The organism is Aminobacter sp. BA135 (assembly GCF_050859125.1).
Classification (GTDB): Bacteria; Pseudomonadota; Alphaproteobacteria; order Rhizobiales; family Rhizobiaceae; genus Aminobacter; species Aminobacter ciceronei.
The window spans coordinates 334,249-550,000 of record NZ_CP139572.1 but is presented as its reverse complement, the minus strand read 5'-3'; the positions used below and the strand labels follow the sequence as shown (position 1 = coordinate 550,000).

The following is a 215,752-nucleotide window of genomic DNA, read 5'->3' as shown; positions in this document are numbered from 1 at the left end:
CGAAGCCGTACCTGTGAGGGGCGGTGGAGGTATCAGAAGTGCGAATGCTGACATGAGTAACGTAAGGGGTGTGAGAGACACCCCCGCCGAAAGTCCAAGGGTTCCTGCTTAAAGCTAATCTGAGCAGGGTTAGCCGGCCCCTAAGTCGAGGCAGAAATGCGTAGACGATGGGAACCACGTTAATATTCGTGGGCCTGGAGGAAGTGACGGATCACGTATGTTGTGGGGTCTTATTGGATTGATCCCTGCAGCGGAGTGGTTCCAGGAAATAGCTCCTCCTTATAGACCGTACCCGAAACCGACACTGGTGGACTGGTAGAGTATACCAAGGCGCTTGAGAGAACTATGCTGAAGGAACTCGGCAAATTGCACGCGTAACTTCGGAAGAAGCGTGACCCTTTCCTGCGCAAGCAGGGTGAGGGTGGCACAGACCAGGGGGTAGCGACTGTTTATCAAAAACACAGGGCTCTGCGAAGTCGCAAGACGACGTATAGGGTCTGACGCCTGCCCGGTGCTGGAAGGTTAAGAGGAGAGGTGCAAGCTTTGAATCGAAGCCCCAGTAAACGGCGGCCGTAACTATAACGGTCCTAAGGTAGCGAAATTCCTTGTCGGGTAAGTTCCGACCTGCACGAATGGCGTAACGACTTCCCCGCTGTCTCCAGCATAGACTCAGTGAAATTGAATTCCCCGTGAAGATGCGGGGTTCCTGCGGTTAGACGGAAAGACCCCGTGCACCTTTACTATAGCTTTACATTGGCATTCGTAGTGGCATGTGTAGGATAGGTGGTAGGCTTTGAAGCCAGGGCGCCAGCCTTGGTGGAGCCACCCTTGAAATACCACCCTTATCTCTATGGATGTCTAACCGCGGCCCGTTATCCGGGTCCGGGACAATGTATGGTGGGTAGTTTGACTGGGGCGGTCGCCTCCTAAAGAGTAACGGAGGCGCGCGATGGTGGGCTCAGACCGGTCGGAAATCGGTCGTCGAGTGCAATGGCATAAGCCCGCCTGACTGCGAGACTGACAAGTCGAGCAGAGACGAAAGTCGGTCATAGTGATCCGGTGGTCCCGTGTGGAAGGGCCATCGCTCAACGGATAAAAGGTACGCCGGGGATAACAGGCTGATGACCCCCAAGAGTCCATATCGACGGGGTTGTTTGGCACCTCGATGTCGACTCATCGCATCCTGGGGCTGGAGCAGGTCCCAAGGGTATGGCTGTTCGCCATTTAAAGCGGTACGTGAGTTGGGTTCAGAACGTCGTGAGACAGTTCGGTCCCTATCTGCCGTGGGTGTAGGAATATTGAAAGGATCTGTCCCTAGTACGAGAGGACCGGGATGGACGGATCTCTGGTGGACCTGTTGTGGCGCCAGCCGCATAGCAGGGTAGCTATATCCGGACGGGATAACCGCTGAAGGCATCTAAGCGGGAAACCCACCTTAAAACGAGTATTCCCTGAGAACCGTGGAAGACGACCACGTTGATAGGCCGGGTGTGGAAGTGCGGCAACGCATGAAGCTTACCGGTACTAATAGTTCGATAGGCTTGATCGTTCTCATTCCTTATGTTCATCGCAGTGCGATCCCAAAGGGATCGTCACGAAATGCGACAAAAGCACAAAAACAGCTTCTCGATTAACATGCGCTTTGCCGACCTGGTGGTTATGGCGGAGCGGCTGCACCCGATCCCATTCCGAACTCGGCCGTGAAACGCTCCAGCGCTGATGGTACTTCGTCTCAAGACGCGGGAGAGTAAGTCGCTGCCAGGTCTGCCAAGCGCATGTTAAATCTTCTCGATACAAAAGGCCCGCCAACGGGTAGACGGGCCGCGTAAGCGGCCCTTTCCTTTGGCAAAAGCCAGACAAAAGACATTTTGCCTGTCGCAAAAGTCTGAAAACGTTGAAAAAGGACATTTTGCCTGTCGCAAAAGTCCGGTGGCGCGGGGTGGAGCAGCCCGGTAGCTCGTCAGGCTCATAACCTGAAGGTCACAGGTTCAAATCCTGTCCCCGCAACCAAATACCAAAACAGCCCAGCTTGTCTGGGCTGTTTTGGTATTTGGACGCAGGTGACGGTCGAGGTGAACCTGCATCAGGGGCCCGCCAGAAGGCAAAGCCGACGACGCGGGACAAAAAGCCAAATCCTGTCCCCGCAACCAACAATAAAAGCCCGCCAAGGTGAAAACCACGGCGGGCCTTTTGCTATCTGGAACCCACTGACTGCCCGATCTTGAAGCGCATCAGGGGCACGCAACAAAGCCAATGCCGCAGACCCAACAATCAAAAGTCCCCAAAGGTCAAAACCACCGACGGCTCTGTCGTGGCTGGACGCTGGTGACGCGACAGCTGAAAGTGCGGCACGGTCCGCGCCGGCTAAGGTCGCCGGAGCTTGAGCTGGCAGGCCTCGACCAAACCTGCTCCGCCCGTCCGCCTCATGCTCCTGAAGGCCTAAGCCAAATAGCGCCTGTCCCAGTCGGCCATCCTATGCGCATTGCCGATCTGCATCGCCTGCGAAAAGGCCGAGCGGACACCCCCGAACACCGTCGACACCAGGATCTTCGGCCGCGCGGCCAGTTCCGCGCTCGCCATATCTGCTGCAGTCGACCCGCGATGAAGCGCCCGGATGTCCAGCAGAACCACGTCGCCGGCCCTAACGTCGATGCGAACGACGTCCTCGGCCGACGCTTCCGCAAGGGTTTCGAGCCGCGTGTCATCGAGCGGTGTGGGCGTAAGATGCGAGCCTGGCAGGATCCGAAGGCTGGCGCCGTCCTGCAGATAGACCAGTGCCTTGAGGCATCCGGCCGTCTCCGCCCAGGGATCGCAATCCTTGAGGAAACCGCTGTAGCGGCCACGCAGCAGATCGGTGTGCCAGTGTTGGGAGCGATTGACCGTAATGTCGCTCAAGCCAAGGGCGAAATACGGGATGTCCTGGTAATAGGCCTGCAGGAACCGGTTGATCGTCTCGTCGGTGGCGATCCTGGCGTGGACTGCCGCCAAGGCTGGAAAGCGATGAAAGCCGGCGAGATGGTAGGAGTGGGCGACGTTACGTGTCTGTCCCATGCTGCCGAGATTGTCGACGGCAGCTTGGCGAAATGCCTCGATTTCGGCTTTGGCGAAGACTTGCGGCAGAACGCAATAACCCTCTCTCAGGCTCAGGTTCGTCAGTTTCGGATCCATGCACCCCAGCTCAGCCCTGCTTCAACGATCGGCGCTTGCGCACCCGCTTCGCCTTGAGATCGGAGCGCAGTCGCTCGATCAGGCCACGCGTGTCCGGCTCGCCCCAGATGCGCCGTTCGCTCCACAATCGATTGTAGTTGTTTCCGCCTGATGGCACCAGATCGCTGAACTCGCCTTCCGCTGTCTTGTTGCGGATGGCCACGATTTCTCCGGACGGCATCATCTTGACGATGTTGACCCTGCCGCTTTGGTCGGTGTTCAGCCGCGGCGAGTCGCCGAAGGTGATCGAGCGCCAGTCGGACGTCTCGGCAAGAACGCGGCCGAACAAATAGGGTCCGGTCGGTTCCAGCGACGAGTGTCCATAGAAGCGGGCGTTGAAATGCGTGACGATGCGGTCGATCGCCCGCGCCAGAACCGGATTGCCGGCTTCGGCATAGATGAGCGCGTTGCTCGTCGCCCAGGAGGGGTGGCCTGATATGTCGCGGAAAACCACCATCTTGCAGCGGCTCCCGATCGCGATCGGGCGCAGGTGGAGATAGGACAGGTCGGAATAGAGCCCGCCATAGCTATGCAGCAGGCAGTAGCGCGCCAGATCCGCCTTGAAAGCGTAAGGCGTCAACGCTTGATAAGCCTGCAGTACCGGTTCGGGATAGCTGGCGGCGAGAAATGCGGTCAGTTCTTCGTTGTCGTAGCGCCGGTACTCAGCGTCGGGATAGGTCGACCTGAACGACTCGACGTTGCGCGCGAAGCTGTCCGTTGTCGCTGGCGACGGCTGCGCGCCGTCGGTGATCATGATCTGGAAAAGCCGCAGCGGCGGTTTTGTCATTCCATTCGTCCCCGATTGCGACCGTGTTATCAGCCCGAGCGTGGGCGTGAGAAGGGGCTGTCTGGTCGGGCAGGGGGACGTTGCGGCTAGAACAGCTCAAAATCGCCCGATGGCGCGACGTTCGGCTGCGCGGAGGTCTGGCCGGCCAGGCGTGCTGCTAGGTCTGAAAGGGTGATCGCTGCGAGGGCCGCTTGCGGATCGAGCTGCCAGACTGGGCTCGTGCCCGTGCCGATTTCGTCGACATAGCCGGCTAAGCATCGAAGTTTCTGCTCGATGTGGTCAAAGCTCTGCAGCGCCTGCGCATAATGCGGGTCGCTGCCGCCGAGCTGGCTGCTCTGGGCGGAAACCAGCGGATGCAGCCTTTCCACTTGAGCGGCGATGTCATTCAACTCGCTGCTCACCCGTCCGAGCAGTTCGGAAACGGGCACAAGTGTCTCATGGCAAAGTGCAGTGGCACGCGATGGCATGTCGGAACGGCCTTTCAGAAGATCAGAAGAACTCGACGGAACCGCCCGAAGGCGCGACCAATGGCTGTTTGGGCGGAACAGGCGCAACAAAACCCTTGTCGCCGGAGAGCATGACCTGGCGCGCGCGCCCCGACAATGGCCAGTATTCGACCCGGCGGCCGCGATCGCCGCCGAGATCGCCGCCGACGATGCTGATGCCTTCATTGCGCAGGAACGTCTCGGCAAACTCGCCGTTCATCGCGCCGATATCCGAAAGACCATCGATGGTCCGGGCCCCCCCGAACAGCTTGGCTTCCAGCCGGTGGCGATGGGCGCCACGCTGCAGCAGGCCGTTGACGAGCAACTCCATCAGGTGGACGCCGTAACTCTGGGCATCGAGCGACGAGCGGCCATTGTTGCCCGGCAGCAGGAAGTGGTTCATGCCGCCAGTCCGGGCAAAGGGATCGCGAATGCAGGCGGCGACACAGGAGCCGAGAATGGTCGTCAGCACGACGTCCTCCCGGTCGACCACGTGGTATTCGCCGCGCATGACGGTGATGCGCTGGTTTACGAGGGTCACTTAAGGATCCCGACGATTGCTTCGATAGCCTTCTTGAGCGCCGGCGTGGTGAACGGCTTGGTCAGGAAGTTGTTGACGCCAAGTGCCACGGCGGCTTCCAGGAGCTGGCGGTCGCCCTTGCCGGTCAGGAGGATGAACGGCGTCGCCCGGGTCGGGCCGTAGGAGCGGATCGCCTTCAGCAGCTGCAGTCCGTCGAGCTTCGGCATGTTGAAGTCGGAGATGACCATGTGCGAGGGCTGCTCCATCATCATGCGCAGCGCCTGCTCCCCGTCCTTGGCGATGGCGATCTTGCGGATGCCCATCTCCTGCAGCGCATCGGTGATGAGCATGCGGCTGGTCGTCGTATCGTCGACCACGAGGACCTTAAAGTGTTCGAGGAAGGACATTTTTAGCTCCGTTGGAATTCGAGCGCGTCAGCGCGAGGATGTGGGAGGCGATCTTGTCCAGCGGCGCCTGCCGCTCGACCGCGCCGACTTCGAAAGCGACCCTGGGCATGCCGTAGACAAGGCTGGTGGCCTCGTCCTGACCGATCGTGCCGGCGCCGGCCTGGCGCATCTGCAGCAGTCCGGCAGCACCGTCGCGGCCCATGCCGGTCAGGATCGCGCCGATGGATTTCGAGCCTGTCGCCTTGGCCACCGAGGCAAACAGCACGTCGACCGACGGCCGATGGCCATTGACCGGATCGGTGCTGCGCAGCCGGCAGCGCAACTGGCCGGGCCCCGAAATCTCGAGATGCGTGGCACCACCGGGGGCGAGATAGATGTGCCCGGTCGTCAGCGGCGCGCCATCGACGGCCTCGCTGACACGTGGCCGCGACATGCGGTTGAGGCGCTCGGCGAAGCTCTTGGTAAAGGCTGCCGGCATATGCTGGGTGATCACGGTGGGCGGGCAGTTCTCCGGAAACTGCGACAGCACGGTGATCAGCGCCTCGACGCCGCCCGTCGACGAGCCGATCGCCACGACCTTGCCGTTGGGCACATAGTCGGCGTTGGCAGCAGGCTGCTCGCGCTGGGCGTTCGGCTGGTTCGTCGCCAGCGGGCGGATCTGGGCACGTGCTGCTGCCTTCACCGTCGCTTGCAGCGCGCCGAAGGCGCGGTCGTCGCTGAACGACGCCTTGGAAATACAGTCGAAGGCGCCGATCTCGAGGGCCGTGATCGTGGCCGTGGCATCCCTTGAGGTCAGGCTCGACACCATGATGACGGGCATCGGCCTCAGCCGCATGATCTTCTCGAGGAATTCGAGCCCGTTCATGTTCGGCATCTCGACGTCGAGCGTGATGACGTCGGGATTGAGTTCCTTGATCTTGGCGCGTGCCTCCAGCGGGTCGGCGGCATGGCCGACGACCTCGATGGCCGGGTCGAGGCGCAGCACTGCGGAAAGCAGTGTGCGCATGGTGGCGGAATCGTCGACGATGAGAACGCGAACCGGCTTCATGCGGCGCCTGCGCGCAGCTTGTAGGTGGTGATCCCTTCGGGCTGGAAATCCGCCGTCGCAGGCCCTGAGACGCGCTCGGAATGGCCGATATAGAGCGTGCCGCCCGCCGTCAGCAGCGGAACGAAGCGGCTCCAGATCCGCGACTGCGTCGCTTCCTCGAAATAGATGACGACGTTGCGGCAGTAGATCGCCTGGAACTGACCCTTCATCGGCCATGCGCCGATCAGGTTGAGCTCGCGGAAAGCCACGATCGTACGCATTTCGTCGGCAGCGCTGAACGAGTTGCCGTCGCCTGAGCGGACTGGCGTGAACCAGCGCCGGCGCAAATCAGGCGGCACCGGGCGAAGGGCTGCCTCGCTGTAGATTCCCTCGCGACCGAACGCGACCATGTTGGGGTCGATGTCGGTCGCCAGAACCCGGATGTCGTGGTTGGCGGCTTCCGGCATCAGCGACAGGATCGTCAGGGCGATCGAATAGGGTTCGGCGCCATTGGAGCACGCCGCAGACCAGATCCTGACGCGGCCGCCGCGCCTCGCCGCTTCGAGCAGCGGCGGCAGTACCTGCTTGGCCAGATGTTCGAAGTGATGCGGCTCACGGTAGAAATTGGTGACGTTTGTGGTCAACGCCGCCAGCATCTTCTGGCGCTCGTCGAGACCCTCGCGGGAGGCGATGAGCGCGCAGTAGTCGCGGAAGCTTTCCAGTCCGAGCGCCCGCAGGCGCTTGGACAGCCGGGAGTAGACGAGTGCTGCCTTCGCCTCGGTCAGATGGATGCCGGCGTCGGCATGGAGCATCGCCGCGATCTGCCGCAGGTCCTCGCCGGTGAGCACGAACTCACCGGCGACCAGGCTCTGGCGCTGATTGCGCGGCTTGTCGATGTTTTGCAGACTGGTCATGCCGCGATCGGCTCAAGCGCCGGCAGGACGTTGTCCAGCGCGATCAGGCTGATCATGCGGCCTTCGATGGCCAGCACGCCGCGTACGAAGGTCTTGGCCATGTCCGAGGCGACGTCGGGCGTCGGCTTGATGGCGTCGTCGGTGACCGACAATATGTCGGACACGGCGTCGACCAGTAGGCCCACCACCTGGGTGCCGACCTGAGCCACCATGATAACATGGCGAACGGTAGGCTCCGGCGGCTGGAAGCCGAGGCGGGCAGCGAGATCGACGATCGGCAGGATCGCGCCGCGCAGGTTGATGACACCGCGGACGTAGGGCGGTGACTTCGGCAGCACAGTCGCCGGTGCCCAGCCTCTGATCTCGCGCACCGACATGATGTCGACGCAGAATTCCTGCTCGCCGATACGGAACGCGATGAGTTCGCGGCTGCTGTTGTCGTGTTTGGTGGTCTCGATCATGGCATCACCCTGCTGCTGCAAGAACGGGTTCAAGAATGGTCGCGTCGGACTGCGAATTGGCGATCACGGTGTCGACATCGATGATGAGGGCGACGCGGCCATCGCCGAGGATGGTTGCTGCGGCGATGCCCGGCACATGCCTGTAGTTGGACTCCAGACTCTTGATGACGACCTGGCGCTGGCCCTGGATCGTGTCGACGAGCAGGGCGCTGCGGCGGCCGCCTTCGGTCTCGACCAGGATTGCCACGCCTGCCAGCGGATCGGTGGCGGTGTTGCGGAAGCCGAGCTCGCGGCCGACGTCGATCAGCGGCGTAAACGCATCGCGGATCGCAATGACCCTGGAGCCGCCGCCGAGGCCGTGCACGTCGGCTGCCTTGGGCTGCAATGTCTCGATGATCGCCGTCAGCGGCACGACCAGCGTCTGGTCGGCCACCGTCACCACCATGCCGTCGAGCACGGCGAGCGTGAGTGGCAGGCTCATGGTGAAGGTCGAGCCCTTGCCGGGGCGCGAGGTGATCGACAACCGACCGCCAAGACCCTGGATCGAGCGCTTGACCACGTCCATGCCGACGCCGCGGCCAGAGATGTTCGACACTTCCGATGCCGTGGAGAAGCCAGGCAGGAAGATCAGATTGTCGATCTCCTCGTCGGACAGCACGGCGTCGGCTGCGATCAGACCCTTCTCCACAGCGATCGCCTTGACCCGCGAGCGGTTGATGCCGGCGCCGTCGTCGGCAACCTCAATGACGATGCGGCCCGAGCGGTGCATCGCCGAAAGACGCACAACGCCTTCGGCCGGCTTGCCGGCGGCGATACGCACCTCGGGCTTTTCCAGCCCATGGTCGATGGCGTTGCGGATCATGTGCGTCAATGGGTCGTTCAGGCGGTCGATCACCGTCTTGTCGACTTCGGTGCCTTCGCCGTCAGTGATCAGGCGGACCTGCTTGCCGGTCATGCTGGCAACTTCGCGCACCAGGCGCGGAATGCGCTGGAACACCGACTTCACCGCCTGGGCGCGGATCGCCATGACACAGTCCTGGATCTCGCGCGTCAGGTGCTCGAGCTCGTCGAGGCCAAGGGCCACAGCGGATCCAGGTACGTGTCCGGCTTCCATGACGCGCTGCGACAGCATCGCCTGGTTGATGACGAGCTCGCCGACAAGGTCGATAAGTCGGTCGACACGCTCGAGATCGGCGCGGATGGTCTGCGGGGCACCCGCATTGGCATTGGCGCCGCCTTCGCTGTTGCGCGCCGCGGCAGCCTTCGTCGGCTGGGCCTCGACTTCGGCAACAGCCTCGCGTTCCTCGGCCGATGGCAGCGGGATGATCTCCGCCGTCGTTGCCGGCTGAGCCGCCTCGTCGCCCTGGATGGAGCGGAGCAGGGCAGCGAATGCGTCTTCGGTCGAGTCGGCGCCGGGCTCGGCATCGGAGGAACCGGCGCCGGCTGCCTGGATGGTCAGGCTGGAATCCCATTCCACGAATTCGAAGACTTCGCGGATCGCGTCCTCACCCTTTTCGGTGGTGAGCTTGATGGTCCATTCGAGATAGGCGCCTTCCGGATCGAGTTCGGCGAGAGACGGCAAGCCGCTTGCGTCGCAGCTGATGTCCAGCTCGCCGAGCCGTTCCAGTTCGCGCAGCACCAGCACCGTCTCGTTGCCCTTGGCATAGAGTTCGGGCCTGGGCTTGAAAGTGATCGTGTAGCTGCGCCCGATTTCGACAGGTGCGTCCGAGAAATCGAACGCCACGGTGACGGGCGTGAAGGAGAAGTCGCTCATGTCGTCTTCTTCTTCGGCTTCCGCCTCCGCCCCGCCGGGGCTCAGTGCGGTGAGCTCGCCGACAAGCACTTCGCTGCGGCCGCTGTCGACCGTGTGGCCATCGCGTGCCGCCGCCACGAGATCTGCCAGAAGGTCGGCGGCGCGCAGCATGACTGCCATGACGTCGGCCGTCGGTTCCAGCGCGCCGTTGCGGACGTGGTCGAGCGTGGTTTCGAAGACATGGGCGAACTGCACCAGGTCTTCTAGGCTGAAGGCGCCAGCGCCGCCCTTGATCGAATGCACCGCGCGGAAAACCGCGTTCACGGTGTCGGATTCGGCTTCCCCGCGTTCCATCGCGAGAAGGCCGGTTTCCAGTTCGGCGAGTTGTTCCTCGCACTCCTGGAAGAAGGTCTGCTTGACCGCTGCCATTGCGTCCACGGACATGTCTCCTGGTTCAGGCCGACACGCGGCGGATGGCGTCGATCAGCTTGGCAGGATCGAATGGCTTGATGATCCAGCCGGTCGCACCCGCACGGCGGGCGCGATCCTTCTTCTCGGCATCGCTCTCGGTGGTCAGCACCAGGATCGGAATGCCGCGATAGGTGTCGTCTGCACGCACATGCTCGATGAAGCCGAAACCATCCATGCGGGGCATGTTGATGTCGGTGACGATGACACGCGGGGTCTCTGTCTTCAGCACCTCGAGGCCATGGACGCCGTCCTCGGCTTGAATGACCCTGTAGCCGGCTTGCGTCAGCGCCAGTTTCAGCATCTCGCGCATGGTGCGAGAATCATCGACGGTCAAAATGGTCGCGCTCATTCCGGCATCTCCTCCCTGGTGAAATCCGCTTCCGAGAAGCCCAGGAGCCGCAGGCCTTCGACGAAGCCGGGCGTCAGGTTGGTGAAGGAGAGCGCGGCGTCATCCGCGCTCCAGGTTTGTTGCGCCGACAGGAGAACCTGAAGGCATTGACCGCCGATCCGCTCCACGCGCGAGGCATCGATGGTCAGCGCGGTTCCGCGCATTGCGAGCAGGCTTTCGGTCAGAGGCGCTGCCGCCCTGAAGTCCAGCGCTGCCGCAAGCTCGAGTATCCGTTGTGAAGGATCGGACACGGTGGTCATGGCTGGCTCAGAACTCCTGCCAGTCGTCGGCCGCCGGAGCGATCGCACGGGCTGCGGAAGAACCGAAGCTCGAGGATGCAACCTTCAGCTCGGGGCGTGGTGCGCGCGACGCAGGGGACTTGGCGCTTGCCGGGCGGCCGGAGGACTCGACGACCGAGAGCTTGCCGAGCCGGAACGTGCTGATCTGGCGCGACAGTTCTTCGGTTTCCTGCGACAGCGAGTGGCTTGCGGCAGTCGATTCCTCGACCATCGCGGCGTTCTGCTGGGTCACCTGGTCCATCTGGTTGACCGCCGAGTTGACCTGGTCGAGACCGGTCGACTGCTCATGCGCGCTGGCGGCGATGTTGGTGACGACGGCATTGATCTCGGCCACCTGGAGAACGATGCGCTCCAGTGCCTTGCCGGTCTCGGCGACCAGCTTGACACCTTCGCCGACCTGGGTCGTCGAAGCGGAGATCAGGCTCTTGATCTCGCGGGCGGCTTCCGCCGAACGCTGGGCCAGTGCGCGCACCTCCGAGGCAACCACGGCGAAGCCGCGTCCAGCGTCGCCGGCGCGAGCCGCTTCGACACCGGCGTTGAGCGCCAGGAGGTTGGTCTGGAAGGCGATCTCGTCGATCACGCCGATGATGCGGCTGATCTGCTCGGACGACTTCTCGATCGTGCCCATGGCGTCGATCGCCTTGCGCACCACCACGCCGCTGGTCTCGGCATCGGTCTTGGCCGTCGAGACGACATCACGGGCATGCACTGCACCTTCGGCCGTCTTCTTGACGGTCGCGGTGATCTCGTCGAGCGCAGCTGCGGTCTCTTCGAGGCTTGCGGCCTGCTGTTCGGTGCGGCGCGACAGGTCGTCGGCGGCGGTGTAGATCTCGCCGGTGCCGGCGTGGATTGCCTTCACGCTGGACGTGATGCTGAGCATGGTCTGCTGCAGCTTCTCGACCGACTCGTTGAAGTCCTGGCGCAGCTTGACCAGCTTGTCCGGGAACGGTGCGTCGATGCGGTGCATCAGGTCGCCCTTGGAAAGTGCGTCGAGGCCGTGGCCCAGAGCCGAGATCGCAACCATGTCCTGGCGATCTTCCTCGGCCTTCTGCGCGGCGCGCAGTGCGGCCTCGTCCTCGGCGCGGCGGCGCGTCTCGGCGGCTTCTGCCTCGAGACGAACCTTCTCGATCGCGGCTTCCTTGAAGGTCTGCACCGCGGACGCCATCTGGCCGACTTCGTCGCGACGACCGATGGCCGGAACCACGACCTTGAGGTCACCGGAAGCCAGGCTACGCATCGCATGCGTCATGTTGTTGACCGGCGTTGCGATCTGGCTGGAGAGCCACAGCGCGATCACCACAAGGATAGCGATGATCAGGCCCGCGCTGCCGAGCTGCAGGTACTGTGCTGTCGCAATGGCGTCGTTCTTGAGAACCGCAGTGTCCTCTTCCCATTTGCCAATCTCGGCCTGCATCTCGGCAACCGCCTTGCGGACGGTAGCCTGCACTTCCGAGGCGCGGGTCGAACCAGCGAGCTCGCGGCCGCGATCATAGGTTTCCGGCTTGCCAGCGAGCTGGACGATCGGATCGCCAATCTCGTTGCGCCAGTTGTTGGCGGCTGCCTGGAAATTGTCGATCGCCGCGATCACGTCCTTGTCGGTGATCTGCCGGCTCCGGGCGTCGGCGATGGTCTTGTCGACGTTCAGCGACGTGTCGTGATAGCGCTTGGCGACGTCCTCGCGCAGGCTCAGCACATAGGTGCGGGCGATGTTGGCGCGGTCGAGATGCAGGGCTTCGGCTTTGCCGAGTGTGTTGAGAACGCCACTTGCAACCTGAAGCTCCGCGCTGGCAGCTTCGAGCTGGCTCAGCGCGCGCATCATCATCCCGCCGACGACGAGGCTGACGATGACGATCGCCGAGAAGGCAAGCACCAGCTTGCGGGTGATGGAAAGATTGGCGGCGGAGAAGCCCCCTTTCTGCGGCGGAGCGCCGTAGTGGGTTGCTGTCGGGTCGAAGGTGGAACTCATTGGGCGTTTCCTTGCCGTAGAGGTAGAACTTGGTTGCCTGGCCCCACAGGTCTTCTTCGTCGGCAAAGTATGGCCGATCGCTGGGAAGCTTTTTCGCTTCGCACCGCCTGAAGACATGCAGGAATGTGAGTAGGGGATGGCGCCGGCGGCGTCGCCAGCGCGTGTTTTGCTTCGAAAAGGAGGAGATCTAAGAGAGGTTTCTCAAACGTAGCTTATTAGAAAATGCTCATGTCTTGCCTGCTACTTCATTCCCCGAGAGCGCCGACAGGAACCCCTCCCTGTACTTAAAAATTTAGCTATCTCGTTGACTCGACGTATTCAGAAGAAATTACCCAAGTGTAAATGCCGGCAACGCTGCCAAGGATCCGGGTCATCAGTACTTGTACGACAAGAGTCATTCGCGCCGCGCAAGCAATGTGCGAAAGATAAGCCGTCGGTATTGAGAATGATCCGCTTAAGATAAACCAGTACTCTTGCAAGATCACTGGTCAGTTGAATCCGGCTAGATCCTAGTCGGCACCGATCCATGTAAGCCGCCGCTGACAGTCGAATCCGCTGCATTTTCGGCTTTTTCGCACGGTTGCTGCCCGGTGACTCAAGGGAAAGGCGGCTATCGATCTGCCTCATTCTTGCCACAGGTGGCGGTCGACTTGTTAGAGTTCAGAGGTCGATGCGCTGCGAAATTCCGCAGAGTCGTGCAAATTTTTTTGCGGTTTGACGCCGAAGTTGACCTTGAGTCACGCGATCGGCGGTGGTGTCTGCGCGCGCCGGTTGTGAGCCGGTTTTGCCATTCGCCGGACAAGGGGAATCATCGCTTGCTACACTTGACGCCGGTCGCGCGCTGGCTGCTTCCCTTAGTTGAATCCGCGCACGTTTTACTTCCTGTCTAGTTGCAGAACGCATCGTCGCTGGCCGCCGAGGACGCTTTGTGCACAAATGAAAATGCCGCCTGGGCCGTTCCCACACGAATGAATGGCGTCGTTGAAAGTTTGTACACAAACGAAAAAGGCGCCGACTTTGGCCGACGCCTTCACAAGATGGATGCTGGTGGTACCAGCTCGCGGCTAGCTTAGCCGATGCGCTGGCCGCTCTTCGGATTGAATACATGCAAGTCGGCAGCACTTACCGACAGCCGGACGGTGTCGTCAGGCTTCACCGCGACCCGCCCCATGGCAAAGACACACGCCTGCTGGCCGGCAAGCCTGGCATAAAATTGCGTCGACAGGCCGAGAGGCTCGACCACCTCGACCCGCACGGCGATGCCGCCATCGCCGGCGACGCGCATATGCTCGGGCCGCAACCCTATCGTTACCTCGTCACCGTCGGCAACCGGCAGGCTGGCCAGTACGGGCAGGCGCTGGCCGTCGCTCAGGACGGCCGCTGCATCATCGCCCGTCCGCGTGACAGTCGCCGGCAGGAAGTTCATGCCCGGCGAGCCGATGAAGCCGGCAACGAAAGCGTTGGCGGGCCGGTCGTAGAGGTCGAGCGGCGCGCCGACCTGCTGGACGACGCCATCATGCATGACGACGATACGGTCGGCCATCGTCATTGCCTCGACCTGGTCGTGGGTGACATAGACCGATGTCGTCTTGAGCTGCTGGTGCAGTGCCTTGATTTCGGTGCGCATATGCACGCGCAGCTTGGCATCCAGGTTGCTGAGCGGCTCGTCGAACAGGAACACCTTAGGGTCGCGCACGATGGCGCGGCCCATTGCGACGCGCTGGCGCTGGCCGCCGGAGAGCTGGCGCGGCAGACGCGCCAACAGCTTGTCGAGGCCGAGCCGGTTCGCCGCGCCATTGACCCTGGTGTCGATCGCGCCCTTCTCGGCCTTTCGAAGCGCCAGGCTGAAGCCCATGTTCGACGCGACGTTCATGTGCGGATAGAGCGCATAGGACTGGAACACCATGGCGATGTCGCGGTCCTTGGGCGCGACGTCGTTGACGACGCGCTCGCCAATGCGGATCTCACCCGCCGAAACCTCTTCCAGACCGGCGATCATTCTCAGCAAGGTCGACTTGCCGCAACCGGAGGGGCCGACGAGCACCACGAACTCGCCGTCTGAAATTTCGAGGTCAACGGCCTGGAGCACGTTGAGCGAACCGTAATCCTTTTGGACCTTGTTGAGTGTAACCGAAGCCATGGTCCTACCCTTTGACGGCGCCGGCGGTCAGGCCGGTCACAAGATAGCGTTGCAGGAATGCGAAGAAGATGCAGACCGGGATGAGCGCCAGGATCGACGCCGCCATCATCTGTCCCCAGTCGACGGCGAATTTGCCGATGAAGGTGAGCAGTCCGACGGCGAAGGTCTTCTGGCCCTCGCTGGAGATCAGCATCAGCGCGAACAGAAGTTCGCTCCACGCCGCGGTGAAGACGAAGCCGAGCGTCGCCCCCATGCCGGGCAGCGTCAGCGGGATGATGATGCGGCGCAAAGCCTCGAAGCGGGTGCAGCCGTCGATCATCGCCGCTTCCTCCAGGTCTTTCGGTATGCCGTCGAAGAAGGATTGCATCAGGAAGGTCGCGAAGGCGGTGTTGAAGGCGGTGTAGATGATGATCAGCCCGGTCAGGCTGTTGGTCAGGCCGATCTCGCCCATGATGCGGTAGATCGGCGGGATGACCATCACCAGCGGGAAGGTCTGCGTCAGCAAAAGGGCTATCGCCACCGTCGTCTTGCCACGGAAGGAGAAGCGCGACATGGCGTAGCCGGCGCCCGAGGCGATGACGGTCACCAGGATGGCCGTGGTCACGGAGACCAGCACGCTGTTGAAGAAATAGAGCGGAAAATCGCTGGCCTTCAGCACCGTGGCATAGTTCTCGAAGGTCGTCGCCGACGGCCACAGCGTGATGCCTTCGGAATAGAGCAGCGACTGCGGCGTCACCGAGATCTTCAGCGTCCAGTAGATCGGAAACAGCGCGAAGATGACGTAGGCAGCAATGGCGCCGTAGAGCCCGATACCGCCGAGCAGGCGCGCGGAATTGGAGCGTCCGGCAATCATCACGAGTACCTCGCGAGCGAGCGGCGGATGCCGATCAGCACCACCGCATAGACGATGAGAAGGATGAGCAGCAGCACTGCCACCGCCGAGGCGTAACCCTTGTCGAGCGACTTGAAGGCGCTGACATAGATGTAGGTGGCGACCGTGTTGGTCGAGCCGGCCGGTCCGCCCGAGGTCATGACGAAGATCAGGTCGGCGAAGGTCGCGATCCAGATCGTGCGCAGCATGACGGTGATGGCTATTGTCGGCGCCAGGAACGGCAGCGTCACTTTGGAAAAGCGCTGCCATGGCGAGGCGCCGTCGATGGCCGCGGCCTCGTGCAGCTCGGACGGGATCGACTTCAGTGCCGCCAGAAGCGTGATGGCGAAGAACGGGATGCCGAACCAGACATTGGCGATGATCGGCCCCCACATGGCGATCTTGGGGTCGGCCAGGATGTTGCTCGGCTCGGCCATGATGCCCATGGCGTAGAGCCAATGTGGCAGCGGCCCGACGATCGGGTTGAACAACCAGGCCCAGGTGAGGCCGGACAGGAAGGATGGTACCGCCCAGGGCAGGAACACCACCGCCTGCACCACCTTGCGGCCCCAGAACGGCCGGTCGAGCAGGAGCGCCAGGCCGAGTCCGAGGAAGAACTGGAAGAACAGGCTGCCGACGGTCCACCACAGGGTGTTGACCAGCGCTTGGGCAAGCAGCGGATCGGAAAACAGTGCCTGGTACTGGCCGAGGCCGACATATTCGGACTTGAAGGCCGAGAATTTACGAAACGAATAGCTGATGCCGATGATCAGCGGCACGAGCAGCACCGTGACCAGCAGGATCAGGGCTGGGCTGAGATAAAGCCACGGCTCGAAGCCGGGCAGGACGGAACCCCTGCGCCCCGCCTTGCGGGGCGAACTCGATTCGGCGACTGCAGTGGTCATGGGCGACGCTTTCGGGCGATGCTTTCGGCATGGCGAAAAGATCGCCCCCTCGCGCGCGACCTCGTCTCCAAGGGGAGAAAGGGCTTGGCGGCGATGCCGGCATGACCGCGAAACGCGGTCGCGAGGGGGCAGCAAAGGAGCCCTGGCGACAGGGCAGGGTTGGCGGGACATCGCTGCCCCGCCATGGCCGTTACTTCTTGCTTTTGGCCATCCAGTCCTGCTGTTCCTTGGTCAGAAACGCAGCCCACTCGTCGGCGATGTCCTTGGCCGTGCGCTGGCCGAGGAGCACCTCCTGGACATTCTTGACCGAGACCTGGTCATAGAAGTTGCCGAGGTTTTCGAGATGCACCGGCGGCGTCACGAACTCGAACTTGTCGGGATTGTTCAGCTCCTCGAACCAGCCCCTGAACTGCTCGGTCTTGAAGTGCGGATCGTCGGCGGCGCTGTTGTGGATCGGCAGCACGCCGACTTCCTTGGCCCAGCCGATATTGTTTGCCGGCGAAAGCAGCGTCGACATCAGCTTCCAGGCGTCGTCCTTGACCTTGGAACTGGCGAACATCGACCACCCGGCATAGCCGAGCGTCGGATAGGATTTTCCAGACGGACCGGCCGGCATCGGGGCCACGGCGAAGTCTTCCGCCTTCATCTTTTCGGCGATGCCGATCAGCGCGTCCGGATCCTGGTCGAGCATGGCGCATGTGCCGGAGTAGAAGCCGGTGACGATCTCGTTGAAGCCCCAGCTGACGCTGTCCTTGGGCGCGTAGCCTTCCTTGTAGATGTCGGCCAGCATCTGCAGGCCCTTGACCGAGCCTTCCTCGTTGATGGTCGAAGTGCCGTCCTCGTTGAAGTAGCCGCCCTTGCCGTTGGCGATGTTCATGAACATCTGCACGCCGTTGAAGCCGCCGGGGCCGCCGCGCATGCAGTAGCCATACTTGCCTGGAATGGCTGAGATCTTCTTGTTGGCGTCCATGAACTCGTCGAGCGTCGTCGGCGCATGGTCGAGGCCGGCTTCCTTGAACAGCTTCTTGTTCCAGAACATGGCGCGCAGGTAGTAGCCGTAGGGAAGCATGTACTGCTTGCCGTCGACGACGGAACCGAACTGCTTGGCGCGGTCGCCGAGCGTTGCGGCGTCACCCCACTTGGCCATGTAGGGCGTGAGATCCTCGAGCTGGCCGTTGGTGCCGTAGAGGCCGAGCCAGCGCTCGGGCATCTCGACGATGTCGGGCGTGTCGCCGGCCTGGACCATGGTCAGGAATTTTTCGAACGCCTGACCCCAGGGCAGCGAGACGAGCTCTACCTTGATGCCCGGATTGGCGGTCTCGAATTCGGCGATCTGCTTTTTCAGGAATTCGGTGCGCGGCGGGCTGGTGATGACCTCCACCATCTTGATTGTCGAGTCGGCGAGCGCCGACCCCGCCGACAATGCGAGGCCCATGGCCGCCGCGAACAACACTCCGTACTTCTTCATTCCAGTCACTCCCATTCTTGGATCTTGAAGTTATTTTCTTGTTGCACTCTCGAAGGCCCGACTGACGTCGGCCCAAAGATCCTCCACGTTTTCCAGCCCGATATTCAGCCTGATGGTTCGCGGGCTGACCCCGAACCGGCCGATCGAATTGGCATCCGGCGTCTGCTGCAGCGAGGCGAGCGCCGGCACCACGAGGCTTTCGTGACCGCCCCAGCTGACGCCGATGCGGAACAGTTTCAGCGCGTCGGTGAAGGCAGGCACGTCGATGTCGTCGGTCACCTCGAAGGAGAACAGGCCGGAATAGCCAGTGAGCGTCTTCTTGCCCGGATGGTTGGAGAAGGCGGGGTGGTTGACGCGCTCGACACCGCCGTGGCCCTTCAGCCGTTCGGCAATCGTCAGCGCGCTCTTCATGTGGTGCGGCAGGCGCAAAGGCAGCGTGCGCAGGCCGCGCAGCAAGAGCCACGCCTCGAAAGGCGACAGCTTGGCGCCGAGATAGGGATAGGTGCGCTCGTTGATGCGGCGGATGTGCTCGGCCGAGCCGGCGACGACGCCGGCAACTGTGTCGCTGTGGCCGCCGAGATATTTCGATGCCGAATGCATGACCACGTCGACGCCGTGCAGGATCGGCTTCTGGAACAGCGGCGTCGCCCACGAATTGTCGATGACGGTGACGATGCCTTGCGCCTTGGCGAGTGCCGTCAACACCTCGAGGTCCTGCAGCTCGAACATCATCGAGGTCGGGCTTTCGAGATAGAGCATCGCCGCGCCCGGCAGTGCTGCCTTCACCGCGTCCGGGTCGGAGCCGTCGACATAATCGACCTTGATGCCGAGATGCGGCAACAGCCGCTCGAACAGGCGGTAGGCGTCGCCGTAGCAGTTGCGGATGGCGACGATGCGCTGACCCGCGCCGACAAAGGCGAGTACGGTCGAGCTGATTGCCGCCATGCCGCTGGAAAATCCGCGCGCCGCCTCGGCCCCTTCAAGGGCGGCGATCTTGCTCTCGAATTCCATGACCGTCGGGTTGTTGCCGCGCGAATAGATCGGCTTGGTGCTGCGCCCGGCAAACACGTCCGCCATCTCGGCATAGCTGTCGAAAGTGAACAACGATGTCTGGTAGATCGGCGGAACCACAGCGCCGCCGGGGAACGGCTCGTCATGGGCCAGCAAGGTCGCCGCCTCGGCTATGAAATCGCGCTCGAACTCGCTGTTCATTTGTATCCCGCACGTTTGAGATTGGCGTCGCCGCGGCGAAGGTCGGCCTCGACGGTGGCAATCAGTTTCAGCGCTTCGCCGCGCGCTCCTTCGGCGTCGCCAGCCGCAATCCGCTCGTAGACCGTGCGGTGATAGGGAAAGCTGGCGTGGCCGAAATCGCGGACGCCGAGCGGATGCTCCCAGAAACGGTGGAACAGCTCATGCATTGCCGAGATGATCTGTTCGAACAGCGGATTGCCCGACACGCGGTAGATCGCCTGGTGGAAATCCCAGTCTTCGTCCGAGGACATGCCGGCGCGGGCATGGAAGGCTTCTTCCATGACCTCGAGCTTCTGGCGGATGATCTCGACTTCGGCCGGACCGGCGCGCAGGGCGCACAGGGCGGCGGCTTCGGCCTCGAGGCCACGGCGGATTTCCAGCGTGTGCATCAGGCTTTCGAAGTCGTTGCCCGAGGCAAATGTCAGCGGCAGATGCAGCATGTCGCGCGATACCGCCGCCTTGAGATAGGTGCCGCTGCCCTGGCGACGTTCCACCAAGCCAAGTCCTTCCCAGCGCGTCAGCGCCTCGCGCACGGTGGTGCGGCTGACCTTCAGCCGCTCCGACAGGACGCGCTCGGTCGGCAACCGGTCGCCGGGCTTCAGCTCTTCGTGGATGACGAAATCTGCCAGCACGTTGAGGACTGCATCATCGCGCGCAGTGGCTTGGAGGGGGGGCAGGTCGAGCACGTCGCGGCCTTCAAATGGTACAATGGTCAGACCAATTTCTGCATGGCCAGTTGCGGCTGTCAATCGCGAATGTCAGGAAAGTTCAGGAGCGACTTGCCGGACACCGGTCGTGGGCAACTGATACAAGGCATCTGGCGATGCTGGATGCCGCGTCGAGATGAGTGTTGTCGACGGTCGTGGTCAACTGGCCGGTGGGGTCATCTTCGCAATGTTTTCAAAGCCTTGCGGACAATGCGATGCACAATAGGCCTTCTCCGAGGTCGGAGAGCGGCCTATTGCGACAAGACAGTCAGCTGGGCGACGAGGGTCGTAGCATCGGAAAACGCAGGCACGGCCTGGCGCCCGCGCGACAGCTGATGTTTTCAGGCGTAGCGCGACAGAGCGAGGTCGGAGACGTCGATCTCGGGACGCACGCCGCCGATCATGTCGGCCAGCACCCGGCCCGAACCGCAGGCCATGGTCCAGCCCAGCGTGCCGTGGCCGGTGTTGAGGTAGAAGTTGTCGAACTTGGTGCGTCCGATGACCGGCGTACCATCCGGCGTCATCGGCCTCAGCCCGCTCCAGAAGGTGGCGCGGCTCTGGTCGGCGGCGCCGCCGAACAGGTCCTCGACCGAGAACTGCAGCGTCGCCTTGCGCGACGGCGACAGGTCGGTGTTGAAGCCGGCGATCTCGGCCATGCCGCCGACGCGGATACGGTCGCCGAGGCGGGTAATGGCGATCTTGTAGGTATCGTCCATGATCGTCGACACCGGCGCCTTGCTCTCGTCGACGATAGGCACGGTGATCGAATAGCCCTTGACCGGATAGACCGGGACCCGGAGGCCCAGCGGCTTGACGAAGGACGGCGTGAAGCTGCCGAGTGCGCCGACGAACATGTCGGCCTCGACATCGCCTTCCGAGGTGCGGACGGCGACGATGCGCTTGCCTTCCTGGCGCAGGCTTTCCAGCTTCACATTGTAGCGGAATTCGACGCCGAGCTGTTCCGCGAGTTTGGCCAGCTCGTTGGTGAACTTGAAGCAGTCGCCGGTCTCGTCATTCGGCAGGCGCAGGCCACCGGCGATCTTCTCGCGCACCGGCGCCAGACCCGGTTCGGCACCAACGCAGCCGGCGGGATCGAGCACTTCATAAGGAACACCGTCGCTCTGCAGCACCTCGATGTCCTTTGCCATGCCGTCGAGCTGCTTCTGGTAGCGGAACAGCTGCAACGTGCCCTGCGTGCGATGATCGTACTGGATGCCGGTGTCGTCGCGCAGTGAAATCAGCTGGTCGCGGCTGTATTCGGCAAGCCGCACCATGCGGCTCTTGTTGAGCGCATAGCGGGCCGAGGTGCAGTTGCGCAGCATCGCCGTCACCCAGCGCCAGGTCGAGACGTCGAGCATCGGCTGGATGATCAGCGGCGCGTGCTTCATGAACAGCCACTTCATCGCCTTCTGCGGAATGCCGGGGGCGGCCCAGGGCGAGGCATAGCCGGGCGAAATCTCGCCGGCATTGGCAAAGCTGGTTTCCAGCGCCGGGCCGGCCTGGCGGTCGAGCACAGTCACCTTGTGACCCTGCTTGGCCAGGTAGTAGGCGGAGGTGACGCCGATGACACCGGCACCCAGAATGACTATGCGCATGATTGCCCCTGTAGTTTAGCGCTCTGCCGGGCTGAGGTAGCGGCGTCTGTAGCGCCGGCCCAAGCTGGTCAGGATTTCGTAGGAAATGGTGCCGGCATCCGACGCGATCATTTCGAGCGTCTGGTGCGGGCCGATCAGTTCGACCATGTCGCCAAGCTTCAATGTTCCGGCCGGCAAGCCGGTGACGTCGAGAATGATGCTGTCCATCGACACGCGCCCGACGATCGGCAGGCGCACGTCACCGAACCAGGCAGCGCCTGAATTGCTGAGATGGCGCGGCAGGCCGTCGGCATAACCTGCGGCGATGGTGGCGAGCAGCATTTCGGACCTGGCGACGAAGCTTGCCCCATAGCCCACCTCGGCACCCGCCGTCACGGTGCGGGTCTGGACGACGCCGACGTCGAGGCGGACCACCTGCTGCATCGGATTGACGCCCTCGCCGAGCGGCGCGCCGCCATAGAGCGCTATGCCCGGGCGGGCGAGATCGCCATGAAAATCGTCGCCCAGGAAGATGCCGGCGGAATTGGCAAAGGACAGCTTGGCATCGGGGAAGCGTGCGCGCACGTCCCGCATGCGTCCGAGCTGGCGGGCGTTGGCATCATGCGCCGGCTCGTCGCCGCAGGCGAGATGGCTCATCACGATGTCGATGCGGATGCCGTCGAGCCGGTGTGGTTCGGCGAGCAGCGTTTCCAGCTCCTGCGGCTCGAGCCCGAGCCGCGACATGCCGGTGTCGGCCTGGAGTGCTGCCGCCAACGTAACGTTGCGCGCCCTTGATGTGGCCGACCAGTTGGCGACCTGTTCGAGCGAGTTCAGCACCGGCACCACGCCGAGGTCGGCGCAATCGGCCTCGCTGCCCGGCATCAGACCGTTGAGCACCAGGATGCGTGCGTCAGCAGTGAGATGCGGCTTCAGCCTGACCGCTTCGATGAAATGGGCGACGAAGAAGTCGCGGCACCCGGCGGCGTATAGAGCCGGAGCGACCTCGGCCACGCCGAGCCCATAGGCATCGGCCTTGACCACCGCCGCGGTCCTTTCAGGCGCGTTGCGCTGGCTCAGCTGCCGATAGTTCTCGACCAGAGCGTCGAGATCGATGGTCAGCACGCCGCATGCCGCACGGCTCTCGATGTCGCTTTGCACGCCCATTGTCATATCACGAAATTGTCCTCACCTTGTCAGAAGAATATCGCAATGATCGGCGAAAATCTTGCCAATGTGATGACGATCATGCGAACTGTGCGCAATCTGTGCAATTTTCGAAGCGTTGTTGAAAGGAACTGCGATGCCCTCTCTGGACGCCATCGACCGCGGCATCATCCGGGCATTGCGCGCCAATGCGCGCGTCAGCAATGCCAGCCTCGCGGCCGAGGTTGGCCTGTCGCCATCGGCCTGTCTCAGACGGGTGCAGTTGCTGGAGCAGGAAGGGGTCATCAGGGGCTACACCGCGATCATCGGCAATGCCGCCGCCGACGAGGGCATCGCCGTGATCGTCCAGATCACGCTGGAGCGGCAGACCGAGGAGTATTTCAACCGCTTCGAGCTCGCGGTGCGGCGCTACCCCGAGATCAAGGAGTGCTACCTGATGACCGGCGATTCCGACTATTTCCTGCGTGTCGAAGTGGCCAGTGCCGGCGATTTCGAGCGCGTGCACAAGGAGATCCTGTCGGCGCTGCCTGGCCTCGCCCGCATCCATTCGAGCTTCTCGATCCGCAACATCCTGCAGTCGAAACGGCCGAAGACGTCGTGAAGAAAAGCCGGCGCCCTGGTGGTGCGCCGGCTTTGTTGTCAGTGTCAGACGGCTGACTGGGTCACGAATTTGGTGACCAGATAGGCTTCGAGCGCTTCCGTGCCGCCTTCCGAACCGTAACCGCTGTCCTTGACGCCGCCGAACGGCGTTTCGGGCAGGGCAAGGCCGAGATGGTTGATCGTCAGCATGCCGGTTGCGATCTCGGCGCCGAGGTCGGTGACCGTCTTGTTCGACCTGGTGAAGGCATAGGCCGCGAGGCCGTAGGGCAGGCGGTTGGCCTCGGTGACGACATCCTCGAAGGTCCTGAACGGCATCACCAGCGCCACCGGGCCGAAGGGCTCCTCGTTCATGATGCGCATGTCGGTGCGCACGCCCGACAGCACCGTCGGCTCGAAATAGGAGCCCTTGTTGCCGATGCGCTTGCCGCCAGTCTCAAGTCTGGCGCCGTCGGCTACCGCCTCGGTGATCAGCTTTTCGACCGCTTCCAGCCGGCGTTCATTGACCAGCGGGCCCATGCGGCTGCTGGCCTCCAGGCCGTCGCCGACCTTCACGCCCTTGGCATGCTCGACGAACTTACCGAGGAAGCGGTCGTAGGCGCCTTCCTGGATCAGGAAGCGCGTCGGCGACACGCAGACCTGGCCGCCGTTGCGGAACTTCGACGCGGCGAGCGTCGCTGCGGCTGCGTCGACATCGGCGTCGTCGAACACCATCGCCGGCGCATGGCCGCCAAGCTCCATCGTCGCGCGCTTCATGTGGGTGCCGGCCAGCGCCGCCAGATGCTTGCCGACCGGCACCGAGCCGGTGAACGACACCTTGCGGATGACCGGATGCGGCACGAGGTAGCCGGAGATTTCGGGCGGGTTGCCATAGACGAGGTTGAGCACGCCGTCGGGCAGGCCGGCATCCCTGAACACGTCGGCGAGGCAGGCCGGCGACGCGGGCGTCTCTTCCGGCGGCTTGACGATGATCGAGCAGCCGGTGGCAAGGGCTGCGCCGATCTTGCGCGCCGCCTGCGAAATCGGGAAGTTCCAAGGCGTGAACGCTGCCACCGGACCGACCGGCTCCTTGACGACGATCTGCTGGATGCCGGGCGCACGGGCCGGAATGACGCGGCCATAGGTGCGGCGGCCTTCCTCGGCGAACCAGTCGAACAGGTCGGCTGAGGAGAGCACTTCCATCTTGGCCTCGGCGACCGGTTTGCCCTGTTCCTGGGTCAGAAGTGCGGCGATCGCATCGGCGCGTTCGCGCAACAGGTCTGCGGCGCGGCGCAGCACCTTGGAGCGGTCGTAGGGCGAAACCTTGCGCCAGATCTTGAAGCCGCGCTCGGCGGCGGCGAGTGCCCGGTCAAGGTCACCCTTGCCGGCCGAGGCGACCTTGCCGATCACCTCGTTGGTGGCTGGGTTGTAGACGTCGATAGTCCTGCCGCCTTCGGCAGCCGTCCATTTGCCATCGATGAACAATTTCACTTCGGGGTACATGCTGTGTCCTTGCTGGGTCGTTCGTGAGCGGGTGAAGATGGACAGGCGTCGCCGGGCGGCGGGTCACGCCTCGAATGGTGCGCTAGAGATAGGTTCGCTTCAGCTTCTGTGCCACCAGTTCGGCGATTGCCAGCGACGAGGTCAGCCCCGGGCTTTCGATGCCGAACAGATTGACCAGTCCACTGACGCCGTGGACCTCCGGGCCTTGGATGACGAAATCGGCAGCCGGCTCGCCGGGCCCGACAAGTTTGGGGCGGATGCCGCTGTAGGTCGCACTCAGGCTGTCGTCGGCGAGGCCGGGCCAATATTTGCGGATCTCGCCATAGAAGTGGTCGGCCCGTCGCGGATCGACCGCGTAGTCCTTGGTCTCGATCCACTCGACATCGGGCCCGAAGCGCATGCCGCCATTGAGGTCGAGCGTCAGATGCACGCCGAGCCCGCCCGGTTCAGGCACCGGATAGATCAGCCGTGAAAACGCCGGCTTGCCTGACACCGAGAAATAATTGCCCCGGGCATAAAGCAGCGCGGGCACGAATTTCGGGGCGAGCCCCGCCAGAGATGCGGCGAGCCTGTTCGCGCCAAGGCCGGCGGCGTTGACGACATGCCGTGCTGCGATCTCGAAACCTGCGCCGCTCGAGCTGTCCACTGTCTGCAGCACGAAACGGCCCGCTTCGATCCGGCCGGAAACGATCTCGGTGTTGAGGCTGAGAAAGGCGCCATGCTCCTCGGACTCACCGAGCAGCGACAGCATCAGTGCATGGCTGTCGACGATGCCGGTCGATGGCGACAGCACGGCGGCGTGGCAGGCAAGAGACGGCTCCATCGCTTGCGCCTCGGCGGCGTCGAGCAGCACGAGATCGTCGACGCCGTTGGCCCGAGCCTTGTCGATGATGCCTTTCAGCGTCGGCACCTGCTCCGGCAGCGTTGCCACGATCAGCTTGCCGCAGCGCTTGTGCGGAACGCCGCTCTCTGCGGCATAGGCGTAGAGCATGTCGCGGCCTTTGACGCACAGCTCGGCCTTCAGGCTGCCCTCGGGATAGTAGATGCCGGCGTGGATCACTTCCGAGTTGCGCGAACTGGTTTCGGTGCCGATGGCATCAGCCGCTTCGACGACGATCGTCTCCATGCCGCGCCGGCTGAGTTCCCGCGCCACGGCGAGACCAATGACGCCGGCGCCGGCGATGATGCAGTCGACCGTCTCCATGGTCAGCCGGCACTCCCGGTCGGCTTCAGCGCCGCGAGCTGCTCGATGATGGCCGAGCTTGCGCCGCGGATGTCGTCGACGATGGCGCGCTCGGCCCGGTCGGCGTCGCGGGCCTCGATGGCTAACAGGATCATGTGGTGATAGTCGATCATCGCCCGCCCGCCATGCTGGTAGGACGCCGCGATCATCGGCCCCATCTGCAGCCACAGCCGGTTGAGGATGCCGCGCAGCACGGTCATGCCGGCGATCTCGGCCAGCGCAAAATGGAAGGTCTGGTTCAGTTCCAGCGCCGCCGGCCAGTCCGCCGCGGCAATGGCCTGCTCGTTGCGCGTGACGAGTTCGCGCAGCCGCTCGATGTCCCTGGCCTCGGCCTTCAGCGCTGTCTCGCGCGCGGCAAGCCCCTCCAGCTTCATCCTGATCTGACGGATTTCGAGATAACGCTCCAGCGTCATGACAGGCACGCGTACTTCGCGCGCCGACTTCTGCACCAGCGCCTCGTCCTGGATCAGGCGCAGTATGGCATCGCGCACCGGTGTTACCGACGTACCCAGCGACTGCGCCAGGTCGCGGATGGTCAGCCGCGCATCGGGCGCGAAGCGTCCCTTGATCAGCGCGTCGGACAGCTGGCCGTAGACAATCTCGCCGAGATTGTCGTGCTCAACCATCTGCAAGGCGAAGCCTTCGGTCATCGGTTTCCTTCGCTCATCTGCTCATTGTCCGGCCTCGCATGGCGCCGGGTTCAGGTCGCGTGCCCCTTTGTCGGTACTGGGCAGCTGCGGCACCCTGGCCTTATCTGGCCTGCCCGTGCCGCTTCTCTGGCCCTTGACATTGGTCCACACGAAAAACATGATGCATCAAACAACAATTTGCGGATTTTGCAAGCGGCCGCTGACCGCGAACGCAAGATCATCGACATCGTCGCCCTGCCGGCGACGCTTCATTCAGTGAGGAACGACAATGGACAGCCAGCCGAATTCGCCCGAGGCGCGCGACAAGAAATTCCACATGCACGCCTACACCAATGCCCGCCGCCACCAAGAGGTCGGCCCGTTGATCATCGAAAAGGGCGACGGCATCTATGTCGAGGACATCTCGGGCAAGCGCTACATCGAGGCGATGTCGGGACTGTGGAGCGTCGGCGTCGGTTTCTCGGAGAAGCGTCTCGTCGATGCGGCGACGAAGCAGATGGCCAAGCTGCCCTACTATCACAGCTTCACCCACAAGGGTCACTCGCCGCTGATCGACCTCGCCGAGAAGCTGGTGACGATGGCGCCGGTGCCGATGAGCAAGGCGTTCTTCACCAATTCCGGATCCGAAGCCAACGATACGGCCATGAAGATGATCTGGTTTCGCTCCAATGCGCTCGGCCAGCCTGAGCGCAAGAAGATCATCTCACGCAAGCGCGCCTATCACGGCGTCACCATTGCTTCCGCCAGCCTCACCGGCCTGCCCAACAACCATCTGTCCTTCGACCTGCCGATCGCCAATGTGCTGCACACCTCGTCGCCACACCACTGGCGCGAGGCGCTGCCTGGCGAGACCGAGCAGCAGTTCTCGACCCGTCTCGCCGACGATCTGGAAAAGCTGATCCTCGCCGAGGGGCCCGAAACCATCGCCGCCATGTTCGGCGAGCCGGTCATGGGTGCCGGCGGCGTCGTCGTTCCGCCGGCGGGCTATTGGGAGAAGATCCAGGCCGTTCTCAAGAAGTACGACATCCTGCTCGTCGCCGACGAAGTCATCTGCGGCTTCGGCCGCACCGGCAACATGTTTGGCTCAGAGACCTACGCCATGCAGCCCGACATCATGGTCATGTCGAAGCAGATCTCGTCGTCCTATCTGCCGATCTCGGCGCTGATGATCAACGACAAGGTGTTCGAGCCGATCGCCGACGAAAGCAACCGCATCGGCACCTTCGGTCACGGCTTCACCGCCGGCGGTCATCCGGTCGCCGCCGCCGTTGCGCTCGAAAATCTCAAGATCATCGAGGAACGCAATCTGGTCGCCAACGCCCGCGAGGTCGGCGCCCACATGCAGAAGCGCCTGGCGAAAATCGCCGCGCACGATCTCGTCGGCGAGGTCCGCGGCGTCGCCCTCATCGGCGCCATGGAGCTGGTCACCGACAAGGCAACCAAGGCGCCATGGGGCTCCGCCGGCGCACTTGGCGGCCTGGTCAACGGCCTGCTGCAGCAGAATGGCATCATCTCCCGCAACATGGGTGACGCGCTTGCCTTCTGCCCGCCGCTGATCATCAACGACAAGCAGGTCGACGACATCTTCGACGCCGTCGAGAGGTCGCTCGACGAGGCAGCGAAGCAGGTCAAGGCCTGATCGCCGGTTCAACCAGGCAACAGCAAAAAGCCCGCCATCCGGCGGCCGCCAGACTGCTGACAAACCCCTGGCGAGAGTTGGGGGTTTGTGATTCAGTGTGTGATGTTGAAGCGAGCTGGCCCTGAACAAACCGCACTTGAGATCGTCACGCTTGATCAACTGGTTCCAGTTGATCACCTTCTGCGCAAGATCGATGGTGTTATCGATTTCTCGTTCATCCACGATCTGACAGCGCCGCTTTACTGCGCCGACAATGGTCGCCCGCCACTCGATCCGACCTTGATGTTCAAGGCGCTGTTCATCGGCTACCTGTTCGGGGTGCGCTCGGAGCGGCAATTGGTGCGAGAGATCGAGGTCAATGTCGCCTACCGGTGGTTCCTGCGGCTGAAGCTGACGGACAAGGTGTTCGACGCCTCGACATTGTCGCAGAACCGCCGCCGGCGCTACCAGGACGAGACGATCGCGCAGGCGATCTTCGACCGCATTGTCGAGCAGGCGATCGGGGCAGGCTTGGTCGACGGCACGGTGCTCTACACCGACAGCACGCACCTGAAGGCCAATGCCAACAAGGGCAAGTACGACCTTGCCATGGTCGCCAAGTCGCGTGCCGACTACTGGGGCGAACTCGACCGGGCGATCGATGCCGAACGGGCGCTGCACGGCCAGAAGGCGCTGAAGGAGCAGGAGCGGCAGCCTGCGGTGAAAGAGACGAAGGTCTCGCGCACCGATCCTGAGGCAGGCTATATGGTGCGCGAGGGCAAGCCGAAGGGCTTCTTTTATCTCGATCACCGCACGGTGGATGGCGGCTTGGGCATCATCACCGACACGTTTGCCACGCCGGCCAACGTGCATGACTCGATCGTCTATCTCGACCGGCTCGACCGCCAGGTGGAGCGTTTCGGCTTCGACGTCACGGCGGCGGGGCTGGATGCCGGCTATGCCACGCCAGGCATCGCCAAGGGCCTGGAGGACAGGAACATCCAGGGTGTCGTCGGCTATCGCAACCCGCCCCGGCCAAAGCCTGGCAAGATGAGGAAGGGCGCTTTCGTCCATGAGCCGGACCTTGACGGCTATCGTTGCCCGCAGGGCCAGTTGCTCACTTACGCCACCACCGATCGCGGCGGTTATCGCCACTACAAGAGCGACCCGACGATCTGCCGCAACTGTCCGCTGCTGGCGTCTTGCACATCAAACGCCAAGGCCGAGCGCACCATCACGCGCCATGTCTGGCAGGATGTCCGCGAGCGGGTCGATGCCAACCGCTTAACCGCATGGGGCAAGGCGATCTATCGACGCCGCAAGGAGACGGTCGAGCGATCCTTCGCCGATGCCAAGCAGCTCTTCGGCCATCGCTATGCACGCTTCCGAGGGCGAACACGCGTCGCCTGCCAGTGCCTGATCGCAGCCGCCGCCCAAAACATGAAAAAGATCGCAATCAGCCTCTGGCCAAAGCCAAAACCAAGCCTCGCATGAGGCCAAAGCGGGCTCGCAACGGCCCTGGCATCTGCTCCCCGAAATCAATCCAAAAGCTCAATCAACCCACAAAACAAAACCCCGCCGAAATTCGACGGGGTTCGTCAGCAGTCTGAGCCCGCCATCCGGCGGGCTTTTTTGTTTGGGCGCGCGGCAGGTATTCTCCCGCACACGGAGAGCAGGCAAAAGCTCTCAAACGTGCTGGCCGCCGTTGATATGGATTTCAGAGCCAGTGACATAGGAGGCCTGGCCCGAGCACAGGAAATAGATGATGTCGGCGACTTCCGACGTCAGGCCGAGCCGGCGCATCGGGATCGTCTCGACGATCTTGTCGGTCCCCGGCGACAGGATGGCAGTGTCGATCTCGCCGGGCGCAATGGCGTTGACACGGATGCCGTGCGGGCCGAAGTCGGCGGCCATCTCGCGGGTCAGCGCGCCAAGTGCTGCCTTGGACGTGGCATAGGCCGTGCCGGCAAAAGGATGGACGCGGGTGCCGGCGATTGAGGTCACGTTGACCACCGAGCCCTTGGCCGCCGCCAGTTCCTTGAACAGGCCGCGCGCCAGCATGATCGGCGCCAGGAAATTGACCTGGAACACGTCGCGCCAGACATGCATCGGCGTGTCGATCGAGTTCATCCGACCGCCGCCCTTGTGCTTGGGCGAGATGCCGGCGTTGTTGACGAGCGCATGCAGCAGTCCGCCTTCCTTCTCCAGCCGCTGGCGGATTTCGGAAACGGCGCTGCCGACATCACCCTGGTCGGCGAGGTCGACCTTGATGTGATCGTCCGGACCGGCCGGCCACGGGCAATCGTCTGAAAATGCCTGGCGCGAACAGGTGATGACGCGCCAGCCCTCGCGCGAAAAGCGCTTCACCGTCGCATGGCCGATGCCGCGGCTGGCTCCGGTCAAAACGATCGTCTTTCGCCCTTCGGTCTTCTCGGCCATCACATCCTCATCTCAAGCTTACGGCTTATGTAGCGGATGCACCTTGCCATTGCGAGGGGGCGCGGCTCTCGGCCGCGCTCGGCAGAGGCCTCGCCGCTTGACCGCGCCGGCCTGACGGGCGACTTCTAGGCCCCATGTCCATGACCTCGCGACGAGGAGGCTATCCGTGCAATTTACTGAAATCGGCGGCATCACGCTGCATCACCAGCTGATCGGCGGGCCTGCCAAAAAGCCGGTCTTCGTCTTCGTCAATTCGCTCGGCACCGACTTCCGCATCTGGCGTGACGTCATCATCCGCTTTGCCGGCGACTTCCCGATCGTCACCTACGACAAGCGCGGCCACGGCCTCTCCGATGTCGGCACGTCGCCATATCGGATGGACGATCACATCGGCGACCTCGAAGGCCTGCTCGATCATCTCAACGTCAGGAACGCCATCGTTGTCGGCCTTTCCGTCGGCGGCCTGATCGCGCAGGGGCTTTATGCCAGGAGGCCCGATCTCGTTCGCGCGCTGGTGCTTTGCGACACCGCCCACAAGATCGGCACCAACGACAGCTGGAACACGCGTATCGCCACCGTCGAAAAAGACGGCATCGAAGCGATCGTCGATGGCGTGATGAAGCTGTGGTTCACGCCTGCGTTTCACGAGCAGCGCAAGGAAGACCTCACCGGCTACCGCAACATGCTGACGCGCCAGCCTGTCGCCGGCTATGCCGGTACCTGTGCTGCCCTGCGCGATGCCGACTACACCGAGGCGGCCAAGGCGATTGCTGTGCCGACGCTCTGCGTCGTCGGCGATCATGACGGCTCGACGCCGCCGGCGCTGGTGCGCGCGCTGGCCGATCTCATCCCCGGCTCTCGCTTCAAGATCATCGACGGCGCCGGCCACATCCCTTGCGTAGAGAAGCCGGAAGAACTGACCGCTCTCATCAAGAACTTCGTCGCCCAGCTGCCGCCGCAATAGGCTGGCAGCCACCGGTGGCGCCTACGCCGACGGTGGTTCCATCGCTTCGGTCGTGGCGCTGCCGGCCTCGTCCGGCTCCTTGAGCCTGAACCAGGCGACATACAAGGCAGGCAAGAACAGCAGCGTGATTGCCGTGCCGGCCAGGATGCCGCCCATCATCGCATAGGCCATGGGCGCCCAGAACACCTCGCGGGCGATCGGGATCAGCGCCAGCGATGCTGCCGCCGCCGTCAACGCAATCGGCCGCATGCGGTGCTCGGAGGCCTCGATCACCGCATGCCACCGGTCGGTACCCGTGGCGATCAGCTCCTCGATCTGCACGATCAGGATCACCGAATTGCGGATCAGGATGCCGACCAGCGCCAGCACGCCGAGGATGGCGACGAAGCCGAGCGGCTGGCCCGTCGGCACGAGTGCCGCGACCACGCCGATCAAGCCGAGCGGCGCGACAGCCACCACCAGGAACAGCCGCTGGAAGCTTTGCAGCTGCAGCATCAGCACGGTTGCCATGATGAACAGCATAAGCGGCACCACGGCGATGATCGGCCCTTGGCTGTTGGCGCTTTCCTCGACCGAACCGCCGGTTACGACAGTGTAGCCGTCGGGCAACTTGGCAGCGAAGTCGTCGATCGCCGGTTTGAGTTCGGCGACGACGGTGTCGGGCAGGGCGCTGCCGACCATGCCCGCCTTGACGGTGATGGTGGGCAGGCGGCTGCGGCGCCAGACCGTCGGCTGCTCGATCTCGTAGCGGAAGTCGGCCACCGTCGCGAGCGGGATGGATTCGCCGCCTCCGGTGGGTATCTGCAGGTTGCGCAGCGTTTCGATCGAGCCGCGTTCGGCATCCTGCGCCCGCACCACGACATTGATCAGATAGGTGGCGTCGCGCACCTGGGTGATTGCCACGCCGCCGACAACGCTGTTCATGGCGCTGGCGATGTCCTCGGAGGTGATGCCGAGCTGCCGTGCCTTGTCCTGTAGCACCTCGACCTTCAGCACGCGCTCCGGCTCGTTCCAGTCGAAGCTTGGCGCCTGCAGATTGGGATTGGCCGAAATGACGCCCGCCAGCTGCTGTGACAGCGCCCGCACCGTCTGCACCTCCGGGCCGCTGATGCGATACTGCACCGGCCGGCCCACCGGCGGGCCGAGCTCCAGCGTCTTGACGTAGGTGTCGGTTCCGACGAACTGCTCGCGCAGGATCTTTTCGATCGCCGGCTGCACCCGGTGCCGTGCCTCGAGGTCCTTGGTCACGATCACCGTCTGGCCGAAATAGGGATTGGCCGGCTGCACGTCATAGGCCAGCACGAAGCGCACCGCGCCCTGTCCGATATAGGAGCTCCAGTGGTCGATGTCGGCATTGCCCTTCAGCGCGATCTCCTCGAAGCGCTCGATCTGGGCACGTGTCTCGGCAATCGAGCTGTTCTGCGGCAGGTTCCAGTCGACGATCAGTTCGGGCCGGTCCGACGGCGGGAAGAACTGTTGCTGCACGAAGGTCAGCCCCACCACCGACAGCACGAAGGCGACGACGGTGGCGATGATGGTCAGCCAGTGGCGGCGCACGGCAAGCCGCAACAGACGCGAGAAGCCCGCCGCAAAACGGCCCGGCCGCTCGTCGTGTTTTTTCATCGTCGCCGGCAAGAGCGTGACGCCGAGGAGGGGCGCAAACAGCACGGCCACGATCCAAGACAGCAGCAGCGAAACGGCGATGACGACGAACAGCGTGTAGGTGTATTCGCCGGCCTGGCTGCTGTTGAGTCCGATGGGGATGAAGCCGGCGACCGTCACCAGCGTGCCGGTCAGCATCGGAAACGCGGTCGAGGTGTAGACATAGGTCGCGGCTTTGCGGAGCGAGTCGCCGATCTCCAGCCGGGCCACCATCATCTCGACGGCAATCATCGCGTCGTCGACGAGCAGGCCGAGCGCGATGATCAGCGCGCCGAGGGAAATGCGCTGCAGCGAGATGCCCATATAGGCCATGACCAGGAAGGTGATGGCCAGCACCAGCGGAATCGACAGTGCGACCACGAAGCCGGCGCGCATGCCCAGGCTGATGAAGGACACGGCGAGCACGATAGCCACCGCCTCGAACAGCGCGCGGGTGAAGCCCGACACGGCATGCTCGACGATGACCGGCTGGTCGGCGACCTGGTGCACGCCGACGCCGACGGGCAACTCGCCGGTTACCTGCACCATCAGCGCCTTCAACGCCTCGCCGAACTCCAGCAGGTTGGCGTTCGGCTTCATGCCGATGGCCAGGCCGATCGCCGGCTCGCCATTGACGCGGAACAGGGCCGTCGGTGGATCGACATAGCCGCGGCTGATGGTGGCGACGTCGCTCAGCCGGAAGAAGCGGTCGTTGACCCTGAGATTGATCGCCTTCAGGCTCTCCTCGGAGGCGAACTGGCCGCCGACGCGTACTGCGATGCGCTCCGGCCCGGCCTGAATGACACCCGATGGCGACACCGCGTTCTGCGCCTGCAGGCTGGCGACCACGGCTTGCTGGTTGAGGCCGAGTGCCGCGATCTGGCGCGTCGAGAATTCGAGATAGATGACCTCGTCCTGCGCACCGATCAGCTCGACCTTGCCGGCATTGGGAATGGTCAGGATGCGCGTGCGCACCATCTCGACATAGTCGCGCAGCTGGCGCATCGACAGCCCGTCCGAGGTGAAGGCATAGATGTTGCCGAACACGTCGCCGAAGCGGTCGTTGAAGAACGGTCCTTGCACCCCTTGCGGGAAATTGGGCCGGAGGTCGTTGACCATGTTGCGGACCTGCACCCAGGTCGGGGCCACGTCGCGCGCCTTGGTGGTCGGCTTGAGATTGACGAAGATGATCGTCTGGCCGGCGGTCGTCACGCTGCGGCTGAAATCGAGGCTCTCCAGTTCCTCGAGCTTCTTTTCGATCCTGTCGGTCACCTGCCGCGTCGTTTCGTCGACCGAGGCTCCCGGCCAGTTGGCCTGGATCAGCATCGTCTTGATGGTGAAGCTCGGGTCTTCCTCGCGGCCGAGATGCAGATAGGCGAAGACGCCCGCCACGGTGAAGATCAGCATGAAGTACCAGACCAGGGAGCGGTGGTTCAGCGCCCAGTCGGAAAGATTGAAACCCTTCACCTACGCCCCCTCTGGAATTCTGACCTTCTGGCCCTCGGCAAGGCTGCGCACGCCGGCGGTCACCACGCGCGTGCCGGCGCCGATGCCGCCGGCGGTAAAGCTCGCACCGTCCTTTGCCTTGACCTCGACAGGCTGCAGGCTGACGGTCGAAGCATTGGGGTCGACGACCCAGACGAAGCTCTTGCCGTCCTTTTCCAGCAAGGCCGTCAGCGGCAGGTCGATTGCAGCGTCTGCCTTCGACGGCTGTGTCGCCGTCACCGTCGAGCCGAGCCGAAAGGCCGTCGGCGGATCGCTCAACGCCAGCCGCACCCGCCGCGTTCGCGTCGCAGCATCGGCCTGCGGCGCGATTTCGCGGACATGCGCCTTGGCCCGCAGCGACGGCAGCATCTGCAACGCCACCTCGAACTCGTCGCCGTCGCGAAGGCTGATCGCCATCTGGTCGGGAACGTCGACGACGGCCTCGCGTGCGTCCGAGCGCGCCACCGTCACCACCATCTGCCCCGGCGAGACGGTCTGGCCGACCTCGGCGCCGACCGCGGTGATGATGCCGTCGAAATCGGAAAACAGTCGGGCATAACCGAGTTGCTCCTCCGACTTGGCCAGTGCCGCGCGCGTCCGCTCGACATTGGCCGCAGCGGAATCCAGCGCCTGTTTCGCGGAATCATAGACTGCCTGCGAGGTGTTGGATTCGGCCAGCAGGCTGCGCTGCCGTTCCTCGCTGGCGGCGGCATTGGCGAACTGCGCCTCCGCCGTCGTCAGGTCGGCGCGCGCTGCCTGCGATGCGAGCTCCAGCGCCAGCGGGTCGATCGCGGCAAGCGTCTCGCCCTTGGTCACCATGTCGCCGACGCCGACATCACGGGCCACCAGCCGCCCGAGCAGGCGGAAGGCGAGGTCGGCGGAAAATTCCGGCTGGATCGTTCCGGCAAATCCCTGCGCGATCTGGCCATGCGGCTCGACGACAGCCGACAGCACGGGGCGGATGACTTCCGGCGGCGGCGCTTTTTCCTCGCTGCAGGCCGCAAGCGCGAACAGCGAGACGAAAGCGAGCACGTTTGTCCTGGACCTCATGGCGCCACCTCCACCACCTGGCCGGGATGTAGCAACTGTCCGCCCTGGGCGACCACCGATTGTCCGACCTCCAGTCCCTTGGCCACGACGACGGCACCAGAGGCAAAGGACTGTACTTCGATCGCCGCCAGCGCCACAGCCTTGGTCGCGGGGTCGATGGTCCAGACCGCGGGCCTTCCCGCATCCGACATCAGCGCCTGCCATGGCAGCACAATCGCCGGCTGGGGCTTCGACACGATTGTGCCTGTTATCGCGGCACCCAACGGCATCTCGATCGGCGTGTTTGGCACCATCACCTTGACCCGGATCGAGCCCGATGCCGGATCGACCGCCGGCGACACCTCGCGCACCTGTCCCGGGGCCTTGATGCGCGGGTCGGAAATCAGCGCGATCATCACGTCTGGTGCCACCGGGTTGCGCGCCACCAGCGCCTCGTCGACATTGAACACGGCGTCGCGGTCTCCGTCCTCGGCGACTGTCAACACCGTCTGTGCCGCCTGCACCACCTGGCCAACCTCGATCGTCCGTGCCGTCACCACGCCGTCGGCGCTGGCCTTCAGCTCGGTATAGGTCAGCCGGTCCTCGGCATTGCTCATCTGGCTCTGTGCCGCTTCCACACCGCTTTGGGCGACGCGTTGCGCCTGGTCTGCCTGATCGTAGTCGCGCCGGGTCGTGAAGCCCTGGGCAAGCAGCGTCTTCTGCCTGTCGAAGGCGGCAGCGGCCTGCCTGAGCTGCGCCTGGGCGGCATAGAGGCTGGCCTGCGCCGCCCGCACGTCCGACTGCTGCTCCTGCGGGTCGAGCCTGGCCAGCACCTGGCCCTTGGTCACGCGCTGGCCGACGTCGACGCTGCGCTCGGCGACCCGGCCGCCGACCTGAAACGACAGATTGTTCAGCGTCCGCGCTGCAATGACCCCGGTCAGCGACGTCGACGGCGCATAGTCTGTGAGCTTTACCTCGACGGAGCGCACCACGATCGGTTGCCGTTCTGCCGTTTCCTGTTTCTGGCAGGCCGAAAGCGGCAACAACATGCAGAGGGCGAGGGTGATGAGATTTCGTTTGGGAGGGGCGCATGACGGCATCTTGCCCGGCATGCCTGCGGTGATTGGGTTCGTGGATCGCATGTGCACCCCCAAATCGCTTCACCGACAAGCTACGATGCAACGGGCGATCCGGCAACGCCCTGCGGGCCGCGCCGGCACCCGGGCACTTCGACGCAGCGGAGCCTGATGTAGCGCGCCACCGCAAGGGAACCCGAGCTATTCCGGAGCGTTGTTGGACGCAGTCAACCCGGGAGGATCGCCATGGATCGCATGCCCTTCGACAGCCCTGTGAATGTCCGCATCGGGGCGGAAAGCACCCAGCGCGAAGTGACGACGGTCAAGGGCGCTTACGAAGCGCTGGTCGACTGGCCGCATGCCAAGCGCGGCGGTCCGCTCTACCGCGAGGCGGTTGAAACCGTATCCGCAGCCCTTGCCGGCACTCGCACACGCGAGGCGGCCAAACGGGCCTTCATCGCCGCAGCCGACGAGATCGGCATCAGGATCTGAGTTTGTCGGCCATCGGGCGGAGGGGCGGCCGTTCGCCAGGCGGCGAACGGCGCAAGACTATATTGCCGGCGAAAATGGGCAGGACATCTCAGTCGCGCACGGCTTTACCGGAATAAATTAACTCTACAGAGGTTATAGAATTAAACATTCTGCATGGGCATCGTCATTCAACCCCGCCCGCGGCATCTTCGATCCCGTACTGGAATCTCTGCGGCCGATCCCGCCGCTCGCCTACCTTCCCCTGATCATCATCTGGTTCGGCATCGGCGAACAGGCCAAGGTGCTGGTGATCGCGATTGCCATGGTGGCGCCGATCGCGCTGTCGACGGCCTCCGGCGTGAGTGCTGTCTGGCGGGATCGTCTAGACGCCGCCCGCTCGCTCGGCGCCACGCGCCGGCAGGTCATCCGCTTCGTCGTCCTGCCCAGCGCGTTGCCCTCGATCCTCACCGGCCTGCGCATCGCGCTCGGCGCCGGATGGACCACCCTGGTCGCCGCAGAGCTGGTAGCGGCGACACGTGGCCTCGGCTTCATGATCCAGTCGGCGGCTCAGTTCCTCGTCACCGACGTTGTCGTGATGGGCATACTGGTCATCGCCGCGGTCGCCTTCGTGCTCGAATTCGGCCTGCGTTATGTCGAACGCAGGCTTGTGCCCTGGGCCGGCCGCGAGTAGCGGTCGGCCGAGGCTGCGGCCCGGCGCTTATGCCCGCATGGTTTCGCGCATGGCGCTGCGCCCACGCAGCATGGGTAGCCCCAGCGTCACCAGCACGAAGCCGGCTGTCACGACCTTGAGGTCACTTGGCTGCAACCCGATCGACAATGCCAGCGAGACGAGCTGATAATAGACGATTGCACCGACGACAGGCGCCAGCAATTGCCGGGTGACGGTCTGCCGTCCGGTGATCGTTTCGCCGATGACCAGCGAGGCAAGACCGTTGATCAGGATGCCGGTGCCCATGCCGACATCGGCATAGCCCTGCAACTGCACGATGAGCGCGCCGCCAAGCGCGGTCAGGCCAGAGGCGACACCCAGGCCGACGATCGTGTATGTCCAGATGCTGATGCCGAGCGATGGCGCCAGCTCCGGATTGATGCCGATGACGCGCAACGCCGCTCCAGCCTGCGTGGCCAGGTACCAGCGCAATGCGACCAGGGCCACGACGATCAGCATGGCGAATGTGGCGACCTGCAGCCGAACGTCGGTCAGGATGGCTGGGTTGATCTGGGTAAAGATGTTGTCGGTGTTGAACAAGGCGATGTTCGAGCGGCCGAGAACGCGCATGTTGACGCTGTAGAGTGCCGTGAAGACCAGGATGCCGGCCAGCAGCGAATTGATGCGAAAGCGCAGATGCACCAGCGCGGTCGCCGCGCCGGCTCCGACACCGGCGAGCATGGCGACGATTGTCGCCATGAGCGGCGGATATCCGGCCAGCAAAAGTGTGGCGCAGACGCAGCCGCCAAGCGGAAACGCGCCTTCGCTGGTCAGATCAGGAAAGCTCAGCAACCGGAACGGGATCATGATGCCGAGCACCAGGAACGAATAGATGAGGCTTTGCGACAGCGTCACCGGCACGAGATTGAGATAGGCGTGGATCACGTCCATTGGTCAGGTTCCGAGCAGCATGCGATCGTTTTCGATTCTGAACTTCTCGACGAGATCGGCAGGTGTGAGTCTTGCCTTCTCGGTGCCGCCGATGTCGTCGCGGATGCGGCCGGCGTCCATCATGACGAGCCGGTTACCGGTCTCGATCGCCTGGCGCATGTTGTGAGTGACCATCAGCGTGGTCAGCGACTGCTCGGCGACGATCCGCAAGGTCGTCGCCATGATCAGCTCGGCGGTGCGCGGATCCAATGCTGCCGTATGCTCGTCGAGCAACAGCAGCGAGGGGCGCGACAACGATGCCATGATCAGGGACAAGGCCTGGCGTTGCCCGCCGGAGAGCTGGGCCACCGGCGTCGACAACCGGTCTTCCATGCCGAGCGCCAGGCCGGCGAGCAGCGCCCGATAGCGGTCACGCTTGGCGCCGTCGAGATGGCGCGCGAAGCCTCTGCGCTGCCCGCGCTGTTCGGCGAGCGCCAGGTTTTCCTCGATGGTCATGGCCGCTGCGGTGCCAATCATCGGGTCCTGGAAGACCCGCGCGATCATGCCGGCCCGGCGATGTGCTGCAAGGCGGGTGATGTCCTGGCCGTCCAGGGCGATCGAGCCGCCATCCGGCTCGATTGCGCCGGCGATGGTGTTGAGCAGCGTCGATTTGCCGGCGCCGTTGGAACCGATGATCACGACGAAGTCGCTGCGATTGAGCGCAAGATCCACCCCGTTCAACGCCGGTCGCGCTCCGGCAAGGCCGGCGTTGAAGGTTTTGCGCAGGTCCGCGCAGACAAGCAGGGGCATGCTCACCGCTGTCACTTGAGCAGCCATGGACTGTCCTTGAGCGCTTCCGGAACCGTCAGGCCGACGGCTGCGAGACCCTTGGGGCTGACATAAGCGTCGAAGTCTTCGCCCTTCGGAACATAGGGCGCGATGTCGGCCGGCTTCTCGCCCTTGAGGATCCGGTCGGCGATGTCGGCGGCATGCTCGCCATTCTTGCGATAGGAGATGGCGTGGAAACCGGCGAGCTGATCCTTGAGGTCAGGGGCGTAGACCGAGTTGAACAGCGGCAACTTGATCCTCTGCGCCACCTGGGCGACGACAGGTACCGAGGTCTGCACCACGTTGGACTGGATGAGGAAGATGGCGTCCACCTGTCCGGCGAAGGTCTGGACACGCTGGGGCAGGTCGTTGGGATTGTCGACCGGCACGCCGACGATTTCGATCCCGGCCTTTGCGGCCGCCTTGTGGATCAGCTCCATATTGGAGGTGTCGTTGTCTTCGCCCGGATTGAACAGGGTCCCGACCTTCTTGACCTCGGGCAACACCTTCTTGAGGTAGTCGAAGGAAGCATCGAAGTCGGGCAGCATCGACGCGCCGGTGCTCCAGGCCGAGCCGTGCTGCCAATCCGGCACGATGCCCGCCACGACCGGGTCGACGACCGCGCCGAACACGACCGGGATCGACTTGTCGGTAATGCCGCGCACCGCCGCCTGGTTGAGGCCGGTGGTGATGGCGAGGATCAGCGCCGGATGCTTGGCTTCCACCTGCTGCAGGATCTGGGGAACGAGGCTGCGGTCGAAGTTGGCGTGCTGGAAGCCGTAGGTGACGTCCTTGCCTTCGACGTAGCCCAGTTCGCTCATCCGGGCCTTGAAGCCATCGGCGACCTGGTTGAGCGCCGGGTGCTCGCCGAAGCTGGCGATCTCGACCAGTTTCGGGTCAGCCAGGGCTGCGCCATTCGCGGCGGTGAGCAAGGCTGCAGCGAGCAGCCACTTCATCAATTTCACGACACGCTCCTAAGGTTGGGATTACACGATCGAGGGACGCCAGTTCTGTTCGGCGACCCGCAGGAAATTCTCGCCCAGCACGCCAAGTATGGCCGTCTCCGAATAGCCATGGCGTTCCAGCGCTTCGACCAGTTCGGGCAGGACTTCGGGTTTGACATCGGCCCAGGGCGGACGCGGATAGCCGCGCAACGCCATCATCGGTCCGGAGTCGTAAAGCTTGGTCATGAAGGGCTGGTAGAAAACGGTGTCGAGGCCGAGGCCGACATGTTCGGGCCCGACGAGCTGGGCGACGTAATCGATATGGCGCATCAGCGCCGGAACGTCGGAACGGTTGTCGTCGGTCAGGAAGGCGCCGATGGAGTTGATGCCGACCACGCCGCCGCGGCGGGCGAGCGCCTTGATCTGGACGTCGTCGATGTTGCGCTCGTGGTTCTTCAGCGCGCGGACGCTCGAATGCGAGAACACCACCGGCTTTTCCGATAGCTCGATGATGTCGAGCGACGTGTTGATGCCGGCATGGCTTGCGTCGAGCATCATGCCGACGCGGTTGGCCTCGGTCACGAAGGCACGGCCCAGCATGGAAAGCCCGGCATCCGAGGGCTCATGGCAACCGTCGCCAAGCGGATTGCGGGTGTTGTAGGCGACGATCATCCAGCGGATTCCAAGCCGGTACCAGCTGTCGATCATCGCGGGCTCATGTGCGGCCGGGCCGGCACCTTGCAGATGCAGGCCGATCGCCATCTTGCCCGACTGCTTGGCCGCGCGGATGTCGGCCACGGTTTCGATGAGCTGGTAATCGTGAGCGCGTTGCTCGAACCAGCGCCTCTGCTGGGAGAGATGCCGGAACGTCGGCTCCGGTCGGTCCCAGTCGGCGCCGATTGTGAGCGAGAGGAAGGAGAACCCCGCGTCGCGATAGCGGACCAGCATGTCGGGTCCTTCATCGAGACATTCGGGAGTCCAGCCCACGGCACTTTCCCAGACGACAGCCTTGGCGATGAGGTTGTTGGCTGAAACAGTCACGTCGTCTGCACCCGCTGAGCAATGAAATCCAAGCGGTCAGCTAATCGGCAATCTCGTCGTTGCGCTATTGCCGGGAATGGGTTTGATTGTTTCATACTTGAACCAATCAAGGCTCCGTCATGCCGACAACGCCCGATCCGTTCGACCTGATGATCTTTGCGCGCGTTGCCGAAACGGGCAGCTTCAGCGCCGCGGCCGAACGGCTTGGCCTGCCGAAGTCGACGGTGTCGCGGCGCATCACCGTCCTCGAAGCGCAGTTGGGCGAGCGCCTGCTCCAGCGCAGCACGCGGCGCAATTTCCTGACCGAGATGGGCCAGCGCATTCTCATTCCCGCCGAACAGATCATCCACGAGGTGGATGCCGTCATGGCGGTCGCCGAACACCGGCAGGTGACACCGTCGGGACGGCTGCGTGTCTCCGTTCCCGGCGACCTTGCCGCAATCTCGCTCGCACCGATGCTGGCTGAATTCAGCAAGGCATATGGCGAAATCCAGCTCGAACTGGATCTGTCGCCTCGTTATGTCGACGTCATTGCCGACGGTTTCGATCTCGCCATACGGATCGGTGGCGAAGCGCAGGACCTGAGGTTGACCACCCGGCATCTGGTCGACCTCGGCATCGGTCTTTATGCCTCGCCGCAGTACAGGGATCGCGCCGGCCAGCCCGATGCGCCCGAAGCCCTCGCACATCACGACGTGCTGGTGCTGCTCGCCGATGGCGTTCCGGTCAACTGGGTGCTGAACAAGGACGCCCAGTCGGTTGCCGCCGACATGTCGGGGCGCAGGGTCTGCGCGAATTCTTACGAGCTGCTGTTCCGCATGGCGCGTTCCGGCGCCGGCATTACGGCGATGCCCGATCTTTTCGCGCGGCCTTACCTGGCAAGCGGCGAACTCGTCCGCATCCTGCCGGCATGGAGTCTTGCCCCGGCCATGGTGCGCGCCGTCTTTCCGAGCAGGCAACTGATGCCGCGCAAGACGCGGGTCTTCCTCGATGCGCTTTTGGGCCATCTCAAGCCGCGTCCGCTGAGGACGGCGCAGCCACTGCCGGCCTAGTCGGCGATCGCCGGCAGTGTCGGCGGCGTCGCAACAAGCCCGATGGTCGCTACCGTTGCCATGGTCAAGGGGGGGCCAAACCTATGCTGCCAATTCCTCGGGCTGGCGAGACATCTCCGGCCGCCGCTTGGCCAGTGCCCCGGCGATCCCGGCGACATATCGACCCTGGTGGCGGGCGCCGTCGAGCTCGTTGGCGCTGGGAGCCCTCGAACTGCCGTCGGCGTTGATGGCAAGCGTCGTTGCGCCATAGGGCGAACCGCCCGTTATCTCGTCCATGCGCGTCTGGCCCCGGAAAGTGTAGGGCAGGCCGACGGTCACCATGCCGAGATGCATCAGCGTCGCGTGCATCGACAGCAGCGTGTGCTCCTGCCCGCCATGTTGGCTCTCGCTCGAGGTGAACACGCTCGCCACCTTGCCGACCAGCGCGTTCTGCAGCCACAGCCCACCGAGCCGGTCGATGAAGTTCTTCATCTGCGAGGCCATGTTGCCGAAGCGGGTCGGCGTACCGAAGACGATGGCGTCGTATTCGGTGAGTTCCCTTGGCGTGGCCAAGGGCGTGTCGTCGTGCCTGATGCCTGCCCTGAGCATCGCTGCCTCGTCCATCAGTTCAGGAACGCGACGGAGCGTGACGGTGGCGCCGGCCTCGCGCGCGCCTTGGGCAACGGCTTCGGCCATGGTGCCGATATGGCCGTAAGCGGAGTAGTAGAGCACCAGGATCTTGGGCATGAGAATCTCCTTCTGCCGGCCGCACCCGGAAGTGATGCAGGTTTCGAATTGTGGGAGGACGCGCCGCCCCGAAGCGGCGCAATTGTTCAGGCGGTGGCGAGCTTGGCCGGGGCGGGCTTTGCCTGCTGGGCGCGCTGGCTGAGCCAGACGCTGCCGAGCACCACGACCATGCCGAGGATCTGCGCTGCGCTGAGCGACTGGCCGAGCACCGACCAGCCGAGGATCACAGCGGTCATCGGGCTGAGAAAGCCGAGCGGTGAGACGACCGATGGTTCCAGCCTGGCAATGCCACGGAACCACAGGATGTAGGTCAGTGCCGCGCCGATCAGGCCAAGCCAGGCGAGACCGAGCAGGTTGGGCATCGTCAGCGACGGCAGCGATGGCTCCTGCAGCAGTGCCACCGGGAGGAGCAGCAGACCGCCAGCCGTCAGTTGCCATGCGGTGAAGGTCAGCGGTGTGACTGGCGGCTGCCAGCGCCGGCTGAGCACCGTGCCGGCGGCCATAGACACGGCACCGGCGAGGCCGGCAGCGATGCCGATGGGGTCGAGTTCCGCGTGCGGCGTCAGGATCAGCAGCGCCACGCCGGCCATGCCGGCAAGGGCAGCCACGATCGACAGCGGGCGGATCGGCGAGCCGAGCAGGGCGCGTGCGAGCAGGATGACGATCAGCGGCTGGATCGCGCCGACGGTTGCCGCGACGCCGCCCGGCAGCCGGTAAGCGGCGACGAACAGCAGCCACCAGAAGACCGAGAAGTTGAGCGCGCCGAGCACCAGCACGCGGGCCCACCAGATGCCCTGCGGCAACTGCCGGACGAGCAGCAGAAGCAGCAGGCCGGCTGGAAGCGCCCGCAGCATGGCAACCGTCAGCGGGTAGCCGGCAGGCAGGAACTCAGTCGTCACGACATAGGTGCTGCCCCAGATTGCGGGGGCGATTGCCGTCAGCAGTAGGTCGGTGTTGCGCGTCGTCATGGCTGCATCTCTCTTTACATCGAGTATCTTGATCTCAAGATAATCCGTATTCTCTTGACGTCAAGAGAAATAATCGGAATGGTGAGCCATGGATCAGGTTGACGACATTCTTGCCCAGTGGAACCGCGAACGGCCCGACCTCGACGTCGCGGCGATGGGGCTTATCGGCCGCGCCAACAGGGTGTCGCAGCATCTCGGCCGCGAGATGGAGAAGACCTTTGCAGCGCATGGGCTGAACTTCGCCAGCTTCGACGTGCTGGCGACGCTGCGTCGTTCGGGGCCGCCTTATGCGCTGTCACCTGGCGATCTCTCGGCGACGATGATGATCACCTCGGGCACCATGACCAACCGCGTCGACCAGCTGGAAAAGGCAGGCCTCGTCGAGCGTCGGCTCAACCCCGACGACCGCCGCAGTTTCATCGTCTCCCTGACCGACAAGGGCTTCGCCACCATCGACGCCGCCGTCACCGACCATGTCGCGACGCAGACGCGCATCGTTTCGATGCTGACCAAGGAGGAGCGGGCGGCGCTCGACGCGCTCCTCAGCAAGTTTTTGGTCGGATTCGAGAGCGTGTGACGTCGGCCACGGCCAACTGGGAGTTACCCCCTCCCCACAAGGGGGTGGGAGACCAGGGTGCCGCCACGACATCTCGCCGTCTCGGGCAGGATTTGGCGGTTCACCCCGCCAGCGCCTGCTCCAGGTCGGCGATCAGGTCATCGCCATCCTCGATGCCCGCCGACAGCCGCACCAGCGAATCCGAGATGCCGATCGCGGCGCGCTTCTCCGCCGGGATCGAGCCGTGCGTCATCAGCGCCGGGTGCTCGATCAGGCTTTCGACGCCGCCAAGGCTTTCGGCCAGCGTGAACAGCTGCGTGCGTTCGAGGAAGCGTTTTGTGCCGGCGAGGTCACGGTCGAGGTCGACCGATATCATGCCGCCGAAATGATGCATCTGCGCCTTGGCGATGGCATGCTGCGGATGGCTGTCGAGGCCGGGATAGATCACCCGGCGCACGTCCTTGCGCGCTTCCAGCCAGCGCGCGATCCGCTCCCCGTTCTGCGAATGCCGCTCCATGCGCAATGCCAGGGTCTTGATGCCGCGCAACGCCAGGAAGCTGTCGAACGGCCCCGAGATCGCGCCGATGGCGTTCTGCAGGAATTTCAGCTGGTCGCGCAGTTCCTTGTTGTCGCCCACCACGACGCAGCCGCCGACCATGTCGGAGTGGCCGTTGAGATATTTGGTCGTCGAGTGCACGACGATGTCGATGCCGAGCTCCAGCGGCCGCTGCAGATAGGGGCTGCAGAAGGTGTTGTCGGCGACCGACAGGATACCCCTTCTCTTGGCGATTGCCGCAACCCCTTCGAGATCGACGACACGCAGTAGCGGATTGGTCGGGGTCTCGACCCACAGCATCCTGGTCTCGGGTCGGATCGCCGCCTCGACGGCGGCAAGGTTGGTGAAGTCGACGAAGCTTACCTGCAGCCCGGCGGTACGCTTGCGCACCCGCTCGAGCAGGCGGAACGTGCCGCCATAGATGTCGTCGGTGGCAACGATATGCGCGCCTGCGTCGAGCAGCTCGAGCACGGTGCCGATGGCCGCCAGCCCGGAGGCGAAGGCGAAGCCGGCGGAGCCGCTTTCAAGGTCGGCGATGGCGCGCTCGAAGGCAAAGCGCGTCGGGTTCTGGCTGCGGGCGTACTCAAAACCCTTGTGCACGCCCGGGCTCTGCTGGCCATAGGTCGAGGTGGCGTAGATCGGCACCATGACAGCGCCTGTCGTCGGATCGTGGCTCTGGCCGCCGTGGATGGTGCGCGTCGAAAATGCCAGCCGGTTCTTCTGCGTCGTCATTTTGCTCGCCTGAGATGGTTGATGAGGTCGACCCGGGTGATCAGCCCGACAAATTCCTCGCCGTCGAAGATGATCGCCACTTCGTTGCGGTCGAAGATCGGCAGCAGCGCGTCGAGCGTCTGGTTCGCCTGCAGCGTATGCAGGTCCTTTGCCATCGCCGTCGAGACGGGTGCGTTGAAGCGGTTCCAGCGGCTGTCATAGGGTCCTTCGACAACAGCCAGTATGTCGCTCTCGTCGATGATGCCGACGAGCTTGCCGTCTTCCAGCACCGGCAACTGCGACACGTCTCCGCGCCGCATCCGGCCATAGGCCGTCAGCAGGCTGTCGCCAGGTCCGACGAACACCGTGCCACCCTCGCGATGCGAGCGCGCCACCAGGTCGCTGAGATCGCCATGATGTTCGCGCTCGTCCAGCCCCTGTTCGGCCAGCCAGAAGTCGTCGAACACCTTGGACAGATACTTGTTGCCGCTGTCGCAGACGAAGGTCACCACGCGCTTTGGCGTCTTCTGCTCGCGGCAGTAGCGCAGGGCCGCCGAAAGCAGCGTGCCCGACGACGAGCCGGCCAGGATGCCTTCCTTGGCGAGCAGGTCGCGCACCGCCAGCATGCTTGCCTTGTCGTTGACCGTGTAGGCGCGTCTGACCAGCGACAGGTCGCAGTTCGGCGGCACGAAGTCCTCGCCGATGCCTTCGACGGTCCAGCTGCCTGCCTCTTCCATCTTGCCGGTCTTGACCAGCGGCGCCAGCACCGAGCCCAGCGGATCGGCCAGCACCATCTCGGTCTTGGGTGAGACCTTGGCGAAGAACCGCCCGAGCCCGGTCAGCGTGCCGCCCGAGCCGACACCCACCACCACCGCGTCGACATCGCCTTCCAGCTGTTCCCAGATCTCGGGGCCGGTTGTCGTCTCATGTGCAAGCGGGTTGGCCGGATTGGCGAACTGGTTGACATAGAACGAACCAGGGATCTCGGCGGCGATCTTTTCCGCCATGTCCTGGTAGTATTCGGGGTGGCCCTTGCCGACGTCGGAGCGCGTCAGCCTGACTTCGGCGCCGAGCGCGCGCAGGTGCTGGATCTTTTCGCGGCTCATCTTGTCGGGCACGACGAGGATGATGCGGTAGCCCTTTGGGATGCCCACTTGCGCCAGGCCAAGCCCGGTATTGCCGGCGGTCGCCTCGACGATGGTGCCGCCACGCTTGAGCTTGCCCTCGCGCTCGGCCGCGGCAATCATCGAAAGTGCGATGCGGTCCTTGATCGAACCGCCGGGGTTCTGGCTTTCGAGCTTGATGAACAGCCGGCACAGTCCGGTGTCGAAACGCGTCAATTCGACAACGGGCGTTTCACCGATCAAATCGAGCACGGACCTGAAGGGCGGGTTCAAGCGGCTCATGGCGGCGTCTCCCTCGGCAGGCAGGTTCATCGGAATATCCCATGTTGGGCGGGCGGACACCAGCCGCCCGGAAGCGTGTTGCGGCCGTTTGGCCATCCTGGCCGCATTTACCGGTGCTGCCCCAAACGAACAAAGGCAGGGCTTTTCGTTTCGTGCGAAAGCTTGAGAAGGAAATTCTCACGCGCCAGCTTTAGTTCCGTTTGCGGACAATACATTTCTCTTTCCGGCTGTTGTTGACTCTCCACTTGGTGGAGCACCTAGAAGGGCTGTCATGGACGACAGGATCTACACCATCGGTGAGCTTTCCAGGCTGAGCGGCATCACCGTTCGCAAGCTCCGTTTCTACTCCGACAGGGGGCTTTTGCCCCCGACGGTCAGGGCGGAGAGCGGGTACCGGATGTATTCGAGCGTCGATCTCGAACGGCTCGGGCTCATCCTTGCCCTGCGCGACGCCGGCGTGAGTCTCGCCGACATCGGCAAGATCCTGTCCAACCGCCTCGCCATCTCGGCCGTGCTGGAGCTCAGGCTCCAGGCGCTCGAGGCGGAAATCAAGTCCAAGCGCCGTGTCGCCGCCGCCCTCAGGGCGGCCATCCGGGTTCCCGACCCGACAACAGACGACCTCAGGAGAATATGGACCGTGACAAAGCTCTCCCAGACTGAATTCCGCGCCGCCATCGAGCGCTTCTTCGAAGACGTGGCCTCGGAGGCCAATGTCTCGCCGGAGTGGAAGAAGCAGATGATCGACGCTTCGACACCCGATCTACCCGACGACCCGACACCCGAACAGGTCGATGCCTGGACCGAGATCATGGCCTTCGTCTCGGACAAGGAATACGCCATGGAGCTGCGCAACAGCATGTCGTCGATGTGGGACGGCGCGTTCGATCCCGCCGCCTATGCCGAGGCTTCCAATGCCATCTTCGCCCGCGTCCGCCAAGCCATCGACAAGGGCGAGGAGCCGCAGTCCGAAACCGGCAAGGCGATCGCCCGAGACTGGCTGGCCAGCTCGGCCAAGGCGATGAACAGGACGCCCGACAAGGCATTCCTGGAGTGGCACGACAACCAGTACCGCAAGTACCATGCGCGTTCGGCGCGCTATTACGAACTGCTCCGCATCCTCAGGGGCGACCGCCAGCCCGACACGATCAGCGAGGAATGGAGCTGGATCAACGCCGCCATGGCTGGAGCGCTATAGCCAACGATCAAGAACGGCATACTGATCGTCCGATCGTTATCACGCTCGTCATTGACGGTGCCGAGAGCGTCATCACCAACCTGTCGCCGATACCGCAGTAGCTTGAAATGCGTAGTGTGCGGCATGACTACGGCCGATACCCAGCGGAGTCGAGGGCAATCAGGATCAACACTATAATCACGAATATTACTAAAATCGAGAAAACGAACACTACATGATAGCGAAATCTTCGCCCGAAGCTGTCGCTGGGCAATGTTGGATAGAGCTTTTGTGCCATCATTCTCGCTATCACATTTAGAGCCAATAAAACCACGACGCGAAAGAGCAACATTTCCCAATCGGTCATCTAGGTATCTCCCGCCATTCGCTGTAAATCCCAATAGCAAATCTGACGGTAGATTGCAGTCTGCTTCAGAGCCTCGCGCCTCGTCAGCGGTTGGAAATTCTCACCCAGCAACTTGCACCACTAATCCGTGCGGTGTTTCTTGATGCCCACATTCGTCATCTTTCTGCAGCTCAGATTCGATGGTGCAGCGGGCGACATGACCCGCCGGTATGGGCGTCGCATTGTCCGAGGGGCCAAGGCGAACGAAGGCGAGATTTCATTCCCGGTCGATGCCGAAGAAGGATTTTTATGAAGTGCGGCGGCCGGCGTAGCCGCCTGCCAAACGAAAAGGGCCCGCGATGCGGGCCCTTTGCTTTGCTCGTCCTTTCAGGACTTATTCGAAGTCGCCGAGGTCGCGCACAGCACCCCGGTCGGCCGAGGTGGCGAACGCCGCATAGGCCTTCAGCGCCTTGGTCACCTTGCGCTTGCGCACTTCCATGGGCTTCCAGCCCTTGGCGTCCTGCTCGGCGCGGCGGGCGGCGAGCGTCGCTTCGTTGACGCGCAGGCTGATCGTGCGGTTGGGGATGTCGATGTCGATCATGTCGCCCTCGCGCACCAGCCCGATCGTGCCGCCATTTGCCGCTTCAGGCGAGACGTGGCCGATCGACAGGCCTGACGTGCCGCCCGAGAAGCGACCGTCGGTCAGAAGCGCGCAGGCTTTGCCCAGGCCCTTCGACTTGAGGTAGCTGGTCGGGTAGAGCATTTCCTGCATGCCGGGGCCGCCCTTCGGGCCCTCGTAGCGGATCACCACCACGTCGCCGGCCACAACCTCATTGGCGAGGATCGCCTTGACCGAGGCGTCCTGGCTCTCGAACACGCGAGCGGGTCCCGAGAATTTCAGGATCGACTCGTCGACGCCGGCTGTCTTCACCACGCAGCCGTCGCGCGCGATGTTGCCCTTGAGTATGGCGAGGCCGCCGTCCTTGGAGAAGGCATGTTCGGCCGAGCGGATGACGCCCTTTTCGCGGTCGAGGTCGAGATCGTCCCAGCGCCGGTCCTGGCTGAAGGCTGTCTGCGTCGGTACGCCGCCCGGGGCGGCGAGGTAGAAGTCGCGCACCGCCTGGCTCTTAGTCCGCGAGGTGTCCCAATGATCGATGGCTTCGCCGATCGTCGCGGTATGCACGGTCGGCAGGTCGCGGTTGAGCAGGCCGGCTTTGTCGAGCTGGCCGAGGATGGCAAAAATGCCGCCGGCGCGATGCACGTCTTCCATGTGCACATCGGCCTTGGCGGGCGCCACCTTGCACAGCACCGGAACCTTGCGCGACAGCGCGTCGATGTCGTCCTGGTCGAAGTCGATCTCGCCTTCATGGGCCGTGGCCAGGATATGCAGCACTGTGTTGGTCGACCCGCCCATGGCGATGTCGAGCGCCATGGCGTTTTCGAATGCCCCCTTCGAGGCGATGGAGCGCGGCAGCACGCTCTCGTCGTCCTGCTCGTAATAACGCTGGGCGAGGTCGACGATCAGGTGACCGGCCTCGACGAACAGCCGCTTGCGGTCGGCATGCGTTGCCAGCGTCGAGCCGTTGCCGGGCAGCGACAGGCCAAGCGCTTCGGTCAGGCAGTTCATCGAATTGGCGGTGAACATGCCCGAGCAGGAGCCGCAGGTCGGGCAGGCCGAACGTTCGATGATCTTGACGTCTTCGTCCGAAACCTTGTCGTCGGCGGCGGCGACCATGGCGTCGACCAGGTCGAGCGCGACGTTCTTGCCGCCGAGCACCACCTTGCCGGCTTCCATCGGGCCGCCCGAGACGAACACCGCCGGGATGTTGAGGCGCATCGCGGCCATCAGCATGCCGGGCGTGATCTTGTCGCAGTTCGAGATGCAGACCATGGCGTCGGCACAATGCGCGTTGACCATATATTCGACGCTGTCGGCGATGATCTCGCGGCTCGGCAGCGAATAGAGCATGCCGTCGTGGCCCATGGCGATGCCGTCGTCGACGGCGATGGTGTTGAACTCCTTGGCCACGCCGCCGGCGGCCTCGATCTCGCGGGCGACCAGCTGGCCGAGGTCCTTCAGGTGCACGTGACCCGGCACGAACTGGGTGAAGGAGTTTACGACAGCAATGATCGGCTTGCCGAAATCGGTGTCTTTCATGCCGGTGGCGCGCCAAAGGCCACGGGCACCCGCCATGTTGCGGCCGTGGGTGGTGGTGCGCGAACGATAAGCAGGCATGGGGGCTCTCTCATACAATAGATGGCTAACAGTGGGATTGAGCCACTATCGCCCTTGCGTCAACCATTTTTCGCCTGAGCAGGCCTCTGGCATGACGACAGCGAGCAGCTGCCATGCATTTCGTGCAGTGCAGGCGCGGTTTCAAGCCTTGGAGTTGGCCGATTTCCGGCCCTTGCGGCCGCGTCGCAGCTCGGCCACGCCGACGGTCAGGCCCATCGCCAGCGCCATGGTGGCGGCCAGCGAGCGGAAGCCGCCGAAGTCGGCCTCAGCCACCTCGAACCACACCCTGGCGAACTGCGCCAGCGGCGAGAACGCGCTGTCGGTGATGGCAACGACAGGCACGCCGTTGGCCGACAGCACCCGCGCCTCCTCGACGGTTGCCGAGGCATAGGGCGAGAAGCTGATGGCGATGACGGCGTCCCTTGGCGTGGCGAAGGAAATGATCTCCGGGCTCAACCCCGAGGCGGATTCGATCAACTGGCTGCGCACGCCGAGCTTGCCCAGCGCATAGGCGATGTAGCTGGCGACAGGATAGGAGCGGCGGCGGGCCAGGATGTAGATCGTCTCGGCGCCGTTGAGCAGGTCAACGGCACGGTCCAACGTCTCGTCGTCGATGTTGCGCGACATCACGTCGATCGACTTGCTGGCCGCCGCCAGGAAGCCGTCGACGATGCGACGATTGCTGGTGCCGTCGTCGGCATCGCCGCGCACCACGGTCAGCCGCTCCTCATAGGACGTCGTGCGCTCCCTCAGCCGCTCGCGAAAAACCTGCTGCAGGCTGGTGAAGCCGTCATAGCCGAGATGCTGGGCAAAGCGGATCAAGGTCGAGGGCTGCACGCCGGCCGAACTGGCGATGCTGGCGGCGGTGCCGAAGGCGATCTCGTCGGGATTGTCGAGGGCATAGGCCGCCACCTGGGCGATGCGCTTGGGCAGGCTCTCGCGGCGATCGAGGATCAATGCCCTCAGCGCCTCGAAATCGCGCGGCAGTGCCTCCAAAATCGTGTCCGCCATGTCGTCCATTCCGCCTCCGCCTATTCCACCATAACGCTGCCGCCGCGGGCTGTCCAAACAAAATGAACTGTATGTTCCATTCTCGCTAGAATTCGACTATTCAGTCCGTTGTGAGCATGACCCCAAAAGTGGGAGCGGATCATGCTCCGTCAAGATGCTGAGCGCCATTCCGGCGGGATGCGAGCTCTATAAACCGGGAGAGCGTGAAGTGACAGGCGTAGGTCTTATCGGAACCGGCTTCATGGGCAAGTGCCATGCGCTGGCGTGGAATTCGGTGCGCACGGTGTTCGGCAACGTCGACAAGGTCAGGCTCGTCCATCTCGGCGAGGCCAATGCCGACCTCGCCGCCCAGCGCGCTTCCGAACTCGGTTTCGAAAAGTCGTCGGGCGACTGGCGCGCCGTCGTCGCCGATCCGGAGGTCGACATCGTCTCGCTGACCACGCCCAACCAGTTCCATCCGGAGATGGCCATCGCCATCCTCGAAGCCGGCAAGCATCTGTGGTGCGAAAAGCCGATGGCGCCGACATTGGCAGAGGCTGAAGCCATGGCCGCGGCTGCCCGCAAATCGGGCAAGGTGGCCGTGCTCGGCTACAACTACGTCCAGAGCCCGGCCATCCGCCACATCAGGCAGCTGCTCGACGAAAAGATCATCGGTGACGTCAACCATCTCCGCGTCGAGATGGACGAGGACTTCATGGCCGATCCCGAAGCGCCGTTCTTCTGGAAACACGAGGCCAAGTCAGGCTACGGCGCGCTCGACGATTTCGCCGTCCACCCGCTGTCGCTGATATCAGCCCTGTTCGGCCGCGTCGGCCGCGTCATGTGCGACATGGCCAAGCCCTATGCAGATCGCCAGGTCGCCAGCGGCGGCCGCCGAGCGGTCGAGACCTATGACATCGCCTCCAGCCTGATCCATCTCGAAAACGGCGTCTCCGGCACGCTGCTGGTCAACCGTTGCGCCTGGGGGCGCAAGGGCCGCATTCAGGTCCAGATCTTCGGTTCCAAGGGCTCCATCGTCTTCGATCAGGAGCGCTTCAACGAAATCCAGCTTTATGTCACCTCGGACCGCCCGACCGAGCAAGGTTACCGCACCATCCTCGCCGCCCCCGTCCATGAGCCCTACGGCAAGTTCATCCCAGCCCCCGGCCATGGCCTCGGTTTCAACGACCTCAAGACCATCGAATGCCGCGAACTGCTCGCCCGCATCGCCGGTCAGCCGGCGCGTGTCATCGACTTCGACGAGGGCCTTGAGATCGAGCGCACGGTGCACGCCATGGCGCAGTCCTTTGCCGAGCAGAAGTGGGTGAAGGTAAGGTAGGCAAGGCTCTCCAGCCTGGGTTCCTCGCCTCCACACCGTGGGAGAGGTGTCACGGCAAAGCCGTGACGGCTTTTTCAGCGCGCGCCACTTCGCCGAGCGGCGTCCGCCCATCCCACCTGCACGACATAAGCCGCCAGCAACATCGCGGCGTTCATCTCCAGCACTTCCTCGACGGCGGCGAGCGCGCGTGATGAGGCTGCGATGTCGATCGCCTGCGCCAGCCCGATGAAGCCGACATGCAGAAGGAGCAGCGCGTGGCCCGACAGCCATGTCGTTGTCCCCGCCATGCCTTGCCTGATGTGGCGCAAGGCGAGCAACACCAGCCCTGCTGACAGCGCGAGCATCAGCGCGACCAGAAGCCAGGCGAGGCCGTGGCTGACATCGCGCAACATGCGGTAAGCAAGGATCAGGAGGTCGTGGAAACCGTCGAGTTGTCCGCCGCCATAAAGCCCCAGTGGCTGGAAGCCGAACAGGCGGGCGCCGAAGCTGGTCTCGTCGAGCAGCTCGGCAAGTCCGATCAGGCCGGCAAGCACGACCGTAATCCTGGGACCACGTCGCAGCGTCGAAGCCGCGGCGCCAAACACGGCGGCAGCCAGGAAGAGCACCGTACCCGTCTCGACGATACCGTCTTCCTTGAGCAACAGGTGACGGATGCCGGGCGCAACGATCACCGCAAGTGCCGCAGCGGTGGTGACGGCGCCGACGAGCGCCAGCGCCACCACGAGAAACCGGATCTGGCCGCTCCGCCGCGGATCCGGCGTTGCGCCGGCAAGTATCGGATGCGCAAATTCTGCCACGGGCCCCTCCTGTCGTAAGACCGTCACCAAAGCGTCACGCTACGCTTCATTCCGGCGAAGCAAGGGCGGGGCCGATCACTCTTGGCGACCGTCTGTGACGAGCCGGCTTCATTTCGCGCAAGTGTCGGCCAGGTCCTTGCGCCACCTTGTCGGGGTGTTGTGATGTTGCCTCGCCCCGCTCGTGCCTGATATTGCCCGGCCTGCCGCGCATGCGGCGCTAAAGGCCGGAACGTAACCGATGATCAAGCTCCCCGACCTGCCGGTGACGGAGGTCCTGCCGCAACTTGCCGAGGCACTTGCGGCCGGCAATAGCGCCGTGCTGGTAGCACCTCCCGGCGCCGGCAAGACCACGCTGGTGCCGCTGGCGCTGCTCGCTGCGCCCTGGCGTGGTGATGGCAAGGTCGTGCTGCTCGAGCCGCGGCGGCTCGCTGCCCGCGCCGCCGCCCGCCGCATGGCTTCGCTGCTCGGTGAGGAGCCGGGTGGCACAGTCGGCTACGCCATGCGCATGGAAAACAAGGTCAGCGCGAAGACGAGAATCCTCGTCGTCACCGAGGGGGTGCTCGCCCGCATGATCCTCGACGATCCCGAGCTGCCGGGTGTCGCCGCCGTCTTGTTCGACGAGTTCCACGAGCGTTCGCTCGACGGCGATTTCGGCCTCGCGCTGGCGCTCGACGTGCAGGGCGCGCTGCGCCCCGATCTCCGGCTGATCGTTATGTCGGCGACGCTCGACGGCGCCCGCGTCTCGAAGCTGCTCGACGGCGCCGAGGTGATCGAAAGCCAGGGCCGCAGTTTCCCGGTCGACATCCGCTATGATGAGCGCCCGGCGGGCGTTGCCATCGAGGACGCCATGGCCAAGGCGATCCGTGACGCGCTCGCCGACGAACCGGGCAGCGTGCTTGCCTTCCTGCCTGGCCAGCGCGAGATCGAGCGCACCGCCGAGCGCCTCGATGGCCGTGTCGGCGCGGATGTCGACATCGTGCCGCTCTATGGCATGCTCGACGGCAAGGCCCAGGATGCGGCTATCAAGCCCGCGCCGGCAGGCCGCCGCAAGGTGGTGCTGGCGACCGCCATTGCCGAGACCTCGATCACCATCGACGGCGTCCGTGTCGTCATCGATTCCGGCCTGTCGCGGCTGCCGAAATACGAGCCGGCGAGCGGCCTGACCCGGCTTGAGACGGTGCGCGCCTCGCGCGCCGCCGCTGACCAGCGCGCCGGCCGTGCCGGCCGCACCAGCCCGGGTGTCGCCATGCGCCTGTGGCGCGCCGAGCAGACCGCAGCATTGCCTGCCTTCTCGCCGCCCGAGATTCTCGAGGCCGACCTCTCCGGCTTCCTGCTCGATTGCGCCGCCTTCGGCGTTGCCGACCCGACGACGCTCGCCTTTCTCGACCCGCCGCCGGCGCCTGCTTTGGCCGAGGCGAAGGCGCTTCTCGTCGAGCTCGACGCCATCGACGCCGACGGCCGGCTGACGGCGTCCGGCCAGGCGATGCGCAAGCTGGCGCTGCCGGTCCGTCTCGCCCACATGGTCGCCGAAGCGGCGCGTCAAGGGGCGGCGCTTGAGGCGGCGCAGCTTGCCGTGCTGATGACCGAGCGCGGTCTCGGCGGCGATAGCGCCGACCTCGAACGCCGCCTGCAGCGCTTCCGCAACGAGCGCTCGCCCCGCGCCAATGCGGCGCGGCAACTGGCCGAGCGGCTGGCGCGGCAGGCAGGCGCTGCCGGGCAGCCGTCAGGTGATGCGCCCACCCCCGGCGCTCTCCTGCTGCTTGCCTGGCCCGACCGTGTCGCCAAAGCGCGCGGCGAGCGTGGGCGCTTCGTGCTGGCCAATGGCAGCGGTGCAGCCGTCGATGCCGCCGATCCGCTCGCCGCCGAGCAATATCTCGTCGTCGCCGACCTGCAGGGCAAGGCCCAGAACGCCCGCATCTCGTCCGCCGCTGCCGTCTCCGAGGTCGACATCCGCACGGTCCTTGCTGCGCATCTGGAGCGGAAGACAGAGGCCAGTTTCGATAGGGAAAAGCGTTCCGTCCGTGCCCGCGAAACCGTCCGCATCGGCGCAGTCATCTTGTCCGAACGCATGCTGCCGGCGCCCAAGGGCGAGGAAGCCGACGGCGCCATTCTGCAGGCCTTGCGCGCCCATGGGCTCGGCTTGCTCGACTGGGGCAAGGAGGCGGAGACGCTGCGCCAGCGCCTGACCTGGCTGCATCGCGGTCTCGGCGAGCCCTGGCCCGACATGTCCGATGAGGCGCTGCTCGATCGCCTCGAGGATTGGTTGCTGCCTTTCCTGCGCGGCGAGGCGTCCTTTGCCCGCATCGGCGCCGGCGTGCTCCATGATGCCCTGTTGTCGTTCGTCCCGCATGACCTCCAGCGCAAGATCGGAACGCTCGCGCCGACGCATTTCAGCGCTCCGTCGGGCAGCCATGTGCCGATCCGTTACGATGGCGAATGGCCGGTGCTTGCGGTGCGCGTGCAGGAGCTGTTCGGCATGGACAAGCACCCCTCCATTGCCGGTGGCACGGTGCCGCTGACGCTCGAACTGCTGTCGCCGGCGCACCGGCCGATCCAGACCACGCGCGACCTGCCCGGGTTCTGGCGCGGCTCCTGGGCCGATGTGCGCTCCGACATGCGCGGCCGCTACCCCCGGCATGTCTGGCCCGACAACCCGCTGGAGGCGCAGGCGACCGCCCGCGCCAAGCCGCGCGGTACCTGAAACATGATCCCGAACCGTAGGTCGGCGTAGCGAAAAGCGGATGCCGATTTTCGGATAGAATCAGGCTCAAACAACTGAAGCATGATCCCGAAAAGTGGATACCGGTTTTCGGACAGGATCATGCTCAAACGACAAGCCAGGGCTTGGCGCGGGCGCGCCTTGCAGCGCATATAGCTGGCATGAACTCACTGATGCGCGCCCCCGACCTCCAGCAGAGCCACCGGCTCCGGCTCAACACGCTGATCCGACTGCGTTGGCTCGCCATCGTCGGCCAGAGCTTTACCGTCGTCGTCGTCGCCTACTGGCTCGAATTTCCGCTGCCGGTCAGCCTGTGTTTCGCGCTCATCGCCAGCTCCGCCTGGCTCAACCTGTTCCTCGCCTTCCGCTATCCGGCGACGCACCGCCTCAACCCCTTCGCCGCTTTCGGCATCCTCACCTTCGACAGCCTGCAACTGGCCGGGCTGCTGTTCATGACCGGCGGACTGACCAATCCCTTCTCGCTGCTGATGACGGTGCCGGTCGTCATTTCGGCGACGTCGCTGCCGTTGCGGCTGACCGCCATGCTGGCGGTCGTGGTCATCGTCATGGTCAGCCTGCTCGCCTTCTTCCACCTGCCGCTGCCCTGGTATGACGGCATCGTGCTGGCCATGCCCTTCATCTACACAGCCGGCATCTGGATCGCCGTCGTCTGCTCGATCGCCTTCACCGCCATGTATGCCTTCCGCGTCGCCGACGAGGCGCGACTGCTCGCCAATGCCCTTGCCGCCACCGAGCTGGTGCTGCAGCGCGAGCAGCATCTGTCGGCGCTCGACGGCCTCGCCGCCGCCGCCGCCCATGAGCTCGGCACGCCGCTTGCCACGATCACGCTGGTCGCCAAGGAGATGGAGCGTGCCCTCGGCAACGATCCGAAATTCGGCGAGGACGTCACGCTGCTGCGCAGCCAGAGCGAGCGCTGCCGCGAAATCCTGAAACGCCTCACCAGCCTGTCGTCGGAGGGCGAGGAGCATCTTGCCCGGCTGCCTTTGACCTCGCTGGTCGAAGAGGTCATTGCCCCGCATCGCGATTTCGGCATTTCGATCAAGCTCGACCCCGGTGATCGCATCGGTCCCGAGCCGGTCGGCCACCGCAATCCGGGCGTCATCTACGGCCTCGGAAATCTGGTCGAGAACGCCGTCGATTTCGCCCGCAGCCGCGTCACCATCCGCTGGAGCTGGGACGACGAGGACGTCAGCTTCGTTATCATGGATGACGGTCCCGGCTTCCCGCCGGAGATCATCGACCGCATCGGCGAACCCTACATGTCGACCCGCCAGGGCGCCGAGCCGGGCGGCGGCCTGGGGCTCGGGCTGTTCATCGCCAAGACGCTGCTTGAGCGCTCCGGCGCCGAGATCAGCTTCACCAATTCGAGCGGCCCGGGCGAGGGCGCTGTTGTCGAGATCTCCTGGCCGCGCGCCGCTTTCCTGAGCCGGCTGCCGGTCGGCACGACGATGTTCGACACTGCCTGAACGGGGACTGCCAAGGGTGCTCCGGACAGCTGGAAACCTTGCGGCAGCTGGTTTTGATCGTCACGGGAATGGCGCCGGCATTGGACATCGGCTCTTTGCACCTATATCTGCATGGAAAAACCATAAGAACGACTGGGATCAACGACAAAAAGGATCAAAGGCGATGACTACCCAGGACATTGCATCCGGGTTGCCGGGCGAAGACCATTCACTGCTGCTCGTCGATGACGACAAGCCATTCCTGACCCGCCTGGCCCGCGCCATGGAAAGCCGCGGCTTTGCCGTCGACACCGCCGAAAGCGTAGAGGAAGCCGTCGCCAAGGTGCGCAGCAACCCGCCGGCCTATGCGGTGGTCGACATGCGGCTGGGTGATGGCAACGGCCTCGACGTCGTCTCGGCCATCCAGGAGCGCCGTGAAGACACCCGCACCGTCATTCTCACCGGCTACGGCAACATCGCCACCGCCGTCACCGCCGTGAAGCTCGGTGCCATCGACTATCTCTCCAAGCCGGCCGATGCCGACGACGTCTATGCCGCGCTGACCAACTCGTCGGGAGAGCGCGCAGCACCGCCGGAAAATCCGATGTCGGCGGATCGCGTCCGCTGGGAACACATCCAGCGCGTCTACGAGATGTGCGAGCGCAACGTCTCGGAAACCGCGCGCCGTCTCAACATGCACCGTCGCACGCTCCAGCGCATCCTCGCCAAGCGGGCGCCGAGATGACGAGGTAGGGGGGAGCAAGGGAATGGTAAGACCCGAAACCGATCTTCCCCTATTCCCCTCTCACTCACTTTCCCCCTCCAACGCCGATACCGACACCCCTGCCAGTTCCGCCGCCAGCAGTCGCGCAGCACCGGCACGGGCGATGCGTAGCATCAGCGCCTTGCGTGTCGCCGCCGCCATACGGTGCTCGGGTGCGTCGCGCATGATTTCGGCGCCATAACCGTCGGAGAGAATGAAGCCGCACTCCTCGGGGAAGATCTCGGCCGGTACCTCGGGATGGGTGGCGAAGAAGAATCGGTCGGAATGCAACCGGTAGTCGGGCCATTTGCGGTCGACGCGAAAATCCTCGATCGACGACTTGATCTCGATGATCCAGATGTCGCCCTGGCGCGTCAGCGCCACGAGGTCGGCGCGCCGGCCCGTCGCCAGCGACAGTTCCGGCAGCACATGTGCACCCATCTGCATCAGAAGACGCTGCACGCCACGGCGCACCAGCATGGCTCGCTCGGACTGGCGACCATCGACGAGAGGGTTGGAAGCAAGAGGCGAAATGATCGGCATGGACCAATCATCGCATCATTTGTTCACGTTTTGAACCCGCTCGCTGGATTATTCCAGACAGGCTGATGCCGCGCAGCCATACGTAGCTTCAGGTTGCATCATTGCGGCCTGTCGTTGAATCTGTTGGATTTTCCCGCGATGCGTGTTGCCGAAATGCCATAACCCGTGCCTTACGTTGGGTCCCGCGGGGCTTTGGGTGCACGCAAGGCTTGGCAACCAAAATGCCTGACCGCTAAGAATGGTGGCAAAAATGAGGCCGAATCGGTCCGGATCCGCTCTTGCTTGGGAACCCCTAGATGCGATTGAAGTCTCTTGCCATTGTCGCCGCCCTGGCGCTGACCACCGCACTCGCCGGCTGTTCGACAGACGGCGTGTCGCGCATGTTCTCCAATGACTATGGCGGCCGCGTCGATGCCGGCTACCAGCTGCCGACGATCCCGATCAGCAAGGTTCCGCGCCAGTTCCATCGCCAGATCGTGCGCTACGAGACCGACGAGCAGCCGGGCACCATTGTCGTCGATACCGGGCAGAAGTTCCTCTATCTCGTTCAGCCCGAAGGCAAGGCGGTGCGTTATGGCATCGGCGTCGGCCGCGAGGGTTTCGAGTGGCAGGGCACGGCCCGCATTGCGGTCAAACGCGAATGGCCGGTGTGGACCCCGCCGCCGGCGATGATCAAGCGCCAGCCCGAGCTCGCCAAGTGGTCGGGCGGCATGCCCGGCGGCCCCAAGAACGCGCTCGGCGCCCGCGCCCTCTACCTGTTCAACAAGGGGGGCGACTCCGGTTACCGCCTGCACGGCACGCCGGAATGGAGCTCCATCGGCAAGGCCATGTCGTCGGGCTGCATCCGCCTGATGAACCAGGACATCATCGACCTCTACAACCGCGTCGAAGTCGGCGCCAAGGTCATCGTGAAATAACTGCGGGCCGTCCAGGCAACACGGACGACGCAAACGAAAAACCGGGCACTTTGGCCCGGTTTTTTTGTTGTCTTGAGTACCGATTGCGTCAACTGGCCGGGCTTGTTGGCCTCGGTCAGGAAACCTGCTCGACCTGCTGCACTTCGGGTACGAAATGGCGAAGCAGGTTCTGGATGCCGTGCTTCAGCGTCGCCGTCGACGACGGGCAGCCAGCGCAGGCGCCCTTCATGTGCAGGAACACGGTGCCGTTCTCGTAGCCGCGGAAGGTGATGTCGCCGCCGTCCTGGGCAACAGCCGGGCGCACGCGCGTATCGAGCAGTTCCTTGATCGTCACAACGATCTCGGCGTCGGCCTGGTCGAAGAACTCGTTCTCGTCGTCATGATGGCCGCCGCCGCCGGCTGCCTGACCGGCCATGACAGGCACGCCCGACATGAAATGTTCCATGATCGAGCCGAGGATCGCCGGCTTGAGGTGCTGCCAGTCGGGGCCGTTCTTGGTAACGGTAATGAAGTCGTAGCCGAAGAACACGCCGGTGACGCCGGGGATTTCGAACAGCCGGCCGGCCAGCGGCGACGCCGCACGCGCGCTGTCGGCGTCGCGGAAATCGGCCGTGCCTTCGAGCAAGACTTCCTTGCCCGGCAGGAACTTCAGCGTCGCCGGATTGGGGGTCGCTTCGGTCTGGATGAACATGGACGTGTCTCCGTGCCCGCGCGCGCGGGATGTCTCAGTTTGGAATAGTTCTAATTAGGCTTTGCACGGCCGACATTCAAGCCGCTGGCGCGCCTCCGCGCCAATATGTTGCGCCCAGACTATTGGGCCACAAGTCCATGAGGCCAGGCAGCTATCGGGCCGGACGCCTAGGCCAGGCTGTCGATATCCTCGTCCGACAGGTTCTGCGGCACCACCGTCACCGGGATGGGGAAGGCAGCACCCTTGCCGGCGATCGAGGCGACAAGGGGGCCGGGGCCTTCCTTGCCGGCACCTGCCGCGAGCACCAGGATAGCGATATCCTGGTCGTCTTCAATCAGCTTGTGGATCTCTTCCGCCGGCCGGCCTTCACGCACGACGAGCTCCGGCTCGATGCCGAGTGTCTCGCGCACCTTCGCAGCGTGGCTGTCGAGGGCCGCGTTGGCGGCAGCGGTTGCCTCCTCGCGCATGATCTTCTCGACGCCCAGCCAGTGCTGGAAGTCATCGGGCTCAATGACGTAGAGCAAGACCAGCACGCCGCTGGTGCTTCTGGCGCGCTTGGAGGCGTAGGCCACGGCGCGCTCGCATTCCGGCGTGTCGTCGATGATCGCCAGGAATTTGCGCCGGTGGCCGGCTTCCTTGCTGAGGCGTTTGGAGACCATGTGCTACCCGTGTTGCGCCGCGTCCCAGAGCATGACCCCCGAAAAGTGGAAGCCCATTTTCGGACAAGATCATGCTCAGACAAATGAGCCCCATTTCGAACTTTTCGGAATGGAACCGGCTCCAATCTGCCACCGGCGCCGGCTGCCCGCAAGCAGCCAGCGCCGATGATGCTGTCAGTCGCCGAGCAGGCCGATGATGTTGCGCACGTCCTTCATCGTCGTTTCGGCGATGGCGCGGGCGCGCTCGCCGCCGTCACGCAGCACGGCGTCGATATGGCCGGGGTCGGCCATCAGGCGGCGCATCTCGCTGGCGATCGGCGACAGCTTCTCGACAGCGAGGTCGGCAAGGGCAGGCTTGAACACCGAGAACTGCTGGCCGGCAAACCGGCTGAGCACCTCTTCCTTGGTCATGTCGGCCAGGCCGGCATAGATGCCGACCAGGTTTTCCGCCTCGGGGCGTTCCTTCAATTCGTCGAGCTGGCTCGGCAGCGGCGCCGGGTCGGTCTTGGCCTTGCGGATCTTCTTCGAGATGGTGTCGGCATCGTCGGTCAGGTTGATGCGCGAAAGATCCGACGGGTCCGACTTCGACATCTTCTTCGAACCGTCGCGCAGCGACATGATACGCGCAGCAGGCCCGCCGATGATCGGCTCGGTGATCGGGAAGTAGCCATTGACCGTCTCTTCGCCCACCTGCATCTCGACGCCGATGCCGAGATCGGCGATGCGGGCCGAGAAGTCGTTGTTGAACTTCTGGGCGATGTCGCGGGTCAGCTCCAGATGCTGTTTCTGGTCCTCGCCGACGGGCACGTGGGTGGCGCGGTAGAGCAGGATGTCGGCAGCCATCAGGCTCGGATAGGCGAGCAGGCCCAGCGAGGCGTTCTCGCGGTCCTTGCCGGCTTTATCCTTGAACTGCGTCATCCGGTTCATCCAGCCGATGCGCGCCACGCAATTGAAGATCCATGCCAGCTCGGCATGCTGCAGCACGCGCGCCTGGTTGAAGACGATGTGCTTCTTGGGATCGATGCCTGAGGCCAGGAACGCTGCGGTGATCGAACGCGTCTGGCTCTGCAGGTCGTCATGGACGAGCTGGGCGGTCAGCGAGTGCAGGTCGACGACGCAATAGATGCACTCGTTGGTGTCCTGCAGGGCGACGAATTTTCGGATGGCGCCGAGATAGTTGCCGAGGTGCAGATTGCCGGTCGGCTGGACGCCGGAGAAGATGAGCGGTTTGAAGGCGGTCATGATGGATCCCGTGGCTTGTGGAGGGCCGTTTCGCGCGCGGCGAAATTCGAGTGGCGCTTATGAACGATGGCGCTCTTGCTATCAAGAGGGCGGGGCTATCAAGAGGGGCGGCGCCACCTGCGAACGAGGTTCTCAACATGCACGCCGAGGAGCTTCGCCTTGCCGACGAGGCGCACAAGCAGCGGATCGTCGGGCGGTGTCCATCCGTGGTGCGCAGTGCGGATAGCCAGTTCCAGCGCAACCCGCAATTCGGCGCTGTCGCGACGCTCGAACAGATCCTTGAGCTCGGCAACGCGCTCCTGTGCTGTCCAGTCTGTGCGTGCCGGCGAGGCGATATGGATCGAGGTCGCTTCCAGTCCCGATGCAAAGCGCAGGCCCGGCTGGCGCAGAAACTTCCGCCACATGAACTGGTCCGTGTAGGTCCCCGCGGGCGCCGGGCTCCAGCCGACGGGCAGGGCACGATAGGCGCTCATGCGGTGGCCGCCGACGGTCAGGCCGAAAAAGGCTTTCTCGCCGTCGCGCACTTTTTGCCAGCAGCCGGGCTCGGCGAAACTGCCGCCATAGACCACAAACTCGTTTCGGCCATGCACGTTGATCTGCACCATGTGGCCGAAATCGTGGCGCTTCAGCAGCTTGGCCAGGCTGGCGAGATGGCCGCGCAGCCAGAGGTCGTCGTCGCCACAATAGGCGACGATCTCGCCACGCGCCTCCTGAAGAGCCACGTGCCGGTGTGCCTCCCCGTGGCGCTGGCCCTTGGGAAAGTCGAAGTAGCGGATGCGCGGGTCGCTTCGGGCAAGGTCGCTGACGACGTCGCGTGTCTCTTTGGATGCGCCGTCGCCGACCACAAAGAGCTCGAAATCGGAAAAGCTCTGGTCTTGGATGCTGCGGATTGCGTAGCCGATCAGATGCGCATGGTCGTGCGTCGGCATCAGCACGGTGGCAACGGGCTTGCGGCTCACTCGGGCAACCCAGCCATGCGCCTGATGTCGCAGACGCGCTCGACGATCACGGCGCCTTCAGCGGCCGAACTCATCGGCGCCGATCCGCCGTTGAGGTGGCGGAGGAAGGCGGCGAGTTCCGCCTCGAGCGGCATATTGTTCTGGATCGCAACCTTGATCTCCGGCGCATTCAGATTGTCGGGGCTTCCTTGGCGCAGGATCAGATGGTCGTCGAGGCTGCCGTTCAGCGTCACCGTGCCTTTGGCACAGGACAGGATCACCGACCGCCGGTTGACCGGGTGATGCGCCGAGGTCTCGATCACCACGCGTGGCCCGCCGTCTCGCTCGAGCAGGGCGACGAGACCGCCGGACGCCGGTCCGAGCCCGTCCGCGAACGCCGTTGCTACAGGTGGCACCTCGCCGAGGACATGCAGGCATATCGACAGGTCATGCGGCAGCAAGTTCCAGATCGGGTCGACCTCGTTGTGGGTCATTGACCAGCCGAGCCGGTATAGCCGGAGTCCCAGGACCTCGCCGATCTCGCCGCTTTTCGCAAATCGGGCGATGCGTTCGATACCGGCGTGATAGCGCCATTTGTCCATGACGAAGAGTCGATCGGGAGCCTTGTCGGCCAGCAATCGGGCTGTCGCCTGGTCCGAGGTCAGTGGCTTTTCGACGAACAACGGGATGTTGCGCGGCAGGAGGCTGAGCAGCACCGAGCCATGGCTGTCACTCGGCGTGGCAACAACGGCACCATCGACCGCGGGCAGTTCATCCAGCGTCGAGACAATGCGGTCTGCACCGTTGGCTACGGCGTTGGCATGCGATCTTTCGCCTGGTGCCACGCATGTGACCTTGGCACCCAACGCTTTCAGGTCGCGCAGGATCAGCTTGCCCCAACCGCCACAGCCGATCAGACCGACATGCAGGGCCTCATTCACGGCCGGCGCTCATTTGCGCGCGCACAGCGAGGTACTGTTGCGTCATCGCGGCGGCGGACCCCGCGGTCGTATCACGCGGCGATAAGGCTGGATCGTGGATGTCCCAGTCGAGGCCGAGCGCCGGATCGTCCCAGCGGCAGCCGATTTCGTCCACCGTGTTCCAGTAGTGCGACACCGAATAGCAAAGGCTGGAAACTTCAGGAAAATGGAAGCCATGGGCGACGCCGGGAGGGATCAGTGCTGCCTGCATCTTCGAGCCCTTGAGCGTCACCGTCGTCGCCATGCCATGGGTCGGCGATTCCGGACGAATGTCCGAAAGCGCGAGCACCAGAGTGCCTTCGAGGCAGACGAGATAGTCGGAGTGGATCACGTGCACATGCACGCCGCGCAGAACGTTGGCCTGGCTGCGTACGAAATTCCATTGCACGGGCTCGATGCCGGCATCCCATTCCTGGCGGAAGATTTCCGTCAGGTTCCCGCGGTCGTCATCATGGGTCTTCAGGTCGCGAACAACGCATCCCAGCGGTAGTTTCATCATCGCTTTGCTTCCCCACTGCGCCTGGCGCAGCCATTGCAATGCCGCGCGTCGCGACTCCCAGCGTCTGTATCTGTCTGGTCGTTGCAGAAGGCAATGCTGAATCGGTCCGTCGCTTTCACGCCGGGCACGGCAATCATTCAGATTCGGCTGGCGTGGGCGCAGACTGGGTGCGATTGCGTCTGATGTTGCGCCGGATCATGCTGGCATCCGCGCCGCCAATGCCGAAGGCGACGCCGAAATAGATGATCATCGCAGCAGCCACCAGCACGCCGAGCGCCGCTGCCTGGGTATAGACGGGGGCCGCCGACCCCAGCCATTGATCGGCCTCGCCCGTGGCGAACCACAGTCCGCCGGCCATGATCGCGGAGGCGACGACAAGGCGCGGTATCCGCTTCATCAGTGCTGCGTCGCGATCCCACTGGCCGCGCCAGACCAGCGTGCCGAGCAGCATCGCCGCGTTGACCCAGCCGGCGATTGCCGATGCCGCAGCAATGCCGGGCGCACCCCAGGACGGAAACAAGGTCAGCGCGACCGAAATGTTCACCGCCACCGAAATGGCGGCGAAATACATCGGCGTGCGTGTGTCCTCGCGTGCGAAGAAGCCGGGCGTGAACGCCTTGATCAACACGAATGCCGGCAGGCCAAGGCCGAAGATGGCGAGGATCGATGCCACCACGGGCGTGCTGTTCGAGGCGGCGAAGGCGCCGCGCTCATAGAGCACACGCACGATCGGCTCCGACATGACCAGCAGGGCCGCGGCAGCGGGGAGCGTCAGGAACAGCGTGAACTCGACCGAGCGGTTCTGCAGGTTGGCTGCCTCGACCTTGTTGCCTGCCTTCAGCGCCCGCGACAGCTCCGGCAACAGCACGATGGCAACGGCGACGCCGACGACGCCGAGCGGCAACTGGTAGACGCGGTCGGCAAGGTTCAGAGACGACACGGCACTATCCTGGCCCGAGGCGATGGCCGTCCCGATCAGCGTGTTGATCTGGGTGATGCCGCCAGTGATCGCCGCCGGTAGCGCCAGCCACAGCAGGCGCTTGACGTTGGGCGTCAGCCTGGGCCGGCGGAAGCCGATCGATATGCCGGCATGGCGCACCGCGATCCAGACGATGATCAGCTGCACCAGACCGGCGGCCAGAACACCCCAGGCGAGCGCATAGCCGACGGTCAGCCCGTCATGGCCGCGATACCAGGCATTGGCCAGCACGCCGACGAGGATGATGTTGAGGAACACCGGCGCGATCGCCGCGGCAAAATAGCGGCGCAGCGAGTTCAGCATGCCGCTCATCATCGCCGCCAGCGACATGCAGATAAGATAGGGGAACATGACGGTGGCGAGCGCCACCGTCAGGTCGTACTTCTCGGGATTGTCGGCGAAGCCGGGAGCCACGACGAAACGCACGATCAGCGGCATCGCCAGTTCCATGGCGATGGTCAGTACCAAAAGCGCCGAAAACAATACGCCGAACACTTCCTCCGAAAAGCGCTTGGCGCCCTCCGTACCATTGGCCTCGATCTCCTTGGCAAACAGCGGCACGAAGGCGGCGTTGAAAGCGCCCTCGGCAAACAGCCGGCGGAAGGTGTTTGGGAACTGGAACGCGGCATAGAAGGCGTCGGCCACCGGCCCGGTGCCGAGGGCCGCCGCCATCAGCATCTCGCGCGCAAAGCCCAGCACCCGGCTCATCAGCGTGCCCGAGGCAACGGTCGCGAATTTCTTGATCAGTGACATGGGGCGCGAAGATGCCTTGCGGATTTGGGCGGGATCATGGCTGGCGTCATTCGGCCGCCGCCGCCTTGGCCTTGCTCCGCTCGGCGCTTGCGCCCTCGAGGGTGGCGATCAGGCGGGTACGGATATTCTCGAGCCGTGTCGGGTTGTCGATCTTCTGGCCGGTCAGGTCGGTGACGTAGAAGGTGTCGATCACCTTCTCGCCGAAGGTGGTGATGTGTGCCGAGGCGATGTCGAGCGACAGGTCGGACAGCGCGCCCGTGATCTCCGACAGGAAGCCGGGGCGGTCGAGGCCTTCGACCTCGATCACCGAGAAACGGTTCGACAGCGCATTGCGGATTTCCGCACGCGGCTGGATGCGGAAGGTCTTCTGGCCGCGCTTCGGCTTGGCCCGCTTGGCGATCATCTCCGGCAGCCAGGCCCGGCCCGACAGCACGTCCTCGATCAGCTGGCCGACACGTTCGGCGCGCCGCCGCTCGTCCTCGTCGCGGTCGAATTCGCGGCTGATCAGGATGATGTCGAGCGCCCGCCCATCGGCGGTGGTGAAAATCTGCGCGTCGACGATGTTGCCGCCGGCAGCCGCACAGGCGCCTGCGATCACCGACAGCAGGCGCGGATGATCCTGCGCCAGGATGGTGATCTCGGTGACCGCCTCGAATTCGTGGGTCCGCACCATTGTCGACAACTGCTTGCCGGCCGCATCGGCGCCGCGGATGAACTCGGCATGACGCTTCTGGTCTTCCAGGTCGACGGTCAGCAGGTAGTTGTCATAATGCAGCTTGACGTATTTCCGCCGCGCCGCCTCCGGCCAGTCGGAAAGTGCTGCGGCCAAAGTCTCGCGTGCCGCCGCCGTGCGCTCGGCCCGCGACAGCTCGGAAAAGCCACCGGTCAGGAGGAGCTCGGTCTCGTAATACAGCGTGCGCAGCAACTGGCCCTTCCAGCCGTTCCACACGCCCGGGCCGACGCCGCGGATGTCACAGACGGTCAGGATCAAGAGCAGCTTCAGCCGCTCGACCGACTGCACGACGTCGGCGAAATCGTCGATGGTCTTGCGGTCGTTGAGGTCGCGCGTCTGCGCCGTCATCGACATCACCAGGTGGTTCTCGACCAGCCAGGCGACGGTCTCCGTGTCGGTCGGCGACAGTCCCATATGCGGGCAGATGCGGCGGGCGATCTTGCCGCCGGCCTCCGAATGGTCCTCCGGCCGGCCCTTGGCGATGTCGTGTAGCAGCACCGCGACATAGAGCACCTCGCGCTGCTTCTTCAGGCCGCCGATCAGCGAATGGCTGAGCGGATGGATCTTGGCGCCGTCGCCATGCTCGATCTCGGAGAGCACGCCGATGCAGCGCAAGAGGTGCTCGTCGACGGTGTAGTGGTGATACATCGAGAACTGCATCATCGCGACGATCTTGCCGAAGTCGGGGATCAGCCGGCCGAGCAGTCCCGCCTCGTTCATGCGCCGCATATTGAGCTCGGGGCTGCGGTCCGAGGTCAGGATGTCGAGGAAATAGCGGTTGGCTTCCTCGTTGCGGCGCAGGCCCTTGTCGACCAGACCGAGTGAGCGGGTCAGAAGCTTGAGCGCATTGGGATGCAGCTCCAGCCCGTGCCGGTCTGCGAACCAGAAGAAGCGCAGCATGTTGACCGGGTCGCGCGAAAACACCTTGTCGTCGGCGACGTTGATGCGCTGGTTGTCGATGATGAAGTCGCTGGTGCCGGCGAGCTTGCGCCGTCGCCTGGAAAAGCCCTGCAGCAGCCCGTGGAAGCCGGGCGCGTCTTTGGCCTGTTCCTCTTCCAGGGCGGCGCAGAAGATGCGAGTCAGGTCGCCCACTTCCTTGGCCACCAGGAAGTAGTCCTTCATGAAGCGTTCGACCGCCGAAAGCCCGGGCTGGGTGGTGTAGCCGAGGCGCTGGGCGATCTCCCGCTGGATGTCGAAATGCAGCCTTTCCTCCGGCTTGCCGGTCAGGAAATGCATGTGGCAACGCACCGCCCAGAGAAAATCCTCGGCCTCGACGAACTGGCCGTATTCGCCCTCGGTGAACACGCCCTTGTTGATCAGCTCGGCGCCGGTGCGCACGCGGTAGTAATATTTGGCGATCCAGAACAGCGTGTGCAGGTCGCGCAAGCCGCCCTTGCCGTCTTTGATGTTGGGTTCGACCAGATAGCGGCTCTCGCCCGCCTTGGCGTGGCGGCCATCACGCTCGGCGAGCTTTGCCTGCACGTATTCGGGGCCGGTGCCTTTCACCAGCTCCTTGTCGAAGCGGTCGATCAGTTCGTCGCAGAGCTTCTGCTCGCCCCAGATGAAGCGCGCTTCCAGGATCGCCGTGCGGATGGTGATGTCGCTGCGCGACAGGCGGATGCATTCGTCGATGTTGCGGGTGGCGTGGCCGACCTTCAGCCCCATGTCCCACAGCATGTAGAGCATATATTCGACGATCTGCTCGCCCCACGGCGTCTGCTTGTAGGGCAGCAGGAACAACAGGTCGATGTCGGAGCCGGGCGCCAGCGTGCCGCGGCCATAGCCGCCAACGGCGACGACAGCCATGCGCTCCGCCGAGGACGGGTTCTTGGCGCGGTAGACGTGGGTGACGGCGAAATCGTAGAGGACGCGGATGATCTCGTCCATCAGGTGCGAGATCCGCACGGCACAGAGTGTGCCGCCGCCATCGTCCATCAGCATGTTCTCGGCGATCTTCTTGCCGGCGGCGATGTGGTCCTTGAACAGCTGTAGCGCCTTGGCCCGCACGGCCGGGTCGGTACCGTCGCCGTCGCTGGTCTGCGCCGTCAGTTCGCGGCGCAGCGCGTCCGCGTCGATCAGCTCTTCGAGTTTGAGCGGAACTTTGTTCATCTGCCTCGGCTGGCCTCGCCCTTGTGGCGGCGTCTATAGCGTGATTTTCCAGCCATGTGTATGGCCGACGTCGGGGCCCCGTTCAACCGGCGGCCGCGCGCTGCTTGGCTGTGGCCCGCCCCAGCGCGGCGCGCAGAATTCTTGCCCAGCGCCCGGCGATCGCCGTCTCGTCCAGGAGCGCTCGCGAATACGCCGTCAGCGGGCTTTGCGCGAAGAACGCTTCATAGAGCGCCGGGTCGCGATCGGCTCTCACCGTCCGCCGCGCCACCGAAATCAGCGTCAGCGGCACGGCCAGCTTGCGCATCAGGCGCGACCGTGCCAGCGGCTGCCAGCCGAAGGCAAGCCCGTTGCAGATGCGCTTTTCATGCGCATGCCAGTTGATGAAGCAGCGCTCGTCGAAATCCTCTGCGACCCGCGGGTTGCCCCAGTAGATCGGCACGCTGCCGGCGAGCATAGCGTCGACGAGCTTCTCGGTCGTGTAGCCGGCAGCGCTGCTGTTTTCGAAGGCGATGGTGAAGCGCCTGTCCCTGAGGAACGCCAGCTTGTCGTCGCGCGAGTTGCCGATCGGCGCGCAGTTGCGCTGCACCCGTCCAGGTGCGTCGACCCGGCGGTAGAGCGACAGGGCCCGGAACAGCCAGCGGCGCAGCTTGGCGCGCTTGTTGCCATAGATGAAGGCGCAGAAATGCGGCCTGTTAGCGCGCTGTTCGGGCGTTTCGGGCGGCAGTCGCGCCAGCCAGTGCAGGATCGAGTCGCCGCCGCTGCTCCAGGCATAGAGCGGGTAGCGCATATAGTGCTCGTTGCCGATATCGGGCTCGTAGTCGAAGGCCAGCGCCCATTCGCAATGGTCCATCAGCGGCGTTACGTTCTCGCCGGTCAGGAAGACGCGCTCATAATCGCCGGCCGCCACGTCGGGCATGCGGGTGCCGCGGACATTCTGCTTCTTGGGCGCGAACGGCCCGATCAGCACGAGGTCAGCTTTGCTCAACTCATCGCAATATTCGATCGCCACGCCGCAGGCCTGCGCCCACGGCGCGACATAGCTCTCGACGGCGCGGCGCGGCGGCATGTCCTGCCAGAAATGGCAGCAATGGACCTTCACCACGGCTTGGCCGGAAAGGGACGTCGCGCTGGTTACGGCTCTATCGGTCATGCTGCATCTGTACTCGCGTAAGGTCGCCCCGGCATCGCGCAGCCCGGCCGACGTTCCATCCCGTGGAAGCCTTGACCTTCCAGCAGGTGGAACATCTACCTTACTGGCTCATGCCGCTGCATATACTGGATTTCTTGAGATGAAACACACTGAAGATCACGCCGGACACACCCACCATGGCCACGGTCACGGCGCGGCGCCCGAAACGGTGGTTCGCGACGCCGTCTGCGGCATGATCGTCGATCCCGCTGCCGGCAAGCCGTCGCTCGAACATGGCGGCCGCCTGTTCCATTTCTGCAGCACCTCGTGTCGTGGCAAGTGCCAGGCGGCGCCCGACAACTATGTGAGCGCCAAGGACCCGGTCTGCGGCATGGACGTTGCCCGCGACACGGCCAGACACTTCCTCAAGCATGACGGTTCCGGCTATTATTTCTGCTCGTCGTCCTGCGCGGGCAAGTTCACCGCCGAGCCGGCTAGATATCTCTCCGGCAAGCCGGCCGCGGCACCAGTGCCGAGCGGCACGCAATACACCTGCCCGATGCATCCCGAGATCATCAGGGACAAGCCCGGCTCCTGCCCGATCTGCGGCATGGCGCTCGAACCGATGATGCCGTCTGCCGACGACGGTCCCAATCCCGAGCTCGTCGACTTCACCAGGCGCTTCTGGGGCAGCGCTGTCCTGTCCATCCCGCTCCTGGTCATCACCATGGGGCCGATGGTCGGCCTGCCGACGCGCGACTGGATCGGCGAGCCGCTCGCGTCCTGGCTGGAGCTCATCCTGGCAACGCCCGTCGTGCTTTGGGCAGCACTTCCCTTCTTCCACCGCGGCCTGGATTCGTTCCGCAACCGCAGCCCCAACATGTGGACGCTGATCTCGCTCGGCGTTGGTGCTGCCTATCTCTATTCGGTCGTCGCCACCTTGTTCCCCGATCTGTTCCCGCACCAGTTCCGCGGCCATGGCGGTTCGGTGCCGGTCTATTTCGAGGCGGCCAGCGTCATTGTCGCGCTCGTCTTCCTTGGCCAGGTGCTGGAGCTCAGGGCGCGCGAGCGCACCGGTTCGGCCATCCGTGCGCTTCTCGACCTGGCGCCCAAGACGGCGCGTCGCATCGCCGCCGACGGCTCGGAAACCGAGGTCCCACTTGAGGAGGTCGTCAGCGGCGACCGCCTGCGCATCCGCCCCGGTGACGCCGTTCCGGTCGACGGCATCGTGCTCGAGGGCCGCTCGTCGGTCGACGAATCGATGATCACGGGCGAGCCGGTTCCGGTCGAAAAGGTCGAGGGCGAGCGTGTCACCGGCGGCACGCTCAACAAGAACGGCTCGCTGATCATGCGCGCCGACAAGGTCGGTGCCGACACGGTGCTGTCGCAGATCGTCGACATGGTCGCCAAGGCCCAGCGCAGCCGCGCGCCAATCCAGGGTCTCGCCGACCGCGTCTCGTTCTATTTCGTCCCTGCGGTGGTGGTCATCGCGATCGTCGCCTTCATCGTCTGGGCGCTGATCGGGCCCGAGCCGAGCATGGTCTTTGCCATCGTCTCGGCGGTGTCGGTGCTGATCATCGCCTGCCCCTGCGCGCTCGGCCTCGCCACGCCGATGTCGGTCATGACCGCCACCGGCCGCGGCGCCCAGGCCGGCGTGCTGATCAAGGATGCCGAGGCGCTGGAGCGTTTCGCCAAGGTCGATACGCTGATCGTCGACAAGACCGGCACCCTGACCGAGGGGCGGCCGCAGTTGACCGACGTGGTCGCCGCCGACGGCATCTCGGGCGATGAGTTGCTCTCGCTCGCCGCCGGGCTCGAAAAGGGATCCGAGCACCCGCTTGCCGAGGCCATCGTCGACGGTGCATCCAAGCGTGGTGTCACCGTGCCGGACGCGCAGGACTTCGAATCGATCACTGGCAAGGGCGTTTCGGGCACTATCTCCGGCCGCAAGGTGGCGCTCGGCAATGCCGCCATGATGGCCGATCTCGGCCTTGAATTCGCTAGCCTCGCTTCCCGCGCCGACAGCCTGCGCGCCGAGGGCAAGACGGCGATGTTCGTTGCCATCGACGGCAAGCCGGCCGGCATCGTCGCTGTCGCCGACCCGATCAAGGCTTCCGCAGCGGTCGCCATCCGCGAGCTTCACGACCTCGGCCTCAGGATCATCATGGCCACCGGCGACAACGCCCGCACGGCAAAAGCCGTCGCCGAAAAACTCGGTATCGACGAGGTTCGGGCCGACATGCTGCCGGAGAGCAAGAAGTCGCTGGTCGACGAGTTGCGCGCCAAGGGGCAGGGTGTGGCCATGGCCGGCGACGGCGTCAACGACGCGCCCGCACTTGCTGCCGCCGATGTCGGCATCGCCATGGGCACAGGCGCCGACGTCGCCATGGAGAGTGCCGGCATCACGCTGGTCAAGGGCGACCTCGGCGGCATCGTCCGGGCGCGCAAGCTCGCCCGGGGCACCATCCGCAACATCAAGGAAAACCTGTTCTTCGCCTTCATCTACAACGTGCTGGGTGTTCCCGTCGCCGCAGGCGTCCTATATCCGGTCCTCGGCACGCTTCTGTCGCCGATGGTTGCCGCCGCCGCGATGAGCCTGTCGTCGGTGTCGGTCATTGCCAATGCGCTGCGGCTGAGGGCGATCAAGCTCTGAGAGGCAGCCTCCAACAAGGAGATGTGAGTGTTCAGAAAGATCGTGCTCGCCCTGATGGCGACGGGGATGCTGGTTGCCGTTCTGCTCGAAACCGCGCCGGTCTGACCCAGCCGGTGTCGATGTTGCCTGCGGCGTGATCCGCAGGCGGCCAGCGCTGCGCCTGAGGAGCAGGGGGTACCCCGCTCCTCGCCGGTTGGCGGCCGTCAGAACTGGGTCGTCAGCCCCACCGTGATGGTGCGCCCGCGGCCGGTCTTGTCGCCCATCTCGCCCGACACCGCCGGGCTGTAGGCCACGTTGGTCAGGTTCTCGACGTTCAGGAACGCCGTGGCGTTCCTGTTGACCTTGTACGAGGCATAGGCGTTGAACAGCGTATAGGCCTCCTTGGTTGCGGTATCGCCGAAGCCGACCGCATAGCGGCTGCCGCCGACATGGTTCATCGTCGCGCCGATTGTCAGCGCTTCCTCGAAGGCGCGGATGCCGACATCGACGGAGACCTTGCTTTCCGGCAGGAAGGTCGAATCGCCATTGCCGATGCCGGCGCCCCAGCCAACCGGCTGGTTGTTGCTCGCCTGCGTGTAGGAGAGATTGAGGTAGGCTATGCCGGCATCATAACCGCCCTCGACCTCGAAGCCCCTGGAATGCGTCGTTCCGGGAACGTTGACCCAGATCGCCCGTTCGTAAGGGTCGCCCGGGATATTGATCAGATTGTTGACGATGTAGTCGTCGATGGCGTTGTTGAAGTAGTTCACCTTGAACCGCAGCTCGTCGCCGCCATAAAGCAGGTCGTTCCTGACGATATTGGCGCCGATCTCCCACCCCTTCGACGTTTCCGGGTTGAGGTAGAAGTTGGAATACTGGCCACCGCCGACGCCAGATCCGATCGGAACCAGCGCCCACAGCGCCTCGCGCGCCGACGGCGGCCTGAAGGTGTGTGAGTAGGTCACATAGGGCTGCAGCCAGTCGAGCGGCTTTGCCGACAGCGTGATCTTCGGGTTCAGCGCGGATTCGTGCCTGGAGACTTCGACATTGCCACCGGTCGGCGGGCAGAAGCCGATATTCGGTTTGCACGGGCTCTGACGACCGCTCAGGTCCCAGTAGTCGTAGTTGAGGCCGGCGTTCAGCTCGAAGATACCCTGTGACAGGGTGAGGTCGGAGAAGGCGCGCGCCTTCTGCATGTGCCCGGGCGGATTGGCGCCGCGGAAGAGATTGACCTTGTAGTCGTTGGACGAATAGGCCGCGCCATAGTCCCAGCGCGCGCTGAGCTCGTCGGTGATGTCGAACCGGCTGGTATTGGCGATGTCGAAGCCGAAGCCGAAATCGCGCGTGTTGCGCTTGCGGTACGATCCGCCCGTCGTCGGATCGTAGGACATGTCGGTGCGGTTGTAGTAGCCGTTGATCCTGAGGTCGATCCAGTCGCCGCCGGGCTGGTATTTGTAGTTGGCCGTATAGGTTGCGTTGTCGACACCCCAGTTGTAGCCCGAAACCAGGAAGTCGTTCTTGTACCAGCGCGCGCCCAGCTTCAGGTCGTGCACGTCGTCGGGCTGGATGTGCAGCTTCACCAGGCCGGACCCGGGCTTGTTGCTGGCGTCGGGCCTGTTGTAGGTGCCGTCGCCACGCTGGTAGTTGCCATGCTCGCCATAGCTGAACGCGCCCAGGATAGAGGCCTGGCCACCTCCGGCCAATTCGGTCCGGATACCTGCCGCGGCCATCCCCGAAGCGCCATAGCCATTGCTGCCTGCCTTGACGGTCGTCTTGACGCCCCGGTCCTGGCCTTCGAGCACGACGTCGTCGAACTCGATGGTGCGGAAATTGACCGCGCCTGCCAGCGAGCCCATGCCATAGGCGCCATTGACCGCGCCGCGTTCCGCGCCGATGCCGGCAAGAAGGTTGGTGTCGATGTAGAGCAGCTCGCCGCCGGTGGAGGCGTGGCCTGCGGTGTTCCGGAAGGTCTGGGGCACGCCGTCGATCATCGTGTTGACGCGGCCGTCGGCTTCGAAGCCGCGGATGTTCACCGACACGCCGGGCTGGCTCGACGACATGCGGGTGAACGTACCCGGCATGCTGCGAACGATGGCATTGGCGTCGCCGCCAAATTTCTCCTGGACGATCTTGCCGTCGATGACGCTGACGCCACCTGATGTCTGGAAGGGCGCTTTCGTATCGCTGCCGGCGCTGACCGTGATGGGTGGCAGCACCAATGGGCTCGTTGCCGGCGCCTTCCGGTCTGACTTGACCGGCTTGGGCGGCTGCTCGGCGCCGTTGGGGGACTGGGCATTCGCCACGCTGAGGGCAATGGCGCTGCAAACGGCCGCCAACGCGACAGTGCTGCAACGGATGATGTGATGATTGTTCACTGTGTTCCTCGGAATGCTGAGAATCAGTGGCTTGCTCTGGAGAAAGAACTGCTAGCTTCTGATGCGCGTCTTCTCGGAAGACGACTTGGCGCCTGATTGATGGTGATGAGCCCAGGCTCTCAACGCGCCATTGAAAACACTGGCAATGAGCGCCCAAGCACGGGCGGTCGGCCTCTCGTCCAGGCATCCGAGAGAAGACATCGAAATTTCAGTATGTTGCTTGACCACCCCGTTGGCCGGTCGACGGCCATGAAGTTGAGCTACATTAACTTGATATTTAGAGTCAAGTTTTATGCGAGGCGATTTTGCGTCGCCCCACAGGCGCATGCGGACGGCTATATCAGTGTCTTCCAGCTGCCTGAGACAGCCGCTGAAGACGAACCCATAGGCTTCGTTTCCGTAACTGCGCGGCATCGGTCGTCATCCTGCAACGCGGTTTGAAAAGACGAGCAACGCGTCGACGCTGTAGCCAACGTGGCCCGGTGCGGTAAGCTGACACAAATCGCCGAGGAGACTGCCATGCCTTCACCGTCCGCAATCACGACGCTGCCCTCGGGCGAAGCCGTGCCGACCCTCGGCCAGGGCACCTGGATGATGGGCGAGGACCGCAGCCGCGTCGCCGACGAAGTCGCCGCACTTCAGCTTGGGCTCGATCTTGGCGTCACCTTGATCGACACCGCCGAAATGTATGGCACCGGCGGTGCGGAAAAGGTGGTGGGCGAGGCCATTGCCGGGCGCCGCGACGAGGTGTTCCTCGTCTCCAAGGTGCTGCCGTCCAACGCTTCGCGCAATGGCGTCATCCGCGCCTGCGAGGCGAGCCTCAGGCGCATGCACACCGACCGGATCGATCTGTACCTGCTGCACTGGCGCGGCGGCGTGCCGCTGTCGGAAACCATCGCCGTCTTCGAGGAGCTGCGTCAGTCGGGCAAGATTCGCCACTGGGGCGTCAGCAATTTCGATGCCGATGACATGGAAGAGATGAGCCGTCTGTCCAAGGGCGGCGCCTGCCAGTCCAACCAGGTGCTCTACAACCTCACCCGCCGCGGCATCGAGTTCGATCTGTTGCCGCAGTGCCGGGGCCTCGGCATGCCTGTCATGGCCTATTCGCCCGTCGAGCAGGGTGCGCTCGCCGGCAACAAGGGTCTCCAAGGCATAGCCGCCCGCCATGAGGCGACCGCCGCGCAGATCGCGCTCGCCTGGGTTCTGGCCCAGTCAGGCGTCATAGCCATCCCCAAGGCGACGCGCCTCGAGCATGTCAGGCAGAACGCCGCTGCGCGCGATATCAGGCTGACCGGGCAGGATCTGGCCGAACTCGACCGCCTGTTCCCGCCGCCATCACGCAAGCGTCCTCTGGAGATGATCTGACCGTTTTTGGCCGGCGCCTGTCAGCTCGCCTTGACGGAACAGATACCGTTGGCGCCGCCCTTGCCGGTGTAGGAGATGCTCGGCGAGCCATCGGGATTGATGCTCAGCGAGATGGTCACGCCGGCGCCCTTGATCTCGAAGTAGTTGTCGTTGAACTTCTTCAGCGCGCCTTCCTTGCCGTTGATGTAGACCGGCCCGCCTTGATCGGCATGGACCTCGATGTTGCCGGGGCAGGTGGCGTTGAGAAGCGGGATCGACGCATGCGCCGGCGCTGCAAGCCCAAGGGCTGCCGCCAGGGCAGACATACCAGCCAAAGTCCTGTTCATTTCATCCCCCATGTCTGCCCCCATGTCTGGACGACATCAGGCATTGTTGCGCTGCTGCGACCGTGCCGCAAGCGCGCATGGGCTCAGCTTGCCAGCGCCACGTCGGGCGCACCGATCCTCGCCTCGAAGCTGCGGCTCTTGATGCCGACATAGTGCTCGCCAAATGGCCGAGGCTTGGCGATGCCAAAGCCTTGTGCATAATCGACGCCGATGTCGCGCAACGCCCTGGCAATGTCGTCGTTCTCGACGAACTCGGCGATGGTGCGCTTGCCCGTCACTTCGCCGATATGCTGGATCATCTCGACCATGGCGCGGTCGATGCGGTCGACAAGCATGTCCTTGACGAAGCCGCCGTCGATCTTGAGGTAGTCGACGGGCAGGGCCTTGAGATAGCTGAACGACGACATGCCCGCACCGAAATCGTCGAGCGAGAAGCGGCAGCCATGCGCCTGCAGCGTGGCGATGAAGCGGGCCGCCCGGTCGAGGTCGGCGATCGCGCTGGTCTCGGTGATCTCGAAGCAGATGGTCGCGGGCGAAATGCCGCTGCGAGCAAACTGCTCCAATACGTAGTCGGCAAAGCTGTCGTCGCCGAAGCTCGCGCCCGACAGGTTGATGGCGCAGGTGGTGATCGGCGAAGCGTCGGCCGTCTGCCGGGCCAGGATGCCGAAGGCCTGGCGCACCATCCAGCGGTCGATCAGCGGCATCAGCCCGTAGCGCTCGGCCGCCGGGATGAATTCGCCTGGTGCAATCAGCTTGTCCTCGGCATCGGCCAGCCGGATCAACAGCTCGACATGGGCGCCTGCCGCGCCATCGCCATGCAGCGGCACGATCTCCTGGGCGAAGATGCGGAAACGGTTCTGCTCCAGCGCTTCGCGCAGGCGCTGCACCCAGGCCATCTCGCTCAGCCGCTGCTCGACCTCCATGTCGCCGATCTGCTGGATCTGGATGCGATTGCGGCCGCGCTCCTTGGCCATGTAGCAGGCGACGTCGACGCTGCGCAGAATCTCTTCCAGCGTCATCGAGGCATCCGACATTCCGACGACGCCGATGCTGACGCTGATCTTGAAAGCCCGTCCCGCCCAGACGAAGTTCAGCTCGTCGACGGCCTGGCGCAGGCTCTCGGCGGTGCTTGCCGCGAGCTCCTCGGGGCAGTTCTCCATCAGGATGCCGAATTCGTCGCCACCCAGCCGTGCCAGAAGGTCGGTCGGGCGCAACCGGCTGTGCAGTGCCGCCGACACCTTGCGCAGGAGTTCGTCACCGGCCGCATGGCCGCAGGTGTCGTTGACGATCTTGAACTGGTCGAGGTCGAGATACATCAGCGCGTGCACCGCCGGGCGCTTGGCCAGGGCTGCCAGCGACGCGTTCAGCCGCGCCTCGAATTCGCGGCGGTTGGCCAGCGAGGTCAGCGTGTCATGGCTCGCCTGCCACGACAGCTGCGCCATGAATTCCTGTTCCTTGGTGCGGTCGTGGAACACCAGCACCGCGCCCGCCACCTTGCCCTCGACATAGAGCGGCGCTGCCACCAGCGACACTGCGACGCTCGAAAGGTCCGGCCGCATCAGCTGCTGCGGCACGCCGCTGCCGCCGACCGCTTCGCCCGAAAGGACGCGTGCGATGAAGCCGTTGTCTTCTTCGTCGCTCTCTTCGCTGACCAGCCGGAACAGCTGGTCGAGTGGCTTGCCCTTGGCGCTGGCGCCATGCCAGTCGAGCATCGCCTCGGCCGCTTCGTTCATATAGTCGAGCCGGCCCTCGGCGTCGGTTGCAACGACGGCCTGGCCAATCGAGGCCAGCGTGATCTGGGCGCGCTCCCGCTCGGCATTCAAAGCGCTTTCAAACGCCCGGCGCTGCTCCAGCAGATTGCCCGTGCGCCGCATCGCCAAAAGGATCAGGGCGCCTGCGGTTACCACGTTGACGCAGAGCAGCAGCACGGTGATGTCGCGCGAGCCGCGCCCGAGCGAGACGGAGAAGGCCTCAGCCAGCGGTGCCGTCTCTTCGTGCAGACGATGGATGTCCTTCTTCCACGCCGCGAGCTGTTCTGCCGAGGCACTGCCGCTCGAGATGCCGGCATGCATGGCCTCGCCGAGTGCCGCGATCTCCAGGATCTTCGGATCGGCGTCGACCCAGCGGTCGACGGCATTGGACAGGTAAGGCACGTGGCGGAAGTTCTGGAACAGCCAGATCAGGCCGGGATTGTCGTTCGGATGGTTGCCGCCGCGAATGAAGCCGTCATAAGCGGCGTCATAGTCGAGCAGCGGCTTTTCCATCGCCAGGCGTGCGTCGCGGTCGGCCAGCGGCACCGCAATGGCGTGGCGGAAGCGTTCGAAATAGTTGGCATCGCCGGAATTGGCATAAAGCGTCAGGTAGTAGATCGCGTCCTTGTGGCCTTTCGACCAGGCGCTTTCGCCGGCAGCATAGGCGCGCACGGCAGACAAGGTATAGAGACTGGCACCGGCAATGACGGTCTGTATCAGGACAACGGCGATGAAGGGCCACAGCAGCCCGATGAGCTGAAACCTGGATCTGATGTCGCGTTGTCTCGTCACATGTATGGCGAACGAACTCGCCCCCCAGCTTGTTCTCCTCGCGTTTCCGGCGCGAATAGTTGCAATAGCTATATGAGCAAGCTTTAAAATTCCTTTCCCTGTAAGGTTCAAAGCACTATCCAGTACATTGACGTAGGGTAAGGTATTTCCGGCCTGCTGCCAGCGATCTTCCGTCAACTTTGGTTGACGGAATTGCCCACGTCAACTAATGTTGACGAATGGTTGATCTGAACACCCTGCATTTGCCCGATGATCCCGACGAAGCGCTGGCGGCGGTGGTTGCCTTGCGACGGCTGGCCGACACGCTCGAGCGGCGCGCGGTCAGGTCGGCGCTCGGGCAGGGCTGGTCATGGGCGCGGATCGCCCAGGCACTCGGCGTCAGCAAGCAGGCTGCCCACAAGCGGCTGTCCGACATCGGCGATGGGCCGGAGAGCTAGGAGATGAGAATGTTCAGCCGCATCAAGGCGCGTTTCAACGACATCGGCACGATCGGCACGATCGGCACGCTATGCACCGGGGCGGAGCAACATGCGTTGCGGGATCATCAGCGCGAGCCGGGCGCTGAGCACTTCCTGCTCGCCGCACTCGACCTGCCCGACGGCACGGCGCGGCAAGCCTTCGCAGCGGTCGGCGCGGATCCCGCGGCGCTGCACCAAGCCATCGCCCGTCAGTATGGCGACGCCCTTGCCGCCATCGGCCTGGAAATCGCTTCGTCGTCGTCGGCCGGGTCGGAGCAGCTGGCCGCACGCCCCGGCGCATTCAATGCGTCGGCCTCCGGGCAGGAGGTCATGCAGGCGCTGGCGGCAAGCCGAAGCCGGCACGGCCCGCTGCTCGGCTCGCATGTCGTTGCCATCGTTGCCGGCATGCCGCACGGCGTTGCCGCCCGCGCCTTGCGGGCGATGGGCGTCGACCTTGCCCAACTCAGATCCGCCGCCGAAGCTGTCGCCGGTGCGGACGCGCGTCCTGAGGCGGGACGCGCTCACTTCGCCCGGTGAAGCCGGAGCGGCTTGGTCACCTCGCGCTGGATGACGCCTTGTGCTTCGAGGTCGAGCTGGGCTGCCTTCAGCCACCAGCCGGCCTTGTCGCCGCCGGGAAACAGCTCCTCGGACAGGATCGGCAGCACCGCCGCCTTGGTTTCCGCCACGGTCAGGCCCGGCGTGGTTGCCGGCAGCACCTCAAGCAACGCGTCGCGCATGGCGGTGTATTTTGCCTTGTCGACACGCACGACATGGTTGGGCGAGACGATGTTGCGGATCTCTATCTTCTCAGCCGCCTTGGACATCGAGCTCTCCCTTTACATATTCGATCTTGGGGGCGCGAAAACCCATCGCCGCCCAGGCAGACAAAAGCCGCCACATGAAGCGGCCGGAATGCTTGGCATAACTCGGCAGGCTGTCTGTGAATTCGACGCCGGACCTGCGGTCGGCGGTCATCGTGCGCATCTCGGCCGGTGGCCGGTCTGCGGGGTCGATGCGCTCGCGATAGACCGACAGCCAATGCCCGCCCTTGAACTCCAGAAACATCGGCGAGTTGCAACAGGAAGCCACCACGCGCCGGGTCGGCGCCGTCGGGCTCAGCCGGTGTTCGCGCAACAGCTCGGCGCCATGCGCGCAGCGGATCCGGTCTTTGCGGTAGAGCGTGTAGTTCGTGCCGCCGTCGCTTTCGAGCACCGGCGCGCCGCCGGGTAGCGCGGCGAAAATCCCGCCTGCCTTCTGGCAGCTGGAGCAATAGCAGATCGCACCGACGATCGGCGTGCCGCTCGCCTCGAATGCCACCTGTCCGCATCTGCAGGCGATCCGTCGCATGTCAGCCATCTCATCACCTCGTCCGTCGATTTGAAACTAGACTGGACCGTCCAGTTTGATTTGTCAACGGCTTCGGCTTATGCTCGAAATCGCAGCTGCCGACACAGGGACGTGCATTGATGAAGACCGCCAAAACGCGCCAGGAACGGACACGCGACACCATCCTTGATGCCGCCGCCGGCCAGTTTCTCCGCAACGGTTTCCTTGGCGCCAATATGGACGAGATCGCAGCGGTCGCCGACGTTTCCAAGCAGACCGTCTATGCCCATTTCCACAGCAAGGAAGCCTTGTTCCTCGATGTCGTCAGAGGGCTGACCGGCGTTGCCGGCGACGTCCACCAGGAGCAGGTCGCCGACCCCGTCGACGACCGCCCGATCGCCGATTACCTCCAGGAATTTGCCGAACTTCAGCTCACCATCGTCATGACGCCGAAGCTGATGCAACTGCGGCGGCTGGTCATCGGCGAGGTCGAGCGCTTTCCGGAACTGGGCAGGGCGTTGCATGCGCTCGGCCCGCAGCGCTCGATCACCCGCCTGTCGCGCGCCTTCGAGCGCTACCGCAGGCTCGGCCAGATCGAGGCCGACGACCTCGAGGCCGCGGCGTCGTTCTTCAACTGGCTGGTGATGGGGGCCCCGGTCAACGACGCCATGCTTCTGGGCGACGACGCCATCCTGCCCGCCGCGGCCTGCCGCGGCCACGCTGCCGAAAGCGTGCGCATCTTCCTCGCTGCCTTCGGCCCGCGCGCCACGCATCGGGCATAGGCGCCGGCTGGTGGCCGGGGCCGCAGGGTTCATTGATCTGATGCCATCAGGTCGCGCACCAGCGCGTCCTTCACCAGCCCGATCAGCTCGGCATGCAGTTCGCCGCGTGGTCGGCTGGCCTCGTCCGAACAGATCGGATCGAACTCGCCAAACGACTTGAGCAGTTCGGCCCCACCATCCTTGCACTCTGGCAGGAAGCTGAAATGCGTCGCACCCGCCACGGTCGCATAGGTCCCCTTGGACGTCAGCTTCGCGAGCCCATCGGAGATGACAGCCAGCGGAATGCCTTCACCCTCGCCGAGATTGATGAAGTGCATCGGGATCGCGATGTCCTTCAGGCTGTCGGGGTCATAGGCCTGGGCGAGGCCGGGATCGGCCAGCACCGCTGTCTTGATCCGGCGGTCGAGATTCGACTGCTCGAAGCGCGCCCGATCGATGCTGCGCAGGTCTACCTTGTCGACAGTAATCTTCTCGTCATTGACGTAGCCGACGCCGCTTGCAAACCAGGCGCAGTCCCACTTCTTGTAGCTGTCGCAATAGCGGGCATAGGCCTCGAGATTGGCGCGCGCGCCCGAAAGCTCCATGGCCGTGGCTCCGCCGAGCGAGAAGCCGACGACGCCGATCCTGTCGGCATCGATGACGCTGCTCCAGGCCGGATCCTTGGCCAGCGCGTCGATGACGGCCGACAGATCGCCCGTGCGCTGCCACAATTTCGGCGTTTCGGCTGGGGTGGAAAAACCGCTGGTCGTGCCCGGATGGTTGGGGCCGGCGACGACGAAACCCGCCTTGGCAAGCTTGGTGGCGAGCCAGCTCATCGCCTGCACGCGGCTGCCCGATCCATGCGACAGCAGTACCAGTGGATGGCGCCCCGGCACCGCGGGTGCATCGATGCTGGCTGCCGCGCCCTTGAACACCTTGTTGTCGCCGACAATTGTCGGCTTGCCGCCGGCGGCTGCCGGATACCAGACGGTCACGGATAGGTCGCGGCCGGGCTGCGGCACCAAAACCTCTTTGACGCCCGCTTCCGAAGCGAAGCAGGCGGAGACGAAACCGATGAGGGCGGGAATGGTGGTGAGTAGCTGGAGCACGGGAACCTCGCTCTGTTTGCGGATGAAGACGAGCGAGCAATGACGAAATCGCGCTACATCCTCGTCCTCGATCGTGATTCAGGTCGTGCTCGATCGCGATAGAGGCCATGATCGGCCGATATCTTCGACAGCAATTCCAGGAAAACCGTGCAGCGGTTTTCCGTCTGGAATTGCGCAGAAACAAAGAGATAGAGAGCTTCCGCGAAACCGAACCTCGCTAGATGGGTTAAGCCTTGATATTCGTACCCCTGTCCTTCGTCGCCGCCCTGTTGCTGGCCATCCTGCTCGTCGCCGCTTTGCGCGCCCGCGAGACGACAGGCGGCAATACGGCATTCCTCGTCCTCGTCGCGCTCTGCGCCGTGCAGTCGGTGGTCGTCGGTCTGCGCTGGGGCTACCATGTCGAGGCGGCGCGCTACGTCCAGCCGATCCTGGCTGCCGGCCTGCCGCCTTTGGTGCTGTTCAGCTTCCGCACCTTGCTCCAGCGCGACGATGCCGGGGGCGGCGCCATGCGCTGGCTTCACGCCTTGCCGCCTCTGCTCATGACCGCCATCGTGCTGTTGGCGCCCGCTTTCATCGATGCGGCACTTGTCGTGCTGTTCGTCGGCTATGCAATCGCCGTGTTGCACCTCGGCCGCAGCGGCCCGGACGCTCTGGTCGAGGCGCGCCTCGACAGCGCGGTCGCCGCCCACCGCGCGCTCATCATCGCCGCTGTCGCGCTCTGCCTGTCGGCCCTGTTCGACCTCGGCGTTTTGCTCGCCTTCGAAAAATGGCAGGGCGAAAACGCCGCCGTCATTGCCAGCAACGCCAATCTGCTCGGCCTGTTCTTCATTGGCCTGACTGCCTTCGTCGCCTCGCGCGCCCATCCCTCGGCACCGACCCAGACCAATCCACCCGAGCCGTCGCCGTCCGAGCAGGACCGCGAGGTGCTCGACCAGGTCCAGCGCCTGCTGATCGACCAGAAGCTCTATCGCGACGACAATTTGACCCTGTCCAGGCTGGCCCGCCGCGCGGGCGTGCCGGCGCGGCAGATCTCGGGCGCCATCAACCGCCTCGCCGGCAAGAACGTTTCGCAGTACATCAACGACGTCAGGATTTCGGAAGCCTGCCGCCTGCTCAGGGACACCGACATGTCGGTCACATCGGCCATGCTCGATGCCGGCTTCCAGACCAAGTCAAACTTCAACCGCGAGTTCCGCCGCGTCACCACGCTGAGCCCCGCCTCCTGGCGCGAGCAGAACCGGCCCCAGGCGGCGTAGCTGCCTGAGGCCGGCAATTTTGGTGGGTGCTTCGCCCTGGTGGAAAGCGGCGAGGTGGCGTCTTGTTCGCCACCTCACGCAACCTAGCTCCGCAGACCGGCAAAGAAGGCCGCGACCTCTTCTGCCCAGACCTCGGGCACTTCCATCGCCGCAAAATGGCCGCCGCTGGCAAGCTCCGTCCAGCGCACGATGGTGTTGCCCGGCTCGCCATAGCGGCGGATGGCGACCTCGTCGCGGGCGAAGACGGCAACGCCCGTCGGCACGCCCGAATTCGGCTTCGGCGACCACGCCTCGGGATCATGCGCATTTTCATAGTAGAGCCGGATCGACGAGGCAGCGGTTCCGGTGAACCAGTAGACCAGCACATTGGTCAGGAACCGGTCGAGCTCGACGGCATCAGGGCTGTCGCCGAAGCCGGCAAACATGTCGCCCAGCCAGGCGATGAGACCGGCCGGCGAGTCTGAAATGCCATAGGCCAGCGTCTGCGGCCGGCTCGACTGCAGCGCATTGAAGCCGAAGCGTTCGGCCATGAACTGTTGCAGGCGTTGCAAACGGCTCTTCTCGGCATCGCTGAATGTGGCGATCTCGCTGGGATCTATGGGCCCAAGCGGAATGAAGCCCATCGTTGCCGCGTTGACATGCACGCCGATGACGCGGTCAGGTGCTGCCCGGCCGATGGCAGGTGCGATGATCGCACCGGCATCGCCGCCCTGCACGCCGAAGCGCTTGTAGCCGAGGCGCGACATCAGTTCGAGCATGGCGCCGGCGATGCGGCCGTCATTCCAGCCTGCCGCGCGCGTCGGGCCGGAGAAACCGAAGCCGGGCAGCGACGGGATGACGAGATCGTACCCGGCCGCAGTCAGCGACCCGATCGCGGCGAGGAACTCGACGAACGAGCTCGGCCAGCCATGCAGCAGGAGCAGCGGCACCGCATCGGCAGCAGGCGATTTCACATGCAGGAAATGGATGGACTGGCCGTCGATCTCGGTGACGAAATGCGGATGGGCGTTGATCGCCGCCTCCTCGGCGCGCCAGTCGAAGCCGTTCTTCAGCCGCTCGATCGCACGGGTGACGAAACCGGAGGACATGCCGTAGTTCCAGCCCGCGCCAGCCACCTCGTTGGCCAGCCGCGTGTTGGCGAGACGCGCCTGAAGGTCGGCCAGCTGGGCCTCAGGAATGGCGATCTTGAAAGGGGTGATGTCAGTCATTTGCCGCGTCCACTTTGCATTGGTGCAAGATCGTTTCCGTCGTGCACGGGGTTGAAAGTGCATCCTTTCTAGCCAGCGGAAGAGTGTAGGGGATTGAAGATTTCCGACAGTTTCAGCTGCGCGCGATCTGCCCGGGCGTCGTGCCCATGATCGCCTTCACCGAGCGGATCATGTGCGGCTGGTCGGCATAACCGAGCGCGAAGGCCACATCCGCCGCCGGCCGGCCCTGCTGCAGCAGGCCGAGCGCCTTCTGGGCGCGCTCGATCTGCGTGAAGGTCTTGTAGGTGACGCCGGTCGTCTTCAGGAAATGCCGCTGCAGCGTCCGCTCCGACATCGCCATGGGATGGCCCGACACGATCGACGCGACCACCCGGTTGTCCTCGACAATCGAATTGCGCACCAGCTTGCCGACAAAGCCGTCGACCGTCTCGAGCGTCGGGATCTCCAGCACCTCGGACCCGAGCCGGAACCGGTCCTTGCCGATCGTTTCCAGCACCACGCCCTGGTCGCGCATCAGCTCGCCCGGCATCAGCGGCATGAAGCTGCTCGCCTTGAAGGCGATCGCCAGGATCTCGTCGCCGGCGGCATAGTCGTGGGTCACGGTCGATGTGGTCAGCCCGGTGCGCAGCACTGTCGTCGTGTCGCCGTTCCTGAAGATGACCACGTCCCAGCAACCATCAGGCTGCATCTTCATCGAGCCGCTGGTGGCAAACCGCGTCCGCGTCACCGCCTCGACGTGCGGCGACGACCACCCCTCCAGTGTCACGACCTCATGCATGTTTGCCGCCGCTCTTCTCGCGCGTGCAGTGTCGCCGGAGTTGGAGGAGGAGGCAAGGGTGCGCAGCCAGCCGGCACCGTTGGGGCTATGGCCAGTACCTGTTGGCTCAACCCCTTTCGGACAGCCTCCCCGGCTTGACACTTCAGGGATGGCGGCTAGTTTCCCGCCCGCGAGGTAACGTCCTCTCCCGTTAGGGAAAAGAATGTCCGGGAACGGCCCGGCCCAATCAAGGGGCCCGTCCATGTGCCGTCTGCATCTAGCCATCGCGCCTTGTCCTGAAAGCGACCAGCTCTTGGCTGAGACGTTTCGGGACCTCCGCTTCGCGCATTTTTCCGCCGGGCATGGACCGCGCCTGATGATGTCAGCAGCTTCAACATGACCGAACTTGGCGCCCAACCCTCCAGCGACATCGCTTCCCAGCCTCTCGACAGGCCAGCGAGCCGCTGGCCGCTGCTGCGCTGGTTTGCCTCGTCGGCGACGTTGAACGTCCCCCAGGCTTCCGCGCCGGTGGCGTTCTCGCTCGTTGCCTTGAGCGTCATGGGCGACGCACGCGGCGGCGCCGCCATGATCCTGGCAATGACCCTTGCCCAGGTCGTCGGCGCCATCCCGATCACGCGGCTCGGCAGGCACCGCTCGGCCGCGACCTTCCTGCGGCTGCTGGTGGCCTTCCGCACGCTCGCTTTGGCTGCCGTCGTCCTGTGCGCGCATTACCAGGCGCCCTTTGCCTTGCTCGTCGCCTTCGCGGCGATAGCCGGCTTGGTCAACGGCGCGGCATTCGGCTATCTGCGCGCCTTGCTCAATCACTTCACGCCGCCTTCGCACCTGCCGCGAACGCTCGGCATCGCCGCCACCCTCAATGAATTGACCTTCGTGCTCGGTCCGGTGCTGGCATCCGCCCTGGGTGCTGTCTCGCCCGTCTTTGCCCTGCTCGCGCTGACGCTGCTCGGCGCCATTCCGGCCCTGCTGGTCCCGCAGGCGGGCATGAGCCATGTCGAAGACGCTCCTCTTTCAGAGGGTTCCGTGCTCAGCCCCTCCATCCTGCTATGGCTCGTCTGTGCGGCCGCGGGCTCGTCCACCGTCGCGGCCATCGAGATCGGCGCCGTAGCACTCGCCCTGAAATTCGGCTACCCGCCGACGCTGGCCATCCTGTTCACGGTGCCGCTGTGCCTGGCCTCGGTCGCCGGCGGCATCTGGGTCAGCGTGCGCAACCGCATGATCGGCAGCCGGGCCGTCGTCTTGCTGCTGTGCGTCGTGACTTTTGGCGCCGCCCTCGTCGCCCTCGGACCGTCGCTTGCCACCACGGTCGCCGGCGCCATCCTCATCGGACTGGTGCTCGCGCCCCTGGGCACTTACTACTCGCTCGTCCTCGACCGCCTGGCCCCGCCACGCCGGCGGCCCGAAGTGTTCGCCCTGCTGCGCACGTCGAGCGCGATAGGCATCATCTTTGCCAGCGCGGTGCTGACAGCCGCATCCTTGTCGAGCGCGCTGATCGTCGTGACGGCCACGATGTTCGCGGTGACGCTGACGGTTGCATTCGCAACCCTCCGGCGCTGAACTGGAGCCGTCAATCAAGCCTGAGGCCGGAAGCCGCTCGGCTCCAAAACCGCGTCGCCGGCGGCATAGTCGTGGGTGACAGCGGCGGCGGTCACGCCGGTGCGCAGCACGGTGGTGGTGTCGGCATTGCTGAAAATGACGACGTAAAGCAGTCGCGACAGACGATCGGGCGCGATGTTGAGCGCGGCCCCAAGGCTGTGTGCACTCGCTGCGCTGCCGCCAAGTCGGGTGAAGATGCCAAGATCCAGGCCGGTGCGAAACGCCAAGGCAGGGGGCACCGCAGCGATCAGCTTGTCGATCCGATCAGAATCCACCATGCCACGGCCCTTTCGCGATCCAGCGCCGACTTGAGCAGTTCGGGAGAGCGGGTTCAACCGGGAGGCTGCGGGCAGCGTAGAGGGCCGCGTTATTTCTCTCGCTTTTCGGTCTTCAGGTTCGGAAGGTCGGGTCGCCTGGATTTCACCCCGGCCTCTTTCAGGGCGGTGTAGCCTACCTTTTTGAGAAGCTTGTCCGTTTTTGCGCGCTCCTTGTCGAGAGCGCTCTGACCTCTGACCTTGGGCATGCGTCCTCCATCGGGTTGGTTGGCTGGCAAGATTGCCAGCACGCGCAATGTCAGCATTGGCGCAGCGGCAGAGAGAACGTCAATGACCCAAATGGACCGCCTGCCGCCATCGGCTGCAAATTCGCCCAGGCCACAGCGAATGAAGCCGTTCAAACCGCGCATGCCTGGTCGGCTTGCCGGCAAGCTGTCCCGGCAGAACTCCGGGGCTTGAGTTGCAGGCGCATCCGGCGCCCGCCTAGACGGCCTGGTTGAACACCGCCTCGATAGGATGCCCGTCCGGATCGATCACAAAGGCGGCAAAATAGCTCGGCCCATAATGCGCCCTGAGGCCGGGGCCGCCATTGTCGGTGCCACCATAAGCAAGCGCCGCCGCATGGAACGCCGCGACCGCCTGGCGGTCGGGCGCAGCGAAGGCGAGATGGAAGCCCGGGCCGGGCGGGCGCTGGCCGATGCTACGCTGCTTGAGCGCCAGCTTGTCGCCGCCGCCTGCGACACCGTAGCCGACGGCCTGGTCGTCGGCGCCGGGCGCAAGGTCTTCCCAGACCCTGACATAACCGAGCGGGGCAAGGGCCGCGTCGTAGAAGGCTGCTGCGCGGTCGATGTCGGAGACACCGAGCGAAATGTGATGAAGCATGCCGTCTCCGCTCCTAACCGCTTAGCTCGCCGCCAGCCCCTTCAGTCGGTACAGCGCGTCCAGTGCTTCTCGCGGGGTCATTTCGTCGGGGCTCAGCCCCTCCAGCGCCTTGGTCAGCGCGTCGTTGGCGACGGGTTTGGCCGCCTCGCGTTTCACCGCGACCGAGAACAGCGGCAGGTCGTCGACAAGGCGGTCGGCCTTCCCAGACGTCTCGCTTTCCTCGAGCTGGTGCAGCACCTCCTTGGCGCGCGCCACGACAGCGTCGGGCAGACCGGCGAGGCGGGCCACTTGCACGCCGTAGGAGCGGTCGGCAGCACCCTTGCCGACCTCGTGCAGGAACACTACTTCGCCTTCCCACTCCTTCACCCGCATCGTCACATTGTGCAGGCGGCCGAGCTTGCCGGAAAGTGCCGTCAGTTCGTGGAAATGGGTGGCGAAAATAGCGCGGCAGCGGTTCTTCTCGTGCAGATATTCAACCGCCGCCCAGGCGATCGACAGGCCGTCGAAGGTGGCGGTACCCCGACCGATCTCGTCGAGGATGACAAGCGTGCGCTCGCCCGCCTGGTTGAGGATGGCGGCGGTCTCGACCATCTCGACCATGAAGGTCGAGCGCCCGCGCGCCAGATCGTCCGAGGCGCCGACGCGGGAGAACAGCCGGTCGACCACGCCGATATGCGCACGCTCGGCGGGTACGAACGACCCCATCTGGGCGAGGATGGCGATCAGCGCGTTCTGGCGCAGGAAGGTCGACTTACCACCCATGTTCGGGCCGGTGAGCAGCCAGATGGCGCCGTTCTTGTCGTTGCCGTCAGGCGACAGCGTACAGTCATTGGCGACGAAGGGGGCTGCCGCCTCGCGCCTCAGCGACTGCTCGACCACCGGGTGGCGTCCACCAAAAATGTCGAAGGCGAGGCTGGCGTCGACCTCGGGCCGGCACCACGCCTCATTCTGGGCGAGCACGGCGAGTGCCGCCGACACGTCGAGCACGGACAGCGCGTCGGCGCCTGACCGGATCGCCTGGGCGTGGGCGACGGCCTCGCCGACCAACTGGTCGAAGGCCTGGAGTTCGATGGTCAGCGCCCGGTCGGCGGCATTGGCGATCTTGGTCTCGAGGCCGGCGAGCTCGGTGGTGGTGAAGCGCATCGCATTCGCCATGGTCTGGCGGTGGATGAAGCGCGCCTTGGCCTCGTCGCTGCCGTTCAGGGCCGTCTGGTTGTTCGCCGTCACCTCGATGTAGTAGCCGAGCACGTTGTTGTGGCGGATCTTGAGCGAGCGGATGCCCGTCTCCTCGATCAGGTCGCGCTCCATGCCGGCGATCACCCGGCGCGACTGGTCGCGCAGCGCCCGCATCTCGTCGAGTTCCGGATGATAGCCGGCGCGGACAAAACCGCCGTCGCGCTTGAGAAGCGGCAGCTCCTCGCCCAGCGCCACGTCGAGATGGTCGGCGAAGCCTGTGGGTAGGGCCGATATCGCCGCGATCGCCGCCGTCAGCTGCTTCGGCAGGGAAGCGCCCGCAAACAGCCCGGCAATGGTGCGCGCCGCCGAGAATCCCGAACGCAGTGCGCCGAGATCGCGCGGCCCGCCGCGGTTGAGCGCCAGCCGCGACAGCGCGCGCGGCATGTCGGCGACGCCCTTCAGGCTGAGCCTGAGCGCATCGGTCAGCCGCGTTTCGCCGGTGAAGAACGACACCGCGTCCAGCCTGGCGCCGATGGCTTCGGGATCTGTCAGCGGCGACATCAGCCGGTCGGCGAGCAGGCGCGCGCCGCCGCCCGTCACCGTACGGTCGATGGCGCGGAACAGCGAGCCGTCGCGGCCGCCCGACAGGGTGCGCAACAATTCGAGATTGGCGCGTGTCGCCGGGTCGATGAACAGCGTGGTGCCCGACTGCTCGCGCTCGGGCCGCGACAAAGGCGGCCGCTCGGCCTTCTGGGTCTTTTCGACATAGGCGATGACGCCGGAGATGGCCGACAGCTCGGCGCGCGAAAACGCACCAAAACTGTCCGGCGTCGCCACGTCGTAGAAACGGGCGATGCGGCTGGGCGCCGAGGTCGAATCGAACAGGCTCGGCGGCTGCGGGTTGACGATGCGGCCGACCAGATCGAAGCTCGGGCGCAGCTCCTCGTCATGGAAGGCAGGTTCGGCGACGATCAGCTCGCGCGGGTCGACGCGGAAGATGTCGGCCGAAAGCCGTTCCGGCGTCGTCTCGGCGACGCGGAAGATGCCGGTCGAGATCTCGATCCAGGCGATCGCCAGGCTGGCTTCGCCCGCGCCCTTGACCCGCCCCAGCGCCATCAGGAAATTCGATTCCTGCGGTGCCAAAAGCTTGTCTTCGGTGATGGTGCCAGGCGTCACCAGCCGCACCACGTCGCGCTTGACCACCGACTTCGAGCCGCGCTTCTTGGCCTCGGCCGGGTCTTCCACCTGCTCGCACACGGCGACCCGGTAGCCTTGCCCGATCAGCTTCTGCAGATAGTCGTCGGCGGCATGGATCGGCACCCCGCACATCGGGATGTCCTGGCCCTGGTGCTTGCCGCGCTTGGTCAGCACGATGCCGAGCGCGCGCGAGGCCTTCTCGGCGTCGTCGAAGAACAGCTCGTAGAAGTCGCCCATGCGGTAGAACAGCAGCGAATCCGGGTTCGCCGCCTTGATCTCCATGTACTGTTCCATCATCGGCGTCGGCGCGGCATACACCGGGGCTTCGGCCCGGCTTTCCCCTCCGGCTTCCGCAAAGTCAGCTTCCGCAGCGATTATCGGTCGATCGTTCACGCCTGAACCTTCGAAAAAAGGAAATTCCCTCGTCTGCTTGGCGGTTTACAGCGCTGATGTGTAGCCTTAATCCAAAACGCTCCACAAAAAGAAATTTAAGGGACAGGAACGCTTCTCACCATGGCAACTACCAGGAAACCCGACAATTCCGGTCCCTCCGTCTCCGCTCAGGAAGCGCTCGACTTCCACGCCATGGGCCGCCCGGGCAAGCTCGAGATCAATCCGACCAAGCCGATGGCGACGCAGCGCGACCTCAGCCTCGCCTATTCGCCCGGCGTCGCCGTGCCGGTGAAGGCTATCGCCGAGGATCCCTCGCGCGCCTTCGACTACACCACCCGCGGCAACATGGTCGCCGTCATCTCCAACGGCACCGCCATCCTCGGCCTCGGCAATCTCGGCGCGCTGGCCTCCAAGCCGGTCATGGAAGGCAAGTCGGTGCTGTTCAAGCGCTTCGCCGACGTCGATTCCATCGACCTCGAGGTCGACACCGAGGACGCCGACGAATTCATCAACTGCGTGCGTTTCCTCGGGCCGTCCTTCGGCGGCATCAATCTCGAGGACATCAAGGCGCCCGAATGCTTCATCATCGAGCAGCGCCTGCGCGAACTGATGGACATCCCCGTTTTCCATGACGACCAGCACGGCACCGCCATCATCGCCGCCGCCGGCCTGATCAACGCGCTCGAAATCACCGGCCGCGACATGAAGACCGCCAAGCTGGTCTGCAATGGCGCCGGTTCCGCAGGCATTGCCTGCATCGAGCTGATCAAGTCGATGGGCTTTTCGCCCGAAAACGTCACCCTGTGCGACACCAAGGGCGTGGTTTACCAGGGCCGCACCGAAGGCATGAACCAGTGGAAGTCGGCGCATGCGGTCAAGACCGAGGCGCGTTCGCTGGCCGATGCCATGGATGGCGCCGACATCTTCTTCGGCCTGTCGGCCAAGGGCGCGCTGACCCCGGCCATGGTCGCCTCCATGGCCAAGAACCCGATCATCTTCGCCATGGCCAATCCCGATCCGGAGATCACACCCGAAGAGGTCGCCGATATCCGCACCGACGCCATCATGGCGACCGGCCGTTCGGACTATCCGAACCAGGTCAACAACGTGCTCGGCTTCCCCTACATTTTTCGCGGCGCGCTCGATGTGCGTGCCACCACCATCAACGACGCCATGAAGGTCGCAGCCGCAACCGCTCTCGCCGAGCTCGCCCGCCAGGACGTGCCCGACGACGTCGCCGCCGCCTACCAGGGCAACCGGCCGAAATTCGGCCCCAACTACATCATCCCGGTGCCGTTCGACCCGCGCCTGATCTCGGCGATCCCGATCGCCGTTGCCCGCGCCGCCATGGAATCGGGCGTCGCCGGCCGGCCGATCCTCGACCTCGACAAATATGCCAACGAGCTCTCCGCCCGCCGCGACCCGATCGCCTCGACCTTGCAGCGCATCTATGACCGTGTGCGGCGCCAGCCCAAGCGCATCGTCTTCGCTGAGGGCGAGGAGGAGCAGGTCATGCGCGCCGCCGTGTCTTATGTGAACCAGAAGCTCGGCACCGCCATCCTTCTCGGCCGCGACGACATCATCAAGGAAAACGCCCGCCAGGCCGGCATCGACCTCAACAAGCCGGGTCTCGAAATCATCAATGCGCGGCTGTCGCGCCGCAACGCCATCTATGCCGACTTCCTCTACGAGCGCCTGCAGCGCAAGGGCTACCTTTTGCGCGACTGCCAGCGCCTGATCAACAACGACCGCAACCATTTCGCCGCCTGCATGGTGGCGCTCGGCGATGCCGACGGCGTGGTCACGGGCGTCACCCGCAACTACTCGACCGTGCTCGAAGACGTCCGCCGCGTTATCGACGCCAAGCCCGGCCACCGCGTCATCGGCGTGTCGATCGTGCTCGCCCGCGGCCGCACCGTGATCGTCGCCGACACCGCCGTCCACGACATGCCCAACGCCGAGCAGATCGCCGACATCGCCGAGGAGGCCGCCCACTTCGCCCGCCGCATGGGTTATGAGCCGCGCGTCGCCATGCTCGCCTACTCGACCTTCGGCCACCCCGCCGGCGAGCGCTCCGAGCGTGTCCAGGAAGCGGTCAAGATCCTCGACAAGCGCCGCGTCGATTTCGAGTATGACGGCGAAATGGCTGCCGACGTCGCCCTCAACCACCGCCTGATGCAGCAGCAATACCCCTTCTGCCGCCTCTCCGGTGCCGCCAACGTGCTGGTCATGCCGGCCTTCCACTCCGCCGCCATCTCGACCAAGATGCTGCAGGAACTCGGCGGCTCCACCGTCATCGGCCCGCTGCTGGTCGGCCTCAACAAGCCGGTGCAGATCGTCTCGCTGAATGCCAAGGACTCAGACATCGTCAACATGGCGGCGATTGCGGCGTACAACGCGGGAGCTTGAGAAGCGGGTTCAACCAGCAAAGCGTGCTGTCGATCGGCTTCGTTGCCTCGCGTAGCGCTCGAAAAGCCCCCAAAGGGCTTTTCGAGCGCCTCATGGCCCCGCGCCGTAGCGAAAGGCTAGCGCTGCCGCCCCTTTTTGCCGGTGACGGTTGAGCGAGGCGCCGAAGCTGCCAATCTCCCTCCTTGTGGGGGAGATGCCCGGCAGGGCAGAGGGGGGTGCGAAGGATCGCGAGGATTCCGTTTTGCTCGCCTCAATTTCAACATGAGACGGGCGCGCGCGCAGCTAATGATGTTCGGGATCCAGTAAGTCAGAAATTCGTTATCTGGCCGCTTCTGGCTCCAGCTCGGGGGAGCGCGACCGTTTCGCCACATTCAGTCATTCTGTAGGCAGTGCGCGGCTCCGCTTCCCGGATTCTTCGCTAAGTCGGGGCGTGACAATGGAGAGGTGCACGGGACAGCACCCCCCTCTGTCCTGCCGGACATCTCCCCCGCAAGGGGGGAGATTGGCTGCGGCGGCCGTCTCGCTCACCTTGATACGGGCACGACCTTGCTTCTCCCCGTAAAGGGGGCGACGAAAAGTAAAGGGGCGACGAAAAAAGAAGCCCTACAGCAACCCTGCCTGCTCGGCTTCGCGCTGCAAATTCTGCCGTGGGCGCGGGCCGATCTGCTGGATGACCAGGCCAGCGGCCAACGAGCCGAGGTCGCCGCAGTCCTTGAGCGAGCGCCCTTGTGTGTAGCCGAACAGGAATCCGGCGGCATAGAGGTCGCCGGCGCCTGTCGTGTCGACCAGTTCACGGATTTTGGTCGCTTCGATGACCACGGTCTCGTCGCCGCGCACGATCACAGAACCCTTCTCCGAGCGGGTGATAGCGGCGATCTTGCAGTCCTTGCGGATCAGCGACAGTGCCTCGTCGAACGACGACGTCTCATAGAGCGACTTGATCTCGTGGCTGTTGGCAAAAACGATGTCGACGGTGCCTGAGCGCATCAGGTCGAGGAACTCGGCGCGGTAGCGGTCGACGCAGAAGCTGTCCGACAGCGTCATCGACACTTCCCGGCCGGCGGCATGTGCATGCGCCGCGGTCATGCGGATCGCTTCCTTGGCCAGCGGCGGATCCCACAGATAGCCCTCGAAATAGGTGACCTTGGCCCCGCTTGCCTTGTCGGCCTCGACATCGTCCGGCCCGAGTTCGACGCAGGCGCCGAGATAGGTGTTCATCGAACGCTCGCCGTCGGGGGTGACGAGGATCATCGAGCGGGCCGTCGGCGGCGTGCCGTCGAGGGCCCCTCCTTCAAGCGGCGTTGTGTCGAAGGCGACGCCCTGGGCGCGGATGTCGTGGGTGAAGACCTCGCCGAGATGGTCGCGGGAAACCTTGCCGAAATAGGCCGAGCGGCCGCCGAAGCTGGCGATGCCGGCAGCGGTGTTGCCGGCCGAGCCGCCCGAGGCCTCGATCGCCGGGCCCATGCGGGCATAGAGCAGTTCGGCGCGCTCGGCGTCGATCAGGTTCATCGCCCCCTTGATGATGCCGTTGTCGGTGAGAAAGGCCTCGTCGCATTGTGCGATGATGTCGACGATGGCGTTGCCGATGCACAGCACGTCATATTGGCTCATCAGGGTCTCCGCGGCGCTTTGGCCGTAATAAGGGGCCGAGGGGTCGGCAAAACGGATTGCGTTTAGCGGCTCGCGGCCCGTTTGCCTACCGGCAAATTGGAGGCAGCGGCTTGAGGCCGGCCCCGCGGCACCTTATCTCAGCGCGGAAACAGGGAGACGTAACCCCAACATGATCCTCGACGCCGCCCGCACTGCTGCCGGCCAGCTCTTTTCGGCCGAGTTCCGCACGGTGTTTTTGAAGACGCTGGGGCTGACACTGCTTACGCTCGTCGCGCTGTGGTTCGGCATCCGCGAGGTGTTCGACTGGCTGGCCTTGCCATGGATCGACGCGATGCTGCCGGGCCTGCCCTCGTGGACCGGCTGGCTCGGCCTGATCGCCGCGATCATTGCCGGCATAGGCCTGGCGCTGGGGCTCGCCTTGCTGATCGCGCCGGTGACGGCGATCGTCGCCGGCCTGTTTTTGGACGATGTCGCCGACGTCGTCGAGAAGACCAACTATCCCGCGGAGCGCCCGGGGCAGCCGGTGCCGGCCTTGCGTTCGCTGGTGCTGGCGATCAAGTTCTTCGGCATCGTCATATTGGGCAATCTGTTGGCGCTGCTTCTGATGTTCATCCCCATCGTTAACATCGGCGCCTTCTTCCTGGTCAACGGCTACCTGCTGGGCCGCGAGTTCTTCGAGTTCGCTGCCATGCGCTTCCGCTCCGAGCAGGACGCCAAGGATTTGCGCCGCCGCAACGCCGGCACGGTGTTCATGGCAGGCCTGGTCATCGCGGCCTTCCTCGCCGTGCCGATCCTTAACCTGCTCACCCCGCTCTTTGCCGCGGCAATGATGGTGCATCTGCACAAGAGCGTGTCGGCGGCCGAGCGCCGGCCTGAAATGGCGCGGGCGTGAAGATGATGATGATGATGAGGGGCGTTCAGCTCTCGCGGCCGAACATCGCCTGCAGCTTGGCATAGGCGATGCCGTCGCGGGCGAATTCGAACGTGCCCTGGCCCAGCATCTCGCGCGACGCCCGCTCCATCATGCCGAAGGCGTAAGCGGTCAGCTTGGAGCCGAGCGAGACGCGCTTGGCGCCGGCCTCGGCCAGCACCGCGACCGAGAAACCCGGCACCGCCAGCACGTTGACCGGTTTCGTGACAGAGCTGCACAGCGTCCGGATCATTTCGATGTCTGATATCCCGGGGGCATAAAGCACGTCGGCCCCGGCCTTCTCGAAGGCCTGCAGCCGCTTGATCGTGTCATCGAGATCGGGGCGGTTCCAGAGGAAGTTTTCCGACCGCGCCGTCAGGACGAAGTCACCCTTCAGCGCCCGCGCAGCCTCGGCTGCCGCGGTGACGCGCTCGACGGCATGCGAAAAATCGTAGATCGGCCGGTCAGGCTCGCCGGTGTGGTCCTCGAGCGAGCAGCCGGCAAGGCCTGCTGCCTCGGCGGCAAAGACTGTCTCGCCTGAGCTTTCGGGGCTGTCGCCCTTGCCCTTCTCGAGGTCGGCCGAAACAGGCAGGCCGGTGGCATGCGCCAGGTCGCGGCAATGATGGATCATCTCCTCGAAGCCGACGTCGCCATCGGGCCGCCCGCGCGAGAAGGCATAGCCGGCGCTGGTCGTCGCCAGCGCCTCGAAGCCGAAGGAGGCCAGAAGCTTTGATGTGCCGATGTCCCACGGGTTGGGGATGATGAAGGCGCCCGGCGCCTCGTGAAGTTTCCGGAAGACCGCGCCCTTGTCCATGTCATCGCCCTCGATACGAACCGACGGGTAATATTAGACCGGCGCGCCGGAGGGCTCAAACCCTGTTTCAGGCGATCGGGATCAGTCCTGCCAGTTTGCGCATGTCGTCGAACAGCACGGCGCCCGCAGCCTTGAGGCCATCGCAGTCGGAGTGCGGGTCGCGGTGATAGCCGAACACCCGCATGCCGGCGGCGCGCCCGGCCTGGGCGCCGGCGACGCTGTCCTCGATGACGATACAGTCGCCTGGGGCAAAGCCCATCGTGCCGGCGGCGTGCAGGAACAGGTCCGGAAACGGCTTGCCGCGCTCGACCATGGTGGCCGAGAACAGCACGTCGTGGAAATAGGGCAGCAGCCCTGTCTGGCCGAGCGTCATATGCATCTTGTTGACCCGTGCCGACGAGGCCACACAATAGGCGATGCTGGCGGCCTGCACGGCGCTGACGAAGGTTTCGATGTGTGGGATCGCCTGGACGCCTGACGCAAACAGCTCCGGCAGCTCGCGGTACCAGCGCTCGACGAAGTCAGGCCCAAGGCTGACGCCCGTCGCCTCGACCTCCTTCTGCACCGACACCAGGCTGCGGCCGACGAACTGGCGGCGGCAGTCCTCGTAGCTGACGGGATAACCCGCCTCGGTCAGCCAGGCCGCGAGCCGCTGGTTGGCCAGCGGCTCTGTGTCGACCAGCACGCCGTCGCAGTCGAAGATGACGAGCTTCGGCTTGTTCACGCGGTGCCCGTGGAGCCGAAGCCGCCGGCGCCGCGCGACGTGTCGCCGGCAAGGTCCCGCTCCTCGACCTCGGCGCGGGTCACCGATGCGATGACGATCTGGGCGATGCGCATGCCGCGCTCGACATAGAAGTCTTCGTCGCCATGGTTGATCAACAGCACCTTGACCTCGCCGCGATAGTCGCTGTCGATGGTACCCGGCGTGTTGAGGCAGGTGATGCCGTTCTTGAAGGCAAGGCCGGAGCGCGGGCGAATTTGACCTTCGAAACCTTCCGGTATTTCGAAGATCAGGCCGGTCGGCACCAAAGCGCGCTTGCCGGGCAGGATCAAAAGCGGCCGGTCATCCGGCACCGCGGCGCGCAGGTCCATGCCGGCGGCACCCGACGTTTCGTAGGACGGCAGGGGCAGCTCGCCCGAATGCGGCAAGCGGACGATCCCGATGACGGGGGCGGAAGAGGTTGCGGCGGTCGATGTCATGGCGGCGATCCTATGGGACAGCGTCCAGATGAGGTCAATTCACAAGAGGTCGCACTCAGCGAATTTCCACCGGCACGACAGTCGTTTCGCGGATCTCCTCCATGACGAAGGAGGCCGAGACATCCGACAGCGGAACCTTGGCGATGAGGCGCTGGTAAAGACGGTCATACGCTTTCACATCGGCGACGCGGGCACGCAAGACATAGTCGAGATCACCCGACATGCGATAGACGCCGGTGATCTCGGGAAACGATGTCACGCCGGCGCGGAACCTAGCCAGCCACTCGGGATCGTGGCTCGACGTCCGCACCAGGATGAACACGGACAGGCCGAGGCCGAGCTTGTCGGCGTCGACGAGCGCCACCCGGCCGGTGATGAAGCGTTCATCGTCGAGCCGCTTGACCCGGCGCCAGCAGGCATTGCGCGAGAGGCCCACGCGTTCGGACAGCTGGTCGACCGAAAGCGTGCCGTCGCGCTGCAGTTCCGCGAGAATTCTTCGATCAATCGTATCGAGTTCTCCAGACATATTGGGATGATTGTCCCAAATTTTGTCTAATGGCAAGGATGGATTGGGACCGATGAACCTCTCTCCCGTGCGACGATACTCAGGTCAGCCAGGGAGGTTCTCATGTCCGCACGCATCGCAAAGCTGTTCACGGCTCACCCCGAGGCGGTCGACGAGAGCTATTTCGAGCACATGCGTTTTGCCGGCTGGTTCGCCGGTCAGCTGTTCCTGGCAGCGGGCGCTGCCCTCATTCACGCTTTGTTACCCTTCCTGTTCGAATCTACTGCCAGCACGATCATCCGCCGGCTGTACGAGCGGACACACAATCGGGGACGCTGAAGCGCATGTGCCGGTGGGCCGCCTATATCGGTGAAGAGGTCTTCCTCGAAGACATCGTGACGGCGCCGTGCCATTCGCTGATCGCACAGAGCCATTGCGCGCAGGAGGCCAAGTCGCCGACCAATGGCGACGGTTTCGGGCTTGCCTGGTATGGCGATCGGCCGGAGCCGGGCCTCTATCGTGACATCCTGCCGGCCTGGTCGGACCCCAATCTGAAAAGCCTGTGCCGGCAGATCAAGTCGGGCCTGTTCCTCGCCCATGTCAGAGCGTCGACCGGCGGCGCCACCAGCCGCGCCAACTGCCACCCCTTCGTCTCGGGCCGCTGGAGCTTCATGCACAACGGCCAGATCTCAGGTTTCGAGAAAATCCGGCGCCGGCTCGAGGCCAGCATCAATGATGACCTCTACGAGCAGCGCCAGGGCACGACCGATTCCGAGCTGTTTTTCATGCTGATGCTGGAAGAGGGGCTCGACGCTGATCCGCAGGGCGCGGTCACCCGTGCCACCGGCCGTGTGGTTGCTGCCGCACATGGCGCCGGGGTCGACCCGCAGCTGAAGCTGACGGCTGCCTTCAGCGACGGCCAGAACCTGTTTGCCGTGCGCTTTGCCACCGACGGACATGCGCCGACTCTCTACACGCGCGACGGCGAAACCGGTCGCTGCATAGTCTCCGAACCCTTCGACAGCGAAGGACAGAGCTGGCAGGCGGTGCCGCCGTCGAGTTTCGTCGCCATGACGCCTGATGAAATGACCGTCCGCCCGTTCCAGCCGGCATTGGCCCAACTGGCACTGGCCGGCTGAAGTCTGCTATCTCCTGAGACATGTTGGCCGCGTTAAAACGGCAATCACCCCATGTGTTTCGCGCAAACGGAGTGTTTTGCGCAAGCGGATCGAGCTGGCTAGAGAAATGACCTTGTCGGCTCGCTACTCGGAACTGGGCCTGGCCGCCGACGTCAGTGACGAGGTCGAGGCCGTGTGGACGTCGGTCAGCGATCGCGCCGGAAGCTACCGTGTCTTGCCGGACGGCCGTTGCGACATCATCCTCAGGTTCGATGCCGGACAAAAGCCGATCAACAGTGCGACTGTCGTCGTTACCGGTCCGGTAACGCGCTTCTACGATGTTGCCATCGAACCAGGCATGGGCTTTGCAGGCGTTCGCATTCGACCGGGCTGTTTCGAAAGCGTGCTCGGTTTTGAACCGACCGATCTGGCGAACGCCAATCTGATCGGCCCGGAGGCTGTTTCGGCATGCCCCGGGCTTGAGGCGCTCTGCGCGCCTGCGCGCGACCAAACGGAACTCGTCGCGCGACTGACGGCCTTCGTTGGCCAGCGCGCCACTGCCAGCCGCTTCAGGCCGGCGCCTCTGGCGCGCAGCGTGATCAGCGCCTTTCACGCATCGGGCGGACGACTGCGCATCAGCGAGGTGGCTGAGATGCACGGCCTTTCAGAGCGAACCGTGCAGCGCCTTGTGGTCAAGGCGACGGGGCTGACCCCAAAGGCATTCGCGGCCGTTCTGCAGTTCCACCGCGCCCTGCGACTGCTGCGGGATCACCGCCTCAGTCCGGCAGCGGCAGCGCTTGAGGCAGGCTTTTCGGACCAGGCGCATATGAGCCGCGTCATCAGGCGCATGGGCGGCTTCTCGCCGGCGCGGCTTCCCGATGTCACCCTCGTCAGTTTGCTCGACTGATGTCCGATTTGTTCAAGATCGAATTGGAGCGAGGCGTGATGATCCGCGCATAAGCCGGACGGGGTTTCCCTGCTTGCGTGCCAAACTTGGCGAGCGACCGTCCATCTGGCACCTTGCCTGGAGATCTTCGATGACAGTGCGCCTTGGCTACACCATCCTGTATGTTGCCGACGTCGAAGCGACCGTTTCTTTTTACGAAGCCGCATTCGGCCTGCGTCGCAAATTCATCCACGAGAGCAATCTCTACGCCGAAATGGACACCGGCCCGACGACTTTGTCTTTTGCCGGCGAGGCGATGGCGGAGATGAACGGCCTGGCCGTTCGCGCCAACCGCAAGAACGACCTGGCGGCGGGCTTCGAACTCGCATTGGTCTTTCCCGATCCTCACGATGCCTACCGAACGGCGGTTGCCGCCGGCGCCAGCCAGGTGAAGCCACCTGAGAACAAGCCTTGGGGACAGATCGTCGGCTATGTCCGCGATCTCAATGGTTGCCTGGTCGAGATCGCCTCGGCTATGCCGGATTGACGCTCATCTCGCTAGTTTGAAAACCACCCGCCCACACGTTGCACAGCGAGCCCATCGATGCGCCCGAAAACTGCCTCTCCCTGCATCACAACGAAACTGGTCGCGGAGACGCGCGACTTCTACTTGAGATATTTTGGCGCGCGAGCGGTGTTCGATTGCGGCTGGTTTGTCAGTCTTGAATTTGAGACAGGGCTTTCGCTGCAGTTCATGGAGCCGCAGGGCGAGCAGCCTTTGTGCAACACCGCAGGGCTGACCTACAATTTCTGCGTCGACGACGTCGATGACGACCACCGACTGATCACGGCGGCGGGACTGATGCCTGCCATGCCGATCGAGGATCATCCCTGGGGTGATCGTGGCTTCGCGATCCAGGACCCCAACGGCATCATGCTCTACATCTATTCCAACAGGGCGCCATCTGCCGAATTCAGGCAGTTCTACGCGCCAGGAGCAGGCGATGACCGGTAATCGCGTTCAAGCACTGCTCGATGAGATGCGCGATCACCAGCCGGACCACTTCGCGATCGTCTTGCGGGTGCGCGAGATCGTGCTGCAGGCCGGTCCGTCCATCTCCGAGGAGGTCAAATACGGCGGCATCCTGTTTTCGGCGTGTACGCCGTTTTGCGGCGTCTTCTCATATGCCGGTCATGTTACGCTGGAATTCAGCCAAGGTGCGGCTTTGCCGGACACGCACGGCGTGCTTCTGGGGCAAGGCAAACTGCGACGCCACATCAAGCTCTTCTCGGTGTCGGACATCGAGGACCGGCATGTCACTCACTATGTCGCGGCGGCGCGCCAGGCGGCAGACGCCTGAAAGGCTTTAGCCGCGCCGCCGTCAATGATGCGTCAGGGCGCGGTTCATCGGCTCCCAGTACATCTTCGCCCAACCTTCATCGAGCGCTGCATGCGCCGAGCGTGGGTAGCCGGCCTGGTCGAAGGTCAGTCTCGTGCCGGTACCGTCGGCCTGCAGTTCGAAGCGCACGATCGAATAGGTGCCTTCCGGCCAGACGCGTGAACGCCATGCTTGGACGATGCGGCGGTTGGGCACCAGCTCGACATTGCGGGCCTCGATATCGCCGCCGAACATCGAGACTTCGCCGCCCTCATGGGGCGAGATATGGGCCGCCCGGCCGCCCGTCATTGCCTGAAAGCGGGCGGAATCGAGCAGCAGTTCATAGATGTTTCTGGGTGAGCCCTTGAGATGCACTTCCTGGTGGATGGTCATGTCGACCTCCTGGAAAGGCGCGATGTGTCCCGCGCGTTGAGAATATTTTCCGCCCGTCCGGCAGTAACGTCAACGGCGGTTTGCGACGACGAAAGCGCCGCCGTCGACTGTCTCCTGACAGTGCCTTGGCAGGAGAGGGATTGTAGTTTCGAGGTCCGATTCGTATCTGCGCAACGAGCCCTTCGTCCGAATGGACGCCCAAGGGCCGGCGCGGGGGCGCCATGCAGGACGGAAACAGATGACGGAAGACCAGACGCTAGCCGCCCCGGCACTCAAGGAAATCTTCGATCGCGACCGCCTTCGCCACATTGCCACCGAGACGGCGTCCATCTCGGCTGCTTTCGATGCGGAAAAGTTCATGGCGCTGGCGACCGCCAATCTCGACGATCTCGGCATCATGCAGCGGCTGCGACAGACCGCGACCAGCCTGCACGGCGCCCTGCCGGGCAGCTTCGAGCGTGGCGTCGATGTGCTTCACGAGCTGGCGCCACGCATCCAGCACAGCTTCGCCTCGATCGTTCTGTCGGAATATGTCGCGCTTTACGGCAAGGGCCATGTCGACCTGTCGATGCAGGCACTGCACTATTTCACCCGCTTTGGTTCGGCCGAATTCGCCATCCGGCATTTCCTGGCCATGGATTTCGATGGCACGCTGAAGGTGATGCGCCGCTGGGCACTCGACGACAACGAGCATGTGCGCCGCCTGGCCAGCGAGGGATCGCGCCCGCGGCTACCGTGGTCGTTCCAGCTCAAGCAGCTGATCAAGGATCCGTCGCCGACGGCACCCATCCTCGAGACGCTGCGCAGCGATCCCAGCCTCTATGTGCGCAAATCCGTGGCCAACCACCTTAACGACATTTCCAAGGACCATCCCGACCGGGTGATCGACCGCATCTCGGCATGGGACATGGACGACAGGAACACTGCCTGGATCGTCAAGCACGCGCTGCGCACGATGATCAAGAAGGGCGATCCGCGCGCACTTGGCGCGATCGGCACGACGGGCAAGCCGATGGTGCGTGTCGACACCTTCGCGGTTCAGCCGGCGGCGATCCTGCTCGGCGGCCGCATCACGCTCAAGGCCAACATCGCCTCGACCGCCGAGACGGCACAGCAGCTGGTGGTCGACTATGCCGTGCACTACGTCAAGAAAAGCGGCGGCAGCTCGAAGAAAGTGTTCAAGCTCAAGGAGATCAACCTTGCGCCGGGCAGCCAGAAGGAACTCTCGATCAGCCAGGCGGTGCGCGACTTCACCACACGCAAGCACTATCCCGGCCATCACTTGATCGAGCTGATCGTCAATGGCGAGACGGTGGCCGAGGGCGGCTTCGAGCTGAAGGGATGAGGGCTCGGGATTTCCCCCTCGTGGGGAGGGGTTAGCGGGGCTGCGAATAGCGCGCCCTGCGACCTATCGCACCCCTTTGTCCCTCTCCTCAAGGGGGAGGGAGGAGGTCATTGCTCCAATTCCTCGACAGGCACGGCCTCGGCTGTTAGAAGCCCGCCATCACAAGGAATCCCCGATGGCTGAAGACATCGAAAAGGCGGTGGCGCGCCGCCGTACGTTCGCGATCATCGCCCACCCTGACGCCGGCAAGACGACGCTGACCGAAAAGCTGCTGTTGTTCGGCGGCGCGATCCAGCTCGCCGGCGAGGTTAAGGCCAAGAAGGACAAGATCCAGACGCGCTCCGACTGGATGAAGATCGAGCGCGAGCGCGGCATTTCGGTCGTCACCTCGGTGATGACCTTCGAATATGGCGACAACGTCTTCAACCTGCTCGACACGCCCGGCCACGAGGACTTCGCCGACGACACCTATAGAACGTTGTCTGCGGTCGACAGTGCCGTCATGGTCATCGACGCGGCCAAGGGTATCGAGCCGCGCACGCTGAAGCTGTTCGAGGTCTGCCGCCTGCGCGACATCCCGATCATTACCTTCGTCAACAAGATGGACCGCGAGGCGCGCAACACCTTCGAGATTCTCGACGAGATCGAAGAGAAGCTGGCGCTCGACACCGCTCCGATCACCTGGCCGATCGGTCAGGGCAAGACCTTCTCCGGCACCTATCACCTCGCCCAGAACGCGGTGCGCCGTGGCGACGCCGAGGCCGAGCGGACGCCGGTGCATGGTCCCGATTCCAACCGCGCCGCCGGCCTGTTGCCGGACAATGAGCGCCCGGCGTTTATCGAGGAACTGGAGCTTGCCCGCGAGGCCTGCCGTCCGTTCGACCTGCAGGCGTTCCGCGAAGGCCATCTGACGCCGGTCTATTTCGGTTCGGCGCTGCGCAATTTCGGCGTCCGCGACCTGATCGAGGCGCTTGGCGACTTCGGCCCGGCGCCGCGTGCCCAGGAGGCCGATGCGCGCAAGGTCGAGGCGACGGAAGAGAAGATGACGTCCTTCGTCTTCAAGATCCAGGCCAACATGGACCCCAACCACCGCGACCGCATCGCCTTCGTCCGTGTCTGCTCGGGCGAACTCAAGCGCGGCATGAAGGCCAAGCTGGTCCGTACCGGCAAACAGATGAGCCTGTCGGCGCCGCAGTTCTTCTTCGCCCGTTCGCGCATCACCGCCGACGAAGCCTATGCCGGCGACGTGGTCGGCATTCCCAACCACGGCACGTTGCGCATCGGCGACACGCTGACCGAAGGCGAGGACATCCTGTTCCGCGGCGTGCCCAATTTCGCGCCAGAAATCCTGCGCCGTGTCCGCCTCGGCGACGCGATGAAGGCCAAGAAGCTGAAGGAAGCTCTGCACCAGATGGCCGAGGAGGGCGTGGTCCAGCTGTTCCAGCCCGAGGACGGCTCGCCAGCCATCGTCGGCGTCGTCGGCGCGCTGCAGATCGACGTGCTCAAGGAGCGCCTGTCGGTGGAATACACGCTGCCGGTCGATTTCGAGATGGCGCGCTTCTCGGTCTGCCGCTGGATCGATGCCGACGACAAGGCCGACCTGCACCGCTTCATCGAAAGCCATCGTGGCGACATCGCCCGCGATCTCGACAACGACCCGGTCTTCCTCGCCCAGCACGAGTTCTCGCTCAACTACGAGGCCGAGCGCTGGAAGATGATCCGCTTCGCCGCGATCAAGGACTACCAGGTCCGCGACAAGGTCGCCTGAACAAGGGTGCCGGGGGCGGATTTGCCGCCCTTCATCTCGTTTCGTCATTCCGTCATGCAAATCGCCTAATGGCATCGCAGTGCCGCCGCCCGCTTCGTGGTCCAAGCCATGGAGCGTGACAGGCTGGCGCTGGAGATGTTCAATGCGCCGAGCTTGCTGAAAAGAGCCGGCGCCGCCAGGGCGGGGGCAATGGAGCGCCGTGCGTCCAGCGGACGCACAAAGGACGCTCCAAAGCTAAAAGTGGCGCATCGTGCCTTCCGAAAATCGAAAGCGATTTTCGGGCCGATGCGCGGACATGGAGGAAATGACGTCGCATGATGGTTTCAGCATTGATCGAGCGTGAGCTGACCCGGGTGGGAACGCCTGTCCGCAACGGCGTCTTCGTCGCGGTGGTCGGCCCCAGCGGGGCCGGCAAGGACACGCTGATTGCCTATGTCCGCGAGCGCCTGACTGACGAGGACCATGTCGAGTTCGCCCGCCGTGTCATCACTCGCCACAGCGACGGCGCGACCGAGGATCACGACACGCTCGCCGACGCCGCCTTCATCGAGGCTGACGCATCGGGCGCCTTTGCGCTGTCCTGGGAAGCGCATGGCCTGCGCTACGGCATTCCGGCTTCCGTCGACGATGCCATTTCGGTCGGCCACGTCGTGGTCGCCAACACGTCGCGCGGGGTCATCCCGGCGCTGCGGCAGCGCTATGCCAATGTCGCCGTCGTCGAAATCACCGCATCGCCGGACATACTCGCGACCCGGCTTGCGGCGCGCGGCCGTGAATCACGCGGCGAGGTGCTGGCGCGGCTGGCGCGCACCGCACCGCATGATCTGAGCGGTCCCGGCCATGTGGCGATCGACAACAGCGGTGCGGCCGAGATCGCCGGCGAACGCTTCCTTGCCGTGCTGCGCAAGGCCGTCGCCTTCTCCGATGTATCAGGGCTTATTTAGGTAAGAAACAACGTACGTATCTCACAGATCGATGCGCAGCATGTGGTTGTCCCAGACATGCTCGGGATCGTCGGTCTGCTTGCCGTCAGGCTCGACGACGAGGCCGGCGCCTGTGGTGGCAAGGAAGCCGTCGCGGTCGGGCGCCAGTCCGCAAACCTCGACAAGGTCGTTCTTGGCCACGACCTTGCCCGTCTTCGCCTCGATCATCGCCCAGGCGTTGCCTTGCGGCGAGGATACCGCGATCAGCCCGGCGTCGCGGTTGGCCGCGACCGAGCCGATATAGTTGCGGAAGCCGCCGAGGATGTCCTCCGGCATGTCGAGCATTTCCAGCTCCTTGCCGAGCGCGGCACGGCCGATCAGAAGCGGCTTCTCGGTTGCCGGCCCCTCGTGCTGGCAGCCGACCCAGACGGTGCCCTGGGCATCGATGTCCATATGTCGTATCGACAATTGATGAAGCTTTTCAGGCAGTTCATGTTTCTCGATCAGATCGCCTGAGATGCGGTCGACAAGCACGAAGGACGGCTTCATGGTCGGAATGTTGAGCTTGGCGCGGCCGAAATCCGGATGGGTCTCGATGCCGCCATTGCAGATGGCGAGCGTGCGCCCGTCGCCAAGCAGGATCAGCTCATGCGGGCCGACGCCATGGGTGGGGAATTCGCTGAGGCGGCGGAAGCCGTCGCGCGCGTCATAGACGCCGACCATGCCGGCGGCGTTGTCGAAGTCGTTCTCGGTGACGTAAAGCAGCGCACCATCGGGCGAGAACACGCCATGGCCGTAATAGTGGCGGCCGGCGATGCTCGGGATGGTCAGCGGCGCGTCTTTGCCGGTGTGATCGAACACCAGCATGAAGGTGCCGGGCTGGCGCGCAAACACCACCGACTTGCGCGAGACGGGATCGAATGTCACGTCGTGTCCGCGCTCGGGCAGGGTGACGCTGTGCAGGATCTTGCCGGCCTCCGACAGGACCGCCACGCCATACTCGCCGGTCCTGGCCTGGTAAGCCGTGGCGAACATTGCGTCGGTTTCGAGTGCCAGTGCGCGCCTGGCGGGGCTGAGCGAAAGCACGAAGCCTGCTCCAGCTGCCTTGAGGAAATCGCGGCGGTCGAACAGCGGTGTGCGCATTGTCCCGGCTCCTCAGTCGCCGTCGAGCGACGAGAAACCGGCAGTCAGGCCGAGGGCCCCGGAAAGCCTGGTGCCGAACTGCTCCGACAGGCTCGACGTCACCAGCGCGAAATAGCCGAGCTTCTCGCGTTTGGCGGGGTCGGCAAGGGCCGCATCGATCGGGCCGGTGACCGCAGCCGCCGCTGCCTGCGCGTTGGTGAATTCGAAGCCGATCGACTCGGCAACCCAGCGCTCGTCGGCCGGCACCAGCTCGCCGAATTTCGAAGCGGCGAAAAGCGCTTCCATGCCCGCGATGTTGCCGGCAAGCGAGGCGCCCGTGCCTTGCGAGCGCCAATAAAGCGCCTGCTTCGGCTTGTCGGACGCGGCATTCTTGCCGAAAAAGCCATTGAGGCGCACGTCGCGCACCAGCTCGAGCCCGTTGACATAGACTTCGAGCAGTTCGGTCAGCGCTTCGTTGTCGTCGCGGTAGAGCGGATTGGCGGCACCCGGGTTCTTCCACTGGCTGGCAAAACCCTTGTCGTCACGCCATGCGGCGTCGACCTCGGCGGCAATGGCCCCGATGTTGCCTGATATCGCCTGGCCATAGGCGCAGCGATAGGCGGCCGAGGTGCCGGAAAGCTCATCGGCGCCGGTGCCGAACAGCACGAATTCCAACGCGCCGAGCCCCTGCATGGCAACGCTCTTCTGGCCGAGAGTGGCTGCGTCGGTGGCGGTGGCATCCTTGTCGGCAAGGGCCGACTGCACCTGCTTCAGCCCGGTTCCCTTGCGGTCTGGCCAGAACAGCAGGCGCTCCAGCCGGTTCTGCTCGGTGATTGGTCCGAAGCGGATGATCTCGATCTCCGACCAGGTCGCCGTGGTTCTGGCGAATGCCGCGCGCGCAGCAGCAAGCGTGTCGGAAGACGGTTTTGCACAAAGCGTAACCATAGACTTACTAAGATCGGCAGTCGTGCCGACCAGCCGGCCATAGGCCGGGCGGATGAAGCCGTCGATGGCGTCAGTGATCACCTTGGCCGACGCCTCGCTGGCGTGAGCGGCGGTCGACGGCACGAACAGGCAAAAAGCGAGGACAGCAGCCAGGGGACGTCCAGCCATCACAGCGACTCCAGGAACTTGATCAACGCATCGCGGTCCTGCGGCGGCAGCGCGGCAAAATGGTCTCGTGACTTCTGGCCTTCGCCACCATGCCAAAGGATCGCCTCGGCCAGATTGCGGGCCCGACCATCGTGCAGGAAGAAGGTATGGCCGTTGACCGTCTTGGTCAGGCCGATGCCCCACAGCGGCGGCGTGCGCCATTCGTTGCCGCTGGCGTCGCCGACCTGCTGGCCGTCGCCGAGTTCGTCGCCCATGTCGTGCAGCAGGAAGTCGGAATAGGGCCAGATCAGCTGGAATTTCTGCGCCTTGTTGGGCGCATCGCGGCGGGTGACGAATTTCGGCATGTGGCAGGACGCGCAGCCGGCCTCGTAGAACATCTGCTTGCCGCGCAGCACTTGGCGGTCGTCGATGTCGCGCCGAGCCGGGACGGCCAGGTTCTGCGAATAGAAGGTGACCAGATCCATGATCGGGTCGGGGGCTTCGCTGCTGCCGAGCCGCTCCTGCACGCCATTGGGCTTCTCGAGACACGCCGTCTGGGCGTCGGTGCAGTCGCCCCAGTGCTTTGATACATCGGGCGTCGAGATGCCGATGTCGCCGGCAAAGGCATCGGCCGATTGCTGGCGGATCGACGGCGCCGACGCCTTCCAGCCGAAGCGGCCGAGCGTCAGCTCGCCTGATTTGTGGTCGCGCACGATGGAGGCCTTGCCCGAAATGCCGTCGCCGTCCTTGTCGTCGGGATCGGCATTGGCAAGGATGTCGGCGGGGTGAATCTGCTCGACGAGGCCTAGGCCGATCATCGGCGGCGTGATGCGTGGCGACAATGTCGTCTTCGGGTCCATCGGGCCATAACCGAGGTCGGTCACCGAATAGATCGGCCAGCGCAGCGTCGTCATGGTGTCGGAAAGCTGGACCGGAAATTGCTGGTAGGAAATCACCATCCGGCCTTCGCTCTTGAGGCCGGGCACGGCAAGATCCTGGAACTGGCCGCCATAGGTGGGATCGGGGAAGTTCAGCACCTTGCGCTCGACGATCGCGGTTTTTTCTTCCGCCGTTTCGGCCGTGCGGGCGAGCCTCAGGAACATCGAGGTGGCGTCGGAATTGCCTTCCGGCGGATGGCCGCGGCCGTCCTTGAGGTGGCAGCTCTGGCAGGCGCGGGCGTTGAACAGCGGCCCCAGCCCGTCGGAGGCCTGGGTCGACGACGGCGACGACACCCATAGCTTGCGGAACATGCCGTTGCCGAGCTTGAAGGTGCCTTCTTCCTCGAAGGTGATGTTGGCCGAGGATTGCGAGAATGCATCCTGGTTGACGCGCTTTTCCGAAGTGCCGGCGCCGCCCTGCATGCGCTCGAACTGTTCGGGTTTGCTGAAGTCGGTGGTCGGCCGGACGATCTTGTCGACGCGCGCCTTGTCCTTGGGATCGAGGTCGGTGCGCTCGGTGGCCAGGCCGGCGGGGACCGCTTCGCCTGAAATCGCAACCGTCGCCGGAAGAGCCAGCGTCAGGCTGGTCAGCAAGAGAAGGCGAAGCGCTGGTGCGCTTCGCTGTCGTTTCATGAGATCATTTGGGGACTTGCCGGTACTTGCGCGGCGCGTGGTCAGAAAAGTGCGCCGCATTCCGGCATGTCCTATTCGGCCTTGTCAGCTGGCTCGGCGTTGAGCTGGCCGTACTTCTCGTCGCCGATCTCGGCGAGCAACTGCAACTGCGTCTCGAGGAAGTCGATGTGACCTTCCTCATCGGCGAGCAGTTCCTCGAAGAGCTTCATCGATACGTAGTCGCCATGCTGCGAGCAGATATCCCTGGATTTCTTGTAGGAAGTGCGGGCGTCATACTCTCCGGCGAGATCGCTCTCGAGCACTTCCTTGAGGTTCTGGCCAATGCGAAGCGGCGAGATCGACTGCAGGTTGGGGTGACCTTCGAGGAAAATGATGCGCGCGATCAGCTTGTCGGCGTGATGCATCTCCTCGATCGATTCCTCACGCTCCTTCTTGGCGAGCTTGCCGTAGCCCCAGTCTTCAAGCAGGCGGTAGTGCACCCAATACTGGTTGACGGCGCCCAGCTCGAGGAAAAGTGCCTCGTTAAGCCGCTCGATGACCTGTTTTTCGCCCTTCATTTGCCTTGCTCCCAAATTGAACGCGCAACTCTCTGACGCGGTCCAGGTGTGAAACGACATCCATCTCGCCCGCTTCAGAACGAGCGTGATAAGCTTCGGTGATCCGAATTATCGTTTCGACCACATTTGGGAAGCAGCCGCAACAACGTCCGCGTTTTTGCAGCGTATGATAGACCTTCGCGGGCACGATCAGTGTCCACGGGTCCCGATCCAATAGCTCGACGATTGTGTCTTCGATCTCCTTTTGGGTAATCAGATTGCAGTGGCAAATAAGCATGGTTTCAACTGACCGTGGCTGACGGCGCGCTCCCTTTGGCGCGCCGTTTGGCTAGAGAAATTTAGGCGCAGCAAGCCCTCACTGGAAGACCTTGTCAGGCGAATCGAGGCTGTCCGACCCTTCGAATGCGATGGCGTCGAGCTTGAGCGCGGCAACGGCGCGCTCGATCGACTTGGTCTGGTCGACGAGCGCGTCGATGGCGGCCTGCACCGTGGCGTTGCCTTCCGTGTTGCCTTCGCCGATCTGCTGGTCATAGGCCTCGCCGCCGACGGCGCGGGCCTGGATCGCTTCCATCTTGGCAACCGTCGTGTCGAGCTTGCCGCTGAGCTCGGTGTCGAGCCCTGCGTCCGCTTCCTTGACCAGGTCCGAAACCGACGGGCCCTCGACGGTCGAGCCGTCGATCCGCTTGTAGCTGCCGTGATAGGCGTTGCGGATGCCGACGGCGTCATAGAGATGCGATATGTGGGTATTGTCGGAGAAGCAGTCGTGCTCCTCTTCCGGATCGTGGAGCAGCAGGCCGAGCTTCATGCGTTCGCCGGCCAGTTCGCCATAGGACAGCGAGCCCATGCCGGTCAGGATGGTCGAGATGCCTGTTTTGGCGTCGCCGTCGAGAAGCGCCTTGCGGGCCGCGCCGTCGGCCTTCCAGTTGCCGACCATCTCTTCGAGATCGGCTACGAGCAGGTCGGAAGCGGCGTTCAGATACTGGCCGCGGCGGTCGCAATTGCCGCCGGTGCAATTGGCGGTGTCATAGTCGGTGTAGGGACGGTTGCCGGCGCCCGGACCGGTGCCGTTCAAATCCTGGCCCCAGAGCAGGAATTCGATGGCATGGTAGCCGCTGGCGACGTTGGCCTCGATGCCGCCGGCTTCCTGCAGCGTGCCGGACAGCAGCTCGGGCGTGATCTTGGAGGCATCGACCTTCTGGCCGTTGATCTCGATCGACGGGTTGGCGATGACGTTGGCGGTGTAGAGCGAGTTCTCGTCGGACTCGGTGCCATAGGCCTTGTCGACATAGTCGATCAGCCCTTCATCCAGCGGCCATGCGTTGACGCGGCCTTCCCAGTCGTCGACGATTGCGTTGCCGAAGCGGTAGACTTCCGTCTGCTGGTAGGGGATGCGGGCAGCCTTCCAGGCTTCGCGCGCCGCCTTCAGCGTCTCGTCCGACGGCTTGGCGATCAGCGCTTCGATGGCAACATCGAGCGCCTTGGCTGATGTCAGCGAGTCTTCGTATTTGGCGAGCGCAATGTCGGAATAGGTGGTGAGGATGGCTTTGGTGTCCGTCGCCGCCTTGGCCGGCAGCACGAAGATCGCAGCGGTCAGCGCGGTCGTCGCGGCAATGGCGGCGAGCCTGCCGTAGTGACGGTTACGCGAGATGGATGCAGGCATGGTCTCTCCTCAGTGAACCAGTTGGCGCCGGCAAGCGCCTGGAAATCGTGTGCCGTCAGCACTTTGCTGGATCGGCGGCATGGCATCGAAAGAAAGCACAGGGGCGATCCGGCCTCGGATATGCGCGTGGTTCGAGGCCCTGATAGGGCGCAGCGCAACCATGCTGCAAACAGCCGCGCCATGGCGCGGTTCGACGAAGGCAGGCACCCAGATAGCTCCAATCGAAAGGGTTAAAGGCCCAGACATCAAAGACAGGCGCTGTAAAGCACGACTTCATAAAAGCCGAGTGGCATCAAAAGTCAACGCAATTTCGGGTGAAAAGCGTAGCGGGATCAATAGTTTAGAATTATTCTAAACTGTTTTTGTCCAGTTTGGCCGGGCGCCCCCAGGGCCAAGCTGTTGATTTGTCGAGACATGGCTCGGGACATGGCGAGACGCATCGGCAGCAGGCTGCGACATCAGGTAGCGCCGCGATGCAGCGTCGGCAGGCCACGTTGCCTGGCAGGATCCTGCCGCCTTTCAGCCATGAAATCCTGCCTGTCAGCCATGAAATCACCTCATGGCCCCTTGCGGTGGAAGTCCCTAGCGGTCATTTCGGTAGAGGTTTCCTTTGTTGCAGAGGCGAGCATGAAGAACGGTGTGGTGATTGTTGGGGCCGGCCATGCCGGCGTGCAGGCTGCAGCCAGCCTTCGCGAGGAGGGCTACGACGGCCCGGTCATTCTGCTCGGCGACGAGAAGGAGCTGCCCTACCACAAGCCGCCGCTGTCCAAGACCTTCATCAAGGATGCTGCCGCCCAGCCGCAGCCCTTGCGCGGCGAGGTCTTCTACACCGGCCACACCATCGACTTCAGGCCCGGAACGCTGGTCGAACGCATCGATAGGGCGGCCAACAGGCTGTCGCTGTCCGACGGCGGCGACCTCGTCTACGATCACCTGATCCTCGCCACCGGCTCGCGTCCGCGAGTGCTGCCGCTTCCGGGTACCCATCTCGCAGGCGTGCTGTCGCTTCGCTCTGTGGCCGATGCCCGGCTGATCCGCGAGCAGAGCGCTGCCTGCGAGGAAGTCGTCGTCATCGGCGGCGGCTTCATCGGCCTGGAGATCGCCGCCACGCTCGCCGCCGGCGGCCGCAAGGTGACGGTGATCGAGGCGCTCGACCGCCTGCTCGGCCGCGCCGTGGCACCCCTGATCGCCGAACATGTGCGCCAGCGCCTGACGGCATCGGGTGTCCGCATCCTGCTCAAGACCACCATCGAGCGCATCGAAGGTGAGGACGGCCATGTCGCGAGCGTGCTGACCTCTTCCGGCGAGCATCTGCCGGCAAAGATGGTGATAACAGGCATCGGCGTCGTGCCCAATGTCGAACTGGCTGAGACGGCGGGGCTGGCGATCGCCAACGGCATCCGCATCGACACGGCCATGCGCAGCTCGGTCGAGAACATTCTCGCCATCGGCGACAACGCCAGCTACCGCCATTGGCAGACCGGCGGCGACGTGCGCCTGGAATCGGTGCAGAACGCCACTGACCAGGCCAAGCTCGCCGCCCGCACGGTTCTTGGCCATCCCGGTGACTACGTCGCCGTACCGTGGTTCTGGTCCGACATTGGCGACATGAAGTTGCAGATGGTTGGCCTGACCGCCGGCAGCGACCGCCAGATCCTGTCGGGCGATCCGACCGAGAACCGCTTCTCGGTGTTCCATTTCATCGGCGACCGCCTTGTCGCCATCGAATCCGTCAATCGTCCCGCCGACCACATGCTCGGCCGCAAGATGCTCGGCCTCGGCTTCTCGCCGACGACGGAGCAGGTGGCGGGTGGGGCCGAGGCGCTCAAGGCTGCACTGGCGGCGTTGCCGGCGGGGTAATCGCTCGAGAACCCCGCTGGTGAGCCAATCTACCCGTGGATTTGAGGACCCGCGCTAGCCTGGGACTGCTGCCGTTGGGGCGGATATGGGTGCTTGGCTGCCTTGCAGGCGGCGCGCCGGTTCCGTCTGGTGGAGGTAGACGGCGAGCGTATCCCATGGCGGCATGATGGAAAGCTGCGACAGGATGCGGCCGACCTCGCCGCGGTGATAGCCGCCGTGCAGGATGACATGGCCCAGCATTTCTTCCCGCGACATGTATCCCTTGTCGCCGTCGGTGAACATGAATGCCAACCGCTCGGTCAGCCGGCCTGATGGTACATGCTCGACATAGTCGAGATACCACCGGTCCGATTCGGTGACGGCCGACCGCAAATCCGCAAGGGTCGGTGTTTGCGCGACATTGTCCGAGGTGTAACGGTGCGTCTCGCTGCTCAGATGCGCGGCAAAAATCCGGGCGACGACATGGTAATGGCTGATCAGCCGCAACGCCCTGGCCAGCTCCGCTCCGTGCCGCTCCGGGTCGAGTTCTTCCAGCTTGCCGAACAGATCTGCATTGGCCCAGGTGTGATAGCCGAACAGGGTGTGCAGAAGACCGCTCATCGCGAGGCTCCTTTTGTCTGTGTGCAAATGTGAGTAACGTCCTGATCGTCCGGAGCAGTCCAAGTGTCTACTCGCATTGCGATATCGAACTCCCCGATGCGCAAGCTGCCGCGGCAGGGCCGTTCGCAAGCGACCGTCGAGGCGATCATCGAGGCCGGGGCTCACATTCTGGGCGAGAAGGGCTGGGACGACTTCAGCACCAACAAGGTTGCCGAACTGGCGGGTGTGAGCATCGGATCGCTCTACCAGTATTTTCCCGACAAGCAGTCGCTGGTCGAGGCCATTCGGCGCCGCCATCTCGACGATTGCCTTGCCGTCATGCGCGGGTCGCTGCGCGAGGGAAAGACCGTCGAGCAATTTGCCGAGGATATCGTGCGCGACATGTTCGCGGCGCACAGCATCAATCCGGGGCTGCATCGCAGGCTTCTCGACGAGGCTCAGAGCTCCGAGAGCATGAGGGATCCCAACAGCGCTTTCGAAGCCGAGTATCTCGGTCACTACACCGCCGCTGTCGCCGCTTATCGGACCTCGCGATCGGGGGCGAATGAGCGGGTTGCCGGCATGGTTCTTTCCGACCTGATGGACGGCGTGGTTCACAACGCCGCCCGTCGCGGCTTGCTCGGCTCCGAGGAGCTGAAACAGGAGCTGATCCGGCTGGTGCGGGCCTATCTCACAGTTGCGGACTGAACGTCGGCTCCGGCACCATTCATTGCGATGCCGGAGGAGACCTTTTGCGTCGGCAAGCAGCCTATGTCCGCACTTCCCGGATCGACGCCTCCAGAATATCGAGCGCCTCGGTCAGGACGTCGTCCTGGATGGTGATTGGCGCGAGGAAACGGATGACGTTGCCGTGGACGCCGCAGGTGAGCAGGATCAGGCCCTTGTCGAGCGCCTTGAGCCTGACGGCGTTGGCGAAGTCGGCCGAGGGCAGCTTGGTCTTTGCGTCGTTGAACTCGACAGCATTCATGAAGCCGAGGCCGCGGATGTCTGATATCTCCGGCACGTCGTCGCGCAAGGATTCCAGCCGCTGCTTGAGCCGCGCGCCGAGCTGATTGGCGCGGTCGCAGAGTTTTTCGTCCTCGATGACGTCGAGCACGGCGTGTGCTGCCGCAACGCCGATAGGACTGCCGCCATAGGTGCCGCCGAGGCCGCCTGGATTGGGCGCGTCCATCAGTTCGGCCCGGCCGGTGACGGCGGCAAGCGGGAAGCCGCCGGCGAGGCTTTTCGCCATCGTCATCAGGTCGGGCGCGACGTCATGATGGTCCATGGCGAACATCTTGCCGGTGCGGGCAAATCCGGTCTGAACCTCGTCGGCGATCAAGAGCATGCCGTGCTGGTCGCAGATCTTGCGCAGCGCCGTCATGAAGTCGCGCGGCACCTCGTAGAAGCCGCCTTCGCCCTGCACCGGCTCGATGATGATGGCCGCCACCCGCGCCGGGTCGACATCTGCCTTGAACAGCCGGTCGAGCGCCGCCAGCGCATCGGCCGTCGTCACGCCATGCAGCGGCACCGGGAAGGGCGCGTGGAACACGTCGGCCGGCATGGCGCCGAAGCCTGCCTTGTAGGGCTGCACCTTTCCGGTCAGCGCCATGCCCATGAATGTGCGGCCGTGGAAGCCGCCGGCAAAGGCGATGACTGCCTGGCGGCCGGTGGCGTTGCGGGCGATCTTGACGGCGTTCTCGACCGCTTCGGCGCCTGTCGTGACGAAGATCGTGCGCTTGTCGCCCTTCATCGGCGCGATCGCGTTCAGCCTTTCGCCGAGCCTGACATAGCTCTCATAAGGCACGACCTGGTGGCAGGTGTGGGTGAAGCGGTCGAGCTGCGCCTTGACCGCCTCGATGACACGCGGGTGGCGATGGCCGGTGTTGACGACGGCGATGCCGGAAGAGAAGTCGATGTAGCGGCGGCCTTCGACATCCCAGATCTCGGAGTTCTCGGCGCGGTCGGCATAGACCTGCGTCGTCATGCCGACGCCGCGGGCAATGGTCTGCATCTTGCGCTGTGAAATTTCGGCGTTTTTCATCGGTGGTCCTCCAACCTCGCCGGCACCTTGCAGGCGCCAAACCGGCGTCATATCTGCACCTCTCCCGGTTTTTCACAAGCCGTCACGGTGATCGCAGGCATTGGTCCTCGCGGCCGGCGAAAAAAGTTGCCGACGCCTTGTCGGAATTGCACATTCTCGCGCGTCCTAGTCATGAAGGAACTGAAAAGATGCTCTACGCCATCCTTTGCTACAACAACGAAGACGTCGTCTGCGCCTGGTCCAAGGAGCAGGACGACGAGGTGATGGCGCGCCTGCAGGTGGTCACCGGCAAGCTGCGCGACCAGGGCAGGCTCGGGCCGGTGGCCCGGCTGATGCCGACGACGGCTGCAACCACCCTGCGCAAGACCAGGGACGAACCATTGGTCATCGACGGGCCCTTTGCCGAAACCAAGGAGCAGTTCCTCGGTTTCTACGTCGTCGATTGCGAGACGCTCGACGATGCCGTGGCCGTGGCCAAGGACCTGGCGGAAGCCAATCCTGGCGGCGGCTCTTACGAACTGCGCCCGATAGGCGCATTTTTCCCCGGAAAAGAGGCAGCATGACCGACCCGGCCTGGATCAACACGGCACTTTCTTCCGCCCGGCCGCAGGCCGTGGCGGCCTTGCTTCGCTATTTCCGCAACCTCGACACGGCGGAAGAAGCGTTCCAGGAGGCCTGCCTGCGCGCCTTGCGCACATGGCCGGAGAAGGGACCGCCGCGTGATCCGGCCGCCTGGCTGATCTTCGTCGGCCGCAATTCCGGCATCGATGCTGCCCGCCGCCAGAGCAAGCAGGCGCCGCTGCCGGCCGAAGAGCTGGTGTCCGACCTCGAGGACGCCGAGGCCGACATCGCCGAACGGCTCGACGGCCAGCACTATCGCGACGACATCCTGCGCCTGCTGTTCATCTGCTGCCATCCCGATCTGCCGGCGACGCAGCAGGTGGCGCTCGCCCTGCGCATCGTTTCCGGCCTGTCGGTCAAGCAGATCGCCCGTGCCTTCCTCGTCGGCGAAAGCGCCATGGAACAACGCATCACCCGCGCCAAGGCGCGCATCGCCAATGCCGACGTGCCGTTCGAGGCGCCTGGCCCGGTGGAGCGCTCGGAGCGCGTCGCGGCCGTACTTGCCATGGTCTATCTCGTCTTCAACGAAGGCTATTCCGCCGGTGCCACCGAGATCGCCAACCGCGCGCCGCTGTGCGAGGAAGCGATCAGGCTGGCGCGGCTGTTGCTGCGCCTGTTCCAGACCGAGCCCGAGGTGATGGGCCTGACCGCGCTGCTTTTGCTCCAGCATGCCCGCGCTGCCGCCCGCTTCAATGCCGAGGGCGAGCTCGTGCTGATGGAGGATCAGGACCGCACGCTGTGGAACAAGGCGCTGATCGACGAAGGCCTGGCGTTGATCGACAAGGCGATGCGCCACCGTCGACCTGGCCCCTACCAGATCCAGTCGGCGATCGCAGCACTCCATGCCCGCGCCGCCCGGCCCGAGGATACCGACTGGGCCGAGATCGACCTGCTTTATTCGGTGCTGGAATCGATGACGCCGTCGCCAGTCGTCACGCTCAATCGCGCGGTTGCTTTTGCCAAGCTGCGCGGACCTGAGGCGGCGCTGAAGCTGATCGAGCCGCTGGCGCCGAAGCTGTCGGGCTACTTCCACTTCTTCGGTGTGAGGGGTGGGTTGCTGATGCAGCTCGGCCGCACCGACGAAGCGCGCGAAGCCTTCGACAGAGCGATCGCACTGGCCAACACCGCAGCTGAAGCCGCCCACATCCGCATGCATCTCGATCGGCTCTCAGTGCCGTCGCCGGCAGCGAAGCCGAATGCCAAGGCGCCAAGCCGTCAGCTGCATTAGTCGCGCGGGTCCAGGTATCTACGCGGCGATGTCGATGCCGCGCGCCAGCACCCTCAGCCCTTCACAGCAGACAACCCTCTCCCCCGTTACGGGGAGAAGGTTGCGTCAGATTCGGCTAGGACCCGCGCAGCCAGTACGGGAAGTGCCTGTCTTCCCCCTGCTCGGGAGACGGAGGCAGCGGCGTCTTCTTGTCGGCCGGAACGTCCACGACCTTGCGATAGAGGTGCCAGGTGGCATGACCGAGCACCGGAATGACGACGGCGAGGCCAGCCAGGAACGGCAGTGACCCGATCAGCAGCGCGACGGCGACGATCAGGCCCCACAGAAGCATTGGCACTGGATTGTCCCGCACCGCCCGTGCCGAGGTCTCGATCGCGGCATAGGCACCGACATCGGCGTCGAGCAGCAGCGGAAAGGCGACGACGGTGGTGCAGAGCACGACCAGGGCGAACAGGAAGCCGATCAGATTGCCGAGGAGAATCAGCGTCCAGCCGCGCTGGGTGGTGAAGAGATCGCTGAAGAACGCTGCCATCGACAGCGGGGCGTCGGCTCCGTAAAGCCAGCTGTAGAGCGCCTGCGCGACAAAAAGCCAGGCGACGAACAGCGCGAGCAGCATGATGCCGATGGCCACCATTGCCGGGATGGCCGGCGAATGCCTGACATCGAAGGCATGCCTCCAGGATGTGTCGAGGCCCTGCTCACGCCTTCGGCTGATCTCGTAGAGGCCGATGCCGAAGAAGGGACCCAGTAAGGCAAAGCCGGACATCAGCGGGAAAATGAGCTGCAGGGCGTTGCCGCCCGACGTCCATGTGATCAGGAACACCCCGACGATCGGGTAGATCAGGCACAGGAAAACGTAATGCGACGGCTTGTCCCAAAAGTCGTCCAAGCCACGTCGCAGCGCGTCGAACACATCAGCGACCGTTATCCGCCGGATGGCGGGATGCTCGATCGTATTGGTGGCGCCTGCGTACACATGGAAACTTGCCATGACCACTCCTCCGTTGGGGTGGGTCGCGGCCTGCGCTTGGCATGAGTGGTCACGCCAAACCGCGACCTTCACCTGGGCAAATCATAGCGTGCTTCGAGAGATTTGACGACCCTGCGCGACCGTGCAGCCGATGGCTCACGCAAAGGTCATCGAACAAGGTGGCTTTGCCCGCCGCCGAAGCGGTCCAGGCAGAGTGCGTGGAGGCGTTCTGGCGTCAGCTGCAATAGCGGCGCGGAAAGGTCGAGATCGCCCGCGCGGCGATGTCGGTGCCGCGTGCCAGAGCTTCGGCAAGCGTCCGGCCCTTGGCGAGCGCCGCGAGGAAGGCAGCGTTGAAGGTGTCGCCGGCGCCGACGGTGTCGATCACCTGGACCTTCGGCGATGCGGCGTGGAAATGTGCCCCGCCGGCATAGGCATGCGCGCCTCCGGCTCCGTCCTTGATGACGAGCGTATGCGATGGGCCGATACGCCCGGCCAGAAGCTCGGCCGCGCCTTCGAGATCGTCCATGCCGGCAAGTCCCTTGGCTTCCTCGGCATTGATCAGCGACACGTCGGCAGCGGCGATCCATTCGCCCAGACGCTGCATGTTGGTCGCGCTCCAGCCGGCGGGTGGCCAGCCCGGATCGATCGCCGTGCGCCAGCCTCTGGCCGCAAGCGCCGCCAGAAGCTTGCTGGTGCCTGCCTCGATGGCGGGCATCAGGAAGCCGCCCGAGATCAACGCGAAGGCGTTTTCGCCTGGCGCCCCGGACAGGCGTTCAATAAGGTCGTCGAGGCTGGCGCGCTGCAAATGTCCGGGCGTGGTGAAAAACACTCGGTCGCCACCCTTGTGGACGATGCCGACGGTCAGCGTCGTCTCGCAGGGTTCGACGATCCATTCGGTCGATGGCTGGTCGAACTGGCCGCTCAGCCACGCGCCGTTCGAGTCGTTGCCGACCGAGGCGATCATGCGGTGTGCGACCTGCATGCCTGACAGCGCCAGCGCGGTGTTGCCGGCCGAGCCGCCCGGCCGCATCTCCGAGCGGTCGACCATCACTTCGGTGCCGACGGCAGGCCAGCCGTCGACCTCGCCGAGCACGAGGTCGACATTGACATTGCCGAGAACCAGCAGCGGCGGAACGGTCATGGGATGGCCTGTGATGCAAGAGAGCGGCCACACACATGGCGCGGCCGCCGAATGGTCTGGTCAGGCACCAATGCGGGCCACGACCGGGACATAGTTTTCGAGTTCCGGAGCCGGGAAGCTGACCGAACCGCAAATCTCCGCCGAGCGGTAGAGCCCCATCAGGATCTCGACCACGGCGAGCCCGTCATGGAAGGTTTCCATTGGCGTCTCGCCCTTGCGGAAGCACTCGACCATGTGTCGGTTCTCGTCGGTGTAGCCATAGACGCCCGCTTCGTCTTCCAGCACCGGCATCAGACCCTGTTCGGCATTCTGCTTCTCGACAAGGTCCTCGCCCTCTTCGCCCTTGACCTCGCGCGACATGAAGATCTTGAGGCCGGTGTTGAGCGAGTTGAACTCCATCGCATATTCCGGCCCGAGCAGTTCGAGCTGGATCCGCAGGCCGGCACCGACATAGGCCCAGGAGGTCGTCGCCTCGATCACCAGCTCGTTGCCGTCCTCGTCCTCGAGCAGGATGGTGCCGCGGGCGAAATCTTCGGACGGGCGGTTGCGGTAGTCCACCTCGCTGCCGAAGCGCTTGCGCAGCTGGTCGGCATAGTTGGGTCGCGTCCATTTGAGATTGGCGACGGTGCCGCTCACCTGCTTGATGGTCAGCGACTTGCGCGGGGCACCCGGCTTGGTCAGCAGATGGCGGGCGACCTCGACGCTGTGGCACATCATGTCGGACAGCACGCCGCCGCCCTGCTTGTCGCCCTGCCAGAACCACGGCTCGTGCGGACCGGAATGCTCTTCGGCCGCGCGTGCCAGATAGGGCCGGCCGGTGGCCGAGGCGGCGCGGCGCCAGATGATGTCCTTGCCGCGGATGACCGGCGTGCAGAACACCTGGTTCTCAAGATAGCCGTGATTGAGGCCGGCGTCCTCAGCCAGGCGCAGCATCTCGCGCGCCTCGGCGATGGTCCGCGCCAGCGGCTTTTCGCAGGCAACCGCAATCACCTTGCTGCGGCCGGCCTTCACCTCGGCATGCAATGTGCGCATCACGTCGAGGCGGGTGTAGTTGGGCGACAGGATCCAGATCGCGTCGACATTGTCGGCGTTGACGAGCGATTCCAGGCTGTCGTGGCTGGTGCAGTCGCCCAAGCCGAGTTCGGCAACGCGGCTGGCGAAGCGGGCGCGGTTCTCGGCCTTGCGGCTGAACACGCCGGTGACATCGACATTGCGCACGCCGAGCATGCCCTTGAGGTGGAATTCCGCGATGAAGCCGCTTCCGACGAAGCCGACGCGCAGCCGCTGTTTGGGCAATCCGGTCATGTGAGGTCCCCTGGAACTGAAATCATTTCGGCGCCGGCGCCGTGGTGCCGCGGACCTTGAGCGTTGTCGGCAGCATCACCGGCTTGCGCGGCGTGGCACCGCCCGACAGCAGGTCGAGCAGCATGGTCATGGCGGCGCGGCCGATGTCGGTGCGCGGCTGGCTGACTGTCGTCAGCGGCGGATAGAAGGCTTCGCTCAGGAACAGGTCGTCGAAGCCGACGACCGAGACCTGGCCGGGCACGTCGAGGCCGAGCTTGCGCAATTCGTGGATCACGCCGAAGGCCATTTCGTCGTTGGCTACGAAGATCGCCGTCGGCGGCTCGGGCAGTTCGAACAGCGCCCGGCACAGGCGCTGGCCGGTGTGCAGCAGATAGTCGCCGCGCTGCTCGTAGCCGTCCGGGATGGCGAGGCCTGCGGCCTGCATTGCGGCGCGATAGCCGTCGCGGCGGTCGACGCTCATGATCTCCGGCACCGGGCCGGAGACATGGGCAATGCGCCTGTGGCCAAGGCCGATCAGATGCTCGACGGCGTTGCGGGCGGCCGCCGCGTTGTCGATCATCACATGCGGGAAGCCGGCGTCCTCGATCTCCTCCAGCGCCACCACGATCGGCGCGCCGCCTTCGACCGAGGCGACAAAACCTTCGCGCCGGGGCAGCTTGCCTGTCATCAGGATCATGCCGTCGGCATGGCCGTCGCGCAGCATGTCGAAATACTCGATTTCGCGGTCGGAGTCGTTTTCGGTGTTGCCCATCAGCACCGAATAGCCGGCGGCGCGGGCGGTCGCTTCGACACCCTTGAGGATCTCGAGGTAGAACGGGTTGCCGACGTCGCGTACCACCATCAGCACCGCCATCGCCTTCTGCGTGCGCAGGTTGCGGGCGCTGACATTGGGCCGGTAATTCATCTCGCGCGCCATGTCGCGAATGCGGCTCAGCGTCGGCTCGGCGACGAGGCCGCTGTCGGAAAGCGCGCGCGACACGGTGGCTGCGGAAACGCCCAGCCGCTCGGCGATGTCCTTGATCTTGGGTCGCTCATTCATGTGCGCATCGCCCTGCCACGGCCGTAGAAGAGCATCAGGATCAGCAAGGTCGCGCCGAACACCATCTGCCGCCCGGATTCATCGATATGCACTGTCGTCAGGATGCTCTGGAGAACGACCAGCAGCACGGCGCCCGCCATCGTGCCCGTGTAGCCGCCCTTGCCGCCCGACAGCGGTGTGCCGCCGAACACCACCGCAATGATCGAAGGCAGCATGTACTGCTCGCCGACATTGGCGAAGGACGAGCCGGAATAACCGATCAGGCACATGCCGGCGACCGCGGCGAAGGCGCCCGACAGCATGAACAGGGCGATGCGGGTGCGCTTCACCGGGACGCCGGCCATGAAGGCCGCCTGCTCGTTCGAGCCTATGGCGTAGATACGGTGGCCGAACACGGTGCGGCCGAGCATGAAGGCCATCAGCAGGCCGATCGCCACCCACAGCCAGATGATACCGGGCAGGCCGAAGAGGAAAGGCTGGGTGACGAACTGCGACAGACCGGGCGCGGCGCGTCCCGAGGGGATGCCGTTGCGGATGACGACGAGAAGACCTTGCAGCACGCCGAGCATGCCGAGCGTCATGACCAGCGGCGGGATGCGCAGCAGCGTCACGCCGAGGCCGTTGAACAGGCCGATCAGGGCACCGGCGGTGATGCAGCCGAGGATCGCAGGCAGGATGCCGCTATCCGCACCGTTCATCAGATTGCCGCCGATGATGGCGCTGAGCGAGACGACGCCGCCGACCGACAGGTCGATGCCTTCGCGGCCGCCAAGGATGACCAGGTTCTGGCCAGCGGCGACGATGCCGAGCAGGGCGGCGACGATGAGCAGGCGCAGGATCTGCTGACCCGAGGCGAAGCCGGGCGACAGCGCCTCGCCGAGCAGCAAGAGCGCGGCGATGAGGATCAGCGCCACCACCAGCGGCTGCTTGAGGAAGGTCAGCACCGGCGAGGGGGCTGCCGCTGGCGTTTGGGTTGCTGCGATCATGCGCGTGCCCTCCGTCCGACAAGGATGCCCGCCATCAGGGCGACGAGGATGGCGAGGCCCTGGACCAGGTTCTGCCATTCCGACGGCGTGCCGACGAAGAACACCAGCGAGTTGATCAGCCCGATGATCAGCGCACCGATGATCGAGCCGACGACGGTGCCGAAACCGCCCGACAGCGCGCTGCCGCCTAGCACCACCGCCGCCACCGAGAACAAGGTCATCTTGCCGCCGACAAGTGGGTCGCCGCTGGCCGTGTCGCCGGTGATGCAGAAGGCGGCGAGCGCCGCAAACAGGCCGCAGAGCGCATAGCCCTGGACGCGGATCTTCGTCACCGGCAGGCCGCTCTGGTAGGCAGCCTGCGCATCGTCGCCGACCGCGAGCAACTGCGTTGCGAGCCTTGTGCGGGCAAGCACGTAGAGCACGATCGCCAGCAGAGCCACGGCGAAATAGACAAACGGAATCTCAAAAAAGCGTCCGCCATAGGTACGCCAGAAGGCGGCGGGCGCCGGCGTGCCGGCCACCGGCATGACGTAGAGCGCCAGCCCGGTGAAGAAGATCGAGGTGGCGAAGGTGGCGACGATCGCCTGTAGCCGGAGCGCCGCAACCACGATGCCATTCAGGATGCCACAGGCGAGGCCAACGAAGAGCCCGATGCCGAGCGCTGCAACCACCGAGAAGCCGCTGCCGCCCAGCTTCTCCATCGTCACCACGATGACGACATTGACCAAAGAGACGATGGCGCCTGCCGACAGGTCGATGTCGCCGGCATAGACGACATAGGTCTGGGCGATGGCGAGCATCATCAGCGCCAGATAGGTCTTGGTCAGGCCGGTGATGCCGGCAAAGCTTACGCTGCGCGGCTGGTAGAGGCCGTTGAGCGCAAGCAAGACGATGGCGATGACCAGCGCCGGCAGGAACGGATGGCGCTCGACGAGGCGCTTCAATCCGCCCGGCTTGCTGGAGGGAAGGGACGCGGCTGTCATCACGCGGCCTCGTAAGCTGCCTGGTAGAGATTGTAGCGCGTTCTGTCGGCGCCGGTGAGTTCGCGGCGCACCGCACCGCCGTTGAAGACGAGGATGCGGTCGGCATTGTTGAGCAGCTCGGCATCCTCCGAGGAATAGAGCACGATGCCCATGCCCTCGGCGGCGAGCTGGCGGATCAGCGCGAACAGATCTGCCTTGGCCGACAGGTCGATACCCTTGGTCGGATCATCGAGCAACAGCACGTCGGGCCGGTCGATCAGCCAACGGGCGATGACGATCTTCTGCTGGTTGCCGCCTGACAGCGAATTGATCGGGTGGCCGAGCCCGGCAAATTTGGTGTGCAGCGCCTCGAGCGCCGGCTTGACCCGCTCGGCCAATGCCGAGGGTCGGGCGAGGAACAGCTTCTGGCGGAGATAATGGATCGGCGTGACGTTTTCGAGGATCGGCCGGCCCTGGATCACGCCATCGCGGCTGCGGTCGCCGGAGACATAGGCAAGGCCGCGTCGGATCGCCGCGCGTGGGTCAGATGGCGTAAAAGTCGAACCCGCCAATGTGAGCGTGCCGCCATTCGAGGGAGTGGCGCCGAAGATGGCGCGCAGCACCGCCGACTGGCCCTGGCCATGCAGGCCGCCGAAACCAAGAATCTCGCCTTTGGCGACCTCGAAGCCGACATTGGCGAAACCCTTGCCGGAGAAACGAGAGACCGTCAGCACCGGTGCCTTGCGATCGGCGGCCTCCGCCGGCGGTGCGCTGGCGCCGGGCGCCAGCTCGTCCTGGCCGCCGACCATCAGCCTGATGACCTCGCCGGGATTGGTGTCAGCGATGTTCTTGGTGCCGACCGTCTCGCCGTCGCGGATGACGGTGACGCGGTCACCGATGGTGAAGATCTCATCCATGCGGTGCGAGATGAAGATGATGCTGCGGCCCGCGGCCTTGAGGTCGCGCAGGATGTCGAAGAAGCGGTCGACCTGGGCCCGGTCGAGTGCCGATGTCGGTTCGTCGAAGATGGTGATGGGTGCTTCGGTCGCCAGCGCCTTCATGATCTCGACCAATTGGCGCTGGTCGGCGCGCAGGTTCTCGACCACTGCCTCGGCCGAGAAGCCCTCGCCGGAAACGGTGTCGAACAAAGCGATGTAACGCTGTGCCCGGCTCTCCAGTGCTGCGCGGTCGACGAAGATGCCGCCCGGCATGTCGGGCAGGCAGATGTTTTCTGCAACCGTCCGATGTCCGGCCAGGCTGAGCTCCTGGTAGAAGATGCCGATGCCTGATGCGCGTGCGGAATGCGGGCCGGTGATGGTGACCGGCTTGCCGTCGATCAGGATCTCGCCGCCGTCCGGCCGCACGCTGCCGGCCAGCACCTTGCACAAGGTGCTCTTGCCCGAACCGTTCGAGCCGATCAGCACATGCACTTCGCCTGCCTCGACCGTTAGGTCGCCGCGGCGCAAGGCCAAGGTAGCGCCGTAAGCCTTGCTTACGCCGCGCATGATGAGTTTCGACATGGTGGTGGCTTCCCGATGCTTCGTCGGTCGCGGGGACGCGGGCCTGTGTGCAGGTGCCGCGTCCCCCGTCTTGGGAGGAAGCTTACTTGAAGAGCTTTTCGGCGTCTTCGATGGAAAGCTGGCTGGTGTAGGAATAGTAGCCCGGCTTGCCGTCGACTGCCTTCGCAGCGTCAGCGAGGTTCTTGCTGTCGATGAACGGGATCGGCAGGTACATGGCGTTCTTGTACTGGCCAGCCGTTGCCGGCTCCTTCAGTTCCTTGCCCTGCAGCATCAGCACGGCGACGTTGAGTGCCGAAGCCATGACGCCGGGCGGGTTCACCGAGGCGCCCGAGTTGAGCTTGTCCTTGGTCCAGATGTCGATGAAGTCCTTGCGGATCTCGCCGGTGGCGGCGATCGACGATTCCTTCTTGGCATCGATGATCGACTTCCAGGCGCCCGCCGCCATGCCGTCCTGCACCCAGACGCCGTTGATGTCGGGGTAGGTGGCGAGCAGGTTCTGCATCGCCTGCTGGCCCTGGGCCTGATCCCAGTTGGCGTTGACTTCGTTGACGATCTTGATGTCGGGATACTGGCCGAACACTTCCTTGTAGCCGGCGACGCGCATCTCGTTGGCCGGGTGGCCGGCGACGCCGTTGATGGCAACGACATTGCCCTTGCCGCCGAGCGTTTCGGCGAGCCACTTGGCGCCGGCCGCACCCCAGGCCTTCTGGTCGATGCCGACATAGGTGGCGTCAGGCGACGACACTTCGGCGTCGGTCGAGATCACCAGGATGCCGGCTTCCTTGGCCTGGGCGAAGACCGGGTCGAACGCCGTCGGGCTGTTCGGGTTGATGATGATGGCGTTGACGCCTTCGCTGATGAAGTTGCGGACATGCGCGATCTGGCCGGGCACGTCGACATTGGCGCTCTGCACCACGACCTCGACATTGACGCCCTTGTCCTTCCAGGCAGCCGCTGCGGCCTGGGCTTCCTCGATCATCTGCGTGCGCCACTCCGAGCCGACCCAACCATTGGACAGGCCGATCTTGTAGTCGGCCGCCTGGGTCGAGAACGCCGACACGGCCAGTGCCGCGACGGTGGTGAGCGCCAGTGCTGAAAATTTCCTCATAAACTCCTCCCGATGCACAGAAAAACTGCTGCAAGGGATCATATGCTGAAAATGTAATCGATTTCAATGGCGATTTTCCGGCATTCTGGCGGGGTGATGTCGAAACGCCGACCGCGACCAGTCGCTCCCGGCATGTTACGTTCGCGCAGCTGGTCCAATGGCGGATCCGGCGGCGTTGATGCAGTCGCCAAATACAGACGAGGTCCGTTCCGTGACCATTCTGCTGACGGTGCTGGCGATGATCGCTTTTGCGGCCAACTCGCTGCTGGCGCGTTCAGCGCTCGACGGGGGCGCGATCGATGCGGTTGCCTACACCGCGATCCGCCTGTGCTCCGGCGCGGCGGCGTTGCTGCTGCTGATCTCCTGGCAGCGCGGCCGCGGCATCTTTCGAGCCCGGCCCGGCAACTGGCCGTCGGCTGTCGCCCTGTTCGCTTATGCCTTGGCGTTTTCGCTCGCCTATCTCCGCCTTGGCGCCGCGGTGGGTGCGCTTGTGCTTTTCGCGTCCGTCCAGGGCACCATGATCTTCTGGGGTATCGTCAGGCGAACCCGGCCAACCCTGCGCGAGCTTGCCGGGTTGGTCATTGCCTTTGCGGCGTTTCTCTATCTCGTGCTGCCCGGCCTCAACGCTCCTGATGCCATCGGCAGCGTGCTGATGGTGGTTTCGGGCATTGCGTGGGGCATCTACTCGCTGCGTGGCCGCGGCTCGGCGAGCCCCCTTGGCGATACCGCCGGCAATTTCCTGCGCGCCGCCTTGATCTGCATCCCGCTCGCCCTGCTGCCCACCTTCGGCGCCGGTGTGACCGCGCGCGGCGTCTACCTCGCCGTTGCCTCGGGCGTCGCGGCTTCGGGACTTGGCTATGCAATCTGGTATCGCGCCTTGCCCGGTCTCACGCCGACCCAGGCCGCCGTCGTCCAACTGACAGTCCCGGTCATCGCGGCGGCGGGCGCCACCGTGTTCCTAGCCGAGGTCTTGTCCGCCCGACTGGTGTTTGCCAGCATCTGCATCCTGTCGGGCGTCGCGCTGGCGATCACGTCGCGCCGCCCGGGCTGAAACCGTCGATCCCGGCCTCAGACGGCGTGAACCTTTTCCTGTTCGACCGCGACCCATGCGCAGGCCCCGCATGATGCGGCGTCAGCAAAGGAAAGAAGCCAATGACCACAGACACCAGGTGTTGCGGGTCACCGCGAGCACCCGGAGCACGGCGCGACCACCGCCTCAGGGAGAGGGTGGACGCGTTGGGCTTCGGGCTTGTTCCATTGACCATAGGTAAGCCCCGTCGTATCGTCGCGCCGAGGGACATTCTAAGGACTGCAAGGGAGGAAAGTGCCGGGTATCAGCGCTTTGCACTTGCTTGCGCGCCAGCACCTTCTTCCACCCAACTCGGGAGAGGTGCCATGCCGTGCTTTCGTGGTGGTTCCGGCGCGCTCGCGCGACCAGCCGAACCGTCCAGCCTCCGCCTGAGAGCACTGGCGCTCAATGCCGGCATGGCCGCCCTGGCGCTTGCCGCCGGCCTGTGGCTGGCGCCACCCGCACAGGCCCAGGAAACGCAGATCATCAATCCCGGATCGATGGCGGTGACCGGCTTTTTCGGCACCGTGATCCCTGGGTTCGAGGAAGGGCTGCCACCCGGCGTCGATCCGGTCGACGAAACCTTCATCGACACCGAGCGCGCAACCTTGCGCGTTTTCGACATTTCAGCACTTGTCGGACCACCCTCCGGCCAGCTCGTCAACACGCCGCAGCCCTTCGAGGTCCTGGCCAGCCAGATCGGCCAGGTCTTCGCCCTGACCTTTGACGATGGCGTCCGCGACGGTACCCCGTCAGGCGTACCCGACCTCTACGCGGGCGCGACCTCGCTGCACGGCATTCGCATCGTCACGCCCGACGCCGACGCCGACGGTCGGCCCGAGCGCGAGCGTCGCGGCAAGGCTGGCGCCACTTTCATGGCCGGCCAGTTCGGCGAGGAGAATGGCGGCGGACCCGGCACCATCTGGCGCATCGACGGCATTTCGGGTGCCGTCAGCAAATTTGCCGACATCGACACAAACAGCGGTCCCGGCATTGGCGACGTCACATTCGACAAGGTTCATCGCCAGTTCTTCGCCTCCGATCTCGACACCGGCCTGATCCACCGCATCGACGCAACGGGCGCCGCGGTCGACACCTTCGACCACGGTGTTGAGGGGCGTCCGGTGCGCGGGCTCGCGCCAACTGCCGACGACGGCACGGTGATGGACATCCAAGGTGCCGCCTTCGACAGCGAGGATCCCGACAGTTGGGGCTACACCCAGGACGAACGTCGGGTCTGGGGCACAGCCTTCCATGGCGGCCGCGTCTACTACGCGGTCGGTGACAAGGCCGAGATCTGGTCGGTCGGTATCGCCCGCGACGGCAAATTCGCCGGCGATCCGCGCTGGGAGCTGACGGTTACGGCCGACAAGGACCTTCCGGTCACCGACATCGCCTTCGACAACAAGGGCTTCATGTATCTGGCCCAGCGCGGCGAGATCGAAAACCGCTACGATTACAGCCAGTTCGCCGACACCGGCGATGGCGAGGTCATCCGCTACTGGCGCGAAAGCCCCGACGATCCGGCGACCGAAAGCATCTGGGTGCCGGTGCCGCAGGAATATGCTGTCGGTTTCCCCCAGGGCAATCGCCAGTCGGCCGGCGGCATCGACCTGCAATATGGCTATGACGCGCAGGGCTTCCTCAACCCCAACGCCTGCACCGACACCATCGTCAAGACGGGCGACAAGCTGAGGGACAATCCGGCCCTGGCCGAGCAGCTCGCCGCGGGCGGTCCGCTTGCCGTCCATGGCGTGCAGATCACCTCGACCTCACTCGTCAAGCCGGCCAACGTTCCGCCCTTCGGCTCGTGGTTCGTCGACTTCGACAGCTTCTACGAGGACCCCGAGGTCGAGGGTCACGTCGGCGACGTCGAGATCTGGCGGCCATGCGAAGGCCGTGCCGGCTACTACGAGCAGCTCCCTTATCCGGGCGATTATCCGACGCCGCTGTGGCCGCCGGACTTCCCGCCGCCCGGCAACATCCCGCCTTGTCTCGACGTCGAGGCGGTCGAGTATTTCTGCACCCCGGCCGGGCTCGAGGCCGATCTCTATGTCCGCGACGTTGCAGGCATCGGCGGCGATTCCGTCAAGGCCGATTCCAGGACGCCGGGCGTCGGCATCACACCGTTGCAACAGACCAAGGCTCCGGGCGCGCCGTTCACCATCGGGGTGACGGGGCATTTCCCCGGCGACACGGTCAATGTCGGCCTGTGCTTCTACAAGCAGTCCGACGCCGACAACGGCGGCTACTACCCTTGCTGCAAGGTGGTAGTGCCGCTGGCAACGCCCGTCCCAAGCTGCGAACCGTGAGGGAGGGAGAGATGACCATTCATACCTCCGCCCTGCTCGCCACGCAGAGCAACCCAACCGTCATGGAGACGATCATGAAACCCCTGTCATTTGCCAGGCGCGGCGCGCGCTGGCTGGTGGCGGCAGGGATCGCGCTCGCCGCCATGCCCTTGTCGCCGGCAGCAGCCCAACCGCTGCCCGAGGTCGTGCCTGAATTGAGGCTCGACCATGCCGTACCGCATCCCGGCCACGACGACGTCGTGCCGTTCTTTACCAAGAAGGGCGTCCAGCGCAATTGCGACTATGTCATCTACAACCTGCGTTTCGGCGCCCGCGGCAATCCGGAGAAATTCTTTGATCCGGCCTTCGCCAACGGCCTCAAGGCGTTGCGGATGGACTTCCGCGACCAGGTCGCCGCAGGGTTGACGATCGTCAACGTCCAGGCATCAGGTGACGGGACCGATGCCGTCGGCGGTCCATTGCCGGCAGCGACCATCAGCACCACGACCAACCCCAACGATACGGCCACGATTTCCGACTTCCGCCTGTCGGCGACCGATCTCGACGGCGTCGGCGCACCCAACGAGCGCTACATCGACATCCGCATCACGGCTCTGATCGACCACGCTGCCTTCCCGGCGCCCGCGGTCGTCGACAATCAGGGCTTCGTCAAGCTTTCGGCAGGCCCCGGCTCGATAGAGATCCCCTCGCACGATCCGTCCAAGCCCGACGACGGCGACTTCCGTACCGGCGAAAAGACCTCTATCCGCATCGACGTCACCGACTGCGAGCCGCCTCCGCCCCCGCCTCCAGGCGGTGACGGACCGTGCTTCAAGGTTGAGACAGGCGATGTCGATTGCGTGCCCGGCGGCGGCGCCTACATCTACAACATGCCTGTCGGACCCGAGATGGCCGGCCGCTGGGTGCAGCTTCGCACCACCACGCCCGGCATCACCATCGATCCGCCGCTGCAGCTCGTTCCGCCTGGTGGCGGCGTGCTGCACTGGGAGATCGAAGGTGCCGGCCCAGGTGATGTCGTGCATCTGATCGTCACCGGCATCGAGACCTATGCCGGTCCGGAAGAAGGGGTCGGCCTGTGCTGCACCCAGACCGTCGATATCGTCATTCCGCCCGACCTCAGGTGCCCGCCCGAAAAGCAGCCCGACATCAAGGTCGAGAAGCGCGCCGACGTTGCCCGCTGCACCTATCTTGGCGGCTGCAACTTCACCATCCGCGTTACCAATGTCGGCGACGGCCCTTACAACGGCAAGATCGTGCTCGACGAAGTGACCTTGCCAGGCAATGCGACGATAGATTCCGGGCCCAATCCGCCCTGGACCTGTCTGCCGGCAACCAGCCCGATGAGCTGCGAGCATCCCGCGACCACACTCGATCCCGGCGAGTTTGTCGAACTCAAGATCGGCTTCAAGCCCGGACCAGGCTGGGAGGCACGCTTCATCCGCAACTGCGCCGAGTACGACTACACGGCGAGCGGCAAGCCCGAGGCGTTTGGCCGTACCGACAACGACAAGGCCTGCGCCACCATTCCGATCTGCAAGCGCGGCGATCCCGATTGCCGTCCGCCTGTCGAGAAGAAGGTCGACCTGCGCATCACCAAAGACCCACGTTCGGTGTCCTGCAGCGCCGCCGGTGTCTGCAGCTTCCTGATCCGTGTCTACAACAACGGCACCCAAAACTATGTCGGCCCGCTGACCGTGATCGACGACTATCCCACGGGAGCACCGGCGTCCTCGACCTTCGGACCGACCCCGCCCTGGGCCTGCGGTCCGGCCGGCCCCGGTCAGTTCCGCTGCGATCATCCCGGCGTGGCGCTGGTGCCGGGCGCGTCGGTGCCGCTCTCCGTGGTTGCCATCGTGCCGGCGGACTACCAGTCCGACACGATCCGCAACTGCGGTGAGGTGCAGGCGATCCCTGATGAAACGGTGCTGGCCAACAACAAGGCCTGTGCCGAGATGCGCATCCCGCATCCGGGACGCCCGAAGCTGAGCGTCCAGAAGACCGGCGATCGGCTGTGCCGGACCGGCCAGCCCTGCACGTTCGAGATCACCATCACCAACAGCGGCACCGGTCCCTTCAATGGCTCCGTCCGCATCGGCGATGCGATCGGCGTGGACGGGCTCGGCCGGCTGGATGGCGTTGCGATCAGCTCGATCGAACCGCCCTTCGGCTGCTCGCCGGAACCGACGACGCTGCCGCTGTCCTGTGTCGCCAACGTCAGCCTCGGCGCCGGCGAAAGCCGTGTCCACAGGGTGACGGTGGTAATCCCGGACGATGGTCGCCTTGCCAACTTCCCGCGGCCGGCGCCGGCCCAGAACTGCGTTGCCGTGCTTCCGCCCGACACGCCGGTTCGCGGGCTCGATATGGCCGGTGGCACGGCAGTTCCGGGCGGCCTTGGCGGCAGCCCCTATGCCTGCCACCGCTTCCTGATCGACCATGAAGAAAAGCAGCAGTGCTCGGAAGGCTTCGTGCTCAACCAGGCAGGCCGCTGCGTCTGCCCGGAGGGGACGAACTTCCGCGATGGCCAGTGCGTGCCCAATGGCGGCACGGTGACGCCGGTTCCGCCGGTTAAACCGCAATGCCGCCTTTTGCCGGGCCAGATCCGCACCGAAGACGGACGCTGCATCTGCCCGCGCGGCACGGAACTGTCGAATGGCAAATGCGTGCGGCCGGAGCAGCCGCCGGAACGGCAGTGCAAGCTGCTGCCCGGCCAGATCCGGACGCAGGACGGAAGCTGCATCTGCCCGCGTGGCACCGAGCTCAAGAACGGCCGCTGCGTCAAGGATGTGCCTCCGGTGCGCCAGTGCACGCTGCTTCCGGGCCAGATCCGGACGCAGGACGGACGTTGCATCTGCCCGCGCGGCACCGAGCTGAAGAACGGCCGCTGCGTCAGGGATGTGCCGCCGGTACGTCAGTGCACGCTGCTGCCTGGCCAGATCCGGACCAAGGACGGGCGCTGCATCTGCCCGCGCGGTACCGAGCTGATCAGGGGCGCGTGCCGCAAGGCACCGACGGCGCAGTGCCCCGATGGCACGTCGCTGGTGCGTGGCCGCTGCGTGCCTGACCGTCAGGACACCGTCTGCCGCCGCGGCGAGGTGCTGGTCAACGGCCAGTGCATGACAATCGAGCGTGAATGCCCGCGCGGCACGGTCGGCCAGTATCCGAACTGCCGCCCGCGCCAACGTCCGACGCTCGAGATCATGCCGATCAACCCGGATGTGTTGCGCGGCCTGATCCCGCAGCAGCAGCCTCAACGGCCCAGCAACAACAAGATCATTCCGCAGTGATCGGAGCGAACGCATGGACCCCCGCCGGCCTTGGCCGGTGGGGGTCTGCTTTTCAGGCCTGAGGGGCACCATTCTTCGAGTGGCGGCCGGCTTGGCTTCCTTTCCGCAACTACGGTCGGAAAACCGCCGCACATCTCCCCGGAATTGCTCTTGGCTGCGATGTGGCGGGATTCTCGGCTCGACAAGGGCGGCCGCTGCCATTAGGCAGTCCGGAAAACCGGCTCTGCCCCTTTCGAAAGGCCTGAACGTGAGCAACAAGACCCTGATCGCGCCGTCGGTGCTGTCGTCCGATTTCTCCAAGCTCGGCGATGAGGTCGAGGCGATCGTCGCCGCTGGCGCCGACTGGATCCATCTCGACGTCATGGACGGCCATTTCGTCCCCAACATCACTTTCGGCCCGCCCGTCATCAAGGCGATCCGCAACCGCACCGACAAGGTGTTCGACTGCCACCTGATGATCGCGCCCGCCGACCCGTATCTGGCGGCCTTCGCCGACGCCGGCTGCGACATCATCACGGTCCACGCCGAGGCCGGCCCGCATCTCGACCGCTCGCTGCAGACCATCCGCAATCTCGGCAAGAAGGCCGGCGTCTCGCTCAACCCGTCGACGCCGGAATCGGTGATCGAATACGTGCTCGACCGCCTCGACCTGGTGTTGCTGATGACGGTCAACCCGGGCTTCGGCGGCCAGGCCTTCATCCCGGCGGTGATCGATAAGGTCAAGCGCGTCAAGGCGATGATCGGCAACCGTCCGATCGACATCGAAATCGACGGCGGCGTCACGCCCGAAACCGCACCGCTGGTCACCGCCGCAGGCGCCAATGTGCTCGTCGCCGGCAATGCCGTGTTCAAGGGCGGACCCTCGGCCTATGCGGCAAACATCGAGGCGATCCGGGGTGCTGCCGACAAGGCTGTAATCTGAGACTTGGATATTAGGGGAAAAAGGCTCTCCCTCTCCGTCACGGCTTCGAAGCCGTGACGGAGAGGGAGAGCTTCCCCGCCACCTGGCTAAGCCTCAAACACCTTCTTGCCGTCGATCCACGTTCCCGACACGTCGAGCCCGTCGGTCAGCTGCACGGCGTTCGCAGCATAGCCCTTGGCAAGTCGTCCGAGGCGATGCTCCTGCTTGACCGCCTCCGCCGGATAGAGCGAGGCCATGCGGATGGCTTCGTCGAGGGTGTAGCCCATCTTCTCGTGCATGAACCGCACCGCCGAGATCATGTCGAGATCTGCACCGGCGAGCGTGCCGTTTTCCAGCGTCAGGCGGCCGTTTTCGCGCTTGATCGTCCGGCCGTTAAGCTGGAACGAGGTGAGGTCGGTGCCGATGGTCGCCATGGCGTCGCTGACGAGGAAGATGCGGGCAGGGCCGTTCTTGGCCTTGAGCGCAATGTGCATTGCCGCCGGGTCGACATGGATGCCGTCGGCGATCAGGCCGGCCGAAAGCGTCGGAATGTTGACGGCAGCGCCGACGAGACCGGGCTCGCGGTTGCCGATCTGGCTCATGGCGTTGAACAGATGTGTCGCCATCGAAGCGCCCGCCTCGGCATAGTCCTTGGCGGTGCGGTAGCTGGTGTCGGTGTGGCCGAGGCTGATGACGATGCCGGCATCCGACAGCAGCTTGACCTGCTCGGCCTTGACCGATTCAGGCGCAATCGTCGTCAAAAGCACCGGCATCGACGGTCGCGCGGCAATCAGCGCTGCCTCGTCTTCGGCATCCATCGGGCGGATCAGTTGCGGATCGTGCGCGCCCTTGCGGGCGAGCGACAGATGTGGACCTTCGAGGTGCAGGCCGAGGAAGCCCGGCACTTTCCGCTTCGCGGCTTCCACGCCGGCGGCGATCGTCGAGCGGGTGATCTCGCGCGTGTCGGTGATCAGCGTCGGCAGCACCGCCGTCGTGCCGAAGGCCATCTGCGCTTTGCAGACGATTTCGAGCGTGTCGACGTCGGGCTTGTCATTGAGCATCAGCCCGCCGCCGCCATTGACCTGCAGATCGATGAAGCCGGGGACGAGCATTGCACCCGCCTCCGTGACCTGCACGCCCGCGGGAATGTCGCGGCGCGCGACGATGCCCTCGATGACGCCGTCCGCGATCAGCAGCGCGGTGTCCTGGTGCCAGGCGTCACCGTCGAAGATGCGCCCGGCTGCAATGGCAAGACGGTCGCTCATATCGTTTCGGTCACTTTGCGCAGGTTGGGCGGAGTGTCGGGATTGAGGCCGCGATGGCGGGCGAAGGCCTCGACGAAGCCGTAGAACGAGGCGATCAGCATCAGCGGATCGGTGAGCGGATGGCCGGTGGCGACATGCTCCAGAACCTTGGCCTTCTTGGCCAGAGACGAAGTGATGTGGATCGCTGCACCACGCTCGGCGAGGCCGTCGGCGGCGTCCGCTATTGACGGCTCGGAGGCGTCGCGGGCAGCCAGCGCCAGCACCGGGAAGCCGGGGCGCACCAGCGCCAGAGGGCCGTGCATCACTTCCGCCGCGCTGTAGGACTCGGCGTGCATGGCGCAGGTTTCCTTGAACTTCAGCGCCGCCTCGTTGGCGATGGCAAAGGACGGACCGCGGCCGAGGATGAACAGCGAATTGCCTTCGGTCAGCTCGCCGGCAATGCCCATCCAGTCGCAGTCGACAGCCTTGGCGAAGTGCTCCGGCAGCGCGTTCAGCGCGGCGAGCAGCTTGTCGTCGCCGGTCCAGTGGGCGAGCACGGCAAGGCCCGCAACAGCCGAGTTGACGAAGGTCTTGGTGGCAGCGACGCTCTTCTCGACGCCGGCGCGAATGTCGATGGCGTGCTCGGACGCTTCGGCCAGCGGCGAGCCGGCGGTGTTGGTCAGCGCGATCGTCAGCGCGCCGCCTGAGCGGGCACCCTCGGCCATGGCGACGATATCGGGGCTCTTGCCCGACTGCGAAATGGCGAGGCAGGCTGAGTCGGCGAGCTTCAGCCTGGCGCCATAGATCGACGAGATCGACGGGCCGATGGATGCCACCGGCAGGCCGGCATTGAGCTCGATCGCATATTTGAGGAAGGAGGCGGCGTGGTCGGAGGAGCCACGGGCGACCGTCGTGACGAAACGGGGATTGGCGCGCTTCAGGTGCAGGCCGGTCTCCGCCAGTTCCTTGGCCGAGCCTTCCAGCAGGCGGGCGGTCGCTTCTGGGATTTCGGCGATTTCGCGCCGCATATGGGTAGTCGCGTTCAAGTAGCTTCTCCTTCTTGCCCATCCGGGCCGGGCAATCTCAGTTCCGCGACGAAGTCATAGGCGTCGCCGCGATAGATCGACTTGGTGAACTCGATCACCTTGCCGCTGGCAAGGTACGAAATGCGCTCGATCTGCAGGCAGGCCGAGCCAATGGGCACGGCCAGGAGCTGTGCCTCGGCTTCGCCGAGATTGACGGCGGAGATGCGCTGCACGGCCCGGACCGGGCGATGACCGGTCTTGCCAAGAGCCACATAGAGCGAAGATGTCACTTCGTGAGGGTCTGGCAGCACCGAAGCCGAAATTGTTGCGCGCTCGATGGCGAGCGGCGTCTCGTCGGCGATGCGCAGGCGGCTCAGTCTGGACACCAGCTCGCTGGCCGAGAGCCCAAGCACCATCATCTCGTCCGGCGAAGCGGTGTAGATGCCGCGATCGAGCCATTGCGACCGAGCGGCCATTCCACGCCGCGCCATGTCTTCAGTGAACGAGGTCAGGCGCGACAGCGACTGCTCGACGCGCTCCATGCGTGGGGCAACGAATGTGCCCGAGCCGTGGCGCTGCACCAGCACGCCCGACTTGACCAGGTCCTGCACCGCCTTGCGCACGGTGACGCGCGAAATGTCGGCCTGGGCCGCAATATCGCGCTCCGAGGGCAGGGCGTCGCCGGGACCGATCAGGCCGCGCTTGACCGCTTCCTCGATGTTCTTCTTGAGCTGGAGGTAAAGTGGCGCGCCAGACTGGCTGACGTCGCGCAGGGCGGCGAAAATGCGTTCGGCACCGTCATCCATGGCGACCTCCCGCTTTGCCGAATTTCTTCACCGCCATCTGCACGGCGCCGCCGAGCGCGTCCTGCAGCGGCGGATGCATGATGGCGCGATAGCGCTTGGAAAGCAGCGGTGCATAGAGGCCGGCAAGCCCGCCGAGAAGGCAGAGCCGCTCGCTGGGCGCGAGATCGAACACAGCAAGCGTTTCCTCGACGTCGTCAACCGCGCGCTCGATCAGCTTCTGCCCGACGGCGTCGCCTTTTGCTGCATGCTCGAAAACCATCGGCGCAAACTGGCCGTAGTCTCCGGGCTTCGCATTGGTGGTGAACTCGACGATGTCGCTGGGGTTGTCGTTGAAGCGCTCCAGCATAATGTCGGTCAGTGCCGAGCCGGCATGGATCCTGTCGTAGACCAGCAGGCTTTCCTGCAGCAGGTCGCGGCCGATGCGCGCGCCGCTGCCGAGATCACCGATCTGGAAGCCCCAGCCGCCGAGGGGCTGGAACTTTCCGAGCCTGCGACCGAGATAGACGGTGCCGGTACCGAGTGCCGCGATCGCGCCGTCATGGTCGCCGAGCGCGCCTTCCAACGAAATCAGCGAGTCATTCTCTACGCAGCTGTTTCGAAACGGCAGCATGGCTTCAAGCCGCTGCTTGTAGTCGCCGACATTGGCGCCTGCGAGCCCGAGCACCGCATCGACATTGGCGATCAATGCCGGGTCCTGGCCGGCATCCGCGAATGCCTGGCGCGCTGCCTCGACGATATTGTTGCACGCACCGGCAAGGTCGGTGCGGATATTGGCCGGCCCGCCACGCCCGCGGCCGATGATATCGCCGCTTGCATTGGCCAGAGCGGCCCGGCAGCCCGTGCCGCCACCATCTATCCCGAGCACAAGATCCACGGTGTTTTCTCCTTGATGCTGATAATACCAATAAAATACCAATAGCCAAGTGTTAAATTCCGGATGGCGGAACCCGGCGCTCATTCAATTGAATTTTATAGGATTTTTGCATTGCCTTGCGCTGCAGCAAAGGAATTTGTTAACGGCGCTGGACAAGTGGTATTTTTTTGGTATTGTCGATGAAAGGGAGAGACAGAATGGCGCCAAGGCGTACAGAAGCGGTCCACAAGGATGCCGGGGGCATTGATGCCCAGGCGCCCGATTCCGTTCTTCGCCTGCTTGCCGATGCGCAGATCGAAGCTGCGCGCGCCGTTCACGCCGCCATCCCCGCAATTGCCCAAGCCGCTGAAAAGATTGCTGCCTGCCTCGCACGCGGCGGTCGTCTCGTTTACGCGGCGGCCGGAAGCTCCGGCCTGATGGCGCTGGCCGATGCGCTCGAACTGCCCGGCACCTTCGGCATCCCGCGCGAGCGTGTCTTCATTCTTCTGGCTGGCGGCCGCGAGGCGCTGGTCAATCTCGCCGGCGGTCCCGAGGACGATGTCGCCCTGGCCGCCAGCGACGTTGCCGCGACCGGCATCGAAGCGGGCGACTGCCTTGTCGCTGTCTCGGCCAGCGGCTCGACGCCTTATGCAATGAGCGCGCTCGAAGAGGCGCGGCGCCGCGGTGCCGCGACCATCGCCTTCGCCAACAATGCAGGCGCGCCGATGTTCGACCGCGCCGATGTTTCCGTGCTGCTGGCAACGCCGCCGGAAGTGGTTGCCGGCTCGACCCGCATGGGTGCCGGCACGGCGCAGAAGATCGCGCTCAACATGATGTCGACGCTGGCCGCGATTCATCTCGGCCATGTCCATGACGGCTACATGGTCAATCTGCACGCCGACAACATCAAGCTGCACGAGCGTGCCGCGCGTATCGTTTCGGCCATTTCAGGCTGCGATACGGCGACTGCCCAGGCCCTGCTCGCAAAGAGCGGCGGTTCGGTCAAGCTCGCCATCCTTTTGGCTTCCGGCGCGTCCAGCCCGGAAGCGGCAAACCAACTTCTTGAAGGGGCGGACCAACGGCTCAGGTCCGCACTTTCGAAGCTCGAGGGGAGCAGTGGCTCTCATCAGTAGAGGCCCGAGAGAAAGTACAAAACAGGGAGAACTGAAATGTCTAACAAGTTGCTTACTGGACTTCTGATGGCGTCCAGCATTCTCGGCTCCGCCGGGATCGCTCTCGCCCAGGACAAGACGCTGACGATCGAAAGCTGGCGCAACGACGACCTCGCCATCTGGCAGGAAAAGCTGATCCCGGCCTTCGAGAAGGCCAATCCGGGTATCAAGGTCACCTTCTCGCCGTCGGCTCCGACCGAGTACAACGCCGCCCTCAACGCCAAGCTCGACGCAGGCTCGGCCGGTGACCTGATCACCTGCCGTCCGTTCGACGCTTCGCTCGAGCTGTTCAAGAAGGGTCACCTCGCCGACCTGACCTCGCTGAAGGGCATGGAGAACTTCTCCGACGTCGCCAAGTCCGCCTGGCAGACCGACGATGGCAAGGCCAGCTTCTGCGTGCCGATGGCGTCCGTCATCCACGGCTTCATCTACAACAAGGACGCCTTCGAGAAGCTCGGCATTGCCGTGCCGGCGACCGAGGACGAGTTCTTCGCAGCACTCGACAAGATCAAGGCCGACGGCACCTACATCCCGATGGCGATGGGCACCAAGGACCTCTGGGAAGCCGCGACCATGGGCTACCAGAACATCGGCCCGAACTACTGGAAGGGTGAGGAAGGCCGCCTCGCGCTGATCAAGGGCGAGCAGAAGCTGACCGACGCCGACTGGGTTGCGCCTTATGCGACGCTGGCCAAGTGGAAGCCTTACCTCGGCGACGGTTTCGAAGCCCAGACCTATCCGGACAGCCAGAACCTGTTCACCCTCGGTCGCGCCGCCATCTATCCGGCCGGTTCGTGGGAGATCGCGACCTTCAACACCCAGGCTCAGTTCAAGATGGGCGCCTTCCCGCCGCCGGTCCGCAAGGCTGGCGACACCTGCTACATCTCGGACCACAACGACATCGGCATTGGTCTCAACCCCAAGAGCGCAAATGCCGAAGCCGCCAAGACCTTCCTGACCTGGGTGGCTTCGCCAGAATTCGCGACCATCTATGCCAACGCGCTGCCGGGCTTCTTCAGCCTGAACTCGGCCGCCGTGAAGATGGAAGATCCGCTGGCCCAGGAATTCGTCTCCTGGCGCGAGAAGTGCAAGCCGACGATCCGCTCGACCTACCAGGTCCTGTCGCGCGGCACGCCGAACCTCGAGAACGAAACCTGGGTCAAGTCGGCGAACGTCATCAACGGCACCGAGACCCCGGAAGCTGCTTCTGCCGAACTGCAGAAGGGCCTCGACAGCTGGTTCAAGCCGGCTAAGTAAGATGCGGCGGGCTTGATGCTCGCTTGGGAGGGCGCCGCCTTGGCGGCGCTCTCCATTCCCTCGGCGATTTCGAACCTCGCGGAATCGGCAAGAGGGGTTGAATGCTGGCGCACAAAGATGCGCTACTGCTTCCCAGGCCATTGGCGGGAAGCCCGCAGAGGTCCATCCTCGCTATGATGAACAACGGCCCTCCTAAACGGCCGGACCCAGGGATTTTGACATGTCGCAGCAAAGCCTAGAGCATAGCCAAGACAGAAGACCAACACGTTGGCACATCGCCGTGTTCCTGGCGCCTGCGCTGCTGGTCTACACCGCGGTGATGATCCTGCCGCTGTTCGGTACCTTGCAGCTGTCGCTGTTCCGCAATGTCGACAATGCCCAGGTCTTCGCCGGCTTCGACAATTTCCGCACCCTGTTCGGCGATCCGCGCTGGTCGGCTTCGTTCTGGAACGCGCTCGGCAACAACACCTGGTTCTTCATCATCCATATGCTGGTGCAGAATCCGATCGGCGTGGTCCTTGCGGCCCTTCTGTCGAGCCCCAAGCTGCGCTTCTCGGCTTTCTACCGCACGGCGATCTTCATCCCGACGCTGCTGTCCTTCGTCATCGTTGGCTTCGCCTGGAAACTGATCCTGAGCCCGCTCTGGGGAGTGGCGCCCAACCTGCTCGATCTCGTCGGCCTGAAGAGCCTGTTCGTGCCTTGGCTCGGCAAGGAAGAATATGCGCTGACCACGCTCAGCCTGATCTCGGTCTGGCAGTTCGTCGGCATCCCGATGATGCTGATCTACGCCGCCATGCTGTCGATCCCCGACGAGGTCATCGAGGCTGCCGAATGCGACGGCGTCACCGGCTTCTCGCAGTTTTGGAAAATCCAGCTGCCCCTGATCCTGCCCTCCATCGGCATCATCTCGATCCTGACCTTTGTCGGCAACTTCAACGCCTTCGACCTGATCTATTCGGCGCAGGGCGCACTTGCCGGTCCAAACTATGCCACCGATATCCTGGGTACCTTCCTCTACCGAACCTTCTTCGGCTTCCAGCTGCAGATCGGCGACAAGAACATGGGCGCCACCATCGCCTCGATGATGTTCTTCATCATCCTCGCCGGCGTCTGCCTGTACCTTTTCCTTATCCAGACGCGGCTGCGCCGCTACCAGTTCTGAGGGCGTCATGAGCAAGGCTGCCTCCTCCCTGCCACGCACCATCGGCGCCCATGCGGTGCTGCTGACCTACACCGCGATCGCGCTGTTTCCGGTGATCGTCATCGTCGTCAACTCGTTCAAGTCGCGCAACGCCATCTTCCGGTCGCCGCTGTCGCTGCCGACATCAGAGACCTTCGACCTGATCGGCTACACCACCGTGATGGCGCAGGGCGACTTCTTCCTCTATTTCCAGAACAGCCTGATCGTCACGGTCGCCTCGCTGTTCTTCGTGCTTTTGTTCGGCGCCATGGCCGCGTTTGCGCTGTCGGAGTACCGTTTCAAGGGCAACACCATGATGGGCCTCTATCTGGCCCTCGGCATCATGATCCCGATCCGCCTCGGCACGGTCGCGATCCTGCAGCTGATGGTGGCGTCGGGCCTGGTCAACACGCTGACCGCGCTGATCCTGGTCTACACCGCCCAAGGCCTGCCGCTCGCCGTCTTCATCCTGTCCGAATTCATGAAGCAGGTGTCGGACGATCTGAAGAACGCCGGCCGCATCGACGGTCTCTCGGAATACCGCATCTTCTTCCGCCTCGTCCTGCCGCTGGTCCGTCCGGCAATGGCGACGGTTGCGGTCTTCACCATGATCCCGATCTGGAACGACCTTTGGTTCCCGCTGATCCTGGCGCCGTCCGAGGCGACCAAGACGGTCACCCTTGGCGCCCAGGTGTTCATCGGCCAGTTCGTCACCAACTGGAACGCCGTGCTGGCGGCACTCTCGCTGGCGATCCTGCCGGTGCTGATCCTCTACTTCTTCTTCTCGCGGCAGCTGATCCGCGGCATCACTTCCGGAGCCGTCAAGTGACAACTGAAAAGCCCCTTCGTGTCGTCGTTGCCGGCCTCGGCAACATGGGCCGCAGCCACGCGCTGGCCTATCACAACAACCCCGGCTTCGAGATCGCAGCCCTGGTCAACCGCTCCGACGTGCCGCTGCCCGAGGGCATGGAAGGTTACGGCATCCAGCGCTCCTTCGAAGGCGCGTTGCGTGAACTCAGACCAGACGTCGCCTCGATCAACACCTATTCCGACAGCCATGCCGATTATGCCGTCAAGGCGATGGAGATGGGCTGCCACGTCTTCCTGGAGAAGCCGCTGGCAACAACGGTCGCCGACGCCGAGCGGGTCGTCGCCTGCGCCAAGGCCAATGGTCGCAAGCTGGTGATCGGCTACATCCTGCGCCACCACCCGTCGTGGATGCGCCTGATCGGCGAAGCCCGTGCGCTTGGCGGTCCCTACGTGTTCCGCATGAACCTCAACCAGCAGTCCTCGGCCCACAAGTGGGACACCCACAAGCAGCTGATGAAGACGACCTCGCCGATCGTCGACTGCGGCGTGCACTATCTCGATGTCATGTGCCAGATCACCGATGCCAACCCGGTCGAGGTGCGTGGCATGGGCCTGCGCATGACCGACGAGATCGCGCCCGACATGTACAATTACGGTCACCTGCAAGTGCTGTTCGGCGACGGTTCGGTCGGCTGGTACGAGGCCGGCTGGGGCCCGATGATGTCGGAGACGGCGTTCTTCGTGAAGGATGTGATCTCGCCCAAGGGCAGCGTCTCGATCGTCGTCAACGAGGCGGCCACCAAGTCGGACGACGTCGATTCCCACACCAAGACAAGCATGATCCGCGTCCACCGCGCCGAGCTCGGCGCAGACGGCAGCTTCGTCCATGCCGACGAGGACCTGTCGATGAAGGACGAGCCGGGCCATCAGGGCCTGTGTGATCGCGAGCAGGCCTTCGTGCTGAAGGCCATCCGCGAGGACATCGACCTAACCCGCCACATGGACGATGCCGTCAAATCACTGCGCGTGTGCCTCGCCGCGGACGAAAGCGTCCGCACCGGCCGCCCGGTCAAGCTTTAACAGGAAGGAAGACCTGTGGGTTCTCTCAAGATCGAAAACGTCAAGAAGTCCTTTGGCCCGGTCGACGTGCTGAAGGGCATCGACCTCGACGTCAAGGACGGTGAGTTCGTTGTCTTCGTCGGCCCGTCGGGCTGCGGAAAGTCGACGCTGCTGCGCATCATCGCCGGCCTCGAGGACGCGACCTCGGGCAATGTGCTGATCGACGACGCCAGGGTCACCAACGCCCCGCCGTCGAAGCGCGGCATCGCAATGGTGTTCCAAACCTACGCGCTCTACCCACATCTCACCGTGCGCGACAACATGGCGCTCGGCCTCAAGCAGGCCGGCACGCCGACGGCCGAGATCGACAAGCGCATTGCCGCTTCTTCGGCCATGCTGTCGCTGGAGCCCTACCTCAAGCGTCGTCCGGCCGAACTCTCCGGTGGCCAGCGCCAGCGCGTTGCCATCGGCCGTGCCCTGGTGCGCGAGCCCAAGCTGTTCCTCTTCGATGAGCCGCTGTCGAACCTCGACGCCGCCCTACGCGTCAACACGCGCCTCGAGATCGCCCAGTTGCACAACCGCCTCAAGGCGACGATGGTCTACGTCACTCACGACCAGGTCGAGGCGATGACGCTGGCTGATCGCATCGTCGTGCTCAACGCTGGCCGCATCGAGCAGGTCGGTGCGCCGATGGAGCTCTACAACAAGCCGGCCAACCTGTTCGTTGCCGGTTTCATCGGCTCGCCAAAAATGAACTTCATCGAAGGCGCTCGCCTCGGCGAAACCGTCAAGACGGTCGGCGTCCGCCCCGAGCACATTTCGGTCAGCCAGACCGAGGGCGCGTGGAAAGGGACGGTGGTCCATGCCGAGCATCTCGGCGCCGACACCAATGTCTTCCTCGAAACCGAAAAGGCCGGCCTCATCACCATTCGCCTGTTCGGCGAGTACCAGACCGGCCCCGGCGCCACGCTTTATGCGACGCCCGAGCCAGCCCGCACCTATCGCTTCGGCGAAGACGGGAAGGTTCTGGGCTGACGATTTGATGCGGCGGGGAGGGCGGCTACCCCCTCTCCGTCACGGCTTCGCCGTGCCACCTCTCCCCCACTCCATGGGGGCGAGGAAACGCCAATCTCGAAGGGCGCAATCTGCCAGAACTCGGTTCCTCGCCCCCTCGACGGAGAGGCGGTTACCGCCGCCTCAGATGGGCAGTCGCTTCGGCATCCACCCCATCATTCCCAATCACCACTCCGAACATGTCAGCCGCCTGCTCGCGTATGTAGTAGCCGAGCCGGACATCACGCAGCACCAGGTCGGGATCGCGCTCCATCGGATCGCCATAACCGCCGCCGCCCGGCGTGCCGACCGACACGCGGTCGCCTGATTTCAGCGGAATGTCCTGCTCCTTGGACAGATGCGGCGGCACATGCGCCGCGCCGTCGCGAAACACCGTCACCGAATTGACCATGCCATCGCGCCCGCCGAGTGCGCCCTGCGGGCCGGTGCGGCCATGATCCATGACAAAGGAAGCGCGCGCCGCGCCACGCAGCAGCTCGATCTCGTAGGCGAGGCCAAAGCCGCCGCGCTGTTTGCCGGCGCCGCCAGATCCCTCGCGCAAGGCATAGTGTCGGTAGAGCACGGGATAGGCCTGTTCCATGATCTCGACCGGCGGCGATTTCGAGATGCCGATGGTCGAACAGCCGTTCGACAGCCCGTCATGACTTGAATTGCCGCCATAACCGCCGCCCGAGATCTGGTACATGACATAGTCGCGGCCGCGCGCCGGATCATTGCCGCCGAGCGCGAAATTGCCGCTAGAACCGGCGGGCGCCGCCGTCACCTTGTCGGGAGCCGCCTGCACCATGGCGGCGAAGACGGCCTCGGCGATGCGCTGCGACACTTCCGCCGCGCAGCCCGAGACGGGGCGAGGGTAGCGCGCATCCAAGAACGTGCCCTCCGGCCGCTTGACGATCAACGGCTCGAAGGCGCCCGCGCTGATCGGCACATCGGGAAAGATGTGCCGCATGGCGAGATAGACCGAGGACAATGTCGTCGCCAGAACGCTGTTCATCGGCCCGGCGCAAGGTGCGGACGAGCCGGCGAAGTCGAAGGTCAGCGTGTCGCCGGCCTTGGCGATCGACAGCGCGATGGTCAGCGGCGCATCGACAACACCGTCGGAATCGACGAAGGCCTTTGACCGGTAGATGCCGTCGGGCAGGGAAGCGATATGCGCCCGCATCTGTTCCGCCGCGCGCCGGCGCAGTTCGGCGATCGCCGCCGTTACGGTGTCATCACCGTAACGATCAAGAATCTGGAACAGCCTGTGCTGGCCGACATGGAGCGCCGCCGCCTGGGCGCGGATGTCGCCGATGCGCTGGTCGGCCACCCGGATGTTCGAACAGATGATGGCGTAGATCTCGGGGTCCATGGCCCCTTTCTTGAACAGTTTGACCGGCGGCAGGCGCAGGCCCTCCTGTTCCACTGCCGTCGCCGAGGCGGAAAAGCCTCCGGGCACTGCGCCGCCGATATCGGGCCAGTGGCCGGTGTTGGACAGCCAGCAGAAGATTTTTCCCGCGCGCCAAACCGGCATGGCAAAACGCACGTCCATCAGATGCGTGCCGCCGAGATAGGGGTCGTTGACGACATAGATGTCGCCTGGTTCGGGCGGCAGTACGCGCCGGTCCGCTATCATCTCGATGATGGTTTTCGTCGAGTGCTGCATGACGCCGACGAACACCGGCAGCCCTTGCGACCCTTGCGCGATCAGCGCCCCGTCGACCGCCGAGTAGATGCCGTCAGAGCGGTCGTTGGCCTCGGCGATGACCGGCGAAAACGCTGCGCGCGAAAACGTCAGGTCCATCTCGTCGCAGGTTTGCTGCAGTGCCGCCTGGATGACGGAAAGCGTGATGGCGTCGAGGGTCATGGCGCCTCCACCTCGACGATGATGTTCCCATCCCGGTCCGACCGGGCCCGGTCGCCCGGCTCCAGAACCGTCGTCGCATCCATCTGTTCGAGGATCGCCGGTCCCAAGATCTCGGCGTCGAGCGGCAGCTTCTCCCTGAGATAGACCGGCGTGTCGTGCCAACTGCCGTCGAACCATACCGGGCGCACCTCGCGCAGCGCTTCCGCCAGCGTCGCCGCCCGCCCAGCCGGATCGATCAGGCGGCTGAGGTCGACCTCGGGGCGGGCGCCGGTCACCGATGTGTTGAGGTTGACGAGATTGGCGCGGATCTCCGGCAGTTCGACCTTGAAACGGGCGAAATAGGCCTTCTCGAACAGCGCTTGCAACGTCGCGCGGTCGACATCCGCCGAGGGTAGCGGCACGTTGACGATGTGCGTCTGCCCGACGAATTGCATGTCGGCGGAGTGGCTGACGCGAATGCTCTTCGGCCGCACCGCCTCCTGGGCGATCAGCGCCTCGCCTGCCGTCCGATGCCCGGCGAGAATGTCCCGCGCCCGCTGCTCGTCGAGCAGCGCGACGGGCTGGTTGACCGTGTTGACGAAGTCGTGGCGCAGATCGGCGACGACGCAGCCGAGCGCATTGGTGATGCCGGGCCGCGCCGGCACCAATATGCGGGGCAGGCCGAGTTCTCGAGCCAGCGCAGACGCATGCAGTGGACCGGCGCCGCCGAAGGCAAACAGCGTGAAGTCGCGCGGGTCGTGGCCGCGCGACACCGACACCATGCGGATGGCGCCTGCCATCTTCATATTGCCGAGCCGCAGCACCGCCCCTGCCGCCGAAACACCGTCGAGGCCGGTCGACTTGCCGATCCTGTCGGCGAAGATTTTCCGCACCGTCTCGACCGTCACCGGTGCGTCGACGGCAAGCAGCTTCTTCGGGTCGAGCCGTCCGAGCACGAGATTTGCGTCAGTGATTGTCGGTTCGGCGCCGCCGCGGCCGTAGCACACAGGTCCGGGATTGGCGCCGGCGCTCTCCGGCCCGACCTGGATCAGCCCGGAGGCGTCGACACGCGCGATCGAGCCGCCGCCGGCGCCCACGGTGTGCACCGCCACCATCGGCACATGGATCGGCATCGCATATTCGATCTCGATCTCGTTGGAGACCGCGGGCTCGGCATTGAGGATCAGTGCGACGTCGGTTGAGGTGCCGCCCATGTCATAGGTGACGAGATGCCCGAAGCCGGCACGCCGTCCGGTATGGGCTGCGGCGATGACGCCGGAGGCAGGCCCCGACATGACGGTCTTTGCCGCCTCGCGGGTGACGAAGCGCGCCGAGATCATGCCGCCATTGCCGTTCATGATCAGGAAGTCGCGGCCATAGCCGCGCTGGCCGAGTTCGTCGCGCAGTCGCCCGACATACCGTTCGAGGATCGGCTGCACAGCGGCGTTGACCGAGGCGGTGACCCCGCGTTCGAATTCGCGCGCTTCCGACAGCAGCGAATGCCCGGTCGTGATGTGGCCATTTGGCCAGGTCTCCGCCGCGATCTCCGCGGCGCGTCGCTCATGCGCAGGGTTGGCGTAGGCATGCAGGAAATGGATGACCAGCGCCTCGCAACCAGCGGCGACCAGCTGACTGACTGCCTGCCGCAGCTCGTTCTCGTCGAGCGACTCGCGCACCCGCCCCGAGGCTTCGACGCGTTCGGTAACCTCGAGCCTGAGATTGCGCGGGATGACAGGCACGAACACGCCGGTCATGCCATAGGGCTGCGGCCGGGTCCGCCTGCCGAGTTCGATCACGTCGCGAAAGCCGCGCGTGGTGATCATGCCGGTTTTGGCCAGCCTGCGCTCGAGGACTGCGTTGGTGGTGGTGGTCGTGCCATGCACGATGAGGTCGATGTCGGCGACCGGAAAACCGGTTGCAGCGAGTGCCGCGATCACGCCATGGGCCTGGTTTTCGACAGTTGTCGGTGTCTTGGCGATGCGGACTGTCCCGCCATCCCTGCCATCGATCAGCAGCAGGTCGGTGAAGGTGCCCCCGACGTCGATGCCTGCCACGACATTTCCCGCCTGTGCGGGAATATTCTCGTCCATGGACTAATCCCGAAAAGCCCGGACTACGTTCCTGTGCCAGTTTAGAAAGGCGTTTTATGCCACAATCTTGACGCTGATATCATTTGTATACTAATTAATAAGCCGAACAAGGTCCCATTATTTGCCTGTATTTCCGCTGCGCGCCGGGTCTGGAAACGTCGCCGCGCCGGGCGAGAGGTTTGATCGATGAACACCGCAGCAGCGCTGAAGACGGCCGAAGCCAAGCCGCTTCAGTTCCCAATCCCTGCCAATGTCTACGCCGAAACGGTCGTTTCGGTGAAACATTACACGGATCGCCTCTTTTCCTTCCGCATCACCCGGCCGCAGTCGCTGCGCTTCCGTTCGGGTGAGTTCGTCATGATCGGCCTGCCCAATGCCGAAAAGCCGGTCTACCGTGCCTATTCGGTGGCAAGCCCCTCCTGGGACGACGAAGTCGAGTTCTTCTCGATCAAGGTGCCGGATGGTCCGTTGACCTCCGAGCTGCAGAAGATCGTTCCCGGCGACACCGTGCTGATGCGCCAGAAGTCGACCGGCACGCTGGTGCTCGACGCGCTGACCCCGGGCAAGCGCCTGTTCATGATCTCGACCGGCACCGGCATCGCGCCCTTCGCCAGCCTGCTGCGCGATCCCGACACCTATGAACGCTACGAGCATGTCTTCCTTACCCACACCTGCCGCGACGTGGCCGAGCTGACCTATGGCCAGGAACTGGTCGCCAATCTCGAAAGCGACCCGCTGATCGGCGAGCTGACCCATGGCCGCGTCACCCTCTACAATTCGACGACGCGTGAGGAATCCGAGCGCATGGGCCGCATCACCGCGCTGATCGCGTCGGGCAAGTTTTTCAGCGACCTCGGCATCGACAAGCTCGATCCCGAGACCGACCGCATCATGATCTGCGGCTCGATGCACATGCTGAAGGACGTCAAGGAACTGGCCGAGAGCCTCGGCTTCGTCGAGGGCTCGCTGCATGAGCCGGGCAGCTTCGTCGTCGAGCGCGCCTTCGTCGGCTGATGCTTCTCTTCGCGCCGGGTCGCTCTGTCGGTCCGGCGTTTTGACCATTCGGTCAAGATAGTCCGCGCCGTTTCGATTTTTTCGTCTATCTTCCACCCCGGGACTCGTGGAGCTTGGCACCACGGGCTATTCTTGTTTGTGCCGCGACGAAAGCTTGGCTTTTCGTCGACGGCGCCTGAGATATCGCGCCGACAACAAGGCGTCCGGAGGAGGCAGTAACATGAGCGGCAAGCTGCGCGAAGCCGAGAATCCGTCATCCGCCACCGTTACACCCTTGCCGTCGCGGATGGCCGCGAATGCCGCCGACACGCACGCCATAGTCCGCAACCCCGGCATGGCGCTGGATCTTAGTTTTCTGGAATCGATGCGTTGCGTCAACCGCTCGGCGCTGGAGCGCAGGGTCGGCACGCTGACCAAGCGGCGCTCGATCAAGGCCGACAACCAGGCGGCGTGGCTGTTGCGGTCGATCTCGCTGATGGACCTGACGACGCTCAACTCCAACGACACCGACGAGCGTGTGCGCCGGCTCTGCGCCAAGGCGCTGAACCCGCTGCGCCGTGACCTGACCGAGGCGCTGGGGCTGGGCGATGTGCTGATCCGCCCGGCGGCGGTCTGCGTCTATCATCCGTTCGTCGCCACTGCTGTGGAAGTGGTGAAGGGCTCGGGCATCCATGTCGCTGCGGTGTCGACGGCCTTTCCGCATGGCCTGGCACCCCTGTCGACACGTCTTGCCGAGATCGAGGCGTCGGTATCAGACGGTGCCGACGAGATCGACGTCGTCATTCCGCGCGGACTGGTATTCGGTGCCAGGTGGCAGGAGCTCTATGACGAGATCAAGCAGATGCGTGCTGCCTGCGGCGAGGCCCATCTCAAGGTCATCCTGGGCACCGGCGATCTGGCGACTTTGCGCAATGTCACGCTGGCCTCGATGGTGGCGATGATGGCGGGTGCCGACTTCATCAAGACCTCGACTGGCAAGGAAAGCGTCAACGCGACGCTCCCCGTTGGCCTTGCCATGGTCAGGGCCATCAGGGCCTATCACGAGCAGACCGGCTATCTCATCGGCTTCAAGCCGGCCGGTGGCATCTCGACAGCCAAGGTCTCGCTCGACTGGCTGGTGCTGATGAAGGAAGAGCTCGGCCGGCCCTGGCTCGAACCGGAGCTGTTCCGCTTCGGCGCCTCGAGCCTGTTGACCGACATCGAACGCCAGCTCGAACACCACGTCAGCGGCCGCTACTCGGCCAACCACCGCCACGCCATGGCGTGAGGGGCTCGCCCCCAACCCTCCCCCTTGTGGGAGGGTCGCGCCGCAGGCGCGGGGTGGGGTGAGAGCCCGACAGTAGACCAAGTTTTGTACGTGTTTCCGAACAACGACCCCCACCCGGCCCTTCGGGCCACTCTCCCCACAAGGGGAGGGTAAGGGAGAGCCTCTCATGAACATTCTCGAACGATACCACGCCATGGATTATGCCCCAGCCCCCGAGGCCCGCAGCGAAGCCGATGCCTGGCTTGCGGCCCGCGATTTCTCTCGAAGGCGCTGTTCATCGCAGGCGACTGGCGCGCCGGCATTGACGGCAAGAGCTTCGACACGTCCGATCCCTCTGATGGCAAGCTTCTGGCCAAAGTGTCGGACGCCTCTGCCGCCGACATCGAGGCGGCCGTTGCCTCAGCCCGCAAGGCATTGCCCAAATGGAGCGCTGCCTCGGGTTACGAGCGGGCCAAGGTGCTTTATGCCATCGCCGCGCCATGCAGCGCCACCAGCGCCTGTTTGCGGTGCTGGAAAGCCTCGACATGTGGCAAGCCGATCCGCGAAAGCCGCGACATCGACGTGCCGCTGGCGATCCGCCACTTCATCCACCATGCCGGCTGGGCCCAGTCGCTGGACAAGGAATTCCCCGGCCGCAAGCCGGCCGGTGTCGTCGGCCAGATCATCCCGTGGAACTTTCCGCTGCTGATGCTGGCCTGGAAGATCGCACCCGCTCTTGCCACCGGCTGCACCGTTGTCCTGAAGCCGGCCGAGTTTCACGCCGCTGACGGCCATTCTCTCTTCGCCGAGATCTGCGAACGATCAGGTGTGCCCAAGGGCGTGGTCAACATCGTCCAGGGCGGACCCGAGGCAGGGGTGGCGATCGTCAACCATCCCGGCATCGACAAGATCGCGTTTACCGGCTCGTCGGAGGTCGGCAAGATCATCCGCAAGGCAACGGCGGGCAGTGGCAAAAAGCTGTCGCTGGAACTCGGCGGCAAGTCGGCTTTCATTGTCTTCGAAGACGCCGATCTCGACAGCGCCGTCGAAGGGCTTGTCGACGGCATCTGGTTCAACCAGGGCCAGGTCTGCTGTGCCGGCTCGCGGCTTCTGGTGCAGGAGAGCGTAGCCGAAGCCTTCATCGCCAAGGTCAAGACACGGATGAGCCGCCTGCGGGTCGGTTCTCCGCTCGACAAGAACACCGACATCGGCCCGCTGGTCGACAAGACCCAGCTCGACCGGGTCAGGCGCCTTGTCGAGGAAGGTGCAAGACAGGGGCGGTCTGCTGGCAGCCCGACCAGGACGTGCCATCATCAGGCTATTATCACCTGCCGACGCTGGCGACCGGTGTTGCACCCGCCAACATCCTCGCCCAGGAAGAGGTGTTCGGTCCGGTGCTCGCCACCATGAGCTTCCGCAACACCGAAGAGGCGGTCGAGCTTGCCAACAACACCCGTTATGGCCTTGCCGCCTCGGTGTGGAGCGAGAACGTCAATCTGGCGCTGCATGTCGCCCCGCAGCTCAAGGCCGGCGTGGTCTGGATCAACGGCACCAACATGTTCGATGCTGCCTGCGGTCGGTGGCTACCGCGAGTGGCTTTGGCCGCGAGGGCGGGCGCGAGGGGCTGGAGGAATATCTGGCGCCGAGCGAGCCGCATGGCCCTGTCATCAAACAGGCGGCAGCACCGAAACAGGCCGCGCGCGACACCAGCGAGAACCAGGCCATCGACCGCACCGCAAAGCTGTTCATCGCAGGCAAGCAGGTGCGCCCCGACGGCAACTATTCGCTGCCGGTTCTGACCTCCAAGGGCAAACTCGCGGGCGAGGTCGGCTTGGGCAGCCGCAAGGACATCCGCGACGCTGTGACAGCGGCGCGCGCCTGCAAGGCCTGGCCGGAGGCGACCGCCTACAACAGGGCCCAGGTGCTCTATTACCTCGCCGAGAACCTGTCGGGCCGTACGGAAGAGTTTGCTGCCCGCATCGTCGAACTGACCGGTGCCGGCCACAAGGCTGCCAAGGCAGAAGTCGAGGCCTCGATCGAGCGGCTGTTCTATTATGCCGGCATGACCGACAAGTTCGAGGGCAGGGTGCACCAGCCGCCGGCGCGCACCGTCACGCTTGCCCTGCATGAACCCGTCGGCGTCATCGGCATCGTTGCCCCTGACGATTCACCGCTGCTCGGGCTGATCTCGCTGCTCGCCCCGGCCCTTGCCATGGGCAACACCACCGTCGTGGTGCCGTCCTCCATCGCCCCGCTCGTGGCCACCGACTTCTACCAGGTGCTCGAGTACTCAGACGTCCCTGCCGGTGCGATCAACATCGTCACCGGCCATACGGCGGAGCTTGCGGCAGTGCTTGCCAAACATGACGACGTCGACGGCCTGTGGGTCGTCGCCGAGGCCGAGATCTGCGCCAAAGCGGAGGCTGAATCTGTCGGCAATCTCAAGCGCGTCTGGACCGGCCACGGCCGCAGCCTCGACTGGCCGACCGCCCAGGGCGAAGCCTTCCTCCGCCGTGCCGTCGAGGTCAAGAACGTCTGGGTCCCATACGGCGACTAGGGGAATAGGGGAATAGGGGAATAGGGGAATAGGGTTATCGCCTTCCCTTACTCCCTTACTCCCTTACTCCCTTGGCCCTCAGCTTATCTTCGTCAGCAGCTGCAGCAGCGTCTCTGCGTCCTTCGCCGACAGCGGCGACAACGTCTCCTCGGTGATCGTCCGCGCCCGCGGCAGAAGCTCGACGATGAGGCGCTGGCCCTCGTCGGTCAGCTTGACCATCAGGCGCCTTTTGTCGACCTCATGTTTGGCCAGCTGCACCAGCCCACGTGCCGCGAGCCGGTCGATTACGCCCTTCACGGTCGCCGCATCCATGGCGATCAGGCCGCCCAGTTGGTTCTGCGAGGTTTCGCCGACGTCGCGCAGCTTGGCGAGCGCGGCGAACTGCGGTGGCGTCAGGTCGGCAATATGCGTCGCGAAGATCGCGACGTGACGCTGGTTGGCCTTGCGCAGGACAAAACCGATCTGTCCCTGGACCTGGTAGGTACCTTCGGTGGTTTCGGGGCTCATCGCAAGCCATCCCAGGCCTTGATGTCGGAGGCCTTCAATCCACCCATGCGGTCGTGAATGCGCGGCCCCGAGGTCATGACCAATGCAAAGACGATCTCGTCCGGTCGCGGTCCGTCGGGCACCCCCACTTCCATGGCATCGAAATGGCTGCGCACATAGGCGGCGTTGACATGGCCGATCGGCACGTCGAGCCGCGCGCCGAAAGCACCCAGCTTCTTGGCCGAGGGCACGATCGCCTTGGCTTCGCCAAGCCGCTCGCGCATGGCGTAACCGCCGGGCACATGCCACAGCGCGCCGTGTTCCAGTTCGCCGGCCGAGCCGACAATGGCGCCTTTGCCATAACCGTCGATGGCCTTCGCATCGCCGCCCAGCGACGCGATCAGCCGGTCGGACAGCATCAGCCCGAGCGGTTTCAGATCCTCCATCGCGCTCTCAAGCTCTTCGACATAGCGGCCGGCGAACGGGTTCTTCACCACCGCAAGCGCTGCCGCTCGTCGTCGGGGGATATGCGCGGGTGGCCCTCCGTCGTGCAGGATTTCCTCGATCGTTACAGCGATCTTCCGGATCGGAAAGTCAGGCATGGACAGGTTCCCCCCTTGTCACACCATCGGTTACGGCAAGCTCATGCGTGCCGCTTATGCGGGTTCGGCCTCCTAGGTATAGAGCTGCAGTCTGGATCGACCCTTGCCGCCGCAAGGATTCGGCCACGGAAAATCCGGCGTCGAGCGCCGCCTCGATGTCGGCGGGGGCAAGCGGTGCGACATCTGTCGTCACCAGCCGGTCGCCAAGGTCGCTGTCGGGCGCCAGGTCGCACGCTGGCCTGCGGTGGATGGCCGTGTGGCCGGGCAGGTCGACAGCGTTGGCGATCAGCGTCGCCGCAGCATCGGCCGCGGCCGCGTTTGCCGCGAGCACCGTTACAGCGTCGGCGATGCCAAGCGAAAAGCTGCGGCCGCGCCAGCCGCTGGTGGCGATGCCGCGCACTGCGTCCGGCCAGTGGATCGTCAGCCTGTCGGCCAGGCCGTGGCCCGTGCCGGCAATCGCCACCGAGAATTCCTGGCCAAGGGCGATGTGCAGGGCGATGTCACCGCCATTGTTGACATAGGCGCGCTCGATTGAACGCCCGGCGATCATCGCGGCCATCATCTCGTCGGCGACAGAACCTGCGACGGCGGCCATCGGTGTGATGAACTGCCCAGCCAAAGGCGCGACGGCGGCTTCCATGCGCCGCGCCGTTGGTCCGTCGAAGTCGCGGGGCCTTGACGATGCCGGGCGGCGCAGTTGGGCAAGCTCCTTGACCAGCTCGTCCAGGATGGTCTGGAAGCGTTCCGCCGCCTGTTCGTAAGCGGCGCGCACCTCGCCGGTCTCGCCAAATGCCTCGACGATCAGGTCGATGGGGCCATGATTGAAATGCAGGCGGTGCTTGTCGGGCAGCCAGGAGATTTCGGGTCCATTCATTGCGACCCGCCCGGCGCCGTCAGGCGCAACTGCGCCAGCGGTGGCCAGGGGTTGTCGGTCCCGGCCGCTTCCGTCGCCCGTTCGTTGAGATACTCGCCGCCGCGCGCCAGCACGTCGTCAATGCTCCTGATCTCGCCGTCATAGCCGCCCAATGCCAGATAGTCGTCGCGCCGCAAGGTGAATTCGATCGGCGCCACCAGCGCCGGTGTCGGCACATAACCGAAAGCGTTGTCGGGCACCCTTGTCACGTCGACCATCAGCGTGATGCCGCCGCCCGGCCAGACATAGACAGGCGCGCCGCCGACGGTGACATAGGTCTTCAGCCCTTGCACCGAACGCGTCAGGTTGACCGGGTTTTCCGTCACCCCGGCGCGCAGGCTGCCGCCGGCGCCGCCGACGAACAGCACGGTACACAAAGCCGGCTCACAATTGTCCTCGATCAGCCCAACCGACTTGCGCAAGCGGTCCGGGAACGGCTTCTTGACCGGCATCAATTCGTCGTTGAGCTCGTAATAGGCGAACTGCTCGCCCGTCGTCGAAACCATCAGCAGCGACAGGCCGGGCCGCGCGCCTTTCTTGGCATTCCATTCGCCCAGGATCTCGAGCGGGTCGGAGATGCTGGTGCCGCCCCAACCGAGGCCCGGCTCCGACACCTTGAAATAGCGCCCCGGCGTGGAGCGGCGGCCGAGGATCTTGATGCCGGTCTCCTCCCAGCCAAGCACCTTGCCGGCCTGGTGCTCGGAGACGACGCCAGTGATGTGGTCGTCGACGACAACCACCTCGTCAACGAGCCCGCGCCATTGCGTGGCGAACATGCCTATGGTCGCCGAGCCGCAGCCGACGCGCATGCGGTGTTCGGTCGTGCCATCGATAACAGGCGGCTTGCCAGCCTCGACCACGATGGCGGCGCCGCCGTCGATGCTCAGCTCGACGGGCTTCTTGTTGCAGAGGTCGAGCAGCACCGCGCAGGTCACCCGGCCTTCGCTCTTCGAGCCGCCGGTCAAATGGTGGACCCCGCCGAGCGACAGCATCTGCGACCCGTATTCGCCCGTCGTCACATGGCCGATGGCCTCGCCCTGGGCACGCACCGTCGCCGTCTCGGGGCCGAGATGGCGGTCGGTGTCGATCTTCACCTTGACGCCGCAATAGGAGAAGATGCCCTCGGTGACGACGGTGACGAGATCGACGCCTGCGAGCTGCTGGCTGACGATGAACGGCGCCGGCTTGTAGTCGGGATAGGTGGTGCCGGCACCGATGGCGCTAACGAAGCGCCGCCCGGTGTTGACCAGTTCGCCATCCCACGCCTCGCCGCTGAAAGGCACCACGGAATTGCCGCTTTCGACCGCGAAATCGAGCACGCGGACGGGGTCGGCACGCACGATCATGCCGCCGAAATTGCCGTAGCGGTCGCAGGCGCCGGTGTGCCCTTCGGCGATGTAGCACATCACGGGGCAGGCATCGCAGCGCAGCTTTTCGCCCGCCGGCCTGTCGCCAGCCGGGTGTGTCTCGAAACGCTCGGAAAGCTCGTTCATCGACGTGCCTCCTCGATTGCGGCCAGGATTCGCGACGGCGTTGCCGGCACCTTGGTGATCTCCACTCCGATGGCGTGGCGGATGGCGTTGAGGATGGCGGGCGCCGTCGGGATCAGCACATGCTCGCCCAAACCCTTGGCACCAAAGGGTCCTTCCGGGTCCGGAACTTCCACCAGTATGGTTTCTATCGGCGGCACGTCACCGATCGTCGGGATCAGGTAGTCGTGCAGGTTCTCGGTACGGCCGGGAATATATTCTTCCATCAGCGCCATGCCGATGCCCTGGGCGATGCCGCCCTCGATCTGACCTTCGGCAAGCAGCGGGTTGATCGCCCGGCCGACGTCATGCGCCGCGGTGATCTTGATCAGCCTCACGGTGCCAAGCCTCATGTCGACCTCGAGCTCGGCGATCTGCGCGCCATAGCCGTAGACGGCATAAGGTTTGCCTTGGCCCTTGGCATCGAGCGTCGTCGTCGGCGGGTCGTAGCTTTCCTCGGCCGCGAAAACGAGGCCGTCCTTGTCCACGTCGAGCAGCGTCAGATCGATGCGCCGCCGCTCGCCGCCCTCATGCACCAGGAGCAGTCCGCCCGGCAAAAGCTGCAGCGACGCTTTGGCCGAGACATTGGCAAAGCGCAGGATGCCGTCTCGCAAGGCTTTCGCGGACTTTTCCGCCGCTTTTCCCGAGACGTAGGTCTGCCGCGACGCCGAGGTCTTGCCCGCATCAGGTGTAACAGCCGTATCGGCACTTCGAAGCACGAAATCGCCGAGCGGCAGGCCAAGCGCGTCGGCGGCGATCTGGGCGATGACGGTGTTGGCGCCTTGGCCGATGTCGACCGCGCCCTGGTGCAGCACGACCTTGCCTTCGGGCGAGATGCCCAGCTTGATTGTCGAGGGGTTGGGCAAAGACGTATTGCCGCAGCCATACCAGCACGAGGCGATTCCGACGCCGCGCTTGATCTTGCCGTTGGCCGCGTTGAAAGCGTCCGCTTCGGCCAGCGCGCGTGTCCAGCGCGGGCTCAGCGCCTCAAGGCAGGCGCCGATGCCGACACCGGTGTCGAGCCGCTGCCCGGTCACTGTTTCGGAGCCGTTTCGAAGAGCATTTTTCAAGCGTATCTGCAACCGGTCGAGGCCAAGCTTGTCGGCCAGTTGGTCGAGCAGCGTCTCTTGCATCAGGGTAGCCTGCGGCACGCCGAAACCACGGAACGCGCCCGACACCGGGCCATTGGTGTGGATGGCGCGAGCGATGGCGCGGTAATGCGGCGTGGCATAGGGCCCGGAGGCATGCACCGGCACGCGATTGGCGACGGTCGGGCCGAAGCTGGCATAGGCACCGGTGTCGAACTCGCCATCGAACACCATGCCGCGAATGGTGCCGTCGGCATTGGCGCCGATCGTTGCCTTCATCGCGGCCGGATGGCGCTTCGTCGTCGAGGCCATCGATTCGGTGCGGCTATAGGCAAGGGCTGCCGGGCGCCCTGTCTTCAGTGCCACCAGCCCGATCAGCGGTTGCAGCGAAACGTCGATCTTGGAGCCAAAGCCGCCGCCGGTCGCCGTCGGCAGGATACGCACTTTTTCCACCGCGAGACCAAGGATACGCGCGGTTTCGTCGCAATCCAGATGCGGTGCCTGAGTGCAGGCGGCGATCGTCAGCGTATCGCTGTCCATCAATGCATAGCCGGCTTCCGGTTCGATGTAGGCGTGCTCGACATAGGAGGTCTGCATGCTGCCGGAGACCACGCATGCGGCCTGCGCCAGGGCACTTTCCGGCTCGCCGCGCTCGACAAGACCGCGCACCAGCAGGTTGTCGGGTCGGTTGGCATGGACCAGCACTGCGCCTTGCGCCTGGGAAATGGCCGGCTCCAGTGCTGCCGGCAATTCGCGCCAAACGACGGGAAAAGCCGTGATGTCGACGTCACGCGCGGCCCAGCCTTCGCAAGCGACAAGCGCCACCGCCTCGCCACGGAAACGTGTCTCGCTCTCGGCCAGTGCCGGCTGGTCGGCATAAGGCGGGATCACGCCGAAGCTGTTGATGCCGGGGATGTCGCCGGCGGTGAAAACCGCAACGATGCCCGCATTGCCTGCGACATAGGCGTCGAGGTCGCCGAACGAGAATGCGGCTCGGTTATGCGGCGAGCGGATCACCAGCACCGCCAACGCATCGGCGGGAAATGAATCGGCGCCGAATTTTTCGCTGCCAGTCACCTTCGGGATGCCGTCGAGCCTGACGGGCGAGGCGCCTACGGCCGAACCAGCCGGGGGCATGCGAAAATCAAGGGATGGTGGCAGCATAACGTGCCATGCCTCCATCACCGCCTCGACGATCTTGCGATAGCCGGTGCAGCGGCACAGGACCCCGCCGAGCGCGTCCTGGACCTGTTGTTCGCTTGGGCGCGGCTCCCGTTCCAGCAACGCAGTTGCCGTCACAAGCAGTCCGGGTGTGCAGAAACCGCATTGCGCGGCGCCATGTGCCAGGAACGACGCCTGCAGCGCCGAGAGGTCGCTGCCCCCCAACCCTTCCACGGTGCGGATCGAAGCGCCTTCGACCGAGGCCATCGGCAGCAGGCAGGCGCAGACGGGCTCGCCGCCAAGCAGCACGGTGCAGGCGCCGCAATCGCCGGCGTCGCAGCCGACCTTGGTGCCCGTCAGCCTGAGGTCGTCGCGCAGTACCGACGACAGCCGCCGCATCGGCGCAGCGGACACCGACACGGAGGCGCCGTTGACAGTGAAGCTGATCGGCGCCCGGTCGGTTTTCATGCCGCCGTCCGTCTCTGCGAGCCATGTGTTGCAAGCAGAAGCGCCCGCGCCACGATTTCGCGCGCAGCACTTCGCCTGTATCCGGCACTGCCGCGCACATCGTCGATTGGTGACAATTCATCCAATCCGGCAGCTTGCACTGCGGTTTCGGCGACCTCCGGCCTATGCCCGACAAGTGCCGCTTCCAGCGCGTGCAGCCGTCGCGCCACGGCCGAGCACGACCCCACCGAAATCGCCGCGCTTGCGATCCGCCCGTCCGTACCGAGCACGACCCTGGCCGCCGCCATGGCGATCGAAATGACCAGATAGCGCCGCGCACCCAGTTTGACGAAGGCCGAGCCGCCGCCAGTGCTGGCCTTGGGGATGCGCAGCGCCGTCACCAGCTCGTCCTCGCGCAGCTTGGTTCGGCGGTTGCCTATGATGAACGCGCCAAGCGGCAAAATGCGCATCTCGTGGCGCGACCGCAGCTCGACCTCGGCGTCGAGGATCATCAGCGCCGGTACCCCATCGGCGGCCGGTGAGGCGTTGCATATGTTGCCGGCTATCGACGCGACATTCTGGATCTGGACCGATCCGACTTCGCGCGCTGCCTGTTTCAGCGCGTCGAAGGCCGGCGGCAGCGGCGCCTGGATGATCTCGGTCCAACTGGTGCGCGCACCAATGACGAAGTGATTGTCGCTTTCGGTGATGCCGCGCAGTGCGCCGATGCCATTGATATCGATTACATCGAAATAGAGAGGCCGGTTGCCAAGAGCGGGATAAACGTCCGTCGCACCCGCCAACACTCGCCAAGAGCCCTCGCTGAGCAGCGCCAGCGCCTCGTCGAGTGACTTGGGTTTCGCGTAACGGGTCACGCAATGCCTCCCGGCGGTTGCCGGACATTTTCATTCGTACACAAGTGATAACCTGCCGCGATCTTTTGTCAAAGCCTGGCTTTACTTCGCCGGAACACTTCCCGGTGGGATCGCGCTTGGCCAAGTTGCCGGTTGACGCAAGGCGCCATCTGGTCGAATTTCGGCGGCCTGCTGCCAAGGCGGTACCAATTGGATCAAAATGGAGCCCGTATGGCCACGGATGCGCTTATCGTTGTCGACCTTCAAAACGACTTTTGCCCCGGCGGTGCGCTTGCCGTGAACGGCGGTGACGAGATCATCCCGCTGGTCAACGACCTCATCCGCAATAGCGAGCATGTGCTTTTGACCCAGGATTGGCACCCGGCCGGCCATTCGAGCTTCGCCTCAAGCCATCCCGGCAAGCAGCCTTTCGAAAGTGTCCGCATGTCTTATGGCCCCCAGACGCTGTGGCCGGATCATTGCATCCAGGGCAGCCGCGGCGCCGATTTCCACTCCGGGCTTGCCTGGTCCAAGGCCGAACTGGTTATCCGCAAGGGGTTTCGTCCGAACATTGACAGCTATTCGGCGTTCTTCGAGAACGACCGCTTCACCCCGACCGGGCTTGCCGGATATCTGCGCGAACGCGATGTCGCTTCGATCACGCTTGTCGGCCTCGCCACTGACTTCTGTGTCGCCTATTCCGCGCTCGACGCGGTCAAGCACGGTTTTGCCACCACGGTGCGGCTCGATGCCTGCCGGGCGATCGATCTCGGTGGCTCGCTCGATACGATGATCGGCAAGATGCGCGACGCCGGCGTCAAGCTGGTCTGATTTGCCGCGACTCGGTAGCATCAGGCGCTGCCGTGACGAATCTCTAACAGAATGCCCGGTGCAAACGCCGGCTCCGGGAGAAACTATGAAGAGTTCGCGTCTTGCGGCAGCGTCACTGGCGTTGGCCGGCCTGTTGTTGAGTGCGGGCTCGGCGCTGGCCGTTGAGCAGGGCCTGCCCGGCGCGTCGATGTCGCTGCTGTGGGCACTGCCCTTTGCGGGATTGCTGCTGTCCGTCGCCACCGGGCCGCTGCTCTATCCGCATCTCTGGGAGCACCATTACGGCAAGATCACCGCCGGCTGGGCGGCGCTGGTGGTGGTGCCGATGGCGCTGTCTTTCGGCTTCGACGTCTCAGTCGAGGCCGTGCTGCACACGCTGCTGCTCGAATACATGTCCTTCATCATTCTTTTGTTTGCCCTTTTCACCATCTCGGGCGGCATCCTGGTCGCAGGCAACATCCAGGGCACGCCGCTCATCAATGCCGGCCTTCTGGTCATTGGCGCGTTGCTGGCCTCCGTCGTCGGCACCACCGGCGCGTCGATGATCATGATCCGGCCGGTGATCCGCGCCAACGACAACCGGCCGTTCAACGCCCATGTCATCGTCTTCTTCATCTTCCTGGTGTCCAACATCGGCGGCTCGCTGACGCCGCTCGGCGACCCACCGCTGTTCGTCGGCTTTCTGCGCGGCGTAGACTTCTTCTGGACGTCAGTCCATCTCTGGCGCGAGGCGCTGCTGGTCGGCGGCATCGTGGTGGCCGCCTTCCTCGCCGTCGATTGGCACTTTCACCGGCGCGAGTCCGGGCAGCCCAAGGTCAAGGACCCGACACCACATTCGAAGGTGCGCATCCGCGGACTTGCCAATATCGCTTTGCTCGCCGGTGTCATCGCCGCGATCCTGATGTCGGCGTCATGGAAGCCCGGCGTCGCGTTCTCCGTCTACGGCGTCCATGTTGAACTTCAGAACCTCGTCCGTGACGCCATCTTCCTGGCATTGGCCTTCGTGTCACTGGCGGTCACCCGCAAGGAATACCGCGCCGCCAACGGGTTTTCATGGGGTCCTATTCTCGAAGTGGCCAAGCTGTTTGCCGGCATCTTCATTTGCATCGTGCCCGTCATCGCCATCCTGCGCGCCGGGCTAGATGGGGCTTTCGCGCCGCTGGTGGCGCTGGTCACCGGACCGGGCGGCGAGCCTGACAACCTCGCTTATTTCTGGCTGACGGGCGCGCTGTCGTCCTTCCTCGACAATGCGCCGACCTATCTCGTCTTCTTCGAGCTTGCCGGCGGCGACCCGCAGGCGCTGATGACGACCTTTGCCACCACACTGGTGGCGATCTCCGCGGGCGCGGTGTTCATGGGCGCCAACACCTACATCGGCAACGCGCCGAATTTCATGGTCTACGCCATCGCCCGGGAAAGCGGGGTCAGGATGCCCGGCTTTTTCGGCTACATGCTGTGGTCGGGCGCGGTGCTGATCCCGACCTTCCTGATCGCGGGGTTTGTGTTCTTCGCCTAACCCACGCCGACATAGCGCCTGACCATCCCAGGATCCTCGCGCAGCCGCCCCACGTCCACCGTCTCGCGGTTGCGACCGTTCTCAATGAAGGCGACGCGATCGGCGACAGGCAGCACGGCGTCGACGCGCTGTTCGACGAGAATGGTCGAGACACCGCGCTCGCGCAGCCTGGCCACGGTTTCGCGGATCTTGGCGATCATCGACGGCATCAGCCCTTCGGTCGGCTCGTCGAGCAGCAGGACATCGGGTTCAACACACAGCGCGCGCGCCATGGCCAGCATCTGCTGCTCGCCGCCCGACAACGTGCCGGAGCGCTGCTTCAGCCGGTCGCGCAACAGCGGGAACATGTCGAGCACGCTGTCGCGCACCGCCTTGCCCCTGTTGCGGGTCATCAGGCCGATCTCGATGTTTTCGGCGACGGTCAGCTCGGCAAACAGCCGGCGCCCTTGCGGCACATAAGCCACACCCGCCTTTGGCACCTCGTGCGCAGGGAGCTCGGTCAGCACGCGTTCGCCCAGCCTGATCGAGCCCGCACGCGCCGCCACCAGCCCCATGATCGCCTTCAGCGTCGTGGTCTTGCCGGCGCCGTTACGGCCGAGCAGGCACAGCACCTCGCCCTTGCGCAGTTCGAGGTCGAGGCCGTGCAGCACCTGCACTTCGCCGTAAAAGCAGTCGAGGCCTGATATCGTCAGCGCCGCATTCATGCTTCGGCCTCCTGAGCGGTGCCGAGATAGGCTTCCTGCACGGCGGCGTTGGCGCGGATCTCGGCCGGGCTGCCTTCGGCGAGGATCCTGCCGGCATTGAACACGCTGATGCGCCGGGCCAGCTCCATGACAACGGGCATGTTGTGCTCGATCAGCAGGATGGTGGCGTCACGGGCGATCTCGCGGACCAGGGCGATGAAGCTCTCGATCTCGCCGTCCGACAGGCCCTGCGTCGGTTCGTCGAGAATGAGCAGACGCGGCCTGAGCGCCAGGCCCATGGCCACCTCGAGCAGCCGCTGGTGGCCATAGGCCAGAGCGCCGGCCTGCTCATGCGCGCGGCCAGCGAGGCCGACGCGCTCCAGCGCCTCCATCGCCCCTTGCCGCACCGCGCCGCGCGACCGGCCGTCGGTCAGTGTGCGCTGTACCGGCAGGGCGACGTTGTCGTAGGCGCTGAGATTGGCGAAGACGCTGGTGATCTGGAAGGTATAGGCGATGCCGCGCCGGACCCTGAGATGCGCCGGCATGGCGGTGATATCCTCGCCGTCGAAGACGATACTGCCTGAGGTCGGTGCGTAGCGGCCGCAGACGAGGCTGACGAAAGTGGTCTTGCCGGCGCCGTTGGGCCCGATGACCGCCCTGATCTCGCCCGGCTCAAGCGAGAAGTCGACATTGTCGACGGCGCGCAGGCCGCCGAAATGACGCGACAGACCCTTGGTGGTCAGAAGCGCCGTCACGGCAGCCACCCGAGCCAGCGGTCGCGCAGCGTGCCGAGAACGCCCTTGCGGAACCAGAGCACCAACAGGATCAGCATTGCGCCGACAATAAGCATGTAGGCCGAGGTGTAGCTGCTGGTGATGTCGATCACGTAGTACATGAAGAGTGTGCCGAGCAGCGGCCCGAGTGTGGTCGCGGCACCGCCGAGCAGCACCCAGAGCAGCGGCAGGATCGAATATTGCACCGAGGCGAATGTCGAGCCGACATAGCCGAACAACAGCGCATAGGCCGCCCCGGCCGCGGCACAGATGACGCCCGACGTGACGACTGCCGTCAGCTTGTTGGCGAAGGTGTCGTAGCCAAGCATCTTCGCGCGCTCCTCGTTTTCGCGGATGGCGACCAGCACCCGGCCGTGACGTGAGCGGACGATGGCGAGCGTTGCGAACAGGGCGGCCGCGAACAGCGCCACCGCCGAGAGATATCGCGTCGCCGGATTGGTCAGGTCGAGCGTGCCGGTTCCCAAAGTGATCTGCCGCGCCTGCTGCTGCAGCACCAGCCCCTCGTCGCCGCGGGTCCATTCGCCGAAATAAAGCGTGGTGAGATAGAACACCTGGGCAAACATCATGGTTACGATCATGAAGGCGACGCCCGATGTCCTGAGCGCCAACAGGCCGACGACCAGCGACACGGCCAAGCCCGCACCGATGCCGCCGGCAAAGGCCGGCACGACGCCCCAGCCAAGATGATAGAGCGGCAGCCCGGCGCCATAGAGCCCGGCGGCGAAGAACATGGCGTGGCCGAGGCTCAAGAGCCCGACATAACCGAACAGAAGGTTGTAGCCCATGGCGAAGACGGCGAGCACCAGCACCCGCGCCAGCACGCCATGGTGATATTCGGGCAGCAGGAAGTTAAGCGCGACGAGCAGGGCGATGACCACTGCATGCAACACGTAGACCCTGGCGGTCGCCCCGTCGCCGCTCATTTCGTCGCCGTTCCGAACAGGCCCTGCGGCCGGAACACCAGCACCATGGCGACGACGAGCGTGGCGATGATCTTGGCCAGGGTCGGCGAGAAGAACACCGAGATAATGCCGTCGGATACGCCGATGAGAAGGGCGGCAATGACGGTGCCGCGCAGCGAGCCGAGGCCGCCGATGATGACGACGATGAACGACAGCAACAGCGGGTCGAGACCCATCAAATAATGCGCCTGCTGGATCGGCACGATCAGCACGGCGGCGATTGCCGCGAGCATCGCGCCAAGCGCGAACACCGCGCCATAGACGCGTCCGACCGGGATGCCGAAGGCCTGAGCGGTCTCACGGTCGTATTGCGTCGCCCGCATGACAAGGCCGATCCTCGTGCGGGTCAGCACGAGCCAGGTGGCGAGCAGCAAAAGCGCCGAGGCGGCGATGATCGACAGCTTGTAGCCGGAGTAGCCGAACCAGGGCAGCTGGATTCGGATGTTGAAGGGCGACGTCACCGGCCGCGCCTCGGGGCCGTAGAAGGTCAGAGCCAGCTGCTGGATGATGTAGAGCAGGCCGATGGTGGCGACGATGGTGGCTTCCGGGTTGTAGTCGAGCCGGCGCAGGACAAGCCGCTCAGATATCCAGGCGATGAAGCCGACGATCAGCGGCGACAGCACCAGGGCTGCGGCGAAGCCGAGAGCTGGGTGTCCACCAACGGCTGTGGTGATCGCCCATGCGAGCACGGCGCCGAGCATGAAGAATTCGCCATGCGCGACATTGACGATGCGCATCACGCCGAACACCAGCGACAGGCCAAGCGCTGTCAGCGCCAGCACTGCCGAGGTGACCAGGCCTTCGAGCGTGGCAAGCAGGAGATGCGGGAAGAAGGCCACTAGCCAACCCACCTGGGTTGCGCTTTGTCGCACCCCCCTCTGGCCTGCCGGCCATCTCCCCCACAAGGGGGGAGATCAGCTTTCTTACACCCTTTCGCCTGTCGCGACCGTTGCAAGACGCGAGCGAGGCCCGAGCTGCTGATCTCCCCCCTTGTGGGGGAGATGGCCGGCAGGCCACAGGGGGGTGGGAAGGAACTCAACCTAGGGAGCATCCGGTAAGGCTGCTCACAACGGCTGCGTCGTGTAGTCCGCCTCCGGCTCGTACAGACCGTCCTCGATCGAGGTCCGGTGGACGACGTTGAGCTTGCCGCCTTCGACCTTGGAGATGTTCTGGTGGCCGAAGACCTGGTGGATCTTGCCGTTGAACGTCTTGTCGCCCTGCGGGTGCTCGGGACCTTCCTTGAACGCGGTCAGCGCCTCGGTCGCCTCGACAAGCTTGGCGCGGTCTTCGGGCCCCTTGTAGCCTGAATCCTCCATCGCCTTCTTGATGACGTAGAGCGTTTCCCAGCAGCCGAACATGTGGGCGGCGGTCGAGACGTCCTTGGCATCCGTCGTCGAGGCGCCGTTGTCGTCGATGCCGACGGCGGCGCGATACGCCTTCTGCGCCTCGCTGTCATTGGCTTGGGCGTAGCGCGGCGAGCCTTCCCAGAAATGGCTGCCGTCGAGGAATTCGAGGCCCGGGCTGTTGATGTCGACGGCCTCGAGCGAGTCGATGAAGCCGAACAGCTGCGGCTTGGTCGAGCCGTAGAATTCGCCGAGCTCCTTGACGAAGGTCAAAACGCCTGGGCCGACCATGACGTGGTACAGCACCTCGGTGTCGGCAGGGATCTGCGGCAGGTATTTGGTGAACGAGCTTTCGGTCGGTGGGATCGGGATCTGGGCGACGACCTCGCCGCCCTGCGCCTTGATGGCGGGCGCGAAATAGTCGCGATGGTCGTAGCCGAAAGCGTAGTCCGGATAGATCATCGTCACCTTCTTGCCGAGGTTGGCCGCGACCCAGGGCGCGACCGAGGTGACCTGCGAGCGCACATCGGTGATGCCGGGCTGGAACACCCAGCGGTTCAGCTTGCCCGAGGCGACGTGATAGCCTTCGCTGACGACATAATAGGGGATCTTGAGCTCGCCGGCGGTAGGCGCCGAGCCGACGACGACATGCGAGAACAGCGTGCCGAAGACGATGTCGGTCTTGTGCTGGCTGGCGAATTTCGCCACCACTTCGGCGCCGCGCTTGGGGTCGGTGCCGTCATCCTCGACAATGATCTCGACCGGCCGTCCGTTGATGCCGCCGGCATCGTTGATCAGCTTGACGGCGGCGTTGGTGGTCTTTTCGTACCAGCGGCCATAGGCAGCGCCGATGCCGGTGCGGTGGGCCTGGAAGCCGATCTTGATCGGAGCGGAGGATTGCGCCTGTGAGTAGCGTACGAAACCCGGGGCTGCCATCAGGCCGGCGCCGGCGGCGATGCCTTTCAGCGCCGTGCGGCGGCTGAGGCGCGATTTTCCGAGGTCGAAGAAGCGATTGCTGTCAGTCATGCCCTGTCCCCTTGCCGTGTCCTTTGACCAACGATCGTGCGGATTGGCAGCCCTTCCGCCGAGGGCGAAAAATTGCATGTATACAAACTAGATCACCAATCCCTGGAGGTGGCAATAGTTGCTTCCCCAAGGTCAAAATCCACCTGCATTTGCACTATCCCGCCGTTGCTGTCGAGAGCAGCCAGAGGCCGAAAACGGTGTAGCCGATCATCAGCACGGTGAGCGGCAACTGGCTGAGCGAGGCGCTGGCCGCATTGGGGTGCATTCGCCAGGCAAACACATGGGCGACGAGCACTGCCAGCACATGCCCGCCGACGATCGCCGTCGCCTGGAGGTTCCACAGCAGCCAAGCCGAATGCGCGCCCATGGCGATGCCGGCCTCCACCGGCATGTGGGCTGTGCCGAGCAGGTTCCAGCCCAAGGCGAACGGATCCGACAGCGCCACCAGCGCGTATTGGCCGTTGACCAGAAGTGCCGTCAGATAGTGCGAGAAGTGATAGGCCAGCGCGATCGGAACGATCGACCAGACGAACAGGCCGGCGGCGTCGGGCAGCGGCGCGGCACTGCGGACCAGCCTTTCGCCCGCGGCGACCGCGAGCAGTCCGACGCCGGCGAGTGCAACGAACATTGCCATCAGGCCGAAGCTGTTGGTGGCGACCAGCGCGGTGCGGCCGGGCAGTTCGAGCGGGTTGATGCCGTTGAGCCCGAGCCAGAAGAACGTCTTCGAAAAGCCGTCAAACGATACCGAAGCGAGGGTCGCGAGCAGGAACAGCGCCCCCGCGGGCGGCAGCGCTTCGGCTTGGTAAAGCTTGGCGCCCGGCCAGCACAGGGCAAGGCGCAGGCGGGACCGATCCTTGCTGGCCTCGACGATGCCGAAGCGGCCGATCATGGCGAAGAAGGCCGAGAGGAATTCGCCCTGACGGCTCCAGCGCTCGAAGCCGAAGGCCAGCATGGCGGTGAATGAAATGATCCAGTAGAGGCCGGCGGCCATGGCGAGGCGTGCCGGATCGTCCGGGGCGGGGTCGATCAGCTCGAACCAGGCGAAGGCGAAGAACAGAATGACTGCGGGCCAGTAGCCGAGCCATTCGGGAAGATGCAGTGGGGTCTTTTGCCGAGCCTTGGCACCCAGCGCTCCTGTGACCAAGCGATAAGGTCCGTACCATGGGTTGAGCCAGGACCAGAGATTGCCGCACAGGCCCTGGGCCAGCGTGAGCCCAACCCAGAGCAGTGTCCAGATCGTCAGGGGCAGCGGGTTGGACAGCGGGTCGCGCGAGCCGATGAAGCCCGCTGTGATCAACGCTGCGAAGACGGCGAAGGCGGCGAGGCTCGCAGGCAACCGTAGATCAGGGATGGAGCCGAGCGGCAGGCGCTTGCGCCAGATGGACACCAGCCGCGCCGGCGGCAGCAGTGCCAGGACCAGAAAACTCGCCGCCACCGCGAACGCTGCGCCGGCTATGTAATGCCCGGTCGGCAACAGCAGCACATGGCCACGGTCGGAGGCATGGGCGAAAGCGGGCGAGGTGTGCGATGCGGCGGCAGCGCATGCGGCGAGCACTGCTGCCGCTTTGCGTTGGATGGTTGTGGCTGTGTTGGTTCCCCGCATCACCTTGCCGGTGTGCCACATGGTCGGGGTCGCGGGAAGGGTGCCCGAGGCAGTGTATGGGATGGTGACAGCGACATTGGCGGTCTGATGGAGCTCTACGAAGAACGTTCAGCGTTGCGATCCTTCGCACCCCCCTCTGGCCTGCCGGCCATCTCCCCCACAAGGGTGGAGATTGGTCGCGTCGCCGGTGGCGCTCATTCCTGCGACGGCGCAAGTCTTAAAAAGCTAGGTCGGTGATTGGCTGCGGGTTAGATGACGGCCTGATCTCCCCCCCCTTGTGGGGGAGATGCCCGGCAGGGCAGAGGGGGGTGGGACGGAGCGCGACTGAAGCGATTGTGGAGTTCCACGGAACCGTGTCCACGCGCCACCCCTAAACCTTCACCAACTGCTCCACCCGGTCCTTCTCGCCGAAGATGCGCAGATAGCGGGCGATTTCTTGTCTGTCGCCGGTGGCCTTGGCGGGGTTGTCGGAGAGCTTGACCGCCGGGCGGCCATTGGCCTCGGTGACCTTGCAGACCAGCGAGATGGCGTTGAGGCGGTTGGTTTCCTTGGGCGCGCAGCCCTCGAAGTCGTTGGTGAGGTTGGTACCCCAGCCGAAGGACATGCGCACCTTGCCCTCGAAGTGGCGGTAGGTCTCGATGATAGTGTCGACGTCGAGGCCGTCGGAGAAGATCAGCAGCTTCGAGCGGGGGTCCTGGCCCTTCTTGCGCCACCAGTCGATGATGCGCTCGCCGCCCTCGATCGGCGGGGCGCTGTCGGGGCGGAAGCCGGTCCAGTCGGCGACCCAGTCGGGCGCGTCGCGCAGGAAGGCCGCCGTGCCGAAGGCATCGGGCAAGACGATCAAAAGGTTGCCGCCATAATAGCGCTGCCAGTCGCGCAGCACATTGTAGGGCGACTGCTTGAGCTCGGCCTCATCGTTGGCAAGTGCGGCATAGACCATCGGCAGCTCATGCGCGTTGGTGCCGAGCGCCTCGAGGTCAGTGTCCATGGCCAGCAGCACGTTGGAGGTGCCGGTAAAGGCCTCGCCGATGCCTTCCTTGAGCGCCTCGACGCACCAGCGCTGCCACAGGAAGGAGTGGCGGCGGCGGGTGCCGAAATCGGAGATCTTGATCTCGGGCAGCATCTTCAGCCGCTCGGTCTTGTCCCACATCTTGGCCTTGGCGCGGGCGTAGAGCACGTCGAGCGCGAAGGGTCCGAAGGCCTTCATCGCCGAGCGCGAGCGCAGCTCGTTGATGATGGCAAGGGCCGGTATTTCCCACATCGAGGTCATCACCCAGGGGCCGGCGAAGGTCAGCTCGTACTGGCCGTCGCGCTTTTCCAGATGGTAGGGGGGCAGCTGGAAGTTCTCGAGCCAGGCCAGGAACTCCGGCTCGAAGATCTGCTTGCGGCCGTAGAAATTGTTACCGCCGAGCCAGATCATCTCCTTCTTGGTGAAGCGCAAGGTGCGGGCATGGTCGAGCTGCTCTCGCAGCTCGCCCTCGTCGATCTCCTCGGCCAGCTTGACCGAGGTGGCGCGGTTGATCAGCGAAAAGGTGGCGTCGACCTTGGGGTGCATGCCCCAGATCATCTGCAGCATCAGGAGCTTGTAGAAATCCGTGTCGAGCAGCGAGCGGACGATCGGATCGAGCTTCCAGGTGTGATTGTACACCCGCCGTGCAATGTCGGTCCTGGCCATGCCGCTTCAGTCCTCCTTGGCGCATCCGCCCGCCGGGCCGGCGCGCGCCGCATTCCTCGTTGACAGCATTGGGATATAGCGCCGGGGCGATCAAGCTCAGGACGCGAAAAAAGCAGCGCTGGACCTATCGTTGCATCGTCCAATCAAGTTTGCCGCTGGAGAGGTTCCGCTTTTCTTCGAATCGCGGAACCTCTCTATCTCTTTGTTTCTACGCAATTCCGGACGGAAAACCGCTGCACACTTCTGCTGGAATTGCTTTTAGCCGGCGGCCGCCGCCTTCTGGCCGCGCCGCTTGCGGATGCTGATCTGGCCGGTGACGGCCTGCTCGGTGCGGGCGGGAAGTTCCTCGCGCTCGGCGAACAGCCAGTCGATGAAGGACTGCACGATGGGTGCTGAGCGCACCTCGTTGCGGCAGACGACATAGAAGGCGTCGACTGCCGGCACCGACAGGTTGAAGGGCGTGACCAACTGGCCGCGGGCGAGCAGGCTCGATGCCGTCACCGTGTCGCCCAGCGCCAGACCATGGCCGTGCACGGCGGCTTCCGTGGTCAGGCTGGCGCCGGCCATGCGATGCTGCTGAACCGGCTTGACGTCGAGCGCGTCGGCTGCAGCAAGCCAGGTGTGCCACTCGCGGCCGTCATCGGCATGGAGCAGCACGTGGTCGGCGAGGTCCCGGACACTGCGGATCGGCCGGTTGTTGATCAAGGTTGGGCTAACGACGGGAAACAGCTCCAGCGTCGACCACTTCTTCAACCAGCAATCGGTCCAGCTGCCGTTGCCGTAGAGGACGCAGACGTCGACGTCGGGCGAATGGATGTCGCGCGGGTCGTTTGAGGCGTTGAGGCTGAGGCTTATGCCGGGATAACGCGTGGTGAAGCCGCCAATGCGCGGCACCAGCCACAGCGACAGCAACGCCGGAACGCAAGAGACTGTGAGCTTGCCCGAACTGGTCGGCCGGGTCATGCGCGCGGTGGCGGACGCAATGCTCTCGAAGGCGCCGGTGACGGCGGGCAGAAGCTCGGCGCCTTGTGGGGTGAGTTTCAGCCGCGAGCCGGCGCGTTCCAAGAGTTTGACCTTGAGCGTCGCCTCGAGCGCTCGGATCTGGTGGCTGATGGCGCCATGGGTAACGTTCAGCTCACCCGCCGCCTTGGTCAGCGAGCCATGGCGGGCGGTCGCCTCGAAGGCGCGCAGCGGGTTGAGCGGAGGCAGGCGGCGGGACATGAAAACTCCGCGCGAGGGATGAGGTATTGTGAGAAAATCTCACAGCGCTAAGCTTAACATTATCAATTGCTATTTCAACGGCGCTGCCGGAAACTCGCTCCACAACAACCAAAAAGCATGCGGGGACACGAGTTATCAGGCCGGACGCCGGGAGCGGGCGGCCGCAGGCGATCGCCCCGCTTTGCCGTCTTGGACCACAGGAGGATAGCATGGGTTTCGACGTCAAAAAGCTCGATGAGCTGCGCAAGAAATATGGCGAAGGCCATGGCGGCGATCTGTTCGACCCGAAGTTCCGCCGCGTCGCCGACAAGATTTTCAACAAGGCCGGCACTCGGCTTGCGCCCTATTCGGGCGTGCCGACCTTCCTGACCGCGCCCTATCTCCAGGTCGACAACGACAACCCTGATTTCGGCGACCTGCAGGTGGCGATGGTCGGCGTGCCGATGGATCTCGGCGTGACCAATCGCCCCGGTTCGCGCTTCGGCCCGCGCGCTCTGCGTACCATCGAGCGCATCGGCCCCTACAACCACGTGCTCGACTGCGCTCCGGTGCAGGAACTGCGCGTGGCCGACATAGGCGACGTGCCGTTCCGCAGCCGCTACCGGCTCGAGCTCAGCCATGAGGACATCGAGCGCCGCATCGGCCAGATCGTCGACGCCGGCGTGGTGCCGCTGTCGGTCGGCGGCGACCACTCGATCACCCATCCGATCCTCAAGGCCGTCGGCAAGAAGCGCCCGGTCGGCATGATCCACATCGACGCCCATTGCGACACCGGCGGCGCCTACGACCTGACCAAGTTCCACCATGGCGGCCCGTTCCGCAACGCCGTGCTCGATGGCGTGCTCGACCCGAGCCGTGTCATCCAGATCGGCATCCGCGGCTCGGCCGAATATCTGTGGGAGTTCTCCTATGAGTCCGGCATGACCATCGTGCATGCCGAGGAGATCACCGGCATGGGCATCCCTGCGGTCATCGAGAAGGCGAAGAAGATCGTCGGCGATGGCCCGACCTATCTCTCCTTCGACATCGACAGCCTCGACCCGTCCTTCGCGCCCGGCACAGGTACGCCAGAGGTCGGCGGTCTGACGACGCGCGAGGTGCTGGAGATCATCCGCGGCCTAAAGGGCCTCAACCTTGTCGGCGGCGACGTCGTCGAGGTCGCGCCGCAATATGATTCGACCACCAACACTGCCCATGCCGGTGCCCAGGTGCTGTTCGAGATCCTCAGCCTGATGCTGTTCAGCCCCTTCGTCACCGGCAAGAAGGACTGACCGGACAGATCAATACTGGCCGCCGACCTGGAAGCGGCGGCCAGGCGGCAACGACCGCAACCGACAACCCAATCAATCCAGAGGGAACCGAAACATGAACATCAAGATCGCACTGCATCAGACAGTTGCCGCCCTCATCGTCGCGGGCGGCGTCACCTTCGGCCTGCAATCCGCCAATGCCGACGCGCTCGAAGACATCGCCAAGGCCGGCCAGATCAATGTCGGCGTCTTCGCCGATTTTCCGCCCTTCTCCTCGGCCAGCGCCGACATGAGCCTGAAGGGCTATGACATGGATGTTGCCCAGGCGATCGCCGACGCGCTCAAGGTCAAGCTCAACCCGGTGCCGGTGACCGGCCAGAACCGCATCCCCTATCTCACCGACAAGCGCGTCGACCTCCTGATGAGCGTCGGCTACTCCAAGGAGCGCGAAGAGGTCATCGATTTCGCCGCGGCCTACGCGCCTTACTACATCGCCGTGATCGGCCCGGCCGAACTCAAGGTGGCGGGCAAGGAAGACCTTGGCGACAAGTCGATCGCCGTCAACCGCGGCACGCTCGAGGACACCTCGCTGACCGAGGCCGCCCCGGCTTCCGCCGACATCAAGCGCTTCGACAACTATAACGCCGTCATCCAGGCCTTCATCTCGGGCCAGACCCAGCTGATGGTGGTGGGCAACGACGTTGGCGCCCAGGTGCTGGCGCGGCAGGAGGCGCTTAAGCCGGAGCAGAAGTTCCAGCTCTTGACCTCGCCGTCGCATATCGGCCTCAACAAGAACGAGGAAGGCCTCAAGAAGGTCATCAACGACACGGTCGCGGCGATGCTGGCCGATGGCCGGTTGTCGACGTCGTCCGAGGCCTGGCTCAAGGTTCCGCTCAACCCCGAGAATCTCAAGGACTGAGCCGTGAGCTACAGCCTCGACTTCGGCTGGCTTGAAGGGGCCGTGGGCGCGATCGCCCGCGGCGCCGCCATGACGGTGTTGCTGATCGTCGTGACGACGATCGCCGGCACGATCATTTCCATCGCTGCCGCCGCCGGTCGTCGCAACGGGCCGAAATGGCTCCAGCGGGCCATCACCTGCTATGTCGAGGTGATCAGGAACACGCCGTTCCTGGTGCAGCTGTTCTTCATCTTCTTCGGCCTGCCGAGCCTCGGCATCCGGCTCGACCCGATCGTCGCCGCCATCCTGGCGATGACGCTCAACATGGCCGCCTACACCACCGAGATCGTCGGCGCCGGCCTCGACGCGGTGCCCAGGGGCCAGCGCGAGGCGGCCGCTGCTTTGGGCTTGCGGCCGCGCCAGGTCTTCGTCAAGATCGTGTTGCCGCAGGCACTGAAGGTCATCTTCCCCGCGCTGACGAGCCAGATCGTGATCATGATGCTCGAGTCTTCGGTCGTGTCGCAGATCGCAGTGAGTGAACTCACCTACGAGGCCGACATGCTGCAGGCGCGGACATTCCGTCCCTTCGAAACCTATTTCGTCGTGGCGATGATCTATCTCGGCTTGTCGATCTTGTTGCGCCGCCTGCTCGTCGGCATAGGGCGCCGCACGCTTTCGGCAGGTGTATCATGATCGAGTTCACCTTCTGGGACATTGCGCGCAACCTGATCTTCGCCACACGCTGGACCGTGTTGCTGTCGATAGCGGCGTTCATCGGCGGCGGCATTGTCGGCGTCGCCATCCTGTTCCTGCGCATCTCCAAGGCCAAATGGGCACGGCGCTTCGCCAGTGGCTATATCGCCTTGTTCCAGGGTACGCCCTTGCTGATGCAGCTGTTCCTGATGTTCTTCGGCCTGCCGATGCTGGGCTTCCGGATCGAGCCATGGACGGCTGCGGTGCTCGGCCTGACCTTCTTTGCCAGCGCCTATCTCGCCGAAATCTGGCGCAGCGGCGTCGATGCCTTGCCGCGCGGCCAGTGGGATGCCGGCGCGAGCCTTGGCCTGCACTACCTGCAGGAACTGCGCCTGATCATCCTGCCGCAGGCCTTCGCCATCACGCGGGCTCCGGTTGTCGGTTTCCTCGTCCAGCTGATCAAGGCAACGGCCCTGACCTCGATCATCGGCTTCGAGGAACTGCTCCGGACCTCGAACGCCATCAACAACGCGACGTTCGAACCCTTCACCGTCTATGGGCTGGTGGCGCTGATCTTCTTCGTGCTGTGCTACCCGCTGACCCAGTATGCCCGTTCATTGGAGGCCCGTGCCGCAGCACACTGAACCGCCCATCACAATAACGACAGGGAACAGCTGGCACAAAGCCAGCGCCAAATGAGGAGAACTGAGATGACCAAGATCCTGAACCACCCGATCAGCCGGCGCGCCGTGCTGGGCGCGGGCGTCGCTTCGGCAAGCCTTCTGGCGATGCCGTCGATCCTCAGAGCCCAGGACAAGTCGATCAAGATCGGCGTCTATGGCGGCTACTTCAAGAAGTCGTTCGACGAGCACATCTTCCCCGAATTCACCAAGGCGACCGGCATCGCGGTGGAATCCGTCGCCGAGCCGACCGGCGAAGCCTGGCTGGTGCAGCTGGAGCAGGCGGCCAAGGCAGGCCAGGCGCCGGCCGACCTGTCGATGATGTCGCAGACCTCGATGCTCAAGGGCCAGTCGACCGAGCTGTGGGCACCGCTCGACCTCGCCAAGATCAAGAACAGCTCGAACCTGATCGAGCATTTCATCAACAAATATCCGGATGGCCGCGTCGCCGGCATCGGTGCTGTTGCCTGGTACATCACGCTGGTCACCAACACCAACGTCTTCCCGACCGCGCCCGACAGCTGGGCGGCGTTCTGGGATCCGGCCAATGCCGACAAGCTCGGCCTGCTGGCGCTCGCCTCCAACTCCTTCCTGCTCGAGGTGACGGCCACCACTTTCATGGGTGGCACCAAGGCGCTCGACACCGAGGAAGGCATCCAGAAGGCGCTGGAGAAGCTCGCCGAGGTCAAGCCGAACGTGCGGTTGTGGTATCGCGACGAGGCGCAGTTCGAACAGGCGCTGAAGTCGGGCGAAATCCCGATGGGCCAGTATTATCACGACGTCACCGGCCTCGCCGCCGCCGAGGGCCAGCCGGTGCGGTCGACTTTCCCGAAGGAAGGCGGTGTCCAGGACTCCGGCTCGTGGGTGCTGTCGCGCGCCTCGAAGAAGACCGAGGAGGCGCATGCCTTCATCGACCATATGTGCCAGCCGGCGGTACAGGCGCTGATGTCGCGCAAGGTCGGCACGGCGCCGACGGTCAAGCGCGAGCTGACCGACTTGACGCCGGAGCAGTTCGCCGGCGTGTCGTCCGACATTCCGCCGATCATCCCGCGCTACGACCTCTACACCACCAAGGCCGACTGGATTAACCAGAAGTGGACCGAACTGATCGTCGGCTGATCTGCCTTTTTCCTTCTCCCCGCTCGCGGGGATAAGGTGGCCCGCAGGGCCGGATGAGGGGCAGAGCCGCCGTGGCAAGGCTCGCACCGCCCCTCATCTGTCTGCCGGCATCTTCTCCCCCGTGAACGGGGAGAAGCAACGGTTTCCGCAACGCCGCTCCAACATTTCAAGGCCCCCTCATGTCCGGACTCGTGCTTAAGGACATCACCAAGTCATTCGGCAACTTCACGGCTGTCGATACGGCCAACCTGTCGGTGCCGCATGGCAAGTTCGTCTGCCTGCTCGGCCCGTCCGGCTGCGGCAAGACGACGCTTCTGCGCATGATCGCCGGCCTCGAGGATCCCTCGAGCGGCGCGATCCTGCTCGACGGAACCGACATCACGCCGGTGCCGACGCACAAGCGCAATCTCGGCATGGTGTTCCAGTCGCTGGCGTTGTTTCCGCATCTGACCGTCGGCGACAACATCGCCTATCCCTTGCGTATTCGCGGGGCGTCACGCGAAGAGCAGAAGAAGCGCTCCGACGAGCTGTTGAAGCTCATTCATCTGCCCGGTTTCGCCGAACGTCCCGTCGCCAAGCTGTCGGGCGGCCAGCGCCAGCGTGTTGCCATTGCCCGCGCGCTGGCACTGTCGCCGAAGCTGTTCCTGCTCGACGAGCCGCTGTCGGCGCTCGATGCCAAGCTGCGCGAGGCGATGCAGGTCGAACTGCGCCAGCTGCAGCAGCGCTTGGGCATCACCACCTTCGTTGTCACCCACGACCAGCGCGAGGCGATGACCATGGCCGACCTCGTCGTCGTCATGGGCAACGGCAAGATCCTGCAGGCCGCACCGCCGATCGAGATCTACCGCAAGCCGGCCGATGCCTTCGTCGCCGACTTCATCGGCATGACCAACCTGCTCGATGCGGAAGTTGATCGCGCCGGCCGGGTCTCGGTGCTTGGTCAGGCCATCGCAGGCCTCACGATGCCTGAGGGCCTGACCAAAGCCTCGGTATCGATCCGCCCCGAGGACGTGCATCTCGGCTCCGTCGGCGGCGACGCCATATCAGGCACGGTGACCTTCGTCCGCGATCTCGGCGGCACCATCGAGACCTTCGTCGAAACAGGCGGCAAGACAATCATCGCAGTGGCGACGCCGCGCGAGCGGCCCGACGTCAAGGCGGGCCAGCAGGTCGGCGTGACATTGCCGGCGCAGTCTTGCGTGGTGCTGAAATCATGAAACGCGAGGCGCCGAAATCGCTTGCCGATTACAGCCCGCTGTTCTTTCCCGGGCTGATGCTGATCGTCTTTTTCGTCGTGCCGTTCTCGACGATGATCGCCGTCAGCTTCTTCCAGCGCGATCCCTCCGGCTTCTATACGCCGGATTTCGTCTTCTCCAACTATGCCCGCTTCCTCAGCCTGTTCTTCGGCAAGGTGCTGGGCTTTTCCTTGGTGCTGGCGGTGATGGTGGCGATCTGCTGCCTGGTCATCGCCTTTCCCTTCACCTATCTGCTCACCAAGCGGCCGCGAAAGGTGCAGACGGTCTGGCTGGTCTGCCTGCTGTCGGTACTGTCGCTGTCGGAAGTCATCATCGGCTTTGCCTGGTCGACGCTGTTTACACGGACCGCCGGCATTACCAATCTGTTCGTGGCGATCGGCTTGATGAAGGAGCCGGTGGCGCTGACGCCGAGCTTCTGGGCGGTGCTGACCGGCATGGTCTATCAGGCGCTGCCTTATACGATCCTGGTGCTCTACCCTGCCTTGGTCCGCCTCGACCCGACCTTGCTGGAGGCGGCCCGCACGCTCGGCGCCTCGCCGGTCAGGGCGTTCATGAATGTCGTGGTGCCGGCGCTGCGCAACACCATCGTCGCCACGCTGATCATGGTCTTCGTCTTCGCGCTCGGCTCCTATCTGCTGCCGCAGATCCTTGGCCGGCCGTCGCACTGGACGCTGTCCGTGCTGATCACCGAACAGGCCATCTATCAGTCCAACATGCCGTTCGCTGCAGCGATGGCGGTGTTCCTGGTGCTGATGTCGCTGGCGCTTGTCGGCTTGACGCTGCTCGTCGGACGCAGGGAGAACGCGCTGTGAGACAGACATTCCTTCGCCGGCTCTATTTCGTCGCCGTCGCCCTGTTCCTGGCAGCGCCCCTAGTCGTCGTCGCGGGCGTATCGGTCAACGAAAAGCAGGACCTGGCGTTTCCGCCGAAAGGCTTTTCGCTGGCCTGGTATGCCCAGATCTTCATGGACCCGGAATGGCGCAAGGCGTTGATCGCTTCGCTGTCACTGGCGGTGACGGCGGCAGCACTGGCCGTCGCCATCGCCTTGCCGCTGGCCTGGTTCCTGTGGCGGCGCATCGCGCCCTGGGCAAACGTGTTCCAGATCCTCGGACTGGCACCGTTCATTCTGCCGCCTGTCATCACCGCATTGGGCATGCTGACCTTCTGGGCGACGACCGGTTTCTATGGCCAGCCATGGACGGCAGTGATCAGCCACGCGATCTTCTTTGTCACCCTGCCGCTGGTGACGCTGTCGCTCGGCTTCGCCTCCATTGACCGTTCGCTGGTCGAGGCGGCGGCGACGATGGGAGCCGACGACCGCACGGTGCTGAAGACGGTGGTGCTGCCGCTGATCCGGCCCTACCTCGTCTCGGGCTACGCCTTCGCCTTCGTGCTGTCGCTCAACGAGTACATCGTTGCCTACATGACCATCGGCTTCACGCTGGAAACACTGCCGATCAAGATCTTCAACGCCCTGCGCTACGGCTATACGCCGACGATGGCCTCGGTGTCGGTGTTCTTCGTCGCGGTGGCGGCACTGGTGTTCGGCTTGATCGCCAAATTTGGCGACATCAGGCGGCTCTTGGGCGCGATGTCCTCGGAGACCTGAGGCGTCAGCGACAAGTCGGGCGGCACCTTCGAACGGTGTCGCCTGAGTGACAATTGTCAGCCGCCTGGTTGTCGCGCTCGGTGGCTGCCGCTCCTAGCATCGCAATCATGCCGACCAAAACCCGGCGGCCATGCGGGAGCGAAGCGCCATGTGCGGATTTGTGTGCCTCTGGAACCTCGATGACGAGGCCCTGGCCACGCGGATGATCCGCAAGATGGAGCACCGCGGCCCCGACGCGCTGGAGGTGCTGCGGCCGACGAACATTCCCGTCGTCATGGCGCATGCAAGGCTTGCCATCATTGGCCCCGACAACGGCGCCCAGCCGATCTACCAGGGCGACAACATCCTGGTCGTCAACGGCGAGATCTACAACCACGCCGACCTGCGCGCGATCCTCGGCGAGAGCGCCTTCCAGACCCGCAGCGACAGCGAGACGGTGCTGCATCTCTTCCGCAGGAATGCGTTGCGCTGGGTGTCGCGGCTCGACGGCATGTTCGCCTTCGTGCTGGCAACGCCGGATCGCATCATTGCCGCGCGCGACCCGCTCGGCATCAAGCCGCTCTATGTCGCCCATATCGGCGAGGGGCTGGCGTTTGCATCCGAGCTCAAGGCCTTCGACGGCGTAGATGTCGCAAAGATCAAAGCGCTCGAACCTGGCGCCATGTACGACAGCCAGGCCGGCATGCGTCGCTGGTACCGCATGCCGCAAGGTGCGGCCGAGCCGGAGCCCGGTATCGACGAGGAGCTGACCTGGCGCGAGCTCAGGCTGGTGCTGGAAGAGGCGGTGGCCAAGTGGATGGTCGCCGACGTCGAGGTCGGGTCGTTCCTGTCGGGCGGGCTGGACAGCTCGATCATCGCGGCAATCGCCGCAAGGCAGTCGCCGAAGCGGCTGAAGACATTTTCCGTCGGCCTCGCCGGCAGCCCCGATCTGATCGCGGCGCGGCGGGTCGCCGGTTATCTCGGCACCGAGCATTTCGAGCACGCTTTTACGCCCGAAGAGGTCGCCCGCGTGCTGCCGCATGTCATCTATCATCTCGAAAGTGCTGATATCGACCTGGTGCGTTCGGCGGTGCCGACGCATTTCGCCGCCAGGCTGGCGCGGCGGCACGTCAAGGCGGTGCTGACCGGCGAAGTCGCCGACGAGCTGTTTGCCGGCTACACCTATCACCACGCCTATGTCGACCGGCCGCGCGAGCTGGCCGACGAACTGACGCGCTCGCTGGGCACGATGCACAACATCAATCTGCAGCGCGTCGACCGCGTCACCATGGCCGAGAGCCTGGAGGCGCGCACGCCGTTCCTCGACCGCGAGCTGATCGATTTCGCCCAGAGCATTCCGGCGACGCTGAAGCTCAGGCGCACCGATCCGGCTTCACTCGAAAGCACTGGACCGACGACGGAGAAGTGGATCCTGCGCAAGGCCTGCGCCGACATGCTGCCGCATGACCTCGTTTGGCGCAAGAAGGCGCAGTTCGACGAGGGGTCGGGAGCTGTGACGGCACTTGGCGAGGCGCTGCAGGCAATGACCGGCTCGGCCACGCCGCTCGACCGCGCCGCCGAGGGCGCGGTCTATGAGAGCCTTCTGCGGCAGAGCTACAGCGACCCCGACCGCATCATCAATGCGGCTGGCAAATGGGTCGCCAACCGGGTATCGGTGGCGGTTGCCTAGACGGGTGCTGCGACGCCCGTCAGATCACCGGCTTGTGCATCAGGCCGAGATGGTCGCGCCGGAGCCAGCGCCACAACAGCAGCACCGACACCACGGCGAGCCCGGAGAACAGGCCGATCCAGATGCCGCGGCCCTCGAAGCCGAAGTGGAAGGCAAGCAGCACGCCAAGCGGCAGGCCGATGCCCCAATAGCCGATCGCAGCGAGGATCATCGGCACCTTCGTATCCTGCAGCCCGCGCAGTTGGCCTGCCGATACCGCCTGGGCGCCGTCGACGACCTGGAACAGTGCCGCGAAGACCAGGAAGCTGACGGCGAGGCCGACCACCTGCGCGTTGGCCGGGTCGCCGACGTCGATGAAGGCCGAGATCAGCAAATGCGGCCAGAACACCATCACCAGCGCCATCAGCGCCATGAAGCCGACGCCAAGCACATAGGCCGTCCAGCCGGCACGCGTGATGCCGTCGCGGTCCCTGGCGCCGTAAGCCAGCCCGACGCGCACGGTGACCGCCTGGCCGAGACCGAGCGGGATCATGAAGGTGACCGAACAGATCTGCAGCGCGATGGCGTGTGCTGCGAGCGAGGACGAGCTGATAAGCCCCATCAGGAATGCCGCGGCGTTGAAGATCGTCACCTCGAAGGCAAGGATGCCGGAGATCGGCAAGCCGAGCTTGAGCAGCGCCCTGAAGCGCGGCCAGTCGGCGCGCCAGAAGCGACCGAACAGGTGGTAGCGGCGGAACTTCTTCTCCATCATGACGACGGCCGCCATGCCGACGAACATCATGCCGCTGGCGATGCTGGTGGCAAGGCCGGAGCCGGCGATGCCCATCTCGGGGAAGCCCCATTTGCCGAACACCAGAAGCCAGTTGCCAAGCGCGTTGGCCGCCACCGCGATCGCCATGATGACCAGCGCCCAGCCAGGCCGCTCCAGCGCCGAGATGAACGAGCGCAGCACGATGTAGCCGAAGAACGGCAAGGCCGCCCATTGCAGGTGATGGACGTAGATACCGGCCTGCTCGGCGAGTATGGGCTCCTGGCCCATGGCCAGAAGTATCTCCTCGGCGTACCACAACAGGGCCCAGATCGGGATCGAGATGAGGACGGCGAGCCACATGCCCTGGCGCACGGTGCGGCGGACGTCGCGCACCGAATGGCGCTTGCGGCCAAGCTCGGCCGCCATCATCGGCGAGGTCGCATACATCAGGCCGAGGCCGAAGATCAGTGGTGCGAAATAGAGGTTGGAGCCGAGCGCGCCGGCGGCCAGCGCATCGGGACCCAGCCGGCCGAGGATCATCACGTCGGTCGCCGTCATCGCCGTCTGGGCGAGATTGGTGAGGATCATCGGCCAGGCAAGCGCCAGCATGGCGCGAAGTTCGTCGCGCCAAGGAGTGGCCGGTGATTGCGCGCCGGTTGCGATCGCAGACATGGTTTTTCGTCTTTCGGTGGCGATATCGCGGCTCATTTGGCGTCGATATCGCGAGTTTTGACGACGGAATCCGCCCTTTTGGCGCGTCGTGGCGCCGTTTGTGACCGAAAGTGCCAGACGTGGCAAGCTGTCACGAAGACCAAGGATTATGCCAGCAGGGGTGGGCAGGCTGTGCTGTCAGTCGCCTGTCGCATCCGTCGGGCAATTGAGTTCGGCCATGATCCATTCGCGGAAAGCCCGGATCTTGGGCACGTTGCGGCGTCCCTCGGGATAGACCAGCCAGTAGTCGCCGCCATGGGCGGTGAGCTCGAACGGCTGGATCAGCCGGCCCTCGGCCAGTTCCGCGGTGAACAGCGCCGTGGTCAGGACCGTCACGCCCTGGCCGGCTATGGCGGCATTGGCCTCGGCGGCCTGCGAACCCAGGCTGGTATCGGGCATCCTGTCGAGTGCGTCCGCAGGCACATTGGCCTTTGCGAACCAGTCCTTCCACCAGATGTCGGCGGGGTTGAGGATCCTGAGCTTGAGCAGGTCAGCCGGCTCCTTGATCCCGCCGATGCTTTCGGCAAGGCGCGGGCTGAGCATGGGCGAAAATTGCGAGCGCAGCAAAAAATGGGTGGCAAGCCCGGGCCATTTGCCTGAGCCGGAGCGGATGCCGATATCCATCTCTTCGCGCGAGAAATCGACGAGGTAGCTCGAGGTGTCGAGGCGGACGGCGATGTTGGGGTGGCGCAGCTGGAACGAGCCGATGCGGGGGGCCAGCCAGTTCGACGCGAAGGTGTGGACCGTCGAAATGCCGAGCGTGCCGCCGGAGCCGGCGCGCGCCACCTGATAGGCCTCGCTCAACAGCCCAAATGCCTCTGTCACCATGGGCACCATGCGGCTGCCGACCTCGGTCAGCACCACCTGGCGCGGTTTGCGCAGGAACAGCGGTGCGCCGACGCGCTCCTCGAGCAGCTTGATCTGGTAGCTGACGGCGGCCTGGGTCATGCCGAGCTCGGCCGCAGCCTTGGTGAAACTGCCCTGGCGGGCAGCGGCTTCGAACACCCTGATCGCGGTCAAAGGCGGCAATTGAAGCGGCATTTCCCGCCCTCCCATACATAAGGCCATTTAATGGGTCGTGATCGACGTTCAATTGGAAAAGTCAATCATTCCAGACCACTATCTAGGTCAAGACATCAGCACATTTCAAGCATCTCTAAAGGATGACGATCATGGCCACGGCACAGGCAAGCCTTTTCCATTGCGAGCAGATCGGCTGGACCGCACGTCTGGCTGCAGCCTTCGGACTGCGTTCGCGCAAACGCGTGCTGGACTTCCGCGACCTGCCTGACCATCTCCAGCGCGACGTCGGCTACATCGACGGCAAGGACCCTTGCGGCCGGCGGGTTTGAGCCTCCGCACGCGCATGTGTTCCCCGCTGTCATATCTACGGTTCATTTCCGCCGCCAAAGCTCCTATGAGCAATGGGGTGAACAGGGACCGGTCATATGACGCCGAAGGCAGTGTATTGGGACATGGACGGCACGCTGATCGACAGCGAGCCGCTGCACGAGGAATCGCTTGTTTCGGCGCTGCGCAGCGTCGGCATCGAGCCGCCGGCCGACCTGCACGCGCGTGTCGTCGGCCAGGCGGCGCGGCCGGTCTATGAGGTGCTGCGCGACCAGTTCGGCCTCGCCCTCGACTTCGACGACTGGATTGCCCTCAAATACGATCACTATATGGGCCGCGCGCCGGACCTGCTTCCGCGCGAGGGCGCGATGGAGATTTTTCGCGACCTGAAGGCAAGGGGTGTGGTCCAGGCGATCGTCTCCAATTCAGACCGCATGGTGGTCGAGGCCAATTTGCAGGCTGTCGGCGTGCACGAGCCGACGATGAAGACGATCAGCCGCAACGACGTGCGTCTCGGCAAGCCCGATCCCGAACCCTATCTGCGCGCCGCTTATCTCACCGGCATCGACCCGGCCGAAACGGCTGTCATGGAAGACAGCGTCACCGGCGCCATGGCCGGCGTCGCCGCCGGCATGCGCACAATCTTCTGGCCTCAGGACAGGATCGACGGCCCGGCCGGCGCGCTGGTGGCGCACAGCGCCAAAGAGGTCAGGGCGCTGCTCGGACTGAATTAGCTGCAAATCTGGATGGACCTTTGGGCGCCGCGGACATACGCGTTGCCGGGCCTCTCAGTTCCGGTACACCGGTTCCTGCTCGTCGAGGATCGCCTTGAGTTCGGCGAGGTGGCGCTCGGCCTGGCCGGGATAGTCTTCCTGCTCGAGCGCTGCCTTTTCGGCGATCTCATCGGATAGCGTGCGCAGCGGCCGTCCGGTCCACAGAGCCTTGATGTAAGTTTCGCAGGCGCGCTCGAAATAATAGAGCCGGTTGAAGGTGTCGGCGACGCTGTCGCCGATGACCATGACGCCGTGATTGCCCATGATCATCACCTTGACCTTCGGGTCGGCGAGCAGCTGGGAGCAGCGTTCGCCCTCTTCCTCGAAGGCAAGCCCGCCATAGTGGCCGTCGACGACATGACGGCGGAAGAAGATCGCCGTGTTCTGGTCGATCGGCGGCAAGGTCGAGTCGGCGAGCGACGCCAGCACCGTGGCGTGGATCGAATGGACATGCATGACGCAGCGCGCGTGCGCGCAGTTGCGATGGACCGCGCCATGCAGGCCCCATGCTGTCGGGTCGGGCGCGTTGGGGCCTGACATCGTCTCGGGGTCGTTGGCGTCGATCAACAGAAGGTCGCTCGCCTTGATTCGCGAGAAATGCACCTGGTTGGGGTTCATCAGGAACTTCGAGCCCTCGTCATTGACGGCAAGCGAGAAGTGGTTGGCCACCGCTTCGTGCATATTGAGCCGCGCCGTCCAGCGGAAGGCGCAGGCGAGGTCGATGCGCTCTTCGTAGAAGGGCAGATTGGTCTGCTTGAGCTGGGTGACGGTCATTTCTTCCTCCCTCGCATTTGGCTGAGAGGAAGAATGCCGCGTCAGGTCAGCCGCGGCAACATCGGCTCAGGCTGATTTCAGCTGGTCCAGCCGGAGTCCGCCATTCTCGACGATGAAGTCGATGACCGCGTCCAGCCCCTTGCCACGCGACAGGTCGGTAAAGCCGAAGGGACGCTTGCCGCGCTGTCGGGCGGCGTCGCCTTCCATGACCTCGAGATTGACGTTCACATAAGGCGCAAGGTCGCACTTGTTGATGACCAGGAAGTCCGAGCGGGTGATGCCTGGGCCGCCCTTGCGCGGGATCTCTTCGCCCTGGCAGACCGAGATGACGTAGAGCGTGATGTCGGCGAGGTCGGGCGAGAAGGTGGCTGCCAGATTGTCGCCGCCCGACTCGATGAAGACGATGTCGAGGTCGGGGAATTTCCGGTTCATCACGGCGATCGCCTGGAGGTTGATCGAGGCGTCCTCGCGGATGGCGGTGTGCGGGCAGCCGCCGGTCTCGACGCCCATGATGCGCTCTTCAGGCAGCGCCTGCAGGCGGGCGAGCAGCAGTGCGTCTTCCTTGGTGTAGATGTCGTTGGTGACGACCGCGATGGAAAACTCGTCGCGCAGCGCCTTGCACAGCTTCTCGGTCAGCGTCGTCTTGCCCGAGCCGACCGGGCCGCCAATGCCGATACGAAGCGGGCCGTTTTTCGAGGTCATGACTGGAATCCGTTGAAGGCGAGGATGACGAAACCCGTGCCGATGACGAGGCACAGTGGCGAATAATACTGCCTGTCGAGCCGAGCGAACGGCATCTCGGGCGAGAGCCTGCGCCATGCCGGCGTGAAGCCGGCAATGCCACGGCCGATAAACACCAGCGCGACCATCAGCGCCGACGCTGCAAGGCCAGGCTTGGGAAAGGGCGTGGCGAAGACGCCGACAAGCGCCAGCGGCCACAGCGTCGCCACGATGAGACAAGCGGTGACGGCGAAGCAGGCAAAGGGCGTGGGCATGGTCCCGATGCCGCGAGCCCCGACGACAGCGCGGGCGCAGGAGGCCTGGTCCGTACCGGGCCAGACGCCGCCGAGGCCCCAATAGGCGTGGATTGCGGCGATCAGATAGAGCACGAAGGCCAGGGCGAAGGCGAGAACGATCATGAGCGGAACAGTCTCGAATGTTGGGTCTCGTGGCGCATCGCCATGATGTCGGAGGTTAGGGCGGCGGACCCCAGATCGTCGAGGGTCGTTACTGCCGCACGTGCGCCCACACGGAGCGCCACAGGCTCGAAGCCGGCAATGATGCTGGTTGCAGCCGTCTGGCCAATGACGCTTAGCCGGATTGCCGCCTGAAGGAGGTTGGTGGAGAAAGCCTGCAGCCAGGCGGCCAGCGCATCTTCCAGCGTTATGCCATGGGCGCCGGCGACGGCGCCGACGGCGACGCAATAGGGGCACTCGGCCGGAAGCCGCGCGACGACAGGATGCGGCCAAGCAGCGGCGGCGCTGAGGAAGGCCTCGCCCTGCAGCATCGATTCCATGTGGCGCTCGCGCGAGCCGGCCAATGCTTCGGCGAGTTCCGCCACCTCGCGCAGGTCGCCGTCGGCAGCGGCGCGGCGCCAGCTTTCTGCGAACAGCACCGCGTCGTTCCAGCCCGAGCCGATCTCGGCGAGCGCAGTCAGCCATGCAGCGAGGTCGTCGCGGCTGCCGATCAGATTATCATGTGCGGCCCGTTCGAGGCCGTGGCTGTAGGAAAATCCGCCGACCGGGAAGGTCGGCGACAGCCAGGCCATCAGCCGCAACAGCGAGGCATTGCCGCGCTCAGTCATGGTGGTGATGATGGTGGCCGCCATGGTCGTGGTGATGAGCATGATCATGCTCGTGGTGGTCATGACCATGATTGTGGCCGCGTTCGTGATGATGGGCGTGACCGTGGGAATGACCATGATCATGCGCGTGGCTGTGATCGTTGCCATGGCCGGAATAGGCGCCGCGCACAGGCTCGAAGGGGGCCACGATGTCGATCACCTCGGCACCCAGACCCTCCAACATCGCCTTGATGACATGGTCGCGCAGGATGAGGATGCGATCGGCCGATATGGCAGCAGCGAGATGGCGGTTGCCGATGTGCCAGGCGAGCTGCGTCAGGTGGACGGCGTCGCGGGCGCGGATGTCGTAGAGCTCTTCCGCTGCGGCGACGATGCCGGCCGTGCGGCCGTCTTCAAGGAGCAGCAGGTCGCCGGTTTCGAGCACGACGGGCTCGGGCAGGTCGACAAGCACGCGTTCGCCCTGAGACAGCGCGATGGCGCGGCGCCTGATGTGGCGCTCGTCGTGGGCGAGGACGGCGACGTCGAAGGGCTGCGCGCCGGTGGCGGCATCGGCATCGGTGATCTTGGTTGCGCGCAGCATGAGGCGTTTGTTCCTGTGGCGTGATGGTGGAGCGCCGGTCGTTCAGACGATGGTGTCGAACAGCCGCCAGATCCACGATATCTGATACAGCAAAGTGGCTGTCACGAAAGCCAGATGATATCGCCTGCCCGCGGTGGCGATGGCGATGAGGCAAAGTGCCACCAGGAGCGGCGTGCGGATCAGATACTCGCCGCCGAAATGGGCAAAATGTGCCTCGCCCTTGATCAATGTGTCGACGATGTCGAGCAGGTAAGTCAGGGCAAGCAGCCCGAAGAACCAGGCGCGGCGCGAATAGAAGAAATCCTCGTAGCTTTTGTAGTCCTGCATCGAATCGGGGAAGAGAAGCGCGCAGAGCAGGAACAGCGCAATCGCATAGCCGAGGATGAACAGATAGGTGCCGAAGGTCCAGTTCGGCACGGCGTAGAGGCCGAATTCCCACCACCAGAAATGCACCAGCGTCAGAAGCAGCGACGCCACCCAGGCGAGGTGCACCGGATAGAGCTTGTACTGGTCGGGATGCTGCACGATGCGGGCGACGCCCGACAGCAGCCGCGCCATGCCCAGGCCGATGATCATGCCCATGACGATGCGGATATGCGGGAAAACCTCGGCCGTGGTTTCGGGCGTCATGGGACGCTCCTGGGGTGGTCGGATGCAGGCATTGTCGAGTCCGGGAAGGTTCTTGCGGCGAGGGTTGGGGGACATCGTGCGCCGAAACGGCTTTCGCGCCAATAGACGTTGCCGTGAGCACGCCGTGTGCCGGGCACAAAAAACCCCGGCGCGCTGTCGCGGCCAGGGTTTCCCATCAGGCAAAGACGGTGAAGCTTATGCGGCTTCGGCGATATCGTCGTTCTTGAGCGCTTCAAGAATGTTCTGCGGCGAGGAGACACCATAGGGGTCGCTGTCGCAGTTGTCGGAGAAGCCTTCTTCCTCGAACCACTTTTCGATGCGGCCGTTGTTGACGACGGCGGCGTAGCGCCAGGAGCGCATGCCGAAGCCGACATTGTCCTTGGCGACCAGCATTCCCATTTTGCGGGTGAACTCGCCCGAGCCATCGGGGATCAGCTTGACCTTGTCGAGGTTCTGCGACTTGCCCCAGGCGTTCATGACGAAGGCGTCGTTGACCGAGACGCAGTAGATCTCGTCGATGCCTTCGGCCTGGAATTCGCCATGCAGCTTCTCGAAGTCGGGCAGCTGGTAGGTCGAGCAGGTCGGCGTGAAGGCGCCCGGCAGCGAGAACAGCACGACGCGCTTGCCGCCGAAATAGTCGGCCGAGGACTTGTCTTCCCAACGGAAGGGGTTCGGGCCGCCGACGGCCTCGTCGCGCACGCGCGTGCGGAAGGTGACAGCAGGAACTTTCTTGCCGATCATTTGAAACTCCATTTCCAAGATAGCGGGACCCCCGATCTTGGGCTCGGGGAATCCTGCCGAATTTTTAGCTAGCGCGAGCTCAATACCAACTGGCCGGAGGCGGTTCCAGCGCAACCGACGTGGCATCAGGTCGCGGGCGATTCCCCAGCAGCAGACGCGGTCAAGGAAGGTGGATCGTGGCGTCCATATAGATCACCGCCTGGCCGGTCAGATAGACCCGGTCGGCCGCGACTTCGCAGCCGAGAACGCCACCCCGTGCCGACAGCTGGCGTGCTGAAAGGATGGTCCTGCCGAGCTTTTCAGCCCAGTAGGGGGCAAGCGTGGCATGCGTCGAGCCGGTAACCGGATCCTCCGGGATTCCGGCGCCGGGGGCGAAGTAGCGCGAGACGAAGTCGCAATCATTGCCGCGCGCCGTGATGCACAGGCCGAACGATCCGAGTTCGGCGATGCGCGGCAGGTCGGGTCGGTAGGCAAGCAGCGCAGCCTCGGAGGTCAGCTCGACGAAGTAGTTCTCGCGGTTGCGAAGCAACTGCACCCAGCGGTCATCGCGCAGGCCGTTGACCAGCGCATCGCCTGATATGGCGAAGTCGGGATCGAAGCGCGGTATGTCCATGCGATAGCCGCCGCCCTGTGGCGTGACGAGCAGGTCGCCGACCTCGCGGGTGGAGAAACGCATGGTGCGCTCGACGCCCTTGCGCCGGTGCAGCGCGCAGGCCGATGCCAGCGTGGCATGGCCGCAGAACGGCACCTCGGCCGTGGGCGTAAACCAGCGGATGTCCCAGCCGTCGTGACCGGGCTTCAGGAAGGCGGTCTCGGCGAGGTTGTTCTCCAGCGCGATGCTCTGGAGAAGCTGGTCGGGCAGCCAGTCCTCGAGCAACACCACGGCCGCCGAATTGCCGGAGAAGACCTTGTCGGTGAAGGCGTCCACCTGGATCATTTCGAGCTTCATCGCGGCCTCTCCTTGCGTGGCCTGAGGCTAGAACAGGAAGTAGCGCTGCGCCATGGGCAGTACCGTCGCCGGCTCGCATGTGAGCAGCTCGCCGTCGGCGCGGACCTCGTAGGTCTCGGGATCGACCTCGATCTCCGGCATGGCGTCGTTGAGGATCATCGAGCGCTTGCCGATGCCGCTGCGGGTGTTTTCGACCGCCACCATCTCTTTCGCCACGCCGATGCGCTCGCGCAGGCCGCCTTCCAGCCCGGCCTTGGAGACGAAGGTGATCGAGCTTTGGGTCAGCGCCTTGCCATAGGCGCCGAACATCGGCCTGAAATGGCTCGGCTGCGGCGTCGGGATCGAGCCGTTGGGGTCGCCCATCGGCGCGGTGGCGATCCAGCCGCCGAGCAGGACCATATCGGGCTTCACGCCGAAGAAGGCCGGATTCCACAAGACGAGATCGGCGCGCTTGCCGACCTCGATCGAGCCGATCTCGCGCGACATGCCATGCGCGATAGCCGGATTGATGGTGTATTTGGCGATGTAGCGGCGGGCACGGAAATTGTCGTTGTTGCCTTTTTCCCCGGGCAGCGATCCGCGCTGGCGCTTCATCTTGTCGGCGGTCTGCCAGGTCCGGATGATCATCTCGCCGACGCGGCCCATGGCCTGGCTGTCCGACGAAATCACCGAGAACGCGCCGAGGTCGTGCAGGATGTCTTCCGCCGCGATGGTCTCCTTGCGGATGCGGCTTTCGGCGAAGGCGATGTCTTCGGGGATCGACGGCGACAAATGATGGCAGACCATCAGCATGTCGAGATGCTCTGATATGGTGTTGACCGTGTAGGGTCGCGTCGGGTTGGTCGAGGCCGGGATGACGTTCGGGTACTGGCAGACCTTGATGATGTCGGGCGCGTGGCCGCCGCCGGCACCTTCGGTGTGGAAAGAGTGGATGGTGCGGCCCTTGAAGGCGCCGACGGTGTCCTCGACGAATCCGCCTTCGTTGAGCGTGTCGGTGTGGATCGTCACTTGGACGTCATAGGCGTCGGCGACAGACAGGCAGGTGTCGATGGCCGCCGGCGTTGTGCCCCAGTCTTCGTGCAGCTTGAGCCCGCAGGCGCCGGCCAGCACCATCTCTTCCAGCGCGCCCGGCAGCGAGGCGTTGCCCTTGCCGAAGACACCGATATTCATCGGCAGGCCGTCGAAGGCCTGGATGATGCGGGCGATGTTCCACGGTCCCGGCGAACAGGTGGTGGCGAGGGTGCCATGCGCCGGGCCGGTGCCGCCGCCGACCATGCAGGTGACGCCGGAGTTCAGTGCCTCGTCGACCTGCTGCGGCGAGATGAAATGGATGTGGGTGTCGATGCCGCCGGCGGTCAGGATCTTGCCTTCGCCGGCGATGACTTCGGTGCCCGGTCCGATGATGATGGTGACGCCGGGCTGGGTGTCGGGGTTGCCTGATTTGCCGATGGCGGCGATGCGGCCGCCCCTGAGGCCGACATCGGCCTTGTAGATGCCGGCGTGGTCGAGGATCAGGGCATTGGTGATGACGCAGTCGACGGCACCCTGGGCGCGGCTCAGCTGGCTCTGGCCCATGCCGTCGCGGATGACCTTGCCGCCGCCGAACTTCACTTCCTCGCCATAACAGGTGAAGTCATTCTCGACCTCGATGAACAGCTCGGTATCGGCGAGCCGGACCTTGTCGCCGACGGTCGGGCCGAACATCTTGGCATAGGAGGCGCGGGAGATTTGTGCCGGCATCAGAGTTTACCCATCACCTTCTTCTGGAAACCATAGACCTCGCGCTTGCCGCCATAAGGCACCAGCGTGACGTCGCGCTCCTGGCCGGGTTCGAAGCGCACGGCGGTGCCGGCGGCAATGTCGAGCCGCATGCCGCGCGCTTTCTCGCGGTCGAATTTCAGGCCGTTGTTGGTCTCGTAGAAATGGAAATGGCTGCCGACCTGGATCGGCCGGTCGCCCGTATTGGCGACCTTGAGTGTTACCGTCGGCTGCCCCTTGTTGAGCTCGATCGAGCCTTCGGCCGTAATGATTTCACCGGGGATCATGCTCTTATGCTCCTAGCGCCAGCCACAAGCCGCCGAGGGCCGTGGCACCGCCGGCGATGCGGGTGACGAGGCGGCCGGTGTCGCCGCCGAAGGCGCGGCCGATGCCGAGGCCGAGACCGACGCCAGTCGCATGCAGCAGTGCCGTCGACAGCGCAAAGCCGATGCCGAAGCTCAGCGCGCCGGCCGAGCCGAGTTCGCCGCCATGGGCATGGCCATGGAAGAAGGCGAAGACGCCGACCATCAACATGCCGGCCCAGGTCGGCACCTTGAGCGCGATCGCGGCAAGCAGGCCGATCACCACGACGGATGCGAGGATGACCGGTTCGACGAAGGGCAGGGGCGCTCCGGCCATGGCAGCCGCGAAGCCCACAGCCATGGTGCCGACGAAGGCCGCGGGCACCAGCCACAAAGCGCGTCCGCCGAGCAGCGCAGCCCACAGGCCGACCGCCACCATGGCGAGGATATGGTCCATGCCGAACAGCGGATGCGACACGCCGGCAAGCAGCGAGCCGTGCTCCTCCGGGTCGAGATGAGCGAAGGCGGGTGCGACCGACAAAGACATCAAGGAGAGGGCGGCGGCGAGACGCTTGAGCATCGTTGATAACCTTTCGTTCAGGGCAATCAGGCGGCGGATTTCGACGCGCAGCCTTCGGCTTTCAGCACGCGCCTGGTTGAAGCAGGATGTTTCGCAAGCATGGCCGCTGGCCGGATCGGCCGAGCGGAAAAATTGCCGCCGCAATTGGGGCAGGTGCCCGAGAGCACGCCTTCCGCGCAGTCGCTGCAGAAGGTGCATTCGAAGGTGCAGATGACGGCATTCGTCGCCTCGGGCGGCAGGTCGCGGTCGCAGCATTCGCAATTGGGGCGCAGTTCGAGCATGACGGCCTCAGCGGATCGGTTCGTGGACGGTGACGAGCTTGGTGCCGTCGGGAAACGTGGCTTCGACCTGGACGTCGTGGATCATCTCGGCAATGCCATCCATGACCTGGGCGCGGGTGATGACATGAGCGCCTGCTTCCATCAGCTCGGCGACGGAGCGGCCGTCGCGGGCGCCCTCGACGATGAAATCGGAGATCAGCGCCACCGCTTCGGGATGGTTGAGCTTGACGCCGCGCTCGAGACGCCGGCGCGCCACCATCGCCGCCATGGCGATCAGAAGCTTGTCCTTTTCCCTTGGCGTCAGGTTCATTCGCGCACCAATATCCTAGAGTGACCACAATCTGGGCAGGCCTGCCCGTCCATTGAGCAGGGCGACCAGCGGCATGAGTCGCTTCCGTAGCGTGTAGCCGTCCCCGGCGTAAAGCCTCGCAAGAAGCTTGCCAGTTTGCCCGACCGTCCAGAAGCTGGCGCCACCGTCGTCGCCGACAATTTGCCGCGCCGGCTCAAGCAGCTGTTCGCCGCGTTCTGAGACGAGCAGCAACGTTGCAACGGCGATGCGCCCGTCGCCCGAGGCTGGCCGGTTGAGCGTTTTGCCGATGTCGGGGCCGACGGAAAAATCTTCGGCGTGGATAAGCCGGCCCTCGCGCCGGATGCGCCAGCGGTCACGGAAGGTGCCGTTTTCGACGCGCTCGCCCATGGCGGAGCGGCCGAAGACGGTCGCCTCGACTATCAGCGCCTCGGCGCCCGCGGCGAGATCGGCGTCGAGCGTGCGTGAAAAGGCGGCGCGGTCGTAACTGATCGTTTCCTGCGGCAGCCAGCCGAGGAAACCGCCGGCGCCTACCGACAGGCGAACATCGACCTCGGCGTGTCCGGCAAGCGCGCGGTAGACCTTCTCGCAGGCTTGGGTTGTGAGGACGGCGCGCGCGGCCGTACCGACCGAAACCTCCCAGCCGAGCCTGTCACCGCCGGTCAGCCCGCCGGCCATGTTGATCAGCACCGCTTCGAGCGGATCTGCGTTGGTCTCGGGCAGCCTGATCTTGGCCGCGCCATCCTGGTAGAGGCGGGCGAGACGGCTGCGGCCGGCGCGGTGCTCGACCTCGATGCGGGCCCGCGCCTTCACGCGCTGCGTGGAAATTGCCGCTGCGTCAGCCTGGGCGGACAGGGATGTGCCTGATGTCATGATGCCCGGAGGGTAACGGCAATGGGGGATTTGTCGATATACAAGCTTGTTGCCTCCTCGCGTTTCGCTTTCTATACAGGGACGCCTTTTTGGCTCAATTCGGGGGCGGTATCGTCTGATAATGTCAGGTTCTGGCCCGGCGCAGGAGCTGCGCGGCACGGACATGACAAGTTAGAGAGTTCTGGGGAAGGGTATTTATGGCCGACCAGTTGGCAACGGACATCATCGCCAAGATCAAGGCGCATGCCGAAGAAGGTGGCGACGAGATCACGCTCGGCACCGAGCTGACGGCGCTTGGCATCCACTCGCTCGAACTCACCGAGATCATCTTCGACCTCGAGGAAGAGTACGATATCGAGATCGAGATGAATACCGTCGACGCCTGGAGCAACCTCAAGAATGTCGGCGACATGGTCGAAGCCGTTCGCGCCCTGATTGCAAAATCGGCCTGAGATGAAGCGTCCCCGCATCGTCATCACCGGTATCGGCGGTCTGTGCGGGCTCGGTACCGGTGCACCCGCCATCTGGGATGCCATGCGCGCCGGCCGTTCGGCCATCGGACCGCTGACCAACGGCGAACTGCATGAGCTGAAGATCCGCATCGGCGCCGAGATCAAGCAGCTGCCCGAGCATGGTATCGACCGCAAGCAGCTCGTTTCCATGGATCGCTTCAGCCTTCTTGCCGTGATCGCGGCCAAGGAAGCGTTGCGCCAGTCCGGCCTGGTTGTGAACGAAAACAACACCCATCGTGTCGGCACGATCGTCGGCGTCGGCGTCTGCGGCTGGGAAGCGATCGAGGAAAACTACCGCGCCATCCTGCTCGAAGGCCGGAACCGCGCCGCCATCTTCACCGTGCCGAAGGTCATGCCGGGTGCCGCCGCCGGCCAGGTCAGCATGAACCTTGGCCTGCGCGGACCGGTGTTCGGCGTCACCTCCGCCTGCTCGTCGTCCAACCACGCATTCGCAACCGCAATGGACCAGCTGTTGCTCGGTCGCGCCGACGCGATCGTTGCCGGCGGCACCGATGCGCCGCTGGTGTGGGGCGTGATCAAGGGTTGGGAGGCGCTGCGTGTCGTTGCGTCCGACACCTGCCGTCCGTTCTCCGCCGACCGGCAAGGGCTGGTTCTCGGCGAGGGCGCCGGCATGGTCGTGCTCGAAACCTATGACCACGCCGTTGCCCGCGGCGCGGCGATCCTGGCCGAACTTGCCGGAACCGGCATGTCTGGCGACGCCTCCGACATCGTGGCGCCGACCGTCGAAGGCCCGACATCGGCGATGCGCGCCTGCCTGGCGGATGCCGGACTGGCCCCTGAGGACGTCGATTACATCAACGCCCATGGCACCGGCACCAAGGCCAACGACCAGATCGAAACGGCGGCCATCCGCCGGGTCTTCGGCGCCCATGCCGAAAAGCTGTCGGTGTCGTCGACCAAGTCGATGCATGCCCATTGCCTCGGCGCCTCGGGTGCGCTCGAAATGATCGCCTGCGTCAATGCCGTGCGCGAAGGCATCGTGCCGCCGACTGCGAACTATCGCGAGGCGGACGCCGATTGCGATCTCGACGTGACGCCGAACGTGGCGAAGAAGCGCGACGTGCGTGTGGCGATCAGCAACGGCTTTGCCTTTGGCGGCACCAATGCCGTGGTGGCGGTCAAGGCAGTCTGACCGCCGTCTCCGGTCTCATCTGTCATTCTGACAAAACAGGCGCGCTGCATATTGATGCGGCGTGCCTGCATGACTAACTCTTGGCGGCCCCCACCATTCTGGCCAGCGCGCTTCACGCCGGCCCACCCCACGAGGAACCGTCGATGAGCGATCTCACTCCATTTCCGATTGCTGCCCGCTGGCCGGCACAGCATCCAGACCGCATCCAGCTCTATTCCTTCCCGACGCCGAACGGCGTGAAGGTATCGATCGCACTCGAAGAGCTCGACCTGCCCTACGAGGCGCACGCCATCAACATCGGCAAGAACGAGAGCTGGACGCCCGAGTTCCTGTCGCTCAACCCGAACGGCAAGATCCCGGCGATCCTCGATCCCAACGGTCCCGGCGGCAAGCCGCTGGCGCTGTTCGAGTCGGGTGCGATCCTGCTCTATCTCGCCGAGAAGACCGGCCGCCTCATCCCCGCCGACCGCGCCCGCCACTACGAGACCATCCAGTGGGTGTTCTTCCAGATGGCCTCCGTCGGCCCGATGTTCGGCCAGCTTGGCTTCTTCCACAAATTCGCCGGCCGCGAGATCGCTGACAAGCGCCCGCTCGAACGCTACCGCGACGAGTCGCGCCGCCTGCTCGGCGTGCTCGACAAGCGGCTCGAGGGCCGCAAGTGGATCATGGACGACGACTACACCATCGCCGACATTTCGATGCTCGGCTGGGTGCGCAACCTGATCGGCTTCTACGACGCCGGTGACCTTGTCGGCTTCAAGAGCTTCGAGAATGTCGGGGCATGGCTGGAGCGGGGCCTGGCCCGCCCGGCGGTGCAGGCAGGCCTGAACATTCCAGCACGCGGCTAGGCAGCCCGAAGATCGAAAGAAAGCGCCGCGCGTCCTCGTGACACTCGGCGCTTCTGATTCCTGCAGACCGTCAAAGCGGTGCGGTACGTCCGATTACCAGGTCGGCTTCGCGCCTGGCGGCGAGCACCCGGTCGATGTTGGGCATGTCGTTGCTGTCGATCCAGTTGCGCGCATCGGTGTCCGAACGGCCATGCTCGCGCCAGCGCTCGACCAGCCGCCGCTCCAGCTCCTCGCGCGGCACGTCGACGAAGATGGTGAAGTCGAACAGCTGGTGCAGCCGCTGCCACGGCTCTTCGTCGAGCAGCAGATAGTTGCCTTCGACGAGGATGAACTTGACGTCGGCCGAAACGATCTCGGCTGCCGCCCGCGACAGCTCGATGCTGCGGTCGAAGACCGGGATGGCGATGTCGGGCTCGGCCGCGCGCAGGCGCTTGAGCAGCACTTCGAAGCCGGCAAAGTCGAAGGTTTCAGGCGCGCCCTTGCGCCCGCTCAGGCCGCGACTGGCCAGCACCGCGTCGTCGAAATGGAAGCCGTCCATCGGCACCACTGCGGCCGAACCTTCGGGCAGTACGTCGCGCAGCGCCGCCGACAGCGTCGACTTGCCCGATCCGGGCGGTCCAGCGATGCCGATCACGAAGCGCTCGGCATGGTGGGCGCGCTTGAACAGGGTTGCGGCGATGTGGGCGATTTCGGACATGGATCTCCCCGATGGTTTCAATGACATTCTGCTGCCGCACCCGACAAAAATGAGGCGGCCGCCGCGTCACTTCAAGATCGTCTCGCCGATCCGCAGGAAGGTTTCGTCGAACGGCGCCTCGCGCCGGCTGCCGTCGGCGAAGATCAGCCGCAGACGGCCCGGCAGGGCTTCGACCTGCAATGGCGCTTCGCCGCCATCCCAAGGCATGGCGCCGACAATCTGGCGGAAGGCGACGCGGCCGCCGAGTGCGAAGGCCGTCTCTATGCCTTCCTGCTTCAGCCAGTTGTCGCCGAGGGAGGCGGCATGGCCGATCGCAGATCGCCCGTCCTCGATGCCGAGCACGCCGTGCCGGCCGTTCCAGGGTGCATAATAGCGGCCGCCATTGCTGATCCACAGCATGGTGACGGGCAGCTCGGCCGGGTTCTTCAGCACCAGCACGACGTCGGCCTCGGCCGTGCGCGCCACTGCCGTCCAGCCCATGCCGCCATGATCGGCCTCGACGAGGGTGACAAAATCCTCGTGCCGGCGCGTCGCACTGTAGCAGGTGAGGTCGGTTTGGCTGCCATCCGCCGTCGGGAAGCGGGTGAGGTCGGCGCTGCGGGCGGGATAGGCGAGCAGATGGGCGCCGCGCGCCGGGTCGGGCTCGGTCACATCGGGCGGGGTCGCTGCCAGCCGCTTCGGCGAAAAGGCGAGGCGGCCGCCAGCGGCCATCTCGGTGATCGGATGGTGGGCGACCGATATGGAACCCGCACCGCCGGTGAACGAATGCTCCTGGTAGAGGAACGGGTGGTCGTCGCGCAGGATGAGCGTCTTGTCGACGGTGGCGCCCATCACCTTGTGTCGCAGCCGGAAGCTCGTGCGCCGGCCGCCTGATATGGTTTCGTCGGAGACGAGATCCCAGGCACTGTTGGCCGGCCAGCCATGCAGCGGTGCCGCTTCCACGTCGCTGCGCGAAAACGGCGCGCACAGGAAATCACCCGACAGCCTGACGACACCCTCGGGCAGGCCTTCAGGCAAGTCGTCGTGGTCGATCCAGGGCGCGCGGTGCAGCGGCTTCAGCGTGCGTCCGCCGCTTGTGATGGCGAAATCGGCGATGTGGCCGACGGCAAGATCGAGCGCGGCTGAAATGCCCTCGGCCTGGAAACCATGCTCTCTCATGCCAAATCACCTCGCTATGTCAGCCAACAGAGCCGATTTGGCATCCTTCGCGCAAGCCGGCGGGTGTAACCAATATTCAACACCGCCGGCGCAACATGCATCTGCTGCGCCAGGCGAAATGGACGGAATGGCGTGCGTTCTGTAATTTTCGGCTGTTGTTGCCGGCCGGCATGTGACAAAGCCCAATTTTGGTGATCACCGACAGGTTCTTTTCTTGTTAGCCCAGACCCACTCTTTCTTGCCGCCTTTCAGACTTCCCCGGTCTCTGTGGTCTGGGCTGTGGCGCACTATCGTGGCGCTGCTTGCCGTGGTTACGCTTGTCACCGGCTGCGCCACTTCGGAGACGCTGAATGTCGCGCCGCAAGCCGCTGCGCCCGACAAGTTCGCGGCCATCGTCGTCGACGCCTCCAACGGGCGCACGCTTTATCAGGCCTACTCGACGGCACCGCGTTATCCCGCCTCGCTGACCAAGATGATGACGCTGTATCTGACCTTCGAGGCGATGCAGCAGGGTCGCGTCGCCAAGACGACGTTCATTCCGGTGTCGGAGAATGCCCGCTCGCAGCCGCCGTCCAAGCTCGGCTTCAAGCGTGGCGAGCAGATCGAACTCGAAGCGGCGATCCGCGCGATGGCGACAAAGTCGGCCAATGACGTGGCTGTGGCCGTCGGTGAATATCTCGGCGGTTCGGAAGAAGGTTTTGCCCGCCAGATGACGGCAAAGGCGCGCCAGCTCGGCATGACCAGTACCGTCTTCCGCAACGCCTCGGGCCTGCCCGATGCGCAGCAGCGCACCACGGCGCGCGACATGGCCGTGCTCGGAATGGCGCTGCGCAAGCATTTCCCGCAGCACTATTATTACTTCTCGGCCACCGACTTCAATTTCCGCGGCAAGCGCATTCGCGGGCACAATGACCTGCTCGGCCGGGTCAACGGCGTCGACGGCATCAAGACAGGCTACATCAGGGCCTCGGGTTTCAACATCGTCACCTCGGTGCAGGCCGACGGCCGCAAGTTGGTGATCGTGGTCATGGGCGGCGACACGGCGCGCAAGCGCAACGCCCAGGTCGAGGAGATGATCGTGCGCTACATGCCGCAGGCCGCCGGCGGCAGCCTGGCGTCGCAGATGTTCACCCCGGCACCGGCGGCCACCGCATTGGCAGCACCCCTGCCGGCACCCGCTACCCCTGGCATGCCTATGCCGGTCGATAATTCCGCGACCATCCAGCAGGGCGACGCGCCCGTGCCGATGGGCGAAATCCAGTAACCAGACGGGTTGGTGCCGCGCGGCTCAGGCCGGCGCGGTGTACTGCTCGTCAGTGACGTGCTCGAGCCAGTCGACGGCACGGCCATCGAGCGCCTCCTGCAGCGCGATGTGGGTCATGGCCGTTGTAGCTGAAGCACCGTGCCAGTGCTTTTCGCCTGGTGCGAACCAGACCACGTCGCCCGTCCTGATCTCCTCGACCTTGCCGCCCCAGACCTGGGCCCAGCCGAGGCCGGAGGTTATGACCAGCGTCTGGCCGAGCGGGTGGGTGTGCCAGGCCGTTCGCGCGCCCGGCTCGAAGGTGACGGTGACGGCGCGCAGCCGCGCCGGTGCCGGCGCCTCCAAGATCGGATCCTGACGCACCGCGCCGGTGAAATAGTCGGGCGAGGGTGTTGCCGAAGGCCGCGAACCGCTGCGTTTGATGTCCATCTTGGTCTCCTCTGGTCGTGCCTGGCCGCTCTCATGGGATCGCGGTGGCCCGCTTTCGTCCCGTTGCTACGCTATTCCGGGCGAAAAGCTACTGCACGCTTTTCCTGGAGCATTGTTCTAGCGGGCGGGGAATGCCTTGTTGGGTATCATCCCGCTGCGCTGCGCACCGGCTCTTTCACAAGTTGCAGCGGTGCTTGTCGGCTGACAAGCTGAGGCGACCCCGATGATTCGAAGCATGGAGCCTGCCTCAATCAAGCAGGGCGATGATCGCCCGCCCGCTGGTCAGGTCGGTGATCATCCGCACGATCGCGGCCATGTCGGCCTCGGGCAGCGCCACAACAAGCTCGGCGCCGGTCGCGGTGAAGGTCTCGGCGATGATGCGCACCCCTGGCTGGGCCGCGAGCCTTGCCTGGACGATCGCCAGGTCGGCGAAGCCGCAGGTGATTTTCGCCTCGACCGAGATGACGATCTCGGCCTTGGCTGCGGCGCGCAGGCAGGCGGCGGCGGTGCCGCCATAGGCCCGAACCAGCCCGCCGCTGCCCAACAGGATGCCGCCGAACCAGCGCGTGACGACGACGGCGACATTGTCGAGGGTCTGGCCGTCGAGCGCCGCAAGGATCGGTTTGCCGGCAGTCCCGCTCGGCTCGCCGTCGTCGCTGAAACGATAGCTCTGGCCGATGCGCCAGGCCCAGCAATTATGATTGGCTCCGGCATCCGAATGGGCCGCAATGAACGCCTTCGCCGCCGCCTCATCCACCACCGGCCCGGCGGCAGCCAGAAACCGGCTCTTTTTAATGTCCTGGGCGAAGGTTTCAGGTTGGGCGAGCGTGAACATGTCTGGTGGCGGTTAGACATGTCGGGCGGGCGGGCGTCAATGCCATGGCGAACACCGCCAGCCGGCGCATTCGCTTCCTAAAGGAGGTTTGTCCGACGTACGTCCAGCGCGATTTGCAGGTTGCCGCATTGCGAATTGCCACTTCCCCCGTTGAAGCCGGCCAGCGCATCGGTTATGAACGCGCGTCGTCCGGTGCGCCGGGCGTGGTTCGCGGCCTGCCGTGGACGAGCACCCGTAGCTCAGCTGGATAGAGCGCTGCCCTCCGAAGGCAGAGGTCACAGGTTCGAATCCTGTCGGGTGCGCCAGCCATTTCGATTGCCTCCCGAATTCGCTGGCTAAAGTGGCATCTTCGCCGCGCTGTCCTTGTAGTCCTGCTTCGGGTCACCCAGGCCCAGGAACATCTTGACGCCGGCAACGAGGCTGGACGCGTCGAGCCATATCTGCGCGTCCGCCGGTTCGAACCGCAGCAGCCTGAGCTTCGGATCATCCTTGCCCTTCTCGAACCACGCCGCCACAAAGCGATTCCACAGCCGGTCGATCGTGCCGCGGTCGCCGTCGATCCTGAGGGTGCCATGGACGGTGGCAAACAGGTCGTGCTTCTTCGACGCGTAGACGAGCGTGGCTTTCCTGGCGCGCCCAAGCTTGCTGGCAAGCTCGGTGTCGCTTGCCGTGAAGAAGTAGATGGTCTTCCGGTCGCCATCGAACTGCGCGGTCATCGGGCGCGGGTCGATACCAGGGACACTCACCATCACGGTCATGTCTGAACGTATCGATTTCCAGAACTTCGCTTCGAATTCTTTCTTTTCGGCCATGTTGGATCTCCTTGAGGAGGTTCAACCCTTGGCGTCACGGGAGGTTCCATCTGGCAGGCGATCCTAAGTGGGCGACGCGTGCGTACAGCCCCAGCCCGCTATTGCTGCTTGGCGCTGATGATCCATGCACGGGAGTCGAACAGCACACCATCGGCCGTCATATGCGCTTCGAGCAGGTTGCGCAGCCGTTGGAGCGGCATTTCAGGTGGTTCGTCAGAGCGTGCAAGCGTGTCCTTCACCATGTAGAGGCCGGCGAGCGCATCGAGCGCCGTATCGACGTCCGACCCGTAGAAGACCGGCTCCCGCACCTCGGCAAAGTCGATCGAGCCAAAGCCGGCCGTGTTCAGGAGCTCCGTGGCGATGGCGGGATCGCCAAGCGAAAACGCTTTGCCCGCGTCCGTGACAACGGCGGCTCCTGGAGCCAGCGCCTGTCTGATGGCGCCGGACCATGGGTTTCGCTCCTGGCTCTGCCACACCATCCAGGCCAGACGTGCGCCTGGGCGCATTGCTCGGGCGATGTTGGCGAATGCCGCCACCGGATCGGCAAAGAACATCACACCGAACCGGCTGATGGACAGGTCGAAGCCGGCAGCCGGAAAGTCGTGCTTTTGCGCGTCGCCCAGTTCGAACGCCACGTTCCGCAATCCAGCTTCCGCGCTACGCTGCCGTGCGATCTCGAGCATCCCGGCGGAAATGTCGATGCCGACTGCTTTGGCCCTGGTGGCGCGGGCGGCCTCGCGGGTTGTCTGGCCCGCGCCGCAACCGATGTCGAGCACCCGGTCGAACATGCCGATGCGGGCAGCGGGCAGCAGACGCCGGTGATGCCGCGCCAACTCCGCGTCGTAGAAATCAGCGCATTGGAATGCCATGCAACACCCCCTGTTTGTCGTGGAGGCCCTTGTCGTTTCTACGACGGATGAACCCTGTCAACAAAATGGTCGGGTCATGGATTTCAGTAACCGGATAGCTGGCTTTGAAAATGCAAGACGACCCCTAACAGGCCAAGCTGCTGGAGCCACCAGTCTTACCGTGATTTTCTGGATGAATGCATGACGCGAAGATCATAGGAAGCGGCGCTGCCGCCGCGCCGTTGATCAAAAACTCACACCGAGATTGGCCCGGAAGCTCTGGTCGACGACGCCGGAGCCGAACTGGCCGGTATAGGCGACGCCGAGCTTGGCATCAGGGGTGAGCGCGAGGTCAAGGCCGGCCTCGACGATCGCCACGTCCTTCGCGACCGGCGCGCCGGCGATCTGGAAGGCGGCGCCGCCTGAGAAGGCGACCGAGGTCAGCGGGGTGACGTCGCCGAAGGCGTGGCGCCAGCCGGCCATCCCGCGCAGCGTGGCGTCCATGCCGCGGATGGCAATGTCGGTGCTGGCCCTGACGCCGAGCGTCGTGAACGTCGTCTCGGTGGTCGAGGCGTTGGCCGTCAGCGCTGCCTGGCCGCCCTTCTCGGTGAAGCTGTCGGTCCTGACATTGATATAGGCAAGCGCTGCGAAGGGCTCGACGATCGCGTCGCCCGTCTGCAGGCGATAGCTCGCCTCGCCGAAAACCTGGGTGGTGCCGGCGTCATAGCTGGCGGTCAGCCTGTCCTTGAAGTTGGCAAAGGGAACGGTGCGGCTGGTCTCGATATCCGTCCAGCTGTAGGCGGCGCCGGCGCGCAGGCCGAACGCCTGCCACCGGCCGCCCGCGAAGACACCGGCATGGTAGGCGCTGCTGTCACCCGAGGACGCGCGGTCGTCGGCATCGAAGCTGCCATTGCTGTAACCGGCGAAGGTACCGATGCGAAGGTTGTCGCCGATGCCGGCATCGAGACCGCCGATGAAGCCGCCGGTGGTCCGGCCGAAGGCTGCCGCGTTGCCGTCGCTGCCGGTCCTGCCCCACGAGCCATAGGCCTGACCCCAGAAGGCCATACGCTCGGTCGTCGCCTCGGCGATCTCGGGGCCGTCGGGGCCATAGGCCATGACGGGCAGGGCTTGCGTGCCGATGTCGCCGAAAGCAGCGCGGATACGGTCGTTGGCGGCACTTGCGAGGAAGCGGCTGTCGTCGACGAGCATGCCGCCGACCGAGGCGTGGACCTCGCCCGACAGTGCGTCGAAGGCCTTGCGCGCGGTGTCCTTGTCGAGATTGACGATGGCCTTGTAGATCGCGTGCTTGTTGCCCAGCTTGTCGGCTGCCCCGGCGGCGGCGAACTGGTTGCGGGTCGCGGCGATGTCGGTGAACTTGATGTCGTTGCGGTCGAGCGACAGGCCGACGGCGTTGCTGGTGTAGGTCAGCGTCGGCGTCAGGAAGGCGAGGTTGCTGGTGACCGAAGCGAACTGGCCGAGCACGCCGGTTGCTGCGGTCAGGATGGTGTACTGCGTCGACGGTGCGTAGTTGCCGCTGCCGGCCAGCACCTGGACAGTGCCGCCCGAAAGCGTCGCCTTGCCGCCAACCGAGAGCCTGTCCGACTTGCCCGTCGTGTCGGCATCGAGCTGGAAGGTCGAGCCGGCAGCGAAGCTGGCGTCGCCGGCGACGCTGAGCGTGCCGATCGAGCTGCCGGTGTTGACGATCGAGCCGGACTGCGCGGTCAGCTTGCCGATGATGCCGGTGCCGCCGAGGGTCGCGCCCGAAGCGACCGTCACCGCCGACTTGGCGAGCGAGCCATTCACCGAGAGCTTGCCGGCGCTGACCGTGGTGTCACCCGAGAGAAGGCTGGTGCCGGTGAGGGTGAGAGCGCCTGCGCCCACTTTGGTGAAGCTGCCTGTGCCGTTGATGGCGTTGGCGAAGCCGGCGTCGGTGGCCTGGTCAATGATGAAGGCGGCGTCGTTGAGGATCGCGCCGCTGCCGAAGCTGGTGGCCGAACCTGAGAGCGTGCCGGCGGAGATGGTCGTGCCGCCGGCGTAGCTGTTGGCTCCGGTGAGCACGGTCTTGCCCGAGCCTGCCTGCTTGACTGAGCCACTGCCCGAGATCGCGCCGCCGAAGGTCAGCAGGTCGGAGCGGTTGAAGGCCAGTGTGCCGGAATTGGCGACGTCGCCTATGATCGAGCCGCTTGTCCCGCCATTGCCGATCTGCAGCGTGCCGGCGCTGATTTTGGTGCCGCCGGCATAGGTGTTGGTACCGGTCAGCGTCAATGTTTCCGAGCCGGTCTTGGTCAGCTTGCCCTGGCCGGAAATGACGCTGGATGCGGTGAGGTTGGCCTGTGTGTCGAACGTTCCGCCGGCGAGGCGCAGCTCGATGTCGCGCGCGGTGGTCATCCCGGCGGTGTTGGTCAGGATGCCGCCGATGAAGGTGAGCCTGCCCGAGGCAGCACCTAGATTGCCGTCGGACGAGATCGACAGCGTGCCGCCCTTGATGACGGTACCGCCGGTGTAGCTGTTGGCGCCGCTGAGCACGAGCGTGCCATAGTCGTCCTTGACCAGTCCGCCGGCGCCAGTGAGCTCGGATTCGATCGTCGCAACGGTGCCGGCGCTGGAGGTCGTGCCGTCGCCGACGCGGATGGTGGTGGCGGCATCATGAAGGCCGACCGCGTCGCCCTTGACGATGTAGCCGCTGGTCGCGAACTGCATGCCGGTGACTGAAATGGCACCCTGGCTCGAGTCGACGGTCAGCGTACCGGCCGTGCCCTGGAAGATGGCGTAACCCGGCTGGGGCGCCATCGGTGCGTTGAAGGCACCGTCCTGGCGTGTCCAGTTGCCGGCTCCGGCACTCCAGATGCCGTCGCCGCCGTCGATGGCACCGTTGTTGAGGTTGCCGCTGGCGCCGCCATCCCAGAAGGCGAGAGCGGTGCCGCCGGTGTTGATCAGGTTGATCTGCTTGGCCACTTGCGTCTGGATGGTGAGGTCGCTGGTCTGGAATGCGCCGGGTACGGTGCCGATGACCAGGCCGTTGTCGGTCAGCGTGCCGCCATAGTCGATCAGCCGGTAGACGCCGGCGCCGAAGTCGTTGCCGCCGCTGACATTTAGCTTGCCGTCCAGCACGAGGTCGCCCTTGACGTCGATGCGGTCGCTCTGGGCGCCGAGCTCGAAGTCTAGATTGGCTGCGTTGGACAGGTTGAGCGAACCGACAGTCAGCGTGCCCTTGCCGGCGCCAGGCGCGATATGGCCGCCGTCGGAGACGGTGACGCTGCCCGAGACCGTGCCCGAGCCGGACAGCGTCGCGCCGCTGTCGACGCTGACGGCGGTATTGCCAAGCTTGCCGTTGACCTGAAGCTCGCCGGCCTTGACCGCGGTCGCGGCGGTGTAGGTGCTTTCGCCCGACATGGTCTGCTTGCCGCTGCCCTGCTTGGTGAAGCTGCCGCTGCCCGACATGACGCCTGAGAATTCGGTGTCGTTGCCATTGCCCGATGTCAGCGTGCCTGCCCCAAGCTTGACGTTGCCGGCGCCGACGAGCGAGGCGATGGTCTGGTTGTGACCGTCGAGGTCGAAGGTGGCGCCCGAGCCGACGCTGACTGCGCTGCCCGAGGCGATCGTGTTGACGGCGCCCGCGGTCAGCGTGCCGGCATCGATTTTGGTTATGCCTGTGTAGGTGTTCGCGCCGGACAGGGTGAAGCTACCCATGCCCTTCTTGGTCAGGCCGCCAGTGCCGGTGATGACGCCGGAAAATTCTGTCGAGCCGTTGTTGCCGCCCGCGGTCAGCGTGCCGGCTCCAAGCGAAACCGTGCCCGCGCCTGCGAGAGAGCTGATGACCTGGTCGAAGCCGTCGAGATCGAGCTCGGTACCACTGGCGACTTCGACCGCGCTGGCTGAAGAAAAGCTATTGGCAGCACCCGCCTTGAGCGTGCCGCCATCAAGCCAGGTCTTGCCTGTATAGCTGTTGCTGCCGCTGAGGGTGAAGACGCCGGTGCCGATCTTCGACAGGTTGCCGGCCCCGGAAATCGCGCCGGAGAAAGTGGTCGAGGCGTCGTTTGCGCCTGTCGTCAGCGTGACCTCTTGCTGCGAGCCCCAGAGCGGCCTGGCCACGCCGAGCGTGACCGAGCCAGCGCCTGCCAGCGAGCCGATCTGCTGGTCGTAGCCGTCGAGGTCGAGCGTTGCATCGGCCTTGATGGTCATCGCGCCGGTGATGTCGAATGCCCCCGCATTCCCCGCCCTGAGGGTGCCTTCGCTGACCGTGGTCGGGCCGCCGTGCTGCATGGTCTTGACGACAAGAGTGCCTGCGCCGGTCTTCTCCACGGCGCGCGGTTCACCGCCACCGCTGAGAATGTAGCCCGAATGCGTGGCCGTGCCCGACGCGACCGACAGCACGGTGTTTTCCTGCTGCAGGGTCATGATGTTGGCGAGGTCGATACCAGCGCCGTAGTCGAGGGCGCCGCCGAACATCATGATGTAGCCGGTGCCGGCTGCGAGGCTGTTTTCGAGCCGCAACGTTCCGGCAAGCGAATAGACGATGCCGTCGAAACCGCTGCTGTCGCCCGACAGGGTAAGCTTGCCTTCGCCGTACTTCTTGAAGTCGCCCGAGCCTGACATGTCGCCGTCGTAGGAACTGTCATCCGATCGGTCGAAAGCAAGCGTGCCGGAATTGCTGACGTTGCCCGACAGCGTGCCGCTCGTCTCGGATTTGCCGATCTGGAGCACGCTGCCGCTGTCGATGGTGGTGCCGCCGGAGTGACTGATGTCGCCGCTCATCAGGACCACGCTGTTGCCGGTCAGCGTCACCGTGCCGCTGCCGGTGATGTCGCCTGCAAATTCGCCGTTGGCTTCCGTGTTGTTGAAGACCAGCCTGCTGTTGTTGAGCACGTCGCCCTTGATCGAACCGCCATTGCCGATCTGCAGCGTGCCGGCGTTGATCGTGGTGCCGCCGGTGTAATAGTTGGCAGAGGTCAGAGTTGTCGTACCGGTGCCGTTCTGCTCGACGCGCCCGGTGCCACCGATGTAGCCGCTGATGACGAGTGCGTCGTCGGAGCGGTTGAAGGCAAGCACGCCGTTGTTGACGATATCGCCGGCAACCGAGCCCGACGTGCCGCCATCGCCGAGTTGCAGGGTGCCCGCGGAAATGGTGGTCTTGCCGGTGTAGGTGTTGTCGCCGGTCAGGATCAGGGTTCCGAGGCCGAGCTTGTCGAGTTCGGTCATGTCGCCGTCGGCGATGATCGAGCCGATGGTCGCCGTCACACCGTTGTCGGTGTTGATGAAGCTCGCTTTTTCGTTGCCGTGGGGATTGCCGGACAGGGCGAGGATGCCGCCGGTGAGCTGATAGCCTGTGGTTGAGAACTGCAGGCCCTGGAAGGCCAGCGAACCGGTGACGGTGACGGTACCAGCCGTACCGGCGAAGACGCCGACCTCGCCGCGCCAGCCATCGTTGAGGTCGGCTGCGCCGGGCGCCCCGGTCCAATTGCCATTGCCAGCGCTCCAGGTGCCGCTGCCGCCGTCGACGGTGCCGTTGCCGGCGAGGTCGCTGCCGTCCCAGAACTGCAGCAACTGGTCGTTGTTGCGGATCATCAGGTTGACCTGGTTGGCGACGGCGGTGCTGATGACGGCGTCGGTGGGCAGCGTGTGGAACGATCCGGTGACGCTGCCGGAGACGTTGAACAGCCGGTAGTAGCCGGTTACCGCGTTTGGCGTCTCCAGCGTGCCGCCGAGTGTCAGGTCGCCATTGACGATGACGAGGTCGTTGGTCGGGCCGCCGACGACGCCTGATGTGCCGAGCTCGAAGATGCTGGTCGAGCCGCTGTTGAGAGTGAGGTTGCCGTCGACGGTCAGCGTGCCCGGGCTGTTGCCCGCCGTCAGCGTGCCGTTGACCACGGTGGTCGCGATGGTGCCGCTGCCGCCGATGGTCGCGCCGGCATCGACCGTGACGCTGGAGGACGACGCGATCGAGCCGTTGACGACCAGCTTGCCGGCGGAGACCTTGGTCGCGCCGGTGTAGCTGCTGGTACCTGTGAGGATGGTGGTGCCGGTGCCGGCCTGCTCGAATGTTCCGGCGCCCGAGATGCCATTGGCGATGGTGACGATGTCGGAGCGGTTGAAGGACAGCGTGCCGGCGTTCTCGACGCTGCCCGAGCCCAGCTTGCCTGACGTGGCGCCGTCTCCGACCTGCAGCGTGCCGGCGGTGATCTTCGTCGTGCCGGCATAGCTGTTCTCGCCCGACAGCACCGTGGTGCCGCTGCCCTTCTGCGCGAGTCCGCCCGTGCCGGACAGGATGCCGCCGAAGGTCACCTGGTTCGACCTGTTGAAGGCGAGCGCGCTGTCGTTCAGGGCTTCGACCGAGCTGCTGCCGATGCCGCCGCCCGACGTGCCATCGCCGATCTGCAACGTGCCGCCGACAAGCGAGATGTCGCCGGACATGGTGTTGGCGCCGCTCAGCGTCAAAGTGCCGTAGCCTTGCTTCTCCATGGTGCCCGTGCCGGAGAAGCTGTTGCCGAGCGTGTAGTCGCCGTCCCGGTTGAGGACCAGCATCGCGTTGTTGACGACCGCGCCGCTGCCAAGCGTGGCGGGGGCGCCATTGCCAAGGGTAAGCCTGCCCGCCGATATGGTGGTTCCGCCGGAGTAGCTGTTGACGCCGTTGAGGACCAGATCGCCCGACCCGGTCTTGACCAGGCTGCCCGAGCCGCTGATCGCGCCGTTGAGGACCATGGAGGTGTCGGTGTCGAGCGTGGCGGCAGCATCGAGATCGAAGGCATTATTGAGCCAACCGTTGGTGCCGCGCAGGGTTGCGGCACCGCCGAAGGTGACTGTGCCGGTGCCCAGCCCTCCGGCACCGTCGACCTCGACGGTGCCGCCGCCGATGTAGGTGCCGCCCGTATAGGTGCTCGGCCCGCTCAGAACGAGCCTGCCGGAGCCGGTCTTCACAAGTTCGGTGCCGGCGCCGCTCAGGCCCGTGATGCCGGTTCGGCCGCGGCTGTCGATGGTCAGCCGGTGGCCGTCGCCGTCCACGCCGCCCAAGAACTCGAAGCCGGTGTCCGCCTCCGTCAGCACCAGCGCGCTGCCGCTCAGGCTGGCCTGGGCCATGGCACTGCTTTCGCCGGAGACCGTGTGCAGGGCGCCCTTGCCGTTGGCGCCGCTGCCCTTCAGCCTCAGCGCGCGTGTGTCGATCGACATGTCTCCGTCGATCTCGAGCGTGGCATTGGCCGCGACATCGATGGCGCTCGAACCGCTGCCGAGCGAACCAGGATTGCGCACACTGAGTGTGCCGGCATTCACGGCGATGCCACCTGAGAACGTGTTCGCGCCGGTCAGGATCGTCTTGCCCGCGCCGTTCTGGCTGAAGCCGCCATTGCCGTTGATGTTGTTGGCAAGCGTGTAGGTGTCGGAACGGTTGACGGCGAGCGTGCCGTTGTAGTTGTTGATCGTGCCGAGGACGGAACCGCTGGTGCCGCCATTGCCGAGCTGGAGCGTGCCTGCGTAGATTTCGGTGCCGTTGGCATAGGTGTTGTCGGCGGTGAGGGACGTGGTGCCACCGCCCAGCATGGTCACGGTGCCGCCACCGGAGATGACGCCGCCGAAGGTCAGCGTGCCCGTGCGGTTGAACGACAGCGTCGTGCCGCTGGCCAGTGCGACGTTGCCGTCGAGCGAGCCTGATGTGCCGCCATCGCCGATCTGCACTTGTCCGCCGCTCACCGTGGTGCCGCCGCTGTGGGTGTTGGCCCCTGTGAGCGTGAGCATGCCGCTGCCGACCTTGGTCAGCGAGCCCGTGCCCGCTGTCGCACCCGCGAAGGTCGAGGACACGTCGCCCTGGCCGACCGTCAGGCTGCCCTCGCCGAGCGTGACCGCGCCGCCGCCGGTCAGCCTGCCGATGGTCTGGGCCTTGCCGTTCAGGTCGAAGGTCGCGCCGCCGGCGACGGAAAGATCCTTGCCGAACAGCAGGCCGCCGCCGGTGCCGAGCCTGAGCGTGCCGGCATTGACTGCGGTGCCGCCAGCATAGGTGTTGGCGGCGCCGAGTACCACCGTGCCGGCGCCCGACTTGCTTAAAGCGCCGGCGCCGCTGAGCAGCCCGTTGTAGGTCAGCGTCATGCCGGCATCAGCCGAAAGCCCGCCGCCGCTGGCGCCAAGGGTTGCGTCGCGGCCTGTGGTGAAGGACGCGGTGGCATTCAGCGTGCCGCCGCTGAAGCTCAGCGTGCCGTTGCCGAGGCTGGCGTCTGACGCCACCGACAGCGTGCCGCCCGAGATGTTGGTGCCGCCGGTGTAGGCGTTGGTGCCGGTCAGGGTGACCGTGCCGGGGCCGGTCTTGTTGAGCGCTGCCGTTCCGGTGAGGTTCGTCGCGTAGGAGCCGGCCTCGAGGTTGAAAGCGGTCGACGCCTCGATGATACCGGCGCCGGTGGCATCGCCGCCGGTCGAGGTCAGGGTGGCGAGCGAAAGCGTGCGTCCCGCGCTGATGTCGATGGTGCCGCCCGAGCCGTTGGTCAGCGCGCCGATGCCGGTCAGATTGCCGCCCGTCAGCGATAGCTTACCGCTGTTGCTGAAGGTGACGTTGCTGGCGCTGACGTCGCCGGCCTTCACGTTGACGGTGCCGCGGTTGACGACCTGGCCCCAGCCGCCCGACAGGGTGCCCCTCCCGTTGAAGTTCAGTGTCGAGCCGGTTTCGTTCGTCCATCCGCCGGCAGCTGAGACAGTGCCGGTGTCGGCGACATTGACGGTGCCGTTGTTGACGAAGCCGCCATTTGTCGTTTCGAGCGTTGCCCCCGAGGCGACGTTCATCGTCGCGAAGTTGGTGCCCATGTCCAGGCTGAGCGACCTGCCGGTGTCGACAGTGACGAGACCGTAGTTCTTCAGGTCGTAGATGGATCTGGCGTTGTTGGCGGAACTAGCCCCTTGCACCTTCATCTCGGCGCCGCCGTCGATCAGGACCCAGGTCGGCCTGGTGCCGTATGAATAGGTGCCCGAGATCGTCGTGACGCCGGCGCCGAGATGGATCGCGCCCTGCACCGTGCCCTGGTTGGGGGCGGAACCCAGGCTGTTGATGCTGTTGGTGCCGCCGGTGATGTAGATCGCGTCCTGCCCGCTGAGCGTGCGCCTGATCGCGCCCGCGGTGCCGATGGTGATGTTCAGGTTCTGGCCACGGATGCCGACACCGCTGGCGCCGTCAGCTGCTTTGGTGGCGCCCGAGCCTGCGCCTGCGCCGCCGTTCACGCCACCGACATCGCCATTGACGATGATCGTT

The 215,752-nt window shown here is 64.6% G+C and carries 193 protein-coding genes, 2 tRNA genes, 2 rRNA genes and 2 pseudogenes (2 of these 199 running past the window's edge); 73 read left to right on the top strand and 126 right to left on the bottom strand.

What is annotated here, in order from left to right:
- The 3 genes from SLT36_RS02680 to SLT36_RS02670 all read left to right on the top strand — a co-directional run.
- Positions 1-1,549: ribosomal RNA gene (locus tag SLT36_RS02680) — 23S ribosomal RNA — on the top strand; it begins 1,263 nt to the left of the window's first position.
- A gap of 100 nt (positions 1,550-1,649) precedes the next feature.
- A 5S ribosomal RNA gene (rrf, locus tag SLT36_RS02675) occupies positions 1,650-1,764 on the top strand.
- A gap of 169 nt (positions 1,765-1,933) precedes the next feature.
- A tRNA-Met gene (locus SLT36_RS02670) sits at positions 1,934-2,010 on the top strand.
- 429 nt (positions 2,011-2,439) lie between these two features.
- On the opposite strand, the gene SLT36_RS02665 is transcribed toward SLT36_RS02670, so the two are convergent.
- The 20 genes from SLT36_RS02665 to alr form a co-directional block, all read right to left on the bottom strand.
- Positions 2,440-3,168 (bottom strand): phytanoyl-CoA dioxygenase family protein, encoded by a 729-nt coding sequence (locus tag SLT36_RS02665; protein WP_432285699.1) that lies wholly within the window; start codon positions 3,166-3,168, stop codon positions 2,440-2,442.
- A gap of 10 nt (positions 3,169-3,178) precedes the next feature.
- On the bottom strand, positions 3,179-3,994 hold the full coding sequence (locus SLT36_RS02660; protein ID WP_432285698.1) for a glycosyltransferase family 32 protein: 816 nt from the start codon (positions 3,992-3,994) through the stop codon (positions 3,179-3,181).
- 86 nt (positions 3,995-4,080) lie between these two features.
- Complete coding sequence (locus SLT36_RS02655) at positions 4,081-4,422, bottom strand: hypothetical protein (RefSeq protein ID WP_432285697.1); 342 nt, start codon at positions 4,420-4,422, stop codon at positions 4,081-4,083.
- 61 nt (positions 4,423-4,483) lie between these two features.
- A complete protein-coding gene (locus tag SLT36_RS02650; protein WP_432288227.1) occupies positions 4,484-4,990 on the bottom strand; it encodes a chemotaxis protein CheD in 507 nt (168 codons plus the stop codon).
- A gap of 26 nt (positions 4,991-5,016) precedes the next feature.
- Complete coding sequence (locus SLT36_RS02645; RefSeq protein ID WP_067955473.1) at positions 5,017-5,406, bottom strand: response regulator; 390 nt, start codon at positions 5,404-5,406, stop codon at positions 5,017-5,019.
- Positions 5,384-6,454 carry a protein-glutamate methylesterase/protein-glutamine glutaminase gene (locus tag SLT36_RS02640; RefSeq protein ID WP_432285696.1) on the bottom strand — a complete coding sequence of 357 codons (1,071 nt, stop codon included), beginning with the start codon at positions 6,452-6,454 and terminating at the stop codon, positions 5,384-5,386. Before SLT36_RS02640 ends, SLT36_RS02645 begins: the two co-directional genes overlap by 23 nt.
- On the bottom strand, positions 6,451-7,347 hold the full coding sequence (locus SLT36_RS02635) for a CheR family methyltransferase (RefSeq protein WP_432285695.1): 897 nt from the start codon (positions 7,345-7,347) through the stop codon (positions 6,451-6,453). The genes SLT36_RS02640 and SLT36_RS02635 overlap by 4 nt, the downstream gene beginning before the upstream one ends.
- Positions 7,344-7,808, bottom strand: coding sequence for a chemotaxis protein CheW (locus SLT36_RS02630; protein ID WP_154387179.1), 465 nt, complete (start codon positions 7,806-7,808; stop codon positions 7,344-7,346). The genes SLT36_RS02635 and SLT36_RS02630 overlap by 4 nt, the downstream gene beginning before the upstream one ends.
- A gap of 4 nt (positions 7,809-7,812) precedes the next feature.
- A complete protein-coding gene (locus SLT36_RS02625) occupies positions 7,813-9,990 on the bottom strand; it encodes a chemotaxis protein CheA (RefSeq protein WP_432288225.1) in 2,178 nt (725 codons plus the stop codon).
- A gap of 25 nt (positions 9,991-10,015) precedes the next feature.
- Positions 10,016-10,381, bottom strand: coding sequence for a response regulator (locus SLT36_RS02620; RefSeq protein WP_432285694.1), 366 nt, complete (start codon positions 10,379-10,381; stop codon positions 10,016-10,018).
- A complete protein-coding gene (locus tag SLT36_RS02615; RefSeq protein WP_432285693.1) occupies positions 10,378-10,680 on the bottom strand; it encodes an STAS domain-containing protein in 303 nt (100 codons plus the stop codon). Before SLT36_RS02615 ends, SLT36_RS02620 begins: the two co-directional genes overlap by 4 nt.
- A 7-nt stretch (positions 10,681-10,687) precedes the next feature.
- Positions 10,688-12,685: a methyl-accepting chemotaxis protein gene (locus tag SLT36_RS02610; protein WP_432285691.1), complete on the bottom strand. Its 1,998-nt coding sequence runs from the start codon at positions 12,683-12,685 to the stop codon at positions 10,688-10,690.
- Positions 12,686-13,754: 1,069 nt separating this feature from the next.
- A complete protein-coding gene (locus tag SLT36_RS02605; protein ID WP_432285690.1) occupies positions 13,755-14,825 on the bottom strand; it encodes an ABC transporter ATP-binding protein in 1,071 nt (356 codons plus the stop codon).
- Positions 14,826-14,829: 4 nt separating this feature from the next.
- Positions 14,830-15,678, bottom strand: a complete 849-nt coding sequence (locus SLT36_RS02600) for a carbohydrate ABC transporter permease (RefSeq protein ID WP_182576069.1) — start codon at positions 15,676-15,678, stop codon at positions 14,830-14,832.
- Positions 15,678-16,601: a carbohydrate ABC transporter permease gene (locus SLT36_RS02595; protein WP_432285689.1), complete on the bottom strand. Its 924-nt coding sequence runs from the start codon at positions 16,599-16,601 to the stop codon at positions 15,678-15,680. Before SLT36_RS02595 ends, SLT36_RS02600 begins: the two co-directional genes overlap by 1 nt.
- A gap of 190 nt (positions 16,602-16,791) precedes the next feature.
- A complete protein-coding gene (locus SLT36_RS02590; protein WP_432285688.1) occupies positions 16,792-18,069 on the bottom strand; it encodes an ABC transporter substrate-binding protein in 1,278 nt (425 codons plus the stop codon).
- A gap of 30 nt (positions 18,070-18,099) precedes the next feature.
- Positions 18,100-19,281, bottom strand: coding sequence for a PLP-dependent transferase (locus SLT36_RS02585; protein WP_432285687.1), 1,182 nt, complete (start codon positions 19,279-19,281; stop codon positions 18,100-18,102).
- Positions 19,278-20,006, bottom strand: coding sequence for a FadR/GntR family transcriptional regulator (locus SLT36_RS02580; protein ID WP_115729853.1), 729 nt, complete (start codon positions 20,004-20,006; stop codon positions 19,278-19,280). The genes SLT36_RS02585 and SLT36_RS02580 overlap by 4 nt, the downstream gene beginning before the upstream one ends.
- Before the next feature lie 362 nt (positions 20,007-20,368).
- Positions 20,369-21,622, bottom strand: a complete 1,254-nt coding sequence (locus SLT36_RS02575) for a D-amino acid dehydrogenase (protein WP_432285686.1) — start codon at positions 21,620-21,622, stop codon at positions 20,369-20,371.
- A gap of 15 nt (positions 21,623-21,637) precedes the next feature.
- Positions 21,638-22,771, bottom strand: coding sequence for an alanine racemase (alr, locus tag SLT36_RS02570; RefSeq protein ID WP_432285684.1), 1,134 nt, complete (start codon positions 22,769-22,771; stop codon positions 21,638-21,640).
- Positions 22,772-22,901: 130 nt separating this feature from the next.
- On the opposite strand from alr, the gene SLT36_RS02565 reads away from it, so the two are divergent.
- Entirely contained in the window at positions 22,902-23,366 is a 465-nt protein-coding gene (locus SLT36_RS02565) for an Lrp/AsnC family transcriptional regulator (protein WP_067955455.1), read from the top strand.
- 44 nt (positions 23,367-23,410) lie between these two features.
- Here SLT36_RS02565 and SLT36_RS02560 read toward each other — a convergent pair whose 3' ends face one another.
- The 3 genes from SLT36_RS02560 to SLT36_RS02550 form a co-directional block, all read right to left on the bottom strand.
- A complete protein-coding gene (locus tag SLT36_RS02560) occupies positions 23,411-24,844 on the bottom strand; it encodes an NAD-dependent succinate-semialdehyde dehydrogenase (RefSeq protein ID WP_432285683.1) in 1,434 nt (477 codons plus the stop codon).
- 82 nt (positions 24,845-24,926) lie between these two features.
- A complete protein-coding gene (locus SLT36_RS02555; RefSeq protein ID WP_432285682.1) occupies positions 24,927-26,048 on the bottom strand; it encodes an NAD(P)/FAD-dependent oxidoreductase in 1,122 nt (373 codons plus the stop codon).
- A gap of 2 nt (positions 26,049-26,050) precedes the next feature.
- Positions 26,051-26,737: a GntR family transcriptional regulator gene (locus tag SLT36_RS02550; protein WP_067955451.1), complete on the bottom strand. Its 687-nt coding sequence runs from the start codon at positions 26,735-26,737 to the stop codon at positions 26,051-26,053.
- Positions 26,738-27,005: 268 nt separating this feature from the next.
- Between SLT36_RS02550 and SLT36_RS02545 the strand changes: the two genes are divergently transcribed.
- A complete protein-coding gene (locus tag SLT36_RS02545) occupies positions 27,006-28,376 on the top strand; it encodes an aspartate aminotransferase family protein (RefSeq protein ID WP_192319473.1) in 1,371 nt (456 codons plus the stop codon).
- A gap of 102 nt (positions 28,377-28,478) precedes the next feature.
- Positions 28,479-29,849: an IS1182 family transposase gene (locus tag SLT36_RS02540; RefSeq protein ID WP_432285681.1), complete on the top strand. Its 1,371-nt coding sequence runs from the start codon at positions 28,479-28,481 to the stop codon at positions 29,847-29,849.
- Between the two features lie 192 nt (positions 29,850-30,041).
- On the opposite strand, the gene SLT36_RS02535 is transcribed toward SLT36_RS02540, so the two are convergent.
- Positions 30,042-30,794 (bottom strand): SDR family NAD(P)-dependent oxidoreductase, encoded by a 753-nt coding sequence (locus SLT36_RS02535; RefSeq protein WP_067955447.1) that lies wholly within the window; start codon positions 30,792-30,794, stop codon positions 30,042-30,044.
- 166 nt (positions 30,795-30,960) lie between these two features.
- On the opposite strand from SLT36_RS02535, the gene pcaD reads away from it, so the two are divergent.
- Positions 30,961-31,758, top strand: a complete 798-nt coding sequence (pcaD, locus tag SLT36_RS02530; protein WP_432285680.1) for a 3-oxoadipate enol-lactonase — start codon at positions 30,961-30,963, stop codon at positions 31,756-31,758.
- 21 nt (positions 31,759-31,779) lie between these two features.
- On the opposite strand, the gene SLT36_RS02525 is transcribed toward pcaD, so the two are convergent.
- Genes SLT36_RS02525 through SLT36_RS02515 form a run of 3 tightly spaced genes read right to left on the bottom strand, consistent with a single transcriptional unit; the run spans position 31,780 to position 37,055 of the window.
- On the bottom strand, positions 31,780-34,866 hold the full coding sequence (locus SLT36_RS02525) for an efflux RND transporter permease subunit (protein WP_432285678.1): 3,087 nt from the start codon (positions 34,864-34,866) through the stop codon (positions 31,780-31,782).
- Positions 34,867-35,934 carry an efflux RND transporter periplasmic adaptor subunit gene (locus tag SLT36_RS02520; protein ID WP_432285676.1) on the bottom strand — a complete coding sequence of 356 codons (1,068 nt, stop codon included), beginning with the start codon at positions 35,932-35,934 and terminating at the stop codon, positions 34,867-34,869.
- Positions 35,931-37,055 (bottom strand): efflux RND transporter periplasmic adaptor subunit, encoded by a 1,125-nt coding sequence (locus SLT36_RS02515; protein ID WP_432285674.1) that lies wholly within the window; start codon positions 37,053-37,055, stop codon positions 35,931-35,933. The genes SLT36_RS02520 and SLT36_RS02515 overlap by 4 nt, the downstream gene beginning before the upstream one ends.
- Positions 37,056-37,235: 180 nt before the next feature.
- On the opposite strand from SLT36_RS02515, the gene SLT36_RS02510 reads away from it, so the two are divergent.
- Both SLT36_RS02510 and SLT36_RS02505 read left to right on the top strand, forming a co-directional pair.
- On the top strand, positions 37,236-37,481 hold the full coding sequence (locus tag SLT36_RS02510) for a DUF982 domain-containing protein (RefSeq protein WP_432285673.1): 246 nt from the start codon (positions 37,236-37,238) through the stop codon (positions 37,479-37,481).
- Positions 37,482-37,659: 178 nt separating this feature from the next.
- Positions 37,660-38,151: pseudogene (locus SLT36_RS02505) on the top strand (ABC transporter permease subunit); the annotation flags it as partial.
- A 27-nt stretch (positions 38,152-38,178) separates the two neighbouring features.
- On the opposite strand, the gene SLT36_RS02500 reads toward SLT36_RS02505, so the two are convergent.
- The 4 genes from SLT36_RS02500 to SLT36_RS02485 are packed head-to-tail and all read right to left on the bottom strand — an operon-like array spanning position 38,179 to position 41,873.
- The gene (locus SLT36_RS02500; RefSeq protein ID WP_432285672.1) at positions 38,179-39,081 is read right to left on the bottom strand and encodes an ABC transporter permease; all 903 of its coding nucleotides are present in this window, start codon (positions 39,079-39,081) and stop codon (positions 38,179-38,181) included.
- A gap of 3 nt (positions 39,082-39,084) precedes the next feature.
- Positions 39,085-39,897: an ABC transporter ATP-binding protein gene (locus SLT36_RS02495; protein ID WP_432285671.1), complete on the bottom strand. Its 813-nt coding sequence runs from the start codon at positions 39,895-39,897 to the stop codon at positions 39,085-39,087.
- Entirely contained in the window at positions 39,882-40,844 is a 963-nt protein-coding gene (locus tag SLT36_RS02490; RefSeq protein WP_432288223.1) for an ABC transporter substrate-binding protein, read from the bottom strand. Before SLT36_RS02490 ends, SLT36_RS02495 begins: the two co-directional genes overlap by 16 nt.
- 30 nt (positions 40,845-40,874) lie before the next feature.
- Positions 40,875-41,873, bottom strand: coding sequence for a dipeptidase (locus SLT36_RS02485; RefSeq protein ID WP_184770175.1), 999 nt, complete (start codon positions 41,871-41,873; stop codon positions 40,875-40,877).
- 119 nt (positions 41,874-41,992) lie between these two features.
- Between SLT36_RS02485 and SLT36_RS02480 the strand changes: the two genes are divergently transcribed.
- Positions 41,993-42,925, top strand: a complete 933-nt coding sequence (locus SLT36_RS02480) for a LysR family transcriptional regulator (RefSeq protein ID WP_067955433.1) — start codon at positions 41,993-41,995, stop codon at positions 42,923-42,925.
- A gap of 81 nt (positions 42,926-43,006) precedes the next feature.
- On the opposite strand, the gene wrbA is transcribed toward SLT36_RS02480, so the two are convergent.
- Both wrbA and SLT36_RS02470 read right to left on the bottom strand, forming a co-directional pair.
- Entirely contained in the window at positions 43,007-43,651 is a 645-nt protein-coding gene (wrbA, locus tag SLT36_RS02475) for an NAD(P)H:quinone oxidoreductase (protein ID WP_432285670.1), read from the bottom strand.
- An 86-nt stretch (positions 43,652-43,737) separates the two neighbouring features.
- Positions 43,738-44,619: an EamA family transporter gene (locus tag SLT36_RS02470; RefSeq protein ID WP_432285669.1), complete on the bottom strand. Its 882-nt coding sequence runs from the start codon at positions 44,617-44,619 to the stop codon at positions 43,738-43,740.
- An 88-nt stretch (positions 44,620-44,707) separates the two neighbouring features.
- On the opposite strand from SLT36_RS02470, the gene SLT36_RS02465 reads away from it, so the two are divergent.
- Positions 44,708-45,196 carry a MarR family winged helix-turn-helix transcriptional regulator gene (locus tag SLT36_RS02465; protein WP_432285668.1) on the top strand — a complete coding sequence of 163 codons (489 nt, stop codon included), beginning with the start codon at positions 44,708-44,710 and terminating at the stop codon, positions 45,194-45,196.
- A gap of 100 nt (positions 45,197-45,296) precedes the next feature.
- Here SLT36_RS02465 and SLT36_RS02460 read toward each other — a convergent pair whose 3' ends face one another.
- Both SLT36_RS02460 and SLT36_RS02455 read right to left on the bottom strand, forming a co-directional pair.
- Positions 45,297-46,463: a cystathionine gamma-synthase gene (locus tag SLT36_RS02460; RefSeq protein ID WP_432285667.1), complete on the bottom strand. Its 1,167-nt coding sequence runs from the start codon at positions 46,461-46,463 to the stop codon at positions 45,297-45,299.
- A complete protein-coding gene (locus SLT36_RS02455; RefSeq protein ID WP_432285665.1) occupies positions 46,460-47,848 on the bottom strand; it encodes a pyridoxal-phosphate dependent enzyme in 1,389 nt (462 codons plus the stop codon). The genes SLT36_RS02460 and SLT36_RS02455 overlap by 4 nt, the downstream gene beginning before the upstream one ends.
- Before the next feature lie 271 nt (positions 47,849-48,119).
- Between SLT36_RS02455 and SLT36_RS02450 the strand changes: the two genes are divergently transcribed.
- A complete protein-coding gene (locus tag SLT36_RS02450; RefSeq protein WP_432285664.1) occupies positions 48,120-49,043 on the top strand; it encodes a MerR family transcriptional regulator in 924 nt (307 codons plus the stop codon).
- A gap of 488 nt (positions 49,044-49,531) precedes the next feature.
- Positions 49,532-49,681, top strand: a complete 150-nt coding sequence (locus tag SLT36_RS02445; protein WP_432285663.1) for a hypothetical protein — start codon at positions 49,532-49,534, stop codon at positions 49,679-49,681.
- A gap of 81 nt (positions 49,682-49,762) precedes the next feature.
- On the opposite strand, the gene ilvD is transcribed toward SLT36_RS02445, so the two are convergent.
- Positions 49,763-51,604 carry a dihydroxy-acid dehydratase gene (ilvD, locus tag SLT36_RS02440; protein ID WP_432285662.1) on the bottom strand — a complete coding sequence of 614 codons (1,842 nt, stop codon included), beginning with the start codon at positions 51,602-51,604 and terminating at the stop codon, positions 49,763-49,765.
- Between the two features lie 141 nt (positions 51,605-51,745).
- The gene (locus tag SLT36_RS02435; protein WP_432285661.1) at positions 51,746-52,624 is read right to left on the bottom strand and encodes a MurR/RpiR family transcriptional regulator; all 879 of its coding nucleotides are present in this window, start codon (positions 52,622-52,624) and stop codon (positions 51,746-51,748) included.
- A gap of 232 nt (positions 52,625-52,856) precedes the next feature.
- Between SLT36_RS02435 and SLT36_RS02430 the strand changes: the two genes are divergently transcribed.
- On the top strand, positions 52,857-53,933 hold the full coding sequence (locus tag SLT36_RS02430) for a Gfo/Idh/MocA family protein (protein WP_432288221.1): 1,077 nt from the start codon (positions 52,857-52,859) through the stop codon (positions 53,931-53,933).
- Positions 53,934-54,007: 74 nt separating this feature from the next.
- Here SLT36_RS02430 and SLT36_RS02425 read toward each other — a convergent pair whose 3' ends face one another.
- Complete coding sequence (locus tag SLT36_RS02425) at positions 54,008-54,730, bottom strand: hypothetical protein (protein WP_432285660.1); 723 nt, start codon at positions 54,728-54,730, stop codon at positions 54,008-54,010.
- A 238-nt stretch (positions 54,731-54,968) separates the two neighbouring features.
- Here SLT36_RS02425 and hrpB point away from each other — a divergent pair, with 238 nt between their 5' ends.
- From hrpB to SLT36_RS02410, 3 genes are all read left to right on the top strand, one after another.
- Positions 54,969-57,431, top strand: a complete 2,463-nt coding sequence (hrpB, locus tag SLT36_RS02420; RefSeq protein ID WP_432285659.1) for an ATP-dependent helicase HrpB — start codon at positions 54,969-54,971, stop codon at positions 57,429-57,431.
- A 179-nt stretch (positions 57,432-57,610) separates the two neighbouring features.
- Positions 57,611-58,936, top strand: a complete 1,326-nt coding sequence (locus tag SLT36_RS02415) for an ActS/PrrB/RegB family redox-sensitive histidine kinase (RefSeq protein ID WP_432285658.1) — start codon at positions 57,611-57,613, stop codon at positions 58,934-58,936.
- A 163-nt stretch (positions 58,937-59,099) separates the two neighbouring features.
- On the top strand, positions 59,100-59,660 hold the full coding sequence (locus SLT36_RS02410; RefSeq protein WP_067955409.1) for an ActR/PrrA/RegA family redox response regulator transcription factor: 561 nt from the start codon (positions 59,100-59,102) through the stop codon (positions 59,658-59,660).
- Positions 59,661-59,720: 60 nt separating this feature from the next.
- Here SLT36_RS02410 and SLT36_RS02405 read toward each other — a convergent pair whose 3' ends face one another.
- On the bottom strand, positions 59,721-60,221 hold the full coding sequence (locus tag SLT36_RS02405; protein WP_432285657.1) for an MmcB family DNA repair protein: 501 nt from the start codon (positions 60,219-60,221) through the stop codon (positions 59,721-59,723).
- A 296-nt stretch (positions 60,222-60,517) separates the two neighbouring features.
- Here SLT36_RS02405 and SLT36_RS02400 point away from each other — a divergent pair, with 296 nt between their 5' ends.
- On the top strand, positions 60,518-61,138 hold the full coding sequence (locus SLT36_RS02400) for a L,D-transpeptidase (protein ID WP_184770190.1): 621 nt from the start codon (positions 60,518-60,520) through the stop codon (positions 61,136-61,138).
- Between the two features lie 115 nt (positions 61,139-61,253).
- Here the strand turns inward: SLT36_RS02400 and SLT36_RS02395 are convergent, their stop codons facing one another.
- The 9 genes from SLT36_RS02395 to SLT36_RS02355 form a co-directional block, all read right to left on the bottom strand.
- Positions 61,254-61,829, bottom strand: coding sequence for a NifU family protein (locus SLT36_RS02395; protein ID WP_432285656.1), 576 nt, complete (start codon positions 61,827-61,829; stop codon positions 61,254-61,256).
- A gap of 167 nt (positions 61,830-61,996) precedes the next feature.
- The gene (locus SLT36_RS02390) at positions 61,997-62,488 is read right to left on the bottom strand and encodes a universal stress protein (protein WP_192319442.1); all 492 of its coding nucleotides are present in this window, start codon (positions 62,486-62,488) and stop codon (positions 61,997-61,999) included.
- A gap of 174 nt (positions 62,489-62,662) precedes the next feature.
- Positions 62,663-63,730, bottom strand: coding sequence for a tryptophan--tRNA ligase (gene trpS / locus SLT36_RS02385; RefSeq protein ID WP_432285655.1), 1,068 nt, complete (start codon positions 63,728-63,730; stop codon positions 62,663-62,665).
- 98 nt (positions 63,731-63,828) lie between these two features.
- On the bottom strand, positions 63,829-64,689 hold the full coding sequence (locus SLT36_RS02380) for a glycosyltransferase family 2 protein (protein WP_432285654.1): 861 nt from the start codon (positions 64,687-64,689) through the stop codon (positions 63,829-63,831).
- Positions 64,686-65,609 (bottom strand): Gfo/Idh/MocA family protein, encoded by a 924-nt coding sequence (locus SLT36_RS02375; RefSeq protein WP_432285653.1) that lies wholly within the window; start codon positions 65,607-65,609, stop codon positions 64,686-64,688. The genes SLT36_RS02380 and SLT36_RS02375 overlap by 4 nt, the downstream gene beginning before the upstream one ends.
- Positions 65,602-66,186, bottom strand: coding sequence for a dTDP-4-dehydrorhamnose 3,5-epimerase family protein (locus SLT36_RS02370; RefSeq protein WP_432285652.1), 585 nt, complete (start codon positions 66,184-66,186; stop codon positions 65,602-65,604). Before SLT36_RS02370 ends, SLT36_RS02375 begins: the two co-directional genes overlap by 8 nt.
- A gap of 94 nt (positions 66,187-66,280) precedes the next feature.
- A complete protein-coding gene (gene murJ / locus SLT36_RS02365) occupies positions 66,281-67,879 on the bottom strand; it encodes a murein biosynthesis integral membrane protein MurJ (RefSeq protein WP_432285651.1) in 1,599 nt (532 codons plus the stop codon).
- Between the two features lie 46 nt (positions 67,880-67,925).
- Entirely contained in the window at positions 67,926-70,721 is a 2,796-nt protein-coding gene (locus tag SLT36_RS02360; RefSeq protein ID WP_432285650.1) for a [protein-PII] uridylyltransferase, read from the bottom strand.
- Positions 70,722-70,803: 82 nt separating this feature from the next.
- Positions 70,804-71,871: a glycosyltransferase family 10 domain-containing protein gene (locus SLT36_RS02355; RefSeq protein WP_432285649.1), complete on the bottom strand. Its 1,068-nt coding sequence runs from the start codon at positions 71,869-71,871 to the stop codon at positions 70,804-70,806.
- A 139-nt stretch (positions 71,872-72,010) separates the two neighbouring features.
- Between SLT36_RS02355 and SLT36_RS02350 the strand changes: the two genes are divergently transcribed.
- Positions 72,011-74,503: a heavy metal translocating P-type ATPase gene (locus SLT36_RS02350; RefSeq protein WP_432285648.1), complete on the top strand. Its 2,493-nt coding sequence runs from the start codon at positions 72,011-72,013 to the stop codon at positions 74,501-74,503.
- A gap of 203 nt (positions 74,504-74,706) precedes the next feature.
- Here SLT36_RS02350 and SLT36_RS02345 read toward each other — a convergent pair whose 3' ends face one another.
- Together SLT36_RS02345 and SLT36_RS02340 are read right to left on the bottom strand one after the other, a co-directional pair.
- Positions 74,707-76,857 (bottom strand): TonB-dependent receptor domain-containing protein, encoded by a 2,151-nt coding sequence (locus SLT36_RS02345; RefSeq protein ID WP_432285647.1) that lies wholly within the window; start codon positions 76,855-76,857, stop codon positions 74,707-74,709.
- A 51-nt stretch (positions 76,858-76,908) separates the two neighbouring features.
- Positions 76,909-77,271 carry a hypothetical protein gene (locus SLT36_RS02340; RefSeq protein ID WP_432285646.1) on the bottom strand — a complete coding sequence of 121 codons (363 nt, stop codon included), beginning with the start codon at positions 77,269-77,271 and terminating at the stop codon, positions 76,909-76,911.
- A gap of 105 nt (positions 77,272-77,376) precedes the next feature.
- Here SLT36_RS02340 and SLT36_RS02335 point away from each other — a divergent pair, with 105 nt between their 5' ends.
- The gene (locus SLT36_RS02335; protein ID WP_067955381.1) at positions 77,377-78,222 is read left to right on the top strand and encodes an aldo/keto reductase; all 846 of its coding nucleotides are present in this window, start codon (positions 77,377-77,379) and stop codon (positions 78,220-78,222) included.
- Positions 78,223-78,242: 20 nt separating this feature from the next.
- Here the strand turns inward: SLT36_RS02335 and SLT36_RS02330 are convergent, their stop codons facing one another.
- Both SLT36_RS02330 and SLT36_RS02325 read right to left on the bottom strand, forming a co-directional pair.
- Positions 78,243-78,548 carry a hypothetical protein gene (locus tag SLT36_RS02330; protein ID WP_432285645.1) on the bottom strand — a complete coding sequence of 102 codons (306 nt, stop codon included), beginning with the start codon at positions 78,546-78,548 and terminating at the stop codon, positions 78,243-78,245.
- 83 nt (positions 78,549-78,631) lie between these two features.
- Positions 78,632-81,091, bottom strand: coding sequence for an EAL domain-containing protein (locus SLT36_RS02325; protein WP_432285644.1), 2,460 nt, complete (start codon positions 81,089-81,091; stop codon positions 78,632-78,634).
- Positions 81,092-81,309: 218 nt separating this feature from the next.
- On the opposite strand from SLT36_RS02325, the gene SLT36_RS02320 reads away from it, so the two are divergent.
- Both SLT36_RS02320 and SLT36_RS02315 read left to right on the top strand, forming a co-directional pair.
- The gene (locus SLT36_RS02320) at positions 81,310-81,528 is read left to right on the top strand and encodes a hypothetical protein (protein ID WP_432285643.1); all 219 of its coding nucleotides are present in this window, start codon (positions 81,310-81,312) and stop codon (positions 81,526-81,528) included.
- Positions 81,529-81,537: 9 nt separating this feature from the next.
- Positions 81,538-82,086 (top strand): Clp protease N-terminal domain-containing protein, encoded by a 549-nt coding sequence (locus SLT36_RS02315; protein WP_432285642.1) that lies wholly within the window; start codon positions 81,538-81,540, stop codon positions 82,084-82,086.
- Here SLT36_RS02315 and SLT36_RS02310 read toward each other — a convergent pair.
- Positions 82,071-82,373 (bottom strand): DUF6958 family protein, encoded by a 303-nt coding sequence (locus SLT36_RS02310; protein ID WP_432285641.1) that lies wholly within the window; start codon positions 82,371-82,373, stop codon positions 82,071-82,073. The two genes, SLT36_RS02315 and SLT36_RS02310, sit on opposite strands and share 16 nt — an antisense overlap.
- Positions 82,357-82,905, bottom strand: a complete 549-nt coding sequence (locus SLT36_RS02305; protein ID WP_432285640.1) for a GFA family protein — start codon at positions 82,903-82,905, stop codon at positions 82,357-82,359. The genes SLT36_RS02310 and SLT36_RS02305 overlap by 17 nt, the downstream gene beginning before the upstream one ends.
- A gap of 110 nt (positions 82,906-83,015) precedes the next feature.
- On the opposite strand from SLT36_RS02305, the gene SLT36_RS02300 reads away from it, so the two are divergent.
- A complete protein-coding gene (locus SLT36_RS02300; protein WP_432285639.1) occupies positions 83,016-83,657 on the top strand; it encodes a TetR/AcrR family transcriptional regulator in 642 nt (213 codons plus the stop codon).
- Positions 83,658-83,686: 29 nt separating this feature from the next.
- Here SLT36_RS02300 and SLT36_RS02295 read toward each other — a convergent pair whose 3' ends face one another.
- Positions 83,687-84,745 carry an alpha/beta hydrolase family protein gene (locus SLT36_RS02295; RefSeq protein WP_432285638.1) on the bottom strand — a complete coding sequence of 353 codons (1,059 nt, stop codon included), beginning with the start codon at positions 84,743-84,745 and terminating at the stop codon, positions 83,687-83,689.
- A 233-nt stretch (positions 84,746-84,978) separates the two neighbouring features.
- Here SLT36_RS02295 and SLT36_RS02290 point away from each other — a divergent pair, with 233 nt between their 5' ends.
- Positions 84,979-86,001 (top strand): helix-turn-helix domain-containing protein, encoded by a 1,023-nt coding sequence (locus SLT36_RS02290; RefSeq protein WP_432285637.1) that lies wholly within the window; start codon positions 84,979-84,981, stop codon positions 85,999-86,001.
- Positions 86,002-86,084: 83 nt separating this feature from the next.
- Here the strand turns inward: SLT36_RS02290 and SLT36_RS02285 are convergent, their stop codons facing one another.
- Positions 86,085-87,209, bottom strand: a complete 1,125-nt coding sequence (locus tag SLT36_RS02285; protein ID WP_432285635.1) for an epoxide hydrolase family protein — start codon at positions 87,207-87,209, stop codon at positions 86,085-86,087.
- Positions 87,210-87,321: 112 nt separating this feature from the next.
- Positions 87,322-87,987 carry a helix-turn-helix domain-containing protein gene (locus SLT36_RS02280; protein ID WP_432285634.1) on the bottom strand — a complete coding sequence of 222 codons (666 nt, stop codon included), beginning with the start codon at positions 87,985-87,987 and terminating at the stop codon, positions 87,322-87,324.
- Positions 87,988-88,362: 375 nt separating this feature from the next.
- Here SLT36_RS02280 and SLT36_RS02275 point away from each other — a divergent pair, with 375 nt between their 5' ends.
- Positions 88,363-89,541 carry an MFS transporter gene (locus SLT36_RS02275; protein WP_432285633.1) on the top strand — a complete coding sequence of 393 codons (1,179 nt, stop codon included), beginning with the start codon at positions 88,363-88,365 and terminating at the stop codon, positions 89,539-89,541.
- A gap of 14 nt (positions 89,542-89,555) precedes the next feature.
- Here SLT36_RS02275 and SLT36_RS02270 read toward each other — a convergent pair whose 3' ends face one another.
- The 4 genes from SLT36_RS02270 to mutS form a co-directional block, all read right to left on the bottom strand.
- The gene (locus SLT36_RS02270; protein ID WP_432285632.1) at positions 89,556-89,858 is read right to left on the bottom strand and encodes a hypothetical protein; all 303 of its coding nucleotides are present in this window, start codon (positions 89,856-89,858) and stop codon (positions 89,556-89,558) included.
- Between the two features lie 89 nt (positions 89,859-89,947).
- Entirely contained in the window at positions 89,948-90,265 is a 318-nt protein-coding gene (locus SLT36_RS02265) for a hypothetical protein (RefSeq protein WP_432285631.1), read from the bottom strand.
- Between the two features lie 73 nt (positions 90,266-90,338).
- On the bottom strand, positions 90,339-90,737 hold the full coding sequence (locus tag SLT36_RS02260) for a VOC family protein (protein WP_432285630.1): 399 nt from the start codon (positions 90,735-90,737) through the stop codon (positions 90,339-90,341).
- Positions 90,738-90,758: 21 nt separating this feature from the next.
- Positions 90,759-93,407 (bottom strand): DNA mismatch repair protein MutS, encoded by a 2,649-nt coding sequence (gene mutS, locus SLT36_RS02255; protein WP_432288219.1) that lies wholly within the window; start codon positions 93,405-93,407, stop codon positions 90,759-90,761.
- 216 nt (positions 93,408-93,623) lie between these two features.
- On the opposite strand from mutS, the gene SLT36_RS02250 reads away from it, so the two are divergent.
- The gene (locus tag SLT36_RS02250) at positions 93,624-95,912 is read left to right on the top strand and encodes an NADP-dependent malic enzyme (RefSeq protein WP_432285629.1); all 2,289 of its coding nucleotides are present in this window, start codon (positions 93,624-93,626) and stop codon (positions 95,910-95,912) included.
- A gap of 603 nt (positions 95,913-96,515) precedes the next feature.
- Here SLT36_RS02250 and SLT36_RS02245 read toward each other — a convergent pair.
- Positions 96,516-97,523 (bottom strand): adenosine kinase, encoded by a 1,008-nt coding sequence (locus SLT36_RS02245; protein ID WP_432285628.1) that lies wholly within the window; start codon positions 97,521-97,523, stop codon positions 96,516-96,518.
- Between the two features lie 169 nt (positions 97,524-97,692).
- Between SLT36_RS02245 and SLT36_RS02240 the strand changes: the two genes are divergently transcribed.
- Positions 97,693-98,415 carry a sulfate transporter family protein gene (locus SLT36_RS02240; RefSeq protein WP_432285627.1) on the top strand — a complete coding sequence of 241 codons (723 nt, stop codon included), beginning with the start codon at positions 97,693-97,695 and terminating at the stop codon, positions 98,413-98,415.
- A 25-nt stretch (positions 98,416-98,440) separates the two neighbouring features.
- On the opposite strand, the gene SLT36_RS02235 is transcribed toward SLT36_RS02240, so the two are convergent.
- From SLT36_RS02235 to SLT36_RS02220, 4 genes are all read right to left on the bottom strand, one after another.
- Positions 98,441-99,247, bottom strand: a complete 807-nt coding sequence (locus SLT36_RS02235) for an isocitrate lyase/PEP mutase family protein (RefSeq protein ID WP_432285626.1) — start codon at positions 99,245-99,247, stop codon at positions 98,441-98,443.
- 67 nt (positions 99,248-99,314) lie between these two features.
- On the bottom strand, positions 99,315-99,971 hold the full coding sequence (locus SLT36_RS02230; RefSeq protein WP_432285625.1) for an HAD family hydrolase: 657 nt from the start codon (positions 99,969-99,971) through the stop codon (positions 99,315-99,317).
- On the bottom strand, positions 99,968-100,447 hold the full coding sequence (gene dut, locus SLT36_RS02225; RefSeq protein ID WP_432285624.1) for a dUTP diphosphatase: 480 nt from the start codon (positions 100,445-100,447) through the stop codon (positions 99,968-99,970). Before dut ends, SLT36_RS02230 begins: the two co-directional genes overlap by 4 nt.
- 55 nt (positions 100,448-100,502) lie before the next feature.
- Positions 100,503-100,973, bottom strand: a complete 471-nt coding sequence (locus tag SLT36_RS02220) for an Lrp/AsnC family transcriptional regulator (RefSeq protein WP_067965828.1) — start codon at positions 100,971-100,973, stop codon at positions 100,503-100,505.
- Between the two features lie 102 nt (positions 100,974-101,075).
- Here SLT36_RS02220 and SLT36_RS02215 point away from each other — a divergent pair, with 102 nt between their 5' ends.
- The 6 genes from SLT36_RS02215 (at position 101,076) to SLT36_RS02190 (ending at position 104,317) form a co-directional block, all read left to right on the top strand.
- Positions 101,076-101,291: a DUF6356 family protein gene (locus SLT36_RS02215; protein WP_067965826.1), complete on the top strand. Its 216-nt coding sequence runs from the start codon at positions 101,076-101,078 to the stop codon at positions 101,289-101,291.
- 5 nt (positions 101,292-101,296) lie between these two features.
- On the top strand, positions 101,297-102,091 hold the full coding sequence (locus SLT36_RS02210; protein WP_432285623.1) for a class II glutamine amidotransferase: 795 nt from the start codon (positions 101,297-101,299) through the stop codon (positions 102,089-102,091).
- A 106-nt stretch (positions 102,092-102,197) separates the two neighbouring features.
- A complete protein-coding gene (locus SLT36_RS02205; RefSeq protein WP_432285622.1) occupies positions 102,198-102,977 on the top strand; it encodes a helix-turn-helix domain-containing protein in 780 nt (259 codons plus the stop codon).
- Between the two features lie 130 nt (positions 102,978-103,107).
- The gene (locus tag SLT36_RS02200) at positions 103,108-103,503 is read left to right on the top strand and encodes a VOC family protein (protein WP_432285621.1); all 396 of its coding nucleotides are present in this window, start codon (positions 103,108-103,110) and stop codon (positions 103,501-103,503) included.
- A 57-nt stretch (positions 103,504-103,560) separates the two neighbouring features.
- Positions 103,561-103,971, top strand: coding sequence for a VOC family protein (locus SLT36_RS02195; protein WP_432285620.1), 411 nt, complete (start codon positions 103,561-103,563; stop codon positions 103,969-103,971).
- On the top strand, positions 103,961-104,317 hold the full coding sequence (locus tag SLT36_RS02190) for a DUF1801 domain-containing protein (RefSeq protein WP_432285619.1): 357 nt from the start codon (positions 103,961-103,963) through the stop codon (positions 104,315-104,317). Before SLT36_RS02195 ends, SLT36_RS02190 begins: the two co-directional genes overlap by 11 nt.
- 21 nt (positions 104,318-104,338) lie before the next feature.
- Here SLT36_RS02190 and SLT36_RS02185 read toward each other — a convergent pair whose 3' ends face one another.
- Positions 104,339-104,728 carry an SRPBCC domain-containing protein gene (locus tag SLT36_RS02185; protein ID WP_067955332.1) on the bottom strand — a complete coding sequence of 130 codons (390 nt, stop codon included), beginning with the start codon at positions 104,726-104,728 and terminating at the stop codon, positions 104,339-104,341.
- A 238-nt stretch (positions 104,729-104,966) separates the two neighbouring features.
- Between SLT36_RS02185 and SLT36_RS02180 the strand changes: the two genes are divergently transcribed.
- The 3 genes from SLT36_RS02180 (at position 104,967) to phnN (ending at position 108,785) form a co-directional block, all read left to right on the top strand.
- Positions 104,967-106,073: a DNA alkylation repair protein gene (locus tag SLT36_RS02180; RefSeq protein ID WP_432285618.1), complete on the top strand. Its 1,107-nt coding sequence runs from the start codon at positions 104,967-104,969 to the stop codon at positions 106,071-106,073.
- 175 nt (positions 106,074-106,248) lie between these two features.
- Positions 106,249-107,841, top strand: a complete 1,593-nt coding sequence (locus SLT36_RS02175) for a peptide chain release factor 3 (protein ID WP_310327374.1) — start codon at positions 106,249-106,251, stop codon at positions 107,839-107,841.
- A 314-nt stretch (positions 107,842-108,155) separates the two neighbouring features.
- Positions 108,156-108,785: a phosphonate metabolism protein/1,5-bisphosphokinase (PRPP-forming) PhnN gene (gene phnN / locus SLT36_RS02170; RefSeq protein WP_432285617.1), complete on the top strand. Its 630-nt coding sequence runs from the start codon at positions 108,156-108,158 to the stop codon at positions 108,783-108,785.
- 21 nt (positions 108,786-108,806) lie between these two features.
- Here phnN and SLT36_RS02165 read toward each other — a convergent pair whose 3' ends face one another.
- The 6 genes from SLT36_RS02165 to SLT36_RS02140 form a co-directional block, all read right to left on the bottom strand.
- On the bottom strand, positions 108,807-109,907 hold the full coding sequence (locus SLT36_RS02165) for a DUF1513 domain-containing protein (protein WP_432285616.1): 1,101 nt from the start codon (positions 109,905-109,907) through the stop codon (positions 108,807-108,809).
- A 12-nt stretch (positions 109,908-109,919) separates the two neighbouring features.
- A complete protein-coding gene (locus tag SLT36_RS02160; RefSeq protein ID WP_432285615.1) occupies positions 109,920-110,999 on the bottom strand; it encodes an imelysin family protein in 1,080 nt (359 codons plus the stop codon).
- Positions 110,999-112,609 (bottom strand): di-heme oxidoredictase family protein, encoded by a 1,611-nt coding sequence (locus tag SLT36_RS02155; protein WP_432285613.1) that lies wholly within the window; start codon positions 112,607-112,609, stop codon positions 110,999-111,001. Before SLT36_RS02155 ends, SLT36_RS02160 begins: the two co-directional genes overlap by 1 nt.
- An 11-nt stretch (positions 112,610-112,620) precedes the next feature.
- A complete protein-coding gene (gene bfr, locus SLT36_RS02150) occupies positions 112,621-113,106 on the bottom strand; it encodes a bacterioferritin (RefSeq protein WP_154385891.1) in 486 nt (161 codons plus the stop codon).
- Positions 113,072-113,383, bottom strand: coding sequence for a (2Fe-2S)-binding protein (locus tag SLT36_RS02145; RefSeq protein WP_432285612.1), 312 nt, complete (start codon positions 113,381-113,383; stop codon positions 113,072-113,074). Before SLT36_RS02145 ends, bfr begins: the two co-directional genes overlap by 35 nt.
- A 78-nt stretch (positions 113,384-113,461) precedes the next feature.
- Positions 113,462-114,766 (bottom strand): imelysin family protein, encoded by a 1,305-nt coding sequence (locus SLT36_RS02140; RefSeq protein WP_432285611.1) that lies wholly within the window; start codon positions 114,764-114,766, stop codon positions 113,462-113,464.
- A gap of 627 nt (positions 114,767-115,393) precedes the next feature.
- Here SLT36_RS02140 and SLT36_RS02135 point away from each other — a divergent pair.
- Complete coding sequence (locus tag SLT36_RS02135; RefSeq protein ID WP_432285610.1) at positions 115,394-116,626, top strand: NAD(P)/FAD-dependent oxidoreductase; 1,233 nt, start codon at positions 115,394-115,396, stop codon at positions 116,624-116,626.
- Between the two features lie 54 nt (positions 116,627-116,680).
- Here SLT36_RS02135 and SLT36_RS02130 read toward each other — a convergent pair whose 3' ends face one another.
- Entirely contained in the window at positions 116,681-117,226 is a 546-nt protein-coding gene (locus SLT36_RS02130) for a DinB family protein (protein WP_432285609.1), read from the bottom strand.
- A 63-nt stretch (positions 117,227-117,289) separates the two neighbouring features.
- Between SLT36_RS02130 and SLT36_RS02125 the strand changes: the two genes are divergently transcribed.
- Positions 117,290-117,913 (top strand): TetR/AcrR family transcriptional regulator, encoded by a 624-nt coding sequence (locus tag SLT36_RS02125; protein ID WP_432285608.1) that lies wholly within the window; start codon positions 117,290-117,292, stop codon positions 117,911-117,913.
- A 61-nt stretch (positions 117,914-117,974) separates the two neighbouring features.
- On the opposite strand, the gene SLT36_RS02120 is transcribed toward SLT36_RS02125, so the two are convergent.
- On the bottom strand, positions 117,975-119,249 hold the full coding sequence (locus SLT36_RS02120; protein WP_067965823.1) for a 4-aminobutyrate--2-oxoglutarate transaminase: 1,275 nt from the start codon (positions 119,247-119,249) through the stop codon (positions 117,975-117,977).
- A 188-nt stretch (positions 119,250-119,437) separates the two neighbouring features.
- Between SLT36_RS02120 and SLT36_RS02115 the strand changes: the two genes are divergently transcribed.
- Together SLT36_RS02115 and SLT36_RS02110 are read left to right on the top strand one after the other, a co-directional pair.
- Positions 119,438-119,812: a YciI family protein gene (locus SLT36_RS02115; protein ID WP_192319367.1), complete on the top strand. Its 375-nt coding sequence runs from the start codon at positions 119,438-119,440 to the stop codon at positions 119,810-119,812.
- Complete coding sequence (locus SLT36_RS02110; RefSeq protein ID WP_432285607.1) at positions 119,809-121,098, top strand: RNA polymerase sigma factor; 1,290 nt, start codon at positions 119,809-119,811, stop codon at positions 121,096-121,098. Before SLT36_RS02115 ends, SLT36_RS02110 begins: the two co-directional genes overlap by 4 nt.
- 115 nt (positions 121,099-121,213) lie before the next feature.
- Here the strand turns inward: SLT36_RS02110 and SLT36_RS02105 are convergent, their stop codons facing one another.
- The 8 genes from SLT36_RS02105 to SLT36_RS02070 form a co-directional block, all read right to left on the bottom strand.
- On the bottom strand, positions 121,214-122,089 hold the full coding sequence (locus SLT36_RS02105) for a DUF2189 domain-containing protein (protein WP_067955308.1): 876 nt from the start codon (positions 122,087-122,089) through the stop codon (positions 121,214-121,216).
- Between the two features lie 214 nt (positions 122,090-122,303).
- Positions 122,304-123,209 (bottom strand): carbohydrate kinase family protein, encoded by a 906-nt coding sequence (locus tag SLT36_RS02100; RefSeq protein WP_432285606.1) that lies wholly within the window; start codon positions 123,207-123,209, stop codon positions 122,304-122,306.
- Between the two features lie 60 nt (positions 123,210-123,269).
- A complete protein-coding gene (locus SLT36_RS02095; RefSeq protein ID WP_432285605.1) occupies positions 123,270-124,514 on the bottom strand; it encodes a Gfo/Idh/MocA family protein in 1,245 nt (414 codons plus the stop codon).
- Between the two features lie 22 nt (positions 124,515-124,536).
- Entirely contained in the window at positions 124,537-125,553 is a 1,017-nt protein-coding gene (locus SLT36_RS02090; RefSeq protein WP_432285604.1) for a LacI family DNA-binding transcriptional regulator, read from the bottom strand.
- Positions 125,550-126,539, bottom strand: a complete 990-nt coding sequence (locus SLT36_RS02085; RefSeq protein WP_432285603.1) for an ABC transporter permease — start codon at positions 126,537-126,539, stop codon at positions 125,550-125,552. Before SLT36_RS02085 ends, SLT36_RS02090 begins: the two co-directional genes overlap by 4 nt.
- A complete protein-coding gene (locus SLT36_RS02080) occupies positions 126,536-127,522 on the bottom strand; it encodes an ABC transporter permease (RefSeq protein ID WP_432285602.1) in 987 nt (328 codons plus the stop codon). Before SLT36_RS02080 ends, SLT36_RS02085 begins: the two co-directional genes overlap by 4 nt.
- The gene (locus tag SLT36_RS02075; RefSeq protein ID WP_432285601.1) at positions 127,522-129,021 is read right to left on the bottom strand and encodes a sugar ABC transporter ATP-binding protein; all 1,500 of its coding nucleotides are present in this window, start codon (positions 129,019-129,021) and stop codon (positions 127,522-127,524) included. Before SLT36_RS02075 ends, SLT36_RS02080 begins: the two co-directional genes overlap by 1 nt.
- An 82-nt stretch (positions 129,022-129,103) precedes the next feature.
- Positions 129,104-130,129, bottom strand: a complete 1,026-nt coding sequence (locus SLT36_RS02070; protein ID WP_067965821.1) for an ABC transporter substrate-binding protein — start codon at positions 130,127-130,129, stop codon at positions 129,104-129,106.
- 211 nt (positions 130,130-130,340) lie between these two features.
- On the opposite strand from SLT36_RS02070, the gene SLT36_RS02065 reads away from it, so the two are divergent.
- From SLT36_RS02065 to rpe, 4 genes are all read left to right on the top strand, one after another.
- Positions 130,341-131,180, top strand: coding sequence for a DMT family transporter (locus SLT36_RS02065; protein WP_432285600.1), 840 nt, complete (start codon positions 130,341-130,343; stop codon positions 131,178-131,180).
- A 344-nt stretch (positions 131,181-131,524) separates the two neighbouring features.
- Positions 131,525-133,510, top strand: a complete 1,986-nt coding sequence (locus SLT36_RS02060) for a hypothetical protein (RefSeq protein WP_432285599.1) — start codon at positions 131,525-131,527, stop codon at positions 133,508-133,510.
- 11 nt (positions 133,511-133,521) lie between these two features.
- Complete coding sequence (locus tag SLT36_RS02055; RefSeq protein WP_432285598.1) at positions 133,522-136,794, top strand: EB domain-containing protein; 3,273 nt, start codon at positions 133,522-133,524, stop codon at positions 136,792-136,794.
- 247 nt (positions 136,795-137,041) lie between these two features.
- Positions 137,042-137,716, top strand: a complete 675-nt coding sequence (gene rpe, locus SLT36_RS02050; RefSeq protein ID WP_432285597.1) for a ribulose-phosphate 3-epimerase — start codon at positions 137,042-137,044, stop codon at positions 137,714-137,716.
- Positions 137,717-137,802: 86 nt separating this feature from the next.
- Here rpe and nagA read toward each other — a convergent pair whose 3' ends face one another.
- The 4 genes from nagA to SLT36_RS02030 are packed head-to-tail and all read right to left on the bottom strand — an operon-like array spanning position 137,803 to position 141,644.
- Positions 137,803-138,960, bottom strand: coding sequence for an N-acetylglucosamine-6-phosphate deacetylase (nagA, locus tag SLT36_RS02045; RefSeq protein WP_432285596.1), 1,158 nt, complete (start codon positions 138,958-138,960; stop codon positions 137,803-137,805).
- Positions 138,957-139,967, bottom strand: coding sequence for an SIS domain-containing protein (locus tag SLT36_RS02040; RefSeq protein WP_192319731.1), 1,011 nt, complete (start codon positions 139,965-139,967; stop codon positions 138,957-138,959). The genes nagA and SLT36_RS02040 overlap by 4 nt, the downstream gene beginning before the upstream one ends.
- Positions 139,968-139,981: 14 nt before the next feature.
- The gene (locus SLT36_RS02035) at positions 139,982-140,770 is read right to left on the bottom strand and encodes a GntR family transcriptional regulator (RefSeq protein WP_432285595.1); all 789 of its coding nucleotides are present in this window, start codon (positions 140,768-140,770) and stop codon (positions 139,982-139,984) included.
- Complete coding sequence (locus SLT36_RS02030) at positions 140,763-141,644, bottom strand: BadF/BadG/BcrA/BcrD ATPase family protein (RefSeq protein WP_432285594.1); 882 nt, start codon at positions 141,642-141,644, stop codon at positions 140,763-140,765. Before SLT36_RS02030 ends, SLT36_RS02035 begins: the two co-directional genes overlap by 8 nt.
- Positions 141,645-141,841: 197 nt before the next feature.
- Here SLT36_RS02030 and SLT36_RS02025 point away from each other — a divergent pair, with 197 nt between their 5' ends.
- The 6 genes from SLT36_RS02025 (at position 141,842) to SLT36_RS02000 (ending at position 148,136) form a co-directional block, all read left to right on the top strand.
- A complete protein-coding gene (locus SLT36_RS02025; protein WP_432285593.1) occupies positions 141,842-142,756 on the top strand; it encodes an N-acetylmuramic acid 6-phosphate etherase in 915 nt (304 codons plus the stop codon).
- 36 nt (positions 142,757-142,792) lie between these two features.
- The gene (locus SLT36_RS02020; RefSeq protein ID WP_432285592.1) at positions 142,793-144,052 is read left to right on the top strand and encodes an ABC transporter substrate-binding protein; all 1,260 of its coding nucleotides are present in this window, start codon (positions 142,793-142,795) and stop codon (positions 144,050-144,052) included.
- A 220-nt stretch (positions 144,053-144,272) separates the two neighbouring features.
- On the top strand, positions 144,273-145,214 hold the full coding sequence (locus SLT36_RS02015) for a carbohydrate ABC transporter permease (RefSeq protein ID WP_432285591.1): 942 nt from the start codon (positions 144,273-144,275) through the stop codon (positions 145,212-145,214).
- A 7-nt stretch (positions 145,215-145,221) separates the two neighbouring features.
- On the top strand, positions 145,222-146,061 hold the full coding sequence (locus tag SLT36_RS02010; protein ID WP_067955253.1) for a carbohydrate ABC transporter permease: 840 nt from the start codon (positions 145,222-145,224) through the stop codon (positions 146,059-146,061).
- Positions 146,062-146,105: 44 nt separating this feature from the next.
- Positions 146,106-147,122: a Gfo/Idh/MocA family protein gene (locus SLT36_RS02005; RefSeq protein ID WP_432288217.1), complete on the top strand. Its 1,017-nt coding sequence runs from the start codon at positions 146,106-146,108 to the stop codon at positions 147,120-147,122.
- A gap of 15 nt (positions 147,123-147,137) precedes the next feature.
- The gene (locus tag SLT36_RS02000; RefSeq protein WP_067955250.1) at positions 147,138-148,136 is read left to right on the top strand and encodes an ABC transporter ATP-binding protein; all 999 of its coding nucleotides are present in this window, start codon (positions 147,138-147,140) and stop codon (positions 148,134-148,136) included.
- A 151-nt stretch (positions 148,137-148,287) separates the two neighbouring features.
- Here the strand turns inward: SLT36_RS02000 and SLT36_RS01995 are convergent, their stop codons facing one another.
- Both SLT36_RS01995 and SLT36_RS01990 read right to left on the bottom strand, forming a co-directional pair.
- A complete protein-coding gene (locus SLT36_RS01995) occupies positions 148,288-150,021 on the bottom strand; it encodes a hydantoinase B/oxoprolinase family protein (protein WP_432285590.1) in 1,734 nt (577 codons plus the stop codon).
- Positions 150,018-152,090, bottom strand: coding sequence for a hydantoinase/oxoprolinase family protein (locus tag SLT36_RS01990; protein ID WP_432285589.1), 2,073 nt, complete (start codon positions 152,088-152,090; stop codon positions 150,018-150,020). Before SLT36_RS01990 ends, SLT36_RS01995 begins: the two co-directional genes overlap by 4 nt.
- A 186-nt stretch (positions 152,091-152,276) precedes the next feature.
- On the opposite strand from SLT36_RS01990, the gene SLT36_RS01985 reads away from it, so the two are divergent.
- The 5 genes and pseudogenes from SLT36_RS01985 to SLT36_RS01965 all read left to right on the top strand — a co-directional run bounded on the left by SLT36_RS01985 (position 152,277) and on the right by SLT36_RS01965 (position 156,907).
- The gene (locus SLT36_RS01985; RefSeq protein WP_432285588.1) at positions 152,277-153,104 is read left to right on the top strand and encodes a ferredoxin--NADP reductase; all 828 of its coding nucleotides are present in this window, start codon (positions 152,277-152,279) and stop codon (positions 153,102-153,104) included.
- 220 nt (positions 153,105-153,324) lie between these two features.
- Positions 153,325-154,371: a deoxyribose-phosphate aldolase gene (gene deoC / locus SLT36_RS01980; RefSeq protein ID WP_432285587.1), complete on the top strand. Its 1,047-nt coding sequence runs from the start codon at positions 153,325-153,327 to the stop codon at positions 154,369-154,371.
- A 183-nt stretch (positions 154,372-154,554) separates the two neighbouring features.
- Positions 154,555-155,760 (top strand): aldehyde dehydrogenase family protein, encoded by a 1,206-nt coding sequence (locus SLT36_RS01975; RefSeq protein ID WP_432288215.1) that lies wholly within the window; start codon positions 154,555-154,557, stop codon positions 155,758-155,760.
- Positions 155,679-155,858, top strand: a pseudogene (locus SLT36_RS01970) (aldehyde dehydrogenase family protein); the annotation flags it as partial. The gene SLT36_RS01975 and the pseudogene SLT36_RS01970, both read left to right, overlap by 82 nt.
- A 71-nt stretch (positions 155,859-155,929) precedes the next feature.
- On the top strand, positions 155,930-156,907 hold the full coding sequence (locus tag SLT36_RS01965) for an aldehyde dehydrogenase family protein (protein WP_432285586.1): 978 nt from the start codon (positions 155,930-155,932) through the stop codon (positions 156,905-156,907).
- Between the two features lie 78 nt (positions 156,908-156,985).
- On the opposite strand, the gene SLT36_RS01960 is transcribed toward SLT36_RS01965, so the two are convergent.
- The 6 genes from SLT36_RS01960 to SLT36_RS01935 are packed head-to-tail and all read right to left on the bottom strand — an operon-like array spanning position 156,986 to position 164,008.
- Positions 156,986-157,414, bottom strand: coding sequence for a MarR family winged helix-turn-helix transcriptional regulator (locus tag SLT36_RS01960; RefSeq protein WP_192319329.1), 429 nt, complete (start codon positions 157,412-157,414; stop codon positions 156,986-156,988).
- Positions 157,411-157,995 (bottom strand): amino acid synthesis family protein, encoded by a 585-nt coding sequence (locus SLT36_RS01955; protein WP_432285585.1) that lies wholly within the window; start codon positions 157,993-157,995, stop codon positions 157,411-157,413. Before SLT36_RS01955 ends, SLT36_RS01960 begins: the two co-directional genes overlap by 4 nt.
- On the bottom strand, positions 157,988-158,869 hold the full coding sequence (locus tag SLT36_RS01950) for a UPF0280 family protein (protein ID WP_432285584.1): 882 nt from the start codon (positions 158,867-158,869) through the stop codon (positions 157,988-157,990). Before SLT36_RS01950 ends, SLT36_RS01955 begins: the two co-directional genes overlap by 8 nt.
- Positions 158,866-160,401, bottom strand: coding sequence for a 6-hydroxynicotinate reductase (locus SLT36_RS01945; RefSeq protein WP_432285583.1), 1,536 nt, complete (start codon positions 160,399-160,401; stop codon positions 158,866-158,868). Before SLT36_RS01945 ends, SLT36_RS01950 begins: the two co-directional genes overlap by 4 nt.
- Positions 160,398-163,154 (bottom strand): molybdopterin-dependent oxidoreductase, encoded by a 2,757-nt coding sequence (locus SLT36_RS01940; protein ID WP_432285582.1) that lies wholly within the window; start codon positions 163,152-163,154, stop codon positions 160,398-160,400. The genes SLT36_RS01945 and SLT36_RS01940 overlap by 4 nt, the downstream gene beginning before the upstream one ends.
- Positions 163,151-164,008, bottom strand: a complete 858-nt coding sequence (locus SLT36_RS01935; protein ID WP_432285581.1) for an FAD binding domain-containing protein — start codon at positions 164,006-164,008, stop codon at positions 163,151-163,153. The genes SLT36_RS01940 and SLT36_RS01935 overlap by 4 nt, the downstream gene beginning before the upstream one ends.
- Positions 164,009-164,218: 210 nt before the next feature.
- On the opposite strand from SLT36_RS01935, the gene pncA reads away from it, so the two are divergent.
- On the top strand, positions 164,219-164,818 hold the full coding sequence (gene pncA / locus SLT36_RS01930) for a bifunctional nicotinamidase/pyrazinamidase (RefSeq protein WP_432285579.1): 600 nt from the start codon (positions 164,219-164,221) through the stop codon (positions 164,816-164,818).
- A gap of 85 nt (positions 164,819-164,903) precedes the next feature.
- Positions 164,904-166,331, top strand: coding sequence for a sodium:proton antiporter (locus tag SLT36_RS01925; RefSeq protein WP_432285578.1), 1,428 nt, complete (start codon positions 164,904-164,906; stop codon positions 166,329-166,331).
- Here the strand turns inward: SLT36_RS01925 and SLT36_RS01920 are convergent.
- The 8 genes from SLT36_RS01920 to gcvA all read right to left on the bottom strand — a co-directional run bounded on the left by SLT36_RS01920 (position 166,328) and on the right by gcvA (position 175,638).
- Positions 166,328-167,035: an ABC transporter ATP-binding protein gene (locus SLT36_RS01920; protein ID WP_432285577.1), complete on the bottom strand. Its 708-nt coding sequence runs from the start codon at positions 167,033-167,035 to the stop codon at positions 166,328-166,330. The genes SLT36_RS01925 and SLT36_RS01920 overlap by 4 nt on opposite strands.
- A complete protein-coding gene (locus SLT36_RS01915) occupies positions 167,032-167,769 on the bottom strand; it encodes an ABC transporter ATP-binding protein (protein ID WP_432285576.1) in 738 nt (245 codons plus the stop codon). The genes SLT36_RS01920 and SLT36_RS01915 overlap by 4 nt, the downstream gene beginning before the upstream one ends.
- The gene (locus SLT36_RS01910) at positions 167,766-168,731 is read right to left on the bottom strand and encodes a branched-chain amino acid ABC transporter permease (protein WP_432285575.1); all 966 of its coding nucleotides are present in this window, start codon (positions 168,729-168,731) and stop codon (positions 167,766-167,768) included. Before SLT36_RS01910 ends, SLT36_RS01915 begins: the two co-directional genes overlap by 4 nt.
- Positions 168,728-169,609 carry a branched-chain amino acid ABC transporter permease gene (locus tag SLT36_RS01905; protein ID WP_432288214.1) on the bottom strand — a complete coding sequence of 294 codons (882 nt, stop codon included), beginning with the start codon at positions 169,607-169,609 and terminating at the stop codon, positions 168,728-168,730. Before SLT36_RS01905 ends, SLT36_RS01910 begins: the two co-directional genes overlap by 4 nt.
- A gap of 225 nt (positions 169,610-169,834) precedes the next feature.
- Complete coding sequence (locus SLT36_RS01900) at positions 169,835-171,139, bottom strand: ABC transporter substrate-binding protein (RefSeq protein ID WP_182575106.1); 1,305 nt, start codon at positions 171,137-171,139, stop codon at positions 169,835-169,837.
- Between the two features lie 154 nt (positions 171,140-171,293).
- Complete coding sequence (locus SLT36_RS01895; RefSeq protein ID WP_432285574.1) at positions 171,294-172,742, bottom strand: hypothetical protein; 1,449 nt, start codon at positions 172,740-172,742, stop codon at positions 171,294-171,296.
- Positions 172,743-173,112: 370 nt separating this feature from the next.
- The gene (gene pncB, locus SLT36_RS01890) at positions 173,113-174,417 is read right to left on the bottom strand and encodes a nicotinate phosphoribosyltransferase (protein WP_432285573.1); all 1,305 of its coding nucleotides are present in this window, start codon (positions 174,415-174,417) and stop codon (positions 173,113-173,115) included.
- 258 nt (positions 174,418-174,675) lie between these two features.
- Positions 174,676-175,638: a transcriptional regulator GcvA gene (gene gcvA, locus SLT36_RS01885; RefSeq protein ID WP_067955218.1), complete on the bottom strand. Its 963-nt coding sequence runs from the start codon at positions 175,636-175,638 to the stop codon at positions 174,676-174,678.
- A gap of 209 nt (positions 175,639-175,847) precedes the next feature.
- Between gcvA and speB the strand changes: the two genes are divergently transcribed.
- From speB to asnB, 9 genes are all read left to right on the top strand, one after another.
- Entirely contained in the window at positions 175,848-176,909 is a 1,062-nt protein-coding gene (gene speB / locus SLT36_RS01880; RefSeq protein ID WP_432285571.1) for an agmatinase, read from the top strand.
- 94 nt (positions 176,910-177,003) lie between these two features.
- Positions 177,004-177,807 (top strand): transporter substrate-binding domain-containing protein, encoded by an 804-nt coding sequence (locus SLT36_RS01875; RefSeq protein ID WP_432285569.1) that lies wholly within the window; start codon positions 177,004-177,006, stop codon positions 177,805-177,807.
- A gap of 3 nt (positions 177,808-177,810) precedes the next feature.
- Entirely contained in the window at positions 177,811-178,479 is a 669-nt protein-coding gene (locus SLT36_RS01870) for an amino acid ABC transporter permease (protein WP_432285568.1), read from the top strand.
- Complete coding sequence (locus SLT36_RS01865; RefSeq protein ID WP_432285567.1) at positions 178,476-179,123, top strand: amino acid ABC transporter permease; 648 nt, start codon at positions 178,476-178,478, stop codon at positions 179,121-179,123. Before SLT36_RS01870 ends, SLT36_RS01865 begins: the two co-directional genes overlap by 4 nt.
- Positions 179,124-179,189: 66 nt before the next feature.
- Positions 179,190-180,278 carry an ABC transporter substrate-binding protein gene (locus tag SLT36_RS01860; protein ID WP_432285566.1) on the top strand — a complete coding sequence of 363 codons (1,089 nt, stop codon included), beginning with the start codon at positions 179,190-179,192 and terminating at the stop codon, positions 180,276-180,278.
- Between the two features lie 179 nt (positions 180,279-180,457).
- Entirely contained in the window at positions 180,458-181,495 is a 1,038-nt protein-coding gene (locus tag SLT36_RS01855; protein ID WP_432285565.1) for an ABC transporter ATP-binding protein, read from the top strand.
- On the top strand, positions 181,492-182,346 hold the full coding sequence (locus SLT36_RS01850) for an ABC transporter permease (protein ID WP_432285564.1): 855 nt from the start codon (positions 181,492-181,494) through the stop codon (positions 182,344-182,346). Before SLT36_RS01855 ends, SLT36_RS01850 begins: the two co-directional genes overlap by 4 nt.
- Positions 182,343-183,143, top strand: a complete 801-nt coding sequence (locus tag SLT36_RS01845) for an ABC transporter permease (protein ID WP_432285563.1) — start codon at positions 182,343-182,345, stop codon at positions 183,141-183,143. Before SLT36_RS01850 ends, SLT36_RS01845 begins: the two co-directional genes overlap by 4 nt.
- Before the next feature lie 148 nt (positions 183,144-183,291).
- Entirely contained in the window at positions 183,292-184,812 is a 1,521-nt protein-coding gene (gene asnB / locus SLT36_RS01840) for an asparagine synthase (glutamine-hydrolyzing) (RefSeq protein WP_432285562.1), read from the top strand.
- 19 nt (positions 184,813-184,831) lie between these two features.
- Here the strand turns inward: asnB and SLT36_RS01835 are convergent, their stop codons facing one another.
- Both SLT36_RS01835 and SLT36_RS01830 read right to left on the bottom strand, forming a co-directional pair.
- Positions 184,832-186,235: an MATE family efflux transporter gene (locus SLT36_RS01835; RefSeq protein WP_432285561.1), complete on the bottom strand. Its 1,404-nt coding sequence runs from the start codon at positions 186,233-186,235 to the stop codon at positions 184,832-184,834.
- A 177-nt stretch (positions 186,236-186,412) separates the two neighbouring features.
- The gene (locus SLT36_RS01830) at positions 186,413-187,315 is read right to left on the bottom strand and encodes a LysR substrate-binding domain-containing protein (protein WP_154385753.1); all 903 of its coding nucleotides are present in this window, start codon (positions 187,313-187,315) and stop codon (positions 186,413-186,415) included.
- A gap of 131 nt (positions 187,316-187,446) precedes the next feature.
- On the opposite strand from SLT36_RS01830, the gene SLT36_RS01825 reads away from it, so the two are divergent.
- Complete coding sequence (locus SLT36_RS01825; protein WP_067965807.1) at positions 187,447-187,626, top strand: hypothetical protein; 180 nt, start codon at positions 187,447-187,449, stop codon at positions 187,624-187,626.
- Between the two features lie 96 nt (positions 187,627-187,722).
- Complete coding sequence (locus SLT36_RS01820) at positions 187,723-188,358, top strand: HAD family hydrolase (RefSeq protein WP_432285560.1); 636 nt, start codon at positions 187,723-187,725, stop codon at positions 188,356-188,358.
- Between the two features lie 54 nt (positions 188,359-188,412).
- On the opposite strand, the gene SLT36_RS01815 is transcribed toward SLT36_RS01820, so the two are convergent.
- From SLT36_RS01815 to SLT36_RS01750, 14 genes are all read right to left on the bottom strand, one after another.
- Complete coding sequence (locus SLT36_RS01815) at positions 188,413-189,171, bottom strand: class II aldolase and adducin N-terminal domain-containing protein (RefSeq protein WP_432285559.1); 759 nt, start codon at positions 189,169-189,171, stop codon at positions 188,413-188,415.
- A gap of 66 nt (positions 189,172-189,237) precedes the next feature.
- A complete protein-coding gene (gene ureG / locus SLT36_RS01810) occupies positions 189,238-189,873 on the bottom strand; it encodes an urease accessory protein UreG (RefSeq protein WP_432285558.1) in 636 nt (211 codons plus the stop codon).
- Positions 189,870-190,310 carry a DUF3995 domain-containing protein gene (locus SLT36_RS01805; RefSeq protein ID WP_432285557.1) on the bottom strand — a complete coding sequence of 147 codons (441 nt, stop codon included), beginning with the start codon at positions 190,308-190,310 and terminating at the stop codon, positions 189,870-189,872. Before SLT36_RS01805 ends, ureG begins: the two co-directional genes overlap by 4 nt.
- Complete coding sequence (locus SLT36_RS01800) at positions 190,307-191,017, bottom strand: urease accessory protein UreF (RefSeq protein WP_432285556.1); 711 nt, start codon at positions 191,015-191,017, stop codon at positions 190,307-190,309. The genes SLT36_RS01805 and SLT36_RS01800 overlap by 4 nt, the downstream gene beginning before the upstream one ends.
- Positions 190,968-191,555, bottom strand: coding sequence for an urease accessory protein UreE (locus SLT36_RS01795; protein ID WP_432285555.1), 588 nt, complete (start codon positions 191,553-191,555; stop codon positions 190,968-190,970). Before SLT36_RS01795 ends, SLT36_RS01800 begins: the two co-directional genes overlap by 50 nt.
- Before the next feature lie 42 nt (positions 191,556-191,597).
- Entirely contained in the window at positions 191,598-192,185 is a 588-nt protein-coding gene (locus tag SLT36_RS01790; RefSeq protein ID WP_432285554.1) for a hypothetical protein, read from the bottom strand.
- A gap of 195 nt (positions 192,186-192,380) precedes the next feature.
- Positions 192,381-192,926, bottom strand: a complete 546-nt coding sequence (locus SLT36_RS01785; protein ID WP_432285553.1) for a peroxiredoxin — start codon at positions 192,924-192,926, stop codon at positions 192,381-192,383.
- 160 nt (positions 192,927-193,086) lie between these two features.
- Positions 193,087-193,875: a PhzF family phenazine biosynthesis protein gene (locus SLT36_RS01780; protein ID WP_432285552.1), complete on the bottom strand. Its 789-nt coding sequence runs from the start codon at positions 193,873-193,875 to the stop codon at positions 193,087-193,089.
- Positions 193,876-193,902: 27 nt separating this feature from the next.
- Positions 193,903-195,615 (bottom strand): urease subunit alpha, encoded by a 1,713-nt coding sequence (gene ureC / locus SLT36_RS01775; RefSeq protein ID WP_432285551.1) that lies wholly within the window; start codon positions 195,613-195,615, stop codon positions 193,903-193,905.
- Positions 195,615-195,920 carry an urease subunit beta gene (locus tag SLT36_RS01770; RefSeq protein ID WP_432285550.1) on the bottom strand — a complete coding sequence of 102 codons (306 nt, stop codon included), beginning with the start codon at positions 195,918-195,920 and terminating at the stop codon, positions 195,615-195,617. The genes ureC and SLT36_RS01770 overlap by 1 nt, the downstream gene beginning before the upstream one ends.
- A gap of 4 nt (positions 195,921-195,924) precedes the next feature.
- Positions 195,925-196,515 carry a HupE/UreJ family protein gene (locus SLT36_RS01765; RefSeq protein WP_432285549.1) on the bottom strand — a complete coding sequence of 197 codons (591 nt, stop codon included), beginning with the start codon at positions 196,513-196,515 and terminating at the stop codon, positions 195,925-195,927.
- A gap of 26 nt (positions 196,516-196,541) precedes the next feature.
- Positions 196,542-196,796, bottom strand: a complete 255-nt coding sequence (locus SLT36_RS01760; protein ID WP_432285548.1) for a DUF1272 domain-containing protein — start codon at positions 196,794-196,796, stop codon at positions 196,542-196,544.
- Positions 196,797-196,803: 7 nt separating this feature from the next.
- The gene (locus tag SLT36_RS01755; protein ID WP_115729710.1) at positions 196,804-197,106 is read right to left on the bottom strand and encodes an urease subunit gamma; all 303 of its coding nucleotides are present in this window, start codon (positions 197,104-197,106) and stop codon (positions 196,804-196,806) included.
- A 15-nt stretch (positions 197,107-197,121) separates the two neighbouring features.
- A complete protein-coding gene (locus tag SLT36_RS01750; protein WP_432285547.1) occupies positions 197,122-197,976 on the bottom strand; it encodes an urease accessory protein UreD in 855 nt (284 codons plus the stop codon).
- A gap of 197 nt (positions 197,977-198,173) precedes the next feature.
- Here SLT36_RS01750 and SLT36_RS01745 point away from each other — a divergent pair, with 197 nt between their 5' ends.
- From SLT36_RS01745 to SLT36_RS01735, 3 genes are all read left to right on the top strand, one after another.
- Positions 198,174-198,428: an acyl carrier protein gene (locus tag SLT36_RS01745; protein WP_432285546.1), complete on the top strand. Its 255-nt coding sequence runs from the start codon at positions 198,174-198,176 to the stop codon at positions 198,426-198,428.
- A 1-nt stretch (position 198,429) separates the two neighbouring features.
- Positions 198,430-199,641 (top strand): beta-ketoacyl-[acyl-carrier-protein] synthase family protein, encoded by a 1,212-nt coding sequence (locus SLT36_RS01740; RefSeq protein ID WP_432285545.1) that lies wholly within the window; start codon positions 198,430-198,432, stop codon positions 199,639-199,641.
- Between the two features lie 143 nt (positions 199,642-199,784).
- Positions 199,785-200,489: a glutathione S-transferase N-terminal domain-containing protein gene (locus SLT36_RS01735; RefSeq protein ID WP_154385764.1), complete on the top strand. Its 705-nt coding sequence runs from the start codon at positions 199,785-199,787 to the stop codon at positions 200,487-200,489.
- Between the two features lie 70 nt (positions 200,490-200,559).
- Here SLT36_RS01735 and SLT36_RS01730 read toward each other — a convergent pair whose 3' ends face one another.
- Together SLT36_RS01730 and SLT36_RS01725 are read right to left on the bottom strand one after the other, a co-directional pair.
- On the bottom strand, positions 200,560-201,186 hold the full coding sequence (locus SLT36_RS01730) for a nucleoside triphosphate hydrolase (protein ID WP_432285544.1): 627 nt from the start codon (positions 201,184-201,186) through the stop codon (positions 200,560-200,562).
- Positions 201,187-201,252: 66 nt separating this feature from the next.
- A complete protein-coding gene (locus tag SLT36_RS01725) occupies positions 201,253-202,344 on the bottom strand; it encodes a hypothetical protein (RefSeq protein WP_432285543.1) in 1,092 nt (363 codons plus the stop codon).
- A gap of 292 nt (positions 202,345-202,636) precedes the next feature.
- Here SLT36_RS01725 and SLT36_RS01720 point away from each other — a divergent pair, with 292 nt between their 5' ends.
- The gene (locus SLT36_RS01720) at positions 202,637-203,608 is read left to right on the top strand and encodes a D-alanyl-D-alanine carboxypeptidase family protein (protein WP_432285542.1); all 972 of its coding nucleotides are present in this window, start codon (positions 202,637-202,639) and stop codon (positions 203,606-203,608) included.
- A gap of 24 nt (positions 203,609-203,632) precedes the next feature.
- On the opposite strand, the gene SLT36_RS01715 is transcribed toward SLT36_RS01720, so the two are convergent.
- Positions 203,633-204,034, bottom strand: a complete 402-nt coding sequence (locus tag SLT36_RS01715; protein WP_432285541.1) for a (R)-mandelonitrile lyase — start codon at positions 204,032-204,034, stop codon at positions 203,633-203,635.
- Between the two features lie 247 nt (positions 204,035-204,281).
- Positions 204,282-204,869 (bottom strand): IMPACT family protein, encoded by a 588-nt coding sequence (locus tag SLT36_RS01710; RefSeq protein ID WP_432285540.1) that lies wholly within the window; start codon positions 204,867-204,869, stop codon positions 204,282-204,284.
- A gap of 228 nt (positions 204,870-205,097) precedes the next feature.
- On the opposite strand from SLT36_RS01710, the gene SLT36_RS01705 reads away from it, so the two are divergent.
- Positions 205,098-205,174 (top strand) — tRNA-Arg (locus SLT36_RS01705).
- 30 nt (positions 205,175-205,204) lie between these two features.
- Here SLT36_RS01705 and SLT36_RS01700 read toward each other — a convergent pair.
- From SLT36_RS01700 to SLT36_RS01690, 3 genes are all read right to left on the bottom strand, one after another.
- Positions 205,205-205,681, bottom strand: a complete 477-nt coding sequence (locus SLT36_RS01700; protein WP_432285539.1) for a pyridoxamine 5'-phosphate oxidase family protein — start codon at positions 205,679-205,681, stop codon at positions 205,205-205,207.
- Between the two features lie 98 nt (positions 205,682-205,779).
- Positions 205,780-206,550, bottom strand: coding sequence for a class I SAM-dependent methyltransferase (locus tag SLT36_RS01695; RefSeq protein WP_432285538.1), 771 nt, complete (start codon positions 206,548-206,550; stop codon positions 205,780-205,782).
- A gap of 225 nt (positions 206,551-206,775) precedes the next feature.
- Positions 206,776-215,752, bottom strand: the 3' portion of a protein-coding gene (locus tag SLT36_RS01690) for an autotransporter-associated beta strand repeat-containing protein (RefSeq protein ID WP_432285537.1). Its footprint extends 683 nt past the window's final position; only the last 8,977 of its 9,660 coding nucleotides appear in the window; its start codon lies beyond the right edge, outside the window; it ends in the stop codon at positions 206,776-206,778.

Bases quoted from the DNA above. Each gene is read 5' to 3' on its own strand.
- SLT36_RS02665 (WP_432285699.1), bottom strand. From the start codon at position 3,168: ATGGATCCGAAACTGACGAACCTGAGCCTGAGAGAGGGTTATTGCGTT.
- SLT36_RS02660 (WP_432285698.1), bottom strand. From the start codon at position 3,994: ATGACAAAACCGCCGCTGCGGCTTTTCCAGATCATGATCACCGACGGC.
- SLT36_RS02650 (WP_432288227.1), bottom strand. From the start codon at position 4,990: ATGCGCGGCGAATACCACGTGGTCGACCGGGAGGACGTCGTGCTGACG.
- SLT36_RS02645 (WP_067955473.1), bottom strand. From the start codon at position 5,406: ATGTCCTTCCTCGAACACTTTAAGGTCCTCGTGGTCGACGATACGACG.
- SLT36_RS02640 (WP_432285696.1), bottom strand. From the start codon at position 6,454: ATGAAGCCGGTTCGCGTTCTCATCGTCGACGATTCCGCCACCATGCGC.
- SLT36_RS02635 (WP_432285695.1), bottom strand. From the start codon at position 7,347: ATGACCAGTCTGCAAAACATCGACAAGCCGCGCAATCAGCGCCAGAGC.
- SLT36_RS02630 (WP_154387179.1), bottom strand. From the start codon at position 7,808: ATGATCGAGACCACCAAACACGACAACAGCAGCCGCGAACTCATCGCG.
- SLT36_RS02625 (WP_432288225.1), bottom strand. From the start codon at position 9,990: ATGGCAGCGGTCAAGCAGACCTTCTTCCAGGAGTGCGAGGAACAACTC.
- SLT36_RS02620 (WP_432285694.1), bottom strand. From the start codon at position 10,381: ATGAGCGCGACCATTTTGACCGTCGATGATTCTCGCACCATGCGCGAG.
- SLT36_RS02615 (WP_432285693.1), bottom strand. From the start codon at position 10,680: ATGACCACCGTGTCCGATCCTTCACAACGGATACTCGAGCTTGCGGCA.
- SLT36_RS02610 (WP_432285691.1), bottom strand. From the start codon at position 12,685: ATGAGTTCCACCTTCGACCCGACAGCAACCCACTACGGCGCTCCGCCG.
- SLT36_RS02605 (WP_432285690.1), bottom strand. From the start codon at position 14,825: ATGGCTTCGGTTACACTCAACAAGGTCCAAAAGGATTACGGTTCGCTC.
- SLT36_RS02600 (WP_182576069.1), bottom strand. From the start codon at position 15,678: ATGATTGCCGGACGCTCCAATTCCGCGCGCCTGCTCGGCGGTATCGGG.
- SLT36_RS02595 (WP_432285689.1), bottom strand. From the start codon at position 16,601: ATGACCACTGCAGTCGCCGAATCGAGTTCGCCCCGCAAGGCGGGGCGC.
- SLT36_RS02590 (WP_432285688.1), bottom strand. From the start codon at position 18,069: ATGAAGAAGTACGGAGTGTTGTTCGCGGCGGCCATGGGCCTCGCATTG.
- SLT36_RS02585 (WP_432285687.1), bottom strand. From the start codon at position 19,281: ATGAACAGCGAGTTCGAGCGCGATTTCATAGCCGAGGCGGCGACCTTG.
- SLT36_RS02575 (WP_432285686.1), bottom strand. From the start codon at position 21,622: ATGCGCATAGTCATTCTGGGTGCCGGTGTCATCGGCGTCACCTCCGCC.
- alr (WP_432285684.1), bottom strand. From the start codon at position 22,771: ATGACAATGGGCGTGCAAAGCGACATCGAGAGCCGTGCGGCATGCGGC.
- SLT36_RS02565 (WP_067955455.1), top strand. From the start codon at position 22,902: ATGCCCTCTCTGGACGCCATCGACCGCGGCATCATCCGGGCATTGCGC.
- SLT36_RS02560 (WP_432285683.1), bottom strand. From the start codon at position 24,844: ATGTACCCCGAAGTGAAATTGTTCATCGATGGCAAATGGACGGCTGCC.
- SLT36_RS02555 (WP_432285682.1), bottom strand. From the start codon at position 26,048: ATGGAGACGGTCGACTGCATCATCGCCGGCGCCGGCGTCATTGGTCTC.
- SLT36_RS02550 (WP_067955451.1), bottom strand. From the start codon at position 26,737: ATGACCGAAGGCTTCGCCTTGCAGATGGTTGAGCACGACAATCTCGGC.
- SLT36_RS02545 (WP_192319473.1), top strand. From the start codon at position 27,006: ATGGACAGCCAGCCGAATTCGCCCGAGGCGCGCGACAAGAAATTCCAC.
- SLT36_RS02540 (WP_432285681.1), top strand. From the start codon at position 28,479: ATGTTGAAGCGAGCTGGCCCTGAACAAACCGCACTTGAGATCGTCACG.
- SLT36_RS02535 (WP_067955447.1), bottom strand. From the start codon at position 30,794: ATGGCCGAGAAGACCGAAGGGCGAAAGACGATCGTTTTGACCGGAGCC.
- SLT36_RS02520 (WP_432285676.1), bottom strand. From the start codon at position 35,934: ATGAGGTCCAGGACAAACGTGCTCGCTTTCGTCTCGCTGTTCGCGCTT.
- SLT36_RS02515 (WP_432285674.1), bottom strand. From the start codon at position 37,055: ATGCGATCCACGAACCCAATCACCGCAGGCATGCCGGGCAAGATGCCG.
- SLT36_RS02510 (WP_432285673.1), top strand. From the start codon at position 37,236: ATGGATCGCATGCCCTTCGACAGCCCTGTGAATGTCCGCATCGGGGCG.
- SLT36_RS02500 (WP_432285672.1), bottom strand. From the start codon at position 39,081: ATGGACGTGATCCACGCCTATCTCAATCTCGTGCCGGTGACGCTGTCG.
- SLT36_RS02495 (WP_432285671.1), bottom strand. From the start codon at position 39,897: ATGGCTGCTCAAGTGACAGCGGTGAGCATGCCCCTGCTTGTCTGCGCG.
- SLT36_RS02490 (WP_432288223.1), bottom strand. From the start codon at position 40,844: ATGAAGTGGCTGCTCGCTGCAGCCTTGCTCACCGCCGCGAATGGCGCA.
- SLT36_RS02480 (WP_067955433.1), top strand. From the start codon at position 41,993: ATGCCGACAACGCCCGATCCGTTCGACCTGATGATCTTTGCGCGCGTT.
- wrbA (WP_432285670.1), bottom strand. From the start codon at position 43,651: ATGCCCAAGATCCTGGTGCTCTACTACTCCGCTTACGGCCATATCGGC.
- SLT36_RS02470 (WP_432285669.1), bottom strand. From the start codon at position 44,619: ATGACGACGCGCAACACCGACCTACTGCTGACGGCAATCGCCCCCGCA.
- SLT36_RS02465 (WP_432285668.1), top strand. From the start codon at position 44,708: ATGGATCAGGTTGACGACATTCTTGCCCAGTGGAACCGCGAACGGCCC.
- SLT36_RS02460 (WP_432285667.1), bottom strand. From the start codon at position 46,463: ATGACGACGCAGAAGAACCGGCTGGCATTTTCGACGCGCACCATCCAC.
- SLT36_RS02455 (WP_432285665.1), bottom strand. From the start codon at position 47,848: ATGAGCCGCTTGAACCCGCCCTTCAGGTCCGTGCTCGATTTGATCGGT.
- SLT36_RS02450 (WP_432285664.1), top strand. From the start codon at position 48,120: ATGGACGACAGGATCTACACCATCGGTGAGCTTTCCAGGCTGAGCGGC.
- SLT36_RS02445 (WP_432285663.1), top strand. From the start codon at position 49,532: ATGCCCACATTCGTCATCTTTCTGCAGCTCAGATTCGATGGTGCAGCG.
- ilvD (WP_432285662.1), bottom strand. From the start codon at position 51,604: ATGCCTGCTTATCGTTCGCGCACCACCACCCACGGCCGCAACATGGCG.
- SLT36_RS02435 (WP_432285661.1), bottom strand. From the start codon at position 52,624: ATGGACGACATGGCGGACACGATTTTGGAGGCACTGCCGCGCGATTTC.
- SLT36_RS02430 (WP_432288221.1), top strand. From the start codon at position 52,857: ATGGGCAAGTGCCATGCGCTGGCGTGGAATTCGGTGCGCACGGTGTTC.
- hrpB (WP_432285659.1), top strand. From the start codon at position 54,969: ATGATCAAGCTCCCCGACCTGCCGGTGACGGAGGTCCTGCCGCAACTT.
- SLT36_RS02415 (WP_432285658.1), top strand. From the start codon at position 57,611: ATGAACTCACTGATGCGCGCCCCCGACCTCCAGCAGAGCCACCGGCTC.
- SLT36_RS02410 (WP_067955409.1), top strand. From the start codon at position 59,100: ATGACTACCCAGGACATTGCATCCGGGTTGCCGGGCGAAGACCATTCA.
- SLT36_RS02405 (WP_432285657.1), bottom strand. From the start codon at position 60,221: ATGCCGATCATTTCGCCTCTTGCTTCCAACCCTCTCGTCGATGGTCGC.
- SLT36_RS02400 (WP_184770190.1), top strand. From the start codon at position 60,518: ATGCGATTGAAGTCTCTTGCCATTGTCGCCGCCCTGGCGCTGACCACC.
- SLT36_RS02395 (WP_432285656.1), bottom strand. From the start codon at position 61,829: ATGTTCATCCAGACCGAAGCGACCCCCAATCCGGCGACGCTGAAGTTC.
- SLT36_RS02390 (WP_192319442.1), bottom strand. From the start codon at position 62,488: ATGGTCTCCAAACGCCTCAGCAAGGAAGCCGGCCACCGGCGCAAATTC.
- trpS (WP_432285655.1), bottom strand. From the start codon at position 63,730: ATGACCGCCTTCAAACCGCTCATCTTCTCCGGCGTCCAGCCGACCGGC.
- murJ (WP_432285651.1), bottom strand. From the start codon at position 67,879: ATGTCACTGATCAAGAAATTCGCGACCGTTGCCTCGGGCACGCTGATG.
- SLT36_RS02360 (WP_432285650.1), bottom strand. From the start codon at position 70,721: ATGAACAAAGTTCCGCTCAAACTCGAAGAGCTGATCGACGCGGACGCG.
- SLT36_RS02355 (WP_432285649.1), bottom strand. From the start codon at position 71,871: ATGACCGATAGAGCCGTAACCAGCGCGACGTCCCTTTCCGGCCAAGCC.
- SLT36_RS02350 (WP_432285648.1), top strand. From the start codon at position 72,011: ATGAAACACACTGAAGATCACGCCGGACACACCCACCATGGCCACGGT.
- SLT36_RS02340 (WP_432285646.1), bottom strand. From the start codon at position 77,271: ATGCCGCGCAGTTACGGAAACGAAGCCTATGGGTTCGTCTTCAGCGGC.
- SLT36_RS02335 (WP_067955381.1), top strand. From the start codon at position 77,377: ATGCCTTCACCGTCCGCAATCACGACGCTGCCCTCGGGCGAAGCCGTG.
- SLT36_RS02330 (WP_432285645.1), bottom strand. From the start codon at position 78,548: ATGAACAGGACTTTGGCTGGTATGTCTGCCCTGGCGGCAGCCCTTGGG.
- SLT36_RS02320 (WP_432285643.1), top strand. From the start codon at position 81,310: ATGGTTGATCTGAACACCCTGCATTTGCCCGATGATCCCGACGAAGCG.
- SLT36_RS02315 (WP_432285642.1), top strand. From the start codon at position 81,538: ATGTTCAGCCGCATCAAGGCGCGTTTCAACGACATCGGCACGATCGGC.
- SLT36_RS02310 (WP_432285641.1), bottom strand. From the start codon at position 82,373: ATGTCCAAGGCGGCTGAGAAGATAGAGATCCGCAACATCGTCTCGCCC.
- SLT36_RS02305 (WP_432285640.1), bottom strand. From the start codon at position 82,905: ATGGCTGACATGCGACGGATCGCCTGCAGATGCGGACAGGTGGCATTC.
- SLT36_RS02300 (WP_432285639.1), top strand. From the start codon at position 83,016: ATGAAGACCGCCAAAACGCGCCAGGAACGGACACGCGACACCATCCTT.
- SLT36_RS02285 (WP_432285635.1), bottom strand. From the start codon at position 87,209: ATGACTGACATCACCCCTTTCAAGATCGCCATTCCTGAGGCCCAGCTG.
- SLT36_RS02280 (WP_432285634.1), bottom strand. From the start codon at position 87,987: ATGCATGAGGTCGTGACACTGGAGGGGTGGTCGTCGCCGCACGTCGAG.
- SLT36_RS02275 (WP_432285633.1), top strand. From the start codon at position 88,363: ATGACCGAACTTGGCGCCCAACCCTCCAGCGACATCGCTTCCCAGCCT.
- SLT36_RS02270 (WP_432285632.1), bottom strand. From the start codon at position 89,858: ATGGTGGATTCTGATCGGATCGACAAGCTGATCGCTGCGGTGCCCCCT.
- SLT36_RS02265 (WP_432285631.1), bottom strand. From the start codon at position 90,265: ATGCGCGGTTTGAACGGCTTCATTCGCTGTGGCCTGGGCGAATTTGCA.
- SLT36_RS02260 (WP_432285630.1), bottom strand. From the start codon at position 90,737: ATGCTTCATCACATTTCGCTCGGTGTCTCCGACATCGACCGCGCAGCA.
- mutS (WP_432288219.1), bottom strand. From the start codon at position 93,407: ATGATGGAACAGTACATGGAGATCAAGGCGGCGAACCCGGATTCGCTG.
- SLT36_RS02250 (WP_432285629.1), top strand. From the start codon at position 93,624: ATGGCAACTACCAGGAAACCCGACAATTCCGGTCCCTCCGTCTCCGCT.
- SLT36_RS02245 (WP_432285628.1), bottom strand. From the start codon at position 97,523: ATGAGCCAATATGACGTGCTGTGCATCGGCAACGCCATCGTCGACATC.
- SLT36_RS02240 (WP_432285627.1), top strand. From the start codon at position 97,693: ATGATCCTCGACGCCGCCCGCACTGCTGCCGGCCAGCTCTTTTCGGCC.
- SLT36_RS02235 (WP_432285626.1), bottom strand. From the start codon at position 99,247: ATGGACAAGGGCGCGGTCTTCCGGAAACTTCACGAGGCGCCGGGCGCC.
- dut (WP_432285624.1), bottom strand. From the start codon at position 100,447: ATGACATCGACCGCCGCAACCTCTTCCGCCCCCGTCATCGGGATCGTC.
- SLT36_RS02220 (WP_067965828.1), bottom strand. From the start codon at position 100,973: ATGTCTGGAGAACTCGATACGATTGATCGAAGAATTCTCGCGGAACTG.
- SLT36_RS02215 (WP_067965826.1), top strand. From the start codon at position 101,076: ATGTCCGCACGCATCGCAAAGCTGTTCACGGCTCACCCCGAGGCGGTC.
- SLT36_RS02210 (WP_432285623.1), top strand. From the start codon at position 101,297: ATGTGCCGGTGGGCCGCCTATATCGGTGAAGAGGTCTTCCTCGAAGAC.
- SLT36_RS02205 (WP_432285622.1), top strand. From the start codon at position 102,198: ATGACCTTGTCGGCTCGCTACTCGGAACTGGGCCTGGCCGCCGACGTC.
- SLT36_RS02200 (WP_432285621.1), top strand. From the start codon at position 103,108: ATGACAGTGCGCCTTGGCTACACCATCCTGTATGTTGCCGACGTCGAA.
- SLT36_RS02195 (WP_432285620.1), top strand. From the start codon at position 103,561: ATGCGCCCGAAAACTGCCTCTCCCTGCATCACAACGAAACTGGTCGCG.
- SLT36_RS02190 (WP_432285619.1), top strand. From the start codon at position 103,961: ATGACCGGTAATCGCGTTCAAGCACTGCTCGATGAGATGCGCGATCAC.
- SLT36_RS02185 (WP_067955332.1), bottom strand. From the start codon at position 104,728: ATGACCATCCACCAGGAAGTGCATCTCAAGGGCTCACCCAGAAACATC.
- SLT36_RS02180 (WP_432285618.1), top strand. From the start codon at position 104,967: ATGACGGAAGACCAGACGCTAGCCGCCCCGGCACTCAAGGAAATCTTC.
- SLT36_RS02175 (WP_310327374.1), top strand. From the start codon at position 106,249: ATGGCTGAAGACATCGAAAAGGCGGTGGCGCGCCGCCGTACGTTCGCG.
- phnN (WP_432285617.1), top strand. From the start codon at position 108,156: ATGATGGTTTCAGCATTGATCGAGCGTGAGCTGACCCGGGTGGGAACG.
- SLT36_RS02165 (WP_432285616.1), bottom strand. From the start codon at position 109,907: ATGCGCACACCGCTGTTCGACCGCCGCGATTTCCTCAAGGCAGCTGGA.
- SLT36_RS02160 (WP_432285615.1), bottom strand. From the start codon at position 110,999: ATGGCTGGACGTCCCCTGGCTGCTGTCCTCGCTTTTTGCCTGTTCGTG.
- SLT36_RS02155 (WP_432285613.1), bottom strand. From the start codon at position 112,609: ATGCGGCGCACTTTTCTGACCACGCGCCGCGCAAGTACCGGCAAGTCC.
- bfr (WP_154385891.1), bottom strand. From the start codon at position 113,106: ATGAAGGGCGAAAAACAGGTCATCGAGCGGCTTAACGAGGCACTTTTC.
- SLT36_RS02145 (WP_432285612.1), bottom strand. From the start codon at position 113,383: ATGCTTATTTGCCACTGCAATCTGATTACCCAAAAGGAGATCGAAGAC.
- SLT36_RS02140 (WP_432285611.1), bottom strand. From the start codon at position 114,766: ATGCCTGCATCCATCTCGCGTAACCGTCACTACGGCAGGCTCGCCGCC.
- SLT36_RS02135 (WP_432285610.1), top strand. From the start codon at position 115,394: ATGAAGAACGGTGTGGTGATTGTTGGGGCCGGCCATGCCGGCGTGCAG.
- SLT36_RS02130 (WP_432285609.1), bottom strand. From the start codon at position 117,226: ATGAGCGGTCTTCTGCACACCCTGTTCGGCTATCACACCTGGGCCAAT.
- SLT36_RS02120 (WP_067965823.1), bottom strand. From the start codon at position 119,249: ATGAAAAACGCCGAAATTTCACAGCGCAAGATGCAGACCATTGCCCGC.
- SLT36_RS02115 (WP_192319367.1), top strand. From the start codon at position 119,438: ATGCTCTACGCCATCCTTTGCTACAACAACGAAGACGTCGTCTGCGCC.
- SLT36_RS02110 (WP_432285607.1), top strand. From the start codon at position 119,809: ATGACCGACCCGGCCTGGATCAACACGGCACTTTCTTCCGCCCGGCCG.
- SLT36_RS02105 (WP_067955308.1), bottom strand. From the start codon at position 122,089: ATGGCAAGTTTCCATGTGTACGCAGGCGCCACCAATACGATCGAGCAT.
- SLT36_RS02100 (WP_432285606.1), bottom strand. From the start codon at position 123,209: ATGACCGTTCCGCCGCTGCTGGTTCTCGGCAATGTCAATGTCGACCTC.
- SLT36_RS02095 (WP_432285605.1), bottom strand. From the start codon at position 124,514: ATGACCGGATTGCCCAAACAGCGGCTGCGCGTCGGCTTCGTCGGAAGC.
- SLT36_RS02090 (WP_432285604.1), bottom strand. From the start codon at position 125,553: ATGAATGAGCGACCCAAGATCAAGGACATCGCCGAGCGGCTGGGCGTT.
- SLT36_RS02085 (WP_432285603.1), bottom strand. From the start codon at position 126,539: ATGATCGCAGCAACCCAAACGCCAGCGGCAGCCCCCTCGCCGGTGCTG.
- SLT36_RS02080 (WP_432285602.1), bottom strand. From the start codon at position 127,522: ATGACAGCCGCGTCCCTTCCCTCCAGCAAGCCGGGCGGATTGAAGCGC.
- SLT36_RS02075 (WP_432285601.1), bottom strand. From the start codon at position 129,021: ATGTCGAAACTCATCATGCGCGGCGTAAGCAAGGCTTACGGCGCTACC.
- SLT36_RS02070 (WP_067965821.1), bottom strand. From the start codon at position 130,129: ATGAGGAAATTTTCAGCACTGGCGCTCACCACCGTCGCGGCACTGGCC.
- SLT36_RS02060 (WP_432285599.1), top strand. From the start codon at position 131,525: ATGCCGTGCTTTCGTGGTGGTTCCGGCGCGCTCGCGCGACCAGCCGAA.
- SLT36_RS02055 (WP_432285598.1), top strand. From the start codon at position 133,522: ATGACCATTCATACCTCCGCCCTGCTCGCCACGCAGAGCAACCCAACC.
- nagA (WP_432285596.1), bottom strand. From the start codon at position 138,960: ATGAGCGACCGTCTTGCCATTGCAGCCGGGCGCATCTTCGACGGTGAC.
- SLT36_RS02040 (WP_192319731.1), bottom strand. From the start codon at position 139,967: ATGCGGCGCGAAATCGCCGAAATCCCAGAAGCGACCGCCCGCCTGCTG.
- SLT36_RS02035 (WP_432285595.1), bottom strand. From the start codon at position 140,770: ATGGATGACGGTGCCGAACGCATTTTCGCCGCCCTGCGCGACGTCAGC.
- SLT36_RS02025 (WP_432285593.1), top strand. From the start codon at position 141,842: ATGGCGCCAAGGCGTACAGAAGCGGTCCACAAGGATGCCGGGGGCATT.
- SLT36_RS02020 (WP_432285592.1), top strand. From the start codon at position 142,793: ATGTCTAACAAGTTGCTTACTGGACTTCTGATGGCGTCCAGCATTCTC.
- SLT36_RS02015 (WP_432285591.1), top strand. From the start codon at position 144,273: ATGTCGCAGCAAAGCCTAGAGCATAGCCAAGACAGAAGACCAACACGT.
- SLT36_RS02010 (WP_067955253.1), top strand. From the start codon at position 145,222: ATGAGCAAGGCTGCCTCCTCCCTGCCACGCACCATCGGCGCCCATGCG.
- SLT36_RS02005 (WP_432288217.1), top strand. From the start codon at position 146,106: ATGGGCCGCAGCCACGCGCTGGCCTATCACAACAACCCCGGCTTCGAG.
- SLT36_RS01995 (WP_432285590.1), bottom strand. From the start codon at position 150,021: ATGACCCTCGACGCCATCACGCTTTCCGTCATCCAGGCGGCACTGCAG.
- SLT36_RS01990 (WP_432285589.1), bottom strand. From the start codon at position 152,090: ATGGACGAGAATATTCCCGCACAGGCGGGAAATGTCGTGGCAGGCATC.
- SLT36_RS01985 (WP_432285588.1), top strand. From the start codon at position 152,277: ATGAACACCGCAGCAGCGCTGAAGACGGCCGAAGCCAAGCCGCTTCAG.
- deoC (WP_432285587.1), top strand. From the start codon at position 153,325: ATGAGCGGCAAGCTGCGCGAAGCCGAGAATCCGTCATCCGCCACCGTT.
- SLT36_RS01960 (WP_192319329.1), bottom strand. From the start codon at position 157,414: ATGAGCCCCGAAACCACCGAAGGTACCTACCAGGTCCAGGGACAGATC.
- SLT36_RS01955 (WP_432285585.1), bottom strand. From the start codon at position 157,995: ATGCCTGACTTTCCGATCCGGAAGATCGCTGTAACGATCGAGGAAATC.
- SLT36_RS01950 (WP_432285584.1), bottom strand. From the start codon at position 158,869: ATGAATGGACCCGAAATCTCCTGGCTGCCCGACAAGCACCGCCTGCAT.
- SLT36_RS01945 (WP_432285583.1), bottom strand. From the start codon at position 160,401: ATGAACGAGCTTTCCGAGCGTTTCGAGACACACCCGGCTGGCGACAGG.
- SLT36_RS01940 (WP_432285582.1), bottom strand. From the start codon at position 163,154: ATGAAAACCGACCGGGCGCCGATCAGCTTCACTGTCAACGGCGCCTCC.
- pncA (WP_432285579.1), top strand. From the start codon at position 164,219: ATGGCCACGGATGCGCTTATCGTTGTCGACCTTCAAAACGACTTTTGC.
- SLT36_RS01925 (WP_432285578.1), top strand. From the start codon at position 164,904: ATGAAGAGTTCGCGTCTTGCGGCAGCGTCACTGGCGTTGGCCGGCCTG.
- SLT36_RS01920 (WP_432285577.1), bottom strand. From the start codon at position 167,035: ATGAATGCGGCGCTGACGATATCAGGCCTCGACTGCTTTTACGGCGAA.
- SLT36_RS01910 (WP_432285575.1), bottom strand. From the start codon at position 168,731: ATGAGCGGCGACGGGGCGACCGCCAGGGTCTACGTGTTGCATGCAGTG.
- SLT36_RS01900 (WP_182575106.1), bottom strand. From the start codon at position 171,139: ATGACTGACAGCAATCGCTTCTTCGACCTCGGAAAATCGCGCCTCAGC.
- SLT36_RS01895 (WP_432285574.1), bottom strand. From the start codon at position 172,742: ATGCGGGGAACCAACACAGCCACAACCATCCAACGCAAAGCGGCAGCA.
- pncB (WP_432285573.1), bottom strand. From the start codon at position 174,417: ATGGCCAGGACCGACATTGCACGGCGGGTGTACAATCACACCTGGAAG.
- gcvA (WP_067955218.1), bottom strand. From the start codon at position 175,638: ATGTCCCGCCGCCTGCCTCCGCTCAACCCGCTGCGCGCCTTCGAGGCG.
- speB (WP_432285571.1), top strand. From the start codon at position 175,848: ATGGGTTTCGACGTCAAAAAGCTCGATGAGCTGCGCAAGAAATATGGC.
- SLT36_RS01875 (WP_432285569.1), top strand. From the start codon at position 177,004: ATGAACATCAAGATCGCACTGCATCAGACAGTTGCCGCCCTCATCGTC.
- SLT36_RS01865 (WP_432285567.1), top strand. From the start codon at position 178,476: ATGATCGAGTTCACCTTCTGGGACATTGCGCGCAACCTGATCTTCGCC.
- SLT36_RS01860 (WP_432285566.1), top strand. From the start codon at position 179,190: ATGACCAAGATCCTGAACCACCCGATCAGCCGGCGCGCCGTGCTGGGC.
- SLT36_RS01855 (WP_432285565.1), top strand. From the start codon at position 180,458: ATGTCCGGACTCGTGCTTAAGGACATCACCAAGTCATTCGGCAACTTC.
- SLT36_RS01850 (WP_432285564.1), top strand. From the start codon at position 181,492: ATGAAACGCGAGGCGCCGAAATCGCTTGCCGATTACAGCCCGCTGTTC.
- asnB (WP_432285562.1), top strand. From the start codon at position 183,292: ATGTGCGGATTTGTGTGCCTCTGGAACCTCGATGACGAGGCCCTGGCC.
- SLT36_RS01835 (WP_432285561.1), bottom strand. From the start codon at position 186,235: ATGTCTGCGATCGCAACCGGCGCGCAATCACCGGCCACTCCTTGGCGC.
- SLT36_RS01830 (WP_154385753.1), bottom strand. From the start codon at position 187,315: ATGCCGCTTCAATTGCCGCCTTTGACCGCGATCAGGGTGTTCGAAGCC.
- SLT36_RS01825 (WP_067965807.1), top strand. From the start codon at position 187,447: ATGGCCACGGCACAGGCAAGCCTTTTCCATTGCGAGCAGATCGGCTGG.
- SLT36_RS01820 (WP_432285560.1), top strand. From the start codon at position 187,723: ATGACGCCGAAGGCAGTGTATTGGGACATGGACGGCACGCTGATCGAC.
- SLT36_RS01815 (WP_432285559.1), bottom strand. From the start codon at position 189,171: ATGACCGTCACCCAGCTCAAGCAGACCAATCTGCCCTTCTACGAAGAG.
- ureG (WP_432285558.1), bottom strand. From the start codon at position 189,873: ATGACCTCGAAAAACGGCCCGCTTCGTATCGGCATTGGCGGCCCGGTC.
- SLT36_RS01805 (WP_432285557.1), bottom strand. From the start codon at position 190,310: ATGATCGTTCTCGCCTTCGCCCTGGCCTTCGTGCTCTATCTGATCGCC.
- SLT36_RS01800 (WP_432285556.1), bottom strand. From the start codon at position 191,017: ATGCTCATCACCACGACCATGGCGGCCACCATCATCACCACCATGACT.
- SLT36_RS01795 (WP_432285555.1), bottom strand. From the start codon at position 191,555: ATGCTGCGCGCAACCAAGATCACCGATGCCGATGCCGCCACCGGCGCG.
- SLT36_RS01790 (WP_432285554.1), bottom strand. From the start codon at position 192,185: ATGACGCCCGAAACCACGGCCGAGGTTTTCCCGCATATCCGCATCGTC.
- SLT36_RS01785 (WP_432285553.1), bottom strand. From the start codon at position 192,926: ATGATCGGCAAGAAAGTTCCTGCTGTCACCTTCCGCACGCGCGTGCGC.
- SLT36_RS01780 (WP_432285552.1), bottom strand. From the start codon at position 193,875: ATGAAGCTCGAAATGATCCAGGTGGACGCCTTCACCGACAAGGTCTTC.
- ureC (WP_432285551.1), bottom strand. From the start codon at position 195,615: ATGCCGGCACAAATCTCCCGCGCCTCCTATGCCAAGATGTTCGGCCCG.
- SLT36_RS01770 (WP_432285550.1), bottom strand. From the start codon at position 195,920: ATGATCCCCGGTGAAATCATTACGGCCGAAGGCTCGATCGAGCTCAAC.
- SLT36_RS01765 (WP_432285549.1), bottom strand. From the start codon at position 196,515: ATGCTCAAGCGTCTCGCCGCCGCCCTCTCCTTGATGTCTTTGTCGGTC.
- SLT36_RS01760 (WP_432285548.1), bottom strand. From the start codon at position 196,796: ATGCTCGAACTGCGCCCCAATTGCGAATGCTGCGACCGCGACCTGCCG.
- SLT36_RS01755 (WP_115729710.1), bottom strand. From the start codon at position 197,106: ATGAACCTGACGCCAAGGGAAAAGGACAAGCTTCTGATCGCCATGGCG.
- SLT36_RS01750 (WP_432285547.1), bottom strand. From the start codon at position 197,976: ATGACATCAGGCACATCCCTGTCCGCCCAGGCTGACGCAGCGGCAATT.
- SLT36_RS01745 (WP_432285546.1), top strand. From the start codon at position 198,174: ATGGCCGACCAGTTGGCAACGGACATCATCGCCAAGATCAAGGCGCAT.
- SLT36_RS01740 (WP_432285545.1), top strand. From the start codon at position 198,430: ATGAAGCGTCCCCGCATCGTCATCACCGGTATCGGCGGTCTGTGCGGG.
- SLT36_RS01735 (WP_154385764.1), top strand. From the start codon at position 199,785: ATGAGCGATCTCACTCCATTTCCGATTGCTGCCCGCTGGCCGGCACAG.
- SLT36_RS01730 (WP_432285544.1), bottom strand. From the start codon at position 201,186: ATGTCCGAAATCGCCCACATCGCCGCAACCCTGTTCAAGCGCGCCCAC.
- SLT36_RS01725 (WP_432285543.1), bottom strand. From the start codon at position 202,344: ATGAGAGAGCATGGTTTCCAGGCCGAGGGCATTTCAGCCGCGCTCGAT.
- SLT36_RS01715 (WP_432285541.1), bottom strand. From the start codon at position 204,034: ATGGACATCAAACGCAGCGGTTCGCGGCCTTCGGCAACACCCTCGCCC.
- SLT36_RS01710 (WP_432285540.1), bottom strand. From the start codon at position 204,869: ATGTTCACGCTCGCCCAACCTGAAACCTTCGCCCAGGACATTAAAAAG.
- SLT36_RS01700 (WP_432285539.1), bottom strand. From the start codon at position 205,681: ATGGCCGAAAAGAAAGAATTCGAAGCGAAGTTCTGGAAATCGATACGT.
- SLT36_RS01695 (WP_432285538.1), bottom strand. From the start codon at position 206,550: ATGGCATTCCAATGCGCTGATTTCTACGACGCGGAGTTGGCGCGGCAT.